This window comes from Amycolatopsis sp. GA6-003, from assembly GCF_046267895.1.
In the GTDB taxonomy this organism is placed as follows: domain Bacteria; phylum Actinomycetota; class Actinomycetes; order Mycobacteriales; family Pseudonocardiaceae; genus Amycolatopsis.
The window spans coordinates 6,474,511-6,705,196 of sequence record NZ_CP176499.1 but is presented as its reverse complement, the minus strand read 5'-3'; the positions used below and the strand labels follow the sequence as shown (position 1 = coordinate 6,705,196).

The 230,686-nt window shown below is 69.1% G+C and carries 176 protein-coding genes and 1 riboswitch (2 of these 177 running past the window's edge); of the genes, 75 read left to right on the top strand and 101 right to left on the bottom strand.

The window, feature by feature from the left end; genetic code table 11:
• Both F9C12_RS30430 and typA read right to left on the bottom strand, forming a co-directional pair.
• Positions 1-128: the start of an ABC transporter family substrate-binding protein gene (locus tag F9C12_RS30430; RefSeq protein WP_409467102.1), read on the bottom strand. Its footprint begins 1,576 nt before the window's first position; 128 of the gene's 1,704 nt are visible here — the first part of the coding sequence; the start codon lies at positions 126-128; the stop codon falls past the left edge of the window.
• Positions 129-371: 243 nt separating this feature from the next.
• On the bottom strand, positions 372-2,300 hold the full coding sequence (typA, locus tag F9C12_RS30425; protein WP_409185191.1) for a translational GTPase TypA: 1,929 nt from the start codon (positions 2,298-2,300) through the stop codon (positions 372-374).
• Positions 2,301-2,520: 220 nt separating this feature from the next.
• Here typA and F9C12_RS30420 point away from each other — a divergent pair, with 220 nt between their 5' ends.
• Complete coding sequence (locus tag F9C12_RS30420) at positions 2,521-2,679, top strand: hypothetical protein (protein ID WP_409462650.1); 159 nt, start codon at positions 2,521-2,523, stop codon at positions 2,677-2,679.
• Between the two features lie 418 nt (positions 2,680-3,097).
• Here the strand turns inward: F9C12_RS30420 and F9C12_RS30415 are convergent, their stop codons facing one another.
• Positions 3,098-3,397, bottom strand: coding sequence for a YciI family protein (locus F9C12_RS30415; RefSeq protein WP_409462649.1), 300 nt, complete (start codon positions 3,395-3,397; stop codon positions 3,098-3,100).
• 177 nt (positions 3,398-3,574) lie between these two features.
• Between F9C12_RS30415 and trpS the strand changes: the two genes are divergently transcribed.
• The gene (trpS, locus tag F9C12_RS30410) at positions 3,575-4,540 is read left to right on the top strand and encodes a tryptophan--tRNA ligase (RefSeq protein ID WP_409462648.1); all 966 of its coding nucleotides are present in this window, start codon (positions 3,575-3,577) and stop codon (positions 4,538-4,540) included.
• Positions 4,541-4,561: 21 nt separating this feature from the next.
• On the opposite strand, the gene F9C12_RS30405 is transcribed toward trpS, so the two are convergent.
• From F9C12_RS30405 to F9C12_RS30395, 3 genes are read right to left on the bottom strand one after another with little or no spacing between them, the layout of a single operon-like run.
• Positions 4,562-4,963, bottom strand: coding sequence for an NUDIX domain-containing protein (locus F9C12_RS30405; RefSeq protein ID WP_409185188.1), 402 nt, complete (start codon positions 4,961-4,963; stop codon positions 4,562-4,564).
• A gap of 23 nt (positions 4,964-4,986) precedes the next feature.
• Entirely contained in the window at positions 4,987-6,312 is a 1,326-nt protein-coding gene (locus tag F9C12_RS30400; protein ID WP_409462647.1) for a sensor histidine kinase, read from the bottom strand.
• A complete protein-coding gene (locus tag F9C12_RS30395) occupies positions 6,309-7,019 on the bottom strand; it encodes a response regulator transcription factor (protein ID WP_409185186.1) in 711 nt (236 codons plus the stop codon). The genes F9C12_RS30400 and F9C12_RS30395 overlap by 4 nt, the downstream gene beginning before the upstream one ends.
• Positions 7,020-7,164: 145 nt before the next feature.
• Between F9C12_RS30395 and F9C12_RS30390 the strand changes: the two genes are divergently transcribed.
• The 3 genes from F9C12_RS30390 to F9C12_RS30380 are packed head-to-tail and all read left to right on the top strand — an operon-like array spanning position 7,165 to position 10,132.
• Positions 7,165-8,253 carry a LolA family protein gene (locus tag F9C12_RS30390; RefSeq protein ID WP_409462646.1) on the top strand — a complete coding sequence of 363 codons (1,089 nt, stop codon included), beginning with the start codon at positions 7,165-7,167 and terminating at the stop codon, positions 8,251-8,253.
• Positions 8,250-9,257, top strand: coding sequence for an ABC transporter ATP-binding protein (locus tag F9C12_RS30385; protein ID WP_409462645.1), 1,008 nt, complete (start codon positions 8,250-8,252; stop codon positions 9,255-9,257). Before F9C12_RS30390 ends, F9C12_RS30385 begins: the two co-directional genes overlap by 4 nt.
• Positions 9,254-10,132, top strand: coding sequence for an ABC transporter permease (locus F9C12_RS30380; protein WP_409185183.1), 879 nt, complete (start codon positions 9,254-9,256; stop codon positions 10,130-10,132). Before F9C12_RS30385 ends, F9C12_RS30380 begins: the two co-directional genes overlap by 4 nt.
• 9 nt (positions 10,133-10,141) lie before the next feature.
• On the opposite strand, the gene F9C12_RS30375 is transcribed toward F9C12_RS30380, so the two are convergent.
• The 3 genes from F9C12_RS30375 to F9C12_RS30365 are packed head-to-tail and all read right to left on the bottom strand — an operon-like array spanning position 10,142 to position 13,826.
• Positions 10,142-11,146 (bottom strand): ABC transporter ATP-binding protein, encoded by a 1,005-nt coding sequence (locus tag F9C12_RS30375; protein WP_409462644.1) that lies wholly within the window; start codon positions 11,144-11,146, stop codon positions 10,142-10,144.
• A complete protein-coding gene (locus tag F9C12_RS30370; protein ID WP_409462643.1) occupies positions 11,146-12,783 on the bottom strand; it encodes an ABC transporter permease in 1,638 nt (545 codons plus the stop codon). Before F9C12_RS30370 ends, F9C12_RS30375 begins: the two co-directional genes overlap by 1 nt.
• Entirely contained in the window at positions 12,759-13,826 is a 1,068-nt protein-coding gene (locus F9C12_RS30365; RefSeq protein ID WP_409186895.1) for a thiamine ABC transporter substrate binding subunit, read from the bottom strand. Before F9C12_RS30365 ends, F9C12_RS30370 begins: the two co-directional genes overlap by 25 nt.
• 31 nt (positions 13,827-13,857) lie before the next feature.
• A riboswitch (TPP riboswitch) is annotated at positions 13,858-13,970 on the bottom strand.
• A gap of 24 nt (positions 13,971-13,994) precedes the next feature.
• On the opposite strand from F9C12_RS30365, the gene F9C12_RS30360 reads away from it, so the two are divergent.
• The gene (locus tag F9C12_RS30360; protein WP_409462642.1) at positions 13,995-14,285 is read left to right on the top strand and encodes a 4a-hydroxytetrahydrobiopterin dehydratase; all 291 of its coding nucleotides are present in this window, start codon (positions 13,995-13,997) and stop codon (positions 14,283-14,285) included.
• A gap of 383 nt (positions 14,286-14,668) precedes the next feature.
• Here F9C12_RS30360 and F9C12_RS30355 read toward each other — a convergent pair whose 3' ends face one another.
• The gene (locus tag F9C12_RS30355) at positions 14,669-15,355 is read right to left on the bottom strand and encodes a hypothetical protein (protein WP_409462641.1); all 687 of its coding nucleotides are present in this window, start codon (positions 15,353-15,355) and stop codon (positions 14,669-14,671) included.
• 99 nt (positions 15,356-15,454) lie between these two features.
• Entirely contained in the window at positions 15,455-16,432 is a 978-nt protein-coding gene (locus F9C12_RS30350) for a GlxA family transcriptional regulator (RefSeq protein ID WP_409185178.1), read from the bottom strand.
• 106 nt (positions 16,433-16,538) lie between these two features.
• On the opposite strand from F9C12_RS30350, the gene F9C12_RS30345 reads away from it, so the two are divergent.
• Complete coding sequence (locus tag F9C12_RS30345; RefSeq protein WP_409462640.1) at positions 16,539-17,129, top strand: cysteine hydrolase family protein; 591 nt, start codon at positions 16,539-16,541, stop codon at positions 17,127-17,129.
• A 346-nt stretch (positions 17,130-17,475) separates the two neighbouring features.
• Here F9C12_RS30345 and F9C12_RS30340 read toward each other — a convergent pair whose 3' ends face one another.
• The 3 genes from F9C12_RS30340 to ychF form a co-directional block, all read right to left on the bottom strand.
• Positions 17,476-18,102, bottom strand: coding sequence for a hypothetical protein (locus F9C12_RS30340; RefSeq protein WP_409462639.1), 627 nt, complete (start codon positions 18,100-18,102; stop codon positions 17,476-17,478).
• 112 nt (positions 18,103-18,214) lie between these two features.
• Positions 18,215-19,315, bottom strand: a complete 1,101-nt coding sequence (locus F9C12_RS30335) for a hypothetical protein (protein WP_409462638.1) — start codon at positions 19,313-19,315, stop codon at positions 18,215-18,217.
• Between the two features lie 59 nt (positions 19,316-19,374).
• Entirely contained in the window at positions 19,375-20,457 is a 1,083-nt protein-coding gene (ychF, locus tag F9C12_RS30330) for a redox-regulated ATPase YchF (protein WP_009083095.1), read from the bottom strand.
• 102 nt (positions 20,458-20,559) lie between these two features.
• Here ychF and F9C12_RS30325 point away from each other — a divergent pair, with 102 nt between their 5' ends.
• Together F9C12_RS30325 and F9C12_RS30320 are read left to right on the top strand one after the other, a co-directional pair.
• The gene (locus F9C12_RS30325; protein WP_409462637.1) at positions 20,560-21,969 is read left to right on the top strand and encodes a DNA-3-methyladenine glycosylase 2 family protein; all 1,410 of its coding nucleotides are present in this window, start codon (positions 20,560-20,562) and stop codon (positions 21,967-21,969) included.
• A 13-nt stretch (positions 21,970-21,982) separates the two neighbouring features.
• Positions 21,983-22,486: a methylated-DNA--[protein]-cysteine S-methyltransferase gene (locus tag F9C12_RS30320; protein WP_409462636.1), complete on the top strand. Its 504-nt coding sequence runs from the start codon at positions 21,983-21,985 to the stop codon at positions 22,484-22,486.
• Positions 22,487-23,154: 668 nt separating this feature from the next.
• Here the strand turns inward: F9C12_RS30320 and F9C12_RS30315 are convergent.
• From F9C12_RS30315 to F9C12_RS30305, 3 genes are all read right to left on the bottom strand, one after another.
• The gene (locus F9C12_RS30315; RefSeq protein ID WP_409462635.1) at positions 23,155-23,280 is read right to left on the bottom strand and encodes a hypothetical protein; all 126 of its coding nucleotides are present in this window, start codon (positions 23,278-23,280) and stop codon (positions 23,155-23,157) included.
• Positions 23,281-23,481: 201 nt separating this feature from the next.
• On the bottom strand, positions 23,482-26,445 hold the full coding sequence (locus F9C12_RS30310) for an AAA family ATPase (protein ID WP_409462634.1): 2,964 nt from the start codon (positions 26,443-26,445) through the stop codon (positions 23,482-23,484).
• Entirely contained in the window at positions 26,442-27,596 is a 1,155-nt protein-coding gene (locus F9C12_RS30305) for an exonuclease SbcCD subunit D (RefSeq protein ID WP_409462633.1), read from the bottom strand. The genes F9C12_RS30310 and F9C12_RS30305 overlap by 4 nt, the downstream gene beginning before the upstream one ends.
• Positions 27,597-27,825: 229 nt before the next feature.
• Here F9C12_RS30305 and rmuC point away from each other — a divergent pair, with 229 nt between their 5' ends.
• Positions 27,826-28,740, top strand: a complete 915-nt coding sequence (gene rmuC / locus F9C12_RS30300; protein ID WP_409185169.1) for a DNA recombination protein RmuC — start codon at positions 27,826-27,828, stop codon at positions 28,738-28,740.
• 1,459 nt (positions 28,741-30,199) lie between these two features.
• Positions 30,200-31,105, top strand: a complete 906-nt coding sequence (locus tag F9C12_RS30295) for a DUF6542 domain-containing protein (RefSeq protein WP_409462632.1) — start codon at positions 30,200-30,202, stop codon at positions 31,103-31,105.
• A gap of 532 nt (positions 31,106-31,637) precedes the next feature.
• Here F9C12_RS30295 and F9C12_RS30290 read toward each other — a convergent pair.
• Entirely contained in the window at positions 31,638-32,651 is a 1,014-nt protein-coding gene (locus tag F9C12_RS30290; RefSeq protein ID WP_409185167.1) for a 4-hydroxy-3-methylbut-2-enyl diphosphate reductase, read from the bottom strand.
• A gap of 150 nt (positions 32,652-32,801) precedes the next feature.
• Between F9C12_RS30290 and F9C12_RS30285 the strand changes: the two genes are divergently transcribed.
• From F9C12_RS30285 to F9C12_RS30260, 6 genes are all read left to right on the top strand, one after another.
• Positions 32,802-33,431: a lipid droplet-associated protein gene (locus tag F9C12_RS30285; protein WP_409462631.1), complete on the top strand. Its 630-nt coding sequence runs from the start codon at positions 32,802-32,804 to the stop codon at positions 33,429-33,431.
• Positions 33,428-34,693 (top strand): exodeoxyribonuclease VII large subunit, encoded by a 1,266-nt coding sequence (gene xseA, locus F9C12_RS30280; RefSeq protein ID WP_409462630.1) that lies wholly within the window; start codon positions 33,428-33,430, stop codon positions 34,691-34,693. Before F9C12_RS30285 ends, xseA begins: the two co-directional genes overlap by 4 nt.
• Positions 34,693-35,148 (top strand): hypothetical protein, encoded by a 456-nt coding sequence (locus tag F9C12_RS30275; protein ID WP_409467101.1) that lies wholly within the window; start codon positions 34,693-34,695, stop codon positions 35,146-35,148. The genes xseA and F9C12_RS30275 overlap by 1 nt, the downstream gene beginning before the upstream one ends.
• Positions 35,145-35,369 carry an exodeoxyribonuclease VII small subunit gene (locus tag F9C12_RS30270; protein WP_037367840.1) on the top strand — a complete coding sequence of 75 codons (225 nt, stop codon included), beginning with the start codon at positions 35,145-35,147 and terminating at the stop codon, positions 35,367-35,369. Before F9C12_RS30275 ends, F9C12_RS30270 begins: the two co-directional genes overlap by 4 nt.
• Positions 35,370-35,458: 89 nt before the next feature.
• Positions 35,459-36,517 (top strand): class II fructose-bisphosphatase, encoded by a 1,059-nt coding sequence (glpX, locus tag F9C12_RS30265; RefSeq protein WP_409185164.1) that lies wholly within the window; start codon positions 35,459-35,461, stop codon positions 36,515-36,517.
• 19 nt (positions 36,518-36,536) lie between these two features.
• On the top strand, positions 36,537-37,289 hold the full coding sequence (locus F9C12_RS30260; protein WP_409462629.1) for a S1 family peptidase: 753 nt from the start codon (positions 36,537-36,539) through the stop codon (positions 37,287-37,289).
• 1 nt (position 37,290) lies between these two features.
• Here F9C12_RS30260 and F9C12_RS30255 read toward each other — a convergent pair whose 3' ends face one another.
• Positions 37,291-38,262, bottom strand: coding sequence for an NAD(P)/FAD-dependent oxidoreductase (locus F9C12_RS30255; protein ID WP_409462628.1), 972 nt, complete (start codon positions 38,260-38,262; stop codon positions 37,291-37,293).
• A gap of 116 nt (positions 38,263-38,378) precedes the next feature.
• Between F9C12_RS30255 and F9C12_RS30250 the strand changes: the two genes are divergently transcribed.
• A complete protein-coding gene (locus F9C12_RS30250) occupies positions 38,379-39,776 on the top strand; it encodes a class II fumarate hydratase (protein ID WP_409462627.1) in 1,398 nt (465 codons plus the stop codon).
• Between the two features lie 3 nt (positions 39,777-39,779).
• Here F9C12_RS30250 and F9C12_RS30245 read toward each other — a convergent pair whose 3' ends face one another.
• Positions 39,780-40,679: a DMT family transporter gene (locus tag F9C12_RS30245; RefSeq protein ID WP_409462626.1), complete on the bottom strand. Its 900-nt coding sequence runs from the start codon at positions 40,677-40,679 to the stop codon at positions 39,780-39,782.
• An 88-nt stretch (positions 40,680-40,767) separates the two neighbouring features.
• Between F9C12_RS30245 and F9C12_RS30240 the strand changes: the two genes are divergently transcribed.
• From F9C12_RS30240 to F9C12_RS30220, 5 genes are all read left to right on the top strand, one after another.
• Entirely contained in the window at positions 40,768-42,129 is a 1,362-nt protein-coding gene (locus F9C12_RS30240) for a PLP-dependent aminotransferase family protein (RefSeq protein WP_409462625.1), read from the top strand.
• Positions 42,130-42,220: 91 nt separating this feature from the next.
• Positions 42,221-43,900, top strand: a complete 1,680-nt coding sequence (locus tag F9C12_RS30235; protein WP_409462624.1) for a PstS family phosphate ABC transporter substrate-binding protein — start codon at positions 42,221-42,223, stop codon at positions 43,898-43,900.
• A 69-nt stretch (positions 43,901-43,969) separates the two neighbouring features.
• Positions 43,970-45,607, top strand: a complete 1,638-nt coding sequence (locus tag F9C12_RS30230; RefSeq protein ID WP_409462623.1) for an ATP-dependent DNA ligase — start codon at positions 43,970-43,972, stop codon at positions 45,605-45,607.
• A gap of 157 nt (positions 45,608-45,764) precedes the next feature.
• Positions 45,765-47,066, top strand: coding sequence for a S8 family serine peptidase (locus tag F9C12_RS30225; protein ID WP_409462622.1), 1,302 nt, complete (start codon positions 45,765-45,767; stop codon positions 47,064-47,066).
• Positions 47,067-47,180: 114 nt separating this feature from the next.
• The gene (locus F9C12_RS30220; RefSeq protein ID WP_409462621.1) at positions 47,181-47,828 is read left to right on the top strand and encodes a Pr6Pr family membrane protein; all 648 of its coding nucleotides are present in this window, start codon (positions 47,181-47,183) and stop codon (positions 47,826-47,828) included.
• Here the strand turns inward: F9C12_RS30220 and F9C12_RS30215 are convergent.
• Positions 47,788-49,008, bottom strand: coding sequence for an NADH:flavin oxidoreductase/NADH oxidase family protein (locus F9C12_RS30215; RefSeq protein WP_409462620.1), 1,221 nt, complete (start codon positions 49,006-49,008; stop codon positions 47,788-47,790). The genes F9C12_RS30220 and F9C12_RS30215 overlap by 41 nt on opposite strands.
• A gap of 94 nt (positions 49,009-49,102) precedes the next feature.
• Between F9C12_RS30215 and F9C12_RS30210 the strand changes: the two genes are divergently transcribed.
• Positions 49,103-49,726 (top strand): MBL fold metallo-hydrolase, encoded by a 624-nt coding sequence (locus F9C12_RS30210; RefSeq protein ID WP_409462619.1) that lies wholly within the window; start codon positions 49,103-49,105, stop codon positions 49,724-49,726.
• Positions 49,727-50,087: 361 nt separating this feature from the next.
• On the opposite strand, the gene F9C12_RS30205 is transcribed toward F9C12_RS30210, so the two are convergent.
• Positions 50,088-50,555 (bottom strand): DUF309 domain-containing protein, encoded by a 468-nt coding sequence (locus F9C12_RS30205; protein WP_409185152.1) that lies wholly within the window; start codon positions 50,553-50,555, stop codon positions 50,088-50,090.
• Positions 50,556-50,622: 67 nt separating this feature from the next.
• Between F9C12_RS30205 and F9C12_RS30200 the strand changes: the two genes are divergently transcribed.
• On the top strand, positions 50,623-52,062 hold the full coding sequence (locus tag F9C12_RS30200) for a GuaB1 family IMP dehydrogenase-related protein (RefSeq protein ID WP_409185151.1): 1,440 nt from the start codon (positions 50,623-50,625) through the stop codon (positions 52,060-52,062).
• Between the two features lie 52 nt (positions 52,063-52,114).
• Here the strand turns inward: F9C12_RS30200 and F9C12_RS30195 are convergent, their stop codons facing one another.
• Positions 52,115-53,401, bottom strand: a complete 1,287-nt coding sequence (locus F9C12_RS30195; protein ID WP_409186893.1) for a PhoH family protein — start codon at positions 53,399-53,401, stop codon at positions 52,115-52,117.
• 734 nt (positions 53,402-54,135) lie between these two features.
• Between F9C12_RS30195 and F9C12_RS30190 the strand changes: the two genes are divergently transcribed.
• A complete protein-coding gene (locus F9C12_RS30190) occupies positions 54,136-54,384 on the top strand; it encodes a hypothetical protein (protein ID WP_037367894.1) in 249 nt (82 codons plus the stop codon).
• 109 nt (positions 54,385-54,493) lie between these two features.
• Here F9C12_RS30190 and F9C12_RS30185 read toward each other — a convergent pair whose 3' ends face one another.
• The gene (locus F9C12_RS30185) at positions 54,494-55,252 is read right to left on the bottom strand and encodes an isoprenyl transferase (protein ID WP_037367822.1); all 759 of its coding nucleotides are present in this window, start codon (positions 55,250-55,252) and stop codon (positions 54,494-54,496) included.
• Positions 55,253-55,357: 105 nt separating this feature from the next.
• Here F9C12_RS30185 and trhA point away from each other — a divergent pair, with 105 nt between their 5' ends.
• Positions 55,358-56,032, top strand: coding sequence for a PAQR family membrane homeostasis protein TrhA (gene trhA, locus F9C12_RS30180; RefSeq protein ID WP_409185149.1), 675 nt, complete (start codon positions 55,358-55,360; stop codon positions 56,030-56,032).
• Positions 56,033-56,125: 93 nt separating this feature from the next.
• On the opposite strand, the gene F9C12_RS30175 is transcribed toward trhA, so the two are convergent.
• The 3 genes from F9C12_RS30175 to F9C12_RS30165 form a co-directional block, all read right to left on the bottom strand.
• Entirely contained in the window at positions 56,126-58,021 is a 1,896-nt protein-coding gene (locus F9C12_RS30175; RefSeq protein ID WP_409462618.1) for an acyl-CoA dehydrogenase, read from the bottom strand.
• Positions 58,022-58,080: 59 nt separating this feature from the next.
• Positions 58,081-58,635: a hypothetical protein gene (locus F9C12_RS30170; protein ID WP_409462617.1), complete on the bottom strand. Its 555-nt coding sequence runs from the start codon at positions 58,633-58,635 to the stop codon at positions 58,081-58,083.
• A gap of 94 nt (positions 58,636-58,729) precedes the next feature.
• Positions 58,730-60,721, bottom strand: a complete 1,992-nt coding sequence (locus tag F9C12_RS30165; RefSeq protein ID WP_409185136.1) for a thioredoxin domain-containing protein — start codon at positions 60,719-60,721, stop codon at positions 58,730-58,732.
• 645 nt (positions 60,722-61,366) lie between these two features.
• On the opposite strand from F9C12_RS30165, the gene F9C12_RS30160 reads away from it, so the two are divergent.
• The 4 genes from F9C12_RS30160 to F9C12_RS30145 are packed head-to-tail and all read left to right on the top strand — an operon-like array spanning position 61,367 to position 64,364.
• Positions 61,367-61,828 carry a hypothetical protein gene (locus F9C12_RS30160; RefSeq protein WP_409462616.1) on the top strand — a complete coding sequence of 154 codons (462 nt, stop codon included), beginning with the start codon at positions 61,367-61,369 and terminating at the stop codon, positions 61,826-61,828.
• Positions 61,825-62,436: a DUF3558 domain-containing protein gene (locus F9C12_RS30155; protein WP_409185133.1), complete on the top strand. Its 612-nt coding sequence runs from the start codon at positions 61,825-61,827 to the stop codon at positions 62,434-62,436. Before F9C12_RS30160 ends, F9C12_RS30155 begins: the two co-directional genes overlap by 4 nt.
• Positions 62,436-63,632, top strand: coding sequence for a hypothetical protein (locus F9C12_RS30150; RefSeq protein ID WP_409462615.1), 1,197 nt, complete (start codon positions 62,436-62,438; stop codon positions 63,630-63,632). The genes F9C12_RS30155 and F9C12_RS30150 overlap by 1 nt, the downstream gene beginning before the upstream one ends.
• Positions 63,633-63,650: 18 nt before the next feature.
• Positions 63,651-64,364 carry an ESX secretion-associated protein EspG gene (locus F9C12_RS30145; RefSeq protein WP_409462614.1) on the top strand — a complete coding sequence of 238 codons (714 nt, stop codon included), beginning with the start codon at positions 63,651-63,653 and terminating at the stop codon, positions 64,362-64,364.
• A gap of 21 nt (positions 64,365-64,385) precedes the next feature.
• Here F9C12_RS30145 and F9C12_RS30140 read toward each other — a convergent pair whose 3' ends face one another.
• Together F9C12_RS30140 and mca are read right to left on the bottom strand one after the other, a co-directional pair.
• The gene (locus F9C12_RS30140) at positions 64,386-64,730 is read right to left on the bottom strand and encodes a hypothetical protein (RefSeq protein ID WP_409462613.1); all 345 of its coding nucleotides are present in this window, start codon (positions 64,728-64,730) and stop codon (positions 64,386-64,388) included.
• Positions 64,727-65,641: a mycothiol conjugate amidase Mca gene (gene mca, locus F9C12_RS30135; RefSeq protein WP_409185129.1), complete on the bottom strand. Its 915-nt coding sequence runs from the start codon at positions 65,639-65,641 to the stop codon at positions 64,727-64,729. Before mca ends, F9C12_RS30140 begins: the two co-directional genes overlap by 4 nt.
• Positions 65,642-65,818: 177 nt before the next feature.
• Between mca and F9C12_RS30130 the strand changes: the two genes are divergently transcribed.
• The 3 genes from F9C12_RS30130 to F9C12_RS30120 all read left to right on the top strand — a co-directional run bounded on the left by F9C12_RS30130 (position 65,819) and on the right by F9C12_RS30120 (position 67,870).
• The gene (locus tag F9C12_RS30130) at positions 65,819-66,277 is read left to right on the top strand and encodes a DUF4307 domain-containing protein (protein ID WP_409186892.1); all 459 of its coding nucleotides are present in this window, start codon (positions 65,819-65,821) and stop codon (positions 66,275-66,277) included.
• 187 nt (positions 66,278-66,464) lie between these two features.
• Entirely contained in the window at positions 66,465-66,965 is a 501-nt protein-coding gene (gene greA, locus F9C12_RS30125) for a transcription elongation factor GreA (protein ID WP_409462612.1), read from the top strand.
• Positions 66,966-67,066: 101 nt separating this feature from the next.
• On the top strand, positions 67,067-67,870 hold the full coding sequence (locus tag F9C12_RS30120) for an MBL fold metallo-hydrolase (protein ID WP_409462611.1): 804 nt from the start codon (positions 67,067-67,069) through the stop codon (positions 67,868-67,870).
• Here F9C12_RS30120 and F9C12_RS30115 read toward each other — a convergent pair.
• On the bottom strand, positions 67,854-68,324 hold the full coding sequence (locus tag F9C12_RS30115; protein WP_009083170.1) for an Lrp/AsnC family transcriptional regulator: 471 nt from the start codon (positions 68,322-68,324) through the stop codon (positions 67,854-67,856). The two genes, F9C12_RS30120 and F9C12_RS30115, sit on opposite strands and share 17 nt — an antisense overlap.
• 122 nt (positions 68,325-68,446) lie before the next feature.
• Between F9C12_RS30115 and hppD the strand changes: the two genes are divergently transcribed.
• The 7 genes from hppD to F9C12_RS30080 all read left to right on the top strand — a co-directional run bounded on the left by hppD (position 68,447) and on the right by F9C12_RS30080 (position 78,395).
• A complete protein-coding gene (gene hppD, locus F9C12_RS30110; RefSeq protein ID WP_409185126.1) occupies positions 68,447-69,646 on the top strand; it encodes a 4-hydroxyphenylpyruvate dioxygenase in 1,200 nt (399 codons plus the stop codon).
• A 201-nt stretch (positions 69,647-69,847) separates the two neighbouring features.
• The gene (locus F9C12_RS30105; protein WP_409185125.1) at positions 69,848-70,393 is read left to right on the top strand and encodes a YbaB/EbfC family nucleoid-associated protein; all 546 of its coding nucleotides are present in this window, start codon (positions 69,848-69,850) and stop codon (positions 70,391-70,393) included.
• A 30-nt stretch (positions 70,394-70,423) separates the two neighbouring features.
• Entirely contained in the window at positions 70,424-70,729 is a 306-nt protein-coding gene (locus F9C12_RS30100; RefSeq protein WP_009083178.1) for a type VII secretion target, read from the top strand.
• Positions 70,729-74,673 carry a hypothetical protein gene (locus tag F9C12_RS30095; protein ID WP_409462610.1) on the top strand — a complete coding sequence of 1,315 codons (3,945 nt, stop codon included), beginning with the start codon at positions 70,729-70,731 and terminating at the stop codon, positions 74,671-74,673. The genes F9C12_RS30100 and F9C12_RS30095 overlap by 1 nt, the downstream gene beginning before the upstream one ends.
• Positions 74,673-75,230 carry a hypothetical protein gene (locus F9C12_RS30090; RefSeq protein ID WP_409462609.1) on the top strand — a complete coding sequence of 186 codons (558 nt, stop codon included), beginning with the start codon at positions 74,673-74,675 and terminating at the stop codon, positions 75,228-75,230. The genes F9C12_RS30095 and F9C12_RS30090 overlap by 1 nt, the downstream gene beginning before the upstream one ends.
• Positions 75,227-76,123, top strand: a complete 897-nt coding sequence (locus tag F9C12_RS30085) for an immunity 49 family protein (protein WP_409462608.1) — start codon at positions 75,227-75,229, stop codon at positions 76,121-76,123. The genes F9C12_RS30090 and F9C12_RS30085 overlap by 4 nt, the downstream gene beginning before the upstream one ends.
• 1,198 nt (positions 76,124-77,321) lie before the next feature.
• Positions 77,322-78,395, top strand: coding sequence for a hypothetical protein (locus tag F9C12_RS30080; protein WP_409462607.1), 1,074 nt, complete (start codon positions 77,322-77,324; stop codon positions 78,393-78,395).
• Between the two features lie 4 nt (positions 78,396-78,399).
• Here the strand turns inward: F9C12_RS30080 and ilvA are convergent, their stop codons facing one another.
• Complete coding sequence (gene ilvA / locus F9C12_RS30075; protein WP_409185119.1) at positions 78,400-79,605, bottom strand: threonine ammonia-lyase; 1,206 nt, start codon at positions 79,603-79,605, stop codon at positions 78,400-78,402.
• A 96-nt stretch (positions 79,606-79,701) separates the two neighbouring features.
• On the opposite strand from ilvA, the gene F9C12_RS30070 reads away from it, so the two are divergent.
• A complete protein-coding gene (locus F9C12_RS30070) occupies positions 79,702-79,977 on the top strand; it encodes a hypothetical protein (RefSeq protein ID WP_409185118.1) in 276 nt (91 codons plus the stop codon).
• Positions 79,978-80,556: 579 nt separating this feature from the next.
• Here F9C12_RS30070 and F9C12_RS30065 read toward each other — a convergent pair.
• The 6 genes from F9C12_RS30065 to F9C12_RS30040 all read right to left on the bottom strand — a co-directional run bounded on the left by F9C12_RS30065 (position 80,557) and on the right by F9C12_RS30040 (position 87,187).
• Positions 80,557-81,714: a cystathionine gamma-synthase gene (locus F9C12_RS30065; RefSeq protein WP_409185117.1), complete on the bottom strand. Its 1,158-nt coding sequence runs from the start codon at positions 81,712-81,714 to the stop codon at positions 80,557-80,559.
• A gap of 101 nt (positions 81,715-81,815) precedes the next feature.
• On the bottom strand, positions 81,816-82,472 hold the full coding sequence (locus tag F9C12_RS30060) for a hypothetical protein (RefSeq protein ID WP_409185116.1): 657 nt from the start codon (positions 82,470-82,472) through the stop codon (positions 81,816-81,818).
• Positions 82,473-82,557: 85 nt separating this feature from the next.
• Entirely contained in the window at positions 82,558-83,103 is a 546-nt protein-coding gene (locus F9C12_RS30055) for a hypothetical protein (RefSeq protein WP_409462606.1), read from the bottom strand.
• A 228-nt stretch (positions 83,104-83,331) separates the two neighbouring features.
• A complete protein-coding gene (locus F9C12_RS30050) occupies positions 83,332-84,765 on the bottom strand; it encodes a hypothetical protein (RefSeq protein ID WP_409185114.1) in 1,434 nt (477 codons plus the stop codon).
• Positions 84,766-84,880: 115 nt separating this feature from the next.
• A complete protein-coding gene (locus F9C12_RS30045) occupies positions 84,881-86,251 on the bottom strand; it encodes a cystathionine beta-synthase (RefSeq protein WP_409185113.1) in 1,371 nt (456 codons plus the stop codon).
• 33 nt (positions 86,252-86,284) lie between these two features.
• Complete coding sequence (locus F9C12_RS30040; RefSeq protein WP_409462605.1) at positions 86,285-87,187, bottom strand: pentapeptide repeat-containing protein; 903 nt, start codon at positions 87,185-87,187, stop codon at positions 86,285-86,287.
• Between the two features lie 120 nt (positions 87,188-87,307).
• Here F9C12_RS30040 and F9C12_RS30035 point away from each other — a divergent pair, with 120 nt between their 5' ends.
• Complete coding sequence (locus F9C12_RS30035) at positions 87,308-88,528, top strand: acetyl-CoA C-acetyltransferase (protein WP_409462604.1); 1,221 nt, start codon at positions 87,308-87,310, stop codon at positions 88,526-88,528.
• Positions 88,529-88,677: 149 nt separating this feature from the next.
• Here F9C12_RS30035 and F9C12_RS30030 read toward each other — a convergent pair whose 3' ends face one another.
• The 4 genes from F9C12_RS30030 to F9C12_RS30015 all read right to left on the bottom strand — a co-directional run bounded on the left by F9C12_RS30030 (position 88,678) and on the right by F9C12_RS30015 (position 93,451).
• The gene (locus F9C12_RS30030; RefSeq protein WP_409185110.1) at positions 88,678-90,210 is read right to left on the bottom strand and encodes a DHA2 family efflux MFS transporter permease subunit; all 1,533 of its coding nucleotides are present in this window, start codon (positions 90,208-90,210) and stop codon (positions 88,678-88,680) included.
• Positions 90,211-90,394: 184 nt separating this feature from the next.
• Positions 90,395-91,672 (bottom strand): YeeE/YedE family protein, encoded by a 1,278-nt coding sequence (locus F9C12_RS30025; protein WP_409185109.1) that lies wholly within the window; start codon positions 91,670-91,672, stop codon positions 90,395-90,397.
• 153 nt (positions 91,673-91,825) lie between these two features.
• Complete coding sequence (locus F9C12_RS30020) at positions 91,826-92,443, bottom strand: hypothetical protein (protein ID WP_409462603.1); 618 nt, start codon at positions 92,441-92,443, stop codon at positions 91,826-91,828.
• 147 nt (positions 92,444-92,590) lie between these two features.
• Positions 92,591-93,451 (bottom strand): Bax inhibitor-1/YccA family protein, encoded by an 861-nt coding sequence (locus tag F9C12_RS30015; RefSeq protein WP_409185107.1) that lies wholly within the window; start codon positions 93,449-93,451, stop codon positions 92,591-92,593.
• A gap of 320 nt (positions 93,452-93,771) precedes the next feature.
• Between F9C12_RS30015 and F9C12_RS30010 the strand changes: the two genes are divergently transcribed.
• The 4 genes from F9C12_RS30010 (at position 93,772) to F9C12_RS29995 (ending at position 99,461) form a co-directional block, all read left to right on the top strand.
• Positions 93,772-95,259 carry a collagen binding domain-containing protein gene (locus F9C12_RS30010; protein WP_409462602.1) on the top strand — a complete coding sequence of 496 codons (1,488 nt, stop codon included), beginning with the start codon at positions 93,772-93,774 and terminating at the stop codon, positions 95,257-95,259.
• Between the two features lie 19 nt (positions 95,260-95,278).
• A complete protein-coding gene (locus F9C12_RS30005) occupies positions 95,279-95,989 on the top strand; it encodes a class F sortase (RefSeq protein ID WP_409462601.1) in 711 nt (236 codons plus the stop codon).
• 217 nt (positions 95,990-96,206) lie between these two features.
• Positions 96,207-98,198 carry an SDR family oxidoreductase gene (locus F9C12_RS30000; protein WP_409185104.1) on the top strand — a complete coding sequence of 664 codons (1,992 nt, stop codon included), beginning with the start codon at positions 96,207-96,209 and terminating at the stop codon, positions 98,196-98,198.
• A 120-nt stretch (positions 98,199-98,318) separates the two neighbouring features.
• Complete coding sequence (locus F9C12_RS29995; protein WP_409462600.1) at positions 98,319-99,461, top strand: cell division protein DivIVA; 1,143 nt, start codon at positions 98,319-98,321, stop codon at positions 99,459-99,461.
• Between the two features lie 1,112 nt (positions 99,462-100,573).
• Here F9C12_RS29995 and F9C12_RS29990 read toward each other — a convergent pair.
• From F9C12_RS29990 to F9C12_RS29975, 4 genes are all read right to left on the bottom strand, one after another.
• Positions 100,574-101,896: an amidase gene (locus F9C12_RS29990; protein ID WP_409462599.1), complete on the bottom strand. Its 1,323-nt coding sequence runs from the start codon at positions 101,894-101,896 to the stop codon at positions 100,574-100,576.
• Positions 101,897-101,906: 10 nt separating this feature from the next.
• Entirely contained in the window at positions 101,907-102,542 is a 636-nt protein-coding gene (locus F9C12_RS29985; protein ID WP_409185101.1) for a LuxR family transcriptional regulator, read from the bottom strand.
• A gap of 102 nt (positions 102,543-102,644) precedes the next feature.
• Positions 102,645-102,908: a hypothetical protein gene (locus tag F9C12_RS29980; RefSeq protein WP_409462598.1), complete on the bottom strand. Its 264-nt coding sequence runs from the start codon at positions 102,906-102,908 to the stop codon at positions 102,645-102,647.
• Complete coding sequence (locus tag F9C12_RS29975; RefSeq protein ID WP_409185099.1) at positions 102,905-103,168, bottom strand: WXG100 family type VII secretion target; 264 nt, start codon at positions 103,166-103,168, stop codon at positions 102,905-102,907. Before F9C12_RS29975 ends, F9C12_RS29980 begins: the two co-directional genes overlap by 4 nt.
• Before the next feature lie 320 nt (positions 103,169-103,488).
• Here F9C12_RS29975 and F9C12_RS29970 point away from each other — a divergent pair, with 320 nt between their 5' ends.
• The 3 genes from F9C12_RS29970 (at position 103,489) to F9C12_RS29960 (ending at position 111,552) form a co-directional block, all read left to right on the top strand.
• Positions 103,489-106,728, top strand: coding sequence for a BTAD domain-containing putative transcriptional regulator (locus F9C12_RS29970; protein WP_409462597.1), 3,240 nt, complete (start codon positions 103,489-103,491; stop codon positions 106,726-106,728).
• Positions 106,729-106,791: 63 nt separating this feature from the next.
• Positions 106,792-110,412 (top strand): BTAD domain-containing putative transcriptional regulator, encoded by a 3,621-nt coding sequence (locus F9C12_RS29965; RefSeq protein ID WP_409462596.1) that lies wholly within the window; start codon positions 106,792-106,794, stop codon positions 110,410-110,412.
• Positions 110,413-110,481: 69 nt separating this feature from the next.
• Complete coding sequence (locus tag F9C12_RS29960) at positions 110,482-111,552, top strand: alpha/beta hydrolase family protein (RefSeq protein WP_409462595.1); 1,071 nt, start codon at positions 110,482-110,484, stop codon at positions 111,550-111,552.
• A gap of 1 nt (position 111,553) precedes the next feature.
• Here the strand turns inward: F9C12_RS29960 and F9C12_RS29955 are convergent, their stop codons facing one another.
• The 4 genes from F9C12_RS29955 to F9C12_RS29940 are packed head-to-tail and all read right to left on the bottom strand — an operon-like array spanning position 111,554 to position 115,141.
• Entirely contained in the window at positions 111,554-112,381 is an 828-nt protein-coding gene (locus F9C12_RS29955; protein ID WP_409185095.1) for a carbohydrate ABC transporter permease, read from the bottom strand.
• Positions 112,378-113,262, bottom strand: coding sequence for a carbohydrate ABC transporter permease (locus F9C12_RS29950; RefSeq protein ID WP_409462594.1), 885 nt, complete (start codon positions 113,260-113,262; stop codon positions 112,378-112,380). The genes F9C12_RS29955 and F9C12_RS29950 overlap by 4 nt, the downstream gene beginning before the upstream one ends.
• Before the next feature lie 5 nt (positions 113,263-113,267).
• Complete coding sequence (locus tag F9C12_RS29945) at positions 113,268-114,533, bottom strand: ABC transporter substrate-binding protein (RefSeq protein WP_409462593.1); 1,266 nt, start codon at positions 114,531-114,533, stop codon at positions 113,268-113,270.
• Positions 114,534-114,547: 14 nt separating this feature from the next.
• Positions 114,548-115,141: a response regulator transcription factor gene (locus tag F9C12_RS29940; RefSeq protein WP_409185092.1), complete on the bottom strand. Its 594-nt coding sequence runs from the start codon at positions 115,139-115,141 to the stop codon at positions 114,548-114,550.
• Positions 115,142-115,544: 403 nt separating this feature from the next.
• On the opposite strand from F9C12_RS29940, the gene F9C12_RS29935 reads away from it, so the two are divergent.
• Positions 115,545-116,516: a glycoside hydrolase family 3 N-terminal domain-containing protein gene (locus F9C12_RS29935; RefSeq protein ID WP_409462592.1), complete on the top strand. Its 972-nt coding sequence runs from the start codon at positions 115,545-115,547 to the stop codon at positions 116,514-116,516.
• A 14-nt stretch (positions 116,517-116,530) separates the two neighbouring features.
• Here F9C12_RS29935 and F9C12_RS29930 read toward each other — a convergent pair whose 3' ends face one another.
• The 3 genes from F9C12_RS29930 to F9C12_RS29920 form a co-directional block, all read right to left on the bottom strand.
• Complete coding sequence (locus F9C12_RS29930) at positions 116,531-117,679, bottom strand: caspase, EACC1-associated type (protein WP_409462591.1); 1,149 nt, start codon at positions 117,677-117,679, stop codon at positions 116,531-116,533.
• Between the two features lie 451 nt (positions 117,680-118,130).
• Positions 118,131-119,558 (bottom strand): tetratricopeptide repeat protein, encoded by a 1,428-nt coding sequence (locus F9C12_RS29925; protein ID WP_409462590.1) that lies wholly within the window; start codon positions 119,556-119,558, stop codon positions 118,131-118,133.
• Positions 119,559-119,720: 162 nt separating this feature from the next.
• Complete coding sequence (locus F9C12_RS29920) at positions 119,721-120,881, bottom strand: FAD-dependent oxidoreductase (RefSeq protein ID WP_409462589.1); 1,161 nt, start codon at positions 120,879-120,881, stop codon at positions 119,721-119,723.
• A gap of 209 nt (positions 120,882-121,090) precedes the next feature.
• On the opposite strand from F9C12_RS29920, the gene F9C12_RS29915 reads away from it, so the two are divergent.
• The gene (locus tag F9C12_RS29915; RefSeq protein ID WP_409462588.1) at positions 121,091-122,455 is read left to right on the top strand and encodes a purine-cytosine permease family protein; all 1,365 of its coding nucleotides are present in this window, start codon (positions 121,091-121,093) and stop codon (positions 122,453-122,455) included.
• On the opposite strand, the gene F9C12_RS29910 is transcribed toward F9C12_RS29915, so the two are convergent.
• The 5 genes from F9C12_RS29910 to F9C12_RS29890 are packed head-to-tail and all read right to left on the bottom strand — an operon-like array spanning position 122,424 to position 128,713.
• Entirely contained in the window at positions 122,424-123,293 is an 870-nt protein-coding gene (locus F9C12_RS29910; RefSeq protein ID WP_409462587.1) for a hypothetical protein, read from the bottom strand. The genes F9C12_RS29915 and F9C12_RS29910 overlap by 32 nt on opposite strands.
• Complete coding sequence (locus tag F9C12_RS29905) at positions 123,293-125,776, bottom strand: Hsp70 family protein (protein WP_409462586.1); 2,484 nt, start codon at positions 125,774-125,776, stop codon at positions 123,293-123,295. The genes F9C12_RS29910 and F9C12_RS29905 overlap by 1 nt, the downstream gene beginning before the upstream one ends.
• Positions 125,769-126,260 carry a hypothetical protein gene (locus tag F9C12_RS29900; RefSeq protein ID WP_409462585.1) on the bottom strand — a complete coding sequence of 164 codons (492 nt, stop codon included), beginning with the start codon at positions 126,258-126,260 and terminating at the stop codon, positions 125,769-125,771. The genes F9C12_RS29905 and F9C12_RS29900 overlap by 8 nt, the downstream gene beginning before the upstream one ends.
• The gene (locus tag F9C12_RS29895; protein WP_409462584.1) at positions 126,260-127,597 is read right to left on the bottom strand and encodes a hypothetical protein; all 1,338 of its coding nucleotides are present in this window, start codon (positions 127,595-127,597) and stop codon (positions 126,260-126,262) included. Before F9C12_RS29895 ends, F9C12_RS29900 begins: the two co-directional genes overlap by 1 nt.
• A 51-nt stretch (positions 127,598-127,648) precedes the next feature.
• Positions 127,649-128,713 carry a LacI family DNA-binding transcriptional regulator gene (locus F9C12_RS29890; RefSeq protein WP_409186891.1) on the bottom strand — a complete coding sequence of 355 codons (1,065 nt, stop codon included), beginning with the start codon at positions 128,711-128,713 and terminating at the stop codon, positions 127,649-127,651.
• Positions 128,714-128,867: 154 nt separating this feature from the next.
• Between F9C12_RS29890 and F9C12_RS29885 the strand changes: the two genes are divergently transcribed.
• The 5 genes from F9C12_RS29885 to F9C12_RS29865 all read left to right on the top strand — a co-directional run bounded on the left by F9C12_RS29885 (position 128,868) and on the right by F9C12_RS29865 (position 133,764).
• The gene (locus F9C12_RS29885) at positions 128,868-130,166 is read left to right on the top strand and encodes an ABC transporter substrate-binding protein (protein WP_409462583.1); all 1,299 of its coding nucleotides are present in this window, start codon (positions 128,868-128,870) and stop codon (positions 130,164-130,166) included.
• Positions 130,167-130,168: 2 nt separating this feature from the next.
• Positions 130,169-131,149: a carbohydrate ABC transporter permease gene (locus F9C12_RS29880; RefSeq protein ID WP_409462582.1), complete on the top strand. Its 981-nt coding sequence runs from the start codon at positions 130,169-130,171 to the stop codon at positions 131,147-131,149.
• Positions 131,146-132,000 carry a carbohydrate ABC transporter permease gene (locus tag F9C12_RS29875; protein ID WP_409462581.1) on the top strand — a complete coding sequence of 285 codons (855 nt, stop codon included), beginning with the start codon at positions 131,146-131,148 and terminating at the stop codon, positions 131,998-132,000. The genes F9C12_RS29880 and F9C12_RS29875 overlap by 4 nt, the downstream gene beginning before the upstream one ends.
• A gap of 2 nt (positions 132,001-132,002) precedes the next feature.
• Positions 132,003-133,385, top strand: a complete 1,383-nt coding sequence (locus F9C12_RS29870; protein ID WP_409462580.1) for a GH1 family beta-glucosidase — start codon at positions 132,003-132,005, stop codon at positions 133,383-133,385.
• Between the two features lie 145 nt (positions 133,386-133,530).
• Entirely contained in the window at positions 133,531-133,764 is a 234-nt protein-coding gene (locus F9C12_RS29865) for a hypothetical protein (RefSeq protein ID WP_409462579.1), read from the top strand.
• 89 nt (positions 133,765-133,853) lie between these two features.
• Here F9C12_RS29865 and F9C12_RS29860 read toward each other — a convergent pair whose 3' ends face one another.
• A complete protein-coding gene (locus F9C12_RS29860; RefSeq protein ID WP_244223586.1) occupies positions 133,854-133,994 on the bottom strand; it encodes a hypothetical protein in 141 nt (46 codons plus the stop codon).
• 354 nt (positions 133,995-134,348) lie between these two features.
• On the bottom strand, positions 134,349-135,197 hold the full coding sequence (locus F9C12_RS29855; protein WP_409462578.1) for an ion transporter: 849 nt from the start codon (positions 135,195-135,197) through the stop codon (positions 134,349-134,351).
• Positions 135,198-135,764: 567 nt separating this feature from the next.
• On the opposite strand from F9C12_RS29855, the gene F9C12_RS29850 reads away from it, so the two are divergent.
• Positions 135,765-136,970: a glycosyl hydrolase family 8 gene (locus F9C12_RS29850; RefSeq protein ID WP_409185076.1), complete on the top strand. Its 1,206-nt coding sequence runs from the start codon at positions 135,765-135,767 to the stop codon at positions 136,968-136,970.
• Positions 136,971-136,993: 23 nt separating this feature from the next.
• Here the strand turns inward: F9C12_RS29850 and F9C12_RS29845 are convergent, their stop codons facing one another.
• The 4 genes from F9C12_RS29845 to F9C12_RS29830 all read right to left on the bottom strand — a co-directional run bounded on the left by F9C12_RS29845 (position 136,994) and on the right by F9C12_RS29830 (position 140,307).
• The gene (locus F9C12_RS29845; protein WP_409185075.1) at positions 136,994-137,521 is read right to left on the bottom strand and encodes a M15 family metallopeptidase; all 528 of its coding nucleotides are present in this window, start codon (positions 137,519-137,521) and stop codon (positions 136,994-136,996) included.
• 84 nt (positions 137,522-137,605) lie between these two features.
• Entirely contained in the window at positions 137,606-138,403 is a 798-nt protein-coding gene (locus F9C12_RS29840; RefSeq protein ID WP_409185074.1) for a family 1 encapsulin nanocompartment shell protein, read from the bottom strand.
• Positions 138,400-139,431: a Dyp-type peroxidase gene (locus F9C12_RS29835; protein ID WP_409462577.1), complete on the bottom strand. Its 1,032-nt coding sequence runs from the start codon at positions 139,429-139,431 to the stop codon at positions 138,400-138,402. Before F9C12_RS29835 ends, F9C12_RS29840 begins: the two co-directional genes overlap by 4 nt.
• A 138-nt stretch (positions 139,432-139,569) precedes the next feature.
• Complete coding sequence (locus tag F9C12_RS29830; RefSeq protein ID WP_409185072.1) at positions 139,570-140,307, bottom strand: SDR family oxidoreductase; 738 nt, start codon at positions 140,305-140,307, stop codon at positions 139,570-139,572.
• Between the two features lie 55 nt (positions 140,308-140,362).
• Between F9C12_RS29830 and F9C12_RS29825 the strand changes: the two genes are divergently transcribed.
• Both F9C12_RS29825 and F9C12_RS29820 read left to right on the top strand, forming a co-directional pair.
• Entirely contained in the window at positions 140,363-140,539 is a 177-nt protein-coding gene (locus F9C12_RS29825; protein WP_409462576.1) for a hypothetical protein, read from the top strand.
• Between the two features lie 281 nt (positions 140,540-140,820).
• The gene (locus F9C12_RS29820; RefSeq protein ID WP_409462575.1) at positions 140,821-142,281 is read left to right on the top strand and encodes an LCP family protein; all 1,461 of its coding nucleotides are present in this window, start codon (positions 140,821-140,823) and stop codon (positions 142,279-142,281) included.
• A 289-nt stretch (positions 142,282-142,570) separates the two neighbouring features.
• Here the strand turns inward: F9C12_RS29820 and F9C12_RS29815 are convergent, their stop codons facing one another.
• The 3 genes from F9C12_RS29815 to F9C12_RS29805 all read right to left on the bottom strand — a co-directional run bounded on the left by F9C12_RS29815 (position 142,571) and on the right by F9C12_RS29805 (position 146,459).
• Positions 142,571-143,740 carry a thioester domain-containing protein gene (locus F9C12_RS29815; RefSeq protein WP_409462574.1) on the bottom strand — a complete coding sequence of 390 codons (1,170 nt, stop codon included), beginning with the start codon at positions 143,738-143,740 and terminating at the stop codon, positions 142,571-142,573.
• Positions 143,741-144,291: 551 nt separating this feature from the next.
• Positions 144,292-145,185, bottom strand: a complete 894-nt coding sequence (locus tag F9C12_RS29810) for a 2-hydroxyacid dehydrogenase (RefSeq protein WP_409462573.1) — start codon at positions 145,183-145,185, stop codon at positions 144,292-144,294.
• Positions 145,182-146,459 carry an MFS transporter gene (locus F9C12_RS29805; protein ID WP_409462572.1) on the bottom strand — a complete coding sequence of 426 codons (1,278 nt, stop codon included), beginning with the start codon at positions 146,457-146,459 and terminating at the stop codon, positions 145,182-145,184. The genes F9C12_RS29810 and F9C12_RS29805 overlap by 4 nt, the downstream gene beginning before the upstream one ends.
• A 120-nt stretch (positions 146,460-146,579) precedes the next feature.
• Here F9C12_RS29805 and F9C12_RS29800 point away from each other — a divergent pair, with 120 nt between their 5' ends.
• The gene (locus tag F9C12_RS29800) at positions 146,580-147,320 is read left to right on the top strand and encodes an IclR family transcriptional regulator (RefSeq protein WP_409462571.1); all 741 of its coding nucleotides are present in this window, start codon (positions 146,580-146,582) and stop codon (positions 147,318-147,320) included.
• Positions 147,321-147,324: 4 nt separating this feature from the next.
• On the opposite strand, the gene F9C12_RS29795 is transcribed toward F9C12_RS29800, so the two are convergent.
• From F9C12_RS29795 to F9C12_RS29785, 3 genes are all read right to left on the bottom strand, one after another.
• The gene (locus F9C12_RS29795) at positions 147,325-148,188 is read right to left on the bottom strand and encodes a S1 family peptidase (protein ID WP_409185066.1); all 864 of its coding nucleotides are present in this window, start codon (positions 148,186-148,188) and stop codon (positions 147,325-147,327) included.
• Positions 148,189-148,611: 423 nt separating this feature from the next.
• Entirely contained in the window at positions 148,612-151,182 is a 2,571-nt protein-coding gene (locus F9C12_RS29790; RefSeq protein ID WP_409467100.1) for an FtsX-like permease family protein, read from the bottom strand.
• 5 nt (positions 151,183-151,187) lie between these two features.
• The gene (locus F9C12_RS29785) at positions 151,188-151,928 is read right to left on the bottom strand and encodes an ABC transporter ATP-binding protein (RefSeq protein WP_409462570.1); all 741 of its coding nucleotides are present in this window, start codon (positions 151,926-151,928) and stop codon (positions 151,188-151,190) included.
• Between the two features lie 149 nt (positions 151,929-152,077).
• Between F9C12_RS29785 and F9C12_RS29780 the strand changes: the two genes are divergently transcribed.
• The 3 genes from F9C12_RS29780 to F9C12_RS29770 all read left to right on the top strand — a co-directional run bounded on the left by F9C12_RS29780 (position 152,078) and on the right by F9C12_RS29770 (position 154,178).
• Positions 152,078-153,277, top strand: a complete 1,200-nt coding sequence (locus tag F9C12_RS29780) for a sensor histidine kinase (protein WP_409185064.1) — start codon at positions 152,078-152,080, stop codon at positions 153,275-153,277.
• A complete protein-coding gene (locus tag F9C12_RS29775; RefSeq protein WP_409462569.1) occupies positions 153,265-153,906 on the top strand; it encodes a response regulator in 642 nt (213 codons plus the stop codon). The genes F9C12_RS29780 and F9C12_RS29775 overlap by 13 nt, the downstream gene beginning before the upstream one ends.
• Positions 153,907-153,977: 71 nt before the next feature.
• Positions 153,978-154,178, top strand: coding sequence for a hypothetical protein (locus F9C12_RS29770; RefSeq protein WP_409462568.1), 201 nt, complete (start codon positions 153,978-153,980; stop codon positions 154,176-154,178).
• A gap of 43 nt (positions 154,179-154,221) precedes the next feature.
• On the opposite strand, the gene F9C12_RS29765 is transcribed toward F9C12_RS29770, so the two are convergent.
• From F9C12_RS29765 to F9C12_RS29705, 13 genes are all read right to left on the bottom strand, one after another.
• The gene (locus F9C12_RS29765) at positions 154,222-157,530 is read right to left on the bottom strand and encodes a serine hydrolase (protein ID WP_409462567.1); all 3,309 of its coding nucleotides are present in this window, start codon (positions 157,528-157,530) and stop codon (positions 154,222-154,224) included.
• The gene (locus F9C12_RS29760; RefSeq protein WP_409462566.1) at positions 157,527-158,498 is read right to left on the bottom strand and encodes an ABC transporter ATP-binding protein; all 972 of its coding nucleotides are present in this window, start codon (positions 158,496-158,498) and stop codon (positions 157,527-157,529) included. The genes F9C12_RS29765 and F9C12_RS29760 overlap by 4 nt, the downstream gene beginning before the upstream one ends.
• Positions 158,495-160,405, bottom strand: a complete 1,911-nt coding sequence (locus F9C12_RS29755; protein WP_409462565.1) for a dipeptide/oligopeptide/nickel ABC transporter permease/ATP-binding protein — start codon at positions 160,403-160,405, stop codon at positions 158,495-158,497. The genes F9C12_RS29760 and F9C12_RS29755 overlap by 4 nt, the downstream gene beginning before the upstream one ends.
• 1 nt (position 160,406) lies before the next feature.
• Entirely contained in the window at positions 160,407-161,387 is a 981-nt protein-coding gene (locus F9C12_RS29750) for an ABC transporter permease (protein WP_409462564.1), read from the bottom strand.
• Positions 161,387-162,979 carry an ABC transporter substrate-binding protein gene (locus tag F9C12_RS29745; RefSeq protein WP_409462563.1) on the bottom strand — a complete coding sequence of 531 codons (1,593 nt, stop codon included), beginning with the start codon at positions 162,977-162,979 and terminating at the stop codon, positions 161,387-161,389. The genes F9C12_RS29750 and F9C12_RS29745 overlap by 1 nt, the downstream gene beginning before the upstream one ends.
• 10 nt (positions 162,980-162,989) lie before the next feature.
• Positions 162,990-163,883 (bottom strand): serine hydrolase, encoded by an 894-nt coding sequence (locus F9C12_RS29740; protein WP_409462562.1) that lies wholly within the window; start codon positions 163,881-163,883, stop codon positions 162,990-162,992.
• The gene (locus F9C12_RS29735; RefSeq protein WP_409462561.1) at positions 163,880-165,268 is read right to left on the bottom strand and encodes a serine hydrolase; all 1,389 of its coding nucleotides are present in this window, start codon (positions 165,266-165,268) and stop codon (positions 163,880-163,882) included. Before F9C12_RS29735 ends, F9C12_RS29740 begins: the two co-directional genes overlap by 4 nt.
• A 119-nt stretch (positions 165,269-165,387) precedes the next feature.
• Positions 165,388-166,275, bottom strand: a complete 888-nt coding sequence (locus tag F9C12_RS29730; protein ID WP_409185054.1) for a serine hydrolase — start codon at positions 166,273-166,275, stop codon at positions 165,388-165,390.
• Between the two features lie 189 nt (positions 166,276-166,464).
• A complete protein-coding gene (locus tag F9C12_RS29725; protein WP_409185053.1) occupies positions 166,465-168,120 on the bottom strand; it encodes a PucR family transcriptional regulator in 1,656 nt (551 codons plus the stop codon).
• 77 nt (positions 168,121-168,197) lie between these two features.
• Entirely contained in the window at positions 168,198-169,304 is a 1,107-nt protein-coding gene (gene menC / locus F9C12_RS29720) for an o-succinylbenzoate synthase (protein ID WP_409462560.1), read from the bottom strand.
• Positions 169,301-170,179, bottom strand: coding sequence for a GNAT family N-acetyltransferase (locus F9C12_RS29715; RefSeq protein WP_409186888.1), 879 nt, complete (start codon positions 170,177-170,179; stop codon positions 169,301-169,303). Before F9C12_RS29715 ends, menC begins: the two co-directional genes overlap by 4 nt.
• Before the next feature lie 47 nt (positions 170,180-170,226).
• Complete coding sequence (locus F9C12_RS29710; RefSeq protein ID WP_409462559.1) at positions 170,227-171,384, bottom strand: M20 family metallopeptidase; 1,158 nt, start codon at positions 171,382-171,384, stop codon at positions 170,227-170,229.
• Entirely contained in the window at positions 171,381-172,856 is a 1,476-nt protein-coding gene (locus F9C12_RS29705; RefSeq protein WP_409462558.1) for an amidohydrolase family protein, read from the bottom strand. Before F9C12_RS29705 ends, F9C12_RS29710 begins: the two co-directional genes overlap by 4 nt.
• A 151-nt stretch (positions 172,857-173,007) precedes the next feature.
• On the opposite strand from F9C12_RS29705, the gene F9C12_RS29700 reads away from it, so the two are divergent.
• A complete protein-coding gene (locus F9C12_RS29700) occupies positions 173,008-173,391 on the top strand; it encodes a VOC family protein (RefSeq protein ID WP_409462557.1) in 384 nt (127 codons plus the stop codon).
• Positions 173,392-173,423: 32 nt separating this feature from the next.
• On the opposite strand, the gene F9C12_RS29695 is transcribed toward F9C12_RS29700, so the two are convergent.
• The 6 genes from F9C12_RS29695 to F9C12_RS29670 form a co-directional block, all read right to left on the bottom strand.
• Positions 173,424-174,311, bottom strand: a complete 888-nt coding sequence (locus tag F9C12_RS29695; protein WP_409462556.1) for an MBL fold metallo-hydrolase — start codon at positions 174,309-174,311, stop codon at positions 173,424-173,426.
• Positions 174,286-175,512, bottom strand: a complete 1,227-nt coding sequence (locus F9C12_RS29690) for an MFS transporter (RefSeq protein ID WP_409462555.1) — start codon at positions 175,510-175,512, stop codon at positions 174,286-174,288. The genes F9C12_RS29695 and F9C12_RS29690 overlap by 26 nt, the downstream gene beginning before the upstream one ends.
• Complete coding sequence (locus tag F9C12_RS29685) at positions 175,509-176,762, bottom strand: carboxylesterase family protein (RefSeq protein WP_409462554.1); 1,254 nt, start codon at positions 176,760-176,762, stop codon at positions 175,509-175,511. Before F9C12_RS29685 ends, F9C12_RS29690 begins: the two co-directional genes overlap by 4 nt.
• A 108-nt stretch (positions 176,763-176,870) precedes the next feature.
• Positions 176,871-177,053, bottom strand: coding sequence for a hypothetical protein (locus F9C12_RS29680; RefSeq protein ID WP_409462553.1), 183 nt, complete (start codon positions 177,051-177,053; stop codon positions 176,871-176,873).
• A gap of 1 nt (position 177,054) precedes the next feature.
• Positions 177,055-177,603 (bottom strand): RNA polymerase sigma factor, encoded by a 549-nt coding sequence (locus F9C12_RS29675; RefSeq protein WP_409185044.1) that lies wholly within the window; start codon positions 177,601-177,603, stop codon positions 177,055-177,057.
• 42 nt (positions 177,604-177,645) lie between these two features.
• Entirely contained in the window at positions 177,646-179,052 is a 1,407-nt protein-coding gene (locus tag F9C12_RS29670) for a fatty acid desaturase (protein ID WP_409462552.1), read from the bottom strand.
• 127 nt (positions 179,053-179,179) lie between these two features.
• On the opposite strand from F9C12_RS29670, the gene F9C12_RS29665 reads away from it, so the two are divergent.
• From F9C12_RS29665 to F9C12_RS29635, 7 genes are all read left to right on the top strand, one after another.
• A complete protein-coding gene (locus tag F9C12_RS29665; RefSeq protein WP_409462551.1) occupies positions 179,180-180,421 on the top strand; it encodes a PucR family transcriptional regulator in 1,242 nt (413 codons plus the stop codon).
• 112 nt (positions 180,422-180,533) lie between these two features.
• The gene (locus tag F9C12_RS29660) at positions 180,534-182,228 is read left to right on the top strand and encodes a GMC oxidoreductase (RefSeq protein ID WP_409462550.1); all 1,695 of its coding nucleotides are present in this window, start codon (positions 180,534-180,536) and stop codon (positions 182,226-182,228) included.
• Between the two features lie 546 nt (positions 182,229-182,774).
• Positions 182,775-182,924 carry a hypothetical protein gene (locus F9C12_RS29655; RefSeq protein WP_409462549.1) on the top strand — a complete coding sequence of 50 codons (150 nt, stop codon included), beginning with the start codon at positions 182,775-182,777 and terminating at the stop codon, positions 182,922-182,924.
• A 129-nt stretch (positions 182,925-183,053) separates the two neighbouring features.
• A complete protein-coding gene (locus tag F9C12_RS29650) occupies positions 183,054-184,892 on the top strand; it encodes an asparagine synthase-related protein (protein WP_409462548.1) in 1,839 nt (612 codons plus the stop codon).
• Entirely contained in the window at positions 184,876-185,130 is a 255-nt protein-coding gene (locus tag F9C12_RS29645; protein WP_409462547.1) for a lasso peptide biosynthesis PqqD family chaperone, read from the top strand. Before F9C12_RS29650 ends, F9C12_RS29645 begins: the two co-directional genes overlap by 17 nt.
• Positions 185,127-185,570: a lasso peptide biosynthesis B2 protein gene (locus F9C12_RS29640; protein ID WP_409185037.1), complete on the top strand. Its 444-nt coding sequence runs from the start codon at positions 185,127-185,129 to the stop codon at positions 185,568-185,570. The genes F9C12_RS29645 and F9C12_RS29640 overlap by 4 nt, the downstream gene beginning before the upstream one ends.
• Entirely contained in the window at positions 185,551-187,257 is a 1,707-nt protein-coding gene (locus F9C12_RS29635) for an ABC transporter ATP-binding protein (protein WP_409462546.1), read from the top strand. The genes F9C12_RS29640 and F9C12_RS29635 overlap by 20 nt, the downstream gene beginning before the upstream one ends.
• 58 nt (positions 187,258-187,315) lie before the next feature.
• Here the strand turns inward: F9C12_RS29635 and F9C12_RS29630 are convergent, their stop codons facing one another.
• The 3 genes from F9C12_RS29630 to F9C12_RS29620 form a co-directional block, all read right to left on the bottom strand.
• A complete protein-coding gene (locus tag F9C12_RS29630) occupies positions 187,316-195,178 on the bottom strand; it encodes an amino acid adenylation domain-containing protein (protein WP_409462545.1) in 7,863 nt (2,620 codons plus the stop codon).
• A 4-nt stretch (positions 195,179-195,182) separates the two neighbouring features.
• A complete protein-coding gene (locus tag F9C12_RS29625) occupies positions 195,183-195,788 on the bottom strand; it encodes a cyclase (RefSeq protein ID WP_409462544.1) in 606 nt (201 codons plus the stop codon).
• Between the two features lie 230 nt (positions 195,789-196,018).
• The gene (locus tag F9C12_RS29620) at positions 196,019-196,948 is read right to left on the bottom strand and encodes an ornithine carbamoyltransferase (RefSeq protein WP_409462543.1); all 930 of its coding nucleotides are present in this window, start codon (positions 196,946-196,948) and stop codon (positions 196,019-196,021) included.
• Between the two features lie 185 nt (positions 196,949-197,133).
• Here F9C12_RS29620 and F9C12_RS29615 point away from each other — a divergent pair, with 185 nt between their 5' ends.
• Entirely contained in the window at positions 197,134-197,937 is an 804-nt protein-coding gene (locus tag F9C12_RS29615) for a TIGR03084 family metal-binding protein (RefSeq protein ID WP_409462542.1), read from the top strand.
• A 47-nt stretch (positions 197,938-197,984) separates the two neighbouring features.
• On the opposite strand, the gene F9C12_RS29610 is transcribed toward F9C12_RS29615, so the two are convergent.
• The 8 genes from F9C12_RS29610 to F9C12_RS29575 all read right to left on the bottom strand — a co-directional run bounded on the left by F9C12_RS29610 (position 197,985) and on the right by F9C12_RS29575 (position 226,613).
• Entirely contained in the window at positions 197,985-204,296 is a 6,312-nt protein-coding gene (locus tag F9C12_RS29610) for an amino acid adenylation domain-containing protein (RefSeq protein WP_409467099.1), read from the bottom strand.
• A gap of 69 nt (positions 204,297-204,365) precedes the next feature.
• Positions 204,366-205,136, bottom strand: coding sequence for a thioesterase II family protein (locus tag F9C12_RS29605; protein ID WP_409462541.1), 771 nt, complete (start codon positions 205,134-205,136; stop codon positions 204,366-204,368).
• The gene (locus F9C12_RS29600; RefSeq protein WP_409462540.1) at positions 205,133-211,513 is read right to left on the bottom strand and encodes an amino acid adenylation domain-containing protein; all 6,381 of its coding nucleotides are present in this window, start codon (positions 211,511-211,513) and stop codon (positions 205,133-205,135) included. Before F9C12_RS29600 ends, F9C12_RS29605 begins: the two co-directional genes overlap by 4 nt.
• 31 nt (positions 211,514-211,544) lie before the next feature.
• Complete coding sequence (locus tag F9C12_RS29595) at positions 211,545-214,742, bottom strand: non-ribosomal peptide synthetase (RefSeq protein WP_409462539.1); 3,198 nt, start codon at positions 214,740-214,742, stop codon at positions 211,545-211,547.
• The gene (locus F9C12_RS29590) at positions 214,739-219,811 is read right to left on the bottom strand and encodes an amino acid adenylation domain-containing protein (RefSeq protein WP_409462538.1); all 5,073 of its coding nucleotides are present in this window, start codon (positions 219,809-219,811) and stop codon (positions 214,739-214,741) included. Before F9C12_RS29590 ends, F9C12_RS29595 begins: the two co-directional genes overlap by 4 nt.
• A 47-nt stretch (positions 219,812-219,858) precedes the next feature.
• Positions 219,859-220,779, bottom strand: coding sequence for an LLM class flavin-dependent oxidoreductase (locus F9C12_RS29585; RefSeq protein ID WP_409462537.1), 921 nt, complete (start codon positions 220,777-220,779; stop codon positions 219,859-219,861).
• A gap of 45 nt (positions 220,780-220,824) precedes the next feature.
• On the bottom strand, positions 220,825-221,028 hold the full coding sequence (locus F9C12_RS29580) for an MbtH family protein (RefSeq protein ID WP_409462536.1): 204 nt from the start codon (positions 221,026-221,028) through the stop codon (positions 220,825-220,827).
• 38 nt (positions 221,029-221,066) lie between these two features.
• Positions 221,067-226,613, bottom strand: coding sequence for an SDR family NAD(P)-dependent oxidoreductase (locus tag F9C12_RS29575; protein ID WP_409462535.1), 5,547 nt, complete (start codon positions 226,611-226,613; stop codon positions 221,067-221,069).
• 227 nt (positions 226,614-226,840) lie between these two features.
• Here F9C12_RS29575 and F9C12_RS29570 point away from each other — a divergent pair, with 227 nt between their 5' ends.
• Complete coding sequence (locus tag F9C12_RS29570; protein WP_409462534.1) at positions 226,841-228,154, top strand: MFS transporter; 1,314 nt, start codon at positions 226,841-226,843, stop codon at positions 228,152-228,154.
• Entirely contained in the window at positions 228,151-228,966 is an 816-nt protein-coding gene (locus F9C12_RS29565) for an alpha/beta fold hydrolase (RefSeq protein ID WP_409462533.1), read from the top strand. Before F9C12_RS29570 ends, F9C12_RS29565 begins: the two co-directional genes overlap by 4 nt.
• Here the strand turns inward: F9C12_RS29565 and F9C12_RS29560 are convergent.
• Together F9C12_RS29560 and F9C12_RS29555 are read right to left on the bottom strand one after the other, a co-directional pair.
• Positions 228,950-229,585, bottom strand: coding sequence for a response regulator (locus tag F9C12_RS29560; protein WP_409462532.1), 636 nt, complete (start codon positions 229,583-229,585; stop codon positions 228,950-228,952). The genes F9C12_RS29565 and F9C12_RS29560 overlap by 17 nt on opposite strands.
• A protein-coding gene (locus F9C12_RS29555) for a sensor histidine kinase (protein ID WP_409462531.1) crosses the window boundary here: on the bottom strand, positions 229,582-230,686 show its 3' portion. The gene runs 122 nt beyond the window's last position; only the last 1,105 of its 1,227 coding nucleotides appear in the window; its start codon lies beyond the right edge, outside the window; the stop codon is at positions 229,582-229,584. Before F9C12_RS29555 ends, F9C12_RS29560 begins: the two co-directional genes overlap by 4 nt.

The following is a 230,686-nucleotide window of genomic DNA, read 5'->3' as shown; positions in this document are numbered from 1 at the left end:
TCCACGCCGACCACGATCTGCGACTGCGACGCCGCGCTGGTCGTGCTCGACGGCGGAGCCGACGTGACCACCGGGGGCGGCGGGGTGTTCGAACACGCGGCGAGCAGTACTCCCGCCAGCGCCAGCACCGGCCCCAGCCGGCGTCCGAATCGCACGCTCGTCCTCCTGAAAGTTCCCGCCGCGCTCCGTGGTCCGAGCGGACATGCTGCCATGCCAGGGCGGGGGCCGGCATCGAGATTCCCACATCGGCCGTCACTCCGTGACATCGGAGTGGATACCGCCATAAGAGTGGACGCGCGAACCGCCGTCGCGGTTCACGCGAAAGGGCGCCTCCCGGGAACGGGAGGCGCCCTTTTTCACCTGCGCGAGGTTCAGCTGTTTTCGCGGCTCTTGGCCCGCGAGCGCTCCTTGGCGCGGGTCGCGATGTCGAGCGTGACCTTGCGGACCCGCACGACCTCCGGCGCGACCTCGACGCATTCGTCGCTGGCGCAGAACTCCAGCGCCTCCTCGAGGCTCAGCTTGCGCGGCCGGGCGAGGCGCTCCAGCTCGTCCCCGGTGGACGAGCGCATGTTGGTGAGCTTCTTCTCCTTGGTGATGTTGATGTCGAGGTCCTCGAGCCGCGGGTTCTCGCCCACGACCATGCCCTCGTACACCTCGGCTCCCGGCTCGACGAAGAAGCTGCCGCGGTCCTGGAGCTGGATCATCGCGTACGCGGTGATCGGGCCGGACCGGTCGGCCACCAGCGAACCGGTGTGCCGGGTGCGGATCTCGCCCGCCCACGGGAAGTAGCCCTCGAACACGTGGTTCGCGATGCCGGTGCCGCGGGTTTCGGTGAGGAAGTCGGTGCGGAAGCCGATCAGGCCGCGCGAGGGCAGCACGTAGATCAGCTTGATCCGGCCGGTGCCGTTGCCGCTCATGTCTTCCATCCGGCCCTTGCGGGCGGCGAGCAGCTGCGTGATCGAGCCGAGGTGCTCCTCCGGCGAGTCGATGTACAGCCGCTCGAACGGCTCGTGCAGCTTGCCGTCGATCGTGCGCAGCACCACCTGCGGCTTGCCGACGGTCAGCTCGAAGCCCTCGCGGCGCATCTGCTCGACCAGGATGGCCAGCGCCAGCTCGCCGCGGCCCTGCACCTCCCAGGTGTCCGGACGCTCGGTGGGCAGCACGCGGATCGACACGTTGCCGATCAGCTCCTGGTCGAGGCGGGCCTTCACGAGCCGCGCGGTGACCTTGTCGCCGCCGTTGCGCCCGGCCAGCGGCGAGGTGTTGACGCCGATGGTCATCGAGATGGCGGGCTCGTCCACGGTGATCCGCGGCAGCGCGACCGGCTCCTCGGGGTCGGCGAGGGTGTCGCCGATGGTGATGTCCGGGATGCCGGCGATGGCGACCAGGTCGCCCGCGCTGGCCTCGGTGGCCGGGACGCGGGTGAGCGCCTCGGTGACGAGCAGTTCGGAGATGCGGACGTTCTGGACCGAACCGTCCTCGCGCATCCAGGCCACGGTCTGGCCCTTGCGGAGCTTGCCCGCGTGGATGCGGATCAGCGCGATGCGGCCGAGGAAGTTCGACGCGTCGAGGTTGGTGACCAGCGCCTGCAGCGGCGCGTCCGGGTCCGCGACGGGCGGCGGGACGTGCGTGAGCAGGGTCTCGAACAGCGGGTCGAGGCTCTCGCTGTCGGGAAGGCCGCCGTCGGCGGGCTGCTCCAGCGACGCCTTGCCGGCGCGCGCCGAGGCGTAGACGACCGGGAGGTCGAGGATCGCGTCGTGGTCGGCGTCCTCGATGTCGCTCGCGAGGTCGAGCAGCAGGTCGTGGGTCTCCTCGACGACCTCGGAGATCCGGGCGTCCGGGCGGTCGACCTTGTTGACCACGAGGATCACCGGCAGCTTCGCCTCGAGCGTCTTGCGCAGCACGAAGCGGGTCTGCGGCAGCGGGCCCTCGCTCGCGTCGACCAGCAGCACGACGCCGTCGACCATGGAGAGGCCGCGCTCGACCTCGCCGCCGAAGTCGGCGTGGCCCGGGGTGTCGATCACGTTGATGGTGACCGTGCCCTCGGGGGTCTGGCGGTGGATGGAGGTGTTCTTCGCGAGAATGGTGATGCCCTTTTCCCGCTCGAGTTCACCGGAGTCCATCACGCGGTCGACCAGCTCGGCGCGTTCGGCGAAGGCGCCGGACTGGCGGAGCATGGCGTCGACCAGGGTCGTCTTGCCGTGGTCGACGTGGGCGACGATCGCGACGTTGCGCAGGTCGGGCCGGGTCTTGCCGGACGCGCGGCCGGTTTCGACCGCGGTGGCGCTGGCTGCGGGCACGCGAAGACTCCTGAACTCGAAAGAAAGGCGGGTGGCGCCGCGCGGCGAACGAAGATCACGGGCACCGGGAAATGCGACCGGCTCTCGCTGACCGGCTTTGGCCACACGCGGACTTCCAACAGGATACCTGTTGGGGTGGTGTGAGGAGCGCCACGCCCTCCTCTCGGTTAGGCTCACCTAACCTTTGGGGTGTTCTTGGCCGCCGGTGTGAGGAGTGCGCGTGGGGAAGAAGGACGCGGACGATCCTCGGGCCGTGGTGCGGAAGTTGATGAAGGCCGGGAAGGTCAAGAAGAAGTGCTGCCGGTCTGACGATCGGTGCAAGAAGTGTCCGGTTTTGGCGTTGAAGAAGGCTAAGAAGCGGGTTGCCAAGGCTGCTTGAGGGCGTTCTCGGGCGGCTCGTCGCCCTGGCGGGCGACATTGCCGATTGAGTGGGTTGCGTGGGGCCCCCGAAGCTTGATTGTGCTGACGGTTCGGGGGTGCTTGTCAAGGCGGGAAAGATGCCTTGACAAGCACCCCCGAACCGCAGGGAGGCTTCGTATCGGGGGCGGGGGGAGGGGTGGGTGCCTCGCTGTTTGGGTGCAGCGGTGCCGGTTTTCTTCGCGGGTTGGGTGCTTCGCTCGTGGGTGCAGCGGTGCCGGTTTTCTTCGCGGGTTGGGTGCTTCGCTCTTTGGGTGCAGCGGTGCCGGTTTTCTTCGCGGGTTGGGTGCTTCGCTCGTGGGTGCAGCGGTGGCGGTTTAGGGCTGTGAGGGGAATCTGAGGGGGCGCTGGATCCGTGAAGGCGGCCTCGCGGGACGGCGTTAGTTGTCCAGCAGTTCGTTCACCAGGGTTAGTTCCGGGGCCGTTCTGGTGGGCTGGAACTGGATGATTTCGTAGGTGGCCAGCTGGTTGATCGCGAAGGGGTCCGTGGCCAGGATCGCGTCCAGCTGTGCGCGGTCGATGGGGCGGGTGACGATGACGCCGCCGGTGCGGGGTTTTTGGGCGCCGGAGGCCAGGAAGCGCCCGTCTTCGTACTGCTTCGTCAGCCACTCCTGGTGGGCGGGGAGGGCGCGGTCGATTTCCTCTAGCGGAACGGTGTACGTGAGCACGACGACGAACATGGTTCGAACCGTAGTCCGGTGCTAGGCTCGTCGCATGCGTTTCCAGAGCACTCAGTGGTGGCCGTCCGTTGGCGGCCCCTTAGCTCTGCGCTGAAAAACCAGCGAAGGCCGCCCGGTGGGCGGCTTTTTTTGGGTCCGCTCCCGGGGTCGAACACATCCACGGAGAGGAAAACCCCGATGGTCCAGCTGTCCGGCATCACCCCGTCCGGTCACGTCCAGCTCGGCAACCACCTCGGCGCGTTGCGTCGGTGGGCGGCCGACGGCGGGCCGGACGATTTGTATTTCGTTTCCGATCTTCATGCGATGACCACCGCGCACAATCCGGCGAAGCTGCGGTCGCTGGCGACTGAGCAGCTGGCCGTGCTGGTCGCCGCCGGGATCGCGCCGGAGCGGGTGTTCGTGCAATCCGATCTCGCGCGGGAGCTGGGGGCGTTGACCTGGGTCTTGGAGTGCACCTGCTCCTACGGCGAGGCGGCGCGGATGATCCAGTTCAAGGAGAAATCCAAGGGACAGGCGGGAGTGCGGCTCAGCCTGCTCACCTATCCCGTGCTGATGGCGGCCGACATTTTGCTGCAGGGCGCGGACGAGGTGCCGGTCGGCGAGGATCAGCGGCAGCACGTCGAGCTGGCTCGCACGCTTGCCCGGCGGTTCAACTCCACGTACGGCGAGGTGTTCGTCATTCCGGAGGCGACGTTGCCGCCCGCGGGGGCGCGGGTGAAGGACTTGGCCGAGCCGACTCGGAAGATGTCCAAGTCCGCGCAGGATTCCGCGGGCGTCGTGTTCGTGCTGGACGAACCCGATCAGATTCGGCGCAAGGTGCGCAAGGCGCGGACCGACGGGGATTCGGCGCCGATGTACGACCCGGAGAATCGGCCGGGGATCTCGAATTTGCTGGAGATTCTCGCCGCTTGCGGGGGCGGCGAGCCCGCGGAGCTGGCCGAGAAGTACCCCTCGTACGGCGTGCTCAAGGATGCCGTCGCCGAGGCGGTGATCGAGGAATTGCGGCCGGTCCGGGAGGGCACGCGCGCGTTGCTGGACGACGTCGCTGAGCTGGAGCGGGTCCGCAAGGCGGGCGCGGAGCGGGCGATCGACCGCAGCGCGCACCGGGTGTCGTCGGCCTTGCGGATGGTCGGGGCGGCTTGAAGAGGCTCGTGAGTGCTGGTTCTACTGGGAATCAGCACTCACGAGCGCGTGCAGTGCGGGCAGCAGGTCCCGGTCCGCCGGAAGCCAGTCCAGGTCGTCCAGTTCGTCGTCGCCGACCCAGCGCAGCGCGGTGTGTTCGACCGCGCGCGGCTCGTCGCCCGGCGACAGCAGCGCGGCGGAGTACACGCGCAGCACTTTCCCGCCCGGCAGCGGGATTTCCGGGCCGACCCGCTCGCCCACGGTGACCGCCACGTCCAGTTCCTCGTGGCATTCCCTGGCCAGCGCGAAAGCCTCGGTCTCGCCTTCCTCGACGCGCCCGCCCGGCAGTTCCCACTGGCCCGCGTGATGCGGCGGCCAAGCCCGTTGCTGGGCGAGAAGCTTGCCGTCGCGCACCAGTGCCGCCCCGACGATGACCGCGTCCATGCGCCCAGTCTCCCCCACCGGATTCACCGGTCCGCGCCCGCCCGCCAGGTGACCTCGAACCGCGCGCCGCCGTCCGGCGATTCGCCGACCCGGACCTTGCCCCCGCGCCGGCGCACCGCTTCGGCGACCATCGCCAGGCCGAGGCCCGTTCCGCCGGACGAGCGCGCCCGGTCGTCGGACACGCGGTAGAAGCGGTCGAACACCTTGCTCCGGTGCTCGGGCGCGATGCCCGGACCGTCGTCGTCCACCACGACCCGCACCTTCGAGCGCGAGGCCAGCACGGACACCACGATCTGCCCGGACGCGTACCGGCAGGCGTTGCGCAGCAGGTTGTCCAGCACCAGCTCGACCTCCTGGTGCGCCGCCGACGCCCAAGCCTGCGCCACCGCGCTGCTCACCCGCGTGTCCGGTGCCCCGGACGGCAGCCGCCGCACCGCCGCGCGGACCTCCGACACCACCTCGACCGGTTCCGCGGGCGGCACTTCCCCAGCGTCGGACCGAGCCAGCGCGAGCAGGCCGTCGAGCAGGCCGGACAGCCGTTCGGACTCCTCGAGAATGTCCGAAAGCGTCTCCTGCGCCAGCTCCGGATCGGGATTCGTCACGGCCACCTCGGCCTGCACCCGGATCGACGCGACCGGGGAACGCAACTCGTGCGCCGCATCGCCCGTGAACCGGCGCAGCCGCTGGCTGACCTCTTCCTGGCGTTCGAGCAGCGCGTTGAATTCCTCGGCCAGCGCACGCATTTCGTCGTGCGACGTCGGCAGCGGCAGCCGCGCACCCGGCGGCAGCGTGCGCACCAGCCCGCGCATCCGCGCCACCGGCCGCAGCGCGAGCCGGACGACCAGCCAGGTCGCCAGCCCCGCGACCAGCGCACCGACCAGCGCGACCACGACCAGCCACAACCCGCCGTAATGCACCGCGGCGGTGAACCCGACCAGCCCGGCGCCCGCGACGACCAGCCGCTGGCTGCCATTCGGTGTGCTGACCACCTGGCCGCGCCAGCGCGACCCGTCGGACTGCACCGGCAAACCCGCTTTGAGCTGGGAGACCTCGTGGCCGGTCAGCTTCGGCCGCGCCTGGCCGTCCACCGGGTCCCCGGCGATGTCCAGCACCCGCACCGAAACCGGGTCCGCCGAGGTGAGCGGCTTCCCGGCGGAGACCGCGCCGGCCGCAGGGGCGAGCGCGGCGGTCAGCTCCTTGTCGACCGAATCGGTGAGCAGCGGGTCGAGATTGTTCGCCGCCAGCGCGGCAAGCCCGAGGAGACAGCCGAGCGTGATCGCCGCCGCCAGCACGGTGATCCGGACCTGCAGCGAACGGCGGCTCCACCACGACGACGGCGAGCCAGTCACCTGACCTCGTCAAGCTGGTCGTCCGAGGCGAGATAGCCGTGCCCGCGCACCGTCCGCAGGATCGAGCCCGCGCCGACCGCGTCGAGCTTGCGCCGCACGTAACCCACATACACCTCAACGAGATTCCGCGTGACGGCCTGCTCCTCGCCCCACACCGCGCGCAGCAGTTCGTCCTTCGTCACGACCGTCCCGGCACGGCCGACGAGCACCTCCAGCAGCCCGAATTCGCGCGGGCTCAACGGCACTTCGCGACCGTCCCAGCGCACCTGCCGCAACGCCCGGTCGACCTCCAGCGCACCGAGTTTCAGCGCACCGCGCGACGCCTCCGGCCCGGCCCGCCGCAGCACCGCCCGTACCTGCGCGACCAGCACGACGAACGAGAACGGCTTCACGAGGTAGCCGTCCGCGCCGAGGTCGAGGCCGTCGGCCTGGTCGATCTCACCGTCCTTCGCGGACACCAGCAGCACCGGCGTGGTCACGTTCTCCGCGCGCAGCCGTTCCAGCACGCGATAGCCGGACAGGCCGGGCAGCATGATGTCCAGCAGCACGACGTCGAACGAACCGGTGCGCGCGAGCTGCAGCCCGGTCGGCCCGTCCGCGGCGGTCACCACGTCCATGTCCTCCGCGCGCAGGCCGCGTTGCAGCGCCTTGCGCACACCAGGTTCGTCGTCGACCACCAGCACCCGAGGTTTCACGATCCTCATCATGGCCGGTTCGCGCGGCTGACGCGCGTACTCTCAGTGCCATCTCAGCTGAACGGGCCGAACATTCAGGGGTATCTCAGCCTCGGCAGGGGAACGTCTGCACCGGGAGCCGGGCCCGCCAAAGCCCGGGAACACAGGGAGAGACGAGATGGATCCGAAGAAGAAGGCCATCACGGCGGCCGTCGTCGGCACCGCGCTCGGCGTGGGCGGGCTGGTCGTCGTGGCGATGCCTGCCTCAGCGGGGGACGCGCCGAAGCTGCCGCAGGTCAGCGCGGAGGACCTGGTCCAGTCGGTGGTCACCGCGAAGCCGGCGCCGTTCGACGGCACGGTGACGGTGAGCAACGACCTCGGCCTGCCGAAGATGGCGACCGGCGCGGTACCGGGGGCGGGTGCGCTGGGCGTCGATTCGGCGCAGGTGTTCAGCGACGGCACCGGCAAGACGAAGGTGTCGCTCACCAAGGGGCAGGCGCAGGAGACGATCATCCACAACGGCAACACCGTGTGGGACTACGACTCCAAGACCAACAGCGCGACCAAGACCACGATCCCGGGGGACGTGGCGACCAAGCGCAATTCCTACGAGGGCAAGGCGGCCGACCCGTCCACCGCGGCCAAGGAACTGCTCGCCAAGGTGCGCGAGAGCAGCAACGTCGCGGTCGACGGCACGGCCACGGTCGCCGACCGGCCGGCGTACGAGCTGGTCCTCACTCCGAAGCCGACCGAACGCACGCTGCTGCGCGAGATTCGCGTCGCGATCGACTCGCAGACCCGGATGCCGCTGCGGCTTTCGGTGCTGAGCAACGGAACCACCGCCCCGGCGCTGGAGCTGGCGTTCAGCAAGATCGAGTTCGCCGACCAGTCGGCCGACCTGTTCGCCTTCACCCCGCCCAAGGGCGCGAAGGTGACCGAAAAGCAGGCCAAGATCGACGAGCGCGACAAGGCGCTGGCGAACGAGGCCATGCAGGCCGCCAAGTTCGTCGGCGACGGCTGGGACACCGTCGTCACCGGCAAGGTGCCCGCGGATCTGGTGAAGGCCAAGCAGCAGGCGCAGGGCGAGGACAAGGGCGCGGACGTGCAGAAGATGCTGAGCCGGTTCGCCAAGCGGGTCAACGGCCCGTGGGGCAGCGGCTACCTCTTCACCACCAAGGTGGGCGGCGCGGTCCTGACCGACGACGGCCGGTTCGCCGCCGGCGCGGTCCCGGAGCAGGTGCTCTACGAAGCGCTGGGCGCCAAGTGACCAGCACCGCGGTCGAAACCGGGGCGGGCGTCTCCGAGGAGGCGCCCGCCCCGGCGGTCCCGCTGGCCGCGCGCACCCGCGGGCTGCGCAAGGTCTACCGCGGCACGGTCGCGGTGGACCACGTGGACCTGGACGTGCCCGAGGGCGCCGTGCTCGGCATGCTCGGGCCCAACGGTTCGGGCAAGACGACCACGATCCGGATGCTGCTCGGGCTCGTCCGCCCGACCGCGGGCGAGGTCGAACTGCTCGGCCGGAAGATGCCGGAGGAATCCGCGCACGCGCTGCCGGACGTCGGCGCGCTGGTCGAGGGGCCGGGCTTCCACCCGTTCCTTTCCGGACGCGACAACCTGCTGCGGTTCGCCGCCGCCGAACCGCGGCTGGCTTCGGCCGCGATCCCCGGCGCGGTCGACGCCGCGCTGGACCGGGTCGGGCTGTCCGCCGCCGCGCGCCGCCGGTACAAGGGCTATTCGCTCGGCATGAAGCAGCGGCTCGGTCTGGCGAGCGCGCTGCTGGTGCCGCGCCGGATGGTCGTGCTCGACGAGCCCACCAACGGTCTGGATCCGGCGGGTACCAGGGAGATCCGCCGCATCATCGCCGATCTGCACTCGGACGGCGTGACCGTGGTGGTTTCCTCGCATCTGCTCGCCGAGGTCGAAGCGACCTGCACGCATGTGGCGGTGCTGCAGTCCGGCTCGGTGGTCGCTCAGGGCGAGCTGACGGATCTGCTGGAATCTGGCAACGCCGCGCTGCTGGTGCGTACGCCGGACGCCGAGCAGGCGGTGGAAACGTTGCGGGAGAACCGGATCGGGGCGCGGCTGACCCCGGACGGCGTCCGCGTCGACCTCACCGCGACGCCCGCGCCGCGCGTGCTGCAGGTGCTCGTGCAAGCGGGGGTCGAGGTGCACGAGGCGACCCGGGCGCGGACCGGGCTGGAGGACCTGTTCGCGCGGCTGACCGAAGGGGAATCGGCGGCCGGCGAAGAAACCGAGGGGGAAGCGTCATGACTGCCGCTGCGGTAGCGGTGCCGGTGAGCCGGACCGGGCACGACACGGTGCCGTTGTTCCGCCTGGTCGCCGCGGAGCTGCGCTGGATCTTCCGCAGGCCGCGCACACTCGCGGTGCTGGGGCTGCTCGCGCTGGTGCCGATCGTGGTCGGGATCGGCCTGACCCTCGTCGGGCAGAACTCCGGGGGCGACGCGCCGGACGACAGCGGCGCCGCGCTGCTGGTGTCGGCGGTGAACAACGCGTTCGTGCTGCCGATCGCCGCCATGGTCATGACGCTCACGCTGCTGCTCCCGCTCGCGTCGGCGATGGCGGGCGCGGACGCGATCGCCGGCGAGGCCGCGCACGGCACGCTGCGCGGCTGGCTCATCGCACCGGTCAGCCGGGGCCGGCTGCTGACGGTCAAGGCGTTCGGCGTCGCGACGGTGTCGGTGGTCGCGGTGCTCGCCATGTCGGTGACCGGCGTGGCCACCGGATTGATCATCAACGGCACGGATTCGCTGTTCACGCTGTCGGGCACCACGCTGTCGCTCGGCGAGGCACTGCTGCGGATCCTGCTCGTCGGCGGCTGGATCGTGCTGCAGCTGTGGGCGGTCGGCGCGATCGCGCTGGCGGTGTCGAGCTGGACCGAGCACCCGATGCTCGTGGTCGCCTCGGTGCTCGCGACGAACATCGTCTTCACCATCCTCGGCTTCCTCAGCTCGCTGAAGTGGCTGCACCCGTTCCTGCTCACGCGGAACTGGACCCTGGCCCCGGCGTCGGTGCTGCAGGATCCGATGTCGCTGTCGATGATCGGCGAAGGCGCGGTCCGCGCGGCCTGCTACATCGTGGTCGGACTTTCGCTGGCCTACGCGCGCCTCGTCACCCGGGACGGCTGACCTGGGGGTTCAGCCCACCACGGCGATCCCGTCCGGATCCGGCCGCAGCCGGACGGGATCGCCCGCCCGCACGTCCGCCCCGGCCGGGGCGACCGCGTCCACAGTGGACTCTCCGCACCGGACGACCAGCCGCAGATGCTCCCGCCGGTGCACCGCCGCGGTCACCTCGCCCAGCACCCCGTCGTCGGCCGCTTTCAGGCCGTGCGGGCGGAATCCCAGGCGAACCGGACCATCGTCCACTGCCAGCTCGACGGCGCCCAGCTCAGTCCGCACCACGCCGCCGGCCGCGGTGCCGTCCAGGAACGTGGTGACGCCGAGGAAGCGGGCCACGTCGTCGTCCACCGGCTTGTTCCACACCGACCGGACCGCGCCCTCCTGCCGGATTTCCCCGGCGTCGAGCACCGCGACGCGATCGGCGAGCGTGAAGGCTTCCTCTTGGTCGTGCGTCACCAGCAGCGCGGTGATTTTGCTGCGCCGCAACAGATCCGCCAGGTCGATCGCCAGCTGCTCGCGCAGTCCAGCGTCCAACCCGGACAGTGGCTCGTCCAGCAGCAGCAACCGCGGTTCGGGAGCCAGCGCGCGAGCCAACGCGACGCGCTGCGCCTGCCCGCCGGACAGTTCGGTCACGCGTCGCCGCTCGTAACCTTCCAGCCCGACCAGCTTCAGCAGTTCCTTGACGCGCGCCGCGTGCCGTTCGCGAGGCACCCCGTGCATCCGCAGGCCGAACGCGATGTTCGCGGCGACATCGCGGTGCGGAAAGAGCTGTCCGTCCTGGAACACCAGCCCGAATTCGCGCTTGTGCACCGGCACCGCGGCGAGATCGGCACCGTCCCACGACACCGACCCGGACGACACCGGCTCCAGTCCGGTGATCGCGCGCAGCAGCGTCGACTTGCCCGACCCGGACGGGCCCAGCAACGCGAGCACCTCGCCGTCGGCGATGTCCAGCTTCGCGTCGCGGACCGCGGCGAACACTCCATAGTGGACAGTCAGGTCCCGTACCGTCAGCGCCATCAGAACTCCCCGACCGTGCTGGCGCCGCGGACCGAGCCGAACCGGTCGATCAGCGCCACCGCCACCACAGTCACCACCATGAGCAGGGCGCACGAGGCGTACGCCATCTGGTTGTTCAGCTCGCCCGGCCGGCTGATCAGCGTGGCGACGGCCACCGGGAGCGTCGGCGCGTCCGGCCGGGCGAGGAAGCTGGTCGCGCCGAACTCGCCGAGCGCGACGACGTACCCGAAGCCCGCCGCGGCCACCACGGACCGCGCGACCAGCGGGAAGTCGATCTCCCGCCACACCCGCGCCGGGCTCGCGCCGAGCGTCGCGGCGGCCTGGCGCAACCGGATGTCGACCGCACGCAGCACCGGCAAGATCATCCGCACCACCAGCGGCATGATCACGAGCGCTTGGGCGAAGGGCACGAGCAACGGCGACGTGCGCAGGTCGCCGGGCAGCGCGTCGAGCGTCACGAGGTAACCGAAGCCGACGGTCACCGCGGAGACGCCCAACGGCAGCATCAACGCGACGTCCATGGTCTCGCCCATCCCGCGCGCGAGCCCGCCCGGCGAACGGCGAAGCGCGACCAGCACGACGCTCGCGACCAGGCCGACGGCCATCGCCAGCAACGTCGCATCCGTGGCCGCGGCGAGGGAATTCTGCGCCGCGATCCAGCCGGACACCTGCAGCGCGCCGTTCTGCCCGACGGTATTCAGCGCCCGATACCCAGCGAGACTCCACCCGTCCGAACCGGACACCGATTCGACGAGCAGCGACACGATCGGCGTGAGCAGCAGACCGAGCACCGTCACGGCGGCACCGACCGTCCACCACTCCCCGCCCCGCGGCCGACGCGCGGTGACCTGCGCGGACCGCAACTTCACCGCGTTCTCCCGCTTCCGGCGCGCCATCGCCCCGAGAACCAGCGCGGCGACGACGGCGGCGAACTGGATCAACGACAACGCGGCCGCACCGGAGAGGTCCAGCAGGTCGACCGTCCGGAGGTAAATCTCGGTTTCCAGCGTCCGGTAGCTGCCGCCGCCGAGGATCAGCACCACGCCGAAACTGGTGGCGCAGAACAGAAACACCACCGCGGCGGCGGACGCGACAGCCGGGCCGAGCGCGGGCAGCGTGACCGAGCGAAACGCCCGCCACGGCGACGCTCCGAGCGCCCGCGCGGCCTCGGTCGCTCGCGGATCGAGGTGCGCCCACAGCCCGGCGACCGTGCGCGCGACGACCGCGACGTTGAAGAACGCGTTGGCCAGCACGAGGGGCAGCACGCCGCCGTCCGGCCAGAGCGCCCGGAACGCCAGTCCGACGACGACCGTCGGCAGCACGAACGGGACCAGCACGATCGTGCGCGCCAAGCCGACGCCCGGCAGCCGGACCCGCGCCAGGAGGTACGCCACCGGCAGCCCGGCGAGCACCGCGACGACGGTCGACGCGGCCGCGCTGGCCAGCGTGAACCCGGCGAGCCGCCACGTCCGCGGGTCGCCGAGCACGGTGTCGACGCCGCCCGCGGAGAACCCCCGGCCGACGATCGCGACGACCGGCCAGGCGAAGAACACCACCAGGAACGCGACCGGCAGCAGGCCGAGCAGCGTGAGCCCGATGGTGCGCGCGGGGATCACGCGCCCATGAGCGAGCGCCATTCCCCGATCCACTTCTCCCGGCCGGCCTGCACCTTGTCCGCGGGCATGGTGGCCGGAGCCTGCGGCAGCGGAGCCGCGGTGGCCCAGCCGGCGGGCAGTTCGACGCCCTGGCGCGCCGGGTAGACGTACATGTTCGCCGCGACCGTCGTCTGGAACTGCTGCGACAACAGGAAGTCGACGACCTTCTGCGCCTGCGGGACCTGCTTGCCGTTGGTGAGCACGCCCGCGTACTCGACCTGGCGGAAGCAGGTGTCGAGCAGCGCCTTGGTGCGCGGCTTGCCGTCCTCGCCGACCTCCGCGGCCGGCGACGAGGCGTAGGACACGACGATCGGCCGCGGGCCCTTGCCCGACGAGCCGGAGAAGTCCTTGGTGTAGGCCTCCTCCCAGCCGCTGACGGTCTTGAGGCCGTTGTCCTTCAGCTTCTGCCAGTAGCCCTTCCAGCCGTCCTCGCCGTACTTCGCGACCGTGCCGAGCAGGAAGGCCAGCCCCGGCGACGCGGTGGCCGGGCTCTCCGCGACGGTCAGGTCCTTGTACTTGGGATCGGCGAGGTCGTCGTAGCTCTTCGGCTCCGGGAGGCCCTTGCTCGCGAAGTAGGCCGGGTCGATGTTCACGCAGACGTCGCCGAGGTCGACCGCGGCCAGCCGGTGCTGCGGGTCGACGGAGTAACGCTGCGGGCCGCGGTCGGCCTCCGGGCTGGTGTAGGGCTGGAAGACGCCCTCGCTGAGCGCGCGCGAGGCGAAGGTGTTGTCGACCCCGTACGCGACGTCGCCGATCGGGTTGCCCTTGGTGAGCACGAGCTTGTTGGTGAGCGCGCCGGCGTCGCCGGACTTGAGGATCTTGAGCTTGATCCCGGACTGGCGCTGGAAGGCATCGAGCACGTCCTGCGGCGCGGCGAACGAATCGTGCGTGACCAGCGTGACGGTCGGCGTCTTCTGGTCCGAGCTCGCGGACGACCCGCCGGAGTCGCCGCCGGACAGCGAGCAAGCGCTGGCGAGCATCGAAACCCCGGCAAGGCCTGCCACCGTGCGGACGGTCCGCGACATCATTCTTCCCCTCCTGCACTGCGCCGGATGAGGGAGAGCGATACGGCCTCCCTACGCCGGCATGATCCGGATCCAGGTGCGAACGGTCGCGGGCTGTCGGACCCGCCTCTCAGCCCGGCGTACCGGACTCCCGTGGCAATGCCGCAGCGTAGCCGACACCATGGAGCGATGACGCAACTATTGAACGACTCGGCAGTGGAGCAGGCCCTCGGCACCGTCCCGGAGTGGCAGCGCGACGCGGCGACCATCGTGCGCACCGCCGAACTCCCGTCCTTCCCGGCGGCGATCGAAGTGGTGGACCGGGTGGCCGAACTCGCCGAGGAAGCCGGCCACCACCCCGACATCGACATCCGCTGGCGCACCCTCACGTTCCGCCTCAGCACCCACTCCCTCGGCGGGCTGACCGAAGCCGACTTCGCGCTGGCCCGCCGGATCGACGAGGTGCTGGCGGCCCGCTGACCAGGTGTGATGTCGGCAACCCTGGCACCATGAGCGGCCCCTTCGCGCGTCTTCCGGACAGACGACGAGAAGGAGGTCAGCATGGTTCAGGCAGTCGTGGTGGGAATGGGTTCGTTCGCCCTGATGGTGGCCGCCGCGGGCGGCGTGCTGTGGCACACCGCGCGCACTCGGCGTGACCTTGATCACAGGCGGTAACAGTGAGCTAGATCAAGGCGCTATCCCAGCGGAATCGTCGGCACTCGCCCCGCTAGGACCCGCCATGAACAGCACATCCGCCCAGCTCACCGCCGCGCAGCGCACGTGGGTCGCGGTGTTCTCGACCGCCGTCGTGCTCCTGTCGATGGTGGTGCTCGGCCTCCTCGGCTGAGCGCTGCCCGCGTGAGTCAGGTCACCGGACCCGCGGGCGGCAAAGCCGGGACCCGCTGATGCCGCTGAGCGTGCTCGACCCAGCCCGGCGGCAGCCACTGCCCGGTGACGAGCTGCGGATGCCGCGGGTGCATGGCGTTCGCCCACGTCACGAAGAGCAGTTCGGCCCATTCCGACTGGATCAGCCAGGAGACTGGGCCGTTTTTGCTGTCCCCCGTCACGTGCGCGACCGCCGGGGCGACCATTGTCGCGCCGGTGATCGAGTTCCAGCTCCACGCGAGCACGCGCGGCGTATAGAGGTGGAAGCCGTGCGGGCTCAGGTAGATGCCGCCCTGCTCGATCGGCACCCAGCGCGGCACCGCGGCCGCGGCCGCCGCCTGCCGTGCCCGCGATCGTGCGATAGCCCCGCCCACCAGCGACCCGGCCACGAGCCCGGCGCCGACCGCCCCCGTTCCGAACACGAACGGCGTCGACACGCTCCAGCTTCCGTCCCCGAGCGCCCGGTAGTCCGAAACCACGACTGATCCGGCAGCCCAGAACCGTTCGCCAGCCACGTTCCGGCCGGGAAACGGCGCGAGCACTTCCTCGACCTGGCTGAGGTCGGCGTCGCCCGCCAGCAAGGCCGCCAGGTGGCAGGTGTAACTCAGCACGTCGTCGCGATAGGTCCAGGGCGGCGCTGTCGGGGACGGCTGCTTTTTGGCCATTCGAACCCCCTCGCTGAATGCGGGGATGATCGTAGCGAAGGTCCAGTCGGCTATTCAGCCGGGGAATTGTTGTGCCGCAAGGAATATTCCGCCGCTGGCCTAGGCGATCCGGAACCGCTCTCGGTATTCACTCGGCGTCGTCTTCAACGTCCTCCGAAAAGACCGGTTAAGCGTCGAAACAGTGCCGAATCCGCAGTTCCTGGCAATTCTCGACAGAGTTTCCTCAGTCGTCTCCAGCCGATGCCTCGCCGCCTCGACCCGCGCGTGCTCGACGTAGGCGGCGGGCGTCATCCCCAGCTCCGCCTTGAACACCCGGGTGAGCTGCCGGTCCGTCACGTGCGCTTGCGCGGCGAGGTCGGACACCGTCAGCGGATCCGCCAGATGAGCCGCGATGTACTGCCGCAACTCGTCGACCCGCCGAGTCGCGGACGCGGGTTCCAGCGACACGCTGAACTGGCTCTGCCCGCCCGGCCGGCGCAAGAACATCACCAGCTGCCGAGCCACCCGCGAGGCCAGTTCCGGCCCGAAATCGTCGGCGACCAGGGCCAGCGCGAGGTCGAGGCACGCGCTCAGCCCGGCGCCCGTCCACACGGAACCGTCACGGATGAAGATCGGGTCCGCGTCGACGGTCACCTCCGGATGCTCCGCGGCGAGCTGCCGGGCGGTCGACCAGTGCGTCGTGGCGCGTTTGCCGTCGAGCAGTCCCGCCGCCGCGAGGATGTGCGCACCGACGCAGACTGAGGTCACGCGGCGCGTCCGCGCAGCCAGCCGACGGACCTCCTCGACCACCGCCGCGTCGCACCGCGCGACGATCTCCCCGTTCTCCCCCGTCGTGACCGCCCCCGGCACGATCAGCGTGTCGATCGCCTTCCCAGACAGCTCCGCGAACGTCACGTCCGGCAAGACCCGCACGCCAGCCGAGGTGGTGACCGGCTCGAGCGTCTCGGCCGCGAGCACCACCCGGTAGCCGGTCGGCCGGTCCATTTCCCGCTGCAGCAAGGAAAACACCTCAGCGGGCCCGGTCACGTCGAGCAGGTCGATCCGGTCGAACAGGACGACGACCAGCAGCCTCTCCATCCGCACCCCCCTCATGTCGGTTTTTGCGCTTTGCATGTCATTGCCGACATCCCGGTGCCGAGTCTAGCGTCGATCGTGCGGAACGAAAACGAGAGGAAACCCCACCATGGCAAGGAAAACGCTGCGGGAGCTGAACGGCCTCGACCAGACCCCGGCAACGCTGGCCGACGCGACGCTAATCCTGGTCGACTACCAGAACACCTACACCCGCGGCGTCATGGAACTGGAAGGCTGGCGCCCGGCCCTGACCGCGGCCCGGCAGTTGCTCGCCAAGGCCCGCGCCGCCGGAGCGAACGTGATCCACGTCGTCAACGACGGCGGCGAAGGAACGCCGTACGACATCCGAGCCGAGATCGGCAGCATCCACCCGGACGTCGCCCCACTCGAGGGCGAACCGGTTGTCGTCAAGGGCGCACCGAATGCCTTCGTGAACACCGACCTGGGCGCCCGGGTCGACGCGGCCGGGCACAAGAACGTGGTGATCGCCGGGTTCATGACGAACATGTGCGTCACGTTCACCACGGAGGGCGCGTTCCTGCGCGGCAACCACCCCACCGTCGTCGCAGACGCCTGCGCCACGCGGCCGTTGCCGGGTCCGGCTGGGGAGGTTAGCGCTGAGCAGCTGCACTCCAGCGCGTTGGCGACGATTGGAGATCTGTACGGCGTGGTGGTTTCGAGCGTCGCCGAGCTGGACTGAGTCTTTGGCGTCCGGCCTCGGTGGGCCCGTGTCCTGCTGAGGCCGGTTCGTCAGTTATCGATTAACCCGGCGACGACCTCCCGCACGATCCCGTCGGCTCACGGGGTGCCGTAGAAGTAGACCGACCCGTTTGCCCCGAAGGTATTCGTCGAGCACGTCCTCGAGTTCCCCCGCGACCGGCAAGGAAGGGGTGAAGAGCACGGGCATAGCCGGAGCATACGAACCGGGACCGACAATTTCGTGCCCGCAGCCTTGTCCGGCAGCGAACCCGCCTCAGACGTTGAAGCGGAACTCCACCGCTTCCGAGATGAGGCAACGTCTCACCACCGTGGATACGAACCGGCCGCTATCCTTCGAGCGCGGCGACGAGCAGCTCCCCGACCAGCCGAACGTCGTCGATCTCGATCTCACCGCTTTCCGGGACTGCCTGAATCTTTCGCAGAGAGCGTTCTGCTGTCTGGTCAAACCATCGTCTCGCGTGAAGCAGCGCATCAGCGCGCAACTGAGAATCGGCGATCTCAAGTTGGTCTCGGGAAAGAGGACCGCATTCGCGGTCGAGCGTGATGCGAACGATGTCAAGAAGATCGGTGCCCTCTTTCGCCGATCCGCGATTCATGATCGACTGCAGCTTCATCGCGATGATCGGGCCGGGTTCAGCCACCAGCACCGTCAGCGGCTTGAGCCCGGCCGCGTCCAGTTCGAGCGCGGAGGCGGTCGATGCCGCCCAAGCATGAGACTGGACGTGCAAACGATCGGTCGGGTCGGCAGGAAGATCTTCGATCTCGGCGTCTGTGACCTCCAAGACGTCGACCTGCACCTCGCCGTGCGGCGTATCAATCAGAACGCCGGACGGGCCGCTCCGGGTAGCCCCAGTCTCCACGAGCAGTTCGAGCTGCGAGCGCTCGTGCGCCGCCCGGTGGTCAACGGTATCGAGGTCAACCGTTGCCCGATAAGGCGAAGAGAGCCTGCACATGACCGCAAGGCCACCCACGAGAACGACCTGCCGCCCCGTCCTCTCAGCAACGACGGGTATCGCACTCACGAGCCGAGTCATGGAACTGCCGGCGAGAACGACCCTTCGAGTCTCACCAGACACGGTGCCAAGGTTTCTCTGGCGTCCACATGTCCAGGATCTCCCGGCCACGCCCGGGGTCCTGCGCGAGATCGAGCGCCACGAACAGCGGGTTGGCCAATGGCCACGGCTCCTCGGCCCATGCCGTCGCGTCAACGCGCCGGGCGCAGGCAAGAGGCGTCGGGGCAACCCGGATGCTTGCCGCCCTTTCGGATGGTGCCGTTGCGGTCCCCAGCAAGCGAGCGGCGCGACGCAGCACGCTTTGATCAGGAACGTAAAAGTCCAGCGGGTGATCGGCCCGCACCGACAGCGGAGCATCGTAGTGAACCGCCGCCATCGTGTCGGTCAGCGCCCATCCGACAGTCGACTCGACGTCGTCGAAACCTAAATTCAATACCGAGTTTTCTCGACCCCCGCCTGGCCGTGGAACGCTCGCAACATCCACGCTGACCGGTTTCCAATGCTCAGCGAGCTCCCAAAACAACTCCGGCACGACGGGCTCGCGATGCTCGGTGACCAGCCCAGCTGCGCGCAACGAAGCAAAGGTTTCCGAGACCGAGCTAGCTGCCCGTCCCAGTTCGGTCGCCGTTTCGCGAATCCCCCGTCGCACTGTCGGATCAAGCAGCAGCAGCGTCGCGACCTCGATACCGACCCGCCCATTCAGCCCTTGCCGAACTGGCCTTGGTTCCGACAAAGCCGGCATGTCCACGTCAATGAACAGTCCAGGCCCGGTCAGCCTCAAATGGCCGCGCAGATCCAGCCAGCTCCACCCTGCTCGATCGAGTTCGTCTCGTCCATCTGCCGTAATTCGGTCCGCGACAACTAGCGGCACAGCCTCAGCAGCGACGCTGCCCGACCATCGGCGGAGCTGGCTCGACGCACTGCTGGAAGTAACCAACGAGGCTGCTTTGACTTCGACAGCGACCGTCTTGCCGCCCGGCACCTCGACGCAGAGGTCCCCCGTCGAGTCTCTACCAGCCCCAGGCTCCAGATGAGCCGAAAGCCCCCGAGAGCGCAACGCGGCGACGAGAGCATCGACGGCATCGCGCTCCTTCAGATGTGCTCTCACAACCAAATGATGGAGGTTGTTCGGCGTTCGGTCAATACCGAACACCGAACAACCCGCAGAGTCCAGCGACCGCCTCCACAGGAACTCGCTCAGCGCGCCTGCCGTCAGACGTTGAAGCGGAACTCCACGACGTCGCCGTCCGCCATCACGTAGTCCTTGCCCTCCATGCGGACCTTGCCCGCCGAGCGCGCGGCGGCCATCGAGCCTGCCTCGACCAGGTCCTCGAACGACACGACCTCGGCCTTGATGAAGCCGCGTTCGAAGTCCGTGTGGATGACGCCGGCGGCCTGCGGGGCGGTCGCGCCCTGCGGGATCGTCCAGGCGCGGGATTCCTTCGGGCCGGCCGTCAGGTACGTCTGCAGGCCGAGGGTGTGGAAACCGGCGCGGGCGAGCGCGTGCAGGCCCGGTTCCAGCTGGCCGACGGATTCCAGCAGCTCGCGGACGGACTCCTCGTCGTCCAGCTCCAGCAGTTCGGCCTCGACCTTCGCGTCCAGGAACACCGCGTCCGCCGGGGCGACGAGCTTCGCCAGCTCCTCGCGGCGCGCCTCGTCGGTGAGCACGGCCTCGTCGGCGTTGAAGACGTACAGGAACGGCTTCGTAGTGAGCAGGCTCAGCTCGCGCAGCGCCTCGCCGTCGATGTCCTTCTGCGCCTGGAACAGCGTGCGCCCGGAGTCGAGGATTTCCTTGGCCTTCTGGGCGTTTTCGAGCGCCGGCCGCGCTTCCTTCTTGGTGCGCGCCTCTTTCTCCAGCCGCGGGAGCGCCTTCTCGAGCGTCTGCAGGTCGGCGAGGATCAGCTCGGTGTTGATCGTCTCGATGTCGGACATCGGGTCGATCCGGCCGTCGACGTGCACCACGTCCGGGTCGTCGAACACGCGGATGACCTGGCAGATCGCGTTGGCCTCGCGGATGTTCGCGAGGAACTTGTTGCCGAGCCCGGCGCCCTCGGACGCGCCCTTCACGATGCCCGCGATGTCCACAAAGGACACCACGGCGGGCACGGTCTTCTCCGACGAGAAGATCTCGGCCAGCTTGTCCAGCCGCGGGTCCGGCAGCGGCACGACGCCGACGTTGGGCTCGATCGTGGCGAACGGGTAGTTCGCGGCGAGCACGTCGTTGCGCGTCAGCGCGTTGAACAGGGTGGACTTGCCGACGTTGGGCAGGCCGACGATACCGAGGGTGAGACTCACGACCGGTAAGTCTACGTGCCGCGCGAAGACCCCCGCCGACCCGGTCACGTCGTGTCGGTTTTCCGCCAGTCAGGGCTCTCACCTGCTGGCATCATCGACGGCATGGCTACCTCGACCATCCCGATCTGGCGCGACACGGAGCGCTGCTACCGCGCCGTGACCGCCCGCGACCAGCGGTTCGACGGCCAGTTCATCATGGCGGTGCGCACCACGGGCATCTACTGCCGCCCGTCCTGTCCGGCGCTCACGCCGAAGGCGCAGAACGTCCGCTTCTACCCCACCTCGGCCGCCGCGCAGGCCGGTGGTTTCCGCGCGTGCCGCCGCTGCCTGCCGGACGCGGTCCCGGGCTCGCCGGATTGGAACCTGCGCGCCGACCTGGCCGCCCGCGCGATGCGGCTGATCTCGGACGGCCTGGTCGAGCGCGAAGGCGTGCCCGGCCTGGCCCGTCGGCTGGGGTACTCGGAACGCCAGCTCGGACGCGTGTTGACGGCCGAACTGGGCGCGGGCCCGATCCGGCTTGCCCGCGCCCACCGCGCCCACTCGGCCCGGTTGCTGATCGAGATGTCGCAGCTGCCGCTCACGGACGTCGCATTCGCCGCCGGGTTCTCGAGCATCCGGCAGTTCAACGAGACGATCCGCGAGGTGTTCGCGACGACGCCGTCGCAGCTCCGCGCAGCCTCGCTGCGCCGCGGAAACCGCAACGAACCCAGCGGCGCGACGCGGCTCAGCCTTCGCCTGCCGTTCCGGGCCCCGTTCGACGCCGCGGGCGTGCTGAACTACCACGCCTCCCGGGCGTTGCCCGGCATCGAAACCGTCTCGGAGGACGGCTACGGCCGCACCTTGCGGTTGCCCCACGGCCCGGGTTCGGTGTGGGTCAGCCCGCGCACTGGCTATGTGCAGTGCGACCTGGCCCTTGCCGACCTGCGCGACCTGAGCAGCGCCGTCAGCCGGGTACGTCGGTTGTTGGACCTGGACGCCGATCCGGAAGCCGTCTCGCGCGTGCTCTCCGCCGACGAGGCGCTGGCCCCGCTGGTCGCCGCCGTTCCCGGCATCCGGGTACCGGGCGCGGTCGACGGCCCAGAGGTCCTGCTCCGCGCCCTGCTAGGCGAGGACGCGGTCGATGTCGTTGGCCTCGGCGACCCAGTCCCGCCCGCCGACCCGCCCATGGACACCCTGACCACTCTCTTCCCGACCCCGTCCGCCATCGCCGAGGCCGACGTGAAGCCGCTGGTCAGAAAGGTCGCCGCAGCGATCGCCGCCGGTGAATTGGACCTGCACGTGGGCCGGGACGCCGACGAGCTCCGCACCGAAATGCTCGCGGCCGGTGTCGATCCCGGCACCGCCGACTACGTCGTGATGCGCCTGCTCGGCGCCCCCGACGTCCTCTTGACCGCCGACCCAGCCGTCCGCCGAGGCGCGGCCGAGCTGGGCCTCGACCTGGCGACGTCCGCGCGCGACTGGCAGCCGTGGAGTTCGTACGCCAGCCGCTATCTCAGTTCCCTGACCGCTTGAGGAGACTTCCCCCGTGCACACCGCCTTCTGGTCCACTGTGGACACCAAAATCGGCCCGTTCACCGCGGTAGTGGCAGGCGACGGCGCCGTACTGGCCTCCGGCTGGACGGGCGACGTCGCCGAACTGACGCCGCTCATCTCGCCCTCCCTGGCCCCGGCGAGCTTGACCGAACGCCGCGACCTGGGCCCAGTGACGACCGCGATCCGCCGCTACCACGGCGGCGACCTGGATGCCGTCGCCGACATCGAGGTACGGCAACGCTCCGGCCCGTTCCGCGAGCACGCGTGGGAGATGCTGCGCAAAGTGCCCGCAGGAAGCCCAGTGAGCTACGCGGAGTACGCCGCCCTCTCCGGCAACCCGTCGGCAGTCCGAGCCGCCGCGACCGCCTGCGCCCGCAACGCGGCAGCACTGTTCGTGCCGTGCCACCGGGTCGTCCGGACCGGCGGAGCGATCGGCAACTTCCGCTGGGGCGTGGACGCGAAGCGGTGGCTCCTGCACCACGAAGAGTCCGCCTGACGACTCGCCTCGGCACCGGTCGGTGGTCCGGCGACGAGCGCGGTGGAGGTGACGACGCCGCGCGTGGCGGAACTGACTGGCCGGTCACGTGACGGCCGTCTGTTCCGCCGCGCTCGCTCGGCTCGCCATCGCGACGGCGGGCCGCCGCTGCGCACTCATCAGCGCAACGGCTGTCCGCTGCCGACAGGCTCGACTCCCAACCACAACGGCCGCGCGTCACCGCCCGACGGTCAGCCTCCGTCTCGGCACCGCCACTCGCCGGTGCAAGGTCCGCTCGCCGTTAAGCCAACTGGCTCGCCCCACCACCGACGGCGCTCAGCGCACCACCGGCACGACCGCCCACCACCGACGATGCTCGACCCACCACCGGCACGGCCACCCACCACCGACAGCACCCGGCTCGCCCCGGCGGCAGCGGCCACCCACCACCGCCGACGCTCGGCCTGGCCACCAGCATGGCCACACGCCAACAGCGCTCGACCCACTACCGGCACGGCCCGCTCACCACCGCCGACGCTCAGCCAACAACCGGCACGGCCGCCCACCATTAACGACGCTCAGCCCACCACCAGCACGGCTACCCGCCAACGTCACGCGGCCCGCCATCGGTACGGCCCGCCCACCGCTGACGATGCTCGGCCCGCCATCGGCACGGCCCGACGTCCAGCTCACCACCGCAGCAGCACGAGGTGGTCCTCTTGATCGAGAACCACGCGCCCGACGTGGTCGATGACCGCCGTGCCGACCAGCCGCGCCGCCAAGTGCCGCTCCTCGCTGCAACGACCGTCCGCCACCGACAGCACCCGGCTCGTCCCGACCGCCGTGGCCGTCCGCTTCGACGCTCAGCCCACTCATCGGCCGACCACACCCGGGCCAACCACACCCGGCGAACCCTGCCGCGCGTCTCAACGCGACTGTCGAGCCCCAGCCAACCCAGCGGCGGCTCAGCGCAGGAACCCGAGCATGTCGCTCGGCGCAGGTTCGTCCTGCTCTCGTCAGGCCATCTGCAACTCCACTCTCGACCCGGTGCGGGACTTCCGCACCCGCAGCCGCGTGGGGATGCGCTGGCGGAGTTCCTCGACGTGCGACACCAGGCCCACCACGCGGCCGCCGGCGCGGAGTTCGTCGAGGATGTTCATCACCACGTCCAGCGTTTCGGCGTCCAGGGTGCCGAAACCCTCGTCCACGAAGAGGGTGTCGAGCAGCGCACCGCCGGTTTCGCCCGCCACCACGTCGGCCAGGCCCAGCGCGAGCGACAACGACGCGAGGAACGACTCGCCGCCCGACAGCGTCTTCGCTGGGCGCACCGTGCCGGAGTAGTCGTCCAGCACGTCGAGGCCGAGGCCGCCCCGCGTGCCGCGCGCGCCGGCCGCGTCCGAGTGCACGAACGAGTAGCGGCCCTGACTCATGGTCCGCAGCCGCGCGGTCGCGGCGAGCGCGACCTCTTCCAGCCGAGCCGCCAGGACATACGAGCGCAATGACATCTTCCGCGCGTTCTGCCCCCGCCCGTTGACCACTTCGGACAGTGCCCGGAGTTCGGCGTATTCCTCTTCCAACGGCCGCAGCTCCGAAAGCGCCGTGCTCAACCGTCCGGCGAGTTTCACCAATTCGCGGTGTTGCGCCGAAACCGCTTGCTGCGCGGCGAAAGCGGCCTCCGCCCGAGCCCGTGTCTCCTTCGCCCGCTCGGCCAGCGGCGCGACGTCGACCACGTCGTCGGGCGAGATCCCGAACAGTTCCGGCTGTGCGAGCATCTGCCGCGCACCAGCGGCCGTCGCCTCCGCCTCGGCGAGGCCCTGTTCGAGCTTCGTGATCTGCTCGTCGGTCCGGACCGCGGCACGCATTTCCTCGAGGGTCGAGAACCCCTTGGCATGCAACGATATCTCCACCAGATCCCGTTGCTCGGCGAGCCGTGCCTCCGCCCCGGACACCGCGGCGTGCGCTTCCGCCGCCAAGTCGAGCGCGCCGGCGAACGTGAGCAAATGCTGCCGTCGGGCGGGAACGTCCGGGAATTCTCCCCTGCCCGTGACCAGCCGCTGCTCGCGCTCGGCCATCCGCGCGTCCAACGCCCGGATCTCGCTGTTCGCCTCGGCTACTGTCCGCTCGGCGAGAAGCCGCTGTTCGGCCAGCTTCTCCGCGCCGCGCTCCAGTTCGGCGACCTTCGCGTTCAACTGATCCTTGCGCTGCGCCTTTCCGGATAGTTCCGCGACAACCGCACGGGCTTCGGTCAGCGCAGTCGCGATCTCCTCCGCATTGCGGCCATCCAACCGTTCGCGCAACGAGACCACCCGCGCCTTGGCCTCTTCCAGCGCGGACACCACTCGCTGACGCATCGCCGACGCCTTCTGCTCGGCTTCTTCGGCAGCGCGCTCCTCGGCCGCGTCGACCAGCGGCGCGTCATGGTTCGCCGGTGCCGGATGCTCGGCCGACCCGCACACCGGACACGCCGCGCCCTCGACCAAGCCAGCAGCCAACTCCGCTGCCATGCCGTCAAGACGCCGTTCACGAAGGTCGAGCCGACGTTGCCGAGCCGCCTGGTGCTCGTCAACCACTTCGCGCAGTTTCGCTTCACCACGCGCGACCCTGGCTTCAGCTGGCGGCAACTCCTCGGCCGCACGAGTGAGCGCCGTCAGCTCGTCTACCCGGGATTTCGCCCCGTCCAGCTTCGCCGCCGCTTCTCCGGCCACCGTCGCCTCGGTACGCGCGACGGCAATCAGACCGGGCAACTCGGCCAGCCGCTCCGCGAGCCCAGCAACCTGCTCGGCGGCCTTCTCCGCGACCTTCTGCTGTTCCGCACGGCGTTGTTCGTCGCTCTTCTGCTGGTTGGCTTCCGCGGCCAGCTCGGCGAGCGCGCCCGCTTCCTCGCGGACGGAGCCGGCACGCTCGCGAAGATCGGCGACGGCGAGGCCGACCGCGTCGAAACCGAGGTCGGCGAGGTCTCGGATCCGGTCCGCCACCAGCACCTGCGCATCACCGAGTTCGGCCGTGCGCCGGTCCATCAGCTCAGCCTCGGGAACCACCGCGGCAGCGCGCCGAGCCGCCGCGATCTCTTCCGTCCACTCAGCCCTTTCCGCCGCCTGTTCGGTGATCTGCGTCAGCCGGGTGTGCGCGGTGCGGACCCGGCGGATCTTGTCCGCGTCCTCCTCCGCCTCGCGCCACGCGACCTCAGCGGACTTCGCCGCCGAACGTGCTTGCGCCGCCTCGGTTTCCGCCGCCTCGGCCCGGGCCGCGATTTCGGCGAGGACAGCCTCGACCCACTCCGGCTGGCCTTGCTCCGGCGGTTCCTGCTGCGCTTCCTGGGCGTAGCGGGCGAGCAGTTCGCGGACTTCCTGCTGTCGCTTTTCCAGCGCCCGGCCGCGTTCCGCGCGAAGGTCCGCGAACCAACGTTCGACGTCGGAAAACCGCTCGGTGCCGAAAAGCCGCTCCAGCAGCTTCTCGCGCTCCGTGGTGTCGCTGCGGAGGAACTTCGCGAACTCTCCCTGCGGCAACAGCACCACCTGGAAGAACTGCGGTGCCGTCATGCCCAGCAACCGCTCGACGGTGCGCGCCACCTCGTCGATGCGGATGCTCCCGTCCGGCGGCAGCCCGGCGGGCGGTTCGCCGACCCAGGTGAGCGAAACCCGGGCCTGCTGTGTGGTGAATCCGTCGCCGCGCTTCTTCGGCCGCTGGTATTCCGGGCTGCGCACGATCCGCAGCCGCTGACCCTGCACGGTCAGCTCGAGCACGACCTCGGTCCGCCGATCCGGCTCGGCGAGATCGCACCGCAACCGCTTGACGTCGCCGCGCGCGCCCGGCACCACGCCGAACAACGCGAACGCGATCGCGTCGAGCAGCGTGGTTTTGCCAGCGCCGGTGTCGCCGTGGAGAAGGAAAAGACCGTCGGTGCCAAGGGCATCGAAGTCCACCACCTCCCGCCCCGCGTAGGGGCCGAAGGCTTCCACCTCCAGCAGGTGCAGTCTCACAGCTTCTCCACCGCCGCCCGGTTCGCCGCTTCGAGCGCCAGGTGCACGAGCCGCTCCTCGCGTTCGGTCGGTGGTGCCCCGCGGCAGTCGTCGAGGAAACTGCGCGCGATCTCGATGTCGCTGCGCCCGCGCACCGCCTCGGCGTACTTCAGTTCGGTGCCGGCGACCCCGCCGTCAGGCCGCCAATCCATGTGCACCGCATAGGGAAAACGGTCCTGCAACAACCGCATCGCGTCGATCGGACGCACTCGGTCCGTGACGGTGATCGAAAGGAAATGCTCGCGCCATTGCTCGTGTTCCGGGTCCTCGAGCAAAGCGGCCAGCTCGCCGGAAAGCGTCGCGAGCGGACGCGGTACCGGCAGCTCGTGCCGGCGGACCTCGGCCAGGCCGGCGGCGTCAAGGTCCACGAACCACACCGATTTCCGTTGCCGCGCCTCGGAAAACGAATACGCCAGCGGACTTCCGGAATACCGGAGGTGCTCCGCGAGCGTCTGCGGTCCGTGCAGGTGCCCGAGCGCGACGTAGTCCACGCCGTCGAACACCGAGCCGGGAACCTGCTCGACTCCGCCGACCGCGATGGTGCGTTCCGATTCGCTGGCCTCGCCGCCGGTGACGAAAGCGTGTGCCAGCACTACGGATCGGGTGCCCGGACGACCCGCCAAGTCGTCCCGCACTCGCCGCATCGCCTCGCCGAGCACGCCGGTGTGGCCGCGCGCCTCCGGCACGCCCAGCGCGTGCCGCGACGGCTCGGGTTCGAGATACGGAATGCCGTAGAACGCGACCGCGCCGTGTTCGTCGTGCAGCACAACGGGTTCCGCGATGCCTTCGACGGTCGCGCGGACGTGCAGCCCGCCAGCCGCCGCGAATTCGGCGAACGCGCCCAGCCGCGCGGCCGAATCGTGATTGCCCGGCGTGACCACGAGTTCCGCGCCGGCCCGGCGGATGCGGGTCATCGCGGCCGTGGCGACGCGGACAGCTTCGGCGGACGGCACCGCTCGGTCGTAGATGTCACCGGCCACCACCACGACGTCGACCGACTCGCGGTCGACGAGTTCGGCGATGTGCGTGAGGGCGGCCTCCTGTTCGGTAAGCAGATCGGCGCCGTGGAACGTGCGGCCGATGTGCCAATCAGAGGTATGGAGGACTCTCACGGCGACCACGTTAGGAGCAGACCCCGACGAAATCCCGGAGCCACGCCGAGACCCCACTCGAACGTGTGTACGAAGCCGATCAGGTCCACTGCGGACACGCCCAGCCCTGGATCTGGAAAGTCGCAGGTCAGCTACACAGCGCGACCAGCGGTGCCGGTTTTTGTCGGTGGGGTCCGCCATGATGTCTCGCGTCCGGACACCCGCCGGACCCGACGGAGAGGAGGACCGGGTGGAGACGGTGATCACCACCGCGGCCGTCGTGCTCGCGCTGCTCCTGTGCGTCGCGGTAGTCGCACTGTGGCGGCTCTACAACGACGGAATGCGCCGGGCCGACGCAGCAGCGCGGCTCGTGGCGGCGGAACGCGCGAAAGGCGACCAGCAGCAACTCGCGCTGCGCCGGTACGAGGTGGCGTTCGCGTCGATCCACGGCCGCGGCGAACTCGGCGAGCAGGTGCTCGTGGAAACCGCGCGCGCACTCGGACTGCGGGAGGGACTGCACTTCACCCTGCAGACCGATCTGGGCGGCGGCGGCAGTGCGAAGCCCGACCTGGTGCTGAACGTCGGCGGCGGCCGGGCGGTACCGGTCGACGCGAAGGCGAGCATGGCCATCTGGGCGGAGGCGGTCGAGACCGACGACCCGGAGGAACGGCTCGACGCGCTGCGCGTCCACGTCCGGCAGCTGCGCTCCCGCGCGGCGGAGCTGGCGGGCAAGGGCTACCAGCGCTGGGCGGACGCGATCTACGGCACCATCATGTTCGTCCCGTCAGACGCCGCCGTGGTCGCCGCCCTCGACACCGATCCCGAACTGCTGCGCTGGCTGATCGACCGCCGCGTCTTCCTGTGCGGCCCTACGGGATTCGGGGTGCTCGCGTCGGCAGCTCTGTTCGCCGCCAGCGACCGAGCACTCGTCGAGGACGTCGAGCAGGTGCGCGCGGGCGCCGCCGCCGCGCACCGGGCCGCGGGCAATGCGGTCGAAGCGCTGAACCTCTCCACCACGCACCTTCAGCGCTTCGTCTCAGCCCGCCGTAGGGAACTCGAGGCACTGGAGGCGTTCCGCGCAACGGTCGCGCCGCTCACCGACGCGTCGGGCAGTCCGGCTCCGGTGCCGCCGCTACGGAAGGGAGACGAGGTGACAGCTGGTTGAGGTCGCGGCGCGATGGCCGCGGGCTTGACGGTCGCGATCGGACGATCGACGGCATGCCCTCGCGAGGCGGGCACGGCAGTGCTGCTTGGGACGCCGGGATTCGCGGGGCTCGGGCTGACGCTTGAAGCCTGACGGTGTTGCTGGGCGAGGTCTTGGCTACCTGGTCTGGTTGCGCGACGTCTGCGCGGTTGGCGGCGTGTGCGTGGCGCCGCTGTTCGGCTGGGCGGCGGCCGGGCACGGATGCCGGTGGCACGGCCCTGTGCAGGCGCGGTCCGGCGGAACTAGCCCAGCGGCGCGATGTGGCGGCGCGAGCACGGCTAGGCGGCCTTGCGACGCTGGCCCCGGCGGCGCGGGTTGGCGCGGCGAGGCACGGCTGCGCGACCTGGATAGCGCTGGCCTCGGCGGCGCGCACTGTCACTGCGAGGTGCCCATAGCGCGGCTGGACGGCGTGAGCCTCGACGGTGCGATCTGTCGCGGCAAGGCACCGCAGCGCACCTGTGCAGCGCTGGCCTCGGCGGCGCGCACTGTCGCGGCAAGGCGCCCACAGCGCGGCTGGGCAGCGTGAGCCTGGACGCATGAGCTGTCGCGGCAAGGCACCGCAGCGAGTCTTGGATGGCGCGAGCCTCGGCGGCGCGAGTTCGCGCGGCCCGGCTGCGCCACCCTGGCGGGTCTGGTGACGTCCTCGACGGCACGTGCTAGCAGTCCGGGCCTCGGCGGCTGAGCGGGTTCGGCGTCGTCCGGCGGGATTGGCCGCATGCCCGGCTTGGCGTCCTGGCGCGATCCTGCTCGGGTGCCCCGGAGGTTGTGCGCGGTCTCGCTCGGGCGTGAGCGTTAGCGCGGCACCGGCGAGGCGGCGGGCGTCCAAGGTCACCGCAACACCGTCCCGGTGAGCGGTAACCCGCGCCCGGGCGTCGGCGAAGGCGGCACCCCGAGTCCACGCGCGGTCCGTCGAGGCCGTCGGCACTCGCGTGGCCGGGCGGTCAGGCGCGTGCTGACCCGGCGGACACCGGCGGGCGGACACCGGCGTCCGGATTGCCCGGAACCCACGGCGACGTCCAGGTTGGACACTGCCGCCGCGGCGATCGAAAGGGCAGGGTTCCGGCGTCGGGCGGGCAGGATCCGGGCGCTCAGGCGGTTCACGGGAACGTCAATTCCCGGTCAAGTTCCAGAACGGCGAATGTTCCGGAACGGGACCGGTGGTGCCGCCGTCGCGGTGGTCGGCTCGTGGCATAGCCTGGGGTCAGCGCGGGGCCCGGAATCGGGCAGGCAGACCATACCGTCGGTATCACCGCTGGTCAGAGGTCTGGTCCACTGATTCCCCGGCTGGCGGAGCGGGGCGGGAAGGCCGTACCGCGGGTACCGCTCGACCGGACGAAATGTCATGCGGTCGAGTGGCTGCTTCGTGCTGTCCTCGGCAGTGCCAACAAGATCGTGACAAGTACGGGCTACGGTGTGCCTCGTGACCGCGATACGCGATCGCCAGAGCGATCCTGATGCCGATGACGCCCCCGTGCCGTGGGACGAGCGTCTCGTCGTCGGCACGAGGCGCGGCTTGCCCTGGTGGGCGGCTGTGCTCGTGGGCTTCGGCTTGGCAGTGCTCGGCGCCATCATCGACGAGAAGTCCACCGGCAGCCTCGGTTTTGTTTTCAAGGCGGGCTACTTCCTCGGGGCCGTGATCGCGGTCGGCGCGGTGCAAAGACGCGGGCTGTTCGGTCCGATGGTGCAGCCGCCGCTCGTGCTCGCCGTCACCGTGCCGGGCGTCGTGCTGCTGACCGGCGGGGGTCCGGAAGCGAGCGACACTCTCTCGAAGCTGCTCAACATCGGCACGCCGCTGATCAAGGGCTTCCCGACGATGGCGGTCACCACCGGCGTCACCTTGCTGTTCGGCTTCTTCCGCATCTACCGCGAACGCGACCCGGACGCGCCGGTCAAGATCAAGGACGGCAAGGCTCCTCGGTCGCGGGACGAGGACGACGACAAAGCCGCCAGCCGTCCGCGTTCGCGGCCGCCGGCCTCCCGCACCGGCCAGACCGGGCAGACGCCGCTTCCGGGCAACCGGCGCCGTCCGCCGCGGGACCGGGATGTCGACGCTCCGCCGCCGCGCCGTCCGCGGCCGCCGGCCGACCCGGGTGCCCGTCCTCGGCGCGACCCGTTGGACCCGAACGCTCCGCGCGGTGGACGCAAGACGCCGCCGGAGGGGCGTCGGCCGCGGCCGCCGGAAGGCGATCCGCGCCGTCGGGACCCGCGTGGCGACACACCGCCGCCGCGGCGTCGGCCGCGCGGGGACGAACCGCCGCCTGGGCGTCCGCGTCCGCCTCGCCGGGAGCCGCCGCGCCGCCAGCGCCCTTGGGAAGACGAGGGCTGACCGGGGCATCGGCCGACACCGGCACAAGACAGCCGAAGGCCGACCGGGGCACCGCACGACCCCCGCCACAAGACAGACGAGGGCTGACCGGGGTACCGCATAACACCGGCACAAGACAGACGAGGGCTGACCGGGGTACCGCACGACCCCGGCACAAGACAGACGAAGGCGACGGGGGCACCCTACGACCCCCCGGCACAAGACAACCGAAGGCCGACCAGGGCAGCGCACGCCCCCGGCACAAGACAGACGAAGGCCGACCGAGGCACCGCATAACACCGGCACAAGACAAACGAGGGCTAACCGGGCGCGGCACGACCCCGGAAGACGAAAAAGGCCGCCGAACCCCACACTGGGGATCGGCGGCCTTTTGTTGCAGTCAAAGAGATTCCGGCGCACAAGACGGGCCGGCTATCCAGCACAAGCGGAAACCTCGACACGCCCGCGGACAGCCCCCGCCTAAGCAGCCAAGCCCAAGCCCGCGGAACCACACGAAAACACCAAAATCCATAGGCAGCAACCAAAACCCGCCTCAGGACTCCGACGACTTAACCGCCTTCCGAAGCTCCTTCGGCAACGCGAACGCGATCTTCTCGTTCGCCGTGGTCACCTCGTCCACCTGCCCGTACCCGCGCTCGGCCAGCCACTTCAGCAGGTCCATCACCAGCACGTCCGGCACCGAAGCCCCCGACGTGACCCCGACCGTCGACACGCCTTCCAGCCACGCCTCGTCGACCTCCGAAGCGAAGTCGATCAGGTGCGAAGCCGACGCACCGGCCTTCAGCGCCACCTCCACGAGCCGCTTCGAGTTCGACGAGTTCTTCGAGCCGACCACCAGCACCAGGTCGCACTCCGGGGCCATCGCCTTGACCGCGACCTGGCGGTTGGTGGTGGCGTAACAGATGTCGTCGCTGGGCGGGTCGGCCAAGGTCGGGAAGCGGTCGCGCAGCTGGTCGACGCGTTCCATCGTCTCGTCCACCGACAGCGTGGTCTGCGAGAGCCAGATCACCTTCGACGGATCGCGCACGTCGACCTTGTCGACGTCCTCGGGCTTGTCGACGAGTTGCACCCGGTCCGGAGCCTCGCCCGCCGTGCCCTCGACCTCCTCGTGGCCTTCGTGGCCGATGAGGAGGATGTCGTAGTCGTCCTTGGCGAAGCGGTTGACCTCTTTGTGGACCTTGGTGACCAGCGGGCAGGTCGCGTCGATGGTGCGCAGGTTCCGCTCCGCGGCCTCGGCGTGCACCGCGGGCGAAACGCCGTGCGCGGAGAACACCACGAGCGCGCCCTCGGGCACCTCGGAGGTCTCGTCGACGAAAATCACGCCCCGTTCGCGCAGCGTCTCGACGACATGCCGGTTGTGCACGATTTCCTTGCGCACGTACACCGGCGGCCCGTACAGCTCGAGCGCCTTCTCGACGGCGACGACCGCGCGGTCAACGCCGGCGCAGTACCCGCGCGGCTTCGCGAGCAGCACGCGTTTGGCGGCGCCGGACCGGGAAATCGTCGGGGTACCGGCGGGTTCGGTTCCGGGACTCGCAGAAGTCATGCCTCCAGGGTACGGGCAGCGCCGACGCGGGGTTGAAGTCCTCGTTCGGATGACGGCGGCGGCCATTCAGGCTGTGCCGGGCGTCACGTCCGGTGCCTCTGGCCACCCGTTCGGTTGGGCAGAACAGCGCTGATGCGGCACGCTGGACCCATGAAGCCACTCCCGCTCCCCCTCCGGGTCGCCGCGGGCCTCGCCGTCACCACCGCCGAGCGGGTTCGTGAGCTCCCGAAGCAGCTCACCGGCCTGCCGGTCACCGTCGTGAGCCAGGTGCTGCAGCTGTCCATGCGCGTCCAGCAGCAGGTCACCGAGCTGGCCATCAAGGGCGACGACGCGCTGTCGATGCTGCGTCCGGTCGAGGACACGCCCAGCTGGGCCACGTTCGACGAGGACGCCGAGCCCGAATTCACTCCGGCCCGGCCCACGCTCGTGCCGGTCAGCGATCCGCCCGACCTGCCCGAGCCGCGCGCCAACGGCCACCGCGCGCAGCCGCCGGAGACCATCGACGACCCGTGGGTCGAGGAGACCCGCGCGCTCGCCGAGGAGCACTCCGAGGGCGAGAACGACAGCTCCGGCCCGGCTGGGCTGGGCAATTACGACGAGCTGACCCTGCCGCAGCTGCGCGCCCGGCTGCGCCGGCTGACCGTGCCTCAGCTGGAAGAACTGCTGGAGTACGAGAAGTCCCACGCCGACCGCGCGTCGTTCGTCGGCATGCTGGCGCGGCGGATCGGCAACGCGCGCAAGGCCGAGGAACAGCCGGGCGACCCCGCGGAAGGCCAGTGAGCAACGACCCCGCGACCAGCGCGGAGAACCCGTGGCCGGTCCGCACTGTCGCGCGCAAAATCGGCGACTGGGTGCACCGGCTCGGCGACGTCTGGGTCGAAGGCCAGGTCACGCAGATGAACGCGCGGCCAGGCACGCAGACCGCGTTCCTGACCCTGCGCGACCCGTCCGCGGACGTCTCGATGTCCGTCACCTGCCCGATGTGGCTGGTGCGCGAACTGCCGACGCCGCTGCGCGAAGGCGACCGGGTGGTCATCCACGCCAAACCGTCGTTCTTCTTCGGCCGCGGCACGCTCAGTCTGCGCGCGGACCAGATCCGCGCGGTCGGCATCGGCGAACTGCTCGCGCGGATCGAACGGCTGCGCAAGCTGCTCGCCGCCGAAGGCATGTTCGCGCGCGAGCGGAAACGGCCGATTCCCTTTCTGCCCAAGGGAATCGGGCTGATCACCGGCCGCGCGTCGGCGGCTGAGCGGGACGTGCTGGCGAACGCGCAGGCGCGCTGGCCACACGTGTTGTTCAAGGTGCTGAACACCGCGGTGCAGGGTTCGCAAGCAGTGCCGCAAATCCTCCGCGCGCTGTCCATTTTGGACAAAGATCCGGACGTCGACGTGATCGTCATCGCCCGCGGCGGCGGCAGCGTCGAGGACCTGCTGCCGTTCTCCGACGAAGCGCTGTGCCGGGCGGTCGCGGCCGCGGGCACGCCGATCGTCAGCGCCATCGGGCACGAGCCGGACACCCCGTTGCTCGACCACGTCGCCGACCTGCGCTGCTCCACGCCGACCGACGCGAGCAAGCGCATCGTGCCGGACGTCCGCGAGGAAACCGCGCGCGTGCGGCAAATGCGGGACCGCGGCCGGCGCGCGCTGCACGGCTGGGTCGACCGGGAGACGCGGCTGCTGACCCAGCTGCGCAGCCGTCCGTCGCTGGCCGATCCGCTGGGTCCGATCGAGCGGAGGCTCAGCGACGTCGAGATGCACCGGGAACGCGGCAGGCGCGCGATGCTCGGCCTGCTCGCCAAGGACCAGGCGGAAGTCGCGAACGCGCGGGGCAGGCTGGCCGCGCTCGGCCCGGCGGCCACGATGGAGCGCGGCTACGCCGTCGTCCAGTTCACCGATTCCGCGGGCAACCTCCACGTGCTCCGCTCCGTCTCCCAGATCGAGGACGGAGCGCAGCTGCGCGTACGGGTCGCCGACGGGGCGGTCCACGCGTTGGCCGAGTCCGTCGAGCCGACGACACCCGTACCGGAAGGAGACCGGCCGTGATGCACCGGGCCCCGGCGTTCCTCCCGCTCACGGTGGACGCCGCCGCCCGGCTCAACGCCGGTGTCCTGCTGCGGCAGGCCCTGGTCACCGACCGCGCGGCCGACGAATGCTGGACCGCGCTGCTCGCCGGCTGCGGCACCGCGGCCCGGCGCGGGCTGGCCCCGCAGCTCAGGCGCCTGTCCGAGGCGACGTCGGAACACGTCGGCGTCCGGTGGTGGTTCGCCGAAGGGACCGGTCACCGGCGCCGGGTGGCGAGCGCGCAGGAGAACCTCGAGGACGCCCTCGCGGACGGTGACGGGCAGGAGTTCGCGCTGGCTTTCGTCGGATACGACCACGCGATGGCCAGCGCGGTGGTCGCTTGCCCGCGGCGAGCCCGATCGAGCCTCCCCGGCGGCAGCGCCGAACGCGGTACCCTGCGCCGACAGCCCCGTGCACCACAAGGTCGGAGAACGTGAGCGAAGCAGACACCGCCGGACTCGGTTACGAGCAGGCCCGCGATCAGCTCGTCGAGGTCGTCAAGGAACTCGAGGCCGGCGGGCTTTCCCTGGAGCAGTCGCTGGAGCTCTGGGAGAAGGGCGAGCGGCTCGCCAAGGTGTGCGAGCGGCATCTGGAAGGCGCGCGCGAGCGGATCGAAGCCGCGCTGGCCTCGGTCGAGACCGACGACGACACAGAGTGACGTGCACCATGCGTGGCTGAATCGGTCAGGTGGTCTAGAGATCTGACAGACTGGGCACCCGCTGACGAACCGTGTTCCGGGAGGCCACCATGACCACCGCCAGTGACCGCAGCCGACGCGAAGCGCCTGATCGCAACCTCGCCATGGAACTGGTGCGGGTGACCGAGGCAGCCGCGATGGCGGCCGGCCGCTGGGTCGGCCGAGGCGACAAGATCGGCGGCGACGGGGCTGCCGTCGACGCGATGCGCCAGCTCGTCTCCACCGTTTCGATGCGCGGCGTCGTCGTCATCGGCGAGGGCGAGAAGGACGAAGCGCCGATGCTGTTCAACGGCGAAGAGGTCGGCAACGGCGACGGCCCGGACTGCGACGTCGCGGTCGACCCGGTCGACGGCACCACGCTGATGGCGAAGGGCATGCCGAACGCGCTGGCCGTGCTCGCCGTCGCCGAGCGCGGCGCGATGTTCGACCCGTCCGCGGTGTTCTACATGGAGAAGCTGGCCGTCGGCCCGGACGCGGCGGGCAAGGTGGACATCTCCGCCCCGGTCGCGGAGAACATCCGGCGCGTGGCGAAGGCGAAGAACTCCAGCGTCAGCGACGTGACGGTGTGCATCCTCGACCGGCCGCGCCACGATCAGCTGGTCAAAGAGGTCCGCGAGGCGGGCGCCCGGATCCGGTTCATCTCCGACGGCGACGTCGCGGGCGCGATCGCCGCGGCCCGGCCGACCACCGGCGTCGACATGCTGCTCGGCATCGGCGGCACGCCCGAAGGCATCATCGCCGCGTGCGCGATGAAGTGCCTCGGCGGCGAACTGCAGGGCCGGCTGTGGCCGAAGGACGACGCGGAGCGCGAGAAGGCGCTCGCCGCGGGCCACGACCTGGACCGGATCCTGCTGAACGACGACCTGGTCACCGGCGACAACGTGTTCTTCTGCGCGACCGGCGTCACCGACGGCGACCTGCTGCGCGGCGTCCACTATCGGGCGGGCGGCGCGACGACGCAGTCGATCGTCATGCGGTCCAAGTCCGGGACGGTCAGAATGATCGACGGCTACCACCGGCTCGAGAAGCTGCGGGCGTACTCGTCCGTGAACTTCGACGGCAACCTCGACCTCGACGAGGACGAGCACGTGGTGCCTCCGCTTCCCTGACCTGCCAAGGAGTTTCCCGGTGTCGAAACGGCTGTTCGCGCTGGTGCTGACTGTCCTCATTGGAGTCGTGCTCAGCGCGGGCAGCGCGTTGGCCGGGCCGTCCATCGTCGGCGGGACCGACGCGGACCAGCCGTACCCGTTCGCGGTGTCCCTGCACACCTCGGGCGGCGCGCTGTTCTGCGGCGGTTCGCTGCTCACCCCGACCTGGGTGGTCACCGCGGCGCACTGCCTGTCCGCGAAGGACCCGGCGACGATCGGCTTGCGCGTCGGCAGCGCCAACGCGGACGAAGGCGGGGAAACGCCGAAAGCAGCGGAATTCGTGCTGCACCCGCATTTCAACGCCGAAACGCAAACCGGCGACGTCGGCTTGATCCGGTTGACCGCGCCGGTGAAGGCCGCGCCGATCGCGATCGGCGGTTCGGCGTCGCCGGGCACGGCGGTCCGGGTGATCGGCTGGGGACAAACGTGCGCGACACCGAATTGCGGCCCGGTCACGAAGACGCTGCGCCAACTCGACACACACCTGGTGCCGGGCGCGAAATGCACGGCGGCTTTCGACGGAACCTCCGAACTGTGCACGGACAACCCCGGCGGATCCGGTTCGTGCTACGGCGATTCCGGCGGCCCGGAACTGATCCGCGACGGCGACCGGTGGGTGCTGGCCGGGATGGTCAGCCGCCCCGGCAACGGGTCGCCGACCTGCGGATCGGCTCCGTCGATCGCGACGTCGGCGGTGGCGTATCAGCCGTGGCTGGCGGAGAAAACCGGCTGATTCACTCGACGTTGCTCGAATGTCCCGGGAACAAATGCGCCTCCGGATTCAACGCCACCGCGATGTTGTTCACCGCCGTAGCCGCCTCCCCGAATCCGGTCGCGATCAGCTTCACCTTTCCCGGATACGCCGCCACATCCCCGGCCGCGTAAACTCTCGGCCGAGCCGTCGCCATTGTCGAATCCACCGAAATCGCCCGGTGGTCGATTTCCAGGCCCCAGCTTTCGATCGGCCCCAAATCCGCGGTAAATCCCAAAGCCGCGACCACCGCGTCCGCGCGCAGCTGCTCGCCCGGGCCGCCCTTCACCGTCACGTCGACCGCCCTCAGCGAGCCGTCCGGGGCTTCGACGAACCGGGCCACTTCGGCGTCCGTCACCAGCCGCACGCCCAGCTCCCGCACCTGCCGCACGATCGATTCCGCGGCCCGGAACTTCGCGCGCCGGTGCACGAGCGTCACGCTCGCCGCGACCGGATGCAGCGCCAGGCACCAGTCGAACGCCGAGTCCCCGCCGCCGACCACGACGACGTGCTGGCCCGCGTGCGCCGCGAGCGACGGGACGAAATGGACCATCCCGCGGCCGAGCCAGCCGTCCCCGGCGGGCAGCGGACGCGGCGTGAACTCGCCGATGCCCGCGGTGATCAGGACCGCGCCCGCGCGCAGCACGTCGCCGCCGTCGAGGGTCAGTTCGAGACCGCCGTCGATGCTCTCCAGCTTCTCCGCCTTGCGGCCGAGCAGGTAGTCCGGCTTCCACGGCGCGGCCTGGTCCACCAGTCCCTGCACGAGATCCCGGCCGCGGACCGCGGGAAACCCGCCGACGTCGTAGATCATCTTCTCCGGATACATCGCGGTGACCTGGCCGCCCGGTTCGGGCAGCGAATCGACGACGGCCATCGACAGGCCGCGGAATCCCGCGTAGTAGGCGGCGAAGAGGCCGGTGGGACCGGCTCCGATGACGACGAGGTCGTAATCCATGAGGCTCGCTCCATGCCAGTGGTGGGCGGCGGTGATCGAGAACACAGCCGAGCTTAGCCGCCGGGGTGGGCGACAACACCCGGCCGGTTGCGCGAATCGGGGCCAGAATCGAAGGCATGGCTGAACAGGAATACCGGATCGAACACGACACGATGGGTGAGGTCCGCGTCCCGGTCGACGCGCTCTACCGCGCGCAGACGCAGCGTGCCGTCGAGAACTTCCCCATCTCCGGCCGCGGTCTCGAGCGCGCCCAGATCCGCGCGCTGGGCCTGTTGAAGGCCGCCGCCGCCCGCGTGAACGCGCGTCTCGGCGTCCTGGACGCCGACGTCGCCGACGCGATCGCGAAGGCCGCCGACGAGGTCGCCGAGGGCAAGCACGACGAGCACTTCCCGATCGACGTCTTCCAGACCGGCTCGGGCACCTCGTCCAACATGAACGCGAACGAGGTCATCGCGACGCTGGCCACCCGCGCACTCGGCCGCGACGTGCACCCGAACGACCACGTCAACGCGTCGCAGTCGTCCAACGACACGTTCCCGACGACGATCCACGTCGCCGCCACCGAGGCCGTCCTGACCGACGTCATCCCGGCGCTGGAGCATCTCGCGGGCGCGATCGAGGCACGCGCCGAGGAGTGGCAGGACGTCGTCAAGTCCGGCCGTACGCACCTGATGGACGCCGTGCCGATCACGCTCGGCCAGGAGGCGGGCGCGTGGGCCGCGCAGATCCGGTTCGGCATCGAGCGGCTGCAGTCCGGCCTCCCGCGGCTGGGCGAGCTGCCGATCGGCGGCACCGCGGTCGGCTCCGGGCTGAACGCGCCCGACGGTTTCGGCGCGGCGGTATCGGCGGAATTGGCGCAGCTCACCGGGTTGCCGCTCACCGAGGCACGCAACCACTTCGAGGCGCAGGCGACGCAGGACAGCGTGGTCGAGACCTCGGGACACCTCCGCACGGTCGCGGTGTCGCTGAACAAGATCGCGAACGACCTGCGCTGGCTGGGCTCCGGCCCGCGCACCGGGCTGGCCGAGCTGGCGTTGCCGGACCTCCAGCCGGGTTCGTCGATCATGCCGGGCAAGGTCAACCCGGTCATCCCGGAGGCGACGCTGCAGGTCGTCGCGCAGGTCGTCGGCAACGACGCGGCGGTCGCGTTCGCCGGTGCGGCGGGCAACTTCCAGCTCAACGTGAACCTGCCGGTCATCGCGCGCAACGTGCTCGAATCGGCGCGGCTGCTCGCGGCGGTCTCGCGGCTGTTGGCGGACAAGGTGTTCGCCGGGGTGACCTCGAACGCCGAGCGCGCGCGGCAGTACGCCGAGGGGTCGCCGTCGATCGTCACGCCGCTCAACAAGTACATCGGCTACGAGGAAGCGGCCGCGGTGGCGAAGCAGGCGCTCAAGGAACTCAAGACGATTCGCGAGGTCGTGCTGGAGCGCGGGTACGTCCGCGACGGCAAGCTCACCGAAGCGCAGCTGGACGAGGCGCTTGACGTGCTCCGGATGGCGCGCGGCGGCAAGTAGCGTTCAGCAAGTCGTAGCGGCTCGTTCGGGCAGTTCCGGACGGGCCGCTTCGCGTTTCCACAGTCCACATGCGACTCCCGCGGCGACCAGGGTGACGCCCGCGAGATCTTTCAGCTCGAACCGTTGTGCGCCGATCAGCACCGCGACCGTCAGCCCGGACACCGGCATCAGCCCGATCAGCACGCCCGCCCGGTCCGCGCCTAAACCGACGACGCAGCTGTACCAGAGCACGAAAGCCACCGCGGTCACCACGACGGCCAGCAACAGCAACGCGACGAGTTCACGCGCGTTCGGCCACTGCCAGGCACCCGCCGGATCGACCACCGTCCCGACCACGGAACCGCTTGCCGCAGCGGTGAAACAGCCCCACGTCGAGGTCGCCAACGGTCCGAGCCGGCGCAGCAATCCCACCGCGAGCAGGGTGAACGACGCCTCGCACAACATCGCCAGCGCAGCCAGCAACAACCCGGGGGCGGAAGCGGATCCGCCGCCGGAGAGCACCACGATGCCGAGCCCGGCCAGCACCGCTCCGACGACCGGAGCGGCGGACGGACGGCGACCGTCGAGCAGCGGTGCGAGCAGCGCGAGCACGAGCGGGCTGGCACCGAGAAACGCCGCTACCGCACTGGGTTCCGCGTAGCGTTGAGCCAGCAGCAGGCAGGCCTGGAACCCGATCATCCCGGTCGCGGCGAGGCCCAGCAGGGTCGGCAGATCGCCGAGCTTCGGCCGGGGCAACGGACTGTGCGTGACCTTCGCCCAGCCCAGCAGCAGAAGGCCGCCCAGCGCGTACCGCAACGCCTGCCCGGTGATCACCGGATACCCGTCCAGTATGCCGGTGACCGGCACCGATCCGCCGACCAGCACCGCGCCGGCCACCCCTGAAAGCACCATCGACCGTTTCACGCCGCTCAGTCTTCTGCGGTCAGTGGTCTATTCAGAAGGACCACTCAACCCTGGCCTAACTGGACCACTTCACCGTACTGTCGGGGCCGTGGAAACCATCCGGGAGCTGCTGCTGCCCGCCGCCGGCGGAGGACGCCGGGGGCGGGCCGTCGAGGCCGCGTTGCGCGACGCGATCCGCACCGGACGGCTGGCCGCCGGCACCAGGCTGCCGTCGAGCCGCGATCTCGCGCGCCAGCTCGGGGTCGCGCGCGGCACCGTCACCGCGCTGTACGAGCAGCTCACCGCCGAGGGTTACCTGCTGAGCAAGCACGGCTCGGGCACTCGCGTCGCGCCGATCGACGATCCCGCGCCGAATCCCCGGGTCAGCGCGGCGAAAGCGCCGTCTTGGGAGTTCGACCTGCGTCCCGGGCTGCCCGCGTTGTCCGCGTTTCCCCGGGCCGAATGGCTTGCCGCCGAACGAGAAGCTCTGAACGCGACGCCCGATCTCGGCCTCGGCTACCCCGACCCGACCGGGCATCCGGCGTTGCGCGCGGAACTGGCCGCTTACCTCGGTCGAGTCCGGGCGCTGCCGACGAATCCGGACGACATCGTAATCACCAGCGGTGCCGCGGAAGCGTTGTCGTTGCTGGCCGATGCGTTGCCGGACCAGCGCATCGCCGTCGAAGACCCGAGCCATCACGGCCAAGCGAATCTGCTGCGCGACCATGGCCTGGCTCCGGTCGGGATTCCGGTCGATGACAAGGGAATCAACGTTGCCGAGCTGTCCACTTCGGACTGTTCAATCGTATTGGTGACCGCCGCGCACCAGTTCCCGCTCGGTGTCGCGCTGCATCCGGAACGCCGTCGGCAATTGCTGGCGTGGGCGGCGGAAACCGGCGGGCTCATTCTGGAGGACGACTACGACGCCGAGCATCGCTACGACCGCCCCGCGCTGGGCGCGATGCGCGCGCTCGCACCGGATCACGTCGCGTACATCGGCAGCGTCAGCAAGGTGCTCGCACCAGCGTTGCGGATCGGCTGGCTCATTCCGCCGCGCCGCCTGCGCGACGCCGTGGCACGGGTCAAGGAAATGCACGACCTCGGCTGCTCGCCGCTCCCGCAAGCCGCGCTCGCGCACCTGATCGCCACCGGCGGTTACGACCGGCATCTGCGCCGCACCCGACGGCTGTACCGCGCTCGCCGGGACGCGCTTATCGAAGCTCTGGCTCAGCGCTTGCCGCAGTGGCAGCCAGTCGGGATCGCCGCCGGACTGCACCTGGTCGTCCGGCTCCCCGACGGCACCGATGATGTTCGGCTGCAGGAAAAACTCGCCGCGGCAAGCGTGCACGCCCCGGCCCTGTCGACTTATTCCCATAGCTCAGCCGGATATCCGGGTCTCGTGCTCGGGTACGCCGCGCTCCCGCCGGACCGGCTCCGCGCCGCCGTCGAGCGGATCGCGTCGGCCAGTTGAACCGCTGGTGAACACCTGATGCACCGGGGAGGGGTCCCTGGTGCGACGCTTACTGTGGACATTCCCGGGAGCGGCTAGGGGGAGGCGCGGCGTGAGCTTCGGAGATGTCCTGCGAGCGCTCGCCGAAGTGCTCACGTCCGGCCGCGGCATCGTGCCGATCGCGGTCGTCGCGGGCGCGACGATCCTCGCCCCGATCGTCGACCGTTACGTCATCCGCCGCAGGCGCGTCATCTACCGGGAGCTGTACAACTCCAAGATCGGGCTCAACCCGATCCCGCTCGGCGACTCAGGCACCGGTGCGGTGCAAGCGGATCCGCAGCTCGAACGCACCGTGCGGCTGCTGGAACCGCTCAGCGTGGTCGTGATCCGCATCCGCAACACCGGCAGCTTCGACATCGGCCCGGACGACTGGGAACATCCGCTGCAGTTCACCTTCGGACGGCGGGTGGTGTGGGACGCGCGGGTGTCGGACGCCAAGGACGGGCTGCGGGAAGTAGTCCGGAACGGGCTTGAATTCTTCACTCATGATCAGCCTACCCCAGAAGACGGGACCGCGCGACTGTCCGGCGTGCGAGCGTTGCTGCCGCAGCGGCTTACCGCTCTGCTGCGGCAATCCGACGCGCCGGCCGCCCCGGCGCCGCAATGGCACGGCGTGCGCCTGGAACAGCTTTCGCTGAAGCGGCGGGAAAAGTTCAAGCTCGTGGTCGTGCTGCGCAAACCGGACGAATGGCGAGGCGGGCCGTTGTCCAAGGAACTGCACGTCACCGGGCGGCTCAGCGGCGGACGGATCAAGGACGAACGCAAACAGCGCTGGCTGTCGTGGCCGATGGTCACCGGGGCGATCGGGGTGCTGCTGACCGGGTCTTTGCTCAGCATGCTCCTCGTCGCCGCGTCCCGGGGTGCCGAACCCGGGTGCGGCACCGGAACCCTTGCGGTGCACGGATCCAGTGCCTTCGCGCGGATCATGAACAGCATCGCGACGGAGTACCACCAGCAGTGTCCCGGCGCGACGATCACGACGCAGGCAGTCGGAAGCGTGTCCGCGGTGCGGGAGCTGGGACCGTTGCCAGCGGACCAAAAGGACAGCTTGGCTGTGCTGTCCGACGGAAAGGCTTCCGACGCTGGGCCGGAACTGGTCACGCAACCGGTCGCGGTGCTGGTGTACAGCCTGGTAGTGAACAAATCCGTCGGCGTCGACCAGTTGAGCGGCGAGCAGGTGCGCGGCATCTTCAGCGGGAAGTACACCAACTGGGCGCAACTGCGCGATGGTCCGTCGGTCCCGATCCGGGTGGTCGGGCGCGGGCAGGAATCGGGCACGCGCAAGACTTTCGAGGAGAAAGTGCTGGGCGCGGCCGAACCGGGACTGTCCTCGGACGACTGCCGGACGCCGATCCGCGCGCCGCGCGCGGCTGTCGTGCGCTGCGAACGCGGCACGACCGACGAACTCTTGCGCGCCGTCGGCGAGACGCCTGGCGCGATCGGCTACGCGGACGTTCCGGCGGCCAAAACCGCCGCGGCGGGCGGCCGGGTGGCCATGGCGAAGCTCGACGACCGCTACCCCGACGTGACCAGCATCGACGCGGGCTATCGATTCTGGACGGTCGAGTACCTCTACACCAAGGGCGTGCCGGAGAACGATTCGCTGCTGAAGCTGTTCCTCGACTATCTGCGCAGCAGTACGGCCCGGGCGGAATTGCAGGACGCAGGGTACACGCCGTGTGTGACAAAACAGGGGCTGCTGGACCAGTACTGCACTCGTCCGGATGCCTGACCAGCTCTTTTTCACCCGGTTGAGGCTGGGGCGGGAGTTTTTGTCGGTGGCGGGGGCGATGATGGCCGGGTGTTGTTCACCGACCTCGTCACCGCCTCCGCCGAACTGGCGGCCACGCGGTCACGGAAAACGAAAATCGCCGTGCTGGCCAGTGTGCTGCGCGCGGCCGAACCCGGCGAACTGCCCGCGGTGATCGCGTATCTCACCGGGCAGACCGCGCAGGACCGGCTCGGAGCCGGCTGGCGCACGCTCGCCGACCTCGCCGTCGAACCCGCGGCCGCGCCTGCCGTCTCCGTGGCGGAGGTCGACGTCGCGCTCACCGAGGTCGCGGCCGCGGCGGGCGCGGGTTCGGTGAAGCGCCGGGCCGAGGTGCTCACCGCGTTGTTCTCCCGGCTGACCCGGGCCGAGCAGGAATTCGTGTTCCGGCTCGTCACCGGGGAGCTGCGGCAGGGCGCGCTGGAAGGCGTGATGGTCGACGCGATCGCGGCGGCGGCCGAGGTGGAGGCCGACCAGGTGCGGCGCGCGTTCATGCTGTCCGGGCGGTTGCCGGTCACCGGGCAAGCGGCGCTGACCGGGGGCGCGGCGGCGCTCGCGGAATTCGGGCTGGAGCTGGGCCGACCGGTGCGGCCGATGCTCGCGTCCCCGGCGGAATCGCTGGAGGAAGCGGTGACCGAGCACGGGAACGCGATCGTCGAGTACAAAATGGACGGTGCGCGGATCCAGGTGCACCGGCGAGGTTCGGAAGTGCACGTGTACACGCGCACGCTGCGGGAAATCACCGGCAGCGTAGCCGAATTGGTCGAGCTGGTGCGGTCGCTGCCGTGCGAATCGGTGGTGCTGGACGGCGAAACCCTCGCGCTCACCGACGACGGGCGGCCGCGGCCGTTCCAGGAAACGATGAGCCGGTTCGGCAGCACGCGGGACGAACAGGTGCGGGCGTTGCTGCTGCGGCCGTACTTCTTCGACTGCCTGCATCTGGACGGGGTCGATCTGCTCGACGCGCCCTTGTCCGAACGCAACGAGGCGCTGCGCCGGGTCGCGGGCGAGCACGTGATCCCCGGCTCGGTCCGTCCGGAATCCCCGGCGGCGGTGCTCGAGGCGGCGATGGACGCCGGGCACGAGGGCGTGATGGTGAAGGACCTCGATTCGATCTACGCGGCCGGGCGGCGCGGACGCGCGTGGCTGAAGGTGAAACCGGTGCACACCATCGATCTCGTCGTGCTGGCGGCCGAATGGGGGCACGGGCGGCGCACCGGAAAGCTGTCGAACCTGCACCTCGGCGCGCGCGATCCGGACGGCGGGCCGCCGATCATGGTGGGCAAGACGTTCAAGGGCCTCACCGACGAACTGCTGGCCTGGCAGACCGAGCGGTTCCAGGAGATCGAGACGCACCGCGACCGGTGGACCGTCCACGTGCGGCCGGAGATGGTGGTCGAGATCGAACTGGACGGGGCGCAGGTCAGCACGCGGTATCCGGGCGGGCTGGCGCTGCGGTTCGCGCGGGTGGTGCGGTATCGGCCGGACAAAGACCCGGGCGAGGCGGACACCATCGACACCGTGCGGGGGTTGCTGCGCGGCAGCCGTCCGGCGGTGGAACCCGGTCCGGCGGAGCCGACCGCGGCCGAGGGCCAATCCGCTGCCCACCCCGGTCCCGCGGGGCGGACTGCTCCCGAAGCTCAGCCCGGTTCCGAGGAGGCGTCCGGATGAGGTTCGCCGCGCCCGGCGTCCGGATGAGTGGGCACATTACGGACATCGGGCAGTTTTCCCCGCTGTACTCCGGAAAACGCCCGACTAAAGTTGATGTCGCACCCGTGGCCGCGTACCCGAGAGTGGGAGCACTGGCCTGCGTCGATGGGAGAAAAGCATGACGTTCCGGGTGAAATCAGCCGTCCGGGGATTCGGGCGGCCGATGACCCTGCTGGCGGGCGTGGCGCTCGCCGCCACCGTGGTGGCGGCACCGGCCAGTGCCGCGCCAGCACCGCCACAGCCGCCGCGGCACCACTTCTCGGCTGCCGCGCAGTCGTTCGTCGGCGCGACCACTGTGCAGGAGCGGGTGGCGCGGCTCAACGCGGCGATGGCCAAGCTGCCGAAGGAAAGCAGCGCGTACAACGCCACGAAGCTGTGGAACCAGGGCATCACCGGAGCCGGGTCCACCGTGGCCACGCTGGTGTCGTTCGGCGACGACAAGGTCAAGCAGGTGCTGGACGAGTACTCGCGTCAGCACGGCTTGCCGCCGGCGAACGTCGAGGTGCTGCAACCGTCCGGCGCGGTGCCCGCGTGCACCGATCCCGGGGTGGACACCGCCACCTGCCAGTCGTGGGGCGGGGAAACCGACCTCGACGTCACGATGATGCACGCGATGGCTCCCGGGGCGAAGATCATCGTCGCGGCCACCCCGGTCGCCGAGACGCAGGGCTTCGCCGGGTTGCCGGAAATGATGCACGCGGTCGACTACCTGACCGAGCACCGGATCGCCGACGTGATCTCGATGAGCTTCGGCACCACCGAGGAGAACTTCCCGTCGTTCGAGTCGATCAAGACCCTCGACCCGGCGCTGGAGCGGGCGAGCAAGGCGGGTGTCACGCTGGTCGCGTCGTCCGGCGACGACGGGCCGACCGGGTCGTACCTGCAGGGGCCCGGCAAGTATCCGTACCGCGTGGCGAGCTGGCCGGCCAGCGACCCGAACGTCACCGCGCTCGGCGGCACCCAGCTCCACCTCGACGCGAACGGCGTCCGCACCCAGCCGGACGACCTCGTCAACGCGGCGGACAACGGGTTCAGCGAAGGGGCGGGCCTGTCGAAGGCGTACGCGAGGCCGTCCTGGCAGAACCGCGTCAAGACGGTCACCGGCAGCACGATGCGGGCGTACCCGGACATCAGCATGGAAGGCGTCCAGGGCACCTCGCAGTCGGCACCGCTGTTCGCCGGGGTGCTTGCGCTGGCGGTGCAGGCCAACCATGGCCGGCTCGGGCAGATCAACCCAGCGCTGTACTCGAAGCTGGGCCCGAAGGGCACCGCGGCCGGGATCGTCGACGTCACCAAGGGCGACAACAGCCAGTGGGGCGTCGAAGGCTTCAAGGCCGGTCCGGGCTACGACATCGCGAGCGGCTGGGGAACGATCGACGCGTCGGTCTTCGTGCCGGCACTGGTGAAGGCGGTGCGGTGATGCGGTAGTCCCCTGCCCGCGGGCGGGCCTCCGGGCAAGTTCACCCGGCCCGGCTCGATCGAGCACGGTCGTGTCGGGCCGGGCGGGTGCCGCCGGAGCCGTACTGTCAGCGGCATGTCTTCGAAAGCGTTGGCCCGGCTGTGGTTCGGGGTGACTGCGGTCGTCGTGCTGGCCGCGCTCGTGATCCAGATCGTCGCGCTGGTGCCGCCGCAGGGACGGTACGTCAGCTTCGGTGGACGGTTGGCGAACCTGTTCACGTACTTCACGATCCTCTCGAACGTCCTCGTCCTGGTCACCAGCACGGCTTTCGCTCGCGGACGCGGCACCTCGCCGCTGCTGCGCGTGCTGTGGCTGGACGCGCTGGTCGGGATCGTGGTCACCGGCGTCGTCTACCAGGTCGCGCTCGCCGGGCTGTACGAACTGCACGGGCTCAGCCTCGCCGCGGACATCCTGCTGCACCGCGTCACGCCGGTGCTGTGCGTGCTCGGCTGGTTGTTCTTCGCGCCGCGCGTGCTGGAATGGCGCACGGTCTGGTGGTCGCTCGGCTATCCCTTGGTATGGCTGGCTTTCACGCTCGTCCGTGGCGCGATCGACGGCTATTACCCGTATCCGTTCGTCAACGCCGACAATCTCGGCTACGGACAGGTCGCGCTGAACTGCCTGCTCATCGGCGCCTTCTTCATCGTGCTCGCCAGCGGTGCGCGGGTCGCCGACCGGCGGCTCACGCGCGCACCCGCCGAAAAGCGTTCAGCGGATCGCTGAGCCCGGCCTGGGCGAACGTCCGCCACGCGCCGCGCTTCAGGTCCACCGGTTTGCCCGCGGCGACACGGTGCATCTGCTGCGTGTGCCATTGGATCTCGAGCAGGCTGTCGGCGAGCCGGATTCCCGTGCGCGGGCACCGTCGTTCGGCTCGGACGTCCTCGCCCGCGAGCAGCCGTCCGGGCAGCGCGGGGTCCACAGTGAACGGACGGCCGATCCCGATCACGTCCAGCGCACCGGATTCCAGCGCCTCCGCCATCCCGGCCGCCGTGGCGAACCCGCCGGTGACCATCAGCGCGACGTCGCTGATCTGCCGGGCTTTCGCCGCGTAGTCCAGGAAATACGCCTCCCGGCGCTGCGTGCTCGCCCGGCCGGAGCCCATCATCACGGCCCGCTCGTACGTGCCGCCGGAGATCTCCAGCAGATCGATCCCCGCCTCGCCCAGCGCGTGAACCACCCGCAGCGACTCGTCCTCGTCGAAGCCGCCGCGCTGGAAGTCGGCGCTGTTGAGCTTCACCGAAACCGGCACGCGATCCCCCACCGCGGCCCGGACCGCGCGCACCACCTCGAGCAGGAACCGGCTGCGGTCGCGCCCCCACTCGTCGTCGCGGCGGTTCACCAACGGCGAGAGGAACTGCGAGATCAGGTACCCGTGCGCGCCGTGGATCTGGATCCCGGCGAACCCGGCGGCGACGAACGTCCGCGCCGACAACGCGAACCTCTCCACCACCGCTTCGATCTCGTCCCCGGTCAACGCCCGCGGCGCCGCGAACGCCGTCCGCACCCCTCGATCGCCGAACGGCACCGCCGACGGCGCGACCGGCTGCCGGGACAAATACCGAGGGCTCTGCCGACCGGGATGGTTGAGCTGAACCCACAACTGCGCGTCCGTCCCGTCCACGGACCGCGCCCACGACCGGTACGCCGCCGGATCGGGAACGGCGGGGACCGCGACGTTGCGCGGTTCGCCGAGCGCCGTGGGATCGACCATCACGTTGCCGGTCACCAGCAGCCCAGCACCCCCGCGCGCCCAGGTCCGGTACAGCTGCGCGAGTTCGGCGGACGGCGCGTTGCGACGGTCGCCGAGCTGCTCGCTGAGCGCCGACTTCGCGAGCCGATGCGGCAGCACGGCCCCGCAGGCGAGTTTGAGCGGTTCGGCGAGCAGATCCCGGGGGTCGGTCATGAGCGGTCCCGTCGTCGCGGATAACTTACCGCGAGTAAGAATACTCGAAAGTAAGTACCGGCGGTATGCCTCGCGGACCATTAGGGTCTGCGGCATGACGGCCATAGTGCAGAACCTGGTCACGTCGGGCGTGTTCGAGCTCGACGGCGGCAGCTGGGAAGTGGACAACAACGTCTGGATAGTCGGCGACGGCTCCGAGGTGATCGTGATCGACGCCGCGCACGACGCGGACGCCATCGCCGACGTGGTCGGAGACCGCACGGTCCGCGCGATCGTCTGCACCCACGCGCACAACGACCACGTCAACGCCGCCCCGGCGCTGGCCGACCGCACCGGCGCGCCGATCCTGCTGCACCCGGCCGACCGCGTCGTCTGGGACCTGACCCACCCGGACCGCGCCCCGGACGGCGACCTGGCCGACGGACAGGTCCTCACCGTCGCCGGCACCGACCTCACCGTCCTGCACACGCCCGGCCACGCCCCCGGCGCGATCTGCCTGCACAGCCCCGACCTGGAAGTCCTCTTCACCGGAGACACCCTGTTCCACGGCGGCCCCGGCGCGACCGGCCGGTCGTACTCGGACTACCCGACCATCGTGAAGTCCATCCGCGACCGCCTCTTCCCCCTCCCCGACGCGACGATCGTCCGCACCGGCCACGGCGAAGCGACGACCATCGGCAAGGAAAAGGCCCGCTCGGCCGAATGGCCCGCCGCCTGACCGCCCCTCGCCGGGCGGGTCGACGGGGCTGTCGTCCCCGCCCGGCGATTTCCGCGGCTGCATAGGCCGCAAACGCTTGCGCTTCGCTAGAACAGCAGCCCCGGAATCAGTGCGCACCGGACCGCGCGGCTCGTTCACGGCAGTTCGGCACTCGCCAGCCCGCATCGCCGAGTCGTCTCGCTGAGCCGCGCCACCGAATTCGCCCGACTCGCCCCCGATCGTGGCTCCACCGCCGAGCGCGCTCCAAACCCGTGTTTGGCTCGTCCCGGATCATGGCCCCACCGCCGAGCGCGCTCCAAACCGCCACAACGACCCCATCGCCGCCGACAAGCCCCAGCCGATCCAGAACATCCAGCCGCATCTACCGGGCCAGCCGAGGAACCTCCGGCGCCACCCGAACCCGCTTCCGGGCCTCTCCCGCAAGCGCTTGCGCCCACTGCTGCAACCCGGCCACGTCCACCCCGTGCGGCGGGTCCTCCCGGAATGGCGCGATGTTCTCCGCCCCGCGCTCCAGCAGCGCGACCGCCCCGTTCCCGTTCCCCCGCAACGCGTGCGTCAGCCCCACCGCCAGCTGGGCCAGACCACGCCACAGCTCTCGCTCCGGCCCGTCCGTCGCCTTCCACGCGTCCTCGAAGACCTCGTGGGCGTGGAACGGGCGGCCCGCGTCCAGCAGGTCCTGCGCCTCCGCCAGCGTCTCCGCCGGGGTTCGCTGCACGCCTTCGGGCTGGCGCGGCACGCCGTCGGAGCCATACGGCAGCGGGCGGCCCAGACCGTCCCGCGGGCGGGCGTTGCGGGCCCTTCCCTGGTCGTCGCGATCGCGGCTGTCCACCTGGCCATTGTTCCACGGGCCACGCCGGGTTAGCGTCTCGCGCGCAAGCCACGTAGCCTGGTGACTCGTGCGCTTTCTGGATGGGCACGTGCCCGCTCACGACCTGACCTACGACGACGTGTTCCTGCTGCCGAACCGTTCGGACGTGGAATCCCGCTTCGGCGTCGACTTGTCCACTGTGGACGGCACTGGCGCGACGATCCCCTTGGTGGTGGCCAACATGACGGCCGTCGCCGGACGGCGGATGGCTGAGACCGTCGCTCGCCGCGGTGGGCTCGTCGTGCTTCCGCAGGACGTCGACACGGCCGCGGTCGCCGAAATCGTCTCCTGGGTGAAGTCCCGGCACGCCGTCTGGGACACCCCGCTGGTCCTCACCGGCGGCGACGCGGTGGCCGACGCCCTCAACCTCGTGCACAAACGAGCACACGGCGCGGTCGTCATCGTCGACGGCGACGGCAAGCCGGTCGGCGTCGTGGACGAGGCCGCCTGCGCCGGCGTGGACCGCTTCGCGCGACTGGCCGACGTCGCCGAGCCCGCCGTCGTCGCCGTGCCGCTGGACACGCCGCCGCGCGAGGTCTTCGAACTCCTGCACAGCCACGGCGGACGCCTCGCCCTGGGCCTCGACGCCGAGGGGCGCCTCGCCGGCGTCCTCACCGCGGTGGGCGCGCTGCGCTCGGAGATCTACACCCCGGCCGCGGACGCCAACGGGAAGCTGCGCGTCGCCGCCGCGATCGGCGTGAACGGCGACGTCGCGGCGAAGGCCGAAGCGGTGCTCGCCGCGGGCGTCGACACGCTCGTCGTCGACACCGCGCACGGGCACCAGGAGAAGATGATCGCCGCGCTCAAGGCGGTGCGGTCGGTGTCGCCGAAGGTGCCGGTCGTGGCTGGCAACGTGGTCACCGCCGAAGGCACCCGCGACCTCATTCACGCGGGCGCGGACGTGATCAAGGTCGGCGTCGGCCCCGGCGCGATGTGCACGACGCGGATGATGACCGGCGTCGGCCGCCCGCAGTTCTCGGCGGTCGCGGAATGCGCCGCCGCGGCCCGGGAACTGGGCAAACACGTGTGGGCGGACGGCGGCGTCCGGCACCCGAGGGACGTCGCGCTGGCACTGGCCGCCGGCGCGTCGGCGGCGATGGTCGGCTCGTGGTTCGCCGGTACTCACGAATCCCCCGGCGACCTGCGGTACGACGAGCAGGGCCGGCCGTACAAGGAGTCGTTCGGGATGGCGTCGAAGCGCGCCGTCGGAGCCCGCACGCGCACGGACAACGTCTTCGACCGCGCGCGCAAGGCGCTGTTCGAGGAGGGCATCTCCACGTCGCGAATGGCGCTGGACCCGGCGCGGCCGGGCGTCGAGGACCTGATCGACTCGATCTGCTCGGGAGTCCGCTCGTCCTGCACGTACGCGGGCGCGCGCACGCTTGAGGAGTTCCACGAGCGTGCGGTGCTGGGCGTGCAGTCCGCGGCGGGGTTTGCGGAGGGGCGCCCGTTGCCTTCTGGCTGGTGAGGCCTCGTGAGTGGCAATCACGGTTCTAACCGTGATTGCCACTCACGACCGGTCAGCCGTGGTCCTCGAGCATCTCCGTCACCAGCGCCGCGATCGGCGAGCGCTCCGAGCGGGTCAGGGTCACGTGCGCGAACAGCGGGTGCCCCTTCAGCTTCTCGATCACCGCCGAGACGCCGTCATGCCGCCCGACCCGCAGGTTGTCCCGCTGGGCCACGTCGTGCGTCAGCACCACCCGCGACGCCGAGCCGAGCCGTGACAGCACGGTCAGCAGCACGTTGCGTTCCAGCGACTGCGCCTCGTCCACGATCACGAACGTGTCGTGCAGGGAACGGCCCCGGATGTGCGTCAGCGGCAGCACCTCCAGCATGCCGCGGTCGAACACCTCGTCCAGCACGTCCTGGCTGACCAGCGCGCCGAGCGTGTCGAACACCGCCTGCGCCCACGGCTGCATCTTCTCGCTCTCGGACCCGGGCAGATACCCGAGATCCTGGCCGCCGACCGCGTAGACCGGGCGGAACACCACGACCTTGCGGTGCTGCTGGCGTTCCATCACCGCCTCCAGGCCCGCGCACAGCGCCAGCGCCGATTTGCCGGTGCCCGCTCGCCCGCCGAGCGAGACGATGCCGACGTCGGAGTCCAGCAGCAGGTCGAGCGCCACGCGCTGCTCAGCCGAGCGGCCGTGCAGGCCGAACGCCTCGCGGTCGCCGCGCACCAGCCGCACCCGCTTGTCCGCCGTGACCCGGCCGAGCGCGCTGGAGCTGCCCGCGAGCAGCCGCAACCCGGTGTGGCACGGCAGTTCGCCCACCTCGCCGAGCCCGAATTCCGCCGGATCCGCCGAACCGCCCGAGAAGAGCGTGTCGATCAGCTCCTGGGGCGCGTCCACGTCCGCCATGCCCGTCCAGCCCGACGGCGTGACCTCCTGTGCCCGGTACTCGTCCGCGGTGAGCCCGACCGCGCCCGCTTTGACCCGCAGCGGGATGTCCTTCGTCACCAGGACGACCTGCGGCCGCTCGGTCGCGAGGTTGAGCGCGCACGCGAGGATGCGGTGGTCGTTCGAGTCGGTGCGGAAGCCCACCGGGAGGACGGACGGATCGGTGTGGTTCAGCTCCACCTGCAGGGTGCCGCCCGCCTCGCCGATCGGGACCGGGGCGTCGAGCCTGCCGTGCTTGAGCCGGAGGTCGTCCAGCAGCCGGAGGGATTCCCTGGCGAACCAGCCCAGTTCGGGGTGGTGGCGCTTGGCCTCCAGTTCGCTGATGACCACCAGAGGGAGGACCACCGCGTGTTCGGCGAACCGGGTGACCGACCACGGGTCGGAGAGCAGCACCGACGTGTCGAGCACATAAGTGATGCGTGGGGATTCGGGCGAGATCGAGGCTTTCTCCGGGGCCGAAGCACCGGTCGAAGAACGGCCAGAGGCCTTGCGGGGTGAACGCTGCGCAGTCACGACGGCATCTCCCTCGAGGGCGTGTGCACCCCACGCCCGCACTCGCTGGGCCGGGCACCTCCCTGGCTGGGTCCGCACTCCCTGACGCTGGCTGCGTCAGGCGGCACGGCCACGAGGGCCGGGTGCCGGCCCCCTCGTGCATCTCGCAGGCGGCTGAGCCGCCCCCTCGATCAACGCCACGACCAGGGCCTCCCGCGAGGACCCGCACGGAACGCGAGCCCTCTATCCCGGAAGGTACCTACGTCCGCCCGGTCGTGCAGGCAGCCACACAGGTGATTCGCCGATTCGTCATCCCACCGTCGGTCGCCCGAAACAGAGTGTCCACAGTGCTCACTCAGCGTCACTGGGCCCGTCGATCAGGGGGTCGCACGGATGGATGATCATGGAAAATTAATCACCGAGTGCAGGCAATCCCCAGGTAAAGGGCCTTGTACCACGCGGCAGACCGGAATGCATTTCGCGTCCTGGACACTGAACCGGACCGAGTGAACTGGGCCTTCCAGCTCTCACACAATGGGCGTACGCACCATTCGCCAGCGGCCATTCGGGGGTAATTTCCTTACTGCGGGACACACCACCGGATCACTCCGGTGCCCGAATCCCAGTATCTCTACCTAGGAGTGTGCGAAGTGCTGAAGAAGGCTGGAATTGTCGCCGGTGCGGCCGCGGGCCTGATGATGATCGGCGGGACGGCGTTCGCCTCCCCGGCCGCGACGCAGGGCGCTCCGGACCCGACGTTCGGCGACGCTTACGCCACCTTCATCGAGGGCGGCGGCGCGCTGGGCTACGGCGCCGCTTCGCTGGTCGCGGGCGCCTACACCGGCATCGCGCTGACCCCGGCGCTGGTGGCCCACTCGATGGAGCACCACCACGGCTGAGCCGTCTCGCGCGAAGGCCCCGGAGCCCGGCTCCGGGGCCTTCGCGGCGTCCGCGGCCAGGGGTTGACCGGCCCGGCCGGGTGGGTGTCCGCCGGGCCGGTCCGCCGCCTCAGGCCCCGAACCGGCGATGCCGCCAGGCGTAGTCGCGCAGCGCGCGGAGAAAGTCCACGCGCCGGAATGCCGGCCAGTAAGCCTCGGTGAACCAGAATTCCGAATGCGCGGACTGCCACAGCAGAAATCCGGAAAGCCGCTGTTCACCGGACGTTCGGATAATCAAATCCGGATCCGGCTGGCCGGACGTGTACAGATGTTCCGAGATGTGGTCGACATCGAGGATTTTCGCGAGCTCGCGAATCGAAGTGCCCTCGTCGGCGTGCTGCAGGAGAAGTTTGCGGACGGCGTCGGCGATCTCCTGCCGCCCTCCGTAGCCGACCGCGATGTTCACCTCCATGCCCGAGTGGTTCTCGGTGCGCGCCGCGGCGGCGGTGAGCTTCTGCGCCACCTCGAGCGGCAGCAGGTCGAGCGCGCCGACGATGCGCAGCCGCCACGGCGCCTCGGCCCCGGCGAGTTCGTCGGTGACGTCGGTGATGATTTTCAGCAGCGGGGTGAGCTCGTCCGGATCCCGGTTGAGGTTGTCGGTGGAGAGCAGCCACATCGTCACGACCTCGACCTCGGCCTCCTGGCACCAGCTGAGGAAGTCGGCGATCTTCTTGGCCCCGGCGCGGTGCCCGTCGGCCACGTCGGTGAACCCGGCTTCGCGAGCCCAGCGGCGATTGCCGTCGAGCATGATCGCGATATGCCGCGGATGACGGCCCGCCGCTTGCTGGATCAGCCGGCGGCTGTAGATGCTGTAGACGACGTCGGACATGAAGGACCGGAGGCTCACGTCGCCCGAGCGTACGCACCCCTGGCTCAGGGGTGTGACGCGCCACGGGGGCTGGCGAAAAACCTACGGTCCCGTAACCTTGGGACGGTGAGCGTGACGATCGAACCCCCGCCCGCGCCCGAGGACACCCGTCCCCGGCTCCGCGGCCACATCCACTTCTGGTCGTTCTTCGGCGCGGTCGCCGCGGCCGCCACGCTGATCAGCCTCGCCGCGTCGACGGTCTCGCCGGTCGCCGCGCTGGCGACGTCCGTGTACGGCCTCACCGTGCTGGGCGTGTTCGGCGTGAGCGCGCTGTATCACCGCAGGCTGTGGAGCCCGCGCGCGTACAAGTGGATGAAGCGCGCCGACCACTCGATGATCTTCCTCTTCATCGCCGGCACGTACACGCCGTTCACCCTGCTGGCCATGTCGAAGCCGACGGGATACATCGTCCTGGGCATCGTCTGGGGCGGCGCGATCCTCGGGGTGGCGATGAAGATGCTGTGGCCGCACGCCCCGCGCTGGCTGGGGGTGCCGATCTACATCGCCCTCGGCTGGGTCGCGGTGTTCGTCCTGCCGGAGTTGCTGAGCCACGCCGGAGTCGCGGCTTTGGTGCTGCTGTGCGTGGGCGGCCTGTTTTATACGGTTGGGGCGGTTTTTTACGCGGTGAAGTGGCCGAATCACTGGCCGGAGACCTTCGGGTACCACGAGTTCTTCCACGCGTGCACGGTGCTGGCGGCGGTGTCGCATTACATCGCGATCTGGTTAGCGATGTACTCCTAGCCGCGGTGGGTCTTCCTCAGGCCGTCTCCAGGCCGTCACTCGACCTCCTGGAGACGGCCTGAGTCGTTTTGCGCGATCTCGGCCAGCTCAAGTTCAGCCGTTCAGCATCGGGGCCGCCAGGAACTGCTCCGGAACCGCGAACCCGTCCACCAGCGTCCGGGCATGTGGGCGCAACGCTCCGCACAGCGCGTTAACCGCCGCGGTCACCGCCTTCGAGCGGCTTGCGGAGATTCGTCCGTGTTCCAAGAACCACGCGCGGTCCGCTTCGATCGTTGACAGTGCGTACAGGTCGCACACCCGGTCCAACAGCGCAGCCGCGTCCGGGTCGGGGCAGGCAGCGACAGCGCGGGCGAAGGCGTCGAGGATCAACCTGTCCACGTGTACGCGGCCTGCGAGCAGCACATGGTCCTGTACGGAGTTGAAGACCCCGAAGGGATCCGAAGCAGCACGGCGGAGCCTGTTGGCCACACCGCTCAACACGTGCTCTTCGCGGTCCTCAAAGAGTCGCTGCTGCCACTCGCGGTCGAAGAGCACTGAAGCGTCGTCAGACTCCGTCAGGCGTTCTAGGAACTTCCGCGCGGCAGAGCGCTCCATGACGGTGTCCACCAGCTGCTCGGCGACGAACCGCGCGGTCGCCAGTGGGCTGAGGTCCTCGAAGTGTTCCTTGTACTGCGTCAGCAAGCCCTTCGCGACCAGCTGCAGCAACACGGTGTTGTCGCCTTCGAAGGTGGTGAAGACGTCAGTGTCGGCCTTCAGCCCGGCTAGCAGGTTTTCCGACAGGTAGCCGCTGCCGCCGCAGGCCTCGCGGGCGGTTTGGATCGTCGCGGTGGCGTGCCAGGTGTTCAGAGCTTTCAAGCCGGCGGCGCGGGATTCGAGTTCGCGTTGTTCTTCTTCCGGCGCGTCAGGGGCGATGTCGTGCAGGGCGGCGACCAGTTCCTCCTGCGCGAAGTGCAAAGCGTAGGTCTTCGCCAGTGCTGGCAGCAGTTTTCGCTGGTGTCCCAGGTAATCGAGGATGACGACCTCGTCGCCTTCCGGACGTTGGAACTGCCGCCGCTGGTCGCCGTAGCGGATGGCCAGGGTCAGGGCTCGTTGAGTGGCGCATCCGGCGCTGCCGCCGACGCTCACCCGGCCTCGGATGAGCGTGCCCAGCATCGTGAAGAAGCGGCGGCCGTCGCTTTCGATCGGGCTCGTGTAAGTACCGTCCTCGGCTACGTCGCCGAAGCGGTTCAGCAGCGCTTCCCTTGGCACGCGGACCTGATCGAAGGTCAACCGGCCATTGTCGACGCCGTTCAGACCGGCCTTCACGCCGCAGTCCGCGATGGTGACCCCAGGAGCGGGAGCGCCCGAATCGTCGCGGATCGGGACCAGGAAGGCATGCACGCCACGGGATTTGCCGCCGGTGATCAGCTGCGCGAAGACCACCGCGAGCTGTCCGTCGCGGGCGGCGTTGCCGATGTATTCTTTGGTGGCACCGGGATCCGGACTGTGCACGACGAACTCGCGCGCGGCCGGATCGTAGGTCGCGGTGGTGTGCAAGTGCTGGACGTCGGAGCCGTGGCCGTGTTCGGTCATCGCGAAACAGCCGAGCAGGTCCAGGTTCATGATGCGGCGCAAGTACTTCTCGTGGTGCGCCGAGGTGCCGAGCAGCTGCACCGCACCGCCGAACAGGCCCCACTGCACCCCGGCCTTGACCATCAGCGACAGGTCGCCGTAGCCGAGCATTTCGAACGACATCACCGAGCCGCCGACGTCGCTCAGCCCGCCGTACGCGGCGTCGAAGCCGAGCGCGGGGCGGTCGGTCTCGGCGAGTTTCCGCAGCTGGTCCAGTACCTGGACGCGATGCGCCTCGACGTCGAGACCGATCGTGTCACGGAACTTCTCCGCGCTCATCTGCGCGCGCACGTCTCGCTTCAACCCGCCCCAGCGTCCATCGAGGACTGCGGTCAACGCGTCCGGGTCGACTTTTTCAGGCACAGCAGGGACGTCCACGGTTCCTCCGATACAGCAGGCTGCCCTCAAGCCTGCCGCAGCGGAGGAAGTCCCGCAGATCAACTCAAGTCGGGCCCCTTCGACCGCAGGTCGTCGACCTTGGTCATCGCCTCGCGCAGTTCGCTCAGCCAGGCGTCCGCGTGCTCGCCGACCAGCCGCACCGCCCAGGCCAGCGCCTCGGACCGCGACCGCGCGACGCCTGCGTCCACGAGCGTGTCCAGGACCAGCCGTTCGGGCTGCCGCAGCCGGGTCATCACCGGCACCGACAGCGTCGTGAAGTGCACCTTCGTGCCGCCCAGCTTCGCACCCCACGCCACCTTGCGCTGGTAGCGGTGCTCGGCCTGGCGGGCGATCTCGATCCGCTCGTCGCGCGTTTCCTCGCGGAACCTGCTGATCCGCCCGTCCTCGGCGGCCGCGCGGGCCGCGTCGTCGGCGTAATCGCCGGTCAGCGCGGGCAGTTCGCCGACGACCAGGATCTCTTCGCGGTCCACGGTGATCTCCGGCTCACCGGTGAACCAGCCGTCCGGGAGCCGTCCGCCGAACCACGCCGCCGCGTCGTCCGCCGACGGCGTCTCGGCCTGCTGCCAGCCCCGGCCTTTCCAACCTCGCCCCATGACGTCCACCATCCTTGATTACATGATTACGTCACTACTGAAGCTACGCCGATTTCACCGGGGCAGGTAGCGCGTTCACCAGGGGCGGAATTCGTCAGAGCTGGGCGATGAGCTGGTCCACCGCGGTCACCGGGCGTTCGCAGACGTAGCCGCGGCAGACGTACGCCGCTGCTTTGCCGTCGACCAGCGGACGGTCGGCCAGCAGCGGGACGCCGGGCGCGTCCGGTTCGCCGCCGAGCACGATGCCGCCGCCGTGGATGTGCCGAGCAGCGGCGGTGACGAGTTCCGCGCGGTCCGCGCCGACCACTGCGACCTGCACCGGCCCGGCCTGCGCCGCTTCCGCCACCGACAGCCAGTGCCCGGCGAAACGCGGCACGCGCGCGGCCAGCAGACCGACGCGACGCAGCGCGAGTTCAGCGGCGTCTCGGTATCGCGCCGCCTGGTCAGGACCGGCCAGCGCGGACGCGGTGAGGAGCGCGCCAGCCAGTGCGGAAGCACCGGACGGGCTGGCGTTGTCCGTCGGATCGGAAGGCCGCTGCACCAGGACTTCGGCGTCGTCGGCGGTGTCGTGATACGCGCCCGGCGCGGAATCCGAGGCGAAATGCGCCAGTGCGACGTCCAACAGCCGGGTCGCTTCGGTGAGCCAGCGCGGTTCGCCAGTGGCCTGGTGGAGGGCGAGCAGACCGTCCGCGAGGCAGGCGTAATCCTCCAGCACGCCGACCGGAGCCCCGACCGCGCCGTCGCGCGAGCTGCGGCGGAGCCGTCCGTCCACGATGTGCAGGTCCAGCAGCAAAGTTGCCGCACCGCGAGCCAGTTCGATCCACTGTGGACGCTCCAGCGCGACGCCCGCTTCGGCCAGCGCGGAGATCGCGAGACCGTTCCAGGCCGCGACTACCTTGTCGTCCCGCCCTGGTTGCGGACGCTCCGCTCGCGCTTCGAGCAACGCTTGCCGGACGCGCTCGAATCGGCTGAAGTCGTCCGGATCCGCCCGCAGCTGAAGGGTTGACGCCCCTTCTTCAAAAGTGCCTTCTTCGGTGACGCTGAACAGCTCGGCCGCCCACGGACCGTCGTCTCCGAGCACGTCGTTGAGCTGGGCGGGAGTCCAGACATACGTCAATCCTTCGACGCCTTCGGTGTCCGCGTCGAGGGATGCGGCGAAACCTCCTTGCGGCGTAAGCAGATCGCGCTCGAGGAACTGGACGATTCCCTCCGTCACCCGACGGGCTGATACCGAACCACGGCGCGCGAGATGCGCGTAGACTCGGAGGAGCAACGCGTTGTCATACAACATTTTCTCGAAGTGGGGAACGATCCACTCCGCGTCCACGGAGTAGCGCGCGAACCCGCCGCCGAGCTGGTCGTGGATGCCGCCGCGAGCCATCGCCTCCGCCGCGGACTCGGCGAGGGTGTGCGCCTGCACCGAGCCGGTGCGCTCGTAGTGGCGCACCAGGAACTCCAGCACCATCGACGGCGGAAACTTCGGCGCGCCACCGAAACCGCCGTGCACGGTGTCTGCCTCCTGCGCGAGTTTCGTCACCGCTTCGGCCAACGCGTCGGCGTCGACGGCGGCTTCCTTCAACGGACCGCTCTGTTCGGCAAGGTGCCCGACGATCTGTTTCGCGCCCTCGCGCAGGTCGTCCGGCCGCTCCTCCCACGCCTCCGCGACCGCCACCAGCAACTGCGTGAACGACGGAATCCCCGGCCGCGGCGCGGGCGGATAGTAAGTGCCGCAATGGAACGGCTCGCCCTCGGGCGTGAGGAAGCAGGTCATCGGCCAGCCGCCCTGCCCGGTCATGGCCTGCGTGGCGGCCATGTAGACGGCGTCGATGTCGGGCCGCTCCTCGCGATCGACCTTGATGTTGACGAAATGCGCGTTCATCAGCGCCGCGGTGCCTTCGTGTTCGAAGGACTCATGCGCCATGACGTGGCACCAATGACAGGCGGCATAGCCGACGGACAGCAGAATCGGCACCCCGCGCCGGCGCGCCTCGGCCAGCGCTTCCGGACCCCACTCCCACCAATCGACCGGGTTCCCGGCGTGCTGCAGAAGATACGGAGACGTCGCTTCGGCGAGGCGGTTCGACATGCTGCCGAGTGTGCCTCATCCGGCGGGAGACCGGTCCCGCCCCTGCGGTAACAGTCTGCCGAGGGGTCGGTGACACGGACAAGCACGCGGCCGCGCAGGCGTTGCGCACGGCCGAGCCAGCGTCGTCGAAGGTCCTCGCGCGGGGCCGGTGGCATCCGGAAGCCTTGCTGGCACTTGGCGTACTCGAAGCCGCCATCCTGCTGGCCGGCGGTCCCGGGAGGGGCACGCCGGGCAGCCTGGTCCCGCTTTCGTGTGCACCCTCTGCGTCGCTACCCGTCCGGTGGTCCGGCGTCGTCAGCGCGTGCGGTCGCTGTCCCGCTCGGATAAGTGCGATTTTCCGGAAACCCGGCCCGATCCGAACCTCGCGGCCGCCCGCCTGGCAGTGGATTCAGCCATCCGCTCGCCGATCCGGTTCTCCAGCACCGCGGTCGACGGAGCCGATTACAAGTCGGTGAGCCGAGCCGCAACCCGCGCCGCGTCGTCCACCCTGTCTGCGGCTTAAGACAAACGGGGGATGCTCGCTGTTGACATCAGGACAATCGCCCTGGTCAGGTCCGGAAAAGCGCGAACTCCCCTGCAATTTGCAGTTAGCAGATGCAGACAGGGTTAATCGCGGCGACTAGAGTAACCATCCGGTGCCACACGGTGACCAGACACCTGAGCCCAGCGGCCCCGGACCGGTCTACGCAAGGGGAGGCGTACATCGTGGCCGACAATCAGCGCTCCAGCGTGCCCCCGGTGCAGAAATACGGCGGCGCGTCGTTCGAGACGATGGCGGTCGCGCCGTTGCTGGGCGACGGGTACTCGTACGACAGAGCAACGCTTGAAGAACTCGCGAAACTGTACGAAAGCCTCGCCGACAAGTATCGCCTCGATCGAGCGCACGCAGAAGTAATCGCGCGAACGAAACCACCCGGCCTGGACTCCGCCAGCGGGGAGAACGCGGCCATTTTCCGCGATTCCGGGAACTTCTTGCTGGGGTCGCTCGTCCAATGCGAGAACTATTGCCGGGAACAGGCCGAGAAATACCGTAAGGCGCTGCGGAAATACACCTCCGCCGAAGAAGAGAACTCGGCCGACCTCGGCAAGACCGGGGGGAACCTGTGAGACGCGCCCTCGTGCTCGCCGCGTTCGCCCTGTGCGCCGTCGCCGGCTGCTCGAGCACCGCGCCCGGGCAAGCCAAACCGGTCGAGCACCTCGATCAGCCGCCGAGCAAGCCGCCGGAAGACCAGGTGCCCGGCCCCGGCGTGCCGAAGGTGCAGAACCCGCTCGACATCACCCGGTTCCGGCAGAATCCCTGCGCCGCCTTGACGTCAGCGCAACTCGCCGAACTCCTCGGCGATGGCATCCGGGTGAACCCGGACCCGCACGGCCCCTCCGGGCCTGCCTGCGGATGGTTCTCCCGGGCGAAGATCGTCGTCCTTTTCCCCGCCATCGACAAATTGGGCCTGACTTCGGTCTATCGCGCCAAAGGCGGGGCCTACCCGTTCTTCCTGCCGCTCGCCCCGGTCGACGGGTACCCCATCGTCGCCTACGGCGTGGACGACCCCCGGGAGAGCCGCGGCGAATGCAACGTCGCGCTGGGAACCAGCGACCGGGAAACCGTCGAATTGTCGATCACGCAATCCCCGGCGCACAAAGGCGAGAAAGACCCGTGCGAATCCGCTCGAGGCGTCGCGGAGAAAGTGCTTGGCAATCTGCGAGGAGGACGCTGATGCCCCACCGGCCCATGACCCCGGCGGAGATTTACCACGCCATCACCGGCGGGCAAGGACCCGAATCGCTGGGGGAAACCCGGCATGCCGCGAAGGAACTCAGCAAGCGGCTGCTGGAGCGCACCGACGAGATCGCCGTCCTCGCGGAGAAAGTGCGGGCCGGGTGGCACGGAGTCACCGCCGAGCAGGCCGCGAACTCGGCCGCTCCGCTGATGGCCGCCTCCGCCGCCATCAGCACCAACCTGGTGTTCACCCAGAACGCGGCGGACGGGCAGCTATCGGCCTTTCAGACAGTCAAAAACTCCGTGCGGCCAGTGGGCGACCGGCCGGAACTCACCGCACAGGACGTGTACGACGTGCTCAACGGGCAGCCCGGCTATTTCGGCAAACTCGACCAATGGCAGGCCGACGCTCAGCACAACATCGACGCGTACACCGGTTATCACTCGACCACCGGGACGAATTCCGACCGCATTCCGGCGCGCTACGCGGAACTGAGCGATACCGGCGCGTCCGTCGATCTCGCCAGCACCAGCGCTCCGCCGAAAACGGTCGCGGGTCCGGGCGGGCCGAGCGGCAAACCACCCGACAAACACCATCCCGAGCCACCTCCTGCCGCGGCAGGACCGGTTCCGGAACCCCGTGCGCCGATACCCGGGGCAACCAGCGCCAGCCCAGCTGTCCACCGCGGCGGTCATGAGCCTGAGCCGGTCGGCAATCTCGCTTCCGCGCGACCACCGGAAGCAGTTGCCGCGCAACCAGAATCGGATGCAGTGACCGCGCGACCGGACTCGACCCGCACCAGTTCGGCCGAATCCAGTTCGCCCGCGTTGCCGCCCGGTTATCAGTTCGGGCCGTCCGGTCAGCCGGTCAATCCCCTCGTAACTGGCGGATTCGTACCGTTCGGCGTTCCCGCGCCAGGCAACGGCGGCAGTACCGGCGGCAGCCCCGGCGGTCTCGGCGCGGGAAACCGGGTCGATGCCCGCACCCCGGGCGAATCGGCGCAGACCCGCGGCAGCGCCGCCGGAACGCCAGGCGCGGCAGGGAAAAACGGCAGTGTCCTCGGCGGCGGAATACCCGGCAAAAGCAAGGAAGAAGACAAGGAGAGAACCGCTCCGCCCTACCTCCGGGAGTCCGAGGACGTCTTCGGCGGGACCGACGTCAAACCGACGCCTCCGGTGCTCGGGGACCGCTAGGTCGTCGGGGAGGAAGCGGTGCGCGCGACCGAACTGTCCCTCGACGCCCTCGTCGGCGCGCTTCGGGACGCTGGGTTCGCCGAGCCGCATCCGGTGTTTTCAGGGCAGCTTCGGTTCACCCCCGACGATCAGCGGCTCGACGAAGCGGTGCGCGCCGAGCTGGCCTGGCTTGGCCTGACTGAGCACGGACGGTTCGTCGACGAGTTCGAGGACCTGCTCTACGCGCTGGGCCGCGCCGACCTCGAATACGTCGCCCACGTCGAGAACCAGGACCTTCGCTACAGCGTGCTGGTCGCCGTCCGGGGGCGGACCGGGGTCAAGGCGTTGTGTTGCGGCGATCGGGTGCGGCTGAAGGTGCTCGACGGGACCCCGGCCGGTGCGCTGGTCGCGAGCCTGCCGCGGTACCGGCCCGCGCAGCTGAGCGCGTTCTCCCTGCCGCAGGAGGACTTCCAGGCGGATTTCTCCGCCGAGCGCAGCGCGGCCGTCCGCACAGTCGACGCTCTGTTCCAGCAGACCTGTTTCGGCGTCGGCGAGATAACCGTCGTCGCGCGCGAACCGGCCCGGCCCGGGCGTGCCGAAGCCGGGCCGCTCAGCTACCTCGACCTCACCGACGGCCGCGTCGCGTTCGAGGTCTCCGGGCCCGAGGGAAACCGGTACATCACGGTGCTGCCCGGCGAGGACAGCCTGCTCACGGCCAAGATCGCGGCACTCCGCGACGGGCTGGCCAGCTAGCTCCAGCCCCGTCGCCGGAGGTCAGTCGCTCTTCTTGGCCGCCGCCGCGTCCGGCTTCTTCTCCTCGACCGGCGCCGGAGCCTTCTCCGCACCGTCCTCGGCGGCTGGCTCGGCCGAGCCGGCTTCAGCCGCGGCGGCCTCTTCCTTGTCGAACGTCGCCGGCACCTTCTTCAGGTGCTTGCTCATCGACCGGACCAGGAAGACGACCGCGATCAGGAACAGGATCAGCACCAGCAGGCCGACCGGCGAGGACTTGCCGAAGTCCTCGCCCTGGCCGCCGTTGTCCCCGCTGTCCGGCTGCTGGGCCAGCACCAGCGCCGACGCGGTGAGCGGGACGACCGCGACGGCCGGCACACCGAAACTCATGGGCTCACCTTCTCCTTGATGCCTGCGAACAGATCGTCCTCCGGCAGCGTGCTGTCCACCAGGGAGCGGTTCAGCTCGTACTCCTCAGTGGGCCACACCTCGCGCTGGATCTCCAGCGGAACGGCGAACCAGCGGCTGGTCGGGTCGATCTGCGTGGCGTGCGCCTTCAGCGCCTCGTCGCGCACCTCGAAGTATTCCGCGCACTCGATCCGGGTCGTCACCCGCTCCATGATGTCGGCGCGGTCCGGGTCCCAGGACTTGAGCCACTCCTCGTACGGCGACTCCAGCCCGGCCTCCTTGAGCGCGGTGTCGAACGCCACCATCCTGGCCTTGGAGAACCCGTGCATGTAGTAGAGCTTGAGCGGCTGCCACGGCTCGCCGGCCTGCGGGAACCGCTCCGGGTCGCCGGCCGCGTCGAAGGCCGCCATCGACACCTCGTGCGTGCGGATGTGGTCCGGGTGCGGGTACCCGCCGTTCTCGTCGTACGTCGTGATGACGTGCGGGCGGAACTCGCGGATCACGCGCACCAGCGCCTCGGTGGACTCCTCCAGCGGGATCACCGCGAACGAGCCCTCCGGCACCGGCGGAAGCGGGTCGCCCTCGGGCAGCCCGGAGTCGATGAATCCCAGCCAGCGGTGGCTCACGCCGAGGATCTTCGCCGCGCGCGCCATCTCCTCGCGGCGGATCTCGGCCATGTTCGCCAACACGTCCGGCCGGTCCATGGCCGGGTTGAGGATGCTGCCCGCCTCGCCTCCGGTGCAGGTCACGACCATGACCTCGTGCCCCTCGGCGACGTATTTGGCCATCGTGGCGGCACCCTTGCTCGACTCGTCGTCGGGATGGGCGTGCACCGCCATCAGGCGCAGTCGCTGCTTGCGGTCTTCTGTTGTCAGCTCGTCGGCTCCCACCATGGTCCGAACGGCCCTTTCCTGTCCTGTTATTCCGTGACACCTGGTTGCGCCGCGGTAAACCGCCCCGGCTCCGCGCCGCCGGAACGGGTCGCGGATACTCGACCAGGGTGGTGCCCCGGACCGGCCGCACTGCCTATTGTCCCCAGGGGTACGACAAGTTTGACCGGAGGCCCGGATTTGCAGAGCGGGGAGACCGTGACCGCCGAGGGCGGCGCCGCTGCGGCGCGGCCCGCGGACCGGTACGGCACCGCGGGCAAGGGCAAGCCGTCGAAGCGCTGGCGGAGGTGGCTTTTCGTGGCCGTCGCGCTGGTCGTGAGCGGCGCGGTCGGCTTCGTCTACTACCTCAACCTCGGCAAGACGCCCATCGAGGCGGAACGCGTCGGCTTCAAGGAGCTGCCGAACGACGCGATGGAGGTCACGCTCAACGTCACCCGGGACGACGACGCCAAGCCCGGCGTGTGCGTTGTCCGGGTGCGCGACAAGTCCGGCGCGGAAAGCGGCCGCCGGGAGGTGCTGGTTCCCGCCGGGGCCGGCCACAGCAGGCTGAACACAGTGGTGAAGAGCATCGGGACCCCGGTGACCGCCGACGTGTTCGGCTGCTCGTATTCCATACCACGCTATCTGTCAACCCCGTAGCGGCCAACGGAGTGAATTGCGCGGCGAGCGTCCGCGCGGCGTGAAATGGACCGGCGTCGACCTGTCCTGCCGTGATACGCTCGTAGTTCAGCACGGCCCCCGACGGGCCGTGTTTTTCCTTTATCTCAACCGCGTGCGTACGCGGTGGCCGGCTTGTACACCCAAGCCTGGCAGGCCCTACGAGGAGATGGTGACCGTGAGCGACACCAAGGTGACCTGGCTGACCCAGGATGCCTACGACAGGCTCAAGCACGAGCTCGACGAAATGATCGAGAATCGTCCGGTCATCGCCGCCCGCATCAACGACAGCCGCGAAGAGGGCGACCTCAAGGAAAACGGCGGCTACCACGCGGCCCGCGAGGAGCAGGGCCAGGCCGAGGCCCGGATCCGGCACCTGCAGGAGCTGCTGCGCAACGCGAAGGTCGGCGAGGCTCCGGAGGACGACGGCACGGCGGGCCCCGGCAAGGTGCTCACCGTCAAGTACGACGGGGACGACGAGGAGGAGAAGTTCCTGCTCGCCACCCGCGAAGAGGGCGCGGAGGGCGAACTCGACGTCTACTCCCCCGAATCGCCGCTCGGCAAGGCGCTGCTCGGCGCCAAGGAGGGCGAGTCCCGCGAGTACGAGCTGCCCAACGGCAAAACCATGAAGGTCACCCTGGTCAAGGCGGTGCCCTACACCGAGTCCTGACTCGTCCCCGCCGAACGCGCGCCCGCCCGGTTTCCCCGTGGCCCGGCGCGCGTTCGGCGGTCTAGCGTGTCTTCCAGAGAAACTACTGGGAGGACACCCCGATGAGCACCGAACCGCTCTGCCTGACCTGCGGGACGCAGTACGCCGCCCCGCGAGCGGACTGCCCGATCTGCGAGGACGAACGGCAGTACGTGCCGGCCGGCGGGCAGAAGTGGACCGATCTGGCCACGCTCCGCGCGGACAGCGGGCTCAAGCCGAGGGTCGAGGAGCAGGGGCCGGGCCTCATCGGCATCGGCTCGGACCCGAAGTTCGCGATCGGCCAGCGCGCGCTGCTGGTCCGCGCGGAGAGCGGCAACTTCCTCTGGGACTGCTCCGCCTACCTCGACGACGAGCTGATCGGCAAGATCACCGAACTCGGCGGCATCACCGGCATCGCGATCAGCCACCCGCACTACTACACGACGATGGTCGAATGGGCGCGCGCCTTCGACGTCCCGGTCTACCTGCACGAGAACGACCAGCAGTGGATCGGCCGGCCGGACCCGTCGATCAAGCTGTGGACCGGCACGACGCTCGACGTCTCGCCGGATCTCCAGCTGATCAACCTCGGCGTGCACTTCGCTGGCGGCACCGTACTGCACTGGCCGGCCGGCGAAGAAGGCCGCGGCGCGCTGCTGACCGGCGACATCGTGCAGGTGATCCCGGACCGTACGCACGTCGGCTTCATGTACAGCTACCCGAACCTCATCCCGGAACGGCCGAGCGTCGTACGGCACGCGGCGGAACTGTTGGAGCCGTACGCCTTCGAAGCCATTTACGGCGCGTGGTGGGACGCCATCGTGCGTACGGACGGCCATGACGTCGTACAGCGCTCCGCGAAGCGCTATCTCACGTACGTGTCCTAGCAGTCCGCTCGAGCAACGGCCGTACGCGCGGCGGCACTGGTGTAGACAACGCGATCGAGGTCGACGTACGCAGGACATCCGGCACGCCAACCACTTCGTCAATGACGCGTTGCAGATCGTCGTTGTCACGCGCGACAAGGCGCACGAAGAGGTCGCCTTGTCCGGTGGTGGCGTGTACTTCGCACACCTCGTCGATCGCAGCCAGTGCCTCCGCGACGCCGGCGCGTTTGCCCTGCGCGATTTCCAGCACGGCGAACGCGGTGAGGCTGTACCCCATCGCGGCCAGATCGAGTTCCGGCGGAAAGCCGCCGAGGATGCCGCGTTCGGTGAGCCGGTCCAGCCGCGCCTGCACCGTGCCGCGCGCGACGCCGAGCCGGCGCGCGCATTCGAGCACGCCGAGGCGGGGCGAGTCGGTGAGCAACAGCAGCAGCCGCGCGTCGAGCGAGTCAAGCACCGGTTTTCTCCCTGCGCAGGTTGTCCAAGATGACCGAGCTTCTCCAGGATAAGCTGAACATATTGTCCAGCTGAAACGGAAACCGTTGCGCAGCTTGCCGGGCGCGACTCATGCTTCAGTGCATGACCTCCACGATGGATCCGCACGGCGCACTCGACGACGTCAGCTATGACCAGCTCCGCCAGCTCGTCGGACTGGTGGACCACGACGCCTCGACCGACCCGTTCCCGGTCAAGGCACTGGACGCGGTGGTGTTCATCGCGGGCAACGCCACCCAGACCGCGTGGTTCTACCAGGTCGCGTTCGGCATGCAGCTGGTCGCGTACTCCGGTCCCGAAACGGGACAGCTCGACCACAAGGCCTTCGTGCTCAAGTCCGGTTCCGCGCGCTTCGTGATCACCGGCGGCGTGAAGCCCGATTCCCCGCTGCTCGACCACCACCGCCGCCACGGCGACGGCGTGATCGACCTCGCGCTGGAGACCACCGACGTCGACAAGTGCGTCGAGCACGCCCGCAAGGAGGGCGCGACGATCCTGGAGGAGCCGCACGACGTCTCCGACGAGCACGGCACGATCCGCCGCGCGGCCATCGCGACCTACGGCGAGACCCGGCACACGCTCATCGACCGGTCCCGTTACCACGGCATCTACCTGCCCGGCTACGAGCCGCGCGAGGGCACCGTCAAGCGGCCCGAGGGCGCGCCGAAGCGGCTGTTCCAGGCGGTCGACCACTGCGTCGGCAACGTCGAACTCGGCAAGATGGACTACTGGGTCGACTGGTACCACCGCGTCATGGGCTTCGTGAACATGGCGGAGTTCGTCGGCGACGACATCGCCACCGAGTACTCGGCGCTGATGAGCAAGGTGGTGTCGAACGGCAACCACCGGGTCAAGTTCCCGCTCAACGAGCCGGCGATCGCGAAGAAGAAGTCGCAGATCGACGAGTACCTCGAGTTCTACGAGGGCGCGGGCTGCCAGCACATCGCGTTGGCCACCAACGACATCATCGCCACCATCACCGCGATGCGCGCCGCGGGCGTCGAGTTCCTCGACACCCCGGACTCGTACTACGACGACCCCGAGCTGCGCGCCCGGATCGGCGAGGTGCGGGTTCCGATCGAAACCCTGAAGGAGCACCGGATCCTGGTCGACCGCGACGAGGACGGCTACCTGCTGCAGATCTTCACCAAGCCGATCGGCGACCGGCCCACCGTGTTCTACGAGCTCATCGAGCGGCACGGTTCGCTCGGCTTCGGCAAGGGCAACTTCAAGGCCCTGTTCGAGGCCATCGAGCGGGAGCAGGAGCGCCGCGGCAACCTCTGATCCGCTCGCTTCCCTCTTTCCCCGGCCCGTCCGCGTACCTCGCGGGCGGGCCGTTTATATTACGGCGCGCAACCAGAAGTTCGCGTACAGTAGTCGACATCAAGGATGAAACCGCGCCGCGCGGACAATTCGGAACCGCGCGGAACCGACGGGGTCGCGCGTCCGTCATTCTGGAGGAGTCACCGCGGAGAAAGGGGCCCGATGCCGGACAGCATCGACGCCAGCGAGCAGATGATCGAGGGCTGGACCAAACAGCTCCAGCAGACCGCTGCCCGCTACCAGGCGATGGCCGAGCGCATGCAGGGCCAGACCGTCACCGAGCGGTCGAAGGACGGTGCGGTCGAGGTCACCGTGGACGCCAAGGGGCTGTTGAAGAACCTGGTGCTCGCGGACTCCGCGGCGAGCAAGAAGATGGCCGAGGTTTCCGCCGAGGTGATGCGGCTCGTGCAGCGCGCCCAGGCCCGGATCCCGGAGCTGTTGCGGCAGGCCGCGGCCGAGACCGTGGGCGGCGACGAGACCACGGAAACGCTGGTGGCCGACGCGCAGAAGACGTTCCCCGCACCGCCCGCCGAGGAACCGGCCGAGTCCGCGTCCGACCGGGTGCGCCGGTTTTTGCCGGAGGACGCCGAAGAAACGGGTGCCGCCGCGCCGCGTCCGGCGACGCCACCGCCACCGCCTCAGCAGCAACGCCGCCGCCGGAGTTCGTCGGACGAGGACGACGACTTCGGCGGATCGATCCTGTCCTGAGTCCAAGCCGTTCCAGGGGGAAGAAAAACCATGGCACCCAGGGGTTATGAGATCGGCGGCGATCTCGAGGCGCACGCCCGTCAGCTCGACGCGCTCGCCGACGGGCTGAAGCAGGCCGTCGACGCCGCGCACCAGGTCAGCATGCCCACCGACGCGTACGGCATTCTCTGCCAGCCGTTCCGGATGATGCTGGACCCGGTGGAGAACTACGGGATCGAGGCGTTGCAGAACACCGTCACCGCGATGGACGCGCAGGCGCAGAAGGTGCGCGACGCGGCGAAGGCGTACGACAGCTACGAAGGCGAAGCTGCCGGTTCGATGAAGGCGAGCGACTGATGCCCGAAGGCAATCCGCTGGTCGCGGAGTCCAAAAAGGACGGCGACGGCCCGGGGCCCTTCACCGAGGGCAACGGCGACTACGGCTACGCCACCGGCATCAACATCGCCGAATCGGCGACGGACGCGTGGAAGGGAATCGCGGACGGCGACTGGGTTTCCGGTGGCCTCGGCGTCGCGAGCCTCGCCGGCGAGATCGCGGGCGCGGCGATCGACCCGTTCGGCTACCTGATGTCGTCGGTGGCGTCGTTCCTGATGGAGCACGTGCAGCCGCTGAAGGACATGCTGGACTCGGTCGCGGGCAACCCGCCGGTGATCCAGTCCTATGCCGACACCTGGGGCAACGTCGCGAAAGCGTTGCAGGAACGGCAGAAAGACCTCGAGAACGCGGTCAAGACCGGCACCGCGGAGTGGAAGGGCGACGGCGCGGACGCCTACCGGAAGTCCGCGGCGGAGGCGGCCGAGGCGATCGGCGGCGCGGCGACGGTCGCGAGCGCGATCGGCACCGTCACGATGATCATGGGCCAGGTCGTCGCCTTCGTGCGCGGCCTGGTGCGCCAGCTCATCGCGGACCTGGTGGGCAAGCTGATCTCCTGGGTGATGGAGGAGGTGTTCTCGCTCGGGTTCGGGACGCCGCTGGTGGTCGCACAGGCCGTCACGGCGATCTCCAAGTGGGGCGAGAAGATCAGCGAGCTGCTGACGAAGCTGTGCGAGACGATGCGCCGGGTCTCGCCGCTGCTCGGCAAGCTCGCCGAGGTTTTCACGAAGATCATCAAGGTGCTGGGCAAGCTGGCCGGCAAGGTCACCGGCCTCGACGTGATCAGCACGAAGAACATCAAGGCGGGCGGCTTCTTCCACCGCGGCGGTTCCGGCGGCGGCGCGGGCGGCTCCGGCGGCGGTCATCACGGCGGGTCCGGCGAAGGCGACGCGGACCCTGGGTCGCCGTCAGGTTCTCGCCGTTCCAACGGATCGGACAACGCCGACGGCGGCGACGGTCCGAACGGCAGCCACGACGGTTCGGACGGATCCGACACGCCCGGCGACCACTCGGGCGATTCGGGCAGCCACAACGGATCCGACAGCTCGAGCGGCGACAGGCCGTCCTCGTCGGGCGGCTCGCATTCGTCGTCGCCGGACGGCACCGGACCGTCCACAGTAGATACTCCGACGTCGTCGTCGCGGCGGGGTTCCGACAGCTCCGGCGGGAGCCACCCCGACTCCAGCCCGTCGACGCTCGCCGGTGACGCGAGCCCGACGTCCCGCGGCGGAGGCAGTCCGGCGGAGAGTTCCTACGCGCCGCAAAGCTCCGCGCACAGCGACGGTCCGTCCTCGGTCAGTGCTCCGCCCAGCAGTTCCCCGCACTCCAGCGGAGCACCGCACTCGTCGTCGGGCGGCGGCACGCATTCCGGCGGCAACGAGCCGAGTCCGCATCATTCGAGCAGCAACGATTCGACGTCGGCGAGCGGCTATGCCCCGCCTCGCACGGACGCGCCCGCTCCGCAGTCCGCTCCCCCGCCGCACCTGCGCTCGAACGACGGGGGCGGTTCGGCGCCGAACCAAGCTCCGTCGGGTGGCGGGATTCCGCAGCAGGGCGGCGGCGGGAGTCCGGCCAATGCCCCGGCGGGCGGCGGCAGTCCGTCGCCTCGGCCCAGCGGCAGCGGCTGGACGGGGACGCCGGGGTCGCGAGCTCCGGAAGTCGCGCCGAACCGGGTTCCGGACAGCGGTCCGTCGAGCAGGCGGCCGAGCCCGGCGGATGGCGGCGGACCGAGTCGCACGCCGGATCGTTCCGGGCCCGCGCCGCAGCGGCCCGCCGACGGCGGTTCGTCGACCCCGCCGCAGCGTGATGGCGGATCTTCAACTCCGCAGCGCACTAGTGACAGCGGTTCGACCCCGCCGCGCACTGGTGACAGCGGTCCGACCACTCAGCGCACTGGTGACTCCACGCCGCAACGTCCCGAAGGCGGTGGCGGTTCTTCGCCGCAGCGTCCGGCGGATTCGGCGAACAGCGGTCCGCAGCGCCCCGGTGACGGCAGCGATGCCGGACAGCCCAAGCGGCCGGGCACCGAACCCGGACTCGGCCGTTCGGAGCCGGCACCGACGTCCGGCGGCTCGCCCGCGTCGGGGAACCGCGGGTCCGGCGACGGCTCCGCACCCCCGGCCGCGGCCGTCGCGACCGCTCCGGGCGGAGGCCAGCGAGGTCCGGAGGCAGGCGCCCGGCGTCCCGACGGCTCGCCGGAGCCCGTCGCCCGCGGCGGCGCGCGCACCGAGGCTCCGCCCGCCAAGCCCGGCGAAGCCGGCGGTCCACAACGGACCGGGAAGGAAACCCCGGGACAGAACGGCAAACCGCACGCCGACGAGTCCGGGAAGCCGAAGAGCGGCGACAAGCCGGAAAACACCGCACCGGACAAGAAGCCCGGGCGGCACGACGACGCGGAAGGCAAGCCGGGCAACGACAAGTCCGACCACAAACCGGACCACGACGCACCCGAACGCAAGCCGGACCACGCCGACCCGAAGCACCACGAGGACGGGCCGAACCACCACGACGACCCGGACGGCACCCCGCCGCACCACGACGAGCCGCTGTCCCCGGACGAGGTCAACCGCCGGCACGCCGAGGACACCCCGGCAGGCAGCTCGTACCACCGCGGCGACCCGGAACTCGGCGACCTGCCGCACCGCGTCCAGCCGGACCCGGACGGGCGCTACACGGTGGATGTGCACGTCACCGCGGACGGCCACGCCCGCGTCGGCGACCGGCTGTACACGCCGGAAGAGTTCGCGGACATCCTGCGGCGCAACGGAAACTACGACGGCAGGCCGATCCGGCTGATCGGCTGCGACGCGGGTTCGAACGATTTCGCGCACCGGTTGTCGCGCGATCTCAACACCGAGGTGCTGGCCCCGAGCAAGCCGGCGTGGACCGATTCCCACGGCCGCGTCTTCTCGTCCAACTACGAGATCGGCCCGGACGGACGGATGCGGCCGCGCATCCCGCCGGACGGCGAGTGGTCGGTGCACCGTCCGGACGGCACGTCGCACCACGTCGGCGACGACGGGTTCGCCCCGGACGGCAAGCACCACGATCCGCACGACATCGACGCCGACAGCGCCGTCGACCGCGGGCAGCCGCCGTTCAACCAGGAGCAGCGGGACCAGGACATGCGCGATCTCCGGCAGGAGAACCGCGACCGCCGCGCCGAGGGTCTCGACGAAGTGCGGGAGCTGAACGGCAACCGCAACCCGCTCACCGACGACGTGCGCCGTCCGCACGAACGGGCCCTCACCACGGCGAGGTTCCGCGACGCGAACGGCGAAACCGTCGATCTCTACAGTTTCAGCGGGAAGAGCCACGACTGGGCGCCGGCGAAGGACGGTCCCGAGTGGCCCAAGTCCGAGCGGCTGTTCGGCACCAAGGACGCCGGTCCGTACCGGCCCGAACTCGGCATGCCCGACCCGGACGGCAAGTTCGGCCGCACCCACGACTCGGAACCGAAGCTGCTCGAAGAAATGGTGCGGCACAATTTCGCGGCGCGTTCCGGTCTCGACCGCAGCGAAATCGACGACATCGTCAAGAAGGAAATCGAGAAATCCCGGCGCGAGGAAGCGGCGTACCTCAAGAACAACCACGAAAACATGTACCGCGAAGGACTTCGCGGCGACACGGCGCGAGCCCGCGACCGAATGGACGGCGCACTCGAGGAAATCAACCGCCGCGGCGCGGAACGCGCGCAGCAGAACGGTCAGCCCTACACGCCGGTGACCCGCGAAGACATCAGCGGCGACCTGCGGATGGTGGTGGACCTGCCGTCGACCAAGCGGGACATGATTCCGAACGAGTACCAGATCTGCGACTCGTGCACCGATGTTATCCTGCAGTACAAGCAGCTTTTCCCGAATGTCCGGGTCGAGGTCGTCAACCTCGCCGGTGAAAGGTTGATGTGATGACGGCGTCTCCGGGCGACGGCGCGGAACTGGTTCGCGCGATCTTCGCCGGTGCGGTCGAAGCCGGTTTGCGCGCGGAATCGGTGCGGGGAGCATCCGATGCCGAGATCGACGCGATGGCGACGGACCAGCGCGCCCGGGCCGTGCCCGCCGCGGCGAGGGAAGTGCTGCGCCTCATCGGCACGACGCACGGCCTGTGGCTGCCGGGCAGTTCGCTGGGCGTCGAGGCGGTGCGCGGCGAGGCCAAGAACCACGCCGTCGCCACCGCGAACGCGCAGAACGCCGAACTGTCTGATGTGGACGGTGCACTCGTGCTGGCCGCGCACGGCGGGTACACCTACCACGTGGTCGACGGGGCCGACGCCGAGCAGGACGACCCGCAGGTCTGGCTGCTGACCGAAGACGAGCCCGCGCGCGTCGCCTGGCCTTCGGTCAGCGCGTGGTTCAAGGCCATCACGCCGGATGTCGAGCGTTACCGGGAGCGGCTGGAAATCATGCGCGAGACCGGGTCCGACTTCCTGCCGCCGTGGGCGCAGGACATCACCGTCGGCGGATGACCGTGCCGCGCGCAGACCAGGCCGCGCGGGCTTTTCCCGCGGGAACGGTCGTCGCCCGGCATCCGGTCGACGCCGACGTCGCCTGGAAGCAGATCGAAAAGCTGTCGCCGCAGGTGGGTTTCTACTTCGACTACCTCGCGCAGGACACCAGCGTGCTGGCGAACATCGTGCGCCGGGAACTGATGCTCGCGCAGTACCGCAGCGTCGTCGACCCGCACGCCGAGGACCCGGGCACCTGGGACGATCTCGCCCTCGCCGCGCAGGCCGCGGCGGCCGCGTTCACCGCGGCGTGCGCACCGGTGGGGCAGGAGGTCGAGGCGGTGCTCGGCCGCCCGCGGCGTTTCGCGGCCACCGGCCCCACGCCGCGCACCGGCCCGGCGGCTTGGCTGACCGCGGCGTGGCTCGCCGTGCTCCAGCGCGACGACGTGCTGATCCAGCAGCTGGCCGCGGTGCCGCTCGATGTGCTGCGCGCGTCGGGCAGCGAGCACGACGCCTATATGTACCCGTGGGTCGAGACGGTGCGGACGTTCCTCGCACACCGCGAGGTCACCCCGGAGATGTTCCTGCCCGCGATGGACGGCACCGACCCGGACACCGCGCGGTTCACCCCGCCCGCGGCGATGCTGCAGCTCGTGTACCCGCCGATCCGGATGTTCTCCTACGTGCTGCGCCGGGATTCGGAGAAGTTCGCCGAGGCGTTCGTCTCCGCCCTGGAGCGGCACCGCGAGTACTGGACCGCCGAGGACCGCGCGACCGATCCGGAAGGGTTCCTCGCGCTGGCCCCGCTTGCGATCGCGGTGCTCGCCCGTTCGGTCGGGATGAAGTTCGACGTGCAGTCCGGTTACACCCCGGCCAACCTGCTCGCGGGCCTTCGCCCGCCGCGGAACGGCTGATCGAAATGAAGCGTTCGCCCGGCGAGGAGCCGCTGAACTCATGACCCGGCCACCGGTGCCCTTCACCGCCGCCCAGCAGCAGGAACTCGTCCAGCAGATCGGCCAGGCGGCCGCCGCCGCGCTGCCCGCGGGATGGCAGCAGCTGCAGGTCGTCTGCCGCGCCGCGGGACGGCACGTCGAAGTCGACGTCGCCGTGCTCGCCCCGGACAACCGGACCTACCCCGTCCAGCCGCACCCGGACCTGCCGCGGCTGTTCGGCATGCTGCGCACCGGGATGTACCAACCGGGCCGCGGCACGTGGCTGACCGCGACGCTGGTGTTCTCCCCGCAACGGCCGCCGTTCACGGACTACCAGCCAGACCTCGAACCGCGCTGGCGGCAACTGCCCCCGCCGATCGGTTTCCAGGACGAACTGCGCTTCTTCCCGCGCGAGGACCGGTTTGTCCCGCCATGGCTGCGCCAGCGGGCCGGTGCACTGCCTCCGGTGCCGGGTGGGCAGCCGGTTCCGCCGCCGGTGCCTGGTGCCGGTCCGGTGGTGCCGCCGCCGGGTGCGGAGACTCCGGTGCCGCCGGCTGGCGCAGAACCCGCTGGTGCTGTTCCCCCGCTGCCCGCGGACCAGCCCGGCACGCCTCCGCCGCTGCCCGGTACGGAGCAGACTGCGGGCGCTGCGAACGCTGCTCCCCAGCTCCCCGTGGACAGGCCCACACCGCCGCCCCAGTCTGGCGCGGAACACACCGCGGATGCAGTCCCCCCACTCCCCGCGGACCAGCCCGGCATGCCATCGCCGCTGCCCGGTACGGAGCAGACTGCGGGCGGTGGGAACGCTGCTCCCCAGCTCCCGCCCCAGCCTGGCGCGGAACACACCGCGGATGCAGTTCCCCCACTCCCCGTGGATGAGCCCAACTCGCCTCCGCCGCTGCCCGATGCCGAGCAGGCCGCGAGCCCTGCTTCCCCGCTCCCATCGGACGGGCCGACACCCCCGCCACTGTCTGGCACGGAACAGGCCGCAGGCACTGGGCACCCGGTTCCTCCGCTCCCGGTCGACGAGCCCATCACGCCGCCACCGCTGCCCGATGCCGAACAAACCACGAGCGGCGGGAACGCTGCTCCCCAGCTCCCCGTAGAGGGGACGGCATCTCCGCCGCTGCCTGGCGCGGAGCACGCCGCGGGCACTGGAAGCACCGTGCCTCCGCTCCCCGTGGACGAACCCACCACGCCCCCACCCGTAACCGATTCCGAGCAGGCCGCGGGCACGGGAAGCACTGAACCCGCGCTTCCCGTGGACGAGCCCGGCTCTCCTCTGCCGCTGTCCGACGTCGAACATGCCGCTGCCTCAGATGGCGACGAGGCGCAGTCCGAGCCGAGTGAAGTCGCGGCGGCTGGGATCGTTTCCGGAGCGGCTCAGTCGGCTGCATCCGAGTCGGAAGGCGTTGCCTCCGAAGGGGAGTCCGTCGAGCTGCGCACTCCGCGGGTCTACGACGGATTCGACGAGGCGGGGAATCCGGTTGTCGAACGGGAAGCGTTGTCGCCGGAGGAGCGCGAGCGCGTACTCGCCTATCTCGACAGCGCGCCGGTCATCCTGGCGTCCCGCAGCAAGGACACCGACGCCTTCGACCCGTCTCGTACGGACGTCGTTCCGCTGAATTTCCGCACCGACGGCAGCTGGGTGTGGCCTGGCGCGGTCGGTTATTACCTGCGGGAGCACGGGATTTCGCCGGATCCGGAGCTGGTCGAGCACATCCGGGCGGCCAGTTACACCGTCCCGGAGGTGGACGAGGCGACGCAGGAGCGGATGCTGGCGGCGATGACCAGCCCGCCCGCGGCCGAAAGCCGTCCCAGCGAAGCGGAATCGCCGAGGGATCCCGAGGAGCTGTTGAGCGAGATCTCGACGGCGCTCATCGCGGCGGCTCCGCGGGGGTGGCAGCAGATCGTCTTCGATTTCATGGCGTTGGGCAGGCACGCGAACCTCGCGTGCGGCGCGCGGATGGCGGACGGGAGCACGCAGCAGGTTCCCGTCGCGCGGGAGTTGTCGAAGCCGTTGGCCGAATTGCGGCGCAGCAAGTACGTCCGAGGCCGGGGCACCTGGTACACGCTTTCGCTGGCCATCGAACCGCCGGCGCGTTACCAGGCGAGCTTCAACGAGGACGACGAACCGGCCTTCCATACGCCGCCCCGGCCTGAGGATTACGCGCTGGACCAGGAGCTTTACCCGCGCGACGAGGACTATCTCCCGCTGTGGTTCAGCGCGCGGCTGCCGGAGAGTCCACAGTAGACAGTCAGCTGACGATGGTGAACCCGGCGTCGGCGAGAGCGGCCTCGACGTCCTTGCAGTGCTCCGGGCCGCGGGTTTCCAGGGCGAGGGCGACGTCGACCTCGCCGAGGGCCAGGCTGCCGGAGATGCGGGAATGCTCGACGTCGAGGACGTTCGCGCCCAGGTCCTTCACGCACGACAGCACGGAAACCAGCGAGCCCGGCCGGTCCGGCACGCGCAGGTGCAGCTTCAGGTAGCGGCCGCCCGCGGTCATGCCGTGCTGGATGATCTGCTGCAGCAGCACGGGATCCACGTTGCCGCCGGAAAGGATCGCCACCACCGGCGCCTCGAAAGCGCCGGGGTGCTGCAACAGCGCGGCCACCGAAGCCGCACCGGCCGGTTCCACGACCAGTTTCCGCCGTTCCAGGCACAGCAATACCGCGCGGGACAAGGATTCCTCGGTCACCGTGACGACGTCGTCGACCAGCGACTGGACATGCGAGTAGCTGACCTTGCCCGGCTCGCCGACCGCGATCCCGTCCGCCATCGTGTGCACCTCGCGCAGCCGCACCGGTGCACCGGCCGCCAGCGAGGACGGGTAGGCGGCGGCGTCTTCAGCTTGTACGCCGATCACCCGGATCTCCGGGTGCAGCGCCTTCACCGCCGCCGCGACCCCGCCGACCAGTCCGCCGCCGCCGGTCGGGACGAGGATCGTTTTCACCCCCGGCACCTGCTCGAGAATCTCCAGTCCGACGGTGCCCTGCCCGGCGATGACGTCTTCGTGGTCGAACGGGTGGATGAAGACCGCGCCGGTGCGCTCGGAAAACGCGATGGCCTCGGCGAGGGTCTCGTCGACGACGGCGCCGTGGAGGTGGACCTCCGCGCCGTAACCGCGGGTCGCGGCGAGTTTCGGCAGCGGGGCGCGCGACGGCATGAAGACGGTCGAGGAAATGCCGAGCAGCGACGACGCCAGCGCGACCCCCTGCGCGTGGTTGCCGGCACTGGCCGCGACGACACCCCGCGCGCGTTCCCCGGCGGTCAGGCCGTGAATGCGGGTGTAGGCGCCGCGGATCTTGAAAGAACCGGTGCGCTGCAGGTTCTCGCACTTGAGATACACCGGGCCGCCGTGCAGCCGGCGCAGGTCGCGGGCGTGCTCCATCGGCGTGACGCGGGTGATGCCCTCGAGAAGCTTCCGAGCTTCCCGGATGCGCTCGACGCTGACCAGTTCCATGGCGCCGATGATGCCACCGACGGACGGCCGGGGTGCGCCGCCCGGCGGACCGGTACCCTGGTTAACGGCAGCCACACCGGATCAGGGAGTGCGACCATGGCACGCGCGCAGCACGGGACCACCGCCCGGGCCCAGTCCCGAGCCAAGTCCCGTACCGGTCTGCTGCCGCTCGCCGCGGGCATCCTGTCCGCCGTCGCCCTCACCGGAGCCGCCTTCGCGACCGTCGAGGCGGCCGGATGCGCCGGACCCGCCCAGTACATCCGGCACGACAACCACATCGAACTGGTCGGCGGCTGCGTCAACGGTGCCGACCTCCCGACGACGACCGGGACCCGGCAGGCCAACGCGCTGCCGGAGAACAGCAAGCCCTGACCCTGCCCGGCAGCCGTTTCGCGAGACGCGGCAAATTCGGCCGCTGGACCGCGGATGAGCGAAGCGGCAGTGTGGGCGACCGGTTGAATTTCCCCGGCCGACCACCCTGCGCGAAAGCATGGCTGACCGGCTGCCTGCGCCCGCACCTCACCGCCGTGAATGCGCGATGCCCGAGCCTGCTGCCCCCGCGTGAGACAACTTCGGCCGCATCCGGGAATCGGGCTTCACCCCGGTGGTTTCGGCGACGACGCAGCAGATTCTCGCCACCTAGCGACGACTAGCTCAAAGCAGCCAGCCCAGCCCAATCGGGGAATGGGCTGGCGACTTCTGCGTCAGGGCAAGAACAAGCCCTGTCCCAGGCACCAGGACACGCCACCGGAGGAACCGGCCATGCCTGACCACTTCCGCAGCGCGGGGATGTCCGCGTGCCAGCCGACGTTGTTGGCGAAGTCGTAGCGCGGCAGGGCAAGACGCGGGCCGGCGTCGGTCAGTGCGTACCTGGCGCCGCCGTAGCTCGCCGCGTCCGGAATCCTCCGAGAATTCAGTCGCGCCGATCCCGGCGATCGCCCTTCCGGCAGATCAGCCCAGCGCCTGCGTAAGGTCCGCCACCAGGTCGCGCCCGTCCTCGATGCCCACCGACAGCCGGATCAGGTCCTCCGGGACTTCCAGCGTCGAGCCCGCCGTGGAGGCGTGCGTCATCTTGCCCGGGTGCTCGATCAGGCTCTCGATGCCGCCCAGCGACTCCGCCAGCACGAACAGCTTCGTGCGGGACGCGACCTCCAGCGCCGCCGCCTCTCCGCCCGTCACGCGGAACGACACCATTCCGCCGAAGCGGCGCATCTGCTTCGCCGCGATCTCGTGGCCGGGGTGTTCCGGCAGGCCGGGGTAGTAGACCTGGGTGACCTTCGGGTGCTTCGCCAAGGTGCGGGCGATCAGCTCCGCGTTGTCGCTGTGCCGTTCCATCCGCAGGGCCAGCGTCTTGAGCCCGCGCAGGGTCAGCCACGCGTCGAACGGGCCGGGGACGGCGCCGGCGGCATTGCGCAGGTAGAAGAGCTGCTCGCGCAGTTCGTCCTCGTTGGTGACGACCGCGCCGCCGACGACGTCGGAGTGGCCGCCGAGGTACTTGGTGGTCGAGTGCACCACGATGTCCGCGCCGAGAGCCAGCGGGGTCTGCAGGTACGGCGTGGCGAAGGTGTTGTCCACGACCAGCCGCGCGCCCGCGTCATGCGCGACACCCGCCAGCGCGGCGATGTCGGCGACGCCCAGCAGCGGGTTGGTCGGCGACTCGCACCAGATCAGCTTGGTTTCCGGGCGCATCGCGGCCCGTACGTCGTCGATGCGGCTCAGGTCCGCGACCGTGTGCTCGACGCCCCACAGGCTGAGCACCTTGTCGATCAAGCGGAACGTGCCGCCGTACGCGTCGTTGCCCAGGACCAGGTGGTCGCCGGGGCGCAGGACCGTGCGCAGCACCGCGTCGGACGCCGCCATGCCGGACGCGAACGCCAGCGTGTGCCGGGCGCCTTCGAGCGAGGCGAGGGCTTCCTCCAGCGCGGTCCGCGTGGGGTTCGCGGTGCGCGAGTACTCGTAGCCGCCCTCGCGGGTGCCGCCCACGCCGTCCTGCGCGTACGTGGACGTTTGGTAAATCGGCACGATGACCGCACCCGTGCGGGGATCGGGCTGCTGCCCGGCGTGGATCGCGCGTGTTTCGAAACCCAGGACGGAGAAGTCGTCGGCCATGGTTCCCAGGGTACGGGGAACCCCCGACAATCCCATCAGCTGGGAGGCAACTCACCATGCGGGAGGGCTGCCGGTACAAACCCGCACCGGCAGCCCCGACGTCACCAGCCCTGCGGCGCGGGGTATCCGCCCTGGGCAGGCGCGTCCGGACGGTAGTTGACCCAGTCCGCGGTCGGCTTCACGATCGCCAGCACCAGGGTCGCGACCGGCGGGATCAGCGCGATCAGGGTACCGCCGATGCCCGCGCCGAGCATCTGGGCGCTGCCCTTGTACCCGGAGGTCGCGACCCCGGTCAGGACGCCGCTCAGGATCGTGTACGCGATCACCAGCCCGCAGCCGACGATCGTGCACAGGCGGGCGGCGGGCTTGTGCAGGAACAGGCCGATGCCGCCGAAGAACAGCAGGCCGACGAGCACCGCGTAGATGACGATCGCCACGTAGAGCTGCCAGACCGTGATGTGGATAGCCGAGATCGCGATGACCGCGACGATGATCGAGATGATCGCGAAAATGCCGCCGATGATCGCGAGGATCCCGGCGATGATCGCGGTCGCGCCGTTCGGCTTCTGCTGGTACACGCCGGGCCCGCCGGGGTACGCCGGGTACGGCTGGCCGGCGGCAGGCGGGGCGAACGGCTGCTGCGGGGCGCCCGGGTACGGCTGGGCCGGCGTCGGCTGGCTCGCCGGGTACTGCTGCCCGGGAATCGGGCCGCTCTGCGGCTGCTGGGGCTGGCCCTGCGGGTTCTGGGGGTAAGTCACGGGGAGTCCTCGGCGTATCTGGTCCCGCCGGACGGCGGGTGGGGTGCCTGTATCGTGCCAGGTCCGCGCCGCTTTCGGGGAGGATTTACCAAGGTCGAGAAGGTGACGAAACCGGCACCAGGGGAGCGCGGTAGCGCAGGTAGCCGAACGTTCGCGGCAGGACAGCCAGCACGAGCACGAACAGCACCGCCGCCGCGAGCGTGACGCGGTCGAGTGCGGCGAAATTCTCGAACCGCAGCAGCGTCCGGAAGTACTCGGCGTACGCCGGGGAACCGCCCAGCGCGGGCTCCAGCAGGAGCGCGCCGAGGGCGAGCAGCGCGCCCGCGATCAGCAGCACCGCGCCGGCTGTCGCACGGAAAAAGGTGGCGATCGCGCCGACCAGCAAGACCAGCGAAGCGGCCAGATACGCGGCGAGATCGGCGAGCGTCAGCGGCGAGAGGTCGCCGAGGCTGAATCCCGAAGGAATGTCGAGGAACAGCCGGGCCGGGAGGTAGCCGGACGTCGCGGCGGCGACGAGCCCGAACAGTCCGGCCGCGATCGCGGTGCTTCCGTTCGGCCGGTGCGCCGCCGGTTCCGCCGGGGAGGATTCCCGTTCCCGCTGCCGTGCCGGAAGTCCGTGCAGGCCGCTCACGGCAGGTCCCCCTCGGGCTGGAAAGGCGATTCGGACGGCGCTCACCCTAGCCGGGAAACGCGCGGTTGGGGACCGGCGCGAGCGCATGTGCGGCGCAATTTCCCCCGGCTGCCGGAACGGCCGGGAAAAGGCCACCAGATCCGCGCTAATCCCGCGAAAAAAGGACCGGAAACGACGAAGGGCGCCACCGTCGGGAGACGGAGACGCCCTTCGCGAAAATTCAGCGAGTCACCACTGCTGCGGCGGCTGCTGGCCCGGCTGGCCGTAGCCCGGAGGGGGCTGCTGCCCCGGCGGCGGGTACTGGCCCGGCTGGCCGAACCCGCCCGGCTGCTGCGGCGGCTGGCCGTAGCCCGGCTGCTGGCCCGGCTGGCCGTAACCGGGAGGCGGCTGCTGGCCGAAGCCCGGCTGCGGGTTCGCGCCGCTGCCCGGGTTCGGACCGCCCGGCTGCGGGAAGCCCCCACTGTTCGGGTTCGGGCCGCCGGGAGGCGGGAAACCGCCGGACTGCGGCTGGCCGAAGCCCGGCTGTCCGCCGCCGAAACCGCCCGGCTGCTGCGGTCCGCCGGGGCCGCCGGGTCCGCCCGAGGACGAACCGAGGCCGACGTACTGCGAGGTGGCCGGGATGATCGCGACCACGCCGATGATCAGGATGATGATGCCGAGGATCAGCGTCAGCATGCCGCCGCCGCTCGTCGCGCTGGAGGAGCTGCCGCCGTACTTGTCGACGAAGGAGCTGCTGACCGAGGTCCCGGCCTTCGCCAGGATCGAGAACAGCAGCAGCAGCACGCCGCCGACGAGCACGCCGATCGGGGCGAGCTTGCGCAGCACGGCCGCGCGCGAGGCGAGAGCCAGCGCGACGCCGCCGGCCAACGCGACCACCGCGCCGACCAGGATCATGATCACGTAGAACCACAGCGTGCCCGGCGAGGCGAGACCGGCCTCGTCGAACAGCTTCTGGTACCGGCTCGAGCTGTCGTACAGCTTCGAGTAGTCGCTGGTGTCGCTCATGTAGCTGAACGAGACGATCAGCGCGATCAGGCCGAGCACCGCGGTGACGCCGCCGGCGATGTAGCCGTACAGCGCGTTCCCGCCACCGCCCGCCGACGGCGCGGCGGGCGCGCCGAACGGGGCGGGCTGGCCGAAGCCCTGCTGACCCGGCTGGCCGAACGCGCCCTGCGGCGGCGCGCCGAAGCCGCCCTGGTCGAATCCGCCCGGCTGGCCGAAGCCCTGCGGCGGCTGGCCCGGCTGGCCCTGCTGCCCGGGCTGACCCGGCTGGCCGAAGCCCTGCGGGGCGCCGAACCCGGCGACCGCGGCCGGGTTGTCGGCCGCGCTCGGCGGCGGGGCATACGGGATGTTCTGCGGCTGCTGGCTCGGCGGGACCAGCTGCGTCGATTCGGCGTTGCCCTCGGCGCTCACGGGGTTCACCACCTGGGTGGCGTTCGAGTCAGCCGGCTGTCCCGGCTGCACGACCTGCGTCGGTTCCGGGGTGTCGCCGAAGGCGCCGCCGCCGTGCGCGGGCTGCTGCGGCTGGCCCGGCTGGACCACCTGGGTCGGCTCCGACGCGCCGAAGGGACTGTCCTGCTGCGGTGTAGGACCACTCGACGGGCCCTGCGGCGGCTGCTGGCCGCCGTCCCAGGGCTGGTTCGGTGGCTGCGGAGCACTCATGTGGGTCTTGAACCCCCTTGACGAGGACGCGAAAAAGTTCTATTCGGCCGTAACGCTATCGGATGCCCGGCCGGGACGCGCGCAGACGCCCCGGCCGGTCGCCGTGAGCTTGCGGCTATCGGCCCGCGAGGAACGCGAGCAGATCGTGCCTGGTGACGACGCCCGCCGGCTTGCCGTCGATGAGCACCAGCGCGCCGTCGGCCCCTTCGAGCGCCTTCATCGCGGCGCTCACCTGCTCGCCGGCCCCGATCGTGGGCAGCGGCGGCGACATGTGCGTTTCCAGCCGGTCGGCCAGCTGGGCCTTGCCGGTGAACAGCGCGTCGAGCAGGTCGCGCTCGTTGACCGCGCCGACCACCTCGGCCGCCATCACCGGCGGTTCGGCGCTGACCACGGGCATCTGGCTCACGCCGAATTCCGACAGGATGGCCACCGCCTCGGCGACCGTTTCGTTCGGATGCGAGTGCACGAGGCTGGGCAGCGCGCCGGACTTGCGGGTGAGCACGTCGCCGACGGTCGCGCCGGAGGAATCCGGCGGGAGGAAGCCGTAGGACGACATCCAGGCGTCGTTGAACACCTTGGTGAGGTAGCCGCGGCCGCCGTCGGGCAGCAGCACGACCACGACGTCGTCCTCGGTCAGCCCCTCGGCGAGCTTCAGCGCGGCGGCCACGGCCATCCCGCACGAACCGCCGACGAGCAGGCCTTCCTCGGTCGCGAGCCGGCGGGTGATCTCGAACGAATGCGCGTCGCTGACCGGGATGATCTGGTCCGCGACGTTCCGGTCGTAGGTCTCCGGCCAGAAGTCCTCGCCGACGCCCTCGACCAGGTACGGCCGTCCGGTGCCGCCGGAGTACACCGAGCCCTCGGGATCGGCCCCGACGACCTGGACGCGGCCGTCGCTGACCTCCTTCAGGTACTTGCCGGTGCCGGAGATCGTGCCGCCGGTGCCGACGCCCGCGACGAAGTGGGTGATCTTGCCGTCGGTCTGCCGCCAGAGCTCCGGGCCGGTGGAGTGGTAGTGGCTGGCCGGGTTCTCCGGGTTGGCGTACTGGTTGGGCTTCCAGGCGCCCTCGATCTCGCGCACGAGCCGGTCGGACACGTTGTAGTACGAATCGGGGTGCTCGGGCGCGACCGCGGTGGGGCACACGACGACGCGGGCGCCGTACGCGCGCAGCACGTTGCGCTTGTCCTCGCTCACCTTGTCCGGGCAGACGAACACGCACTGGTAGCCCTTGCGCTGGGCGACCATGGCGAGCCCGACCCCGGTGTTGCCCGAGGTGGGCTCCACGATCGTGCCCCCGGGGCGCAGTTCGCCGGACGCCTCGGCGGCCTCGATCATCCGCAGCGCGATCCGGTCCTTCACGCTGCCGCCCGGGTTGACGTACTCGACCTTGGCGAGCACGAGCGGCTTGAGCCCCCGCGTAAGCGAATTCAGCTTGACCAGCGGGGTGTTGCCCACGAGGTCCACGATGTGTTCTGCGTACTCCACGCGACCAGCCTAAACAGGCGGGGGGCGGACCGGCTAGCTCGGGACCAGCCGGAGCCAGCCGTCGTCGCCGGGTTCCTCCGTCCATCCGGCGGGCCAGGCGCGGCGGCAGCCGGGTTTCGAGAGGGCCCCGGCCAGCCGGACTTTCGCGTCCTCGGCGAATTCCGCGTGCTGTTCGAACTTCGCGCCGCGGAATGCGTCGCGTTCGCCGCCGAGCACTGCGCCGCGAAAATCCGCGTGTTCTTTGAAGGTCGAGTCGGTGAAATCGGCTTTCGTGCGGAATTCGGTGTAGCAGAACGTCGTTTTTCCGGTGAACGTCGTTTCGTGGCAGGCGATGGAACGGATCCGGCAATAGGTGAGAGTCAGCTCGACGAGCGTGGCTCCGGAGAAGTCGAGGTCGATGTCCGGCCAGTAGGACCCGTTCGGCTCCTCTCCGCTCCCCGGGCGCAGGTGCAGCATCAGGATCCGCTGCGCGGCCTTGCGCACCTGCACCTCTTCGGCGGTGCCGTCCAGCGGCATCCGCAGGTACGCGCAGAGCACGTTGACGATGGTCTGCCGCTGGTCGGCGTGGCTTTGCGCGAGCCGTTCGAGCGCGTACAGCCCGGCCAGCCGGACCGGGGCCTTGTCGCTGCCCAGCTGGTCGGCGGCCTTGCCGTACATGTCGGTGATCCGGCGCTCGGTCGCGTCGTGGTCCTTCTGTTCCAGATCGAGTTCCGCGGACCGCTGCCGTCGCGCGGCGAGCAAGAGCGCGGCCGCGCCGCCGGTCCCGACGACGATGCTCGAGGCCGTGCGCAGCGCGTCGAGCCGCGACGAATCCGCCGGGGTGCCGCCGCCGAGCAGCCACAGCAGCAACGCCGCCGCGACGGCCGCGAGCAGCACGATGCCGGTCCCCCACCACGCGATCGTGCGCGTGGACAACACCCGGTTGCGCTCAGCCACGGCGGAAATCCTCCCACGGGAGCAAGGTGGTGCAGGTCGCCTTCGGCTTTCGAACCGACGCTGGAGGCGGCAAGATGATGAGCAACCGCTTAGTGCCGCCGACCCGAGGATGTGTCTGTCATGCCCGAAGCCGTCATCGTCTCCACCGCTCGCTCCCCGATCGGCCGCGCCGGGAAGGGCTCGCTGGTCGGGATGCGTCCTGACGACCTTGCCGCGCAGATGGTGCGCGCGGCGCTGGACAAGGTGCCCCAGCTGGACCCGGCCGACATCGACGACCTGATGCTCGGCTGCGGCCTGCCCGGCGGCGAGTCCGGCTTCAACATGGGCCGCGCGGTGGCCGTCGAACTCGGCTACGACCACCTGCCCGGCTGCACGATCACCCGGTACTGCTCCTCCAGCTTGCAGACCACCCGGATGGCGCTGCACGCGATCAAGGCGGGCGAGGGCGACGTCTTCATCTCGGCGGGCGTCGAGACCGTGTCGCGGTTCGCCAACGGCAGCTCCGACTCCTGGCCGGACACGCACAACCCGCTGTTCGCCGAGGCCGAGGCGCGCACGAAGGCCACCGCCGAGTCCGGCTCGGACAGCTGGCAGGACCCGCGCGAGAACGGGCAGCTCCCGGACGTCTACATCGCGATGGGCCAGACCGCGGAGAACCTCGCGCGGCTCAAGGGCATCACGCGCGAGGAGATGGACGAGTTCGGCGTGCGGTCGCAGAACCTCGCCGAGAAGGCCATCGCGGACGGCTTCTGGGCCAAGGACATCACCCCGGTCACGCTGCCGGACGGCACGGTCGTGTCGAAGGACGACGGCCCGCGCGCGGGCGTGACGCTCGAGGGCGTGTCCGGGCTGAAGCCGGTCTTCCGCCCGGACGGCCGGGTCACCGCCGGCAACTGCTGCCCGCTCAACGACGGCGCGGCGGCTGTCGTGATCATGTCCGACACGAAGGCGCGCGAGCTGGGCCTGACGCCGCTGGCGCGCGTCGTGTCCACCGGCGTCACCGGGCTGTCGCCGGAGATCATGGGCTACGGCCCGGTCGAGGCGTCGAAGCAGGCGCTGTCCCGCGCCGGACTGTCCATTTCGGACATCGACCTGGTGGAGATCAACGAGGCGTTCGCCGCGCAGGTCATCCCGTCCTACCGCGACCTCGGCATCGACCTGGACCGGCTGAACGTCAACGGCGGCGCGATCGCGGTCGGCCACCCGTTCGGCATGACCGGCGCGCGGATCACCTCGACGCTGATCAACTCCCTGCAGCACCACGACAAGCAGTTCGGCCTGGAAACGATGTGCGTCGGCGGCGGACAGGGCATGGCGATGGTGCTGGAGCGGCTTTCCTGAGCTGGCTCGTGAGTGGCGATCACGGTTAGAACCGTGATCGCCACTCACGACACCCAACGGTCTGGCTCCCTAGCGTCTCCGGTCGGGGTTTCTCAGTAGCGTGAAGGGCCGCCCGCGGATCAACGCGGACGGCCCTTTTCACGTGCGGGTCAGTGCATCAGCACCGGCGGAGCGGCCTCGCCGGATTCCGTCGCCTCGGGCACCACGCGCTTCTTCGGCAGGAAGAACGCGGGCACCAGGCACACCGCGAGCAGGATCGTGCCCCACAGGAACGTCGTCGCGAACGATTCGCCCGCCAGACCGGCCGCGGCGTCGTGCGTGGCCGGGTTCATCGTGGCCGCGGTGGCGACCAGCTGGCCCTGGCTCGTCGGGACGCCGAACTTCCCGGCGAGCAGCGCCGCCAGGATGATCGACATCACCGCGGACCCGATCGCGCCCGAGGTCTGCTGCAGGATGTTCGTCGCGGTCGACGCCTTCGCCATGTCCTTGGATTCCAGCGTCTGCAGCGCGGCCGAGGTGATCGGCATCATCGTGCAGCCCATGCCGATGCCCATCACGAACAGCGCGGTCAGCAGCTGCCAGTACGGCGTGGTCGCGGTGACCTGGGTGAACACCACCATGCCCAGCGCGATCAGGACCAGGCCGGGCAGCACGATCCGGCGCGGCGCGATCTTGTCGGCGAGCCGTCCGGTGATCGGCATCGCCAGCATCGCGCCGAAGCCCTGCGGAGCCAGCAGAAGACCCGCGTTCAGCGCGGTCTCGCCGCGCACCAGCACGAAATACGTGGGCAGCAGCAGCATCGCGCCGAAGAAGCCGACGCAGAACACGGCCATGGTGATCATCGCGCCGGAGAACGACCGGTTCTGGAACAGCTTCAGGTCGATCAGCGGGTTCTCCATGGTCCGCGCCCGCAGCACGAACGCGACCAGCAGCGCGAGACCCACCAGTGCGGGCAGCCACACCTCGAGGTCGGCGACGGTGCCGGTGGACGGAATCCGCGAGACGGCGAAGATCAGCAAGGCCAGTCCCGGCGACACCATCAGCATGCCGAGGAAGTCGAACCGGTTGCCGGGTTCCGGGTTGTCCTTCGGCAGCAGCCTCAGCGCGAGCAGGAAGGCGATCAGCCCGATCGGGACGTTGATGTAGAAGATCCAGCGCCAGCTCACCGAGTCGACCAGCCAGCCGCCGAGGATCGGGCCGCAGATCGGGCCGAGCAGCATCGGCACGCCCAGCACGGCCATGACCCGGCCGATCCGCTGCGGACCGGCCGCGCGGGTCAGGATCGTCATCCCGGCCGGCATCAGCATGCCGCCGCCGAGGCCCTGCACGACGCGGAACGCGATCAGCGATTCGACGTTCCAGGCGATCCCGGCCAGCATCGAGCCGACCAGGAAGGTGCCGATCGCGAGCAGGTACAGCCGTTTCGTGCCGAACCGGTCGGAGGCCCATCCGGTGACCGGGATGACCGTGGCCAGCGCCAGCATGTAGCCGGTCGCGACCCACTGGATCGTGTCGAAGGACGTGGTGAACTGGATGGTGAGCTTCTGGAGCGCGACGTTGACCACGGTGGTGTCGAGGATCGCCATGATGGCGCCGAGCACCACCACGGAAGCGACCTTGAGCACTCCCCGGTCGAGTTTGTCACCGGCATCCGGCGCGGCCGGAGTCGCGGGTGCGGACATGCGGAACCCCATCTGTGAGTGGTGAAGCGCAAGCCCGCGGCGCGACAATACGACCGCGGTTCCCCCTTGCGCGCGCTCCAGACTAGCCGAGCGGCAAACGGGGACGCAGTCCTTTTCGCTTCCGGAGGAAAACCGTGGGGACTTTTCGCACGGTCGCGATGACCTGCGAAAAGTCCCCGCCGGGTCAGCAGATACTGTCCGTGCGCGAAGGGTTGCCCAAACCGAACAACGGACGCAGTTTCAGCCCGATCCAGGTGCCGAAAAGCGCGAACGCGCCCCACAGCCAGCCGTGCAGGCTGCCGACGGAAATGCCGCCGAGGTACGCGCCGATGTTGCAGCCGTTCGCCAGCCGCGCGCCGATGCCCATCAGGATTCCGCCGAGCACCGCGGCGACGGCGGTGCGCCACGGGATCGAACTGTGGATCTTCCACGCGCCCGCGGCCGCGGCGGCGACGAACGCGCCGATCATGATGCCGATGTCGGTGAGGCTCGTCTTGTCCTGCCAGATCGGCTTGGACAGCGACGCCGCGTTCGCCTTCAGCCGCCAGAACTCCCACTGCTCCGGGTGCAGGCCGAACACCTGGAGAATTTTCGCGCCCCACAGGCTGAACGCGCTCGTGACGCCCCAGATGCCGCCGGACACCAGGTACACCGCGCCGGCCAGCACGCCGAGCACGACCGCGCCGACGAGGATCGGCCAGGAACCGCGGAAGATCCGGGCGAATCCGCGCGCGGTCGGCACGGTGTCGACCGGCGGCGGCACGCGGCGCTTCTGCACGACGCGGGTCGCGAGGACGATCGCGACGAGCACGGCGATGGTGATGGCCCACGACCCGAACCAGCCGACGTGGTCCGACAGCAGGAATCCGGACACCTGCGGCCAGCCGGTGAAAAGCGGGTAACCCCAGGTGTAGAGGACCGAACCGGTGATGAAACCGCCGAGGGTCAGCACGATCGTCGACTGCCCGGCCCCGACCGCGAACAGCGTCCCGGACGCGCACGCGCCGCCGAGCTGCATGCCGATCGCGAACAGCGTGGCCCCGACGAACAACGCGAGCCCGATCGGCCCGACGTTCGCCACCGGCAGCGGTTTGCTGCCGAAGAGGCCCGCGCCGGTGCCGCAGATGAGGGCGATGAGCGTCGCGGCCGTGCCGAGCAGGAGGGTGTGCGCGCGAAGGCCCTGGCCGTTGCCGACGGCGATCAGCTGCCGCCAGGCGGACGTGAACCCGAAGCGGGAGTGGAAAAGGGCGAGGCCGAGCAGCAGCCCCAGCACGAGCAGGACCCCGAACTTCGCGCCGTACGCGGCCCAGACGTAGGCGGTCAGCCCGACCGCGAGCACCGCGGCGACGGCCAGCGGGACGACCTTGACCGGCTCCTCCGGTTTAGCCGCCGGAGCCGCGCACGAGGTGGGGAAATCGAGCAGTTTTCGCTCGTCGACAGGGGAATCGGTGGTCGCCACCACGTCTCCTGGGGGTGTCGGGGATCAACGGGACCCGCCCGGAAGCGGACGGCGATCCACGTTAGGTCCCGGTGAGGCCCGGACGCAGCTTGTCTCACGGAGTGCGACGAACGGCCGAAACTCCGGCGTCCGGACGGCCCCTTTGTACCGCCCCGGTCAGCTCTTGATGCAGATGACTTCCTCCGGTTCGGAGTACCAGCGGACCGCGGTCGAACCGCTGCCTTCGCACGCCGAACGGTCCGTGGTGCCGGGCACCAGCTTGACGATTTCCGCGTTCTTCTGCGGGTCGGTGCAGGGGACCTTCTGGTAGGTCGTGGTGGCGGTCTGGAGCCCGGAGAGGCAATCCCCTTGCTGGACGTTGGGGATGAGGCAGAGCACGCGGTGGTTCTTGCCGCCGGTGGTGTAGCGGTAGTAGTCGCCGCGCGGGCAGGTGCCGCTCCGGTTGGCGCGCGCGACCGCGACCCTGACGTTCGCTCCCGGGTCGGCGCAGTCGACCGTTCGCGTCGTCGTGGTCGAGCCGGACTTCTCGATGTGCATGCAGTCGCTCGCGTGCGTGTTGCTGGTCGAGTTGCCGAACGCGAAGAAGCCGACGACGACCCCCGTCGCCACGACCACCACCGCCACGGCGATCAGCACCACGGTCCGGGTCGGGAACGAACGCTTCGGACTCTGCTGGGGCGGCATCCCGCCGGGGCCGTAGTGCTGCTGGTACGGCGACGGGCCGGGCTGTCCGTAGCCCGGCTGCGGTCCGTGCCCGTGCGGGGGAACGCTCACGTAATGCCTCGCAAACCCGAAAGAAGATTCCGACCGGGCACATCCAACACGACGGCCGCCGGGGCTCGCAGAGGTCCGGGGCAGAAAAACAGAAAAGGCGCTCCGCGTAACGCGGAGCGCCCCTTCCCGGGAAACCTGTGCGAGAAGCTAGTCGCGCAGGTAAGACAGCAGACGCAGGATCTCCAGGTACAGCCACACCAGCGTGGTCATCAGGCCGAACGCGGCGTACCAGGCCCATTTCGACGGCATGCCGGCGCGGATCATCTTGTCGGCCTGGTCGAAGTCGAGCAGGAAGCTGAACGCGGCGATGCCGATGACCACCAGGCTGAACACGATGGCGAGCGGGCTGCCGTCGCGCAGCGGGTTGAAGCCGAAGAACACCGCGGTGATCAGGTTGACCAGCATCAGGATGGCCACGCCGGCGACCGCGCCGACGATCCACTTGGTCAGCTTCGGCGTGACCTTCACCGCGCCGGTCTTGTAGACGACCAGCATCGCGACGAACACGCCGGCGGTGCCGATGAGCGCCTGCAGGGCGATGCCCGGCAGGAACACCTCGAACAGCCCGCTGAGCGCACCGAGGAACAGGCCCTCGGCGCCGGAGTAGACGAGCGTGAGCGGACCGCTCGGCTTCTGCTTGAAGATGATCACGAGCGACACGACGAGGCCCACCACGAGCCCACCGATCAGCGCGCCGAGGAGCGGACCGCTCGGCGAAAGCCTGCCGAGGGAGTCGCGCACGAGCTGGGACTGCGCCCAGATCGCGGTGAGCACGCCGACGACGAGCGCGACGCCGAGCGACATGCCGGTCTTGATGACGACGTCGTCGACCGTCATCGGACGGTCGGCGGAGGCGGTGCCCATCTGGCCGGGGCCGTAACCCGGGACGCCGCCTTGCCCCTGCGGCTGGCCGTAGGGCTGGTCGAAGCCGACGTTCGGCCCGTACTGCCCGGTCGCGGCCGCGCCGCGCGGGAGATTGCGGAACGCCGGGTTGCTGCTGGAACGCACCTGTCCTCCTGGACTTTCTGGCACCTTGCATCGGGTTCAACGACCGCGGCGGCTCGCTGGTTCCCGTTCGGGTAAAGCCGATTTTACTCATCACCCGCACGGGTGGGGCGACCCCCGTTACGGCCACCGTAGGCGATGAAGGTCACGACCGTTCACCGCAGGTCACCCGATGGTCTCTAGACAACTCCCCCGCTGACCCGCGAACCTTCACCTCGCGTGTCCGGGAAGTGACCGAACGCGTGTCGGGGAGTTGTTCGATCAGGTGAACTGCGAGGACGCCGTTCCGGCGTCGGCAGGCACGTCGAAGGAGCCAACACACCATGGGGTGGATCTCACGCCCGCGCGCTCGCTGGCGCGCGGCCACCGGGCTGGTCGCGACCGCACTGCTCGGCGCACTCTCCGTAACCGCACCAGGAGTCGCGTTAGCCGCCGCGGACCCGGTCAAGGGGCCTGGCCTGCCGATCGTCCACAACGAGGGCGGCACCGATTACGAAGATTGGCTCGGCTCGTACAAGGTGGGCGGGAAGAACGTCTTCTGCGTCCGGTTCCATCTGAAGGCACCGGGCAGCGACGAGGCGTACCAGCCGGGCGACGAGCTGCGGACGAAGTGGAACGAAGAGCTGAAGCCCGACGTCGCGGGCAACATCTCGTATCTGTTGCTGCGCTACGGCAATACCTCTGACAACAACGAAGCCGCCGCGCTGGCCCACCTGCTGCACTCGTGGACCGCCAAGACGCATGTTCCGGGTGACACGGACTTCGGGGTTCCCGCGGACAAGGCCGCCTATCCCGAGCAGAAGTACTTCAACGCTCTCCCCGCGGCGGCCAAGAACGACGTGGCCGAGATGAAGGCCGAGGCCGAGGCGAACCGCGGCCCGTGGACCGCGTCGGTCACCGCGCCGAAGGGCGATCAGCACATCGGCCAGCCCGCGACCTGGACGGTCACGGTGAAGAACTCCCAGGGCAAAGGCGTCCCGGACGTTCCGGTGAAGCTGACCGCTACTGACGGGACCATCGGCCAGGCAGACAAGAAGGCGGACGAGGAGAAGGCGTCCGATTCCGCTTCCGGCAACTCCGCGCCCCAGGCCGCGACGAAGGACTCGACGCTGAAGACCGATGCGAACGGTACGGTCACGGTGAAGGTCACGCCTACCGGCTACCAGCCGAAGCTCGTCGCGTCGTTGTCCGCTCCCGCGGACAAGCCGAAGGTGCAGAACCCGGTCAACACCAAGGACGGGATCCAGAGCGTCGTCGGCACCGGCGGAGAGCAAAAGCTGACCGCACAGGGCGTGGTCGCCGTGCCGAAGCCGGGCAAGGTGCAGGTCACCAAGACCGACGCCAAGACCGGCAAGGGCATCGGCGGCGCGACGCTGCGCGTCACCGGCAAGGACCGCAAGACCGCGGCCACCGGTCAGGACGGCAAGCCGCTCACCGGGCCCGACGGGCAGCCCGCGGTGGTCACCACCAGCGGCGAGAACGGCACCGCGACCGTCGAGAACCTGCTGGCCCCGCAGGAGGTCTGCGTGGTCGAGGTGAACGCGCCGCCGGGCTACACCAACGCGTTCGACCCGAACAACCCGCCCGCCGCGTGCGGGTCGCTGACGCCGGGCGGCACACTTGCGCTGACGGTGGCCAACACCCCGAACGAAGTGCCGCACGCGATTCCCGCCGGCGACCTGCCGGTGACGATGGCCAAGGGCACGGTCGAGACGAGCTTCTCCACCGCAGGCATCGCGGGTCTCGCGGCGCTGGTGCTCGTCGGTTCGGGGCTGGTCGGGTTCGCCGCTCGGCGGTCGGCCCGGCGGTAAGCGAAAGCAGCAAGGGCACATGACCGGAAAAGGACGGCTGATCGGCGGGTTCGTGCTCGGCGCGGCAAGCGTGCTGGCAGTGGAACTCGCGACGGTCGTGATCAGTTCTCCGCCGACGACGGTGGTGGCCGGGAGCGCGTCCCCGGCCACCGCCGCCGTTCCGGCGCCTTCCCCGCAGCAGCTGGCTCCCGCGCCGCCGCCGTCGTCGAGCAGTTCGGCACCGCCTAGTAGTTCAGCGGCAGCGCCGCCCGCCGCGCCCGCGGAGCATCGGCAGGCACCGGAACCGGGACCGCAGGCGCCGGGCACGATCCGGTTGCCCGGCGGCGGGACCGCGGCGATGGTGCGCCAGGACCTCGGTCCGGGCAACACGCTTCCGGTGCCTTCGGACATCGGGCAGGCGGCGTGGTGGGGCGCGGAGCTGGACGCGGTCAGCGGCGCGAGCGTGTTCGCCGGCCACGTGAACTGGCGCGGGGCGACCGGGCCGTTCTCGGAACTGTGGAGCGAGCGCATCGGCGGCGTGGTGACGATCGTGGACCGCGCGGGCAAGACGAGCCGGTACCGGATCTCGCAGCTGGTCACCGTGCACAAGAACGACCTGCCGAGCCGCGCCGACGACCTCTTCGGGCAGGCCGGCCCGCACCGGGTGGTCCTGGTGACCTGCGGAGGGCGCTGGATCGGCGGGAGCGACGGGTACGAGGAGAACCGCGTGGTGATCGCGGACCCGGCGTGAGGGGTCCCCTCATCCGCCGCTGAAGCCGCGCGAGGGGTCCCTTCGCGCAGTTTCTGGCGCACCCGCCGCTCGCGGAAATCCGCCGCCACCTGCGGAACTCCTTGCCGACGCTAAGTTACTTGCGAGTAACATCACCCTGCCGCGTTGTGGCCCGCGCGGCGTCCATGCAGCAGAATGCCCATGGGTCAAGGCGGCGGCACGGCGGAGGGTGATGGAGATGGCGAAGTTCTTGGTGACCGGTGCGACCGGATTGATCGGGCGCCAGGTCACCCGGCAGCTGCTCACCCGGCCGGACGTGGAACGGGTCGCGCTCGTGGTGCGCGCGTCGTCGCGGGAGAAGCTGGCCGCGCTCGTCGACGGATGGCCGCATCCGGACCGCGTGACGCTCGTGACCGGCGACCTCGGCGAACCGCTGATGGGAGTGTCCGAAGCGGACCGGGAGGCGCTGCGCGGCGTCGACCACGTCATCCACCTCGCCGCGCTCTACGACCTCACCGCCGACGACGAAACCAGCGTCCGGGCCAATGTGGACGGCACGCGGAACGTCCTCGACCTCGCCGCGGACCTGAACGCCGGATGCCTGCACCACGTCTCGTCGGTCGCCGTCGCCGGCGACCACGAAGGACTGTTCACCGAGGACATGTTCGACGTGGGCCAGCGGCTGATCACGCCGTACCACCGGACCAAGTTCGAGGCCGAGAAGCTCGTCCGGGAACAGCACGAGGTGCCGTGGCGGGTGTACCGGCCCGCGGTCGTGGTCGGCGATTCGCAGACCGGCGAGATGGACAAGATCGACGGCCCGTACTACCTGTTCCCCGCGATCAGCAGGCTCGCCGGGCTGCCGGACCTCCCGTCCGCGGGCCCGGATCTGGGCGACACCAACGTGGTTCCGGTCGACTACGTCGCGAAAGCCCTGCTGGAGCTGGTGGTCAAGCCCGGTCTCGACGGCCGCGCCTTCCACCTCGTGAATCCCGAACCGCAGCCGGTGGTGTCGGTCTACAACGCGTTCGCCCGCGCCGCCGGGGCGCCGACGATCACCGTGCAGCTCGGCGAAAAGGTGTCGAAGGGAATCGTCGGGCTGGTCAAGCTGAGCGAGCACATTCCCGGGTTCACCATCGCCCGCGACGCGGTGCTGGAGCGGCTCGGCATTCCGCCGGTGCTGCTGGAAACGATGGCGTTCCCGTCGGTGTTCGCGTCCGCGGAAACGCGGAAAGCGCTGGCCGGCAGCGGGGTCGAGGTGCCGCGGCTCGAGGAATACGCCCCGACGCTGTGGCGCTACTGGCGCGAACACCTCGACCCGTTCCGCGCGCGCAAACACGGTCCGCGCGGCGAACTGGACGGCCGCCGGGTGATCATCACCGGCGCGTCGTCGGGCATCGGCCGGGCCACCGCGCTGAAGGTCGCCGCGGCGGGCGGAGTGCCGCTGCTGGTCGCGCGGCGGCAGCACGAACTGGAAGAGGTGCGCGACGAGATCATCGCCGCGGGCGGCACCGCGTCGGTGTACCCGGCGGACCTCACCGACGAGGATTCGGTGCACAAGGCGGTCGACGCGATGCTGTCCGAACACGGCCGGATCGACATGCTCGTGAACAACGCCGGCCGGTCGATCCGGCGGTCGATCAAGCTGTCGTACGACCGGATGCACGATTACGAGCGCGCGATGGCGATCAACTACTTCGGCGCGGTGCGGCTGATCCTCGCGGTCCTCCCGCACATGTCGGAGCGGAAATTCGGGCACATCGTGAACGTGTCCTCGATCGGCGTGCAGGGAATCGCGCCGCGGTTCTCCGCCTATGCCGCGTCGAAGGCCGCGCTGGACTACTTCTCCCGGATCGCGGCGACCGAAACGCACGGCGACGGGATCACCTTCACCACCATCCACATGCCGCTCGTGCGCACGCCGATGATCCGGCCGACGAAGATCTACGACGCCTTCCCGACGAAATCGCCGGAACAGGCGGCGGACATGGTGATGAAAGCGCTGATCCGGCGGCCGAAGCACATCGGCACCCCGGCGGGCCAGGCGATCGGGCTGACCTACACGCTCGCGCCGGGGCTGACCGACGCGATCGCGTACCAGGGTTTCCGGATTTTCCCGGACTCCGCGGCGGCGGGCGGCAGCGGGAAACTGAAGATCGGAAGGGGAGAAAAACACCTGTCCCGCGCGGCGATGGCGCTGGCCCGGTTGTCGCGCGGCTTCCACTGGTAGTGACGGCTTCGCGCGGCGGGTGAGGCCGTTCAGGCGAGATCGCGACGAAGAACCGACCCGGGGCGGTGATTCACCACTCCTGGCGGCACGCACGCCAGGTGCGCGGGTACGGTCGTGGGCATGGTTCCCGAGCGAGACAACGGCCTCCTCCCGCTGCGGCGCGAGTACACCGAAGCCTGGCGCGGCTTCGACCGTAACGAGGTGCGGCAGTACCTCGACCACCTCGAGGCCCAGCTGCACCGGCTGATCACCGACCGCGACGCGGCGGCCGCCCAGGTCGCCACGCTGTCGCGCGAACTCGAGACGGCGCGCGGCGAAGTGTCGAAGCTTCAGGCCCGGGTCGAGGAGCTGATGAAGCCGCCGGAGCGTCTTGAGGACCTGGACGAGCGGATGCAGCGCACCGTCACGCTCGCACAAGCGCGGGCCGAGGAGATCACCAAGCGCGCGCAGGTGGCGGCCGAGAAGCACTGGGCGTCGTCCACCGAGGCGTCGACGAAGCTGCGCGAGCGGTACCGCCGCCTGGTCGAGGAGCTGGACAAGCAGGCCGAAGCGCTGCACTCGGAGCACGAGGCCGCGCTGAAGGAAACCCGCGCCGAAGTGCAGCGGCTGACGGTCGAGGCGGCGCAGCGCCGGGAACTCCTCGACAACGAAGCCGAGCGCAAGCGCCGCAAGATCGAGCGCGACTTCGACGCGAAGATCACCGCCGAGCGCACCGCGCACGAAAAGATGATCGCCGACCAGCGCACGGCCAGCAAAAACCAGGCCGAACGCCGCATCGCGGAAGCCACCGCGGAGGCGGCCCGCCGCGTCGAGGAAGCGACGGCGGAGGCCAAGCGCCGCCTCGACGAAGCGACCACGCAGGCGGCCCAGCGCACCACCGCGGCGACGCGCAAGGTCGAGCGGCTCGCCGAGATCCGCGAACAGGCCCGCAAGAACCTGGCACTGGCGGACGAGGTCCTCAGCCGCAGCGAAGGACTGCTGACGGCGCTGCCGTCGGAATCAGTGCTGCCCGCAGCGTCGAAACTCGTGGGCGGCGACGACGCGGCAAAGCCGGACCCGTCGCCCGGACCGGTTGAGACGAAGGCCGCACCGTCGCCGAAGCCGAAGGCTGGGAACGGTTCGGCGGCCAAGACGGCTGGGAATGGCTCGACGGCGAACGGCGGGTCGGAAGGCCCGGCGGGGAACGGCACGAAGAACGGCAACGGCGCGACGGCGAACGGCGCGAAGTCCCAGCCGCAGACGGCTGGCAAGCCCAGCAACTGACCCTGGCTCGCAGGAGGCCCGCCGATCCCAACCTGGATCGGCGGGCCTGCTTCGTTCTGCGGCAAAGGCGACTGGGAATGGCTCCACGGCGAACGGAGCCAACTCCCAACCACAGACGGCGGGCAAGCCCAGCAACCCACGCGGCTCGCAGGAAGCCCGCCGACCCCACCCTGGATCGGCGGGCCGCTCGGTTCCGCGACCAAGACGACCGGGAACGGCTCCACGGCCAACGGTGCCAACACAGCTCGCAGGCAGTCCGCTCATCCCAACTCGGTTCGGCGGGCCCCTCCGTTCCGCGGCCAAGATGACTGGGAACCCTCGACGGCCAACGGTGCCAAGCCCCGGCCACAAAGGGCAGACGAGCCCAGCAACTCACCGGCTCACCGGACGCCCGCCAATCCCGACCCGGATCGGCGAGCCCGCTCAGCTCCGGCCAGCACGGCCGGGAACGGCTCTACGGCGAACGACGGGCCGGAAAGCTCGGCGGGGAAACGGCGCGAGGTCCTCGCTGCGGACGGCACGCAAGCCCAGCACCTAACCCGGCTCCACAGCCAGCCCACCGACCCCCACCTGGATCGGCGGGCCGCTCGGTTCCGCAACCGAGACGACTGGGAAAACCCACACCCAACGGTGCCAAGCCCCAGCCACAGACGGCAGGCAAGCCCAGCACCTAAACCCGCAGCTCGCAGGAAGCCCGCCGACCCCACCCTGGATCGGCGGGCCCGCTCGGCTCCGCGGCCAAGACGACCGGGAAGGCTCCACGGCGAACGGTGCCAACCACAGCTCCTGAAAGGCCCGCCAATCCCAACCCGGATCGGCACGGCCCGCTCCGTTCCGCGGCCAAGACGACTGGGAAAGCCCACGTCCAACGGTGCCAAGCCCAGCCACAAAGGGCAGACAAGCAGCAACTCACGCGGCTCGCAGCCAGCCCACCGTCCCCATCCGGATCGGCTGTGCGGCCGAGTCTGTGCAGGGTTCGACGACAAACGACGGGTCAGCGGAAAGGCCCACGGCCACCGGCGCGAAGTCCCCGCCGCCAGGCTGCGGACAAGCCCAGCACCTAGCCCCGCGCACGGCCAAGCCCGCGGCCAAGTCCCTGAAAGGCAGCGACCCTAAACCGTGCGCGGCCAGGGGTTCCTCGATTCCAGTTGTGCCGCCAACCCCAGCAGCAGCGGTTCTCCACCCGGTCGAGTCACCAGTTGCACGCACATCGCCAGGTCGTGGGCGGGGTGGCGGAACACCGGCACGGACAGCGCTGGGTATCCGGCCAGGTTCCACGGGCCGGTGAACGCGGCCACTCTCGCGGACGGGACCGCGTTCGTCAGCCAGGGTTTGCGGTGCCAGGGGCGGGCCTTCAGGGGCAGCGTGGCGAGCGTCGGGGTTACCAGCACGTCGTGCGAATTGAAGAACTGCGCTGCGATCGCCTGCCATTCGTCGCGGGCTCGGTCGGTGACCAGGCGCGAAGTCAGGCGGCCCAGGCGGACGTGGGTTCGGGTGCGGGGTTGCAGGCGCGACAGGTCGAACGACCCCGCCGCTTGCTCGGCCGGGCCGGCGAACCAGCGGGCGAGCAGGCCGGCCAGGGTGCGAAGGGGGTAGGCGGGGGTCGCGGAGATTACCGTGTGGCCAGCCGAGGCCAGGAGGTCCGCGGCTTGGTCGACGGCGGCGCGCAGCGGGCGCGGCAGCGGGGCTCGGGTGAAGGGGACCTGGGTGGAGGTCGCGATGCGCACCGGGTCCGGAGTCGTCGGCGTGGCCCATTCCGGGCGGTCGGCCAGTACGGACATCAGCAGGGCGGCGTCGGCGACCGTGGTGGTCAGCGGGCCGTGGGTGGAGAGGCCGAACCAGCCGGGGGCGTCTTCGCGGACTACGTCTCGGCCCGGTTTCAGGCCGACGATTCCGCACATCGCGGCGGGCAGGCGGATCGAGCCCAGGCCGTCGGTGCCGTGGGCGATGGGGACGAGGCCGGCCGCGACCGCGGCGGCGCTTCCGCCGGAGGAGCCGCCTGCGGTGAAGGTCGGGTTCCGGGGGTTGCGGGCGATTCCGGTGGGGTCGTCGCTGGTCGGGAAGATGCACAGCTCCGGCACGCGGGTCAGGCCGACGATCACCGCGCCTGCCGCGCGCAATCGGGTGGCGATCAGGCCGTCGGAATCGGCCACCGTGCGGGGTCCGGCTTCCGAGCCCCAGCCCTGGTATTCACCGTGGACCTCGGTGACATCTTTGACCGCGACGGGGACGCCAGCCAGCGGCAGCACAGCCAGGTCCGGGCGGGCCGCGACTTCGGCGGCTTCGGCTCGTGCCTCGGCGAAACGCACTCGGCGGAAGGCGCCGACGACGCCGTCCGCTGCTGCGATCCGGGCGAGTGCTTCCTCGGTCACCTGGACCGGGTCCAGCTCTCCTGCCCGCACTCCGCGAGCGATCTCTACCGCCGTCTGCGCCATGCTCAGCACATTAGATCGCCCCGGCGCGCAAGGCATACGCCACCGCGTGCGCCCGGTTGTTCAGCCCGCATCGGGTCATCAGGCCATAAAGGACATTCTTGACCGTCCGCTCCGAATAACAGAGCTTCGTCGCGATCTCCTCGGTGCCGTACCCCTCGGCGACCAGCCGCAGCACGTCGCATTCGCGCGACGCCAGGCCGGACAGCGTGAGGCCGTTCGGCTCCAGCACGTCGCGGCGCATCCGCTGCACCTGGGCGAGCAGCGCGCCCTGCAGCCGCGGCGGGAGCGTCGCCGTGCCGTCGCCGGCGGCCAGCACTGCCGAGACCAGTTCGCCGCCGCCGGTTTCGCGGCGCGGCAGGATCGCGACGACGCCGCATTCGACGGCCGTCATCAGGTCGCTCTCGCGGAAATGGTCGACCACGATCACCAGATGCGGGCCGGTCAGCTGCTCGGACTGCCTGCCGAGCTCCCGCACCTGCGACAGCACCCGGTCGGTCACGTGCTCCTCCATCACGAGGACCACGTCCGCCTGGCTCGCCGCCTCCTGGCCGAGCAGCACCAGCTCCGGGCGCGAACCGAGCAAGCTCGCGGCTCCGGCCCGGGTGATCGGGTCCGAGGCGAGCACCGCCACCTTCACGAGCTTCACGATTACCCCCTTCACATTGCCTGGACGCAGTGTGTCCGGCGAGACTTCACGTTTTCTGGCGCGCTCGTGAAGGCCAGTGAAGAGAACCGGGGTTTTCGCTGTTCAGCGGCCTCTTTTCGGGTCCTCGGCGGTGATCTCGCGGAAGGCTTGCGCCGCCCGGTCGAGGCATTCGGGCATCCGGTCGAGCGCGGTGGCCCACTCCCGTTTGGCCTCCCGGTACCGGGCTCGCGCGGCGGCGGGCCAGCCGGCCACCTCCGGCTCCACCGCGGACTCCAGTTCGGCGAGCACCGCGCCGAGGTCGCCGCTCGTGCGGCGGATCCGGGACAGCACCTCGGCGGCCTGCTCGAAGCCAGGATCGCCGTTCATCGAGGCTCGGCGCACCGCAGGTGCTCATTTGAGCGCTCAACGGTGCTGGACGCGGCCGTACCGCGCGCGACGTCCACGAGATCTGCCAGACTTGCCAGAATGCGATCGAACTGCTGCTCCCAATCGTTCATCGCCTGGCCGAACCGGACCGCCGCCTCGCCGCGCCACGACGCCTGCAGGGCCGCCATTTCGCTGTTCACCGTGCCGAAACAGGCGTTCGCGGCGTCGATCGCCGCCGCGAACCTCGCCCCCAGGTCCACGCCTCCTCCTCCCCGCCCGCGCGCCGAAGCCGCGAATCGAGCGCGCGGGATCCTTCTCGAGGCTGCCGCAGGGATTCCCGTCCGGAAACCGGAGCGCGCGGGCGATGCCCCTTTGTCACGGCAGGTGTGCCTGCCGAACCGTCCGGCCGGTTTGCCCGGCGTTCACCGGCAGTCCTCCCCCGCGCCCCTGTCAGGCGGACAATTCGCTGGACAAGACCGGCAAAAGCAACCTGGGGCGGTCCCGCCACGTCACCTTTTCGGCGTAAGCTCACCAGAGGCATCCGGCGTGTGACGATCCGTCAGCGCGTGAAGGGAGACCGATGTCGGCATCCGGCGGCGTCCCGGCGCCGGAAATCCAGCTGCTCGGACCGGTGCGAGCCTGGCTCGGCGACCGGCAGCTCGACCTCGGTTCCGCTCATCGGCGCACAGTCTTCGCGGTGCTCGCGTTCTCGGCGAACCGCACCGTCTCCCGCGAAGTGCTCATCGACGCAGTGTGGGGCGACGCGCCCCCGGCCAGCGCGCAAGGGAGCATCTACACCTACATCTCCGGGCTGCGCCGCGTCCTCGAACCGGACCGCCGCAAAGGGGCCGAATCGCGGCTGATCGCGTCCACCGGATCCGGCTATTCGCTGTGCGTCGAACCGGAGCAGATCGACGTCCACCGTTTCACCGCGCTGCGCGACCTCGGCAACCGGCTGCTCTCCGAGGGACGCCGGGCCGAGGCGCGGAGCGTGCTCGACGGGGCTCTCGCGGAGTGGGACGGCACGCCGTTGCAATGCCTGTCCGGGCATTACGCCGCCGCGCAGCGGGTGCGGCTGGAGGAACTCCGGCTGGCCACCGTCGAACGCCGGGCCGAGCTGGCGATGGACTCGGGCGAGTCCGCCGGGCTCGTCACGCAGCTCGGCGAACTCGCCGCGGAGCATCCGTTCCGGGAGCCGCTGCACGGTTTGCTCATGCGAGCACTCGACCAGGCGGGGCGGCACCACGAGGCTCTCACCGTCTACACCGAGCTGCGCGAGCGGCTGGTCGAGGCGTCCGGCACCGAGCCGGGGCCAGCGCTGCGGGAGCTTTACGAGAAACTGCTGGCCGCCGATCAGGCGGCCACGCCCGCGCCAGCCACGAAGGTCCCGCGCTTTCCGTTGCCGGTGCTGCCGCCGCGGCCGGCGACGTTCGTCGGGCGGGAAGCCGAGCTGCAGCTGCTGGGCGAGGCCGTCGCCGGTCTCGGCGGCGGCCTCGGCCGTTGCGTGTGGGTCAAGGGCGAACCGGGGATCGGCCGGACCGCGCTGCTGGCCGAAACCGTCGCGCTGGCCCACGAAGCCGGCTACCCCGCGCTGTTCGCCGCCGCCGACTCGCTCGACCAGGGCTTTGCCCTGCGCCCCCTGCTGGACGCGCTCGGCGTGCACCCGCGTGCCTCGGATCTGCGCCGCGCGGAACTGGCGGTGGCGCTCGCCGAGAACCCGGAGCTGGACCCGGTCCAGGGCATTCTCGGGCTGGTCCGGCAACTCTGCGCGGACGGTCCGCTCGCGCTCGTGGTCGACGATCTGCAGTGGGCCGACGACACCACGCTGCAGGTGTGGCAACACCTCGCCCGCGAAACCCGGCGGCTGCCGCTGCTGCTCGTCGGGGCGAGCCGTCCGCTCCCCCGTTCGGCCGCCCTGGAAGCGCTCGCCGCGGAACTGTCCTCCGGCGCCACTTCGCTGCTGCGCCTGGAACCGTTGCCGGAACACGACATTCGCAAGATCGCCGCCGACCTCACTGGCGCGCCGCCGAACCGGATGTTCTCGCTGCTGCTCGGCCACGCCGCCGGAAATCCTCGCTACGCCACGGAAATCGTCGAAACCTTGCTGGCCAATTCGATGATCCTGCTCGACGGCGCGCACGCGATCGTCGACGGTTCCTCGTGCCGCTCGATCCCGTCGCCGCTGGGCTCGCGAATCACGCTGTACCTGATCTTCCTTTCCAGCTCCGCCCGAGACTTGTTGCGCTGGGCGGCCTTGCTGGGCAAGGAATTCTCGCTCGCCGACATCGCGATCGCCACCGAACGCGCGCCGACCGCGCTCGTCGCCGCGGTCGAGGAGGCGCTCACCGCGGGAGTGCTGGTCGAGTCGGGAGACCTGCTCGCGTTCCGGCATCCGTTGCTGCGCCGCGTGTTGTACGAAAAGACGCCAGCCGCGATGCGCGTCGCGCTGCACCGGCAGCTGGCCGAGGCGCTCGACGGAGCGGGGGCGGGCGCGGAACGCGTCGCCGAGCAACTGGCCGCGGCACCCGCGCAGGTGGACCCGTGGGTGGCGAACTGGCTGGTCGAGCACATCGGCACGGTTGCCGCGCAGTCGCCGCGGATCGCGGTGGACCTGCTCAAGCAGGTGGTCAAGCAGGCGGTGCTGCCCGCCGAGGCCCGGGAACCGCTCACCGCCACGCTCGCCCGGCTGCTGTTCTGGCTCGGCCGGGAACCGGAGGCGGAGGCGCGGTCGGTCGTCGCGCGCACCAAAGACAGCAGGCAGGCCGCGGAAATGCGCTGGATCCTCGCCTACATCTATTACCGTCGCGGCGAATTCGCCGAAGCGGCCGCGGAAGTCCGCCGCACGCTGGCTGATCCGAAGGTGCCGGAGATGTGGCGGGGGCGGCACGAAACCCTGCGCGCGACCATCGAACGGTTCGCCGTCGACCATCAAGCGGCCGCACCGGATCTGTCCGAGCTTGGCGTGCTGGACGGTCTCGACAACGACGCCGACCTGAGCACCGCGCGAAGGCTGGCCGCGACCCGGGCGGTGCCCGGCGAAATGCACCTGGCCGGTGCGGTGCACTATTACTGGCGCGGCCGCTGGGGCGAGGCACTGTCCGAATTGGACACGGTGATCCGGGGCGGTGCGGAAACCGCGTCGTATGTGTTGCGCAGCCCGGGATCGGCGTTGCTGGTGCACGGCGTCGGCGCGCTGATCGCGAGTCATCGGGATGAACCGGACGAAGCTCGCGCGCATCTCGACGCCGCGGCCCGGCACCAGTTTCCGCACGGTCTCGAACCGAACGGCGGCGACTATCTGCTCGCCGCGCGCGCCCAGCTCGCCGAACTGGAAGGCGATCCGGACGCCGCGCTCGCCGCGCTGCTGCCGTTGCTGGAGCAGAACTACCCTCCCGCCGCACGCCAGCAGTGGCTGCCCGATCTCGCCCGGCTCGCCATGCAGCTCGGCGACCAGCCGCACGCGTTCCGGGCGCTGCGGTTGATGGGAGACACCAGCGGGTACGACACTCCGCCGTCGCACACCGCGGCGACCGCGCACTGCCGGGGCCTGGTCACCGCCGATCCGGACGCGATTCTCGCCGCCGCCACGCACTACGAGTCCGCCGGGCGGATGCTCAAGCACGCTCGGGCCAGCGAGGACGCCGCGATCCTGCTCGCCGAGTACCGCCGTCTCGACGAGGCGCGCACCGCCTTCCTCACCGCACTCACGAGCTACACCTCGGTGGGCGCGGCCTGGGACGTGCGGCGGGCCGAGACGCGGATGCAGCCGTACGGCATCCGGCGGGCCAGTCCGGTCCGCGCGCGTGCGGCGGGAGAGTGAACCGGGGTGGACTCGCGTCCATGATCGATCGGTAAACTCGGTCAACACGGCGAATGGAACGGCATGCCAGGGGATGTGCGGGTGACGGCGCTCGGCCCGCTGCGCGCCTGGCGCGGGACGACCGAAATCTCGCTCGGACCCGCGCGGCAGCGGGCGGTCTTCGCCATGCTGGCGATCGCCGCCGGACGGCCGGTGCCGCGCGCCGAGCTGATCGCGGGCGTCTGGGGCGATGCGCCGCCGGCCAGTGTCGAAGGCAGCGTGCACACCTACATCTCCGGGCTGCGCCGCGCGCTGGAACCGGAACGCACCCGGTGGTCCGCGTCGACCGTGCTCGGCTCCGGTCCGGCCGGCTACACGCTCGACCTCGCACCGGAAGCGCTGGACGCGGCGAGGTTCGAGCAGCACCGGGAAAACGGCAAACGCGAGGCCGAGGCCGGGGCGCACAACCGGGCGGTCGCCGAGTTCAGCGCGGCGCTCAAGCTGTGGCACGGCGAAGCGCTGTCCGGGGTGCCGGGCAACTTCGCCGAGCGGCATCGCGCGTACCTGGCCGAGCTGCGGCTGGACACGCTCGACCGGGCTGCCCGCAGCAAACTGGAAATGGGCGGCCACCAGGAAATCATCGCTGAGCTGACCGCGCTCACCGCCGAGTACCCGCTGCGAGAATCGCTGCGGGCCTCACTGATGCTCGCGCTCTACCGCAGCGGCCGGCATTCCGACGCGCTCGACGTGTTCCAAGACGCGCGCCAGACGATGCGCGCCGAGCTGGGTGTGGAGCCCGGGCCGGGACTGCGCGAACTGCACCAGCGCGTCCTCGCCGAGGACCCGGCGCTGGATCTGCGGCGGCCGGCGATGCCCGCACCGGTCGTGCGGGCGCCGCGGGAACCGTTGCTCGGCCGGGAAGCCGAGGTCGGCAAGCTGCACCGGCTGCTGGAGCAGGTGCGGGCGGGCCGCGGCCGGGCGGTGTGGATCGAGGGCGAGCCCGGGATCGGGAAGTCGGAGCTGCTGGCGCACGCGTTCGGCGACGCCGGCGGCCTGCAGGTCGCCTGGGTCGCCGCGGACGAGCTGAGCATGCGGTTCCCGCTGCAGGTGATGCACGAATGCCTGGCGATCGACCCGCATTCGCCGGATCCACGCCGGGCGCGCGTCGCGCTGAGCAGCGAGGAACCGGTGCGACGCGTGGGCGACCCGGTGCTGGACTCGGTGGACCGGCTGCTCGCGCTCGTTGACGAGTTGTGCGCCGAATCGCCGTTGCTGCTCGTGGTCGACGACCTGCAGTGGGCGGACGAGTCGAGTGTCCTGGTGTGGCACCGGTTGTCCGCGGCCGCCCGGCAGCTGCCGTTGCTGCTGGTCGCCGCGACGCGACCGGCCCCGGAGCGGCCGGAGCTGACCCAGCTGCGCCGCGGGGTCGAGACGCGCGACGGGGTCGTGCTCGACCTCGGACCGCTCGGCGAGGACGCCGTTTTCTCCCTGCTGCGGCGGCAGATCGGCGCGGAGTCCGGTCCTCGGTTGCGGGACCTGGTCGCGCGCGCCGACGGCAATCCGATGTACCTCAAGGAAATGCTGGACGCGCTGGTGCATTCGGGCGCGGTCGAGCATCGCGACGGACTCGCCGACGTCCCGGATCCGCAGCGGTTCGAGCCGCCGGAGTCGATCGTCGCGGCGGTCAACCGGCGGCTGGAGCTGCTGCCCGCGAAGACCCGGCACGTGCTGGGCTGGGGCGCGATCCTCGGCATGGAGTTCGAGGTGGGCGACATAGCGGCGGTGCTCGGGCAGCGTCCGTCGGACCTGCTCGGCCCGCTCGAAGAGGCCGTCGCGGACAACATCCTGCTCGACACCGGGACCCAGCTCGCGTTCCGGCTTCCGTTGCTGCGGCAGACGTTGTACCACCGTCTGCCGCCGGAAACCCGGGCCCGGCAGCACCGGCAGGCGGCCGAAGCGCTGGCCAAGATCGGCGCGCCGGTGAAGCGGGTCGCCGAGCAGCTCGTGGCCGTTCCGTCCACTGTGGACCCGTGGGTGCTGGACTGGCTCGTGGAGCACCAGAGCGCGGTGTCGAACCGGGCCCCGCTGATCGCGGTCGAGCTGCTGGAGCGCGCGCTCGCCGTGGTCGAGGATGCCGATCCGCGCCGCGAGCCGCTGCTGGTCGCGCTGGTGCGGGTGCTGTTCCGGCTCGAACGGAGCCCGGAAGACCTTGCGCTGCAAGCACTCGCGGTATCGCGAGATCCGGACAACGCCGCCGAGATGCGCCACGTCTTGTCCGCGATGCGGTTCCGCCGCGGCGACGTGCAGCTCGCGGTGGAGACGCTCGGGAATCCGGCGGAGGACCCCGGGGTTCCGGAGCTGTGGCGGGTTCGGGGCCGCCATCTGCTCGCGAACTTCCGGCGCGGCGGGCTCGACGACCTGGACGTCGCGGAGAAGAACGCCCATCGCGCGCGGGCCGAGGCGAACGGCGACGCCTACCTCACCGCGCACGCGCTGCAGACCTTGTGGCTGGTCGATTCCGTGCGGCGGCACCACGCCAGCGCGCTCAAGCATGTGGACGAGGCCATCGCGGCGGTCGGCGACGAGCACGAGCTGGCCGATCTGCACCTGGACCTGCTGGACAACCGCGTCTTCACGCTGCAGAACCTCGACCGGCTGGACGACGCGAACCGCACGCTGCAGGAGGCCGCCGAGGTGACGCGGCGGCACAGCATGCCCAGCGGACTGCAGGTTTCCGTCGCGGTGCACCGGTACTGGGAAGGCCGGTGGGACGAAGCGCTGGTGGAGCTGGACACGGTGACCGAGGACGGTCCGGCGATCACGTTCTTCGGCCTGCGGGAACCTGGCGCGGCGGCGCTGCTGCTGCACGGGGTCGCGGCGCTCATCGCGGCGCGGCGGGGCGAGCACGCGCAGGCGGCCGCGCTGCTGGACGCCGCGGAGGAGCACGCGCCCGCGACCAGTGCCGAGCGCGAGAGTTTCGACTTTTTGCTCGCCGCGCACGCGCTGGTCGCCTATCAGCAGGGTGATCTGCGGAAGGCGATCACCGTGTTCGAACCGATCCTGAATCCGACTTACGCGCAGATGATGTTGCGGCATCAATGGTTGCCGCAGTTCGCGCAAATCGCGTTGGCGGCGGGCGACCGGGCCGCGGCGGAACGGGCGCTGGCGGTGTGCGTCGAGGAGGCGGAGAAGGAACTCGAACCGGCGCGGGCGTTCGCGGCCGCGGAATGGTGCCGCGGGTTGCTGGGCGAGGATCCGGAGCCGGTTTTGCGGACGGTCGAGCATTTCCGTGCGGTGGGGCGGAAACCAGAGCTGGCCAGTGCGTTGGAGGACTCGGCGGTGCTGCTGGCCCGGGTCGGCCGGCTGGACGCCGCGCAGGCCGCGTTCGACGAGGCGGCTTCGCTGTACACGGAACTTTCGGCGGCGTGGAATCTGGAGCACGCGGAGACGCGGTTGCAGGCGGTCGGCGTGCAGCGGGGGTCTTCGGTGGCGTCGGCGCGGCCCGAGCACGGCTGGGAATCGCTGTCGACGCTGGAGGTTCGCATCGCCCGGCTCGTCGCGGCTGGCCGGTCCAATCCGGAGATCGCGACGGAGCTGCGGCTGCCTCGGCGGACGGTCCAGGCGCACGTCGTGCGGTTGCTCGGGAAGCTGGACGCGCCGTCGCGCAGCGAACTGGCGACGGCCGTGGCGCGCCGGACGGGTTGACGAAAGTCGGGGGTGGCCGGAGACGGTCGGCAGGCGCGGGAGGCCCGGCCGGAACGGCAGAGTTCCGGCATGCGCTTCCGAACTGTCCTCGCCGCCGCTCTCCTCGTCACCGCTTTGGGCGCCGCGCCCGCTTCGGCGGAAACCACTTTCGAACTGCCTACGCCAACTGGACCGCACGCGATCGGCGAACGCGACGTCCATCTCGTCGACCAGGCGCGGAACCGGGAACTGATGATCAGCGTCTGGTATCCCACCCGGCCCGGCTCCGGCCCGAAAGCGCGGTATTTGCCCGCCGCGGCCGCGCCGTACTTCGACCAAGGCGCGGCACCGGCGCTCGGGCTGCCGGCCGGCAAGGTCGACTGGGCGGCCGTCGAGACGCACGCCCGGGCGGACGCGCCGGTGCAGGGACGATGGCCGGTGGTCGTGTACTCGCCGGGCTGGGGGTCGCTGCGGGCGCTGGGCAGCGCGACGGCCGAGGATCTTGCCAGCCGTGGGTACATCGTGGTGACCCTCGACCACACCGGCGAGGCACCGTTCGTCGTGTTTCCGGACGGGCGGATGGTGTTTTCGCAGCACAGCAAGGATCTGGTGGCGGGGATGCGGACGCGGGTCGCGGACGTCCGGTTCGTCCTTGACCAGCTGCCTGGTATTCCTGGCCTCGGCAAGGCGATGGACCTGAGCCGGGTCGGGGTGCTCGGGCATTCGTTCGGCGGGGACACGGCGGCCGAAGTGTCCACCGTGGACTCCCGGGTGGACGCTGCGGCCGATCTGGACGGCTGGCTCGCTTACGACGTCGACGGCAAGCAGCTCACTCACGCTGGCGCGGACGGGGTGCCGCGACCGGTGCTGCTGATGGGGTCGTCCGGCAGCACCAGCGACGGTCAGGCGCGCAGCCATCGGACTTCACCGGCGTGGAAGTCGTTGTGGGAGCACACTTCGGCACCCAAGCAGGACCTCACGCTGGCGACCGCGATGCATTACAGCTACACCGACGTCCAGTGGTTCCTGCCGAAGCTGGCGCAGCGGGTCCCGGTGGATCCGAAGGTGCAGCAGACGCGGATCGGGACGATTGATCCGCGGACGAGCATCGTGGTGCAGCGGGCCGCGATCGCCGGGTTCTTCGGGCGGTACGTCTCGTGAGTCACGCCCGGGTCAGGCCGGTCGAGATGCTGCGCACCAGGTTCCGGCCGAGCAGCAGGAAGAGAATGATCACCGGCAGCACGCCCAGGGTCGCGCCGGTCAGCATCAAGGCGTAGTCGGTGAAGTAGCCGCTGGCCAGCTGGGACAGGACCACCTGCACGGTCGGGGTCTGCGCCGGGTCCAGTACCACCAACGGCCAGAAGTAGTCGTTCCACGCGCCGAGGAAGGTCACCATCGCCAGGACGGTCGCTTGTGGACGGATCGCCGGAACCGCGACGTGCCAGAACGTGCGCAGGATCGACGCTCCGTCCACAGTAGCCGCGTCCACCAGGTCCTGGTCGATCGAGCCCTCACACGCCTGGCGCATCCAGAACACGCCGAACGCGCTCACCAGCGCCGGGACGATCACCGCCTCCAGCCGGCCGTACCAGCCGAAATCGCTCACCACCAGGTACAGCGGGACGACCCCGAGCTGTGCGGGCACCATCGCCGATCCGACGACGACGAGGAACAGCGTGTTGCGGCCGCGGAATCGCAGCCGGGCGAAGGAGAATCCGGCGAAGCTGGACAGGACCACATTGGACACCATCACCGTCGTCGCGACGATCAGCGAATTGCCGATCGCCAGCCAGAAATCGACGGTGGCGAAGACGCGCTGGATGTTGTCGAAGAGGTGGCCGCCGGGCAGCAGCAACGGCGAGGTCTCGCCGATGGCCGCGTTGTCCCGAGTGGACACTACGAACGACCAGTACAGCGGGAACAGCGACGAGGCGACCAACCCGACCAGCACCGCGTACACCCAGGCTCCGGCCCGGCCCCGGCGGATCACGGCGCACCCACGAAGCGGCGCACGAGCCGGTAGTTGACGATCGCGAACACCAGGCAGATCAGGAACATCACCCAGGACAGGGCCGCGGCGTATCCGGCGTCGAATTTGCCGAAGCCTTTTTCGTACAGATACATCGTGAGGGTCTGGAACTGCCGGTCGTTGCCGCCCGCACCGCTGTTGCCGGTGGCGTCGAACAGCTGCGGTTCGGCGAACAGCTGGAGTCCGTTGACCGTGCCGGCCACCGCGGTGAACGCGATCGTCGGCCGGATGCCGGGCACGGTGATCGACCAGAACGACCGCCAGCGCGAGGCGCCGTCGAGCGCGGCGGCCTCGTACAGGTCCTGCGGCACCGCTTGCATCGCGGCCAGGTAGATCAGCGCGTTGTAGCCGGTCCAGCGCCACATCACCATGCTCGCCACCGCGAGGTGCGACGACCATCGGTGCGCCTGCCAGGAAACCGGCGGCACCCCGAACCAGCCGAGCACCTCGTTGACCACGCCGTAGCCCGAGCTGTACAGCTGCGCGAACACCAGCCCGACGGCGACCACGGAAACCAGGTTCGGCAGCAGCAATCCGGACCGCCACCAGGTCGCCGCCCGCAGCGGCCGGTTCAGCAGCGCGGCGATGCCGAGCGCGAGGAAGAACTGCGGAATCGCGGCGAGCAGGAAAATGCTGACGGTGTTGAAAAGCGCGTTGTAGAACCGCGGATCGCCGAACAGCTCGACGTAGTTCGCGAGGCCGATCCCGCCGTCCGGTCCGGAAAGCAAATCCCACCGGTGCAGCGAAACCCACGACGTGTACAGCAGCGGAAACGCGCCGAACAGTCCAAACAGGACAAAGAACGGCAGGATGAGGACGTAGGGGGTGAGCTTCCGATCCACGACAGCTACTTGATCGCGTCGCGGCCCATCCGGACCGCGTCGGCCCACGCCTGCTCGACGTTCTCGCTGCCGTCCTCGATCCGGCCGAGCGCGCGGCCGAATTCGGGACGCACGTCCGCGTCGTGCAGCCCGCGGTAGTTCGGTCGCAGCCGGTCCGCCGACGCGGCGTAGATCTGGCCGACCGGAGCGTTCGAGAAATACGGATCGGTGTGCGCGATGACCTGCGGATCCTGATACACGCTCGGTTCGCTCGGCAGGATCCCGGCGGAAAGGAAAAGCTGTTTCTGCTGCGCGGGCGCGGTCAGCCACTGCGCGAGGTCGTAGGCTTCCTTCGGGTGCGCGCTCTGCTTCGGCACGGCAAGGAAGGAACCGCCCTGGTTGCCGCTGTTGCCCGGCACCGTCGTGACGTCCCATTTGCCGCTGCCCGCGTCGCCGCCGGCTTCCTTGATCTGCGCGAGCATCCATGCCGGGCACGCGATGGTCGCGAAGGTGCCCTGTTTGATCGCGACGTTCCAGGCCTGCGTATAGGTGGTCGCACCCGCTGTCTGACGGGCTTGCGCGAGGCCGCCGGACAGCTGGAAGGCGTTGCGCACGGCGGGATTCTTGTCGGCGATGTAGGAATCGTCCTTGGCGGAGAAGTAGTTCTCCGGCGACTGGTTGAGCATCGCGGTGTAGACAGTGCCAGCCGAATCGGCGAACTTCACCTTCGGCAGCTTTTCGGTGAAGCGGGCGGCGAGATTCGCGTAACCCTGCCAATCGGGCATCAGCTCGGCGACGGCCTCGCGGTCGGTCGGCAAGCCGGCCTGCTGGAACAGATCCCGGCGGTAGCACATCGCGAGGCTGCCCATGTCGGTGCCGAGCCCGAACACGTAATCGCCGGAAGTGCCCTGCGCCCACTTCCACGGCGCCCATTGCGATTTCAGCTTGTCCGCGCCGTAGTCGGCGAGGTTGACGAATTTGTCCTTGGCCCGAAGGTACTTCGGGAGGTACTGCTCCTCGACCGCGACGACGTCGGCCGCGCCGCGACCGGCCGCCAGCTGCGTGGCGAGGCTCTTGAAATGCGTGTCGAAATCGGTGACCCGGCTGCGGATCTCGATGTTCGGATGGTCCTTCTGGTACTGCTCGAACAACGGCGCGTAGCCGAATTCGCCGAACGTGGCCACGCTCAGCGTGATCTTCCCCGAGGACGCGGCGGAACCGCACGCGGCCGCCAGTGTCAGGAATGCGGCGGCGAGCGCGGCAACGGCCGGGCGCCGGGTCAGCTTTCGCACGTGGTGAGCATCCTTCAAATCACTCCGGCGCGCAGCGCGTAAGCGACGGCGTGCGGACGGTTTCGCAACTTGAGCCGGTTCGTCATTCCGTAGATCACGTTCTTCACGGTCCGCTCCGAGTAGCAGAGCTTGTTCGCGATTTCCGCGGTGTCCCAGCCCTCGGCCATCAGCCGCAGCACGTCGACCTCGCGCGGCGACAGGGTGGTGCGGTCTCCGTCGCGGCGCAGGGTCTCGGCCTGCTGCAGCAGATCCCGCATCGAGGTCTCGCGCCCGGAAGCGGCGGCCACGATGCTGCGCACCAGCTGGTCGCCTCCGATCGCGTCGCGCGGCAGCACCGCGGCGACGTGCCAGGCGGCCAGCTCGGCGAGGTCGTCGGCGTCCACGTAACCGGCGACGAACACGATGGCCGCGGGGGTCTCCGAGGCCGCCGCCCGCAGCGCCGCCTTCACCTCGCGGGTGACGCGGTTCGCGGCGAACACGAGCACCGCGGCTTCCCCGCGCTGCTGGCCCGGCATCACCCGCACCTCGCGGCGAGTGCGCAGATGGTCGATGAGGCCGGCGAGCGTGATCGGGTCCGAAGCCCATGCCGCAACCTTGACCTGATTCATCGCTGCCTCCCCGGTGCAGAGCCTGGTGCTTGTCGTGTGCCGGTCAGTGTGCCTACCGCGGCTTCACGAAATCTCTAGTCGGGACGCGCTCATTCTTCACAGCGTGAAGTTGGGCCCGCCGGTGGGGTTCGGTTACCGTCACGGAGACCTGTCCAGACCAGCAGAGGAAATGATGAAGGCGCACGCACGACCCCGCTGGAGCACCGCAGGAGCCGTGAGCGCGTTAACGCTCATATGTGCGCTTTCCGCGTGCTCCGGGGATCGTTCCGTTTCCGGAACAGCCACGTCCGCACCGCTCACTCCGCCGAGTGCGGGCAGCTCGCCGCAAGCCGCTCCACCTGCGTCGACTTCTCCGGCGCAGACTGTGCCGGGACGGGGGTCGTGCGCGTCGGCGGTGGCGGCGATGGATCCGCGGGCGCGCGTGGCGCAACTGGTGGTGCCGGGCGTCAACGCGGGCGATCCGGCGGGCGTCGCGAACCTCGTGCGGACGCAGCAGGTCGGCGGGATCTTCGTGGGGGACAAAAAGACCACGCTGTTGCAAAATGGCGCGCTCGACGACGTCCAGCGGGCCGCGAGAATCCCCGTCTCGGTCGCGGTCGACGAGGAGGGCGGCCGGGTGCAGCGCATCGACGACCTCGACGGCTCGCTCCCGAGCGCCCGGCAGCTGGCGGCCTCGAAGACGCCGGACGAGGTGCGCGCGATCGGCGAGCAGCGGGGGAAGCAGCTGCGAGCACGCGGGGTGACGGTCGACTACGCACCGGACGCGGACGTGAGCGACGAACCCGACGACGCGGTGATCGGCGACCGGTCGTACAGCCCGGATCCGGAAAAGGCGCGGCAGTACGCGATGGCCTTCGCCGAGGGCCTGCGCGCGGGCGGGGTGCAGCCGGTGCTCAAGCATTTCCCCGGCCATGGGCACGGATCCGGTGATTCGCACCGGGGCACCGTCGTCACGCCGCCGCTCGACCAGCTGCGCCGGGTGGATCTGGTGCCTTATCGCGACATCGCGGAGTACGGGCAGGTCGGGGTCATGGTCGGGCATCTCGAGGTGCCCGGGCTGACCGGGGACGAGCCGGCTTCGCTGGCCCCCGCGGCGTATCGGTTGCTGCGCAACGAGTTCCACTTCACCGGCCCGGTGATCACGGACGACCTGGGCGGGATGAAGGCGATCACGGACCGGTTCGCGCTGCCGGACGCGGTGCTGAAGGCTTTGCAGGCGGGGGCTGATCAGGCGTTGTTCTCCTCCGGGCACAACGACGTGGGGGCGGTGGTGGACCGGCTTCAGCGGGCGGTGGAGAGCGGGGAACTGCCGGCGGAGCGGGTGGCGGCTTCGGTGGAGCGGGTGTTGGCGGGGAAGGGGTTTTGCCGTCCTTGACCTGGGCTGGGTGCTCAGTCGGCGAGCTGCCACTCCTCCAGCCGCCACGCACGGTTCCGGACAAGGGCGAGCCGATCGACCGTGCCGGTGCCGTGCTGATACGGCCGGGGCAGGCCTTTCTGTCCCATGCGCGAAAGCAGCTGACGATAGATCTCGCCCAGCGAGAGATACTCCGACCCGTCCGGAACGCCCTCCTCCAGGAGAGCGAGCAGCTCGCCGGTGAACGCCGTGTACGGCGCGCCGGGGAACGCGACCGAACCGCTCGTGCGGCTGGAGGACGTAATCGTGTAGCCGCCCTCGATCTCGGTTTGGGCGTGGACGACGGAGCTGGGGCCGGTCATGGCGTCGATCGCGCGTCCGGAGAAGCAGCAGTCCAGCATCAACACCCTGCTCCGCGCCGGGCTGTCGGCCAGCAGCCGACGGAGGAGGCTGACGGGCAGTGCGCTCCACTCGGGATGGCGAACGGCGGTCGTTTCGACTGAAAGATAGAGCTCTCCCCGCGTGTCCACGAGCCCGTGGCCGCAGTAGTAGAGCAGCAAAAGGTCCGTCGCGCTGCTCGCGGGCTCGAGGATGGCGGCGCCGATCTCCGCGACGCTGGCGGGATTGCCGACCGCGGTGAGCCGATCAAGGCGCAACCCGACATCCGGGCCGATGAGCTTGGCGGCGAGTCCGGCCAGATTGTTCGCGGTTGCCGGAAGATCTCCGAGCTCGGGATCAGCGTGCCGTCCGGAACCGATCAGGATCACCTGCGAATGGTCTGGCTCGGGGCGAGCTCCCCACGGTATCCGGCCCGACCGCCGTCGTCCGGGTGCGGGCTCCGGCCGCGGAAACCCGGTAATCGGCGAGGGCGCCGGAGGCAGTCGCAGGCCCTTGTCGGCGGCAGGCTGCCGGTTTGTCTCGAGCAGTTCGTCGGTCCTCCGCCAGAGCTTGTCGAATTCGTCGAGGTCCCCACCGCAGAACAGAACGAAACGCTCGACATATTGCCAAGACGGAAACCTCTCGCCGTTCAGGAATGCCGACACCGTCGGGCGCGAACATCTGAGCTCTCGCGCCAGCGACTGCTGGGTCGGCTTGCGCGCGATCCGGTGCAGGTCCTGCAGTCGTAGCGCGAAAGCGTGCAAGGGGTTTGCTGGATCCAGCGTGGGACGGTTCCGGGGCACCACGCACCGCCTCCTCCGGGGTGCTCCGTTCCATGGTCGCACAGTGCCCGCGCGACCACGCCGGAATCGCGAGCGGCTGGAGGTCAGCCGTAGTCCGGGGTAGTTCGCCGTTGTCCGGCTAGGTCACGCGCTTGATCGGCGAGGCTCGGCTATGCCGGAATCCATTGCCGACCGTGTTTGCCGACGGTAGACCGGGCTGAACCTGACTGTCGAACTCGGAGCCGCGTCATGGAGTGGATCCAGCCTTGTTTGCCGTATGGCCTCGCCGGAGCCGTACTGTGGTTTGTCCACCGGCTGCTTGACCTGGCTGCGCTCGCGCTGGTTTTGCGGGGTTCGAAGCCAGCTGATCGTCCGGAGATCATCCGCGAGTTCGGCCGCTGGCAGTCAGCACCTCGTCCGCTCGCGGCGGGAAACGCGAGCTCTGAGCAGACCCCGCCTTCGATCCCTCGCTGACTCAGTCCTCCTGCGCGAGAACCCGGGCCAACACAGCGGCGGCACTCACCGTCTGCGGATGGTCCTCCCCCAACGCTCTCCGGCACCTCGGCACCAGGTCCTCCAGCACCGCGAGCGCCGAAGCCCGGTCGCCCAGCCGGAGGTGGATCTGGACCAGATTGCCGGTAGTCCGCAGCGTTCCCAGGGCATCCGGGCCCAGGACGCGGCGGCTTCGGGCCAGCACATCCTCCGTCTGGTCGCGGGCGCGTTCGTATTCGTTCAACCCCAGGTACGCCACGCACAGGTTGTTCGCGACGGTCAGCGTCAGCGGATCGTCCTCGCCCAGGACGCGGGTGGCGCGGGGCAGGAGGCCGGCGAGGAGGTCGCGGGCGGCCGCGTGGTCGGTGGTGCCGATCAGGCAACCGGCCAGGCGGTTGGCGGCGGCGAGGGTGTCCGGGTGGTCCTCGCCCAGCGCCTCGGTCCATTCCGCGTGCACGAGCCGTCCCAGTGCGGCGCCGGGGTGGGCTTGGCCGGAGACGAACAGGTATCGCAGCACTCGAATGAGCAGCGCGCGGTGTTCCGGCGGTTCGTGGCTGCGGAAGCCCGGTCCCGCGGCGGACATCCGGATGGCGACCGCGAGCCGGCGGTATTCGGGCCACGACTCCTTCAGATCGGGATCCAGGTCCACTGAGGCCGGGGCTTCCGCGAGTGGCGGCAGCACGGGATACGGCGGCGGCTGCTCCTGGTCCCAAAGCGAAGCGGGAGCACCGGACGCTTCGAGCAGGCTCGCCGGGCAGCCCCGTTCGTGGAAGAGATCGCATCCGGAGCTGAGCACCGAATGCGAGCGGCCGGAGTGGAGAACGGGCACCGGGTACGCGTGGAACGGCTCGCCGTGGTTGTCGATGACGGTGGTGCCCTGGCGGCCCGCGCAGGTCCAGTCCACTTCCAAGCGCCAGGCGACCTCGTGGGTGGTGGTGACCGGTTCGATTTCGAACTGCTCGACGTCGGTCGCGCTGACGGTGTACGGGAAGTCCGGGCCCTGCGCGACCAGGCGCGGCGACGGGGCGTCGAAGTCGGTCGTGAAGGGGCGCGGTTCCAGGAGCCCGCCGACCCGGACCAGCAGGCAGGCCGGGCGCGGCGGGGTGCGCGAGACGACCACGACCCGCGCCGACTGCAGGACGACGGCGCGGGTCGTGCGCGCTTCCACCGTGACGATGTGGACCGTTCCGCCGGGCACGGCGACCCGCGGCGGATCGGTGTCGAGGACCAGGTCGGCCAGGGTTCCGCCGGGGCGGAGGCGGACCGAGGCGATGAGCGGGTCGGCCAGGTCCGCCGGGCTGTCGCCCGATCGGCCGACGTTGATGTCGCCGTGCACCGATCCGGCCATCACGACCTTGTCGAACCGGCCCCCGGTGATGCGGTTGGCCGAGGACTCTTCCGCGTCCGTCATCCGGGCGAGCCTAGTCGTTGGCTCAAGGAACGAAAGGGGTTTCCGGGGCCCACCGGATGTTCGCTGGAGACTTCCGGGGGGAGGGTACGTCTGGCCCAGCACCGGCTCCCTCCGGTAAGCCTTCGGTTCTTCACCGCGCGCCGGAGCCGGAGTGCCGCGGACTCAGCTGGCCTGCTCCGCCGGTTCCCGTTTCTTGGCCAGCATCCGGCGGAACCCCTCGGCCACCACCTTCGCGGTGTCCTTGCCGCGGTCGGCGGTGATCCGCTCGGCGATTTCGGCGGATTCGGCGGCGACCGCCTCGCTGCGGGCGAACATCCGTTCCTCGTGCAGCGCCAGCGCGGTCTCGACGTCGTCCGGATGCGCCGCCAGCAGTTCGGCGAGATCGGAGCCGTCGAGCATGGCCAGGTTCGCGCCCTCGCCGTTCGGGCCCTGCACGTGTGCCGCGTCGCCGATCAGCGTCACCCCCGGGATCCGCTCCCACCGGGGCAGGTGCGGCAGCCGGTAGTGCCTGCGCAGGATCGGCGCGGTGTCGCCGCCGGAGATCAGCTCGCGGATTTCCGGGGCCCAGCCGTCGAATTCGGCCGCGACCCGGTCCAGGGCGGCCCGGGAGTCGAGGCGCTCGAGCGCGTCGAACCATTCCGGCGGCTTGTTCAGCATCGCGTAGGTGTGCAGGGCGTCGCGTTCGCGGTGCACCATGATCCGCTGGCCGGGCGCGGGCGCGCCCATGCCGCCGCCGCCCACGATCTTCGCGGCCGCCGGATGCCGGGTGTCGGCGTCGTAGAGATACGTCTCGACGAACGTGAAGCCCGTGTACTCCGGCACCACGTCGGACAGCAGCCGCCGCACCCGCGACCACGTGCCGTCCGCTCCGACCAGCAGCTTCGCCACGACCGAACCGCCGTCGGCGAAGGAAACCTCGTGCCCGCCGGCGACCGTGCGGACGCCGACGGCCTTCCGGCCCCAGTGGACGGTGCCGTCCGGGAGCGAGTCGAGCAGCATCTGCCGCAGTTCGCCGCGCAGGAGTTCGGGACGGCCGCCGGTGCCGTCGTCGGGATGGTCCAGCAGGACGGTGCCGTCGGGATCGAGGATCCGCATCTGCTGGCGGCCCTCGAGGATCAGGCCGCGAAACTCGTCCATCAAGCCCGCCGCTTCGACGGCGATCTGCCCGTTGTAGTCGTGGATGTCGAGCAGCCCGCCCTGGGACCGCGCCATCGGCGACGGCTCGGCCTCGTAGACCGTGGCCGGAATCCCGTGCCGGTACAGGACCCGGGCCAGGGTCAGCCCGCCGAGGCCGGCGCCGATGATGGTGACTGGAGTCTGCATTGTTCTCCCCTGTGCGTTGATGACTTCCGAAGGTTCGCCTCCGGCGCTGGCATCGGGCGCACACGGCGCTGGCAGTCCGCTGCCAGGCGCTGACAGCGCGTCAGAGTCTGGGATCCGAGACAGAATCGCCCGGCGGCTACTTGGCCGCCGGGCCCGCGCTGACGTTGAGTTCGTCCAGCGCATTCACCGAAGAACCGCGGGAGGGGCACGTGGCGGCCACACTGGAGCGACGCTCGATCGACCCGGTGCCGGAGTCCGAGCGGCACGGGCACCCGCGCAGCCTGTTCACCCTGTGGTTCGCCGCGAACACGCAGATCACCTCGGCGGTCACCGGCGCGCTGACCGTGCTGGTCGGCGTGCATCCGCTGTGGGCGATCGTCGCGGTCGTGGCGGGCAACGCGCTCGGCGGCGTCCCGATGGCGCTGCACGCCGCGCAGGGGCCGAAGCTCGGCATCCCGCAGATGATCCAGTCGCGGGCGCAGTTCGGCGTGTACGGCGCGGCGCTGCCGCTGGTGCTGGTCGTGGTGATGTATCTGGGCTACTTCGCGAGCGGTTCGCTGCTCGGCGGCCAGGCGGTCGCGCAGATCACGCACCTGCCGACGGACGCCGCGATCGCGGTCTACGCACTCGCCTCGGCGCTGATCGCGATCGTCGGGTACCGGCTGATCCACCGGTTCGGCTGGATTGCGTCCGCGTTGTCCGTGGTCGTCTTCCTGTACCTGACGATCCGGCTGATCAGCGGGCACGACCTCGGTGCGGTGCTCGCCGCACCGCACCTGGACTTCCCGAAGTTCCTCCTCGCGGTGTCCCTGACCGCGTCGTGGCAGCTCACCTTTGGCCCGTACGTCGCCGACACCTCGCGCTACCTGCCGTCGGCGACGTCGGTGCGCGCGACGTTCTGGTGGACGTACGGCGGCACGGTGCTCGGCGCGGTGTGGGCGATGTCGTTCGGCGCGTTGGCGTACGCCATTGCCGGGAAGGCGTTTAAGGGCCACGAAGTCGCGTACGTCGTCGGCCTTGGCGGCGAAGCGCTGTTGATCCCGCTGTTGCTGGCCATCGCGCTCGGCAAGTTCACCGTGAACGTGCTGAACATCTACGGCGGCTACATGACCGTCGCGACCGCGCTGACCGGTTTCGGTCGCCGCGCCGCGCTCTCCCAGGCCACGAGGATCGGCTACATCGCGGGGGTCGGCGTGGTCGGCGCGGTGATCGCCATCCTCGGCCGCGGCCAGTTCCTGTCGAACTTCGTGCTGTTTCTCGATTTCCTGCTGTACTTCCTCACGCCGTGGAGTTCGATCAACCTGGTCGATTTCTACCTGCTGCGCAAGGAAAAGTACGACCTCGAAGCGCTCTACGACCCGAACGGCCGCTACGGTCGCTGGGCCTGGCCCGCGCTGGCCGCGTACGTGCTCGGGATCGCGGTGCAGATCCCGTTCGCCAATGTGGAGGGCATTTTCGTCGGCCCGATCGCGCCGTTGCTCGGAGGTGCGGATGTCTCGTGGCTGCTCGGCCTGATCGTGCCCGGCGCGCTGTACGTGGCGTTCACCCGCCGGTCGGTCGCACTTCGAGTGTGACGGTTCGGGCCGGGTTCTCACCCTGGTCCGCAGTGGCGACGGCGAACGCGGTCAACGGCAATCCGCTCGCTCCGGCCAGCACCCGGGCCGCGGAAGCCGCACGGGCTAAGGAGACCGTTGAACCGCCGCTTGCCGGGCCGCCGGGGACCGGCATGCCGTGACCGAGCACGGTGACGCGGATGGACTGTCCTTTGAGGACTAGAGCCCAGGTAGTCAACATCGCTCGCCCGGACTCGTTCGGAGCGGTCGCGTTAGGACTGAACAGGCTGCCGTCGAAGCTGACCGTGACCGCGTCGGTGCCGACCTTGGTGGACACCCCTGGTGCCGCCAACGTTTTCGCTAGCTGCTTCAGCTTTTCCTGTCGCTCCTTGGCCGCGGCGGCATCGCGGGATTGCTCGCTGTGCAGGCGGCCCAGTTCGGCGCGGAGACCGTCGTCCGGCTTGGCCATCGTGCCGACCGGAGGGGCCTGTCGAGTGGTCAGCACTATCCCGCCCGCGATCGCGCCGCCGATCGCCGCCACTGCCCCGGCGGTCAACAGGTGTCGGCGGATCGGTCGTCGGCGCAACCGTCCGGAGTGGACTTTCGCGATGACCCGGCGGCCCGCTTTCGCGGCGGAATTTCCTGGTTGCAAAGCCAATACCGCCGCCCACGCCGCGTCTGCCGCGGCGAGGTCGCCGGACTGTGCGTGCACACGGGCCAGCAGGTCGAGCCGTGCCGGGTCGCCTGCCGAATCTGGTTCCAGGAGTGCGACGGCCGCCTCGTACTCGCCGCGCCGGGCGAGGTCGGCACCCTCCGCCAGGACGAGTTCCCGTTCCAGCGCTGGCGAAAGTCCGTTCATTATCGCTCCCCGCGAAGAATGCCGCCGCCCGGTTGGCCGCGCCGGTCGCCCGGAAGCAGGCGGCGCAATCGGCGGTTGACGTCCGGCAGCGCGGCCCAGTTCGACATCGCGACCACGTGCTCGCCCTCCCGGATCAGCTCCCGCGCGCGGGCCGGGTCGGACATCGCGTCGCGCGAAGCCCGAAGCGCGTTGAACACCTCCAGGTCGAGCGAACCGTCCCGGCGCAGCAGCAACACCTGCAGGTCCAGCGCTCGCTCGGACAGCCGTTCGCCCGCCTCTACATCGTGCGATTCGGCGATGACCGCGTACCGGCGTTCGATCTCGGCCAGTTCGCTCCGGTCCTCGTCCGCGCCGACCCGGCCGACCAGCTCGCGGCAGTGGTCGATCTGGTCCCGCAGCCGTTCCAGCACCGCGGGAACGCGCAGCTCCGCCTCGATGTCGTCGAGGTCCGCCTGCACGTCGCGCATCCGCCGCTCCGCCGCGACCGCGGCCCCCTCGTCGGTGCTGCCGGACCGCACTTCGGCGCGGACTGCCGCGACGCTCCCCTGTTCGTCCAGCCGGTTCAGCAGCCCGCGCGCCCGGTCCGACCGCGTTCCCTCGACCTGCGTCCGCACCTGTTCGTGCCGCGCTTCCAGCTCGTTCAGCAGCCGCCGCAGGGTCTGCGGGTCCGGCACTTGCTGCTGCTTGAGGTCGATGGTCGCCTCGAACTCGTTGTCCAGCAACGGAACCTCGGCGACCACGGACACCTGCCGCGAATCGTCCATTTCGAAAGTCATCACGACCTCGCTTCCGCGCGGCAGGTCGAACCGCACGTCCTTGGCCCGGATTTCGATGACGCCCACCTGCTGATTCCGTTCGCCGCGGCGACGTTCGCCCTCCGCGACCGGGATCCGGATCACCGAGGACGTGTTGCCGCGCACCAGGGTCGCCGTAGTGAAGAACGTTTGCCGTTTCGCCGCGGGCAACGGCGAGTTCTTCATCAGCATGGGAGTGAAGGACCCGTCGGCTTCGGTGAGGCCGACCGTGTTGACCACGGTCTGACCCATCATTTCGTTGAGCTGGTGGGTGATCGTGAGCGAGTCCGGCCGCACCGGAACCCGCGCGCCGGCCGGATCGAGCAATTCGATTTCGAAGCGGTTCGTGCTCAGTTCGTCGAGCACCGCGTCGACGGTGAAAGTGCCGTCGACGGAAAGGGAAACCTCGGACGTCCGGTAAACCGGCCTGCGCTGCGGTGCGCTGAGCGCGATGCGGAACCTTGCCCACTCTGTCGAACCGTCCGTCGAACAACGGCCCGACACCGGCACACTGGGCAGACTGGTGGTGGCCGGACAGGACAGTTCCAGCGAGTACTCCCCGCGTTTCGCCGGGCGTACGGTTCGCGGCCGGGCCACGGTTCCGGCGTAGGCGGCCGCACCGCGCGCCACCACGGTGCTCGGGTCCTGGCTGTGGTCGAGCGGAATGCCGAGCCCGATCGACGGGTCGGCCAGCAGTTCACGCAACCCCGGTGCGAGCGTCGGGCCGCCGACGAGCAGCAGCCGGTCGATGTCCGCCGGGCGCAGATTCGCCGATTCCAGCGCGGTCCGGCACAACTGCACCGCGCGAAGGTAAAATGGGCGCGCCAGCCGGTCGACCTCCTCGCGGCGCAGGATGTACTCGAACATCTCCTCCTGCCCGTCGCCGCGGTCGAGGTCCAGCAGCACCTGAGTCCGTTCCGCCTGGGAGAGCTGGATTTTCGCGGTCTCGGCGGCGCCGCGCAGCCGCGCGAAGTTCCTTCGCCACCGGGGATTTTCCTGGCGGAACTCGGCGAGCCCGAGTTGCCGCGCGGCTTCCGGCGCGAGCACCTGGTCCAGCACCGCCTGGTCGATGTTGCGGCCGCCGAGGTGCGTGTCGCCGGCGTGATGCAGCACGCTCAACTCCCCCTCGATGGTGCTGACCACCGCGGAGTCGAACGTCCCGCCGCCGAGGTCGAACACCATCCAGTGCGCGCCTTTGCTTTCGTTCTGGAATCCGAACGCGAACGCAGCCGCGGTCGGTTCCTGCAGCAGCGGGCAATTCCCGGTGAAGCCAGCCAGTTTCGCGGCTTCCTGCGTCGCCTCGGTCTGATTGAGCAGAAACGCCGCGGGCACCGTGATCACCGCCGAGTCCGGCATTTCGCCCGGGACGGAACCACGCAACGTCCGCAGCACTTCCGCGGACAGTTCCACCGGCGTCATGCTGACCCCGGCCTTCGGGAATTCCCGCCGCGCGTCCGGCAATCCCATGGACTGCTTGAATTCGATCTGCACGCTGTCCGGGTCGTCCTCGAGCCGGCGCCGCGCTCCCGCTCCGACCTCGATCACCCCGCGGTTGCGGATCCAGACCGCGGACGGCGTGTAATCCATCAGCGCGTTGTTCTTGAGCACCGACACCGCGCCGTTTTCGAGCACCGCGATCGCGCTGTTCGTGGTGCCGAGGTCGATCCCGAAATCGATCGTGTCACGCATCCGTCTCCCCGTTCTCCCGGGCGGCCGGGCGCCCGACGATGACCTGTCCCATCTGGATCCGGCGGCCGGTCAGGTAAATCGACGGCCGCACGGTCTCCACCACCCGCTCGACGTCCAGGTCCGGTTCGTCCTGGAACAGCAGCACCTCGAGCGCCATCCCGGAACCGAACGGGATCCGGTCGTGGTCCTGCACCAGCACTCCCGCCGCGTCAAGCGCGTCCTGGCTCGCGCTGAGGAACCGGCCCGCCTGCCGCGCCGCCCGGTCCTGCGCCCCGGCGAGCTTGCGCCGCGCCCGCCACAACGCCGTCGCGGCCTCGGCCAAGTCCGATTCGGACAGTGGCGAGGCAGTGTCCGTTGTGGCCAATACAGAGGAGAGCAGTTCTCTCAGCCGGACGCGTTCCTCCTCCCGCAGGCCAGGTTCGGCGATTCGGAATTCCTTGTGCTGTCTGCGTTGCCGTGCTTCTTCGCCTCGCCGGTCCCGCATCACAAGCCCCTCTGCACCCGAACGAACGGGGCGACGTACAGCAGCACTGCCGCCACGGCGATGACCAGCCAATACGGCAGCTCAACCGGAGTGAGCGCCAGATAAATCCCCGCGTCCAGGCCCAGCAGCGCCGGATACCGTCCGGGTGTGGTCCACGGGCGGGCCGCGACCAGGCAGTTCGTCAGCGCGCCCGGAACCGTGCCGAGAAACATGATCGCCGGGAACGCGTCCTCTGGAAGCTTCAAAGCCAGGAACACCGTCGCCGCCACCGCGTGCAGCAACGCGCCGAACACCCGCGCCGCCGACGGCTCTGGAGCCGGGCTCAGCACCTCCACTGTGGCAGCGATCTCGTTGCGGGCCACGGCTTCCAAGGTCTCCGGATCACGGCTGCACCGCCGGGCGACCGCGAACACGTCCCGGATCAGCTCCGCCGACGCGCCCCGCACCTCCGCCAGCGCAACCCCGATGTTGTTCGCCACCACGGCAATCGACTCCGAAAGCGACGCTGTCCGCCGGAATTCCTCCCGCGGAACCACTTCTTCGAGCCGGTCGAACAGCGGCTCGGCCTCTTCGATCGCCCGCTTCGCGGCAGCCTGCACCCGGTTTCCGTCCAGGTCGCCCCGAAGGTCTTTGAGCAGCGCCTCGACCCGCCGGTACGTCCTGTCGGCAATCGCCGCCCGCGCGTCGGAGACCGTGTGCCGATCAGCCCCGAACAACGCCAGATATCCGGTGAACCGCCGCGGCTCAGCCGACCTCGCGGCTACTTCGATCAACGGCGCGAGCAACGCGTCCGGCAACGCGGCGCGCAGACCATCCACAGTGGATTCGTCAAGCCGCCGGTCGCCGAGCTTCTCGACGCGGTGGTTGAGGTGCCGCCAAAACGATTCACTGCGCAGGACTACAGACCAGCAACGAGCGGCTTCGGTCCACAATGGAGTGGGGTGATCTTCGGTGCGGGCGGCTTCCGCGTCAAGGGCCGCCGCGTAAGCCGCGACCGCGTTGTCGTGCTTGCGATGCAACTGAAGCGGACATCCGCAGCCGGCGGGCCTGCCCCAGATCCAGAACACCTCGTCGACGAGCCGGTGCTCGGTGTTGCCGAGCGCGTCGAAGGCCGCCCGCACCTCGTCGACGGTCGCGTCCGCGGCCACTCCGTCCGGTGTCGCGCCGCCGACTTCGAGCACCCCCAGGACTCGAAGTCGCCGCTCCCGCACCTCCCGCCGCGTCGCGACCGCGGTGAGCCCGACGATCCGGAACGGGTTGCGCCGGTACAGCTCGGGCGTCGAGACCTCCCGCACCCGCGCCGCGGCGGCCCGGCCCCGCCCCTCGTTCGCTCCCATGCCGGGGAAGGTAGGACGACCTGGCTGGGAGGGGTCCCGGAACGAACCGGACTAGCCGGACTGGCTGGGCTGGCTGGAGTCGCTCGACTGACTGGACTCGCGAACCACCAGCGACACCGGGAGGATCTGCGCGCCCGGCGGGACGTCCTCGCCGTCCAGCAGCCGCATCAGGGTCGAGACCATCGCGTGGACCTGTTCGCGCGGATCCTGGTGCACCGAGGTCAACGGCGGCGTCATGGCCGGAGCCAGCGCGGCGTTGTCGTCGAAGCTGACCACCGCGACGTCGCCGGGCACGTCGCGGCCGGCGTCCGACAGCGTGCGCAGCGCGCCCACCGCCATCATGTCGCTGCCGACGAACACCGCGTCGAGGTCAGGCGCCCGTTCCAGCAGCGCGGCCATCGCTTTCGCGCCGCCGGCCAGGGTGAAGTCGGCCTCCTCGGCCAGCCCGGACGGGTCGATCCCGGCGTCCACGAGCGTCTTGCGCCAGCCGGCGAGCCGGTCGATCGGCGCGCCCTGATCCTGCGGGCCCGCGATGGTCGCGATCCGGCGGCGGCCGGATTCCACCAGGTGCGTCACCGCCTGCCGGGCCCCGCCCTCGTTGTCGAAATCGACCAGGTGCACGCCCCGGCGCAGATCGGCGGCTTGCCCGCCGAACACCACGGGCAGTTTCAGCAACCGCAACGCCCGGGGCAGCGGATCGGCGCGATGCGGGGCGAAGACCAGGACCCCGTCGACGTGCCCGCCCTCGAGGAACCGCACGGTGCGCCCGAGGTCCTCCCGGGTGTCGCTGAAGAGCAGCACCATCTGGCAGCCCACATCGGCCAGTTCCCGGTAGCCCGCGCGCATCACCGCGGTCCGGTACGGGTCGTCGAGCAGCCGCGCTTCCGGCTCCGACAGCACCACCGCGATCGCGCCGGTCCGCCGGGTGACGAGCGAGCGCGCGGCCTGGTTCGGCGAATACCCGAGGTCCCGCGCCGCGGCGAGCACTTTTTCACGCGACCGCGCGCTGACGTACGCGTCGTCGTTCAGCGCGCGCGACGCGGTGGACCGCGAGACCCCGGCGAACGCCGCGACGTCCTCCAGCGTCGGCCGTTCGTCCTCGGACCGAGGCACCACTTCGCCCACCCCCTGACTGTCGGTCGGGCCAGCTTAACCGCGGCTTGCCGGGAGCGCTCCCGGAGACTGTGGCCTTGACATCCCTCGTTACCTGCAACACACTCGGGCGGCATCTGGGAGCGCTCCCAGAACGACTTCCAAGGGGTTGACGACGGTGACAACGTTCCGGAAGGGCCTGGTGCTGGCACTGGGCATGACGATGACCGCGGTGAGCGCCGCGGCGTGCGGCGGCGGCGATGGCGACGTGCCCGCGGCGGCCGGGCCGAACGAGCACGTGGAACTGACACTCGCGACGTTCACGGAGTTCGGCTACGAGGCGCTCCTCCCGGAGTACGAGCGGCTGCACCCGAACATCAAGATCACCCACCGCAAAACCGGCCAGGGCGGGCCGTACGCCCAGGACATGATGACGAAGCTCGCGGCCGGTTCCGGTCTCGCCGACGTGCAGGCCGTGGAGGAAGGCCACCTGTCGGACATCCTCAGCAAGTCCTCGAAGTTCAACGACCTGAGCCAGATCGGGCCCTCCGGCGTTACGCCGGACCGGTGGCTTTCGTGGAAATACGAGGCGGGCAAGGACAAGACCGGCAAGCTCATCGGCTACGGCACGGACATCGGCCCGCTCGCCATGTGCTACCGCAAGGACCTGCTCGCCGCGGCCGGGCTGCCCAGCGACCCGGAGGCGGTGAAACCGCTGTTCGCGACGTGGGACAGCTATTTCGCGGCGGGCGCGCAGTACACCGGCAAAACCGGCAAGGCGTGGTTCGATTCGGCGGCGCAGAACTTCAATTCCATGGTCAACCAGCTGCCGGTCGGCTACCTCGACGCCAACGACAAGCTCACCGTCGAAAACAACCAGGGCATCCAGGACGCCTGGAAGAAGGTGACCGACGCGGTCGCGAAAGGCGAATCGGCGAAGCTCACCGCGTTCAGCAACGAATGGAATTCCGGGTTCAAGCAGAGCGCGTTCGCCACGAAAGCCTGCCCGGCGTGGATGCTCGGGGTGATCAAGGAACAGGCCGGGCCGGACAACGCGGGCAAATGGGCGGTCACCGCGGCTTTTCCCGGCGGAGGCGGCAACTGGGGCGGTTCGTACCTGACGGTGCCGAAACAGAGCAAGCACCCGCGGGAGGCCGCTGAACTGGCCGCCTGGCTCACCGCGCCGGAGCAGCAGATCAAGGCGTTCGAGGCCAAGGGCAATTTCCCGAGCCAGGCGAAGGCGCTGGAAAGCCCGCAGCTGCTGACCGCGACCGACGCGTACTTCGGCGGCGCGAAAATCGGCGAGCTGTTCGCCGAGCAGGCGAAGAAGGTGGCGAAACCGCAGTACAAGGGGCCGAACGACGGCCAGATCCAGGAAAACGTGGCCAGCCCGGCACTGCAGTCGGTGGAACAGGGCGCTTCGGCCGCGGACGGCTGGCAGCGGCTGGTCGACGGCGCGAAGAAACTCGCCCGCTGACGATGACTGTCACCGACAAGGCCGCTCCGGAAAGCCGGGCCACGACGCGGCAGCCCGCCGCGGCGCGGCCCGGCCTGCGCGACCGGTTAGCGCGCTGGGACGTCAAAATCTCGCCGTATCTGTACGTGGCGCCGTTCTTCATTGTGTTCGCCATCGTGGGCATGTTCCCGTTGCTCTACACCGCGTACGTGTCGCTGTTTTCCTGGAAAGCCGGCGACGACGACCCAGACTTCATCGGACTGGACAATTTCACCGAACTGTTCGCGGACACGCAGTTCTGGCACGCGCTGGAAAACACGGTCAGCATCTTCCTGCTGTCCAGCGTGCCCCAGCTGATCATCGCGGTGCTGCTCGCCGCGGTGCTCACGCTCCGGCTGCGCGGCGCGACCGGGTGGCGGGTCGGCATTCTGCTGCCGTACGCGGCGAGCCTGGTCGCGCTCGGGATCATCTTCGCGAACCTGTTCGGCCCCCGCTACGGGCTCGTCAACGGCGTGCTCCAAACCCTCGGACTGTCCCCAGTGGACTGGCAGGCCAACCGGGTCGCCAGCCACGTCGCCATCGCGATCATGGTGAACTGGCGATGGACCGGTTACAACGCGTTGATCGTTCTCGCCGCCATGCAAGCGATTCCGAGGGAATTGCACGAGGCCGCGCTGATCGACGGCGCGGGCACCGTGCGCCGCTTCACCAATGTGACGTTGCCGCTGCTCAAACCCACGCTGATCTTCGTCACCATCACCTCGACGATCGGTGGGCTGCAGATCTTCACCGAGCCCAAGCTGTTCGACGCGATGCCCGGGTCGAACAACGGCGGCTCCACCCACCAGTTCCAGACCGTGACGCTGTACCTGTACCAGACCGCTTTCGAGAATTTCGATCTCGGTTACGCGTCCGCGATCGCGTGGGTGCTTTTCCTGATCATCGTCGTGATCGCGCTGATCAACTACTTCGTCACCGGAAGGCTCGCGGGGAGGCGCACATGAGCGTGCACAACACCGTGCGGGTGCGCGCGGCCCGGCTCGGCAAGCCGCGCAAGGCGACCTACGGCGTGCTGATCGTGTTCGTGCTCGGCTCGCTGTTCCCGTTCTATTGGTCCTTTCTGGTGGCCAGCCGCGACAACGGGATGCTCACCGAACGGATTCCGCCGCTGCTGCCGGGCGGCAACTTCTTCGCCAACGCGGCGCGGGTGTTCGACACCGTTCCGTTCTGGCGAGCACTGGCCAACAGCGTCATTGTGTCCGGCACGGTCACGCTCACCACGGTGCTGTTCTCGTCGCTGGCCGGGTTCGCCTTCGCCAAACTGCGGTTCCGCGGCCGCAACGGCTTGTTCGTGTTCATCGTGGTGACGCTCGCGGTGCCGACTCAACTCGGCATCATCCCGTTGTTCATCGCGATGTCCAAGCTCGGCTGGGCGGGCGGGCTGCAATCGGTGATCGTGCCGAACCTGGTCACCGCCTTCGGCGTGTTCTGGATGCGACAGTACACAGTGGACGCGTTGCCGTACGAACTGATCGAAGCCGCGCGCGTGGACGGCTGCAGCATGATCCGGGTCTTCTGGAACGTGTGCCTGCCCGCGGTCCGCCCGGCCGCGGCGATCCTCGCGATGTTCACGTTCATGACGTCCTGGAACGATTTCCTGTGGCCGCTGGTGGTGCTCGACGCGGGCAATCCGACCGTGCAGGTGGCGCTGGAGAAACTGCAGAGCGGCTACTACGTCGACTATTCGCTGGTGCTCGCCGGCACCACGCTGGCCACGATTCCGATCCTCATCGTCTTCCTCCTGCTCGGCCGCCAGATCGTGGCCGGGATCATGCAAGGCGCCGTGAAAGGGTGACCATGTCCGCACAGCCGATCCCCGACGTGTTCGCGTTCCCGGACGCGTTCGTCTGGGGCGCCGCCACGGCGGCCTTCCAGGTCGAAGGATCGACCACCGCCGACGGGCGCGAGGCGTCCGTCTGGGACACCTTCGCCGCCCGCCCGGGTGCGGTGGCCCACGGCGACACCGGCGACCCGGCGGCCGACCACTACCGCCGGTATGCCGGCGATGTGGCGCTGATGCAGTCGATCGGGCTCACCGCGTACCGGTTTTCCCTTTCCTGGCCGCGAATCCTGCCGCACGGCAAACCGGAGCCGCGCGGGCTCGCGTTCTACGACCGGCTCGTCGACCAGCTGCTGGCCGCGGGCATCCAGCCGTGGGCGACGCTGTATCACTGGGATCTTCCGCAGTCGCTGGAAGACCGCGGCGGCTGGACCGCACGCGACACCGCCTACCGGTTCGCCGAATACGCCGAGACCGTCGCGGCCCGCCTCGGCGACCGCGTGGCGAGCTGGTCGACCCTCAACGAACCGTGGTGCGCGGCGATGCTCGGCTACGGCTCCGGCGTGCACGCGCCCGGTCGGACCTCGCCGGAAGGCGCCGTGGCCGCTGCGCACCACCTGTTGCTGGGGCACGGGCTGGCGATGGAGGTGCTCCGGCAGCACACGAGCAACCCGTCCGGGATCACGCTGAATCTGTACCCGGTCGTCGCGGACTCGCCGGACGAGGCCGATGCCGACGCGGTCCGCCGGATCGACGGGCTGCAGAACCGGTTGTTCCTCGACCCGTTGCTGCGCGGCGGCTACCCCGCTGACCTGCGCGAAGACCTGTCCCGGTTCGGCTTCGACGCCGTGGTGCGCGACGGCGACGAGGCGGTGCTCGGCAAGCCGATCGACTGGCTGGGCGTGAACTACTACCGCGGCTACCGCGTGGCCGGTTCGGCGCGGCCGGGAAGCACCCCGGCGGGCCGGGAATGGCCGGGAGCCGACCAGGTGCACTTCGTCCCGAATCCGGCCGCGCCGCGCACCGATTCCGGCTGGGAAGTGCAGCCGAGCGGACTGACCGAGTCACTAATGCAGGTGCATCGGGACTATCCGCCGGTGCCGTTGTACGTCACGGAAAACGGCGCGGCTTATCCGGACCCGATCCGCGACGGCGAAGTTTCCGACCACGACCGCATCGCTTTCCTCGACGCGCATCTGCGGGCCGCACATGACGCGCTGGCACACGGCGTGGATTTGCGCGGGTATTTCTACTGGTCGCTGCTGGACAATTTCGAATGGGCCGAGGGGTACGCGAAACGCTTCGGCTTGGTGCACGTCGATTACCGCACTCAGCAGCGCACGCTGAAGCGCAGCGCACGGTGGTACGCGGAGGTGATCGCCCGCAACGCGCTCTCCTGAGCCGGCGGTAACCTACTTCCGGGTTTTCCAGCACCGCCGGGAAAGACTTTCTCCGCGAGTTTCGCGTCACAGTGCCCGGGCGCGGCCGTCGGACCAGTGCCGGGGCCGCCCCGAACGGCCCCGCGAGCGGAGACTGGAGCGTCCGATGACGGTGCGGAGCCGGGTGGCCGACGAGGTCACCACGTGGCTGACCGGGGAATTCGCGGGCCGGGTGCCCGCCGACGCGGTCAAGGTGGTGGTGCGGGCGGCTGGACGGGACCTCGACGGCAGAGTCGTCCCGGACGACCACGGCGACCTGCTGTACCGCGTGGCGCGGGCCCGGCTGGTGCGGATGCTGGCCGCGCCGGACGAACCGCGCATCCCGCGTTCGCGCCGGTAAGGCGTTCGTTCCCGGCCCCGCGCGGGCCGCCCCGGTGGCCCGAGGTAATCAGGCGCGCGCCGACCGTGGCCGGCGCGCGTCGCGAGCTGCTACGAACCCGGCAGCACCCGGCTGCTCAGCGGCGCGTGCGAACGCTCCGGCGGCCACCAGACCTGCGCGGGCGGCGGGGGAACGTCGTCGTCTGGAAGCTCGAGCGCGTCCGCGCCGCTCTGCCAGCGGTTCCAGTGCACGGAACACAGTCCGCGCCACAAGGAATCCTCCGCACAGTCCCGCCGACGACACTTGCGTACCTGCTGCCCGCCATCAATCACGTCCACGACTCCAAACCGCGCTCAACCTCCCCGCCGGCTCCAGTCTGCCCCGGCTCCGGCGGGAACGCCCCGTACTCGCGCCAACACAACCCTTGTGCAGCAACGGAACGAGAGATCTCACCCTACTCCAGGCTCCGGTGCGCGCGCCGGGCGACCACAGTGCACTCTTTCAGCGGTTGACGCGTCTGATACCCGGCGTCAGCGGGGATTTCCTGTGCCGCAACGGAGAGTGCGCGCCCGGCGGCGTACGGTAGGTATGTCCACAATGGATGATCAACGCCGCGGATGGTTGACGTCGTACTCGTGCGCGGCGGTGCGCTGGGTGCGGGTGCGCAGGAGCTGCTCGTCCGGCGAGTCGTCCACATCGGCCAGTCCCAGCGCGACCGCACGGCGGATCTGTTCGCGGTTGTCGCGCACGACGGAGGAAAAGAAATCGTCGATGCGCGGATCCAGAAGGACTTCCAGCAGGACCCGGAAGGACGTGTCGACGGTCGCGCGGACGATTTCGTCGTGGAACGGCAGCCGGCGCAGTTTGCCGAGCTGCGGGTCTTCGGAGATCTTTTCGGTGATGATGGCGCGCAGTTCGGTCTTGTTCTCGCTGAGGGATTTGGCGAGGTTTTCCGGATAGTTTCCGGTTTCCAGCACCTTGACCACCTCGTCGAGGACGGCGATGGTGACGGGTTTCTTGATGGCGCGGACGATGGGTTCGGAGAGCTTGTCCACCAGGCGGTAGGTGAACTGCTCCCCCACCGCGCGATCGGCCGCCCGGCCCAGGCGGACGATCAGCAGGATCACGCCGAGGACGTGGTGGTTCGCGGTGAAGTCCGGGTGGGCCACCGGGATCATGGCGAAGATTTCGTACCAGGTGCGGGCCAGGAAGGCGGCTCGCCAGGCCTGTTTGCGCCAGCGGTGGAGGAGTTCGAGGAAGAAGATGCCGCAGATTACGCAGTCCGCCGGGAAGAACCAGCGGCTGATCCCGGGGGCGGGCGGGCCGATCAGGAGCCAGGCCAGCATGCCGGTGGAGACTACGGCCAAGGCCAGCATGATCCAGTCGTCCGCCCGGACGTTGCCGGGGAGGATGCCGCTGTTGAGTTCGGTTTGGGCCGGACGGCCGGTGGTCATGGGTGGCTCCCTGGTGACTGGGTTGTTGCCTTGGGGATGATCCCATGGGGGACGGGTTTGGGCTGGGAGGAATCGCGTCGGTGAGGCGTCGGCTCGTCGCCCTGGCGGGCGACATTGCCGATTGAGTGGTTGCGTGGGGCACCCCGAAGCTTGATTGTGCTGACGGTCTGGGGGTGCTTGTCAAGGCGGGAAAGATGCCTTGACAAGCACCCCCAGACCGCAGGGAGGCTTCGTATCGGGGTTGGGGGAGGGGCTGGGTGCCTCGCTCGTTGGGTGCGGCGGTGGCGGTTTTTTCGCGGGTTGGGTGGTTCGGTCGTTGGGTGCAGCGGCTGGGGCGGGGGCTTGCGCCCCCGAAGGGGCATTGGGGCGTCTCGGCTGCGGCGGGTGGTCCGCGAAAGGGCCCTTTGACGGAAATCAGGTCCGTGAGGCTTCCCCTCACGGACGGCTACGGAACCGGTTCACCTTGGGCTTCTCAAGGGCGACATCTTGACATCAAACACCCGGGTACCGCAGGCTTCTCGTTACGCCGCCTAGTTAGGAAAGTTTACTAACAAGGAGACCTCCACCATGCCCGCTTCCCGGAAGGTGGCGCTGTTCGCCGCCGCTTCCGTTTCGGTTACTGCTGTGCTGGCCGGTGCTGGGCCTGCCACCGCGGCTTCCGTCGCGCGTCCTTTTCCGGCGCACGTCACCTACCAGACCGGCGTTCGGCCTTCGGTCAGTCAGGCTGAGCAGGACGCCGCGGTCAAGAAGCAGTACGACTCCTGGAAAGCAACTTACCTCCGCCAAGCCTGCGGCGGTTACCTCGTCTGGGCGACCGACGACGCGCCCAACAAGGGCACGGTGTCCGAGGCGCAGGGGTACGGGATGAACATCGTCCCGTTGATGGCGGGGTACGACGCCCAGGCCAAGACGATTTTCGACGGGATGTGGAAATTCGTCCAGGACCACCGGGACAGCAAGGGGCTCTTCCAGTGGGTCATCGACGGCAAGACCTGCAAGTACGCCGACGACGGCACGCCTGACTCGGCCACCGACGGCGATCTCGACGTCGGTTACGGGCTGATTCTCGCGGACAAACAGTGGGGAGGCTACAGCGCCGCCGCCAAGGACTGGCTTGCCAAGGTCTACAAGTACGACGTCGCGTCCGACGGGCATCTCAAGATCGCCGACGACGCGGGCAACGACGACACCCGGCCGTCCGACTTCATGCTCGACCACCTGCGCGCGTTCGCCAAGTATGACACCGCGCACGACTGGAACAAGGTCATCACCCGGACCGAGCAGCTGATCACGCAGTTCACCGCCAAGTATTCGCCGACCGCGAATCTGCTGTCGGACTTCGTGGTCGGGGCGAACACCAACAGCCCGAAGCCGGCGCCCGCGGATCATCTGGAGAACCAGCCGGACAACATCGTCGGCTACAACTCCGTTCGCGTGCCCTGGCACATGGGCACCGACGCGCTGCTGTACGGCGGCAAGGTCGCGACCGAGGTCGCCAAGAAGGAATCGGCCAGCTACAAGAGCCACTCCGGAGCCAACCCGGCCAAGATCTACCCGCACACCAAACTGGACGGCACGCCGACCAAGACCAGCGACCAGTCCGAGGTGGCGGCCAACCCGGTCGGCGTCGCGGCGATGGTCTCGGGCGACCAGGCCTGGACCGATTCGCTGTGGAAGTACATGGCGGGCAATCCATATGACGACACTTACTACGGCGAGACCATCAAGCTGCTCGTCTACCTGGTGATGTCCGGCAACTACTGGGCGCCGTGACCCTGAGCCTGCCCGCGCGGACGCTAACCGGCGGCGTCCGTGCGGGCAGGCGGGCACGTTCCGCCCGGGGTGGTCAGCAGTTCGAAGTGCCACATCTCGTTCGCGTACACCTGGCACAGGCCGTATTTCTTCCCGTGCTGAATGAGCCAGTCGGCGGCCCGGGTGGGCGCGACGTCGACGGCTTTGCCGGACACGTGCGTCGATTTTTCCGGCGTGTTCACGAACTTCCGCGCCTCTTCCAGGCTGCCGTACTTGGCGATGCCGCCGTCGAGCAGCTTCTGCTGGTACTCCTTCGTCCGCCAGCCCGACGCGATGCGAATGTCCACTTTGCGCTGTCGCGCGTCGGTTGCCGCCTCCTGCAACGCTTTCCGCAACGCCGGGTCGAGATTCCCGACCGCCGGGTAGTTCGTGTCGAACGGCGTGAGCGTGACGCCTTCCGGAGCCCCGCCCTGAGCCGGGTCGTGGTCGGGATCGCCGTCGAGAACCGGGAGGCCGGAGCACGCGGCGACGAGGAACGCGGGCAGCACGAGCAGGATCTTGTTCCGCAGCACGCCGCAACTATCGCGAGCGGGTATCCCCGGAAGGTCCGGCGAATGTCCGCGCTGCGTAACAAGACCGCATGCTCAGGTAACGCCTCAGGCGGTCAGCCCGATCCCCGCTTCGGCGGTGTTGACCAGGAAGGTCAGCGTCTCGTAGAAGTACAGCTCCACAGTGGACGCATCGTGGCTGGAGTAGCCAATGGACAGATCCTGTCCGAAGTGGAGCTCGTAGTCGCCGCCGCGCGTCGACAGCACACAGGCGCCGCTGATCGCGGGCGTCCGGATGAGTTCGCCGTCCACGATCTGCTTCAGGTGTTCCAGCACCGGATAACCATGGTTGGCCGCCTCGTACGCGGCGGTGAACTCGTCGTCGCTGAGCAACACCGTGTACGGCCCGGCCACGCCCGCGTCACGCAGTTCGGCGATCGCGTCGCCAATCGCCTTCGGGTAACCCGGGGCCTCCGGCGGCAGCGCGATCGGCGACAGCGAAGAAGCCGGGCGGATGCCAGTAATGCCTGCCTCGGCGAAACCGTCGAGCACGATCCGGTCCTCGGCGTACGCGATCTGCTGCGCGGCGTCCTTCACCGGCTGCCAGTCCGCGTCTTTCGCGCCCCACTCGACCGAATCGACTTCCTCGCGCGACACCGTGAACGGCACCCGCAGCTCGACGATCCGCTGTGCCGTGCGCAGGCTCGTCGCGACGCCGTCGAACTTGCCGCCGACGCGTTCGCGGCGTCCGGTGCCGACCGCGGCGAGCGCCGGGTCGCCGGTGACGACGACGTCCACCACCCGGCGCGCCGCGGCGAACTCGGAGAACGTGCGCTTCGCCTCCTCCTCCAGGTCCGCCCACGCGGCAGCGGAGATCGGGGCGAGTTCGCGATGCAGGTTGTTCATGACCGAGTGCTCCTTCGCAGGCTTCCGATGCCCAGCGACGTCCCGGCGGGCGTCGCGGCAGCCGGCGGTTCCGGCTCGGGCGGGGCGTCCGGCGGATCTTCGAGGAAGTCCGCGGTCGGCACGTAGAACAGCGCGCCGGTGTGGGGCGTGGAGAAGTCGAGAATCCGGTCGTAATTCCCCGGCGGCGCCCCGACGAACATGTTCTCCAGCATTTTCTCGATCACCGCCGGAGATTTGGTGTAGCCGATGAAGTACGTGCCGAACTCGTCGTGTCCGGGGCGGCCGAACGGCATGTTGTCGCGCAGGATGTCGAGTTCGTTGCCCTCGTCGTCGGTGATCACGTTGAGCGCGATGTGCGAATTCGCGGGCTTGTCCTCGTCGGACAGCTCCACATCGGACAGTTTGCGCCGTCCGATCACCAGCTCCTGCTGTTCGGTGGTGAGCGCGTTCCAGGCCCGCATGTCGTGCAAATACTTCTGCACGACCACGTAACTGCCGCGGTTGAACGGTTCGTCGTCGTCCACCAGCACGGCCTGATCCACGCCGTTTCCGGTCGGATTCTCCGTGCCGTCGACGAAGCCGAGCACGTCGCGCGCGTCGAAGTACCGGAAGCCCTGCACCTCGTCGAGCACCCGCACCGAACCGCGCAGCCGGTCCATGATCAGCGATTCCAGCTCGAAGCACAGGTCGAGCCGGTCGGCGCGGAGGTGGAACAGCAGGTCGGCGTCGGCGGTGACGACGCTCGTGTGCTTCTCGCCCGCGAAAACCGGCAGCTCGTGCAGTTCCGCGGGCCGCGGGCCGCCGTAAATCCGGTCCCACGCCGCCGACGAGATCCCGGCGACGCACGTCAGCCCGGCCCCGGCCTCGCGGAAACCGACCGCGCGCTGCAGCCCGGCCAGGTCGGCGAGGAGGTCTTTCGCGGTCTGCTCGGCCCCGGCGTCGACGTGGACCATCAGGAAGATCGCCGCCTTGGTCAACGGCGCGGAAACGGCCTGCGGCTCAGGCGGTTCAAGGTCCCCCGCTTGCACGCTCGCGCACCCCTTCTCGCCCGGTGACCGTCCGAGCGCATCCTAACCGCGGACCGCGGGCCGCACCCGGCATCGCCACTCCGCAGCGGCGACCGGGTGGCGCGGCGCAAGCGATCTTGTCCACCCCGGCAAGAGGCGTCAGAACTGGCCGCCGCCGGCGTGCACCGTCTGCCCGGTGACCCAGCGCGCTTGATCCGACGCCAGGAAGCCGACGATGTCCGCAATGTCGCCGGGTTCGGCGATCCGGCCGAGCGGGGTCTGTTTCGCGCTGTACTCGACGACGCCCGGCGGCCCGTCGGCGAGGAGCGCCTCGGTGCGGACCGCGCCCGGGAGCACGCTGTTCACCGTCACGCCGCGCGGGCCGAGTTCCTTCGCCAGCACCCGCACGAGCTGGTCGCCGGCCGCCTTCGCCGCACCGTAGAGCCCGGTGCCGGGCCGGGCCGTCGGGACCACGCCGCTCGACACCACGACGATCCGGCCGCCGTCGCGCACTCGCCGGGCCGCCTCGCGCAAGGCGACGAAGGTCGGCCGCAAGTTGGTGCTGAAGATCAGGTCGAAGACGTCGTCGGAGGCCTCGGCGAGCGGCACGAACCGGGCGATCCCCACGTTGGCGACGACCACGTCGAGACCGCCGAATTCCTGTTCCGTGCGGTCGAAAAGGCCACGCAGTTCGGCGTCGTCGGTGACGTCCGCGCGCAGGGCGACCGCCTGCCCGCCGTCCGCCCGGATCTTGGCGACGACGGACTCGGCCGAGTCCCGATCGGAGCGGTAGTTGACCGCGACGGAGAGCCCGTCCGCACCCAGCCGTTCCGCGATCGCCCTGCCGATTCCGCGCGAACTACCCGTGACCAACGCGACGCCCGCTTCGCTCTGCACGACGTCATTCTAGTGGCCCGTTTCCTCGGCGAAGCCCTGCGCGGCAAGAAAAACCTTGGCGAGCGGTTCGCGGACTGCGAGCCCGAGCAGCCCGACCGCGGCACCGACCGCGACGAGCAAGGTGCTCGACGCCGAGGCGGACCGCCCGAGCGTGCTGGCGAGATTCGGGTCGAACCTGTCCGAATCGGACGAAGCCGTGCTGCGCGACCTGCTGCGCCAGAACGGCGGCTGACCCTGGCAGCAGTGGCCGTGCTCGGTGCGTGTGCGTGGTCCGCGACCAGCACGTTTGACGCGGCGACCGAGCTGCATTCCGGCCTCGAGACCGCTTGCCTGCTCGCGGCCCCGCACCGCGATAGCCCCGAGCGCTGACCGGACTGCCTGCGGAGATGCACCCTCGGTCCGACATTCCGGGCACCTTCTCCGCAATTTGGGGGAAGCGGGTAACCCGTCCAGGTGAGACGCCCGCTACCGTGGGTCTTTCGACCACCGGATGTGGCAGGAAGAGGAACCCCGATGCGTCGCAAGACCTCCAGTGCGCTGCGTGTCGCCCAGGTGCTCCTGGCCGTTGTTTCGCTGCTGGTCCTCGGCGGCACCGCGTTCGCGTGGTCGAAGCTGAACCAGATCACCGACGGCCTGACCAGGTCCGATGTGATCGGCTCCGGCTCGAACTCGCCGATGGACGAGCAGAACATCCTGATGGTCGGCCTCGACACGCGCACCGACGCGGAGGGCAACCCGCTCCCTGAGGACGTGCTCGACCAGCTGCACGCGGGCGGCGCGGAGGACGGCGGCGACACGACCGACACGATGATCGTCGTGCACATCCCGGCGGGCGGCGGGAACGCCACGGCCATCTCGATCCCGCGCGACTCGTATGTCCAGCTTGCCGGGAAGTTCGGGAAGCACAAGATCAACTCGGCTTATACCTACGGGCAGACCGCGCGGAAGAACGAGTTGAAGGCTCAGGGTGAGTCCGGGGCGCAGCTGGAGACGGATTCGGCTCAGGCTGGGGCCAAGACCGCGATCGAGACTGTGCAGCAGTTGACCGGGTTGAAGATCACGCATTATGCGGCGGTCAATCTGGCTGGGTTTTATTACGTCAGCCAGGCGGTCGGCGGGGTGCCGGTGTGCCTGAAGGCTCCGGTTCGGGATTCTTACTCGGGGGCTAATTTCGCCGCTGGGCCGCAGAATGTCGCGGGGGCGCAGGCGTTGCAGTTCGTGCGGCAGCGGCATGGGTTGCCCAACGGGGATCTGGATCGGATCAAGCGGCAGCAGGTTTTCATGGCCAGTATGGCCAAGACGATTCTTTCCGCTGGGACGCTTACCGATCCTGGCAAGTTGGACGCGTTGATCGGGGCCGTCAAGAAGGCTGTCGTTGTTGACACCAACTGGGATTTGCTGGCGTTCGCTCAGCAGTTGCACGGGATGAGCGCGGGGAGTATCAACTTCGTTACCGTGCCGGTGGTCAGCATTACGTTGAAGACGCCCAATGACGGGGACGCGGTGCAGGTCGATCCGCAGCAGGTGCAGCGGTTTGTCCGGGAGGTGACCGGGGGGTCTGCTCCGTCGTCGTCGGCTTCCGCGCCGCCGCCTTCTTCCGCTGCCGGGGATTCGGCGCTGGCGTCCTATGTAGTGGATGTGCGGAATTCGTCCGGGGTCGACGGGCTGGCCAATCGGGTGGCGGACAAGCTTGCCGCTGCCGGGTATCAGCGGGGGTCGGTGACCAACAGTGCTACTCGGCGGACTTCCACCGTTTATTACGGGCGGGGGCAGCGCAGCCAGGCTGAGGGGATTGCCGAGAAGCTTGGCGGGGTTGCGGTGGCTTCCGACAGTTCCCTGGAGAAGGATCATTTCCGGGTTTATCTGGGGCAGAAGTATTCGGATGATTCTGGGGTGCATCCGGCTTCCGCTCCCGTGATCGCGGAGGCCCCGGCGGCGGAGATTACTGCTGATGGGGTTACTTGCGTGAACTGACTGCTCGTGCTTCGCACATCGCGGGGAATGAGTGGTGCGGTGGGGCACCCCGAAGCTTGATTGTGCTGACGGTCTGAGGGTGCTTGTCAAGGCGGGAAAGCGTGCCTTGACAAGCACCCTCAGACCGCAGGGAGGCTTCGTATCGGGGTGCGGGGGTGGGGTGGGTGCACCGATTGTTGGGTGCGCTGGTGCGGCTTGGCGAGTGGGTCCCCGCACGGAACTGGGGGAAGCAAAAGCGGGCCGGTCCTGTCGGACCGGCCCGCTGCTAAAGAGGGTTACGCGCGGTAAATCAGGCGTTGCTCCGGCGGCGGCGGACCACCAGCATCATCGCGCCGCCTGCGACTACCAGGGCCGCGCCGATGCCGATGGGCAGGGCGGCGTTCACGCCGGTGTTCGCCAGCGGGGTCTGGCCCGAGTTGTTGCCTGCCGCGGGGGCCGTCGTCGCGGGGGCGGTGGTGACCGGGCCCGTTTCGGTCCAGGTGCCGGTCGCGGCCGCCTGGACGGTGCTCTTCTGCGACTGTGCCACGATCAGCGACTGCGCCGGCTTGTCCGCGTAGTTCTTGGCCACGAACAGGCGGCCGGTGTTGACGTCGCCCGCGGCCTTCACCGCGAGTTCGGCCGTGCCGGGCTTCGCGTCCTTCGGGACGTCCAGGAACAGCTTCGTGCCGTTCTTGATCGCCGACGACTTGAGCTCTTCGCCGTTCTCGCCGACGACCTTCACGCCCTCGGGGAGCTTGCTCGTGAAGTCGGTGACGCTGCCGGTGGTGGCGATGGTGAACGGGCCGATCTTCGTGCCCGCTTCGCCGGACGCCTTCGCCGGAGTGATGCTCAGCGTCGGCTTCTTCTCCTCGACGCCGGTGTTCGCGTCGCCGGTCAGGTAGTCGTACAACGCGACGACGTCGGCCGCCTCGTCCTCGGAACCGTTGGCCAGCGCGTTCTTCTCGTCGAGGTCCTTGCCGTCGCTGTAGTGCCACACCGCGGCCTGGGTCGCGGTCAGCGCTTCCTTCGCGGACAGACCGTCGTGGAGCTTGGCGCCCTTGCCGGTCAGCGTCTTCTCGATGGACGCGACGTCCACGGACGGGTAGCTGTGGTGCAGCACCCAGTTGATGTTCTTGTTGTTCTTGCGGAACGGCGACTTCGCGTCGGGGTAGTCGTTCCACGCGTGCTCGACCATCGTCTCGCCGAAGCGCGCGCCGACCTCGATCTGCACGCAGTACATCTTCGAGATCGCACCGTCAGACAGCTTGAAGTTGAACAGCGTCGTCTGGACCGTGCCCTTGCCCGCGATGTTGACGTCGAAGCCCGACGAGCCGCCGTAAACCAGCTCGCCCGAGGCCGCGCCGCTGCGCGCCGAGGGGGCGTTGTCGTCCGCGAGGGCGACCGGCGCGGCAATCATGAGCGCCGCTGCCGCGGACGCCGCCGCGGCCCCTCCCCGGACCAGAATTGACCTGCCGTGCATGCTTTCTCCCATCAAGTCCCGAACCACGATCGACGGGCCGCGTGAGACCGCATCTCCCCGACCACGCCGGCCACTAATTCGGGTGAAGAATCCACCCAGTCAAGCGATGGCGAAGCATACACAGGGCTCACATGCGCACTGTGGGTGGTCCCCCGACTGCGCTTTACTACCTCCAGTCGGAGTCGTTCCTCCCCTTGCGTTGCTCTGGGTGTCTGTGCAAAGAGCTGCGGAAACCCCGGAGAAAGGGCGGGAAACGGTGGCCGAGCGACCTCCGGCGGACGTGCTGGCCGCGTTCGGCGGTGCCGGTCCCCCGGTTCGGCGGGAAGGCGGGGCCTGGTGCGCCGGGGACTTCCGCGCCGATCCCTGGGCCGTCGGAGACCGGATCGCCGGGGAGGAATCGCCGCCCGACGGCTCAGCAACCGCGCGGTCTTCTCCGCCCGTTGCTCGAGGCGCGCCGTCCGGCCGCGCAGGCGGTGCACGGCGATCTCCCCGGCAACGTCGGCACGCACGACGTCGCTGGACGCCCGGCCAGCCCGTCCTCGCGGCCGTGCTCAGTTGACCAGGTTCTCCAGCGGCTCGCCCTTCGCGTAGTGCGCGAGCTGGCGTTCGGCCAGCCGCTTCGCGCGCGGGTAGAACGAGTCCGAACCACCGGCGATGTGCGGGGTGATGATCGCGCCGTCGAGGGTCCACAGAGGATGGTCGGCGGGCAGCGGCTCCGGGTCCACGACGTCGAGCGCGGCGCGCAGGCGGCCTGCGGAGACCTCGGCGGTGAGCGCGGCGGTGTCCACGGCGGTGCCGCGGCCGACGTTCACCACCAACGCGGTGTCCGGCAACAGGGCCAGTTCCGCGGCGCCGAGGAGACCGCGCGTCCGCGGGGTGTCCGGCAGGACCAGCACCACGATGTCCGCGGTCGGCAGAAGCTCCGGCAGTTCGGCGATGCCGTGCACTCCAGTGCGGGCGGTGCTGGCCACCCGGACCACCTCGGCCTCGCCTGCCTCCAGGTACCGCTCGATGGCGCGGCCGATCGAACCGTAACCGACCAGCAGGACACGGCAGTCGGCGAGCGAGCGCGTGTGCTCCCGGCCCCACGAACCGGTCCGCTGCTGCGCGAACCAGCGCGGGAAATACCGTTGCGCGGCAAGGATCAGCGCGAGCGCGTGCTCGGCGACGCTGAGGTCGTGCAGGCCCCGGCCGTTCGCCAGCCGCACCCCGGACGGGACCAGCGGCAGCAGGTTGTCGTAACCGGCGGAAAGCGTCTGGACCGCGCGCAGCGACGGCAGTTCCGGGATCAGCTTCGCCGCCGCCGGGCCCTGGTCGTAGGGCAGGACGTAGAACTCGACGTCGTCGAGGCCGTCCGGCGGGGCGCCGCGGCCGTCCCAGACGACCGCGTTCAGTTCGGCCGGAACGGAAATGTCGGACCAGGGCAGGAGTACACGCGCGGTCATGCTCGCCTTTCCTTCGTCTTCGCCGGAACCGCGAGCACCAGCACCGCGGCCGCGGCCATTGTCCCCGCCAGCATCAAGAACGCGGCGGCCGTGCTGCCGGTGGCGGATTCGAGCCAGCCGACCAGGTAGGTCCCGAGGAACCCGCCGAGCGCGCCCGCGGCGTTGACCACCGCCACCGCGACCGCGGCGGTCCGCTGCGGCAGAAGCTCGGAAATCATCGCGAAGAACGGGCCGTACGGCGCGTACAACGCCACCGCGGCGATCGCCAGCAGGACGAACGCCCACCAAAACTGCTGCTTGCCCATGAGATACGAACCGTAGAACGCTACCGCGCCAACCAGCAGCCACGGCCAGACGAACCGCCGCCGCGCCCCGGACCGGTCCGAACCGCGCGAGTTGAGCAGCATCGCCACCACGGCGAACGCGTACGGAATCGCCGACAGCAGCCCGGTCGCGCCGATCCCCGCCGACGAACCCGCCTTGACGATCGACGGCAGCCAGAACACGAAGCCGTAAACCCCGATGCTCCACAACAGATACTGCGCCGCCAGCAGCAGAACCGCCTTGGACCGCAGCACTTCCCGCACCGGCCGCTCGGCTGGCGCCGGCAGCCGCGCTTGTTCCGCGGCGATCGCGCGTTCGACCGCGGCGCGTCCGGCCGGGTCGAGCCACGGCGTGTCGCCGGGCCGGTCGCGGACCTGCGCACGGAACACGAAAGCCCAGATCAGCGCCGGAACTCCCTCGATGATGAACATGCCGCGCCAGGACGTCGCCTCGATCAGGTACCCGGACGCCGCCGACAGCCACATCACCGTGACCGGGTTGCCCAGGATCAGGAAAGCGTTGGCTCGGCCGCGTTCCGCCTTCGTGAACCACCGCGCGAGCAGGACGACGAGCGCGGGCAGCACCGCCGCTTCCACCGCGCCGAGCAGGAACCGGACCGCGATCAGCACCGGCACCGAACTGAGCAGGCCCTGCGCGGTCGCCAGGACGCCCCAGGCGAGCACCGACCAGAAGATCAGGCTTCGCACGCTGCGGCGGTCGGCGTAGAGCACGCCGGGGACCTGCAGCAGGAAGTAGCCGAGGAAGAACGACGCGGCGATCAGGCCGGACGTCGTGCTCGTGAGGTGCAGTTCCTCGGCCATGCCGCCCGCGGTCGCGATCGAGAAGTTCGACCGGTCGAGGTAGGCGAGGCTGTAGGTGACGAAGACGATCGGGATCAGCCGCAGCCAGCGCTGCCTCCCGAGCGTGCCCGCCTGCTCGACGGTGTTCATCCGGTACTCCTGTCGCCGCTGACCCAAGTCCTTGACGTGCTTTCCGTCATATGGAAAGCTATTCCGCAATACGGTGAGAGGCAGTGTGCGTCGCCGCGCGCGGGACGTCAAGGGGGTCCGATGGCGGACATGGTCGGCAAGGCTTTGCGGGTGCTCTCGCTGCTCGGCGGCTACCCCGAGGGCGTGCCGTTGTCCGAGCTGGCGCGGGCCGCCGGGTACCCGGTGAGCACGACGCATCGGCTGCTGAGTTCCTTGCAGAGCGAGGGATTCGCGCGCAACGACCCGGTGTCGAAGCGATACTCGCTGGGGCTGCGGTTGTTCGAGCTGGGTCAGTCGGTTTCGCAGGCGCGCGGATTCGCCGGCGTCGCGCTGCCGGTGATGCAGAAGCTGTCCGCGGAGACCGGCGAGCCGACGCTGCTGGCCGTGCTGGACGGGCACAACCAGGTTTACGTGCACTCGGTGCAGGGCTCGCAGCGGCTGCAGATCCGCGGTGAACCGGGCGCGCGCGGGCCGCTGCATTGCACGTCGATGGGCAAGTGCCTGGTCGCGTTCGCGCCGAATCGGGAGGAGCTGGTCGCCTCCCTTGAGCTGCCTGCGTTAGGCCCGCGCACGATCACTTCGCGGGAGGCGTTCGCGACGGAAATCGCGGCGGTGCGCGAACGGGGTTTCGCGATCGCCGACGAGGAGCACGAGGAAGGCATTCGCGCGGTCGGCGTTCCGATCCGGACGCCGGACGGGACTGCGATCGCCGCGCTGTCCACCGCGGCGCCGGCTTATCGGCTGACCGTGGCCCAGCTGGAGGAGTTCGTGCCCGCTTTGCGTGCCGCGGCACGGGAATTGGCGGCGCTGCTGCCCCGGTGAGCGATTACGCGCCGATCTGTTCCCGGATCCACGAGACCAGCTGATCCACGCGCGCCGCGGTTTCGATGCCGGGCTGCGGGCAGTCCGGGCCGAAGTTCTCGACCGCGATCAGCGTGTTCTTTCCCTTCACCGGCACGAAAAACGGCGAACCCGAATCGTCCGGGCACGGGCTGTTCTCGACGGTCCGCTTCTTCAGCGGTTCCAGGGTGATCTCGTTCTTGCGCACCTCGTCGACCTTGAAGTCGCCGCGCTTGATGTGGTCGGTCTGCACGATGACCTTCGAGGACAGCGAACCCCAGCCGACGAAGGTGGTGTGCTGCCCCGGATCCGGCGGCCCGTCCGGCAGCGCGAGCGGTTCGATGTCGGTGACCGGCTCGGACAGTTTGGCGAGCGCGAGGTCGTTGACCGCGGACTGGCGCGTGTCCACGATCGTCAGCAGGTGCCCGCGCGGATCGGAGTCGGTGAGCTTCCCGATCGCGGCGGTCATGGTGTAGTCGGGTTTGCCGCTGACGCGGGTGCCGTCGAGGTCGTGGAAGCAATGGCCCGCGGTGACGACCCACTGCGGGGCGATCAGCGAACCGCTGCACCCGCCGGTGCGGACGCCGCCGCCCTTCTCCGGAATGTCCTTTGCGGACAGTTTGACGCTGAACGGGGTCGGGTGGTCGGGCAGCGCGGGCGGCTGCGGGGTGGACTGGCCCTTGCCGCCAGTGCTGCCGCTGACCGTGCTGCTGGCATTGCCCGCGTTGCCGCCGGCGCTGCGTGCGACGGCGACGTTCGAGACCGGCTTCGCGGTGTCCGCCTCGGCGGTCCGGTGCAGGCCGACGTAGGCCCCGGCGAGCCCGGCCCCCAGGATCGTGGCCGCGGCCACGGCACCCAGCCGAAGGCTCGCCCGCTGAGCGGAACGTGACTTTGCGTGCACCACGGGGTCCAAGATAGCGAACTTGTTAACCCGAATGAGTGAGAGTGCCCGATTAATCCGGTGACCTGGGTAGAAACTGACCTGCTCGATACGCGGGGTTCGGAGTTGGTCACGGAATGCTCACAGCACGGGCACGTTTTGCCTGGACGCTGGGCCATTCGGCGGCAGGGACCGGATTGTGGGAATTGCTCCCGTTCAGTGGGACGCCTGGCTCCCGGGCTGACCTGAGACGGGCCGCAGGCACCCGCTCCCACAGAGGTCCGTGAGGGGAACCCCTCACGGACCTCTGGCATGGCTAGGCGTGCGGCGGCAGGTCTGGCCAGTGCAGGCGATCGGGCCGGTTCAGCGAGGTGGCCGTCCGCATTCGGTTTTCTACTCTCGCAGGCCGATGGCGTCGATGGGCCGGGCGCGCAGGGTGACCCGAGTGGACAGACCGAGCGAGACCAGGCTCAGCAGGAACGCTCCGGCGACGATTCCGCCGAACACCGCGGGCGTACCGGACGGCAGCGGAGTGGCGCGCAGGCCAAGGTTGAGCAGTACCAACGGAATCGCCGCCACTACCGTGCCGAGCAAAGCCGCTACCCCGGCGGTCGTCAGCGCTTCCAGCCGCATCATCCGCACGACCTGGCCTCGGGTGGTGCCGATCAGCCGCAGCAGGGCGAATTCCCGCGAGCGTTGCGCGGTGGTCATCACCAGCGTGTTGGCCACCGAAATCACCACGTACCCGAGAATCACGCCGACCGCGACGAGGTTCAGGTAGAACTGCTGTTGCCCGGAAGCGCTTTCCACCGCGGAAACCGAGGAGCTTGGCGTCACGGCGAGGCCGGGATAGCGAGCGCTCAGGGTGCGCAACGCGGCGGTCACCGCGGCCGGGTCCGCGTTCGGATCCTGGCGCACCAGAACGGAATGGTCCATCCGGTCGCCGGTGTGCGCGCGGGCGAGGTCGGCGGGCAGCACGTATTCGCCGAACGCCTGGTTGTGCGTGTATACCGCGACCAGTTTCACCTTCGCGGGGCGACCGTCGGCGAACCAGAAGTCGACCTCGTCGCCGATTTTCTTTTCGTACCAGTCGGCCTCGCCCTTGCTCATCGCGACGGTGTCGCCGCGCAGGTCGGCCAGATTCCCGGACACGACGCCGAGGTCGAGCACGCCGCGCACCTGGTCGCCGTCCAGTCCCTGCGCCGGATACTTCGTCACGCGCAGCCGTTCCTGCTCCGGGACCGTGGTGACGACGTCGGTGCGGATCACCGAGGTTGCCGCCGCGACCCCGGGGATCGCCCGCGCCGCCGCCGCGACTTCCGGGGACAGCGCGCCGGTGGTGCTCGTCAGGACGTGGTCCGCGGTGGTCGACCGGACGGCCTGCTCCTGTTTAGCCGCGGCGGACGACGTCTGGCTGTAGAACATCGAGATCGCGAATGCGACCGCGAGCATCACCGGGGTCACCGCCGAGGCGAGCCGCCGCGCGTTGGCCTGGTTGTTCGCCGCGGCCAGGTAGCCGCTGATCCGCGAGAGGCCGGAGTACACCGGGCCGATGATCCGGGTCATGAAGGCGACCACCTTCGGCCCGAGCACCGACAGCCCGATCACGGCCACCAGCGCGGACATCGAGGAGGCGGCGAGCGCACCGTCGCCGGTCACGTACATCGGGACGGTCGCGCCGCCGAAGCCCAGCGCCACCAGCAGCCAGCCGACGAGAATCCGGATGCGGCCGAGTTCGCGGCGTTCGACGGCCGCCTCGCCGAGCGCTTCGATCGGGCGGATCGACGAAGGACGCCGCGCCGCCGACCACGCCGCCAAGCGCGCCGCGCCCAAGCCGAGCAGGAACGCGACGACGAGCGGGAGCGGGCCGATCGCGAGGCCGAAGTCCGCCGGGATCACGCCGATCCCGGCGAACGCGTTGCGCAATCCGTAGCCGACGGCCACGCCCAGTCCGGCGCCGAGCACTCCGGCGACGACCGCGACCAGCATGGTTTCGGCGCTGATCAGTTTGCGGATCTGCTTCGGCGTGGCCGCGATCGCCCGCAGCAGCGCGAATTCCCGCCGGCGCTGGTTGATCACCAAGGCCAGCGTGCTGGACACGACGAAGACCGCGACCAGGATCGCGAACCCGCCGAACGAACCGGCGAGGGCGAACAGCAGCATCCGCGTTTGGCTCACGTCCAGGAATTCGACCGTGCTGCGGCCCATCCCGGTCGTCACGGTGACCGGTTCGCCGCGGACGGCCGCGCTGATCCGGTCTTCCAGTTCGCCTGTCGGCACGCCAGGGGCGGCGAGCACGCCGACCGCGTGGACCTGCCCCGGCTTTCCGGCGAGATCAGCAGCGCGCGCCGCGGAGAAGAACAAGGCCGACTGCCGGGACATCTCGTTGCCGGCCTTCGCCGCGGCAATGCCCGTGACCAGGAACTCCATCGGTGTCGAGCGGGTCGCGATCCGCACTGTGCCGCCGACCGAAACTCCGCCGCGGGCCGCCAGTTCCGCGTCCAGAACGACTTCGTTCGCCGCCTCGGGCGCGTGGCCTTCGCGCAAGGAGAACGGGGCCAGCACGGCCGACTCCCAGTTGTGTCCGCGCGACTGGGTTCCGTTCGGCCCGGTGAGCACCTGACCGCTGGACGTCACGACGTTCGCCGGGAAATCCTGCTCCGGCACCGCCTGGCGCACGCCCGGCACCGCGGCGATCCGGCTGACCACCGTGTCCGGCAGCGTGGTCTGTACGCTGATCTGCTCGGACTCGCCGAAATCCGCACCCGGCGGTTTCGTGGTCTGCGGCCCGCCGACCACCACCGCCGCCTCGGCGTAGCGCTGGGTCGGGACCCCGGCGCGAAGGCCGGATTCCAGCAAAATGCCACAGCCCGCGACGAGCGCGGTGCCGCAGAGAATCGCGACGAACGCGCCGACGAACCCGCTCAGCCGGGCCTTCGTCGTCTGCCAAGCCAACGACCACATGGCGGTCACCACTCCCCGAGGTGGGTCAACCGCTGCGCGACCCGTTCCGGGGTCGGCTGCGGGAGATGGCCGGCGAGCTCGCCGTCGGCGAGGAACAGCACTCCGTGCGCGGCGGACGCGGCGACCGGGTCGTGGGTGACCATCAACACGGTCTGGCCCATCTGGTCGACCACGGTGCGCAACAGGTCGAGCACCTGACGCGCGGTGCGGGTGTCGAGCGCGCCGGTCGGTTCGTCGGCGAGCACGACCTCGGGCCGGGTGATCAGCGCGCGGGCGATCGCGACGCGCTGCTGCTGTCCGCCGGACAGTTCCGCCGGGCGGTGCTCCAGCCGCTTCGCGATGCCGACGCCGTCGACGATCTCGCGCAGCCAGTGCGCGTCCGGCTTCTTGCCGGCGAGCCGCATCGGCAGGGTGATGTTCTGCAGCACGTTCAGCGACGGCAGCAGGTTGTAGGCCTGGAAAATGAACCCGATCCGGGTCCGGCGCAATTCGGTGAGCGCGCGCTCCCGCAGCCCGCCGAGTTCGGTTTCGCCGAGCAGCACCCGGCCGGAACTCGGCCGGTCGAGTCCGGCCGCGCAGTGCAGGAAGGTGCTCTTGCCGGACCCGGACGGCCCCATCACCGCGGTGAACGAACCCCGCTGGATCCCGACCGACACGCCGTCCAGCGCGGTGACCGCGCCGTCGCCGGAGCCGTAGATCTTGCGCACCGCTTCCAGCCTCAGGGCGTGTGTACCGCCTGTGTTCATCTTCGTGTCGCTCCTTGGACCAGCGGATTCTCTGTCGGTAACGAAGCTAGGTCCGCGGGTGCGCGAAAACGATCCCGAGCGCGGGAGTCTTGGGGGTAGCGCAGGCACCACCACACCTGGTGGGGAGGTCCTAATGGGACACTGTGCGGGTGAAAGGCTGGCTGCGCTCGTGGTGGTCCGGACTCCGCTACTTGCTGGTCGGAGCCGCGACCGCGTTCCTCGCCATGCTGCTTTTCTTCGCGATGGCCGTCGTGCTCGTGACGTGCTTGATCGGCGTCGGGATCCCAGCGCTCCCGGTCGCGCTGAAAATGCTCCGCTACCCGCTGCGCTTCGAACGTCGCCGCGCCGGGCGCAGGCTGGGCGAGCCGATCGCGGAGCCGTACGCCAACGTTTCGCCGATTCGCGACCCGGCGAGCCTGCGCGACCTCGGGTGGCTCGCGTTGCACGCGGCGTTCGGTTTCATCGTCGGGGTGCTCGCGTTCAGCCTGCCGCTCGGCGGGGTGCGGCAGATCCTCACCGGTTTGTTCTGGTGGCTGGTGCCCGGCGGAATCCCCAGTTCGCTGGAGTTCGTAGTGGACTCGTGGCCGATGGCCGCGCTCTGCGTGTTCAGCGGGATCGTGATGATCGCGCTCACCTTCTGGGCCTCGCCGCTGTCTCGCTGGCAAGCCCTTGCGGCGCGGGCGCTTCTCGGCCCGCGGCCCGGTGCTTCGCTGACCGACCGGGTCGTCGAACTGACCGCGACCCGGGCCGCCGCGCTCGAGGCACACGGCGCCGAACTCCGCCGGCTCGAACGCGATCTGCACGACGGCACCCAGGCGCGGCTGTCCGCGGTCGTGCTGCAACTCGGCATCGCCGACCAGCTTTTCGAGGGAAATCCGGCCAAGGCAAGGGAATTGCTCGGCAAGGCGCAGGACGCGGCGACCGAAGCGCTCGCCGAATTGCGCACCGTCGTGCGAAGCATCCACCCGCCGCTGCTGACCGACCGCGGCCTCGACGGCGCGATCACCGCACTCGCCGACCGGTGCGCGGTTCCGTGCACTGTGGACGTTCGCAGCACCGCGCGCCGTCCGGCCGCGGTCGAGGCGGCGGTGTACTTCATCGTCGCCGAAACGCTGGCGAACGTGACCAAGCATTCCGGCGCGGAGCAGGCGTCGATTACGCTCGACGGCACCGTCGACACCCTGCGGATCCGCATCCGCGACGACGGCCGCGGCGGGGCGGACGAATCCCAGGGCAGCGGACTGGCCGGGATCCGGAAACGCGCCGAAGCTTTCGACGGGACGGTCACGCTCACGAGCCCGCCCGGCGGACCGACTGTTCTGGAAGTGGAGTTGCCATGCGGGTCGTGATCGTCGAGGACGACGCCCTGCTGCGCGAAGGGTTGGTGCTGCTGCTGGACACCTCGGGCGTCGAGGTCGCCGCGGCTTTCGACAACACCGCCGAATTCCTCGCGTTCGTCCGCGAGGACCGGCCGGACGCGGTGATCACCGACGTCCGCCTGCCTCCGACGCACACCGACGAGGGCCTGCGCGCGGCTGTCCAGGCGCGGCAGCTGCATCCCGGGCTGCCGGTGCTGGTGCTGTCCGCGCACGTGGAAACCGGTTACGCGGCCGAGCTGCTCGCGGACGGCAAGGGCGCGGTCGGGTACCTGCTCAAGGAACGCGTCGGCAAGGTCGCCAAGTTCCTCGATTCGCTGCACCGCGTCGTGGAAGGCGGCACGGCGATGGACCCGGAGGTGGTGACCCAGCTGCTGGCCCACCGCCGCGACCCGCTCGACGCGCTCACCGCGCGCGAACGCGAGGTGCTCGGGTTGATGGCCGAGGGGTACAACAACGCCACGATCGCGGAGCTGCTCGTGGTGAGCGACGGGACGGTGCTCAAGCACATCCGCAACATTTTCGCGAAGCTGGGACTGCCGGAGGACAGCGGGCACCGGCGCGTGCTGGCGGTGCTGGCTTATTTGAACGGGAAGAGGTAGCGCAGGCACTACCTCGAAGCCGGGGGTCTACAGCGTGGTTGCCGCGCTCGCCGCGCCATAGTGTTCCCGGCATGGAGACTTCCCCGAGCCGCACCGCTGGCAGCCCTGTTGTGACGGCCTTGCTGTGGCTGGTTTTTCTCGCCGGTTCCGCAGTCAATTCGATCGGCCAGTTCGCTGGGCTGGAAGACAGTTACCGGTATCTCGGCGGTGGGGTGGCGGTCGTCTGCCTGGTGCTGCTGATCGTGCGGTTTCTGGCCCGCCGCAAGGATTGACCCGGCTGGAGGGGCTGGGCAGCGAATGCCCAGCCCCCCGGTCTCAGGACACCTTGGGCGTCGCCCGTGCGCCGAAGTGCATATACGGCTCACCCGTCGGCAGGGTGTAGAACAGCACTGGCGTCCAGAACTGCCCGCCCGGCATGCGGAGCACGAACAGCGTGTCCGAAACCGCCTCCAGGTCGAATTCCTGTGTTTGCTCCGGCATCAGTTCCGCCAGCGGGCCGGTCACGGAGTACGCCAGGTGCAGCCCGCCCTCGCGCTCCGTCACCTCGAGGCGCGCGCCGGCTCGCTCGTAAACCCCGATGTGCCGGCTGGCGTCCACCTTGACCGGCGTGGCCGGGGGTTCGAGCGGACGCGGCATGGCGACGTCGGCGAGTTCGGCGAAGATTTCCCGGTACAGCTCGACGTACAGGTCGCTCGCGTGGCCGCCGTTCGTCAGCAGCGTGACCGCGAGGCCCGCATCCGGCAGCAACCGCAGGAACGCCGACTGGCCGATCGTGTTGCCGTCGTGGCCGATGACGCGACGGCCGTTCCAGTCGTCGCGGATCCAGCCGAGGCCCCACGAATCGCCGAGAGTGTGCTTGTCCGGGACGTCGGCCTGCTTTTCCGCCATCGCCGCGGCCGATTCCGCCGACAGGATCCGCGTGCCGTCCGCGGTCAGGCCGCCGGTGAGGTGCAGGCGGGCGAAGGCGAGGACGTCCGCGGCGCGCGCGGTGATCAGGCCGGCCGGCCCGGCGGAGCGAGGCAGTTGCCAGACCGGAGCCGGAGCCGGGTCCTGGTCGTCCGGCGATACGTGTCCGACGGCGGCGCGGAACAGCAGCGCCTCCTCCGGCAGCGTGACCGTGTGCGTGAGGCCGAGCGGGGTGTACAGCTTGTCCCGCATCGCCGCGTCCCAGGTTTTCCCGGTGAGCTTTTCGATCACCCGGCCCATCAGGACGAAACCCGAGTTGCAGTAGGAGAAAGTCGCGCCGAGCGGGTGGTTCTGCGCGGCTTCGTCCAGCAGGTCGACAAACTTTTCGACGCAATCGTCGCCGCGGCCGGTGTCGGTGAAGATGTCGCCGTCGATGCCGCTGGTGTGGGTCAGCAGATGCCGCATGGTGACGCGCTTCGTCACCTCCGGATCGGACAGTCGCAGCTCGGGCAGCACCTCGATGATCGGCGCGTCGAGGTCGAGCAGGCCCTCGTCGACGAGCTGCATCACCACCGTCGACGTCCACACCTTGGAGATCGAGCCGATCTGGAACAGCGAGTCCTCGGTGACCTCGACCTCGGTCGTCTTGCTCAGCACGCCGTGGGTCGCGAAGACCTCCTCGCCGGTGTCGACGCGCAGAATTCCCAGCGACGCACCGGGAACGTCGTACTTGCGCGCCAGTTCCGTGAGCCGTCGGCTCCAGTGCGCGGCGTCGATCGGCACCCGCGAACCGGCGTACTGCTCGATCCAGTCGACCACGCGCCGGTTGTAGTCGGCGCGGTGCGACGGCGGACCGTCCAAAATGAACAGATGCGCGCCGCCCGGGTACAGCACCAGCCGGGACGGCACATCGCGCTCGCGCAGCGCGGTGAACCACTGCTCGGCCTGGCCGACCGGGCACCGGACGTCCTCGCCGCCCTGCAGGATCAACGTCGGAGTGCGGACGTTTTCGACCCGGGCGTGCGGCGATGATTTCTCGTACTTGCCCGACGAGAGCCCGGCGAATTCGTTGACCGCCATGAAATGCCCGCCGTCGGACGTGCCGGCCAGGCTGGTCAGGTCGCTGACCACCCCACCGGCGACGGCAGCGGCGAAGCGGTCGTCGCGGCTGGTCAGGTAGCAGGTCATGTAGCCGCCGTAGCTGTACCCGGTGACGGCGAGCCGGTCCGGGTCGGCAAGGCCTTCGGCGATCAGCTGGTCGATCGGTTCGAGGAAGTCCGGCGCGTCCGCGTGGCCCCACGCGCCGATCGCCGCGGTGTAGAAGGCTTCGCCGTAACCGTCGCTGGCGCGCGGGTTGATCAGCAGCACTGCCCAGCCGCGTGCGGCGAGGGTCTGGTGGTACAGGTGGATCGAGTCCGCGGCACCGTTCCAGGCATTGTGCGGACCGCCGTGGATGTCGATCAGCAACGGCTGCGCGCCGGTGCGTTCGGTGTCGCGGATGAGCCAGCCCTGCACGACAGTGCCGTCGCTGATGGTGAATTCGCGCGACTCACGGGGGAACAATTCCACTTCGGACACTGCGTCGCCGTGCTTCGTCCGCACGTCCACTTTGCCCGTGGTGCGGTCGAGAACCGCGACCTCGCCGAAGGAATCGGCAGTGGCCAACACAATCGCGGCCCGGTCGCCGACCAAGTCCATTCCGGACACTACGTTGCCGTCGCCGGTCAGCAGCGCACGCGGTTCGCCACCGGCGACGTCCACTTCGTACAGATGCGTGCAGCCGCGGTCGCGGATCGCGAACAGCACGACGTCGCCCGCTGCGGTCAGCTGCGGCAGCGCGCCCGGGTAACCGGGTCCGCCGGGCATCACGTTGCGGTCGAGGCCGGCCGCGAGGTTGACCGTCTCGCCGCCGTCCAGCGGAACGCGCAGCAGGCCGAGATGCCCGGTGGCGGTGTCGGTGCGGCCGACCACCAGCAGCGCCTTGCCGTCCTTGGTCCAGTCGGCCGTGCCCGCCATGCCCTCGTCGGTGCCGACCAGCCGTGGCTCGGCATTCCGCTCGGTGACGTCGAGGACGTAGGCGGCGGACCGCAGGGTGAGGTCGGCGTCGTCGTCCAAGGCCGCGGTGAACGCCACGTGCGTGCCGTCGGGCGACCAGGCGGGCTGGCCCGCGTGCCAGTCGCCGAAGGTGCGCTGCTGGACCTCGCCGGTCGCGACGTCGAGGACGTGCACGTGGCTGCGCAGAGTTTTCAGCAGGCCGGGGCCGTCGGACTTGTAGTCCAGCCGGTCGGCGACGATCGGCGTGTTCTCCGGCGGCGCTTCGACCACCGCGGCGAGGTCGACCGCCGCAGAGAAGGCGATCTTGCTGCCGTCCGGGCTCCACACCGGTGCGCCCGCGCCGAGCGGAAGCTTGGTCAGCTGCTCGGCCTCGCCGCCGTCCGCCGGAAGCACCCACACCTGTGGCGGACCGTCCTGGGCGCGCAGGAACGCGAGCCGGGAGCCGTCCGGAGACCACTTCGGCGCCGCGTCCGCGTTGCCGCGGGTGAGCTGGCGGGCCTCGCCGGAGGAGGTGCCGACCGTCCACAGCGCGTCGACGTTCCGGTCCTCCTCCCGGTTCGCGGTCCGGACCACGTAGACGATCCGGCTGCCGTCCGGCGAAAGCGAGGGCTGACTGGGCGCGGCGAGGTCGTACAGGTCATCGATGCCGAGACGGCGGGTCATACGCTGGCTCCTTGGGAGATCGCGGGCTCGTGGCCCTCGGATTCACTGAAGTGGCAAGCTGCGGCGTGCCGCCGGGGCGCGGAGTCCTCGGCCGGATCGGCCCGGAGGCAGATCTCGCGGTCGCTCCGCACGAGCGGGCCGACCGGGCAGCGCGGGTGGTACCGGCATCCGGCAGGCGGATGGTGCGGATCCGGCGGTTCCGCGTCCGCGGTCGCGCCGGGTTCGAGGTCGAACAGCGGCTTGTGCGCCGAGGGAGCGGCGTCGAGCAGGTCGCGGGTGTAGGGATGCTGCGGATCGGTGAGCACCTGCCGCGCCGGTCCGGCCTCGACGATCCGGCCGAGGTACATCACCGCGACGAAATCGCTGAGATACCGGATCACGGCGAGGTTGTGCGAGATGAACAGCATCGACAGGCCGAGCCGCCGCTGCACCGAGCGCACGAGGTTGAGCACCGCGCCCTGCACCGAAACGTCGAGCGCGGAGGTGATCTCGTCGGCGATCAGCGCCTGCGGCCGGCCGGCGAGCGCCCGGGCGAGCGCGACGCGTAGCCGCTGCCCGCCGGACAGCTGCCCGGGCAGGTGCGCGGCCCGTTCCGGATCGAGATTGACCAGCTCCAGCAGCCGGGCGACTTCGGCCGAGCGGTCCGTCCCGCGCGGCATGGCTTCGGCGATCGACTCGCCGATGGTCATCCGCGGGTTGAGCGAGGAATACGGATCCTGGAACACCATCTGCAGCGGACGCCGGCGCGGCAGTTTCCGCACGTCCACGCCGCCGAGCAGCACCCGTCCCGCGCTCACCGGGGACAATCCGACGGCCGCCCTGGCGAGCGTCGATTTGCCGGAACCCGATTCGCCGACGAGACCGACGACCTGGCCCGCCGGGACGGTCAGCGAAACGCCGTCCACCGCGGTGAGCCCGCGCCGTCCGCCGTACCGGACGCTGACCGAGTCGAAAACCAGTTCGCTCATTTCGAGCCTCCAGAGGTGGCGGTGGCGACCGTTGCTTCCGACAGTGCCGCAGCCGGATGCCAGCACGCCACCCGGTGTTCCGGCGCGAGCACGGTCAGTTCCGGGTCCTCCTCGCGGCACCGATCGGTCGCCGCCGGGCACCGGCTCGCGAACGCGCAGCCGGACGGCATCTGGTCCGGTTCCGGCGGACGGCCCGGGATCACCGCGAGCGGCGCGTCCGGATCCGTTTCCAGGTCGAGCGTCGTGGCCAGCAGCGCCCGCGTGTACGGATGCCGCGGCGCGAGGTCCGGCCCGGCGGCGGGCAAATCCTCCACGATCCGTCCGGCGTACATCACCAGAATCCGTTCGCACGTCTGGGAAACGACCGCGATGTCGTGGCTGATCAGGATGATCGCGGTGTCCCGATCGGCGCGGGTCTGGGCCAGCAACCGCAGCAGCTGCCGTTGCACGGTCACGTCCAGCGCGGTCGTCGGTTCGTCGGCGATGATCAGCCGCGGGTCGCCCATCAGGCCCATGCCGATCATCGCGCGCTGCCGCATGCCGCCGGAAAACTCGTGCGGGTACTGCCTGGCTCGCCGTTCCGCCGCCGGGATCCGGACCGCGCGCAATCGGTCGACCGCCCGCTCGAACGCCTTGGCCCGGGAAAGTCCGTGGTGCTGTTCGGAAACCTCGGCGAGCTGACGGCCGATCCGCCGGGTCGGGTTGAACGACGTCATCGGGTCCTGGAACACCATCGCCAGCGACGTCCCGAGCAGCGTCCGCAATTCTCGTTCCGGGGTGGTGAGCACCGGGGTCCCGGCGAAGTCCAGCCGGTCCGCGGTCACCGAACCCGGTGCTTCGATCAGCCGCGACACCGCGAGTCCGGTCAAGCTCTTGCCCGAACCGGATTCGCCGACGACCCCGATCGCCTCGCCCGCCCGCACGGTGAAGCTCACGCCGCGCACCGGAACCGTCCAGCCGGTCGGCCGCGGGAACGCGACTTCCAGGTTTTCCACCACCAGCACGGCGTCGTCCGCCGTCGCCGAGTCCACTGTGGACTTCCGGCGCACCCGGGGAGCCAGCCGAGGCAACCGGGTCCGCACGCCGATCACCCCGGCGACCGTCTCGCCGAACAGGTTGAACGCGAGCCCCGCGACGACCACCGCGACCCCGGGCGCGAGCGCCGCCGCCGGGTTGACGTAAATGCCGTTGAGGCCCTCGTTGAGCAGCCGGCCCCAGTCGTATTCCGGGGCCTGCACGCCGATCCCGAGGAACGACAACCCGGAGAACGCGAGCAGCGCGCCGCCGGCGCCGATGGTGGCGTTGACCGCCAGCGGCTCCCCGATGTTCGGCAGGATGTGCCGGAACAGCAACCGGATCCGGCCCGCCCCGGCGACCCGGGCGGCGGACACGAAATCGCGCCCGGCCACCGAAGCCGACAGCGTCTGCGTCAGCCGGGCGAACTGCGGAGCCAGCGCGAATCCGATCGCCATCACCGCGCCTTGGGTGCCCACGCCGAAAATCACCGCGAAGAACAGCACCAGCAGCAGGCCGGGGAACGCGACCGCGATGTTGATCGCCGCCGTCAGCAGCCTGCCGAGCGGACGCGGCAGCACCGCGGGCAGCATGCCGACCACCAGTCCAGTCGCGACGCCGAGCGCCGCGGCGATCAGCGCCAGCACCACCGAAAGCCGCGTCGCCACGAGCACGCGGTAGAAAATGTCGCGGCCGAGTTCGTCGGTGCCGACCAGATGCGCGCCCGACGGGCCCTGGCTGATCGCGTTCGTGTCGACCGCCGAAGCCGCGTCCTGCCACAGGATCGGGCCCAGCACCGCGACCGCGACCACCAGCACGAGCAGTGCGGCGGAGAACGCGCCGAGCGGGGTGCGCACGGCGGCCAGCCACTGTTGTCCGCGCCGTTTCGCCATCTCAGTTCTCCCGGATCGTCGAACGCGGATCGAGGACCGCCAGCAGCAGGTCCACGATGAGGTTCACCAGCAGCACGCCGATGCCGTACACGAGCACGATCCCCTGCACCAGCGGATAATCCTTCTGCAGAATGGATTGCGAGATCGTCGAACCCAGACCCGGCCAGGCGAACACGTTCTCCACCAGCACGGTGCCCGCGACGAGGCTGGTGAGCATCAGCCCGCCGAGCGTCAGCGTCGCGGTCAGCGCGTTCGGCAGCGCGTGGCGCAGGTAGACCAGCCGGGCGGGCAGCCGTTTCGCCCGCGCGGTGCGGACGAAATCGTCGCCCAGCACGGAAAGCGTCTCCACCCGGACGATCCGGGCCAGCGTCGAGGCCGGGCCCAGCGCCAGCGCGATGACCGGCAGCACCAGCGAACCCGCGCCGTCGTGCCCGGCCACCGGGAACCAGCCGAGCTGCACCGCGAAGAACGCCACCAGCGCCACCGCGAACAGGAATTCCGGGATCGCGGCGAACAGCACGGTGGCCGAGGTGAACCCCAGTTCGGCCCCGCGGCGCCGGCCGCCGCGGGTCAGCACCGCGAAGGTCAGGCCGAGCGGGATCGCCAGCCCGATGACCACCACAAACGCCGGAAGCGCGAGCTGCAGCGTCGCCGGGAGCCGGTCCGAAATGATGTCGCCGACCGGTTGCCCGGTCAGCATCGACGTGCCGAGATCGCCGCGGAACAAGCCGCCGAAATAGTCGAGGTACTGCTGCCACAGCGGATGGTCCAGCCCGAGCGCGGCACGCCGGGCGTTGACCAGCTCGATCGGCGCGGTCAGGCCGAGCGCGGCGCGCACCGGATCGCCGGGGATCAGCTGGATCATCAGGAACGCCATGGTCACCAGCACCCACAGCGACACCACGAACCGCCCGAGGCGGCGGGCGCCGAAGGTCAGCCAGGGACTGACCTTCGGGCCCGCGACGGCGACCGTGCCGGTCATCAGGCGTACATCCGGATGGTGGACGGCTTGAGGTAGCCGTTGACGATCTCGAATTTCGCGTTGCTGCCGTAGGTCGGGACGACCGAGTTCGCGAACTGCACGACGTCCTGCCTTTCGAACAGCGCCGATTCCGCGGCCATCCAGTCCGCGCAGCCCGCTTCCCCGGGCTGCGCGGCCGCCTTGGCGACCAGCGCGTCGTACCTCGGGTTCTTGATGTGCGCGAAGTTCGTGCCCTTCGGCGGCTCCCCGCCGGACATGAACGGCACCAGCTGGCTGGGCAGGGTGAGGCCGAGCGGGGCCATCGAGATGTCCCACTCGCCGGTGGCGAACAGCGCCTGGCTGATGCCGGGGCTGTCGAGGCCCTTGAGCGTGACCTCGACGCCGACGGCCTTCCAGCCCTGCTGCATCAGCTCCGCGCCCGGGGGCAGCGTCGGACCGGCCTGCGTCCCGTAGATCGCGGTCAGCGCGAGCCGCTTCCCGTCCTTCACGCGGATGCCGTCCGGTCCCGGTTTCCAGCCCGCCTGGTCGAGCGCCGCCTTGGCCGCGGCGACGTCCAGGCCGGGAATCTTCCCGGTGACCGAATCGCCGTCGCACGGCCGCGGTTCGATGGTGACCATGCCCTTGACCGGCGCGCTCCCGTCGCGGGTCAGCACCTTCGCCACCTGCGGGAGGTCGATCGCCTGCACGAGCGCGCGGCGCATCGCCTGGTCCGCGCCGAACCGGCCGGGCGCCTGGTTGAAGAACAGCTCGCCGAACGGGGCGACCAGGTCCGCGCGGTAGAGCCGCTGCGCCTTGAGCCGCTGCTGGTCCTGCCCGATCACCGAGCCCGCGTTGACCTCGCCGGACAGCAGCAGGTTCGACATCGTGGTCATGTTCGGGATGATCCGGACGTTGACCTTGTCCGGCAGGCCCTTCTGCTTCGGGTCGAACCGGCCGGGACCCCACGTGTAGTCCTTGCGCCGGGTCAGCGTGTAGTGGTCGTTCGGGACGATCTCGGTCATGGTGAACATGCCGGTGCCGTTCTCGCCCTTGGCGAGCGTCGTGCGGTCGGCCAGTCCCTTGGCGCAGACGATCGGCAGCCCGGCGATGTTGCGGAGCAGGAAAGCGTCCGGCGCGCCGCTGGTGATGGTGACCGTGTCCCCGCTGGCGACCGCCTTCGTGCGCGGGGCCACCGTGACGCCGGCGAGCGGGGATTTGCTCGCCGGGTCGCCGACGAAGTTGACGTTCGCCGCCACGTCGTTCGCGGTCAGCGGGCTGCCGTCGGAGCAGGTGATGCCCTTGCGCAGGGTGAAGGTCGCGGTGGTCGTGGTGGCTTCCCACTTCTCCGCGAGCGCCGCCTCCGGCTGGCCCTGGGAGTCGAGGTCGATCAGGGCGTCGTAGAGGAAGGTGTCGAGGTTGCGGGCGACCGACAGCACGGTGATCGCCGGGTCGAGCGTTCCCGGATCGGTCGGGATGGCATAGGTGAAAGTCTTGCCGTCGACCAGGTTCTGGTTCGCGGTCCGGTCCGTCCCGGATTGCGCTGATCCCCCGCACGCGCTCACGGTCAAGGCCACCACGCCCGCCATCGCGGCGGTGAGCCGGGCAGTTTTCATGGGATTTCTCCTACGAGGTCGCGCTCTGGAGGTGGTCGAGCGCCAGCCGGGCGGCGGCGCCGATGGACGCGTCGACCGCGGGAAGGCGGTCTTCGAGAGAGTGCGCGCGAGTGAACACCGCGACCGCGAACTGCCGGCCGTCCCCCAAGGTCACCACGCCCGCTTCGTTGCGGATTCCGGGCAGCGTCCCGGTTTTCGCCGCCACCGCGACGCCGGACGGGAAGCCGGACGACAGCCGGTGCGGCCAGATCTGCTGCGCCATGATCGTGCGGACCCGTTCGCAGGCCTCGGGTTCGCCCGCCCGGTCGGTCCAGATCGCGTCGAGCAGCTCGGTGATCTCGCGCGGGGTGGACGACGTGGTGCGTTCCGGATCCCGGACCGCCAGCTTGTCCATCTGCTCCGGCGTGGCTTCGCCGAACAGCGCTTCGAGATCGGATTCCGGGGTGCCGCCGAGATCCGCGACGACCGAGGCGAACAGGTCCTCGCAGCAGCCGATCAGCCGGGTGCGGGCGAGCCCGAGATCGGCCAGCACCCGGTCCACCGTTTCCTGGCCGAGCCGGCGGTACAGCACGTCGGTCGCGGCGTTGTCGCTCATCGTGAGCATGAAGTGCGCGAGGTCGCGCCAGCTCATCTCGACGTCGTCGGCGCAGCCCGCGGTGCCGACGCCGCCGATCCGGTACCGCGCGGTCACCCTGGTCCGTTCCGTGTCGTCCAGCCGTCCGGCGGCGACCTCGCGGGCGTAGGCGAGCGCCACCGGGATCTTGAACACCGACGCGAGCACGACCGGGTCGTCCCCGCCCACCGACACTTCGGGCCCTTGCACGCCGATCTCGCGGGCGTGCAGGAATCCCTCCGTGCCAGCGTCGGCGAAGACGGCTTCGATCCGCGCCTGGATCCCGCTCATGGGGAGACCCGCCGGTCCGCGCGTCCAGTGTGGACGAACTGCGCGCGGTCGGCGCCGTCGTCGCCGACGAACGCGTGGGCCAGATAGACACCGGGAAGCTGCTCGGTTTTCGCGACGAAGGTGTCTCCCTGGTACGGGAACAGTTCTTCGGTGGTCGGCGGCGGGCTGAGTTCCGCGAAAATCCCCTTGGGAGTGCGGGTCAGCCAGAGCTTGCCGTTTTCTTCGGTGACGACCGTGTCGGCGACCATCGACGAGTACTCGCCCACGTAGCGGGAAAGGTCGGCCGGGGCGGCGGCGGGGTTCGGCTCGGGCAGCGGCGGGACCGTGACGCCGGCGAGTTCGTCCAGCAGCTTGGTGTAGATCTCGTGGTACACCTGCAGCGGGTTGCCGCCGTTGGTCAGCAGCGCGACCGCGACGCCGCGCTCGGGCACCACGCGCAGGAAGGCCGACTGGCCGATGGTGCCGCCGTCGTGGCCGATCACCTTGCCGCCGTCCCAGTCGAAGAGCATCCAGCCGAGGCCCCAGTTCTCGGCCATGAGCCCGAGGCAGGGCACGTCCACCTGGGGTTCGCGCATCGCGAGCAGCGATTCCGGCAGCACCACCTGTGCGCCGTCGTCGGCCTTGCCCTCGTTCAAGTGCATCCGGACGAACGTCAGCAGGTCGCGCGGGCGCATCGTGAGCGTCGACCCGGCCGGCGAGTTCGAGCGGGTGAGCGCCCAGACCGGCGCGGGCACCGGGTCCTCGCCCGGCGTCGGCGAAACGTGCCCGATCGCGGCGCGGTAGCGGATCGCGTCATACGGGCCGGACGCCGCGTGGGTCAAGCCGAGCGGGGCGAAGAGGTGGTCGCGCACGCAGTCGTCCCAGCACTTGCCGCGCAGCACTTCGATGACGCGGCCGAGCACGCAGTACCCGGCGTTGTTGTAGGAGAAGCGCTCGCCCGGCGGGAAAAGCTGCGGCACGTCGGACAGCGTCGCGACGAGCTTCTCCACGCAGTCGTCGCCGGTTCCGGTGTCGGTGAACACGTCGCCCTCGAAACCGGCGGTGTGACAGGTCAGCTGCCGGACGGTGATCGCCGCCGCGGCTTCCTCGTCGCCGAGCGCGAACTCCGGCAGGTAGTCGCGCACCGGCCGGTCGAGGTCCAGCTTGCCCTCGTCGACGAGCTGCATGGCCAGCGTCGTCGTCCACACCTTGGTGATCGACCCGATCTGGAACACCGAGTCCACAGTGGACTCCACGCCGGTGCCCTTGTTCACGACGCCCGCCGCGTGGTCGATCACCTCGCCGTCGGCGAGCACCGCGATCGCGGCTCCGGGAACCTGATGCTTGGCCAGCAAAGCGGCGAAATTCTCCTGAAGCCAGGTCTCGATTTCGGAAATTTTCGACATGTGCACCTTCTGTCCGGAGGAGGGTGGACCGGCGTTTCGGAAATGCTAGGTCGGTGGCGGACGTCACTTGTTCGTCCGGACCGAGGAGAGCGCGGGGAAAGTTCCTCCGCTCCGACGAATCAGGCCGTGCGCAGCGACTCCACCGCCGTCGCCGCGGCGAAACCGATGAACGCGTCGCGCTCGGGCACCCGGGAGCGGGCGTCCTCGGCGCGGGTGAACACGGCGACCGAATACCGGCCGCCGTCCGGGTACTCGACCACGCCGACCTCGTTGCGCACCGCGGGCAACGTCCCGGTTTTGCCGCTGGTGCGGATGCCGTCGTCCGGGAACCCGGACCGCAGCCGGTGCGGCCAGACCTGCAGTTCCATCCAGCGCCGGACGTCCGCGCACGCTTCCGGCGCGGCCGCTTCGTCGCGCCAGATCAGTCCGAGCAAGCGGGTCATTTCGGCGGCGGTGGTGCGGCAGGACTTTTCCGGTTGCAGCGCGCGCAACCCGGAAACCTGTTCGTAGGTCAGTTCGGCGAGCGCGCGTTCGTCGTCCTCGTACGAGAGGCCGAGATCTTCGCCGATCGTGGCGAGCAGTTCGGCGCAGTCCTGCGGAACGACGGTCTGGGTGAATCCGAGCCGGCGCAACGTGCTATTCACCGCCGTTTTGCCGATCTCGGCGAGAATCAGGTCGGTGGCGACGTTGTCGCTGATTCCGATCATCAGGATCGCCAGATCGTGCCAGGACATCGAGACTTCGTGGCGGAAGGTGGCGAGACCGTACGGGCTCGGCGTCGGATGCCCGGGCTCGACCGTGACGCGGGCGCCGAGATCGAGCGTTCCCTCGGCGGCCTGGCGGGCCAGCTCCAGCGCGATCGGGACCTTGAACACCGACGCGGGGACGACCGGGACGTCCTCGCCGATGCCGAGGCCGCGGGTCCCGTCGACCTCGGCGGCGTGCAGCCGGACCTCGACGCCGACCTCCTCGGCGCGGCGGGCGATCGTTTCGGACGCGGTGGCCATGGCTCTCCTGTCTACAGTGGACGCTTTGAGCAGGAAGTGCTTGGCGTGAAGGGGAATCGCCGCCTGCCGGGGTTCCAGTGTGGCGGAGGAGGGAGGGGCGGGGTTAGTGCGATGGCGGGAAAGGTGCGGGGGAATTTCCGGTCAGGGGAGGTCGTGAGTGGTTATCCCGGTTCTAACCGGCATCGCCACTCACGACCCCTCGTCGGCCCTTTCCACGCGCGGCAGCAAGTGCAACTGCACCATCGCGGCGAACCGGTCCCCCGGATCGTCGAGGTCGATGCCGCCGACTTCGGCCAGCCGGCGCAACCGGTAGCGGAACGTGCTCGGATGCACGTACGCCGCGGCCGAGGCGGCGCTGATGTCGCCGAACGAATCGAGCCAGCACCGGAGGGTGTGCACCAGCTGGGACTGGTGTTTGGTGTCGTATTCCAGCAGCCGCGCGATCGGCCCGGTCGCGACGTCGCCGCGCGCCGCGGAAAGGTCGGCCAGTTCCAGCATCAACGCCTCGATGTGCGCGTCGTCGGAGGTGATCACCCGCTTGGAGCCGCCGTTGGTGAGCAGCACGCGCAACGCCCGGTCGGCTCCGTCGCGAGACGCGCGCAGCCCGGATCCGTCGAGGGCCAGCGGGCCGATGCCGATCGCGGCGGCGACCCGGCGGCCGGTGCGCTCCAGGAAGGTCGACGCGACGCGCACCGAGCGTTCCCGGCAATCGCCGTGGTTCCCGGGCATCGGGACGATCCCGTACGCGACGTCGCCGACCAGCGCTACCGCCGATCGGGGCTGAACCGCGCTGAGGTGCATGGCGAACGCGTCGGCGACCCGCTGGCGTTCGGTGACCAGCCGCAGGTCGTCGTCGGGCGCCTCGAGCAAGCCCATGGCGAGCACGATCGTCGGCTGCCCCAGCAATCCGAGCCGCGCGATCGCTTCCTGCGCGCCGGAGCCGCCTTCGAGCGCGGTGCTGACCAGATCGGCGCGCAACCGGCGTTCGACGTCCGCCCCCGCGCGCAGCCGAAGCATATGCAGGGCAACGATTTTCGACGCGTCGATCAACGCCGCGGTACGCTCTTCGCTTAGCTCTTTGTCGACAGCTGCCCAAATCGACCCGAGAATCTCGTCCCCGGCCCGGACCGCGAGCGCGGCCCGGATCATGACGATCTTCTTGTCGTAGCCCTCTCCCGGATAGACGTACACCGGGCCTTGCTCGCGGTAGAGCCGCTCGAAAACGCCGTCCTTTTCCAGCTCGCGAGTGAACCGTTCGGGCACCTGGCGGCCGAGAATCGTCTCGACGCGCGAGGGGTCGGCCTCGTCTTGGCGGCCGGAGAACGCGAGCACGCGCGAGTTGCGGTCCTCGATGGTGACCGGTGCGTCGAGCAGCGCGGCGATCGCGTTGGCGAGCGCGAAAAGATCACCCGACGGCATCCCGCCGAGCGTCTGCGGGGAGACGTCGCCGACGTCGCCCTCCGCGAGCAACGTACGGAGCATCGCGGCCAGCTGCGCCCACGACGCACCGCTGGCGAGCCCGAGCAGCGCGACCCCGGAGGAATTGGCCGCCCGCACCAGTTCCGTCGAGGCGGCCACCGGCGACCGCACGACCAGCGCGGTCGCCCCGCGCGCGGCGACCGTGTGCAGGAGCTGCGCGATCTCGCCGGATTCGCGCACCCCGACGCCGAGCACCACCGCCTGCGCCGGGAACTCCGCGTCGTCGTGCGGATCGTGGATCACCACCCCGCCGAGCTGCCGTCGCGTGTCCCGTCCGACGGCGACCGGTTCGAGGAGCACGTCCCCGAGCGCTTCGAGGACGCGTCCCAGACTCGTGTGCGGCTTGCTCGGCACCGGTGTCAGCACCCCCCGAAGGTAGATCCGGCCTCGCGCGGACCGGCTGGTCCGATTCGACCAAATCTACCTCCGGAATTCGTAGCGAGCTACGAACCGATCCACACCTTGGCCGTGGTCACCTCGTCCAGCAGCTCCGGAATCGGTGCCACGCCGAGGCCCGGTCCGGTCGGCACCGGCAGGTGGCCGCCGGACAGCACGAACGGCTCGGTGATGTCGGTCTGGTAGAACCGGTCCGACGCCGAGGTGTCGCCGGGCAGGGTGAAGTTCGGCAGCGAGGCCAGCGCGACGTTCGCCGCCCGGCCGAGCCCGGTCTCGATCATCCCGCCGCACCACACCGGGATCCCGTGCGCCGCGCACACGTCGTGCACCCGCCGCGCTTCGAGGTAACCGCCGACGCGCCCGGGTTTGATATTCACGATCTGGACCGCGCCGAGTTTGATCGCGTCCGCCGCCGCGCGAGCCGACACGATCGACTCGTCCAGGCAGATCGGCGTCCGGATCCGGCGGGCCAGTTCGGCGTGGCCGAGCACGTCCTCTTCTTCCAGCGGCTGCTCGATCAGCAGCAGGCCGAACGGGTCGAGCTTGGCCAGCTGCGGCGCGTCGCCGAGGGTGTAAGCGGTGTTCGCGTCGACCTGCAGCAGCACGTCGTCGCCGAAGCGTTCGCGGACCGCGCGCACCGGCTCGACGTCCCAGCCGGGTTCGATCTTCAGCTTGATCCGCACGTAGCCCTCGTCGAGATATCCGCCGACGACGTCGAGCAGCTGCGGGATGGTGTCCATGATCCCGACGGAAACGCCGCACGGCACGGAATCGCGGATCGACCCGAGTTCGGCGGCGAACGACCGTTCGTGCGCGCGGAGTTCGGCGTCCAGCACCGCCATTTCCAGCGCGCCCTTGGCCATCCGGTGGCCCTTGAACTTCGCCAGCAGCGGCGTCACCTTCGCCGCGGTCACGTCTCCCGCGGCCAGCAGGGCCGGGATCAGGTGGTGCTGCAGCACGTGTTCGGCGCCGTCGTTGTACTCCGACGAGTACAGCGGCCCAGCCATCGTCACGCATTCGCCCCAGCCCTCGCCGGCCGGCGTGACCGCGCGCAGCAGCAAGAGTTCGCGGACGGACTGGGTGCCGAACGAAGTCCGGAACGGGGCGACGAGCGGCATCTGCACCCGGCGCAGTTCCACACCGCTGAGTTTCACTGCTCCTCCTTGGAGATCACGTAAAAGCCGGTTCGGTCGAAGCCGGTCACCCGGCCGCCGTCGGCCATCAGCCCGCCGAGCGATTCGCGCAGCGCGGCCCGCCACGCGTCCGCCCGGCCGGGATCGGTGCTGCGCAACCCTTCGATGTCCGGCGGGACGGCGACGAGCACCACCGGGGCGTCCGCTTTGCCTGCGGCCGGACCGCCGTCCGCGGCGACTTCGAGGGCCACTGCCGCACCTTGGCCGAGCAAAGCCTTCGCGTCGGTGCGGATCGGTTCGCCGAACGCGGCGGTCCGCACCGTCGGACTGGCCAGGTCCCAGGACACCATCAGCCGGTCGGTGTCGCCGGAACCGTTGATGCCGTCCGCCATCGGACCGTAGAAATCCCGCAGGTAACGCACCGGGAGCGCGCCGAGTTTGCCGAGGTTGAAATAGGCGTTGCGGCGCACCAGCGGATCGAAGGTCCACTTGATCGCCGAGACGTCCTGCGCGAGCGCCCAGCCGCGTTGATGCAATTTCAGCGCGTACCCGATCCCGCGCCCCGCGCCCGCCTTCGAAACTCCGGCGATGTGACTGTGCAGGCTGCCTTTTCCGGGGTTTCCGAAAAAGGCGACGCACGCGCCGAGCAATTCCCCGTCGGCGAACGCGCCGGCCACGTAATTCCCCGCCGACGACAGCGCGCGCAGCAGTTCGGTGGTCACCGGCCGGGTTCCTGGCGCGGACCGCCAGATCGTCTCGAACAGCACCCCGACCGCGGTCATTTCCGCGATCTCGGTGATTTCCCGGACTTCGACCCCCGAGGCGGCGGCCGCCGACTGAGCGGCCGCGACCGCCTCGGCGCACGTTTCCGCCGCGCCGGGTCTTTCCGTGTTCATCGCAAGATTCGTCACGGGATGATCCTTTCCCGGCTTCCCCGCCGACGTCACCGTCGCGCTCGACCAGAATCGCCGTCCGGATTCGTCGGAACCGACGGACTTCCCTTGCTCAGCACGTTCTCCACCAAGGCGGCCAGCAACGCCGTCCGCCGCGGCAATTCCTCGACCAGGACGTGTTCGTGATCGGCGTGCGCTCCGCCGCCGACCGCGCCGAGCCCGTCGAGTGTCGGCACGCCCAAGCCCGCGGTGTAATTGCCGTCCGAAGCCCCGCCGACGGCCGCTTCGGTCAATTCCGGCAAGCCGAGTTCGGCGGCCAATTCCTTGGCCAACCCGTACAACGCGGCCGAGGACACGGCGTCCAGCGGCGGGCGGTTGATCCCGCCGGTGATCCGTACTTGTGCGCCCTCCAGCACCGGTCGTAACGCGCGTACTTCCCGGTCGACGCGAAGCTGTTCTTCCTCGTCCCACACCCGCACGTCGACCTCGACCGCCGCTGCGGCGGGCACGGTGTTGACCGTGGTCCCGGCCGAAAGCACGGTCGGAACCACGCTGGTCCCGCGTTCCGGACTGGCGAGCGCGGCGACCGCGAGCACCTGGTGCGCGATCTCGATCCCGGCGTTGATCCCCTTTTCCGGTTCGAGTCCGGCGTGCGAGGCACGTCCGGTCACCTCGATCCGGTAGTGGGAAACGCCTTTGCGCCGGGTCTTGAGCGCGCCGCCGTCCGCGGAAGCCTCCAGCACGAACGCCGCCGCGCAGCCCCGCGCTTCTTCCTCGATCAGTCCGCGAGAAGACGGCGAACCCAGCTCTTCGTCCCCAGTGACCAAAATGGACAGTCCACTTCGGTCAGGAAGCGAGGCCGCGACGTGCAACGCCATCACCACGCCGGTCTTCATGTCGAAACACCCCGGACCGCGCAAGACCCCGTCCCGCACGGAAAACGGATGCGTCTCCAAAGACCCCATCGGCCAGACCGTGTCATGGTGCCCGAGCAGCAGCACCCGCGGCGGGCCTTCGCCGAATCGCCAGCGCAGATGCGTCCGTCCATCCAGGACAATCCGTTCCGGCTCCACGCCAAGCAACGCCTTGCCGACGCCAGCCAGCACGTCCGCGCTGTGCGCCACCGCGTCGAGGTCGGAGGACGGGGATTCGCAGCGCACCAACGTTTCGATGTCCGCGAGCAGAGCGTCCAGGTTGAACTCGGTCATCGCGGCTCACCCCGCAGCGGCTGGCCGGGGAACGCGTCGGGGAGCAGCTGCCCGTCGCGCACCACCGGAGTGCCCGCGACGAACAGGTGCCGCACGCCGACCGCGGGCCGGGTCGCGTCGAAATACGTCGCGGTATCGGTGATCGTGTCCGGATCGAGGACGACGATGTCCGCGTCCGCGCCGACGTTCAGCCGGCCCTTGGTCCGCGCACCGGGCGCGACCTCGTCGAGCACCCGCGCCGGGAGATAGGAACAGCGCCGGAAGGCTTCCAGCCAGGTCCAGACCCCGGCCTCGCGCACCATCAGCCGCAGCGACTTGGAGAACGTCCCCGCCGTGCGCGGATGCGTCGCGCCACCGGGAGGAAGCGGCCACTCGGTGGATTCGTGGGCCCCGTTCTGCCAGTACACCGGCATCGCGTCGCTCGCGACGATCGAGTCCGGGAACGCCAGCGCCTGGTGCAGCAGGGTGCGGTCGGCCGGGTCGTCCTCGTCGAGGAACTCGAGAATGCACGGCGCACCCGGCATCTCCGCACGGACCTGCAGCAACCGGCCCTCGTCCGCGATCCGCTCGCCGGTCTCCAGCAGGATCACCCGCGACGGGTTGAGGCCCTTCATCTTCAGCCGCTCCGGCGAGATGAAGGCCGCGCCGACCGCGGTGCTGCCCGCGCCGTACGGATAGGCCTCGACGGTCACTCGCGACCCGGCGGAACGCCCCGACTCCAGCGCGGCGAGCACGCGGTCGACGTGCCGGATGGAGGTGCTGTTGACGTGGCAGTGGTGCATTGCCGCGCCGGTCTCGGCCGCGACGATCGCGATCTCCTCGGACCCGTCGACCGGAGTGCCCGGATCGACCTCGACCAGCTCGCGGACGTGCGTGTACGTCGGCGCCTCGGCCTGTTTGGCCAGCTTCGCCAAGGCCAGGAACTCGGCCGGATCGCTGGCCGGCGCGTACCCGAGCAGCACGCCGACGCCGAGCGCGCCCGCCGCCAGCTCACCCTCCACCAGCGACAGCCAGGCGGCCAGCTCCTTCTTCGACGAGGAGCGCTGCCAGTCCGGAATCCCGAGCACGGAAAGCCCGGTGTTGATGTTCGCGTCCGGCTCGATGCCGGCGAGCACCTTCGCCCGCGCGGAACCCCACGAGGCCGAGAAGCCGTAGTGCAGCGGACGCCCCGCCGCGGCGGCGTCGGCGTAGGCCCGTTCGACCGGCATCAGCCCGGCCTCCAGGTCGAGCGCCGTCGTGACGCCGTCCATCGCCTGCAGCCGCTGTCCGGCGATCGAGTGCACGTGGCTGTGCAGATCGATGAACCCCGGCCCGACGACGTACCCGGCGACGTCGATCTCCACCTGGTCGTCCGCGCTGGGCAATCCCGGTCCGACCGCGATCACCTCGCCGCCGGATATCAGCACGTCAGCTGTGCCGTCGAAGCCCGTGGCCGGGTCGATGACGCGACCGCCACGCAGCAGTGTCCGCATGCTTGCCTCCTCGCCTCGCTGCTGGCGACCCTAGGAGGTTTCCCGGGCGGTACGTTCGTGCGCGCGGACGAATCCGGGACGGCAGATCTCTCCGCGCGCACAAACCGGAATTCGCTGGGCGAGCGCGCGCGAGCGCCCTAAGCTCGCGCACATGGCCTGCCGGATCACCGAACTCATCCTCGACTGCGCCGACCCGCAACGGATGGGCGATTTCTGGTGCGAAGTCCTCGGCTACGTCGAACTGGGCTGGGACGGCGATGACCTGGAGATCGGCCCGCCCGGAGCCGGTTTCGGCGGCCCGCAGCCGACGCTGATCCTCAGCCGCAGCACCGACCCGAAACCGGCGAAACTGCCGCTGCACCTGGACGTGAACCCGACCGACCGGGACCAGGACGCCGAACTGGAACGCCTGCTCGCGGCCGGCGCGCGCCCCGCCGACGTGGGCCAGACCGGCGAGGAGTCGTGGCACGTGCTCGCGGACCCGGAGGGGAACGTGTTCTGCCTGCTCCGCAACCGAGTCGACCCGGTGTCGTGAGTGTTCATCCCGGTTAGAACCGGGATCGCCGCTCACGACGCCCGGTGCCACTCCCGCCACCGGAACTGCCCGGTCTGGATCAGGTCAGCGGCGAACTCGAACCCACCCCGGGCCCTCCCCGCCGAAGGCGCGGGAAAGTGCGTCGGGAGCAGGACCGAACCACGCTCGCCCTCGAGAAGGCGGCTCCGCACTTCCGCCGCCTTCCCCGGGTCGACGCAGTACCGGGTGCTCAACTCCGGATGCCGGATCTGCACCCCGTGGTGCATCGTGTCCCCGGCGAGCAGCACGGTCCCGGCACTGCCGCGGACCCGCACGCACACGTTCCCCGGCGTGTGCCCGGCAGCGGGAACCAGCTCGGCGTGCTTGCCCACCGCCGCGTCCGGAGCGACGAACCTCAGCTGCCCGGCCTGCTCGATCGGCAGCACACTGTCGGCCAGGTAGTCGCCCGTCCGGCGCATGGCCGCCGCACCAGCCTCGCTCGACCAGTACCGGAACTCTTCCTCCACCACGAGATGCGGAGCGTGCGGGAAGACCGGCTCCCGCCGCACAGTGGCCGCGCCGACGTGGTCGGCGTGCAAGTGGGTGAACACGACCGCGTCCACCTCCTCGGGCCGCAACCCGGTTGCCAGGAACTGCCGCATCCACCGGTCCGGCAGCTGGTCGAATTCCGCCCGGCGGCGGTTTTTCCCCGCCCCGACGCACGCGTCGACCACCAGCACTTCGTCGGCCGAGCAGACGAGGAACGACTGGATGGCGAACACCAGCTTCCCCGCCGCCCGGTCGAACCACGGCTCCCGCGTGTACCAGTCGGCGAGGTCCGGTTCGAGTGCCGGGAAGAACTCGCCGGGCTCGATCAGCAGCCGGTCGTCCTCGATCAGGGGGACTACCGCGACGTCACCGAGATCGAACCAGTGCGGCATCGCGCTCCCTCCGCGCCTTCGCCCGCACCCGGCTCAGCCCGACCGCGCAAGCGATCGCGACCAGCACCGGAACGGCAGTCGCCAGGACGATCGTCTGGGCCGACAACGCCAGCGCGAGCAGCAACCCCGCGACCCCGGGTCCGACGATCGACCCGATCCGCCCGAGCGCCGCGGCCCAGCCGACGCCGGTCGTGCGGGTGCTCGCCGGGTAGATCGAGACCGCGAGCGTCAGCTGGCCGATCTGCCCCGCCGTCACCCCGAAACCGGCACCGGCCAGCAGCACGAACAGCAGAGTCTCGCCGACCGGCACCGTCGCCACGAGCACCATGCACACCGCCCCGATCGCCGGCATCAGGATCAGCGCCCGGGCGATCCCGATCCGCGCCGCCAGCGGGATGAGCACCAGACCGCCCGCGATCCCGCCCAGCGTCAGGAACGCGAGTCCCAGCGGGGCCTTCCCGGCGGCGAAACCGTATCCGGTGAGGAGGGTCGGAACCCACGAGATCAGCACGTACGCGGTGATGAAGATGAGGAACGAGAACGCCCAGATGAGCGACGTCGGCAGGCGCAGCCCTGGGCCGAACAGCCTGCTCACCTTGGCTTCCTGCTTCGCGCTGCTCTCCACCGCCGGCTCCCGAGCAGGCAGCACGACAGCCATCACCCCGGCCAGCAGCAGCGGAGCCAGCCCAGCGACGTAGAAGACCCCGGCGGACCCGACGCTGTGCAGCAGTTTGCCGCCGAAGAACCCGCCGAGGCTGCTCCCGGACGCGAGGCCGAGCGTCACCGCCACCGAAACCAGCTCCCGGCGGCCCTCCGCACTGTGTTTCGTCGCCAGCGAGACCCCGGCGGGCAGCACCAGCCCGAGACCGAGCCCGGTCACCAGACGGGCGGCGGCGAAGACCGGCATGGACTTCAGGGGCAGGATCGCGGCGGTCAGCACGGTCGCGCCCGCGAAGATCAGGACGCCGGTGAGCACCACCGAGCGCGCCCTCATCCGCGCGCCGACGTAACCCGCGGCCAGATATCCCGCGACGACCCCGATGTTGGTCAGCACCAACGGCAGGGTGAAAGCGGCGGGCGCGGCACCCCATTCGTGCGACAGGGTCGGGATCGTGAACGACAACGCGGCGGTGTCGAAACCGTCCAGGAGGACAGCGAGGAAGCAGAGCAGGACGACCGGCCAGTGGATGCTCTTGCTCATGGCGTGTTCTCCAGTGTCTGAGGGAAATTCCCGATCCGGAAACCGCTCCGCGGCCCGGGCGAGCCGGACCGCGCGAATTCGGTCCACCACAAGCGCATCTGGGCGCCAAGGCGTTCGACCTCGGCCCAGCTCGTGCCGCCCAGCATCGGGCTCCCGCGCCAGGATTCCGGGGTGCCCAGCAGGAAAGGCAGTTCCAGGCAATGGATCGCGCCGTAGCCGCCGTGTTCCGGAGTCCAGTCGAACTCGTAGGAGTACGCGCCGTACTGCTGTGCCAAAGCCCGCGCCGGACGACCGAAAAGCGGCTCGGTCTGGTCCGCGATCGCTTGCTGGAGCACGGGGTCCGGCACTCCGATCGCGAACGCCGCGCATTCCTCCGTCGTGTACCCGATCATCAAGTCCGGCAACGGATCGGCCAGCCGAATCTCGAGATCGACAATCCCGAACGGCGGCCGGGTCGACGTCGGATCCTTCGCGGCGTTCCACCGCAGAGTCCGCTGTTGCGCGGCAAGCAGCTGATCGACGGAGGCGGTAACCGGGTCTCCGCCGACCGCGTGGACGAAATACCGGCCGATCTCCCGCGCCGCGGCGCGTTCCTGAATGATCGCGGGGTCCGGTGAACTTTGGACGATCGCCCGCCGGATCAGCGCCCGACTGTCCGGAATGGACAACAAGGCCAGCGTCGAAAGCGCGCCCGCGGACTGCCCGAAGACGGTGATCTCGCCCGGGTCGCCGCCGAACGCCGCGATGTTGTCGCGCACCCATTCGAGCGCGAGCATCTGGTCCGCGAGGCCGAGATTGCCCTCGCTGACGTCGTCGTGGACCAGGTAGCCGAAGGCTCCCAGCCGGTAGTTGACCGACACCACGACCACGTCGCCGTCCGCGGCGAGCCGCCCGCCGTCGTACCAGGGAAGCGTGCCGCCTCCACTCAGGAAACCGCCGCCGTGCAGCCATACGAGCACCGGACGGGCCCCAGTCAGCGCGGGCGTCGCGACGGCAAGGTTGAGGCAGTCCTCGGACTGGGGCGGTTCGTCTCGCGGCGGACCCATCGCGGCCTCCAGCCGGGAGCCAAGCTGCGGGCAGATCGGCCCGGGCTGCGAGGCGTCAGCGCGGGGCTCGGCCGGTCGCGGCGGCTGGAACCGCTCGGCGGTGCCGTATCGCACGCCGCGGAACCGCAGCAGACCGTCGTCGCTTCGAGTGCCGAGGACGGGACCGGACGGTGGCCGGGCAGTGACAGGCTGGCATTCGGTCATCGCGGCTCTCCTTTGAGCGGGTGTCCGGCACCTTCGACCCGCAGTCAGGCTAAGAAAGTCCGGAATGCCTGACCAATGCTCTTTGCCGCCCGAGACATGTTTGCCCGGCTATACCTCACCGCGGGACGCAGCTGGTTCACGACGCACTCGCACCGGTTCGGTCCGGTTGCCGCCGGAGAACACGTCCGAGAGCTTCCCGATCAGCATCCCCAAAAGCGGAAGCCAGATCGGGCACAGCATCAGCGCCAGCAGCGGTCCCATGATCTTGAAAATCTCGAGGAATCCGTGCATCTCAAGGTCCCGCCTTTTCGGTCTCGGCCAGCAACGTCGCGAGCGTGCGCACCGCACGGTGCTGCAGCGCCCGGACGCTGTTGGGGTTCTTGTTCATGGTTTCGGCGACCTCGGCGACGGAGAGCCCGGCGAAAAACCGCAGCCGCACGCACTCGCGCTGCGGTTCGCTGAGGTCCGCCAGACACCGGCGCAGCGCCGCCGCTTCGATGCGGGCCAGCGCGAGCCGGTCGGCTCCACCGCGAAGGTCCGGTCCGTCGTGGTCTTTCCCGTCGAGCAGTTCGCGCCGGTAGCGGGCCGATTTGCGGTGGTCGCGCAGCAGGTTGTCGGCGATCGTGTACAGCCAGCCGGTGAACGAGCCGCCGTCCGGGCAGAAGTCCGGCAGTTTCCGCCACGCGCGCAGGAACGCCTCGCTCGTCAGGTCCTCGGCGACCGTCGCGGTCGGCACCCGCATCCGCAGGTAGCGGAAGACCGGCGGCGCGTGTTCCTGGTAGAGGACGGCGAACGCGGCCTGGTCGCCAGAGCGCGCTCGCCCCAGCAGTTCCGTCTCCACTTCGGCCTCACTCCCGTAGCCGCGACGCCGCGACGATCTTCATTACGCCGCCTCCCGCACCACGGGCACGAAGTCGACCTTGTCGCGCACGCCGCAATCGGGACACGTCCAGTCGTCCGGGATCTCCGACCACGCCGTTCCGGCGGCGAACCCCTCCAGTTCGTTGCCCTCCGCGACGCGGTAGACGTAGCCGCAGCCGGGGCACCGCGCGGCGTCCACGTCGTCGGCCAGCTTCGCCCGGGTGTCCGCGGCCGGTTCGTTCGCGCCGGCAGCGACGACCGGGTACTTCTTCAGCAGCGACGGCAGTTTGCCCGGCTGCACGTTCGCTTGCCGGAGGTCGCCGTCGAAATGCCGGTACACCCGCGGGTCCATCACCTTGCGGAACCACGCCGGAACCAGCGCGACGACCAGCATCCCGGTGTAACCGGTCGGCAGAACCGGGCTTTCCTTGAAGTCACGCAAAGTCTGGAACCGGCGCGTCGGGTTGGCGTGGTGATCGCTGTGCCGCTGCAGGTGATACAGCAGCACATTCGTCGCGACATTGTTGGAGTTCCAGGAATGCGCCGGGGTAACCCGCTCGTACCGGGTTTTCGCCCCATGCGTGACCTTCTTGCGCAGCATCCCGTAGTGCTCCAGGTAGTTCACGATCTCCAGCAGCGAGAACCCGAACACGGCTTGAAGCACCAGATACGGCAGGATCCCGACGCCCAGCCAAGCGAGCAGCGCACCCCACAGCACCACGCTCATCAGCCACGCGTTGAGCACGTCATTGCCGAGATGGAACGGGTGACTTCCCTTGCGGGCATAGCGTTTCCGCTCCACCCCCCAGGCACTGCGCAGCGAACCGAAGACCGTCCGCGGCCAGAACCGGTAAAAGCTTTCCCCCAACCGGCTCGACGCCGGGTCCTCCGGAGTGGCGACGCGCACGTGGTGCCCGCGGTTGTGCTCAATGTAGAAATGCCCGTAAAAACACTGTGCCAGCGCGATTTTCGCGGCCCAGCGTTCGGTGCTTTCCCGTTTGTGGCCGAGTTCGTGCGCGGTGTTGATCGCGATGCCGGCGACTGTGCCGAGCGTGATCGAGAGACCGATTTTTCCGCCGACGGAAAGATCGCCGCGCGCGAGCATCCACGCGCCCGCCACGAAACCGGCGTATTGCAACGGCAGGAACAGATAGGTGATCCAGCGGTAGTAGCGGTCCTCCTCCAGCGCCGCCATCACCTCGTCCGGCGGATTGGTGTGGTCGTATCCGGCGACGAGGTCGATCAGCGGCACGAGGACCAGCACGACCAGCGGACCGAGCCACAACGCGGCGGCGGACCCGGTCGCGGCGTGCAACGCGATCGCGCCGAACGGCAGCAGCGGCACCACGAGCCCGAGCGGCCACAGGTGCCGCTTCCGGTCGTGCCAGGCGGTTTCGCCGTTCGATCCGGCGAGGCGGTACTTCTTCATCGCGGCCTCCACGCGGTCTGTCGTTTTGCTGAAGGTAGGGATCCGTGAGCGGCGCGACACTGTGCGCGAAACCGAAACGCCCGGCTGCGTTGGGTCTCGGGCACGAACCCGGCGTACGGTGCTGCCTGTGACGTCGACGGCAGCCGCCACGCTGGCCAAGGTCGCGGACTCGGTCCTGGCCGAGCTCGCGCTGCTCCGCGCGCGAATCGCCGAGGAGGTCACCACCGAACTGCCGACGCTCGCGCCCGACGCGCAGGCCGCGGAGCTGCTGGACAGCACGGTCCGGGAGAACCTGGTCGCCGCGCTGGGCGTGCTGGGCGGCGCGACGGAGCCGGTGGACGTCGGGGCGCCGCCGGTCGCGCTGGAGTTCGCACGGCGGCTGGCTCAACGCCGCGTGCCGATCACCGCGATGCTGCGCGCGTACCGCCTCGGCCAGGCGGCCTTCCAGCAGGAGATGATCACCCGGATCGCCGCCGAGCCGGTGGATGCGGCGGACGTCGCCGTCGCCGCCACCGTGCTGTCGCAGGTCGCCTTCACCTACATCGACAAGATCTCCGAAGAGGTCGTCGAGGCCTATCAGCTGGAACGCGACACCTGGCTGCGGCACCGCAACGCGGCGCGGCTCGCGAAGGTGCGGGCTGCGTTGTCCGGCAAGCCCATCGACACCGCCGACGTCGAGAAAACCCTCGGCTACGCGCTGTCGGAACGGCACGTCGGCGCGGTGCTGTGGTGCGGCCCTGAACTGGACGAAAGCGACCGGTTGACAGCCCTCGAACGACACGCGGCGCTGCTCGCGAACGCCCTCGACACCACGCCGCTGGTCGTGGCACCGGACGCCTCGACCGTGTGGGCCTGGTTCCCGACCTCGACGCTCGACCTCGACGCGGTGTCCGCCGCGCTCGCCAGTTCACCCGATCCGGTGCGCGTCGCGTTGGGCGACCCGGCGAGCGGCCTGGCCGGATTCCGCACCACCCACCAGCAGGCCCGCCAGGCCGAGGCCGTCGCGCAGATGACCGAGCGAACCCAGCCGCGCCCCGTCACCGCGGCGGCGCAGCTCGGGCCGTTGGCGCTGGTCGCGGCGGATCCGTCGGCGGTCGCGGGCTGGGTCCAGTCGGTGCTCGGCGCGCTGGCCGACGACGACGAGGGACACCGCCGGATGCGCGAAACGGTGTGGGCGTACCTGTCCAGCGGGAGCAGCCTGATGATCGCCGCGCAGGAGCTGCACCTGCACAAGAACACCATCCAGTACCGGCTGCGCAAGGCCGAGCAGGAACGCGGCCGTCCGCTGTCCGAGGGACGGATCGACGTCGAGGTGGCGCTGCTGGCGTGCCGGTTGCTGGGCCCCGCGGTGCTCCGGCCGGTGGACTGATTTGTGCCGCGGGACCAGTCGGGTCCCGGCGTCCCGGTCTTCGGACCGATGCCCGCGTCCGGCCGGGCGGGAAGGCTTCTGGGGAACGAGTTCGCCACCTGCGAGGACCACGATGAACGACACCCGCGAAGACACCGACGTCCTCGTGATCGGCTCCGGCTTCGGCGGTTCCGTGAGCGCACTGCGACTGTCCGAAAAGGGCTATCGCGTCACCGTGCTGGAAGCCGGGCCCCGCCGTACCGAAGAGACGCTGCCGAAAACCTCGTGGGACATCCGGAATTTCCTGTGGGCGCCGCGGCTCGGCTGTTACGGGATTCAACGCATTCACCTGCTCCGAGACGTCGTCATCCTCGGCGGCGCGGGCGTCGGCGGCGGCTCTCTCAACTACGCCAACACCCTCTACGAACCGCCCGCACCGTTTTTCGAAGACCCGCAATGGGCGCACGTCACCGACTGGCAAGCCGAACTGAAACCGCACTACGACCAGGCCCGCCGGATGCTCGGCGTCACCCAGAACCCCACCGTCACCGCGGCGGACGAGGTGCTCCGGGAAGTCGCCGACGACCTGGGTGTCGGCTCTTCCTTCCGGCTCACCCCGGTCGGAGTTTTCTTCGGCGACAAAGACACTCCCGCCGGAACTGTCGTGCCAGACCCGTTCTTCGGCGGCGCCGGACCAGCCCGCCGAACCTGCACCGAATGCGGGTCCTGCATGACCGGCTGCCGCGTCGGCGCCAAAAACACGCTGGACCGCAATTACCTTTATCTGGCCGAACAACTCGGCGCGCACGTCGTCCCGATGACCACCGTGTTCGACGTGCGCCCCGCGGACGGCGGCTACCTCGTCACCGCGGCCCGCACCGGGAAGTCGCCTCGTCGCAGGAAAAACGTGCGCACTTTCTTCGCCCGCGACGTCATCTTCAGCGCTGGCACCTACAACACGCAGAAACTGCTCCACCAAGCCCGCGAAACCGGCGCGTTGCCGAACATTTCCGCCAGCCTCGGCCGATTGACCCGAACGAACTCCGAATCCATTCTCGGCGCGAAATCGAAACGCAAGGACGTCGACTTCACCCGCGGCGTCGCGATCACCTCGTCCATCCACCCGGACGAACACACGCACATCGAACCGTGCCGCTACGGCAAAGGCAGCAACGCGATGTCGCTGCTGCAAACCGCGCTCACCGACGGCGGCACATCCGTCCCGCGCTGGCTGACCTGGCTCGGCGCGTTCGCCAGGAATCCGCGCAACCTCACCTGGTTTTCGCCGCGCCGCTGGTCCGAACGCACCATCATCCTGCTGGTGATGCAAACACTCGACAATTCCATCACCGTCTCGAGCAAACGCACCCGCACCGGACGGCACAAACTGACCTCCAGCCCCGGCCACGGCGAACCGAACCCGACCTGGATCCCCGCCGGAAACGACGCCGCCCGCCGTGTCGCGGAGAAAATCGACGGCATCGCCGGCGGCACCACCGGCGAGATCCTGAACATCCCGATGACCGCCCATTTCCTCGGCGGCTGCGCGATTTCCGACGATCCGGACCGCGGCGTCCTGGACCCGTACCACCGCGTCCACGGCCATCCCGGCCTGCACGTCGTCGACGGTTCGGCGATCTCGGCGAACCTGGGGGTCAACCCGTCGCTGACGATCACCGCCCAAGCCGAACGCGCGATGTCCCTGTGGCCCAACCGCGGCGAGCAAGACCGGCGGCCCCCGCTGGGCGCACCGTACGAACGCATCGCCCCGGTCGCCCCACGGCATCCCGCGGTCCCGGCCGACGCTCCCGGCGCGCTCATTCCCTGACCGCACGGCAGCCCCCGACACCATTTCCGGAGCGGAATCCAGTACGCTTCCAGAAGCATTTCGACCACTGGGCCAATGCACCATTCCGCATATTTTTCATCAAAAACAAAACCGACCTCTCCGTCGGCCCAACTGATTCGCCTGAACGCGCGAGTGCCCGGACCCGGTCATCCTGCTAGCGTGTTCTTCGCGGAGGACTTCGCACGTGGCAGAAAGTTCATCAGCGATCGCTATCGAACCCATAAGAAATCCCAGCAGAAAGTGCGAACAGAGGAGGACTGGTTTCTGTGAAGACCCTTCCCGAGCGCTATCAGGCCCCGGAGGCATCCTCTGCCGGATGCTTCGCGACCGACACCCGGCGGCTCCGCCGCGGCGCACGCGACCACCGCCGGCACGGACGTCGCCGCCGCTGAGCAGGCGAACGACGCGCGGGTAGCGCTTGCTGCCCGCTGAGCTGAACCCGACGTGGCTGGAGGTCGAGTCAACCGGTCTTCAGCCACGTTCGTCATCCCGGCGTTTCCTCGACCGCCGAAAGGACTGGTTTCCGTGAGAACCCTTCCCGAGCGCTATCAGGCTCCGAAAGCAGCCGCGGCCGGCCGTTTCGCGACCGACACCCGCCAGCTCGGCCGGGGCGCGCTCGACAGCCGCTGGCGCGGACGCCTGCTTTATCGTTCCGGCCGCGCCTTCGCCCGCTGAGCAGGCGTGGACGATCACTCCGGGGAAATCGCGTCCTTTCCCCTCCGCTGAGCAGGCGGCCCGCACCTAGCGTCAGCCCGCTGAACCGACTTACTCCCGTCGTTCGAATCGATCCCGGTCGGGGTGCCGATGAACGCAGAGCCGAGCAGTCTTGTCGTCCTCCCCGACTCGCCGGGCGGAGCCGCGCTGCTGCCGCGAGTCCCTTACCCGCGGCCGAACGTCCTGTTCCATTCGTCCGGGCGGCCGTGGCTGGCCGGTCGCTGGAAGCCCGGGGAAATCCAGGTCGCCGTCGCGGGCCGGGCCCGGATCGCCGTGTTCGGGTTCTGCCCGCTGCCTGCCGAGCGGCTGACCGCCTGCGCCGCCCGATCGCGGACCGTGGCCGACGCGGACGCGCTCGCCCGCGTCCTGCCCGGCAGCGCGCACCTCGTCGCGTCGGTGAACGGGCAGGTCCGGCTGCAGGGCACGCTGGCGAACCTGCGCCGGGCCTTCCATGCCCGGATCGGCTCCGTCCCGGTCGCGGGCACCCGCGCCGACGTGCTGGCCGCGATGACCGGCGCGGACCTGGACGAGGATCTTCTCGCCGCGCAGCTGACGCAGATGCAGCTGCTTCCCCCGCTGATCGAGAAAAGCTGGTGGCTCACCGTGCACCCGGTGCCGCCGGATTCCTACGTCGCGCTGGCCGGCGACGACACGGTCCGCACCGCCCGCTGGTGGCATCCGCCGGAGCCGGTCCTGCCGATCCGCAAGGGCGCTCCCGCGGTCCGCGCCGCGCTGCGCGAAGCAGTCGCGAATCGACGCCCCGCCAAGGGCAGGCTGTCGCTCGATCTGTCCGGCGGAATGGACTCGACCACGCTGTGTTTCCTCGCCGCCGAGCAGACTTCCGACCTGTTCACGTTCCGGTGGACCGGAGGCAGCGTCGCCAACGACGACCCGTTCTTCGCCGCCGAAGCGGCTCGGCGGCTCCCTGGTATCGAGCACCTGGAACAGTCCGACGCCAGCGCGCCCGCGTTGTTCGCCCCGCCCTATGCGACGGACGACCTCGAAGCACCGTGGACGATGACCCGAGGGCTGAACGGCTCCGCCCACGGCGTGCGCGTGCTCGCCGAGCACGGTTCCGGCCTGCACCTGGCCGGGCACGGCGGGGACGAGGTCTTCAGCGGAACGCCCAGCTACCTCCACACCTTGGTCCGCCGTCGCCCGCTCACCGGCCTGCGGCAGCTCCGGGTCTACCGCAGCCTCGGCCGGTGGTCGTGGCCGCGGACCCTGTCCGCGCTGGCCGACCGGCAGAGCTGGAGCGACTGGTGGCGGGAGTCGGCCGACCAGCTGACCGACCCGCTGCCCCGGCCGGGCACGCCGGACCTGGGCTGGGCCGACCCGGTCCGGGCCGCGCCGTGGGCCACCGGCGACGCGCTCGCGACGACGCGGCGGGTGCTGTACGAAATCGCCGCCGAGGCCGCCCCGCTGGCCGCCGACCGCGGCCAGCACCAGGCGCTGACCAGCCTGCGTGCCGCCGGACCGCTGTGTCAGCAGATCCAGCGGGAGTACGCCGCCGACGGGGTCCCGCTCGACCTCCCGTACCTGGACGACCGGGTCGTCGAAGCCGCGCTCGCGGTCCGTACGTCCGATCGTTTCACGCCCTGGCGGTACAAACCGCTGCTCGCCGACGCGATGCGTGGGCTGGTTCCCGACGTCATCCTCGACCGCACCACCAAGGGCAACTACCAGGACGACGATGACGCCGAGGCGCACCGGCACGTACCCGACCTGCTCGATTACTTCGCCGATTCGGCCTTGGCCGCTCGCGGCCTGCTCGACCTGGACGCGCTCCGGGCCGCCCTCCTCGAACCGCGGCTGGACGACGAGGTGGAAGCGCACTTGGAGACCGCGCTCGGCTGCGAAATGTGGCTGCGGGCGATCGCCGAGAACCGGCCAGCGACCGACCGGAGGACCCATGCACCTGCACCCTGACACCGCACTCACCGAAACTCCGGACGGCTCGGTCCTGCTCAACAAACGCACCGGAAGTTATTGGCAGGTCAACCGAACCGGCGCGCACACCCTCGACCGCCTCCTCGCCGGAGAGACCGCCGAGCAGATCGCCGCGGACCTCGCGGCCAGGTACGACATCGACGCCGCCCGGGTGCGAGCCGACATCGCCGCGATGACCGAAACCCTGCTCGCCGCTGGATTGGTCGAACCGGCATGAGCCAGCCGACCGTGGTACCGCACCGAATTCACCTGCCGTGGCACCGAAAACTGCTGCCATTGCTCATGGTCGGCGTCGCGACCGTGCTGACCGCGTTGTCCCCCAAGCATCTCTGCGCGATCCTGCGCTTCGCCCGGCGAGGTGCGCGGCCCGCCACCTTCGAGCAAGCCCGCACCGCGCGTCGATCAGTAGTCGCGATCAGCCTGCGCTGCGCGGGCGACGGTTGCCTGCTGCGTTCCGTCGCGTCCGCCCTGCTGTGCCGCGCGCACGGCACCTGGCCGACCTGGCGTACCGGCGTGCGCACGCAACCCTTCAGCGCCCACGCGTGGATCGAAGCCGATGGCCAAGTTGTCGACGAAATCCACCCCGCAGGATATTTCGCCCCTTTGCTGACCGTCGCCCCGCTAAGGACCGCTCGGAATGACCGTCACCGCCCCTGACACCAGTCCGCCGGCCACCGACGAGCCCGTCCAGTCCCGGGCCGGCCTGCGCCACCTGTTCGCCACCACCCGAGGACACCGGAAAACCATCGCCGTCGCACTGCTTTTCACCCTAGTCGGTGCCGGACTTGGCCTGCTGCAGCCCATGCTGGCCATGCATACCATCGACGCGGTCGGAGAAGGCGGGACGGTCGGGTGGCTGCTGGTCGCACTCGTAGCCGTGTTCATCGCCGAGGCCGTCGCGGACACCATCGGCAGATACTGGCTGGAACGCTCCGGAGAAGGCGTCGTATTAGGCCTGCGAATCCGCCTGGTCAGCCACCTTTTGCGGCTGCCGATGCGCCTGTACGACCAACACCGCATCGGCGACTTGCTGTCCCGCACGACCGCCGACACGACCCTGCTGCGCGACACCCTCGCCTACGACCTGGTCGAAATGCTGACCGGAAGCTTCGTAGTCATCGGCGGCACCGTCGCCATGCTCCTGCTGAGCCCCTTGCTGTTCGGCATCGTAGCCGTCATCGTCGCCGGTGTTGGCGGCGTGACGCTATTTGTCTTGGCGCGCATCCGAAACGCCACCGAAAGCGCGCAAGACAACCTGGGACTGATGGCCGCGGAACTGGAACGAGCCCTCAGCGCCATCCGCACCATCCGAGCCACCCGCGCGGAAGACCGCGAAACCGATCGCATCGGCCATTACGCGCGCACGACCTATCAAGACAACGTCCGAGCCGCCCGCCTCAACTCTATCGCAGCACCAGCCGTAACCCTCTCGGCACACGGCGCCCTCATCGCGGTTCTGGTCACTGGCGGAGTCCAAGTGGCCAACGGAAACCTCACCCTCGCCGAGCTAGTCGCTTTCCTTCTCTACGTCAGTTATATCGCCGTCCCCAGCGCCGGTTTGTTCGAAGTGGCCGCCACGGTCCAAAAAGGACTGGGCGCTTTCCAGCGGGTCCACGACCTCACTCAACTCCCCACAGAAACCGACCATGCTCCCCCCTCACCGGCTTCCCCCGCCACCGCCCCAGTCCTGGAATTCCGAGACGTCTGGTTCAGCTACCACCCCGACCGCCCAGTACTGCGCGGCATCTCCTTCACCGTCCCGCGCCGAGGCCACGTCGCTTTGGTCGGCCCTTCCGGAGCCGGCAAATCCACCATTCTCGCGCTGATCGAACGCTTCTACGAGCCGGACCGAGGAACCATCCTGTTCAACGGACACCACCCGTCGATCACCGAATGCCGCCGAAGAATCGGCCTGGTAGAACAAACGACCCCCATCCTGCACGGCACCCTGCGAGACAATCTCACCTACGCCGCCCCCGACGCGACCGACGAGCAAATCCGGGATGCCCTGGAGAAAACCAACCTGACAGAATTCGTCACCCGCCTCCCGACCGGTTTGGAAACCCCCGCAGGCGAACACGGCGGCATGCTGTCCGGAGGCCAACGGCAACGCCTGGCCATCGCGAGAGCCCTCCTGGCGCGCCCGGAACTGCTCCTGCTGGACGAACCAACGTCCCAACTGGATGCGGTCAACGAGGCTGCGTTTGCCCGGACACTGGAACAGGTGGCTGGGGAGTGTGCGTTGCTGGTGATCGCCCACCGCCCGGCTACGGTGCGTCGGGCGCAGAAGGTGCTTGCTTTGGAGAACGGCCGGATCAGCACAGACGCGGGACTGATCCCTTAATGCCGAGAAATCCCAGGTAGCGGGGTCCGCATCAGAGATGCCGAGGTTCTTGGTGTCGTCAACCTCCGAGCAGTCCCCGTTCCTGTTGACGCGCAAGGAAACGACCAAGAAGCTCCGCGGTCATCGGTGGGCAGTCGAGTCCAGACCCGGCCAGGAAACCGGTGGTCCTCGGGGCCAGCCACTGAGCCTGCGGAACTGGCTCCGATGCACCGCCGGAGACGAATTCGCCGTCCGGGAACAACGTGAGCAGACTGCGGAACACGATACCGTCAGGCTGTTCCGCCGCATGCCGGAGACGACCGTGCCAATCCGCATAGGACAGTGGTTCCGCTGGGCAACCTGCTTCGGTCAGCAGTCCGCCCATTTCACACCAGGTGCGCACGTGCGGCGACATGACGTGGAACGTCTCGCCCGCAACTCCCTCGCGCCGGGAAAGGTCGACGATGGTGCTGACGACGAAGTCCACCGGCGCCAGTTCCACGGGCATCGGCAGTTCCACTGGGACCGCCCCGAGACGAGCGCACGCTACGATCAGCTGGCAAGTCACGTCGCGTGGGTTCGCCGCACCGGATCGGCTGTGCCACGCGACAGTGCCCAAGCGGTAGACGCTCACCGGCATTCCGCGCGCCGCCGCGGACCGCACCAGTTGTTCGGCAACCCATTTGCTCTGGGTGTACCCGCTGGCACCGGTCGGCGGTTCGCCCAGCGGCGACGCCTCGTGCACCGGCCCCGCGTCAAGAGGAAGTACGGACAGCGTAGAAACATAATGCACCGGTGCGGTTCCGGCCACACAGGCCAGCCGCAGGATTTCCTCAGTCCCGAGCACGTTGGCCGCGCGCATCGCCGGGTAGCCGTAAAGCGCGTTGACCATCGCGCCGTTGTGGTAGATCCGGCCAACACGCCCAGCAAGTGCCTCGTACCGTTCCTCCGAGAGCCCGAAGCGGGGTGCGGACAGGTCACCAGGGACAACTTCGACGCGTGCGGGGAGGCCGCTCTCGGGCAGGCCGAATCGGCGGAGAACTTCGCGGACCCGCTGTGCCCCTTCTTCGGCATCTCCAGCGCGCACCAGGCAGATGACCTGGTCAGAGGTCCGATCAAGCAGTTCCCGGAGCAGGAAGGCACCGACAAAACCCGTGGCTCCGGTGAGCAGGACGGCACCGGTTGCCCGGTGCGCTCCACCGCGAGGACGGATCTCGGCGGCGAGCTCGGTGTCCAGGCGCATCATTTCGGCTGCCTCCGTGGTCAGCGCCCCGGTGATCCGGCCGGCTAGTTCCGCGATCGTCGGGTAGGCCAGTACGTCCGCCAGCGGCAGATCGATCCCGGCCGCCGAGGCGGTGGCGGCCACTCGCAAGCTCATGGTCGAATCACCGCCCAACGCGTGGAAATTGTCCGAACGGCCGACCCGGTCGACACCGAGCACCTGGACCCAGATCTCGGCGAGCCTGGCTTCGAGCGGGGTTCGCGCTGGCTGGAATTCCTGGACGAGGTCCGGGCGGGCGCCTTCAGGAGCGGGCAAGGCGGCCCGGTCGACCTTTCCTCCCGCGGCGACGGGAATGGCGTCGAGCATCATCACGGTCGCGGGGACGAGGTACCCGGGCAATGTCTCAGCTGCGAACTCGCGCAGTGCCGCTACGTCGGGGACGCACCCGCGCCGGGTCACGACGTACGCAGCGAGGCTCCGGTGACCGACGTCGTCAGTCCTGGCCACCGCGATGGCCTCGGCCACGTCAGGATGGGCTGTTAACCGGGCTTCGATTTCGCCCGGCTCCACCCGGTAGCCCAGGATCTTGAATTGCTCGTCGATCCGGCCGAGGAACTCCAGAGTGCCGTCGGGCCGGTATCGCGCGAGATCCCCCGTCCGGTACAGCCTGCCGCCCGGTTCCCTGCCGAAAGGGTCCGGCACGAACCGCTCAGCGGTGAGCCCAGGCAGAGATCGGTAACCACGTGCGAGACCCGCACCTCCGATGTAGAGCTCCCCAGGCACACCGAGCGGTGTCAGGTTCAACCGGTGATCCAGGATGTACAGCCGGGTGTTGTCGATCGGCCTGCCGACCGGAATGGTCGAGGACTCGATGTCCTCAGCCCGGACTTCGCGGGCCGCGCAACCGACGACGCTCTCGGTCGGCCCGTACTCGTTGATCAGGCGAGCGCCGGGTGCGAGGTCCCTCCACATCGCGACGACGTCTGGCCGCAACTCCTCACCGCCGACAACGAACGTACGTACCGAACGGACCCGCGCCCCATCGGGCAGAAGGCCACGCACCATCTCGAGGTGTGCGGGGGTCAGCTTCAGCAGACTGAAATCCGTCTGCCGGGCCAGCAGCCCGGCAAGTGCTGCCAGTTCGCCGTTCTCCGGCAACAAGGTGACGTCTCGCCCGCTGATCAAGGGCAGGAAGAGGTTCGGCAGTGACAGGTCGAAAGCAATCGAGCCCAGCATCGGAGCTCCGGACTCGCCGTCCATCCCGTACTCGTCGCGCGCCCAGCGAAGATAGTTCGACAGCCCGCGGTGAGTAACCAGCACTCCCTTCGGCTTGCCAGTGGATCCGGAGGTGTACATGACATAAGCGAGCTGATCCTGATCAACGCTCGGTGCCGGCTCCAGCGCCGAGCCGCCCTCGAGTTCCGCCCGGTCCCGGTCGAGACATCTCACTTCGCCGCCGAACGACTTCAGCCCGGGCAACAGGCTTTCCTGCGTCAATACCAGATCGGCCCCCGCGTCGGCGAGAACAGCGTTCAGGCGCGCCGGCGGGTGGCTTGGATCAACCGCTACGTAAGCACCACCGGATTTGAGAATCCCCAGGAGCGCCACCAGCATATCGGCCGAATGCCTCACACACACTCCGACGACGATGTCCGCTCCGACGCCGCGCTCACGCAGATACCCGGCGAGTCTGGCCGCACGCACGTCGAGCGACCGGTAGCTGACCGCCTTCCCTTCGGCCGTGACCACAGCCGTCGCTTCCGGTGTCGCGGCCGCGTGCTCCGCGAAAAGTTCATGGATGGGGGCCCACGGGCGGCGCACTTCAGTGTCGTTCCAGCCGATGACGAGCTTCTCGTGTTCTCCGTCTGGAAGGCAGGCCGCGAAAGCATCTCCATCGGGTTCAGCGATCATTGTCTCCAGGACGTGCCGGTACATCCTGCCCAGGTATTCGGCGTTCCGGCGAGCGAGCACACTCGGGCTGCTGGTTAGCAGCAGATGACCGCCGAGGACAGTGACTGTCAACGGGAACTCGTTCGGACTGTCGTCGATGCTCTCTCCGACATCGATCACCTCCTGGTCGATCATCCGGAAGTCGAGGTAGTTGAACAACACGTCGATCAGCCCGCGACCCGTCGCATCGTCGCGGCGGATGGCGGAGAGCGGATAGCGCCGGTGCGGCCACATGTCCACTTCGGACTCGTATACCCGGCGCACCAGATCCCGCCAGGATCCCTCGCCGAGAACGAACGGGAACGGCACCGAATTCAAGAACATCCCGTACAGGCGTTCGGCTCCGGCGACCTCGGGGCGGGTGTCGCATACCAGTCCGGTGGAGAACGCGGACTCGTCGAAGACCTGGCTGATCACCTTGAGATGCGCGGCGTGCAGCACGCTCTTCAACGAAACCGCCGCGCTCGCGGCCAACTCCTTCAGTTCGCCGAACAGGTCGGTGAGTGGGACACGCACTTGGAATCGCCTGTCCGGCACAGCGGGTTCCGCCCACGCCCTCGGGAGTGTCGCCGGGACGTGCCGGGCGACCAGGTCGGCCCAATATTCGCGATGTTCCGCCGAGCGGAGGGTTTCTCGCTCCAGCGCGACGAAATCGGCGTGCCTGGCGGACGCGGGCTTGTGTTCTGGTGGTTCGGCCCCATCACGGAGTGCCCGGTAGCAAGACAACAACTCCATCAGCAACGAGTGGTAACTCCAGCCTTCCAGGATCGCGTGGCACTCGGTGATCGAAAGACGCCAGCCCTCCTCGTACTCGTGCACGAACCAACGCAGCAACGGAGGAGTCTCGAGATCGAACAGCGTCTCGCGTTCAGTCGTGATGAATGCGGCAAGCAGGCGATCCTGTTCGGCGGGATCGACCCCACGCAGGTCGGCCGTGCCGAACGGCAGGCCGACAGCCGAGTAGACCAATTGAAGCGGTTCCGAGAACCCGGTCAGGTGCATCGCGGTCCGCAGCGGCTCGTGACGGGACACCAACAGGCGCGCGGCCGCCACGAACGCGGCCGCGTCGAATGGCTGGTCGTCGCGGATACGGAAAGAGGTCACGTTGTGATAGGCGTTCCGACCCCCGGCAAGCAGTTGCACCACCATGCCGCTCTGTGCGCGCGACATCGGATAGGCATCGTCAAGCCCGTCCGGCAGCAACTCCAAGTCGGCCTTCGACAGCAGCTCGAACGGCTCCACCCGAGGCCGGTCTCCAGCGCTCCTCGGCAGTATCGCCAGGCTTTCGCACAGCGCGGCCACAGTACTGTGCGCGAACACGTCCCTTACCGAAACATCGAACCGCGCAGCCCGCATCGATCCGACCACCGACACCGCGCTGAGAGAATCGCCTCCGAGTTCGAAGAAATTGTCCAGAACGCCCACGCGTTCGCGGTCGAGAACCTCGCCCCAGATCGCGGCGACCTGTTCCTCGATCGCGGTTCTCGGCGCGAGGTAGGGTTCGCGCACCGCCGATGAGGCACGCCCCGGAGCGGGCAGTGACCTGTGGTCCAGCTTGCCGTTCGGGGTCATGGGCAACTCGTCGATCAGCACATACACCGCGGGGACCATGTACGAGGGGAGCGCGCGAGCGACGAACTCTCGCAACGCTTCCCTGCGCAACTCGGCTCCGGCGGCCGGAACCACGTAGCCGACGAGTTCATTCTTGCTCTTCTCCCCGGCACGGAGCACGATCGCGGCGGCCCGCACGCCCGGACAGGCGAGCAGCGCCTTCTCGATCTCGCCGAGTTCGACCCGGTAGCCGCGAATCTTGACCTGATTGTCCGCGCGGCCCAGCGATTCAAGCACCCCGCCCCGCCGCCAGCGAGCCAGATCACCGGTGCGGTAAAGCCGTGTACCCGGCGGTCCGAACGGATCCGGCACGAATCGTTCCGCAGTGAGTGCCGGCTGGTTCAAGTAGCCGCGTGCGACCCCAGGACCGCCTACGTGAATCTCTCCCGGCACGCCTACCGGAGCTGGGCCGCCGTCGGAATCCAGTACGTACACCCGCAGGTCTGGCAGAGCACGACCGATCAAGCTCGGCGCGGCATCGGCAAGCTCCGGCCTGCGGACAAGGTGGTAGGTGACGTGCACGGTGGTCTCGGTGATCCCGTACATGTTCACCAGTTCGGGCTCCGCTGCCCCCAGCAGGTCCGCCCATGGCATCAGCTCCGCGAACTCCAGCCGTTCGCCACCGAAGACGACGGTTCGCAGGGAAAGCCGTGAAATTCGCTCGTCGCCGGATGCCGCGGCCGCGACCAATGCCCGGAACGCGGACGGCGTCTGGCTCAGCATCGTGACCCGCTCCCCGACGAGCAGGTCGATGAACTCCTCCGGAGTACGCGCCGCCTGCTCGGACACGACCACCGCCCGTCCGCCGTGCAGCAACGCGCCCCACAGCTCCCAGACCGAGAAGTCGAAGGCATACGAGTGGAACATCGTCCAGACACCGGTATCGTCGAGTTCGAATTTCTCGCCCGCCGCGGCGAACAACCGCAGCACGGCGCGGTGGGTGAGACAGACGCCTTTGGGCTTTCCGCTCGAACCCGAGGTGTGGATGACGTAGACCAGGTTGTCCGGTTCGGCGGCGGGCACGAGATTCGCGCGTGGCGAGTCCGCGACAGCCGCCGCGTCTCTATCCAGCAGAACCCTTTCGCCGTCGTACCCCTCAGGCAACGAAGACAGGTTCGGGCCGTCGGTGACGACCAGCCGCGCGTTGGTGTCCGCGAGAATAAGGCCCAGCCGGTCCGCCGGCCAGGACGGATCGAGCGGAACGTAGGCACCACCGGCCTTGAGAATGCCGAGCAACGCGATCACCAGCCCGCTACCGCGCCCAAGGCAAACACCGACCAGGGTTTCGAGCCCTACCGCCTGCGCTCGCAGATAGTGTGCGAGCTGGTTGGATCGCGTATTCAGTTCGGCGTAGGTCATCGCCGTCGCGCCGTCCGTGAGTGCGATCGAGTCAGGGCGCGTCCTCGCCTGAGCCTCGAACCGCTCGTGCAGCGTTCCTTTCTCGACAGTGGCCGCGATCCTGGCCTCACCGCCGGTGTCGTTCCACTCTTCGAGCAGCCGAACGCGTTCAGCGGGCGCGGTCATCGGGAGCTGCGACACTGGAGCGGTGGCGTCGGCCGCGATCCCGGCCAGCAAGCGCACGTAGTGCTCGGCGAGCCGGGACATGGTGTCCTGGTCGAATAGCGAGGTCGCGTACTCGAGGAATCCGCCAAGCGCACCGCCGGGCAGCTCGCCTATTTGAAGGTTCAGGTCGAACTTCGCGACTGTCCACTCGACCTCAGCTGGCTCGACCGTCAAGCCGGGCAGGTCGAGATCCGTCCCGTCTCCGATCGGCTGGAGACCGAACATCACTGTGAACAACGGTGTGCGGGACAGATCCCGCTCGGGAGCGAACTCGCCGACCAGCCGTTCGAAGGGGACGTCTTGGTGCGACATCGCGTCGATCATCGCGGTCCGGGTGCCCGCCAGCAGTTCGGTGAAGCGCGGGTCGCCCTGCCACCGATTGCGCACCACCACGGTGTTGACCAGGTAACCGATCAACTCCGCGGTCTCAGGATGGTCCCGGCCCGCGACCGCTGTGCCGACAGCGATGTCGCGGCGGCCGCTGTACCTGGACAACAGTACCTGGAACGCGGCGAGCAGGACGGTGAAGAGAGTCGTTCCCTGAGCCAGAGCTAGCTCGCGGAGCCTGCCGGGAAGCTCTGGCGGCAGCTCGAACCGCACAGTCGCTCCGGCATGGCCGCGAATCGCTGGACGCGGCCGATCAGTGGGCAGCTCCACCGGGGTGCTCCCAGTGAGTATCGGCCGCCAATAGTCAAGCTGCTTCCGCAACCGCGCGCCGCCGATGCGCTCGCGCTGCCAAGCCGCGAAGTCGGCGTATTGAACCTGCAACGGCACCGCCGGCGACGGATCGCCGGCAAGGTGCGCACGGTACCTTCCGGCGAGTTCGGCGGACAGCAGTCCCAGCGACCAACCGTCACACGCGATGTGGTGCACGACGAGCACGATCAGGTGGTCGTGGGAGTTGATCCGCAATACCCGAAACCGAGCGGGCAAGTCCGTTTCGAGGTCGAACGAGGACCTGGCCTGTTCGTCTGCGAGTCGACCGGCACGTGCGACCCGCTCCGCTTCCGGCAGTGAGGTCAGATCGATGACGTCGAAGTCGCATTCCCCGATACCGCCGATGCGCTGAACCAGCTCGCGCCCCTCCGCTCCGTATCGGGTGCGCAGGATCTCGTGCCGGGCCACCACATCCGCCCAGGCCGACCGCATCGCCTCGACCAGCAGAGGCCCGGTGACCCGCACCGCCCAGGGCACCAGGTATTCGGAACTGCCGCCAGACAGACGGTCGAGAAACCAGAGGCGACGCTGTCCGAACGAGAGCGGCACCGAGCCGGTCCTGTCGATCGCCCCGATCTCGGTGCCGCGGGCGGCCTTGTGCCCGGCGAGCCTGCGAGCGACGAGTTCTTCGCGAACCTGCGCCAAGCCGGCCTGGGTTCGGCCCGCCGGGTCGATAGCGAATCCGTTCACCTGATCTCGCTCCTCGAAATCTGCTCTCGCCCGCTGTGCCGGGGCGTTGCCATCGCCGGAAACCGCCATCGGCGCCGTGCCGGTCAGGAAATCAGCGCCGGGCCCGCGGCTGGAAGTGTTTGGCGACTGCTCGCCACGCCGGACCGGGGCCACCGCGACCCGCGCGGCAGCCCCGGCCCGGTCACTCATTCAGTCAGCCGATGACAGTGGATGCCAGCACCGGGCTCGGGTCAGGAAAACCAGCGGCGGTCGCGTCGAACGTCGCGCCCTCCACGGAGACCTTGGCCTTGAATGAAATACCCGGGTCGCTGATACTGGTACCGCCGAGTTTCGTCTCGGCGGTACCCGAGGCGCCCGCGATCAGCGTGATGGTGAGAGTAGGCAGTTCGAACGCCTGCCCACCGCCGACCGGGCCGGCCGTGCTCACCTGGATCACGCCGTTGACCAACTCCACGACCGGGGCCGGACCTGGACCGGAGCCTCCGGTCAAAGCCGTCGAGACGTAGGTCGTGTTGGACGGTACCGGAATCCGGAGGACGTACTCGGAGACCTCCTGCACCGTCGCGCCCCCGATATTGGCGGGAACGGTGCTGGGTGCGGAGTCGATCACCACCGAGAACTCCGCACCTGGCCGGACCGTGGCGGGCGCGGTCACCGAGTCGAGCCCGAGCGGGAGCGCGAACGGCAGGCTCTGTCCCCCGGCCGAACCTTCCATCGTGTAATGCACGACCATCGGGGCCGCCGCGCTCGCGGTAGCCCCCGATGCCAGCAGGCCGGCCACTGCTGCGACAGCGGCCACGAGCGTCTTGATCACCTTACTTCGACGCGACAAAATCACGCGATATCCCTCCCGATTGAAATGAACACAGAACGTGCACGAGCGTGCACATCTCATTACTACCGTCACCCGGGCACTCGGTCAACAAATTTCAAATCGGGTATTTAATACACCCGCCGGGCATCTGGAAACATTTTCGAACAGCACAAACAGCCGAGTGTGACCACTCGGCTGTTCGACGAAAAACGGAGTCAGTTGCCTTCCAGACACCATTCCAGTATCGCCGCGGCACTGTGCAGCTTGTTTTCCGCTTGGTCAAACGCGATACTCGCGGAGCCTTCCAGGACCGCCTCGGAGACCTCTTCGCCCCGATGGGCGGGCAGGTCGTGCATAAAAGCGGCTCCGGAGAACCTGGCCAGCAGCTCCTCGTCCACGCGGTAGGGCTCGAAGACCTGCCGCCAGGAAGGATCCGCCTTGCTGGTCCCGGTGGTCTGCCAGCGGGTCGTGTAGACGAAATCGGCCTCGCCTTTCACCCCGCGCAGATCACGGGTCTCCGCGAACTTGCTGCCGGACGCCCGCGCGCACTCCGCCGCGGCCGCCGAAACCTCGGGCGGCAGGCCGTACCCGGGAGGGGTCACGACAAGCAATTCGGTCGCCTTGAACCGGGTCAGCGCCAGAGCCAGAGCGACCGCGGAGTTGTTGCCCTCCCCGATGTAGACCACCCGTGCCCCGTCCACACCGCCGAGCTCGAGGCGGACCGTGGCCAGGTCGGCGATCGCCTGGGTGGGGTGCTCCTCCTTGCTCATGGCGTTGATCACCGGCATCCGGGACTGCGCGGCATAGGCCGCGTACTCCGCGTCCGGCCCAGCCGTGCGGACCACCAGCGCGTCGAGCATCCTGGAGAGCACCTCCCCGGTGTCGCGCACGGTCTCGCCAGTGTTTTCCTGAAGATCGCCAGGCCCGTAGGAAACAATTCCAGCCCCCAGTCGCAGCGCGGCTGCCGAAAAAGCAGTCCTGGTCCTGGTCGAGAGATTTCGAAAATAGATCCCGACCACTCGCCCGGACAGCGAGTTCCGATATCGCTCAGGGCGTACCGCGAACTCAACGGACCGTTCTACCAGCCCGAATAGTTCCTCGTCTGACAGTTTCGAGACAGAAATCAGGTGTCGACACCCCACCATGTGAATCTCCCTTCCCCAGCCTCGAACCTAGCGCACGGGACCGCGGCGGTCGCTGACCACAATTCGCCATCACGGGTTTTTGCTGTCCAGTTGTCGCCAAGACTGCGAGAGCTCGGCTGGCCAGGGCTAGCGTCGTGATACGCACCCGCGAGCCATCGCACCGGAACAACGACGGGAAAGGCGCTATGACCGAAGCCGAGGAGATCGCGCGCGACCTGCGTGCTGAATACGCCGAAGTGGACGCACTCGTCGGAGATCTCGGGAAGGCGCAGTGGACTCTCCCGACTCCGGCCGAGGGGTGGAGTATCCGCGACCAGGTGACCCACTTGTCCTGGACCGACCAGTGGATGCTGTTGTCGATCCAGGACCCGGAGAGGTTCCTCGACGGCGCGCTCGAGTTCCGCGATCCCGACGCCGAGATCGAGAAGGGGCTTCGGTTGCTCGACGGTGTCCCGACCGCGGAAGTGCTCGACCGCTGGCGGACTGGTCGCGAGGAACTCGTCGCTGCGCTAATCGCCTGCGACCCGGACTTGAAGATCCCCTGGTTCGGCGTTTACAACACGCCTGTGCAACAGCTCATGGGCCGCGCGATGGAGGCTTTCGCCCACGGCACAGACATCGCCGACACAGTTGGCACGACGCTGTCCCATCCTTCGCTCAAGCACGTCGTCCGGCACGGCGTCGAGACCCGGCAATGGTCCTTCGCGACCAACGGACTCGATGTACCCAGTGAAGACGTACGAGTCCAGCTGCACGGCCCTGGCGGCGCGGTCTGGACGTACGGATCGATAGAGTCCCGTGACCGGCTGTCCGGACCGGCGACAGACTTCGCCCTGGTCACTGTGCGAAGGCGGCACCGTGCGGATACGGATCTGCGGCCGGCGGGACCCGTGGCGGACCGCTGGTTGGACGTGGCTCAGTCCTACACAGGCGCGAGCGGCAGCGGCCGCAAGCCAGGCCAATTCAAGAAGACCGCCGCCACGCGCTGAAACCCGTGCCGGTACACCCTTTCTCCCGGTGTACCGGCACGACTTGCCTATCCCTCTCCAAACTCCTGGTATAGCTCGGCCTCGGACATCGACTCGACCTCTTGCCGGATGATTCTCTCGACCGTCACGGCCAGCCCCGCGATCGTCGCGCCTTCGAATACCTGCCGCACCGGCACCTCGATGTCGAATTCCCGCCGCAGCGCACCGACCAGCCGAATGGCCAGCAGTGAGTTGCCGCCGACCGCGAAAAAGCTCGTGTGCACGTCCGGTTCGCCGACGCCAAGCAGCTTTGTCCAGATCCCGGCGATCGTCTTCTCCACCGGGTTGCTCGGAGCCACACCCGCGGCAGGCCGCTCGGGCGCGGCCAGCAGCGACACGGCTGCCCGATCCAGTTTTCCGTTGGCGGTCAGAGGGAATGACCCGACCACGGTGAACGAGCCAGGTATCATCGCCGCCGGCAGCAAGGCCCGGCAGTGTCTCCCCAGTTCGGCCGCATCCAGCTCAGACCCGGCAGGCCGGTAACAGGCGGCGAGCACTTTGCCCTCCCCTGCCGCCCTCGCCGTCACTACCGCTTCGAGGACGCCCGGATGACTCGCGAGCACCGCCTCGACCTCGGCGGGCTCGACCCGGACGCCATTCACCTTGATCTGATCGTCCACCCGGCCAATGAACACCAGCTCGCCTTCATGCCACCGTACGAGGTCGCCCGTCCGGTAAACCCGTCCGCCCGGCGGGCCGTAGGGGTCCGGCAGGAAACGTTCTGCGGTCAGGTCAGGCCGGTCCGCGTAGCCCATCGCGAGCCCGGCTCCCCCTACGCACAGCTCGCCAGGCACTCCCGCAGGGACCAGTTCGCCGTCTTGACCGAGCACCCACGGCTGCAGGCCCGGCAACGCGGTCCCGATCGGTACCGGCCCTGCGCTCACCGCCGGATCGACCAGCCTGGCCGTCACGTCGACGGCACATTCGGTGGGACCGTAGGTATTCCACACCGTTACGTCCGCCCGCGCACGAAGCGCCGCGACCAGTTCGTGCGTCAGCGGCTCCCCCGCGAGCCACACCTGGCGCAGCGATGGCAGCTCGGGCCAGTCCGGCAGCTCCAAGAGCAGCCGAAGCACCGAGGGGACGAGTTGGAGCACGCTCACTCCGGTCCGCGCTGCCGTCTCGAGCATCGCCGCGGGGTCGGTCTCGGCATCAGGTTCAGGCACCACGACCGTGCCTCCCGCGGCCAACGGCACGAACAACTCCACCAGGGCGGCGTCAAATGACATCCTGGTCTTGTGCAAGATCCGGTCGGCCTTGCTCAGCCCCTGGGCGGTGACCGACCACCGGACCCGGTTGGCGATCGCGGCATGTCCGACGAGCACCCCCTTCGGCCTGCCAGCCGAACCAGAGGTGAACATGATGTAGGCCGCACCGTCGTACGCGAACCCGGTGAAAGACGCGCCGCGGGTTCGCGTCGGATACGGCGAGGAACCTACGTCCACCAAGGACTCGACCGGCAGGCCGGGCACTGCGCCCGAGACCAGGGCTGTCCTGGCACCAGCGGCTGCGCAGTGCCTCGCCCATCGCGAAGGCGGGTCGGTCATTTCGAGCGGCAGCACGATCGCCCCCGCACGCCAGACGGCCAGCACAGCAGCCACCAGGCCCACCCCGCGCGGCAGCACGACGGCAACCGCATCACCGGGTTTCACGCCCTTATCTACCAGATGCTGTGCGAGCCATTCAGCGTGGTCGGCGAGTTCGCGGTAACTCACCGACCGACCGCCCGCCCGGGCCTCGTACACCGCCGGAGCGTCCGGTGTGAGGTCGGCCTGGCCGAAAACCATTGCCGGCACGGCCTCGCATTCGCCCGCCGCCTCGTGCGTCGACAAGTCTTCCCGCTCTTGGTCATTGAGGATATTCAACGTGGACAACGAGCGGCTGACGTCAGCGGCTGACTCGAGCAGTCGCACGAAATGATCAGTCATCGCGCGCACGGTCTCCTCGTCGAACAACGCGATCGCGTATTCGACCGTGCCGACATAGGAACCGTCCGGCCGCGCCCGCAAAGTCCACGTCTGGTCGCATTTCGCGGCCTGCCATAACTCAGCGAACCGGCCGTCGAGCGCCAACTCGCTTTCACCGGTGTCTTCAGTGACGTCGAACAGCACCGGAACCAGCGGAGCACGTGAGAGGTCCCGCTCGGGCCTGAGGTCGTCGACGATCATTTCGAAAGGCACGTCCTGGTTGGCGAAAGCGCCGAGCAGCGTAGCTCGCGCCCGCTCAATAAGTTCGCCGATCGTCGGGTCGCCGGACAAATCGACCCGAAGCACGACCGTGTTCACGAAGAACCCCACCAGATCCGCAACTCCTGGCGCGCTACGGCCCGCCGTCGGACTGCCGACTGCGATGTCCCGCTGCCTCGCATACCGGCCGAGCAGAACCGCGAACAGTGCGAACAGCGTCATAAAAGGAGTTGCACCGCGTACCCGGCCCGCATCGACGAGCGGACCGGCGACCTGTCTGGGCACCGTGAATCCCACGACCGCACCCCGGCCGTCGCGCAGGGGTGGCCGTGGCCGGTCAGCCGGCATTTCGAGGTAAGTCATCCCGGCCAGTTCGCGGCGCCAGAACGCCAACTGTCCTTCGAGCTCGGCACGCGAACGCGCGTTCGTCTGCCAGGCCGCGAAGTCGGCATACTGCACAGTCAACGCAGGAAGCATGGCGGGTTCCCCGGACAGGCAGGCTCGGTACAGCTCGCGGAGATCACGCTGGACTACCGGAACCGACAACCCGTCCGCGGCGATATGGTGCGTCACCAGCACCAGCACGTCACCGCCGTCAGTCCGCCGCAGGAGGACTGCCGCGTGGCACGGGCCGGCATCAAGCCGGACGCCCTCGGCGATCCGCCCGCCAACCGCGTGGACCAGATCTTGAAGCGGCCCTTCGACGACGTGCACCGGGACAGGGACGACTGGGCCGGCAACCGCGCACGGCTCGCCCTCTCGCAGTTCGTACCGCATGCGCAGGATCTCGTGCCGCTCCGTTAACGCGGTAAGAGCCGCTTCCAGCACTGGTATCTCGACCCGCTCGCTGAACGGCAACACGATGGGCAGCACGTACTCTGGACTGCCCGGCGTCAACTGGTCGAGGAACCAAAGCTGGCGCTGTCCCCAGGAAAGAGGAAGCGCGCCGCCGTCAACGCGCTCGATCGGCCGGATCGGTGTCACCGCACCGTGTGGCGCGTCCACCGCCAGCAATGTGGCCTGCGCGGCGACGGTCAGCGCGCCGAACAAATCCGTCACTGCCACTTGGACGCCGGCCGCCTCGGAAAGTGCTGCCGCCAGTCGCGGGACCAGGAGCGAATGTCCGCCGAGGGCAAAGAAATCGTCGTCGAGTCCGACCCGCTTGACGTCGAGCAAGCGGGACCAGACATCGGCGACCAGCAGTTCGGCCGTAGTGCACGGTGGCCGGTATTTCGGTGCCGACCGTGCCTCGCCGGCAACCGACGGCAGCGCGAACCGGTCGATCTTGCCGTTTTCGTTGAGCGGCAAGGAATCCACCGCGACGAACGAGGCAGGGATCATCGCCCGCGGCAACCGGTCCGCCACATGCGCCCTCAAGTCCGGAACCTCCGGCGTGGTACCCGGAGCAAATACCAGATAGGCCACGAGCCGGGCGGGGCCGTCGGCGACCACGCACGAGCCGGTCACAGCAGGATGGGTCAGCAGCGCCGCGGACACCTCACTAGGCTCCACCCGCACGCCGTTGATCTTGCTCTGTTCGTCCGCCCGGCCGACGAAGCTGAGTTCACCGGTCTTCCCGCGCCGAACCACGTCGCCGGTGCGGTACAGCCGCGAGCCCGGTGGTCCGTACGGGTCGGGCACGAACCGCTCGGCCGTCAGCTCAGGCGCGCCGAGGTAGCCGCGAGCGAGGCCGATACCGCCGATCAGCAGCTCCCCGGGCACGGTAGCCGGAGTCAGGTTCAGGTCCTGGTCGGCCACTAGCACCCGCACGTTGTCGATCGCCTTGCCTATCGGGACCGTGCCCGAGTCGGGCGAACCGTCGAACTCGTGCGCAGTCGCGTCGATCGAGCACTCAGTGGGGCCGTAGGTATTCCAAATAACCGGCGACGCGAGTTCGAGCACTCGACGGCACAGCGCCGCGTCCAGCGGCTCCCCTGCGGAGAACAGCAGCCGCAGTGCCGTGCAGCCTTCCCATCCCTTCTGCTCCGCCAGCAGCCGCAGCACCGACGGCACGACTTGGAGCACCGTGATCCCGGCCGTCGAGACAGCGCGCAGCATCGCGGCCGGATCCCGTTCTGTCCCGGGTGCGGACATGACCACGGTCGCGCCGGAGGCCAGTGGCGCGAACAGCTCGAGGCCCGCCGCGTCGAAACCGATCCGGGTCTTCTGCAACATCCGATCGCCCGGCCGAAGCCCGTGGCGTCGCGCCGTCCAGAGCACCCGGTTGGCGATGCCCGCGTTGGTCACCACGACGCCCTTCGGGCCGCCGGTAGAACCCGAAGTGAACAGCAGGCAGGCGGTGCCGTCAGGATCAGAGCCAGTCCACGGCACGGGCACGAGGCCTTCCTCTGGCAGCGATCCGTCCGCGGCGAGAGTGAGCAGATCCGCACCGGATACCTCGCTCAGTGCGGGGGCCAAGGCGTCGTCAGTGAGGATCACCGAGGGCTTGGCAGCGGCGAGCATGTCCGCCCATCGGCGACGTGGATGTTCCGGATCGAGCGGCAGGTAGGCAGCGCCGACGCGCCATACCGCAAGCAGCGCCACCGCCAGCGCGAGGCCGCGCTCAAGGCAGACGCCGACGGCCGTCTGTTCCGGACCGGCACCTGCGGCGCGCAGCTTGGCCGCGAGGACACCCGTCAGCTCGTCAAGCCTGCCGTAGGTCAGCTTGTGCTCGCCCGCCTCGATCGCGACGGCCGCGGGGTTCTCCCGGACCTGCCGGGCGATCTCATCGACCAGCAGGGTGACCTCAGTCGTCTCCTTCGGCCGGGCTGTCAGAGCGGCGCGTTGAGCCCCGGTTACTACAGCGAGGTCGCGAACCGGCAGGTGGGGCGTGTCGAGCAAGTGGTCGAGCAGGGCCAGATATTGGCCGCCCAGCGCAGTCATGGTGTCCTGGTCGAACAGCGCCGTCTGGTACTCCAGCAGCAGGCGGAACCCCCCGTCCGGCCGCTCCACGAGATGCACAGTGAGATCGAGCTGGGAAGCGTCGCGTGAGATCGGCAGATCGACCACTGTGCCCCGCTCGGATTCCGCGGGCCGCAGGAGGTTGAAGGCCGCCTGCACCAGTGGCGGCTCGTTGCGGTCCGTGCCGCAGCCGAACTCCCTGACCAGCTCCCCGAAGGGAACTCCCTGGTGCGAGAACACGCCGACAGTCGCCTCCCGAACGCGGTCGAGCAGACCGGCGAACGTAACGGCACCGGTCATCCTGATCCGGACAGGCAACATCGTGACGAACATGCCGACCAGTCCGTGCAGCTCTGGTTCGGACCGGCCGGCCAGGAACGTCCCCACCAGCAGGTCTCTGCGGTGGGTGTATCGAGAGAGCAGGACCCCGAACGCGGCCAGGCCCAGTACATAGAACGTGACGCCCGAGCGTTTGCACTGTTCGCGCATGCGATCCGCGGTCGGTGACGCGAGATCGAACTCGACGGTGTTGCCCGAGAAGTCCACCGCTGCCGGGCGCGGCCGGTCGGTAGGCAGCCCGAGCGAATGCGGCACGCCCTCCAGCTCTTCCTTCCAGAATCGCAGATCCGTTTCAAAACCTCCGGAGTCCAGTGTGGACCGTTGCCAAGCCGCGAAGTCCCGGTACGACACCGGGAGTTCGCCAGCCTCGTCCGGATTCGCCAGCTCACGCACGAGCAGATCCAGCGACGCGGCATCGGCGATCATGTGGTGCACGCCAAGCACCAGCATCGACGAGTCTTCCGCGGTCCGCAGAATTTCCAGCCGCCACAACGGTGCCTCGGCGAGCCGATACGAACGCCGTCCGATCTCGTCGGCCAGCGCGAGCGCGGCGGCTTCCGGATCGGGCTCGCGAGACAGGTCGGTGGCCGGAACCCGGACCGAGACTTCGTCCGCGACTGACATCCACGGCACACCGCCGGCGACTCGTACCGACATCCGCAGCGAATCGTGCCTGCGCACGATCCGCCCCATCACTTCCTCGACCTGTGCGGAGTCCAGCCGGAACGGCACTGAGGCCACCATGACCAGATGGAAAATCGGCAGGCCGTCCGCCAGCTGCGCGGTCAGCCAGATCCGTTCCTGCACATCGGAAAGCCTGACCGGTACCCCCGGCTCCGTATTCGGGATCCGACGTTGCACCGGTGTCGCGCGGCCGGACAGCAATCGCTTCATCAGGTGCCGCTTCGCGTCCGACAGTTCGCTGTCCCCGCTCATTCGCGCCCCCAGTCTGAGTTTTTCATGTCATCGGCAGGCCGGCACCGCGGCGGCAGCGCGCAGTTCATCGGTCACGGCCCTGACAATCGCGGGTCGCTCGGCGTCGAAGAATCCGTGGTCGCCACGGAACAACCGCAACGAGAACTCCTTGACCGTCTCCTGCTGCCAGCCGAGCAGGGTCGGCAGGTTCGTGCTCGGGTCGCTCTCCGCGCCGAACACCGAAATCGGCAACTTCAGCGGGTCACCTGCCTGGTATTCCGCCGTCTCGTAAACCTCGTAGTCCGCGCGCACACTCGGCTCGAACATGCCGAACAGGCCGGGAGTTCGAAGGATTGTCGTGGGGATGACGCCCAGTGCGGCCAAGTGCTGCACCAGGCCTTCGCCGTCGAGCCGGTGCACGCCGCTGTCTCGCAGCACCATGCTCGGGGAAGGACAGGCACACGCGAAGAGGGCCGACGGGGCCGGGCCACAGTTGTCCCGAAGGTACCGAGCGAGTTCGAACGCGGTGAGCGCTCCGGAGCAGTACCCGAACAATCCGTACGGCACATCGAGCAGGTCTTCGAGCGCGTCCCCGAGCAGAGCGACCAGTTCGCTCATCTTGTGCACGAGCGGATCGCGCAGCCTGCTCTCGCGACCAGGCAGGCGCACCACGACTAAGTCGATCTCGTCGGAGAGATCGGCGGCCCACCCCCTGAAGGTGGCCGCGCCGCCACCGGCGTGCGCGAAGCAGATCAGGCGCAACGGGCCTTTGCCTGCCGGGCGCAGCCGAGCCACCCACGGATTCGTCGCCGTACTCATCTTTCTCTCCGTTCAGGGTCGACGGGGACGGACTCGAGCCGTGCGGCGAGGGCGCGAACCGTCGGGTGCTCGAAAACGGTGTGCACATCAAGCGAGGTTCCGAAGGTTTCGGCGATGCGGCCCGCGAGCCGCATCGCCAGCAGGGAATGCCCGCCTATGTCGAAGAAGTTGGCGTGCACGCCCACTTCTTCGATGCCGAGCACTTCCGCCATTAGTCCGCGAACACGCTCTTCGCAATCGTTCGCCGGGGCGTATCCGTCCTCGCCGGGGAAAATCGGCTCGGGCAAGGCCCGCCGGTCTACCTTGCCGCTCACTGTCAACGGGAACTGCTCGAGCACGGTGCACGCCACCGGAATCAGATGCGTCGGCAAGGCCTCGGCAAGCTGGATCCGCAACGATTGGCCGTCGGGTTTCCGCCCCGGCTCCCCCACGACGTAGGCAACGAGATCGGTTTCGGCGGTGCCGGGGCGCAGCCATCCGGTGACCACCGCCCGAGCCACCCCGTCGATATCGGTCAGCGCCCTTTCCACCTCAGCCGGTTCGACGCGCGCGCCCCGGATCTTGAGCTGCTGATCCGCGCGGCCGTGCAGCTCCAGCTGTCCGTCACCCAGGCGCCGCGCCCGGTCGAAGCTGCGGTAAAGGCGTGCGCCAGGAGGGCCGTGGGGATCGGGCACGAAGCGCTCCGCCGTGAGGTCGGGCCTGTCCACGTAGCCTCTTGCAAGGCAGGCACCGCCGAGGTACAGCTCGCCGATGACCCCGATCGGCGTCCGCCGCAGTTCGCCGTCAAGCACCTCGACCCGGACGTTGCTGATCGGACCTCCGACCGGTACCGGTCTGCCTGGCATCGGTTCGCTGTCCTCTCTCTGCCACAATGAGTCCCACGCCTCGGAAGCCCCGTAAAGGTTGCGCAATAGCCTGCCTGGCATGCGGCTGGTGAAGCTGCGTACCAGGTCGGCGGGGAGCTCCTCACCGGAGGACACCCATCGAGTCAGAGAGGGCAGCCGGGCATCGAGGTCGGGAATCTGCAGCAGGACCCGCAAAAGCGACGGCACCAGCGTCATCCGGGTCACCCCGTGCTCCGCCAGCAGGCTGATCAGCCGCGGAGGGTCCGCAGCGGCAGCGTCTGGAACCGCGACCGTGGGAATCCCGTTCAACAACCCGCCGAGCAGCTCCCAAAGCCCGTCCACGAAGGCGATGGCGGTCTTCTGGCAGCACACCTCGCCAGGCTCGAACGGCCATTCCGCCGTCATCCAATCGATCCTGTTGAGCAGCGATCGTCCGCTGATCGCCACTCCCTTCGGCCGGCCGGTAGAACCGGAGGTGTAGATGATCGCGGCGAGCCCATCGATGTCGGTCTCCGGCAAAGGGGGACCCATCGGAACGCTCTTCGACGCGACGGGGTCGACCGCCATGGCGGGAACATCGGGAATCGGCGAAGCTCCGGACTCGGTAAGCACGAGCCGCGCTCCGGCGTCGGCCACTAGCCAGGCAAGCCGGTCCCCTGGGTGGCGGATATCGAGCGGCAAGTACGCGCCGCCAACGCGCCAGATGGCCAGTACCGCGACCGGCAACGCGAGGCCCCGGTCCATCCATACTCCGACCGGCGTCTCCGCCCTTACCCCCCGCGCACGCAAGCGGCGGGCGAGCGCATCAGATCGACGATCGAGCTGCGCGTAGGTGAGGGTTCCGGATCCGCTTGTGAAGGCCACTGCGTCCGGAGTTTTCGCTGCCTGAAAGCGAAACCGTGCGTCGAGGCTTTCTTCTGGGAACCGCGTGTGCGGGCCTTGGACGACGAGCTGCTGGTGCTCCACTGGAGTCAGGATGTCGTGCGCGCTGATCGGAATGTCCGGAAAGAACACTGCTTGCCCCAGAAAGCGCCTGACATGCTGGGCGAAGCGCTGTGCGGTCGCCGGCGTGAACTCGTCAGCCGCGTATTCGACGAAACCGGCCAGCGAACCGTCGGGATCAGGCCACAAGTTCAGCGAAAGATCGAAGGTCGCGGTTCGGGTCTCGCTCGGAAGCGGTTCAACCTCTGCCTCGCCGAGGCGGACTCGCCCAACGGGAACGCTCTGCAACACCAAAGCAACCTGAACAAACGGCGTCACCCCCGCCCGACGACGCGGACCCAACTCCTCAACCACCCGATCAAACGGCACATCCTGATGCCCAAACGCCCCCAACGCCGACTCACGACACCGCACCAACAACTCACGAAAAGAAGGATCACCACCCAAACCCACCCGCAACGGAACCGTATTCACAAAAAAACCAACCAAACCCTCCAAATCCGGCTCCCCCCGATTAGCCGAAAACGTCCCCACCACCACATCATCAACACCCCCATACCGACCCACCACCACCGCGACCGCACCCAGCAAACCCATAAAAACAGTCGCACCCACCTCCCCGCACAAACCACCCAAACCCACACCCAACTCCGCAGGCAACACCACCCCACACCGACCACCCACACCCGACCGACCACCCACACCACCAACAAAATCAACCGGAAGCGAGATCGCTTCCGGCGCTCCGGCCAGCTGGGTCCTCCAATACGCGAGCTGGCTTTCCAGCACCTCGCCTGAAAGAAACTCGCGTTCCCACACCGCGTAATCACCGAACTGCACGGCCAGCTTCGGCAAGATTCCGGAACCGCCTGCCAACAGGTCCTCGTACGACTCCGCCAAATCGTCCAGCAACACTGAAGACGACCAGCCGTCGAAGACAATGTGGTGCGCACACAACACCAACACGAACTCCGCGTCACCCGTCCTCAGCAACTCCGCCACAAACAACGGACCCGCCGACAAATCAAACGACCACTCACCCCACCACGCGATACGCTCGCGCACCCGCGAAACCCGCTCCGGCGCTACAGTTGCCCGCAGATCCAGCACCGGCAACTCTGGGTACCCGGCCGGAACGATGATCTGAACGGGTTCACCGTCGACCTCCTCGAACCGCGTGCGCAACGCCTCGTGCCGGACCACCACCGCCTGGATCGCCCGCCGCAGCAGATCCGGATCGACCGCACCGGACAAGCGCAACGGCCACACGACCGTGTAGTCCGTGCTGTCCGGGTCCGCCCGGTGGCTGAACCACAGTCGACGCTGCCCGAGCGAGGCCGGAAGCGGATCCGGACGCTCGATCGCGTGCAACGGCCTGCGGGCGAGTCCTTCCGCCGGTGCGCCAAGAACGGCCTGCAATGCGGCCCCCATGCTCGCGATGGTCGGAGAGGCGAAAAAGTCCGCCAGCTCCACCTCGCGCTCTGTAATCCGGCGCACTCTGGCGAGCATCCGGCTCGCCAGAAGCGAATGGCCGCCGATGTCGAAGAAGTTGTCATACACCCCGACCCGGTCGAGCCCCAACGCCTCACGCCAGACCTCGGCCAATGCCTCCTCGATCGCGTTCCGCGCGGGCACGCACCCCGTCTCGGTCTCCGGCCGAACGCCCCGAGCCTCCGGCAACGCGGATCTGTCAACCTTCCCGTTCGCGTTGAGAGGCAAAGAATCCAGCACCACCAGTGCTGACGGCAAGAGGTACTCCGGGAGCATCCTGCGGCAATGCTCCCGCAGCGAGGCCGTACCCGGCAGCCGCCCGCGGAGCGGCTCGACGTAGCCGACGAGCCGATGTTCGGCTTGATCGTCTGGAACCGACACGACCACAGCGTCACTGACATCTGGATGACGCCGCAGCGCCTGCTCGACCTCGCCGAGTTCCACCCGGAACCCGCGAACCTTCACCTGGTGATCGTTCCTCCCGAGGAATTCAAGCACTCCCCCAGAACGCCTGCGCACGACGTCACCGGACCGGTACAGCCGCCGCCCCTTGCCGAACGGGCTGGGCACAAACCGTTCCGCCGTGAGATCCGGGCGGCCGAGATAGCCTCGGGCAAGACAGTCGTCTCCGATGCAGAGTTCGCCGGGCACCCCGTCGGGCACTGGCAGAAAACAGCCGTCGAGCACGTACAATTCGGTCGAAGGGATCGGCAGGCCGATCGGCACTCGACCATCCACTTCGCATTCCGGCCGCATCGGGTAAGCACTCGCGAAGATCGTCGTCTCGGTCGGTCCGTAGCCGTTGACCAACACCGCGTCCGACGACAGTTCACGCAGCGCGCGCTGGACATGGCTGGCGGAAAGCTGGTCGCCGCCAGCTATCAATGTGCGCAGTCCGGACAGCGACGACGGTGCGTGCTCAACCACCGCATGGAACAGCGCGGCCGTCAGCCAGGCGACGGTGACGCGCCGCGTGCGCAGGAACTCAGCCACGCGTTCTGGCATCGCCTTGCCCGACAGCACTGCCAGTTCGCAGCCGTTGGTCAGCGCGCCGAACACTTCGAGCACCGAGACGTCGAACGACAAAGACAGTGCGTGCAGCATCACGTCCTGTTCGGTGAGCCGGGCAAATCTGGGCGCGTGCACCCGCGTAATCGCCGCCCGATGGCCGACCGCGACTCCCTTCGGCCTGCCGGTGGAACCCGAGGTGTAAATGACATACGCGAGGTTGTCCGGGGTTATCCCGCTGGGAGGCAGAGGTCCCAGCGCCGGCGCGGCACCGTCCAGCTCGATGACGGTGAAGTCACCGGACGGCAGCCGTGCGCGCAGCTCAGGATGAACCAGTACAAGCGGTGCGCCAGAATCGGATATGAGGAATGCCAATCGATCAGCGGGGTTCTCCGGGTCGAGGGGGAGATAGGCGCCGCCCGCCTTCAACACCGCGAGCAACGCCGCCACGGATAGCGCGGAGCGTTCGACGCAAACGCCGACCAGACATTCCGGTCCGACACCTTCAGCACGCAGCCGATGCGCGAGCGCGTCGGTCCGGCGATCAAGCTCGGCATAGGTGAGAGTCTCGTCCTCGGCGCGGATCGCGATGGCATCAGGAGTTCTGGCCGCTTGGAGGGAGAACATCTCGGGCAGGCAAGCCCGATTCTCGGGCGGGTCTTGAGCGCGCGCGTATCGGAGAACGTCCTGGTATTCGGCACCGGCCAGCAGCCCGTGGCAACTCAGCGGGAGATCGGGCTCGGCGACGGCTGCCCTGAGCAGGTTCTCGATGTGAGACGCGAACCGGCTCGCTGTCTCGGGAGAGAACACGTCGGCGGCGTACTCGACGAAGCCGGTGAAAGAGCCATCGGGTTCCGGCTGCAGGTGCAGCGACAATTCGAAGGTCGCGGTACGAACCCGAGCAGGCAGCGACTCCACATCCGCCTCCCCGAGGCGGGTCTGCCGAACCGGAACGCTCTGCAACACCAAAGCAACCTGAACAAACGGCGTCACCCCCGCCCGACGACGCGGACCCAACTCCTCAACCACCCGATCAAACGGCACATCCTGATGCCCAAACGCCCCCAACGCCGACTCACGACACCGCACCAACAACTCACGAAAAGAAGGATCACCACCCAAACCCACCCGCAACGGAACCGTATTCACAAAAAAACCAACCAAACCCTCCAAATCCGGCTCCCCCCGATTAGCCGAAAACGTCCCCACCACCACATCATCAACACCCCCATACCGACCCACCACCACCGCGACCGCACCCAGCAAACCCATAAAAACAGTCGCACCCACCTCCCCGCACAAACCACCCAAACCCACACCCAACTCCGCAGGCAACACCACCCCACACCGACCACCCACACCCGACCGACCACCCACACCACCAACAAAATCAACCGGAAGGTCCGCAACCTCGGGCGCACCCGACAAACGTTTGCTCCAATAGCTAATCTGATCGTCAAGTGCGGGTCCAGCAAGTAATTCACGTTCCCACACCGCGTAATCACCGAATTGCAACGGCAATTCCGGCAACACGCCAGAACCACCCGAGAGCAAGTCCTTGTACGACTCCGCCAGGTCACCCAGCAGCACCGACCAGGACCAGCCGTCGAAAACGATGTGGTGCGCACACAACACCAACACGAACTCCGCGTCACCCGTCCTCAGCAACTCCGCCACAAACAACGGACCCGCCGACAAATCAAACGACCACTCACCCCACCACGCGATACGCTCGCGCACCTCGGCATCCGGTGAATCCACCACTCGCACCGGCACCGGGCCCGCAGGCTCGACAACCTGAACTGGCTCTCCGTCGACATCCGCGAACCGTGTGCGCAACACCTCGTGCCGCGCCACTACCGCCTGAATCGCGGCGGTCAAAGCGGCCACGTCGACCGCCCCGGACAAGCGCAACGGCCACACCACCGTGTACTCCGTGCGCCCCGGCCTGAGCTGGTCCTCGAACCACAGACGCCGCTGACCTGAGGAGACGGGATACACCGTTGCGCCGCCCTCGGCGAGCAGTGCGGTCAAGAGCTGGTGCCTGCCCGCGACCGGTCCGCCCGTCGCGTCGTCCTGCGCAGCCGTCATCACGTGTCCTCCACAGCGGTAAACCCGGATGTCATTCCATCCCCCTGAGCAAGGCGGCCAGAGCCTCGCCGCGGCCCGCGCGCCGTAGCACGGGCGGGCCCGCCATCGTCGCTGCCCGCTCCAGCGCGGCGGCGAACTCGGAGAGCACTGGGTGTTCGAACAGAGCGGTCAGACGGATTCGTGTCCCGAACCGGGCTCGCAGGGAACTCACTACCTGCGCGGCGAGCAGGGAATGTCCGCCGAGTGCGAAGAAGTCGTCGTGGCGGCTGATCTCGGAGACATCGAGCAACACACGCCAGACCTCGGCTACCGCGGTCTCGTATTCCCCTGCCGGCGGCTCGGCCGCGATCCGAGGCGTTGGCCTGGCCAGTTCCGGCAGCACCGCACGATCGACCTTGTCGTGCGCGGTCAGCGGCAGTTCCTCCATCGTGACGAGCAGGGCCGGGACGAGATACCGCGGAACCAGCGCGGCGAGATCCCGACGCAGCTTGGTCTCGTCGATCCGCGCTCCGGCCGCCGGCACGACGTAACCGACTAGCTCATTGTCGCCCCGCGGACCGGGCCGGGCCGCCACCGCCGCGTCAGCGACCTCAGGCAGCATGGTAAGCGCTGCTTCAACCTCGGCCGGCTCGATCCGGAAACCGCGGATCTTGACCTGCAGATCGGTACGGCCGCGAAACTCCAGACCGCCGTTGGGGCGGCAACGGGCCAGGTCGCCTGTCCGGTAGAGCCGCTCTCCGCGCGCGAACGGATGCGGCACGAACGTCTCCGCGGTCCGTGCCGGAGCATCGAGATAACCCCGTGCCAGCCCCGCACCGCCGAGATAGAGCTGTCCGACCGCGCCGTCCGGCACCGGCCGCATCGAATCGTCCAGCAAGTACAGCGACGTGCCCGCGATCGGTTCGCCGAGGGTGACCCGTTCACCACCGTCCAGTTTAGCGATGGTGGCCGCGATCGTCGTCTCAGTCGGCCCGTACACATTGGACAACAGGACTCCGGGCACCGCGGCGAGCCATCGTCCGACGCGGTCCGCGTCCGGAGTCTCGCCGCCGATCGCCATCACCCTCAGGCATTCCGGCGGAGCGGGCGCATCGACAAGTCCGGCAACGAGATGGTGGAAGAACGCAGTGGGCAGGTGGGTCACGGTGACCCCGAACCTGGCGCAGCCGGCGAAGAACTCCGCCGCGGATTCCAGCATCTCCTCTGTCCTGGGTACCAACGCCGCACCCGCGGCCAACGCTGGGAAGATCTCTTCAGCACTGACATCGAAGGTCAACGCGGCGAACATCAGGATGCGGTCCTGCCGGACAAGACCGTAAGCGGCGTGGTCGGCCCGGACGTAGTTGGCCAGTCCGCCGTGGCGGACCAGGACCCCCTTCGGTTTCCCGGATGAGCCGGAGGTGAACAGCACGTACGCCAATTCGTCCGGATCGGGCGAATGCCACGGCTCAAGCGCGGATTCCGTCCTGCCCGGCATCGGCGGCATGGGCACCACGGCGGGACCGGATGCGCCGTCAGCCACCAGTACCGCCGCCGGACGTGCCACGTGAAGCAACTCGCTGATTCTCGCGGACGGCCAGCCAGGATCGACCGGCAGGTACGCGGCACCGAGCCGGTGCACCCCGAGGATCGCCGCGACAGCAGCAGCGGACCGGCCCAGCCGCAACGCAACGACGTCACCGCGCCCTACCCCGGCAGCCCGCAAGGCGGCGGTGACCGCGGAAGACCACCGGTCCAGGTCTCCATAGGTCACCGCCGGTCCAGTGCCGGACACGATCGCCGGAGCCGTTCCGCCGGTGCTCACGTGATCCCGGATCCGGCTGATCAGTTCGGCGCGCCGGTGGTTCCCCGCCGCACCCCACCGGACGAGCAGGGTTTGCCGTCCGGCCGGATCCAGCGGATCAGCGTCTCGCACCGGGGACTCCGGCGCGCGAAGCAGGCAGGCCAGCAGATTCCGGTAGCCGCGCAGGAAAGCCATCCCGGTGGCACGGTCGAACAGTTCAGTCGAATACTCCGCGACAAACCGAGTACGGCCGCTTTCGGTTTCCACGGACACGCTGAGATCGAACAGCGAGATCCGGCGGTCGCGCACTCGCAGTGGCTCAACGTCGATACCAGGCAGACGCAGACGGGCACCGCCGCCAGGCTGGACGTCGAACATGACTTGGAACAACGGGTTGTGGCTGCGTGCGCGCGTCGGACGAAGCTCTTGCACCACTCTGGCGAACGGCACGTCGGCGAAGGACTGGGCCTCAGCCACCACGGATCGCACGGTGGCGAGCAGGGCGGTGAACGACTCGTCCGGGCACACCGGTATCCGCAGGGCGACAGTATTGGTGAAGAGCCCGATCAGCCGCTCAAGCTCGACCCGTGTGCGGCCGGAGACCACAGTTCCCAGCACCAGGTCGGACTCGCCGGAATACTTCCCCATGGCCACCGCGAACGCAGCGAACAAGACTGCGAACCGAGTAGCCCGGTTCCGCCGGCACACTTCGACGAGCAACTCTTCGAGTTCCGCGGGCATGGCGAGCTCGGCGAGCTCGCCACAGAAGCCCTGGCCAGCGGGCCTGGGCCGGTCAGCGGGCAGGTTGAGGACCTCGGGTGCGCCGACGAGCCGATCCGACCACCCCGAGAGCTGCTCGGACCACACCTGCGAGCCGGCCGCATCACGTTGCCACTCAGCGAAATCGGCGTACTGCAGCGGAAGCGGAGGCAACTCGGGGGAGCGTGCCTCCAGCGCGGCGAGGTAGCTCTCGCTCAGCTCCTCGAACAGCACTTCAGCCGACCAGCCGTCGAACACGGTGTGGTGCAAAGTGAGCAGGAAGGCGTGCTGCCGGTCCGAAAAGGAGACCAGGTCCGCATGCAGCAACGGGGCGGCGGTCAGATCGAACTCCCCGCGGGCGTGCTCCCCGGCGAGCCGGGTCGCCTCCTGCGTGATCCGCGACGCCGCTACCGCGTGCCGCACGACACGCAAGGACACCGCTGGCTCGGCGTAGATCACTTGCCTGAGCTGCCCGCCGACGGATTGAAAAGCCGTTCGCAGCACCTCGTGGCGGGACACCACAGTCGTGAGCGCTGCCTGCAGCGCCCCGGGGTCCACCTCCCCGGACAGCATGAGTCCGAAGTGGACATTGTAGAGCGGGGTGCCGGGGGCAAGCTGTTCGAGCAGCCACAGCCGTTCCTGCTCGAACGAGGCTGCGGCAACGAAGACGGGCCGGTCACCAGTCATGACGCGTCTCTTGGCAAGTCGAACAGCCTCGGATCCGCCGGAAGCCGCCTGCGCCGCTTCAGGTCGGGTCCGACTCCGGCCGCACTGGCCGCAGCGGACCGGCTGACCATGCCCGCGACCGTCGGAGCAGCCACCAAGTCCCGCACCGAAACCTCGACGCCCAATTCGGCGCGTACCCGCGCGACCAGTCGCACGGCGAGCAAAGAATGACCGCCGAGGTCGAAGAAGTCGTCGTCGGCACCGACCCGGTCGACCCCCAGAACCTGGCCCCAGATCGCGGCCATTGTGCCCTCAGCGGCAGTGCGCGGCGCGATGTAGGCGGCCGGGCGGTCGATGGCCGGCGCGGTCCGCTCCGCGTCCTCGGCCAGGGTGACCCGGTCGACCTTTCCGCTCGCGGTGCGAGGAAGACGCGGCAGCATCTGGAGGCTCGACGGCACTAGGTATGCGGGCACGGATTGCCGCAGCCAGTCGAGCACGTCGCCCGGCTCCGGCCAGTCCCCCGACGGAACGCAGTATCCCGCCAGCCGGATGCCGCTCTCATGCTGAATGGGGACCACGGCCGCGTCGGCGACCGACGGATGCCGGGCGATCGCTTGCTCGACTTCAGCTGGTTCCACCCGGAACCCACGGATTTTGAGCTGCCGATCCGCCCTGCCGAAGAGCACGATCTCCCCGCCTGGCCGGTACCGCGCGAGATCACCGGTGGCGTAGAGGCGCTGCCCCGGTGCCGACGGGTGCGGCACGAACCGCTCAGCGGTGCGCACAGGATCATTCTGGTAGCCGCGGGCCAGACCGGTGCCACCGAGATGCAGCTCCCCCACCACACCAGGCGGTACCGATGCGCCGGCGGTGTCCAGCACGCTCGCGCTTACGCCGGGCAGCGGCACTCCGATCGGCATCAGGTCGTCGTCCTGGTCGGATGGCCGATGCCAGGTATTGCCGATAGTCGCTTCGGTCACGCCGTACACGTTGAAGATGCGGGTTCCCGGCGACGTCAGCGCCTGGAACCGCCGGTAGTCCTCTCGGCTCCACGCCTCGCCGCCGACAGCCAGCAGCCTCACCGGCGGGAGCCTGCCTCCCACGGTCTCGAGGTGATCGGCCAGCAACCGCAGTACCGAGGGCAGAAACTCGGCGTACTCGATTCGTTCGTCCTCCAGCAGAGTCAGCAGGGCCGCTGGGTCGAGCACCACTTCGGGTGGGCAGAGCACCAGAAGTCCGCCGGACAGCAACGCGCGAACGATGTCTCCCGCGCACACGTCGAACGCGACGGAGGCGAGCTGGAGATGCCGGGCCGCTGTGCCGTCGAGCCCGTACGCGCTTTGCCAGGCCCGATACTTGTCGGTCAGCGCCCGGTGAGAGATACCGACGCCCTTGGGCCGGCCGGTCGAACCCGAGGTGTAGATGACGTACGCCAAGTCATCCGGGTCCACGTTGCGAGCTGAGTCCACTGTTGATGGATCAGCTCCGGCCACGTCGCCGACGACCAAGGTCGGGATGTCCGAGTCGGGCGGCTCGGCCGCGGAAGCGAGCAACACCACTCTCGGCGCGGCATCGCGAAGGATGTCCGACAGCCGAGCAGAGGGAGTCGCGGGATCCAGAGGCAGGTAGGCAGCTCCCGCCTTGAGCACGGCGAGCACCGCCACGACTTGCTCCACCGAGCGCGGCAGGCACACTGCGACCAGCGAATCCCTGGTTACGCCTCGTTCAAGCAGGACCTTCGCGAGCCCGGCAGCGCGCCGATCGAGTTCTCCATAGCTCAGACCTGGCTCGCCGGGCGCTTTGACAGCGATCCGGCCGGGGTGCTTCGCCGCCACCGCGTCGAACAGGCCGGGCAAAGTTGCCGGGGCGCCGAGCACCGCGGGCTCCTCGGTCCTCCCAGGCCCAGCGGCACCCAGCGGAAGCTCGGCCACTGCCCGGCGCGGACCGGCCGTCGCGGCGTCAAGCAGGTCCCGGTAGCCCTCGGCGAGCCGTTCGACGGTCTCCTGATCGAACAGGTCGCTTCGGTACTCCCAGATCAACGTGATCCGGTGATCGCGATCCCGTGCGGGCAGGCCTAGCTGACGTTCCGCCCTCGGCACCACCAGCAGGGACAGATCCAGTTTCGCGGTGCCGTTGTTGCGTTCCAGGTAGGTCCCGGTCACCGGGCCGAACGCCAGTTCGGTCAACGGCGCGTCGTCGAAGTTCAGCATTGCCTGGAACATCGGGTTCCGGCCGGGAGCCCTCAGCGGTTTGAGCTCCTTGACCAGCTCGACGAACGGAAAATCCTGGTTCGCCTGCGCGTCCAATACAACTTTGCGAACGCGGCCGAGCAAGCTCTCGAACGTCGCCTCGGCCCCGCCGCTGTCGCGCACCTCGCAGCGCAGCACCACCGGATTGACGAACATGCCGATGATCCCGGAAGTGCCGCCGACACCGCGGTTGCCGAAAGCCGAACCGACGCACACCTCGTCCTGCCCGCTGTAGCGGTGCAGCAACGCCGCGTACCCGGCCAGCATGGTCATGAACAAGGTGGTCCCGCTGGCCCGGCTGAATTCCCGCAACCGAGAACACAGCTCGGCTGGCAACTCCACGCGGTGCACCGCGCCAGGAGTATCGTCCTTGGGCACACGTGGCCGGTCGTGCGGCAGCTCAAGCACCTGCGGCGCTCCGGCGAGCTGCTTGCGCCAGTACGAAAGCTGGGCACGCATGGCCGGACCAGGTAGCACTTCCCGCTGCCACCGGGCGAAGTCCCGGTACTGCACCGTGCGTTCGGGCAGCGGATCCGGAGCATCGCGGTCGAAAGCGGTATAGATCGTCGCCAGCTCACCGACCAGTACCGCGAACGACCAACCGTCGTGCACCAGGTGGTGCTCCACCAGCACCAGCTCGTAGAGTTCGTCGGCGAGGCGCAACGCGGTCCACCGGATCAAGGGCAGCCGCGAGAGGTCGAATCCGACGGAGATCTCGCTGCACACAAACCGTTCCGAAGCGGTCTCGGGATCGGGCTCGTCTCGCAGGTCGACGACCGGAACAATGACCGGGTACGGCGGGTGGACCAGCTGCACCGGTTCGTCGCCGCTTGTCTCGATCGTCGTGCGAAGAATCTCGTGTCGCCGCACGATTTCACTCAGCGCACGTTCGAGCAGGGCGATATTCAGTGGCCCGCGCATCCTCAACGTGGTCGGCGCGTTGTACGCGCTGGTGCCGGGCGAAAGCTGTTCGACGACCCAGACCTGCCGCTGCATCAGCGAAAGCGGCGACGAAGAGTCCTGTCCGGTCGGGACAACCGGAGGCAGGACGTGCCCGCGCCACGTTCCGTTTTCGATGACTGCGGCGAGTTTCGCCGGAGTCGGCGCGGCGAACAACGCGTGCAGCGGCAGATCGGCGGCCACAGTGTGCCGGAGCTCGGCCAATGCCCGCGCGGCGAGCAGGGAGGTGCCGCCCACCTCGAAGAAGTCGTCGTGCACTCCGATCTCGGGCAGGTTCAGAATCCGGCCCCAGATGAGGCAAAGCGTCCGCGCGAGATCGCCGTCCGGTTCCGCGTAGGGCGCACTCGACACGGCTCGCCTCGGCTCGATGAGAGGCAATGCGGCGCGGTCGACCTTGCCGCTCGGGGTCACTGGCAGCCGGTCGAGCCAAGCCCACTTGGCAGGCAGCATCCACGACGGAACCCGCCTGCTCAGCCAGTCTCGCACCACGGCCAACGAGACCGGGACCCCTGGCTCGGCGGGCACGAGGTAGCAGGCGAGCCTGCCGTCATCCGCCGTAATCGCGGCATGGCCGATCGCCGGATGGGCCGTGAGCGCCGCGGTCAGTTCGGCAGGCTCGACCCGGAATCCCCGCACTTTGACCTGGTCGTCGAATCGACCCAGAAAGGTCAGCTCACCGCTGCCCGGATCGGCCACGACCCGGTCGCCGGTGCGGTACATCCGGGTACCGGGCAGGCCAGCCGGATCGGGCACGAACCGCTCGGCGGTCAGTCCTGGACGGCGCAGGTAGCCCCTGGCCACGGCATCGCCGGCGAGGTATAGCTGCCCTGGCGTCCCGCCTTCGACGGCATTGAGGTCGTCGTCCAGCACGTGCAAGCGACGCGGCCCGACCAGAGAGCCGATCGGCACCGAAGCCGCCAGGCGTTCGCCAGCCAGCTCGTTTGCCCGGTACAGGGTCGAGGTCATGACCGTCTCGGTCGGACCGTAGGCATTGAACAGCTCAGGTCTCGACGTCGCGCCGAGCGCTGCATGCCACCGGGTGAGCACCCCCGAGAGCAAGGTCTCCCCGCCGACGAGGACAGCCCGGACGCGCTCAGCCGTCCCGGCCAGCCCGCCGGCCCCGGCTTGCCCGACGAGTTCGCTGAACAGTGCGGTCGGCAGGTCCGCGACGGTCACCCAGCCCCGGCACAATTCCGCGCGCACTTCCGCCGGGCCCCAAGGCTCCTCGCCGCGAAGCACGCATACGGCACCGGTGGCCAGAGGAAGGAACAGCTGTTCCACCGCGACGTCGAACGCTTCTCCCGCCATCTGCAGCACGCCGTCGCCGAACCCGACACCGAGTCTCGCGGCCATCGCAAGCAGATGCGCTACCGCGGCCCGGTGCGAAACCACTACGCCTTTAGGGGTTCCCGTCGAGCCGGACGTGTAAATCACGTAGGCGGCGGTATCCGGATCGGGATCCGGAAGCGGATCAGCTGTCCCCACGTCGGGTTCGTCGTCCACAAGCATTACCGTGCAAGGTGATTCGGTCAGGCCCGACCGCAGTGACGACCGGGTCACGACCGCAACCGCCCCGGCGTCGCCGAGCAGCTCGGCCAAGCGGGCCGAGGGCAGGTCCGCCGGCAACGGGAGGTAGGCCGCCCCGGCTTTGAGCACACCGAGGATCGCCACGGGCAAAGACAAGGCGCGACCGGTATGGACGCCGACCACGTCTTCCGCCCCCACTCCCCGGGCGCGCAGCCGCCGCGCGAGCCGATCCGCTGCGGAATCCAGCTCCGCGTACGTCAGCCAGCGCCTGCCAAGCCGTACCGCGGGCAGGTCCGGAACACCGACGGCCTGCCGCGCGACCAACGCGGGCAGTGTTTCGGGCTCTGCGGCCACAATTTCCTCCGTTTCCAGGCGCTGGCCTCGGCCAGCGACGAAAAGCCTCAACCGGCCAGCGCTTCGGCAGTACGCTGCAACAGTGCGCGGTCGTAGTGCGCGCCGGCCATCGGAGCCAGCACGACCTCGGTGGCACCGGCGTCGTGGTAACGCTGGATACCGGCACGCACTTGGTTTTCGTCTCCGACGACCCCGACTCCGTCAAGCAACGCGTCGCCTACCTGCCCACTGGCGATCTCACTGGCGAGACCGCTCGCCTCGTACATCCGGCGGTAGTTCGGCACCCGGGCGTAGGTCGACAGGTAGCGGCGCAGCACCTGCCGGTCGAAGTCCAGGTCGGCCGAAACGCCGCCCGGGATCACGACCGTGATGCCGAAATCGGCCGTGTCACGTCCCCCCTCGCGCAGGCCCGCCTGCACTTTCGGCAACGCCACATCGGCCACGTATCCGGGGGTGCACATCCACAACACAAGCCCGTCGGCCAGCTCTCCGGCAAGGAAGCACATCTTCGGTCCGAACGCGCCAAGGTAAACCGGCTGGTCCGGACGCCGGGGCGAGCTGTACACGGCGTGCACCCGATACCGATTCCCCTCCAGCGCGATCTCGCCCTCCCGCAGGAGACCCCGCACGGCCGTGAGGTACTCGCGCATGAGCGCGAGTGTGTTGCCCGGTGACCGGCCGAGGCTCCATTCCGCGATCATGGGATGCCCGGTTCCGACCGCGAGAGTGAACCGCCCGCCAGACAGTTCGTCGATCGTCGCGGCGGTCTGCCCCATCATCGCGGGCGGACGGCTGTAGTACGGCAGAACAGCTGCTCCGAGGCGCAGGGTCCGGGTCGACACCGCGAGCGCGGCGAGCACGCTCGCGCTGTCCCGCAGGGTAGGAAGCTGAACGAGCCAAGCGGAATCGACGCCGGCCTGCTCGACCGTTCTCGCCCGGTCGAGCAGTTCGGTAACGCTGATATCCATGCCCTCCAGCACCATCCCGTGCCGTCGTCGTGTCCGATCCACCCGCTAGGCGCCCATCCGGTCGCGCAGGCTCTTCGGCCGCATGTCGGTCCAGACCTCTTTGATGTATTCGAGACACTCGGCCTTGGGCCCGCTGACGTCCGCCGCGTGCCAACCGGCCGGGATCTCCCGTCCCTGCGGCCAGATCGAGTACTGCTCCTCGTCGTTAAGCACTACGACGTAGATCCGGTCGTCATCGTCGTCGAACATCGTGTTTCCCTCTTTCGTTGAGTTGCGCCAGTCCGGGCTCAGAGCTCGGCCAGCTTTCCCGCGACCTCGTCTTCCGACATGTTTTCGACTAGTTCCCGCACCAGTTCTTCGATCGCTTCGGCGAGTGCCCGGGCGGTCCGGGTGTCGAACAAGGTGGCCACCGCGATGTCGACTTCGAACCGCTCCCGGATTCTTGCCACCAGCTGCACGGCGACCAGCGAGTTCCCGTTCAGGTCAAAGAAGTCGTCGTCGATTCCCACCTTGTCCACGGCGAGGGTCTCTGCCCACATCTCCGCGATCACCCGCTGGATCTCGGTCTCCGGTTCCGTATAGGGATTCCCGAGATTCCGCGGGCTCGCGGTAGCGGTTCGCTGCGGCGCGGCCGCGAGTTGCTCGCGCAACGCGTCACGGGTGACTTCGGCGGCGAAACCGAGTCGCCGGGTGAAACTGTCGGGGCAGACGATGACCTGTGGCGCGATGCCGGAGTCGAAGATCTCCCGGAGCATCCCATATCCCTCGCTGGCCTGAATCCCGAACTCGCGAAGGTTCACTCGCAGCAGGGCCAGTTCCAGCTCGGTGCCTACGTTCACGCCGTTGGCGGGCATGGACTCGTCCGCCACAGCTGTCGTTCCGGCCTTGTCGTCTGAAGCGGACTGTGGATCCGCGCCGTCCACTGCCAGCAGAGTGAACCCCTTGATCGCGACAAGTTCTCTGCCTGCGCCGTCCACCACCGTGATGTCAGTACGGACCATCGATCCAGTGGTGTCGTCGAGATGGCGGATCTGGCTGTAGACCTTGGCAGGCAACGGCCCTCGCACCACGATCCGGTCATAACCGAAAGGAAGGTAGGAACGATCGCTCGTCCCGATGATGTGCTGGGCGATGGAGGTCGCGCAGTCGAGCACCGAGGGGTGCAGGTGGAACTGTTCCAGGTCGCCGAGGTACTGGTCATCGAGTTCGATGACCGCCAGTTCGTCGAAACGGCCCCGTTCGTCGGGATCGCTGGTCCAGTGCGCGGTGATGATGTCCCATCGCGCACCGAGCCAGACCAGGCCGTCACTGCTTTCCCGATTCGCGCGGCCATCGGGTCTGTACGACCGTTTCCGCCAGTCCGCCACGGAGCGCACCGGTGCGGGTCCGGCAGGTCCTGGGCCGATCCGTGCGGTGGCGTACTCCAATACTGGGCCGTCTTCCCCGGCCGCGTCCCTGATGACCGCCCGAAAGCTCCCGCCGTCTTCAGGGACCAGCAAAATGTGCACCGAGTGACTGGTATCGAAGGAAAGCGGTCGATGGAACACCAGGTCGCTGATGGTGAACGCCCGCTCGCCGGTCGCTTCGCGATAGGCCGCCCCGATGGTCTCCACCAGGCTGGTGCCCGGCATGGTCGGACGGCCCGCGACAATGTGCTCCGCGGTGACCCAGTCCTCTGTGGACAGTCGCTTCACGAAGATGACGTTGTCGTTGCCGGTCCGGACCAGTCTGCTGCCCAACAGGGGGTGTAAGACCTCCTGGTACCGGTCTCCCATCTCGAAGTCGAGCAGCAGGTCCGGTGCGTCGACCTTGTCGGCCATGCCCAAGCCCTGCCAGATCGGCCAGTTGATCGAGAGAACCCGGGCACGCCGGTCCGACGCCGCGTGCGCGAAAGCATCCATGAACGCGTTGCCTGAGACGTAGTCGCCGAGGCCGAAGTCACCGGTGAAGATCGCGAACGTGGAGTAGAGCACGAGTGCGTCAGCGTCGTCACCGAACACCTCGTCGAGGACTAGCGTGCCGAAAACCTTCGGCGCCAGCACCGCTTCAGCCTCTTCCTGAGTTCGGGCTTCGAGCATGCCACCACCGGTGACCCCGGCTGCGTGCAACACCACCTCGATGCGACCGAAAGCCCGCTCCGCCTCAGCACGCACGACACGCATCTGCTCGATGTCGGTGACATCGGCCGAGCAGACAAGCACCTCCCCACCAGACTCTTCCATCTCCCGGACAGCCAGAATCCGTTGTGCGGTCGTGTCGTCTTCGCCGTGCTCCGCGAGGTACTCCGACCAGTCCGACCTCGGCGGCAGACTGGACCGGCCAAGCAGAACAAGCTTCGCCTGATGACGTTCGGCGAGGGCTTTCGCCGTCACGAGGCCAATCCCGCCGAGCCCGCCAGTGATCAGCACTACGGAACCGTCACGCAGCAGTCGTTCCGCCTCACCGGCCGAGGGCAGGTCGACCTCTTGGTGTTCCCAGACCCACCGCGAGGTCTCCCGGTACGCCGCACGATCGACCCCCCCGCCCGCGATCTCCCGCAAAATCTGGTTTACCTGGGCTTCGGGCTCTCCGGTTCCAGCGATGTCGATCGCACGGCACGTAGTCTTGCTCAGCTCCTTCGGCAACAGCTTCACGAAACCAAGCACCCCGGCCTTCGCCGGTTCCATCGCGTCCGAAGCGGACACCGCTTCGAGGTCGCTAGTGAGCAGCACGAGGTCGAATATCAGCTCTGACGAGCCGCGGGTGACCGCGTGCACCAAAGTCAGGATGCTAAAGAATCCGCGGTCCAGCCCATGCCTGGCTTGCTGAATCGGGGTGTCCCCGTCCAGGCCGCCGACCAGCCACCCGTGCACGACACGCAGTCCGGTCGCGTTGCCGGCCAACGCAGCCGCCACCGCGGCGGCATGGTCGGCCAGCTCGCGTGCCCGCACCGTGAATTCCCGTTCATCATGCTGGGCGAACTCAGCGCCTTCACGCACCACAACCACGTCCGCGCCTTCAGCGCGGAGCCGCTCGACGAGCGCGGTCATCTGAGGAGAGCCCGAGGCGTACACGAGCCAAGGCGTGGCGGTGTCGACCTCGATCGGCCCGAGCAGCCGGTGCTGGCGCCAGCTCGGCAGGTAGTAGGGACCGGTCTCGGTGTCCGCCGCGGCGGTCTTCGCAGCCGAATCGAGCGCCGGAACCGCGTCAAGCCAGCACCGGATCTTCTCGTATGGCACCGGCGGCAAGCTCAGCCGATCGCGCGCCTCGTTGTCCCACAGGCGTTCTAGTTCTACCGGAACGCCCGCTTGCCACAATTGGCCGAGAGCACCGAGCAGAACGGCACTGTCTCGTTGCCGCTGCCGAGGGTGCCGGACGGTCGGCACGGCCACTCCTGCGCGTTCGGCCGAAAGCTGCTGACGGGCCAGCACGGTAAGGGAGTTGCCAGGGCCGACCTCGAGGAGCAAACGGTCCTGGTCCGCGGTGAGCAGGCCGACGATGTCGGAGAAACGCACCGCGCCACGGAGGTGCCTAGCCCAGTACGCGGGATCGACAGCCTGGGCCGCGGTGATCCAGTCACCGGTCACATTGGACGCGAACGGAACCGAGGGTGCTGCCCGCTGAACCTTTTCGACCAAGCCGCGGAAGGAGTCGACGATCGGATCCATCATGCTGGAGTGGAAAGCGTGCGAGGTATGGAGCACCCTGCCCTCGATGCCCTGAGCGGACAGCAGCGCACGAACCTCCTGCACGGCGTCGGCGGCGCCCGAGAGCACTGTCGCGTTCGGGGCGTTCACCGCCGCAACGGCCACGTGATCGCCGAGCAGCGGGAGCACGTCGGCTTCGGGGAGCGGCACCGAGAGCATCGTCCCGGGCGGCAGAGATTGCATCAGGTGTCCGCGATCCGCTACGAGCCGCAACGCGTCGTCGCGGGTGAAGACGCCGGCAAGGCTGGCCGCTACGAATTCGCCGATGCTGTGCCCTGCCATCGCAGAGGGCTCGACGCCCCAGCTCCGGAGCAGCCCGGCCAGCGCGTACTCGAACACGAACAACACGGGCTGGGTGACCTCGGTTTCGGTCAGCCGGGCCTCTGCCGATTCCGTACCGGCGGCGGGATAGAGGATGTCGCGCAGATCCCACCCCGTGTGCTCCGCGAGCACCTCGGCACAGGAATCCACCTCCATGGCGAACGCCGGTTCGGTCTCGTAAAGCCCTTTGCCCATGCCGACGTACTGCGCACCCTGCCCTGGAAACAGAAAGGCCGCCGACCGGCGGGAATCGCGCCCGGGGACAAGCGCGGGTGCCAGCTGGGGAACGCCGGTGCCAAGCCGGTCGACTGCGTCCTCGCCACCTCCAGCCACGACGAAACCGCGGATCCGTCGCTGTTCTCTGCCCACAGCGAGGGTGTAGGCAGCGTCGGCGAGCTGCCCAGGCCGCTCGCGTAGGTGCGCGCCTAGTGCCAGTGCGCTCGATTCCAACGCTGTCGACGTCCTAGCCGACAAGATGATCAGCTGATCACGGCGCTTCGGCTCGCTCGGTGCGGACGGTACCGGCGCTTCTTCCAGTACCACGTGTGCGTTGGTGCCGCCGACCCCGAACGAACTGAGCCCGGCCCGCAGCGGACCTGCATCGGAGACCCACGGAGAAAGTTCGGCATTGACGTAGAACGGCGACGACTCGAAGTCGATTTGCGGATTCGGTTCATCGAAGTTGATGCTGGCGGGCAGGATCCGGTGCCGCATCGACAGCAGCGTCTTGATCAGCCCGACTGCCCCCGCGGCCGCGCCGAGATGACCGACGTTCGTCTTGACCGAGCCGATCGCGCAGTACTGCTTGCGGTCGGTGAACTCCCGAAACGCCCGGCTGAGGCCGTTCACCTCGATCGGGTCGCCGATGAAAGTGCCTGTGCCGTGCGCCTCGACGTAGCTGACGGTGGACGGATCGACGCCGGATCGACGCCAGGCGTCCATGACAGCCGCGAACTGACCGGCCGCGCTGGGGGCTGCGAACGCTCCCTTCTGTGCACCGTCGTTGTTGATCGCAGTGGACCTGATTATCCCGAGAATCGCATCCCGATCGGCGATCGCCGCTTCCAGCGGCTTGAGGAGAACCGCGCCGGCGCCACTGCCGAAAACTGTCCCCTTCGCTTTCGCGTCAAAGGCCCGGCAGTGCCCGTCCGGCGAATAAAGACCACCCTCAGAATAAGTGTACCCCGATATTCTCGGAAGGAACTCCTCAACGCCGCCTGCCAGAGCCATCTCGCATTCACCCGCCCGCAGCGCCTGGCAGGCCAGATGCAGCGCCACAGCCGAAGAGGAGCAGGCCGTCAGACACGTCAGGGCGGGGCCGGTCAGGCCGAGCCGGTAGGCGACACCGGTGGCGACGTAGTCACTGACGTTCGCGATGTTCGCGGTCAACTCGCCGAGCAGCTTGAACGCGTCCGGATTCGGCTTGACGTACAGATCGAGGTAGTGGTTGATGCCGATTCCGCCGTACACGCCCACTCTGCCGGAGAATCTCGACGGGGCGTAGCCCGCAGCTTGCAGGGAGCCGTCGCAGGCCTCGAGAAATGCCCGGTGCTGCGGATCGAGGATCTCGGCCTCGCGCAGTGTCATCCCGAAGTAGCCGGGGTCGAAGAGTTCGGTGTCCGGCGCGAGCGGCGACGCCTTCACATAGTTCGGATCGGCGACGACATCCGGTCCGATCCCCTGGGCGAGCAACTCCTCGTCACTAAAGAAAGTAATGGATTCCACGCCAGCAACGAGGTTCTGCCATAGTTCCTCGACGTCACGGGCGCCAGGAAATTTGCCCGCCATTCCGATGACAGCGACCTGGCCGCTCCTGCCCTGCTCCACGGTGACCCCTTCGTAAATTCCGGACCAGAAATGGACTTCATTTCCTTCCAAACGGCAGACCGCCCCGTCGAATCCATTCCGTAGGACGCCATCCTGTGGCGGACGGCGAACGATCACAAGACATCCGGTGCTGGTTGGCGTGAACTCGACAGCACGTTGACCCTCGCCCCCGCTGTGCCGTGTCCTGAGGAGGTGCACACCGAATTCAGCGGTCGGAGCCAGAGCTCGTGAGCCAGACCACATCACGGCCGGACAGGCCGGACACACCGCGGCGGGACCGCTTCGGAACGGGATTCGCCGCCGTGTGCGGCGCGATGTTCCTGGCCAATATCGGTTCCGGGATCAGTGCTGTCGCGTTCCCCTGGCTGGTCTCCTCGGTCACCAGCAACGCCGTTCTTGTCGCCGGGATGTCGATGTTGCTCGAGCTGCCCTGGCTGATCGCGAGCCTGCCCGCCGGAGTGTTCATCGATCGCGCCGACCATCGGCGCACGCTCGGGTTCACCCACGCGTTCCGCGCGCTGCTGGCTGGAGGCATCGGTTTCGCCGTGGCCACCGATTCGGCCGCCATCGCCGTGCTTTACACAGCGGCTTTTCTCATCGGTTCGGCAACGGTGCTCAACGAAAATGCCAGCCAGGTGGTACTTCCCCGGCTCGTCCCATCGGCGCTGCTGGAACGCGCGAACGGGTACCTGGTGATCACCGATACCGTCGGCGGGCTGTTCATCGGCCCCTGGATCGGCGGGCTGCTGGTGAGCGCGTCGCTCATCCTGCCGTTCCTCTTCGATGGCGGACTCTTCGCCGCCGCTGCTGTGCTCACCCTGTTCCTCGTGCGGCTCGCACCGCGTGAACGCTTGGTCACCGATCGCACGATGCGCGCAGACCTCGTGGCAGGGTTGCGGTACTTCTGGACACACCCGGTGCTGCGCACCCTCGGGCTCTTCCTCGGCCTGCTCAACTTCAGCAGCGCGATCGCGGTGTCCACCCAGGTGCTGTACGCGAGGGAGATACTGGGCTTGGACGCGACCTCTTTTGGGCTGCTGTTCCTGGCCGGCGGAATCGGCGCGATGCTCGGAGGCTGGTTAACAAGCACGCTGGAGCGCAGGTTCGGAGCACGCCGGGTGCTGCTGGCCAGCCTTCTGGGCAATTGCCTGACGAGTTTGACCATCGGCCTGGTGTCCCACGCGGTCCCAGTCGCCATCGCGATCTGTGGCGGCGGGATGCTCTCCACTGTCTGGAACGTGCTGACCGTGTCCTATCGGCAGCGGATCGTTCCCGAGGAGATGATGGGCCGGGTGAACAGCATCTATCGGTTGCTGGCCTGGGGTCCTCTCCCACTCGGTTCGCTGGTGGGCGGTTTTCTTGTCACCGTGGTGGAATCCTTCTCCACCAGGGACATCGGCCTGCGCAGCCCCCTTCTGCTGGCCGCGGTCGTCGCAGGCGTACTGACCGTCCTGGCCTCGCTCAGGCTGCGTGCGGGGATCTGGGCATCCGATTACCGAGCCGAACCGGAGGAGCCCTCAGGCCCGGCAGGCAAGGAATGACAGGCTCGCGACCCGCTTTGTCGGAGACTGGCTCTGGCGAACCGGTACTGCTGCTGGCTCCGGCAGCCACCCGGGCGAATGTCTGGCAGCTGTACCAGACGCCAGCGCTCGTCAGCGGCGGTTACCGGGTGCTGAGCTACGACACGCGTGGCACGAACAAGGAATTTTCCCCTGCGGGCGAGTACCGACTCGCCGACCTGGCCGCAGACGCGGCGTGGGTGATTCGCGAAGCCGGGCACGGGCCTTGCCACCTTGTCGGAGCTTCGCTCGGTGCGATGACCGCGCAATTGCTCGCGTCATTGCGCCCCGACCTGGTCCGGTCCTTGACGCTGCTCGGCACACGGGCGAGAACGCCCGCGTTCACCGAAGCGCTGATCCGAGCCGTCGCTGGCGCGGCACGCGACAACACGGTGTCCGCCGAGTACAGCGCGGCAAGCACTCTCTCCCAGTTATTCGCACCAGAGACCCTGCTCGACGACGGATTCGCCCACGATTGGCTCGAACTGATGACGATGTTCCCTATCCGGGGCGACGGCGTCGCTCAGCAGTATCTGTCGACGCTGGTGCACGACGAACACGCCGACGCGCTGGCGACGATCGGCTGCCCAGCTCTGGTGGTGAGCTTCGAACACGATCTGCTGATGCCGTCGGCGCTGGTCCGCGAAGTCGCCGAAGCGATCCCGGACGCCCGGTACCGGGAGATCCCGGGCACTGGGCACTTCGGCTTTCTGGAACGCCCGGATGAGGTGTGCACGGAGCTGCTGAGGTTTCTCAGCCCGCAGCGTCAGAATCCGGTCACTCTTCCACAGTGATCAGCCCGCGGTTGACCGCCGCCATCACCGCCGCGGTCCGGTCGTCCACCTTGAGCTTGCCGAAGATGCGCAACATGTACGTCTTCACGGTCGCCTCGCTGATGAACAGCCGAGCCCCGACCGCTGCGTTGGTCAGGCCTTGCGCGACCAGCCTGAGCACCTCGATCTCCCGCGCCGAGAGGTTCTCGGTCTTGGAGTTGCGCACCCGCCTGGTCAGCTTCTCCGCAACGGACGGCGCCAGCATCGTCTCGCCTCTGCCCGCGCCGCGGATCGCGGCGAGCAGGTCGGATCGTTCGGCGTGCTTGAGCAGGTATCCGGTCGCACCGGCCTCGACGGCGCGCAGGATTTCGTCGTCGGAACCGTAGGTGGTCAGGATGAGCACCCGGCTCAACGGCTTCTCCTGCGCGATCCGCGCAGTGGCCGAGGCACCGCCGCCGGGCATCTTCAGATCCATCAGCACCACGGTCGGGTCGAGTGCGTGTGTCATCGCCACTGCCTCGTCCGAGTTGCTGCCCTCGCCCACCACTTCGATGTCGGGTTCGTCGGCGAGCATGCCGCGCAGCCCCGCACGGACCACCGGGTGATCGTCCACAATCAGGACTCTGATCGTCCCCGTCACACCGGCACCTCCACCGTCAACGTGGTTCCGTGTTCGGGCACACTGCGCAACTCGCAGCGCCCAGCCACCTGTTCTATCCGATTCCGCATCCCGACCAGCCCGTAGCCGGGTGAGTCGGCTTCGGGATCGAAGCCCACTCCATCGTCGTGGACCTCCACCCCGACCTGTCCTCGCGCATAGCTCAACCTCACCTCGACCTCGGCGGCCTTTGCGTGCTTGCGGACGTTGGCGAGGGCTTCCTGGGTGACCCGCAAGAGTGCGACTTCAGTAGCCACCGGCAATGGCGCGGGCTCGCCCAGCAACTCGAAACGGACTGGGACGCCGCTGTCCCGATCCGCCTTGGCTGCGAGCCGCTGCAACGCCTCCGGCAGCGAGGATGAGTCCAGCGCGCTTGGCCGCAGCGCCTCGATCAGGCCTCGGGCCTCAGCCAGCGCCTCGCGAGCGGTATCGGCGACGAGGTCGAGCTGACCGCCCGCCCGGGCCACCGCCTCGGCTTGGCCGCCGGACAGGCCGTTGAGCTGGCCGAGGGCGGCTTTGCTCGCCTGCACCAGCATCACGATGCTGCTCAGGCTCTGTGCGATGGCGTCGTGGATCTCACCCGCAAGACGCTCCCGTTCGGCTACTGCCCCGGCCTGCTTGGATACCGCGGCCAGCTCGCTTCGGGTGGACTCGAGCTCGGTGATCAGGTCCGCGCGCTCCCTGCTCTGCCCGATGATGCGGGTAGTCCAGGTTCCGACGATCGCTGAGAAGCCGATGATGGCCAGCGCCAGCGGGCCCTGTGCGACAACGGTCTCGACCACCGCGCCGGACTGGAAGGTGCCGACCGCGATCGGGACCAGGCTGAATATCACAATCACGCCGGTGGCGTACAACGGCCGCATGGTCCAGTACGCCTGCGGGATGATTGCCACCAGCGCGATGGAACTGGCCGAGGAGAACGTCTCCGCTCCGGTGAAGAAAGCCAGTACGACGCCGAGGTAGAGCACGCCGCGCCAGCTTTCGTCATCCGCTTTCATCAGCGAGCGGCCGTAGACCGCGTACCAAGCGCCGCAACACAGGAGCAGCACCGCTGCCAGTGGTTTGCTCTTGGCCGAGGCGTCG

Excerpts from the sequence above, each read along its gene's own strand:
- F9C12_RS30415 (WP_409462649.1), bottom strand. The coding sequence starts at position 3,397 with ATGTTCGTCGTCGTGCTCACGTACACCGTTCCGCTAGAGGAAATCGAC.
- trpS (WP_409462648.1), top strand. The coding sequence starts at position 3,575 with ATGGTCCAGCTGTCCGGCATCACCCCGTCCGGTCACGTCCAGCTCGGC.
- F9C12_RS30405 (WP_409185188.1), bottom strand. The coding sequence starts at position 4,963 with ATGGACGCGGTCATCGTCGGGGCGGCACTGGTGCGCGACGGCAAGCTT.
- F9C12_RS30395 (WP_409185186.1), bottom strand. The coding sequence starts at position 7,019 with ATGATGAGGATCGTGAAACCTCGGGTGCTGGTGGTCGACGACGAACCT.
- F9C12_RS30390 (WP_409462646.1), top strand. The coding sequence starts at position 7,165 with ATGGATCCGAAGAAGAAGGCCATCACGGCGGCCGTCGTCGGCACCGCG.
- F9C12_RS30380 (WP_409185183.1), top strand. The coding sequence starts at position 9,254 with ATGACTGCCGCTGCGGTAGCGGTGCCGGTGAGCCGGACCGGGCACGAC.
- F9C12_RS30375 (WP_409462644.1), bottom strand. The coding sequence starts at position 11,146 with ATGGCGCTGACGGTACGGGACCTGACTGTCCACTATGGAGTGTTCGCC.
- F9C12_RS30370 (WP_409462643.1), bottom strand. The coding sequence starts at position 12,783 with ATGGCGCTCGCTCATGGGCGCGTGATCCCCGCGCGCACCATCGGGCTC.
- F9C12_RS30365 (WP_409186895.1), bottom strand. The coding sequence starts at position 13,826 with ATGTCGCGGACCGTCCGCACGGTGGCAGGCCTTGCCGGGGTTTCGATG.
- F9C12_RS30360 (WP_409462642.1), top strand. The coding sequence starts at position 13,995 with ATGACGCAACTATTGAACGACTCGGCAGTGGAGCAGGCCCTCGGCACC.
- F9C12_RS30355 (WP_409462641.1), bottom strand. The coding sequence starts at position 15,355 with ATGGCCAAAAAGCAGCCGTCCCCGACAGCGCCGCCCTGGACCTATCGC.
- F9C12_RS30350 (WP_409185178.1), bottom strand. The coding sequence starts at position 16,432 with ATGGAGAGGCTGCTGGTCGTCGTCCTGTTCGACCGGATCGACCTGCTC.
- F9C12_RS30345 (WP_409462640.1), top strand. The coding sequence starts at position 16,539 with ATGGCAAGGAAAACGCTGCGGGAGCTGAACGGCCTCGACCAGACCCCG.
- F9C12_RS30340 (WP_409462639.1), bottom strand. The coding sequence starts at position 18,102 with ATGTGCAGGCTCTCTTCGCCTTATCGGGCAACGGTTGACCTCGATACC.
- F9C12_RS30325 (WP_409462637.1), top strand. The coding sequence starts at position 20,560 with ATGGCTACCTCGACCATCCCGATCTGGCGCGACACGGAGCGCTGCTAC.
- F9C12_RS30290 (WP_409185167.1), bottom strand. The coding sequence starts at position 32,651 with ATGACTTCTGCGAGTCCCGGAACCGAACCCGCCGGTACCCCGACGATT.
- F9C12_RS30285 (WP_409462631.1), top strand. The coding sequence starts at position 32,802 with ATGAAGCCACTCCCGCTCCCCCTCCGGGTCGCCGCGGGCCTCGCCGTC.
- F9C12_RS30275 (WP_409467101.1), top strand. The coding sequence starts at position 34,693 with ATGCACCGGGCCCCGGCGTTCCTCCCGCTCACGGTGGACGCCGCCGCC.
- glpX (WP_409185164.1), top strand. The coding sequence starts at position 35,459 with ATGACCACCGCCAGTGACCGCAGCCGACGCGAAGCGCCTGATCGCAAC.
- F9C12_RS30255 (WP_409462628.1), bottom strand. The coding sequence starts at position 38,262 with ATGGATTACGACCTCGTCGTCATCGGAGCCGGTCCCACCGGCCTCTTC.
- F9C12_RS30250 (WP_409462627.1), top strand. The coding sequence starts at position 38,379 with ATGGCTGAACAGGAATACCGGATCGAACACGACACGATGGGTGAGGTC.
- F9C12_RS30225 (WP_409462622.1), top strand. The coding sequence starts at position 45,765 with ATGACGTTCCGGGTGAAATCAGCCGTCCGGGGATTCGGGCGGCCGATG.
- F9C12_RS30220 (WP_409462621.1), top strand. The coding sequence starts at position 47,181 with ATGTCTTCGAAAGCGTTGGCCCGGCTGTGGTTCGGGGTGACTGCGGTC.
- F9C12_RS30215 (WP_409462620.1), bottom strand. The coding sequence starts at position 49,008 with ATGACCGACCCCCGGGATCTGCTCGCCGAACCGCTCAAACTCGCCTGC.
- F9C12_RS30210 (WP_409462619.1), top strand. The coding sequence starts at position 49,103 with ATGACGGCCATAGTGCAGAACCTGGTCACGTCGGGCGTGTTCGAGCTC.
- F9C12_RS30185 (WP_037367822.1), bottom strand. The coding sequence starts at position 55,252 with ATGTCCGACGTCGTCTACAGCATCTACAGCCGCCGGCTGATCCAGCAA.
- F9C12_RS30170 (WP_409462617.1), bottom strand. The coding sequence starts at position 58,635 with ATGGGGCGAGGTTGGAAAGGCCGGGGCTGGCAGCAGGCCGAGACGCCG.
- F9C12_RS30165 (WP_409185136.1), bottom strand. The coding sequence starts at position 60,721 with ATGTCGAACCGCCTCGCCGAAGCGACGTCTCCGTATCTTCTGCAGCAC.
- F9C12_RS30150 (WP_409462615.1), top strand. The coding sequence starts at position 62,436 with ATGCCCCACCGGCCCATGACCCCGGCGGAGATTTACCACGCCATCACC.
- F9C12_RS30140 (WP_409462613.1), bottom strand. The coding sequence starts at position 64,730 with ATGAGTTTCGGTGTGCCGGCCGTCGCGGTCGTCCCGCTCACCGCGTCG.
- mca (WP_409185129.1), bottom strand. The coding sequence starts at position 65,641 with ATGGTGGGAGCCGACGAGCTGACAACAGAAGACCGCAAGCAGCGACTG.
- greA (WP_409462612.1), top strand. The coding sequence starts at position 66,465 with ATGGTGACCGTGAGCGACACCAAGGTGACCTGGCTGACCCAGGATGCC.
- F9C12_RS30120 (WP_409462611.1), top strand. The coding sequence starts at position 67,067 with ATGAGCACCGAACCGCTCTGCCTGACCTGCGGGACGCAGTACGCCGCC.
- hppD (WP_409185126.1), top strand. The coding sequence starts at position 68,447 with ATGACCTCCACGATGGATCCGCACGGCGCACTCGACGACGTCAGCTAT.
- F9C12_RS30105 (WP_409185125.1), top strand. The coding sequence starts at position 69,848 with ATGCCGGACAGCATCGACGCCAGCGAGCAGATGATCGAGGGCTGGACC.
- F9C12_RS30100 (WP_009083178.1), top strand. The coding sequence starts at position 70,424 with ATGGCACCCAGGGGTTATGAGATCGGCGGCGATCTCGAGGCGCACGCC.
- F9C12_RS30095 (WP_409462610.1), top strand. The coding sequence starts at position 70,729 with ATGCCCGAAGGCAATCCGCTGGTCGCGGAGTCCAAAAAGGACGGCGAC.
- F9C12_RS30090 (WP_409462609.1), top strand. The coding sequence starts at position 74,673 with ATGACGGCGTCTCCGGGCGACGGCGCGGAACTGGTTCGCGCGATCTTC.
- F9C12_RS30085 (WP_409462608.1), top strand. The coding sequence starts at position 75,227 with ATGACCGTGCCGCGCGCAGACCAGGCCGCGCGGGCTTTTCCCGCGGGA.
- ilvA (WP_409185119.1), bottom strand. The coding sequence starts at position 79,605 with ATGGAACTGGTCAGCGTCGAGCGCATCCGGGAAGCTCGGAAGCTTCTC.
- F9C12_RS30070 (WP_409185118.1), top strand. The coding sequence starts at position 79,702 with ATGGCACGCGCGCAGCACGGGACCACCGCCCGGGCCCAGTCCCGAGCC.
- F9C12_RS30065 (WP_409185117.1), bottom strand. The coding sequence starts at position 81,714 with ATGGCCGACGACTTCTCCGTCCTGGGTTTCGAAACACGCGCGATCCAC.
- F9C12_RS30050 (WP_409185114.1), bottom strand. The coding sequence starts at position 84,765 with ATGAGTGCTCCGCAGCCACCGAACCAGCCCTGGGACGGCGGCCAGCAG.
- F9C12_RS30035 (WP_409462604.1), top strand. The coding sequence starts at position 87,308 with ATGCCCGAAGCCGTCATCGTCTCCACCGCTCGCTCCCCGATCGGCCGC.
- F9C12_RS30030 (WP_409185110.1), bottom strand. The coding sequence starts at position 90,210 with ATGTCCGCACCCGCGACTCCGGCCGCGCCGGATGCCGGTGACAAACTC.
- F9C12_RS30010 (WP_409462602.1), top strand. The coding sequence starts at position 93,772 with ATGGGGTGGATCTCACGCCCGCGCGCTCGCTGGCGCGCGGCCACCGGG.
- F9C12_RS30005 (WP_409462601.1), top strand. The coding sequence starts at position 95,279 with ATGACCGGAAAAGGACGGCTGATCGGCGGGTTCGTGCTCGGCGCGGCA.
- F9C12_RS30000 (WP_409185104.1), top strand. The coding sequence starts at position 96,207 with ATGGCGAAGTTCTTGGTGACCGGTGCGACCGGATTGATCGGGCGCCAG.
- F9C12_RS29995 (WP_409462600.1), top strand. The coding sequence starts at position 98,319 with ATGGTTCCCGAGCGAGACAACGGCCTCCTCCCGCTGCGGCGCGAGTAC.
- F9C12_RS29990 (WP_409462599.1), bottom strand. The coding sequence starts at position 101,896 with ATGGCGCAGACGGCGGTAGAGATCGCTCGCGGAGTGCGGGCAGGAGAG.
- F9C12_RS29980 (WP_409462598.1), bottom strand. The coding sequence starts at position 102,908 with ATGAACGGCGATCCTGGCTTCGAGCAGGCCGCCGAGGTGCTGTCCCGG.
- F9C12_RS29970 (WP_409462597.1), top strand. The coding sequence starts at position 103,489 with ATGTCGGCATCCGGCGGCGTCCCGGCGCCGGAAATCCAGCTGCTCGGA.
- F9C12_RS29965 (WP_409462596.1), top strand. The coding sequence starts at position 106,792 with ATGCCAGGGGATGTGCGGGTGACGGCGCTCGGCCCGCTGCGCGCCTGG.
- F9C12_RS29960 (WP_409462595.1), top strand. The coding sequence starts at position 110,482 with ATGCGCTTCCGAACTGTCCTCGCCGCCGCTCTCCTCGTCACCGCTTTG.
- F9C12_RS29940 (WP_409185092.1), bottom strand. The coding sequence starts at position 115,141 with ATGAATCAGGTCAAGGTTGCGGCATGGGCTTCGGACCCGATCACGCTC.
- F9C12_RS29935 (WP_409462592.1), top strand. The coding sequence starts at position 115,545 with ATGGATCCGCGGGCGCGCGTGGCGCAACTGGTGGTGCCGGGCGTCAAC.
- F9C12_RS29925 (WP_409462590.1), bottom strand. The coding sequence starts at position 119,558 with ATGACGGACGCGGAAGAGTCCTCGGCCAACCGCATCACCGGGGGCCGG.
- F9C12_RS29920 (WP_409462589.1), bottom strand. The coding sequence starts at position 120,881 with ATGCAGACTCCAGTCACCATCATCGGCGCCGGCCTCGGCGGGCTGACC.
- F9C12_RS29910 (WP_409462587.1), bottom strand. The coding sequence starts at position 123,293 with ATGAACGGACTTTCGCCAGCGCTGGAACGGGAACTCGTCCTGGCGGAG.
- F9C12_RS29905 (WP_409462586.1), bottom strand. The coding sequence starts at position 125,776 with ATGCGTGACACGATCGATTTCGGGATCGACCTCGGCACCACGAACAGC.
- F9C12_RS29900 (WP_409462585.1), bottom strand. The coding sequence starts at position 126,260 with ATGCGGGACCGGCGAGGCGAAGAAGCACGGCAACGCAGACAGCACAAG.
- F9C12_RS29895 (WP_409462584.1), bottom strand. The coding sequence starts at position 127,597 with ATGGGAGCGAACGAGGGGCGGGGCCGGGCCGCCGCGGCGCGGGTGCGG.
- F9C12_RS29880 (WP_409462582.1), top strand. The coding sequence starts at position 130,169 with ATGACTGTCACCGACAAGGCCGCTCCGGAAAGCCGGGCCACGACGCGG.
- F9C12_RS29875 (WP_409462581.1), top strand. The coding sequence starts at position 131,146 with ATGAGCGTGCACAACACCGTGCGGGTGCGCGCGGCCCGGCTCGGCAAG.
- F9C12_RS29870 (WP_409462580.1), top strand. The coding sequence starts at position 132,003 with ATGTCCGCACAGCCGATCCCCGACGTGTTCGCGTTCCCGGACGCGTTC.
- F9C12_RS29865 (WP_409462579.1), top strand. The coding sequence starts at position 133,531 with ATGACGGTGCGGAGCCGGGTGGCCGACGAGGTCACCACGTGGCTGACC.
- F9C12_RS29855 (WP_409462578.1), bottom strand. The coding sequence starts at position 135,197 with ATGACCACCGGCCGTCCGGCCCAAACCGAACTCAACAGCGGCATCCTC.
- F9C12_RS29850 (WP_409185076.1), top strand. The coding sequence starts at position 135,765 with ATGCCCGCTTCCCGGAAGGTGGCGCTGTTCGCCGCCGCTTCCGTTTCG.
- F9C12_RS29840 (WP_409185074.1), bottom strand. The coding sequence starts at position 138,403 with ATGAACAACCTGCATCGCGAACTCGCCCCGATCTCCGCTGCCGCGTGG.
- F9C12_RS29820 (WP_409462575.1), top strand. The coding sequence starts at position 140,821 with ATGCGTCGCAAGACCTCCAGTGCGCTGCGTGTCGCCCAGGTGCTCCTG.
- F9C12_RS29815 (WP_409462574.1), bottom strand. The coding sequence starts at position 143,740 with ATGCACGGCAGGTCAATTCTGGTCCGGGGAGGGGCCGCGGCGGCGTCC.
- F9C12_RS29810 (WP_409462573.1), bottom strand. The coding sequence starts at position 145,185 with ATGACCGCGCGTGTACTCCTGCCCTGGTCCGACATTTCCGTTCCGGCC.
- F9C12_RS29805 (WP_409462572.1), bottom strand. The coding sequence starts at position 146,459 with ATGAACACCGTCGAGCAGGCGGGCACGCTCGGGAGGCAGCGCTGGCTG.
- F9C12_RS29800 (WP_409462571.1), top strand. The coding sequence starts at position 146,580 with ATGGCGGACATGGTCGGCAAGGCTTTGCGGGTGCTCTCGCTGCTCGGC.
- F9C12_RS29790 (WP_409467100.1), bottom strand. The coding sequence starts at position 151,182 with ATGTGGTCGTTGGCTTGGCAGACGACGAAGGCCCGGCTGAGCGGGTTC.
- F9C12_RS29785 (WP_409462570.1), bottom strand. The coding sequence starts at position 151,928 with ATGAACACAGGCGGTACACACGCCCTGAGGCTGGAAGCGGTGCGCAAG.
- F9C12_RS29775 (WP_409462569.1), top strand. The coding sequence starts at position 153,265 with ATGCGGGTCGTGATCGTCGAGGACGACGCCCTGCTGCGCGAAGGGTTG.
- F9C12_RS29770 (WP_409462568.1), top strand. The coding sequence starts at position 153,978 with ATGGAGACTTCCCCGAGCCGCACCGCTGGCAGCCCTGTTGTGACGGCC.
- F9C12_RS29765 (WP_409462567.1), bottom strand. The coding sequence starts at position 157,530 with ATGACCCGCCGTCTCGGCATCGATGACCTGTACGACCTCGCCGCGCCC.
- F9C12_RS29760 (WP_409462566.1), bottom strand. The coding sequence starts at position 158,498 with ATGAGCGAACTGGTTTTCGACTCGGTCAGCGTCCGGTACGGCGGACGG.
- F9C12_RS29755 (WP_409462565.1), bottom strand. The coding sequence starts at position 160,405 with ATGGCGAAACGGCGCGGACAACAGTGGCTGGCCGCCGTGCGCACCCCG.
- F9C12_RS29750 (WP_409462564.1), bottom strand. The coding sequence starts at position 161,387 with ATGACCGGCACGGTCGCCGTCGCGGGCCCGAAGGTCAGTCCCTGGCTG.
- F9C12_RS29745 (WP_409462563.1), bottom strand. The coding sequence starts at position 162,979 with ATGAAAACTGCCCGGCTCACCGCCGCGATGGCGGGCGTGGTGGCCTTG.
- F9C12_RS29740 (WP_409462562.1), bottom strand. The coding sequence starts at position 163,883 with ATGAGCGGGATCCAGGCGCGGATCGAAGCCGTCTTCGCCGACGCTGGC.
- F9C12_RS29735 (WP_409462561.1), bottom strand. The coding sequence starts at position 165,268 with ATGTCGAAAATTTCCGAAATCGAGACCTGGCTTCAGGAGAATTTCGCC.
- F9C12_RS29730 (WP_409185054.1), bottom strand. The coding sequence starts at position 166,275 with ATGGCCACCGCGTCCGAAACGATCGCCCGCCGCGCCGAGGAGGTCGGC.
- F9C12_RS29715 (WP_409186888.1), bottom strand. The coding sequence starts at position 170,179 with ATGAACACGGAAAGACCCGGCGCGGCGGAAACGTGCGCCGAGGCGGTC.
- F9C12_RS29710 (WP_409462559.1), bottom strand. The coding sequence starts at position 171,384 with ATGACCGAGTTCAACCTGGACGCTCTGCTCGCGGACATCGAAACGTTG.
- F9C12_RS29705 (WP_409462558.1), bottom strand. The coding sequence starts at position 172,856 with ATGCGGACACTGCTGCGTGGCGGTCGCGTCATCGACCCGGCCACGGGC.
- F9C12_RS29700 (WP_409462557.1), top strand. The coding sequence starts at position 173,008 with ATGGCCTGCCGGATCACCGAACTCATCCTCGACTGCGCCGACCCGCAA.
- F9C12_RS29695 (WP_409462556.1), bottom strand. The coding sequence starts at position 174,311 with ATGCCGCACTGGTTCGATCTCGGTGACGTCGCGGTAGTCCCCCTGATC.
- F9C12_RS29690 (WP_409462555.1), bottom strand. The coding sequence starts at position 175,512 with ATGAGCAAGAGCATCCACTGGCCGGTCGTCCTGCTCTGCTTCCTCGCT.
- F9C12_RS29685 (WP_409462554.1), bottom strand. The coding sequence starts at position 176,762 with ATGACCGAATGCCAGCCTGTCACTGCCCGGCCACCGTCCGGTCCCGTC.
- F9C12_RS29680 (WP_409462553.1), bottom strand. The coding sequence starts at position 177,053 with ATGCACGGATTCCTCGAGATTTTCAAGATCATGGGACCGCTGCTGGCG.
- F9C12_RS29670 (WP_409462552.1), bottom strand. The coding sequence starts at position 179,052 with ATGAAGAAGTACCGCCTCGCCGGATCGAACGGCGAAACCGCCTGGCAC.
- F9C12_RS29660 (WP_409462550.1), top strand. The coding sequence starts at position 180,534 with ATGAACGACACCCGCGAAGACACCGACGTCCTCGTGATCGGCTCCGGC.
- F9C12_RS29650 (WP_409462548.1), top strand. The coding sequence starts at position 183,054 with ATGAACGCAGAGCCGAGCAGTCTTGTCGTCCTCCCCGACTCGCCGGGC.
- F9C12_RS29645 (WP_409462547.1), top strand. The coding sequence starts at position 184,876 with ATGCACCTGCACCCTGACACCGCACTCACCGAAACTCCGGACGGCTCG.
- F9C12_RS29640 (WP_409185037.1), top strand. The coding sequence starts at position 185,127 with ATGAGCCAGCCGACCGTGGTACCGCACCGAATTCACCTGCCGTGGCAC.
- F9C12_RS29635 (WP_409462546.1), top strand. The coding sequence starts at position 185,551 with ATGACCGTCACCGCCCCTGACACCAGTCCGCCGGCCACCGACGAGCCC.
- F9C12_RS29630 (WP_409462545.1), bottom strand. The coding sequence starts at position 195,178 with ATGAGTGACCGGGCCGGGGCTGCCGCGCGGGTCGCGGTGGCCCCGGTC.
- F9C12_RS29620 (WP_409462543.1), bottom strand. The coding sequence starts at position 196,948 with ATGGTGGGGTGTCGACACCTGATTTCTGTCTCGAAACTGTCAGACGAG.
- F9C12_RS29615 (WP_409462542.1), top strand. The coding sequence starts at position 197,134 with ATGACCGAAGCCGAGGAGATCGCGCGCGACCTGCGTGCTGAATACGCC.
- F9C12_RS29610 (WP_409467099.1), bottom strand. The coding sequence starts at position 204,296 with ATGAAGCGATTGCTGTCCGGCCGCGCGACACCGGTGCAACGTCGGATC.
- F9C12_RS29605 (WP_409462541.1), bottom strand. The coding sequence starts at position 205,136 with ATGAGTACGGCGACGAATCCGTGGGTGGCTCGGCTGCGCCCGGCAGGC.
- F9C12_RS29600 (WP_409462540.1), bottom strand. The coding sequence starts at position 211,513 with ATGACGGCTGCGCAGGACGACGCGACGGGCGGACCGGTCGCGGGCAGG.
- F9C12_RS29595 (WP_409462539.1), bottom strand. The coding sequence starts at position 214,742 with ATGACTGGTGACCGGCCCGTCTTCGTTGCCGCAGCCTCGTTCGAGCAG.
- F9C12_RS29585 (WP_409462537.1), bottom strand. The coding sequence starts at position 220,779 with ATGGATATCAGCGTTACCGAACTGCTCGACCGGGCGAGAACGGTCGAG.
- F9C12_RS29580 (WP_409462536.1), bottom strand. The coding sequence starts at position 221,028 with ATGTTCGACGACGATGACGACCGGATCTACGTCGTAGTGCTTAACGAC.
- F9C12_RS29565 (WP_409462533.1), top strand. The coding sequence starts at position 228,151 with ATGACAGGCTCGCGACCCGCTTTGTCGGAGACTGGCTCTGGCGAACCG.